The organism is Pseudaeromonas sharmana (assembly GCF_042649925.1).
Lineage (GTDB): Bacteria > Pseudomonadota > Gammaproteobacteria > Enterobacterales > Aeromonadaceae > Pseudaeromonas > Pseudaeromonas sharmana.
Genome location: NZ_JBHSAF010000014.1, coordinates 288,358 through 519,043, shown reverse-complemented (window position 1 = coordinate 519,043; position 230,686 = coordinate 288,358). Strand labels below are relative to the sequence as shown.

Sequence of the window (230,686 nt, the reverse complement as noted above, 5' to 3'; positions counted from 1 at the left end):
TCCAATGGCGGCCGATAATGGTAAAGAACGCGGTAAACAGTGCCAAAAATAGACCCAGGCCTAAACCACTCAGTGCTGCCAGCTTCGCTTGCGCAGGATCCTGTTCACCAATGGCGTGACCGACGCGAATGGTCACGGCAAATCCAAGGGACAATGGCAACATGAAAATGAGTGAAGAAAAATTCAACGCTACCTGATGACTGGCCACGATCTGGGAGCCCAGAGGCGCAAGCAACAACGCAACCAGTGTAAATAGAGTCACTTCGCAAAACAGTGCCAGTGCGATGGGAAAGCCTAACCGGAAAATGCGGCCTATCTGAACCCAATCCGGGCGGTACCAGTGACAAAACAGACGTGTACGGTGATAGAAATCTGCGTGACGGACATACCATAACATCGACAGGAACATGGCCCAGAACACCAGCGCTGAAGCCACACCGCATCCGACACCGCCCAGGGCCGGCATCCCAAATTTGCCGTGAATGAAAACATAGTTGGCCGGGATGTTGACCATTAATCCAACAAAACCGATGAACATGGTCGGGATGGTATGGGAGAGACCCTCCGTATAATTACGCAGAACCTGATAGCCGACGAAGGCAGGCACGCCCCACATCATGGCATGTAAAAAGCCGGCTGTTTTGGCCGCTAACGCCGGCTCTACCTGCATGCTAGCGAGCAATAGCGGAGTGAGATAGAGCAGCAGCATGGTAGGGGGGATCGCGATCAGGCTCAGCCAGAAACCCTGACTGACGGCCGCCGGGATGTCATGGGCTTTTTGCGCACCGTTGAGCTGGGCAACAATTGGCGTCAGCGCCATGATGATCCCTTGCACAAATAGCACTATAGGCAACCAGAAGCTGGCAGCGACCGAGACCGCCGCGAGATCTGTCGCACTCACCTGGCCAGCCATGATGGTATCAACCAATGTCATGGCTGTCTGGGCTACTTGGGCGATGAGAATAGGGGATGCCAACCGGACAAGGCGGCGACATTCAGAAAAAAAAGCGAACACAGGGACCTCGGGAAGAGTGCCGCATGATACGGCACAGGTGTCTAATCAATCGTCGTTATAATCGCTCATCAGCAGGTTAGCTGCTGCATAGGCAGCCTTGCTGCGGACATCATCTGGAAGACGCTCGTCTGCCGCAACTTCGTCCAGAGCACGAATGGCTGCGGTAATGGCCTTGGGAATAAAGCCCAGATCGCCGCCACCGATTTGGCTATAGGCTTCCCGAACCTTTTCACAGCAGGTCATATATTTCATGTGGCACCTCATGTGTGATGGGGGCCACACTATAACCGGTTATCACGCCTGACGTCACGTGCCTGGCCGAGAACACCGCAATTCAGCTCGCCATCAGAAGATCTGCTCATCATCGGCATCGACAAACAGTTGTAACCGATCATGTTGTTCATCACGATGCAGACGCAAGTGAATGGGGTTACAGCAGGCAAGGCAATCTTCATAAAATTCCTGATCACCTTCGCTCGCATCCAACTCGACGGCAGTATGGTGGCCGCAGTGAGGGCAGACAATGGTCTTGCTCATGTAGTCGCGCATAACTCCTCCTAAAACTGAGGCAACTTCACGCTCACTGTCAGTATGGTCTATGCCTCTAGCCACGGGTGAGAAGCGACCGACAATTCTAGCGAGCGAGCAGTGCGGCAATCGCCTGTGTCGCCTGCTGTCGGAAACAGTCACCGAATAAATTAAGGTGGTTGAGTCTGTGATAGAGGTTGTAGATGTCCCGGCGCTCGACATAGCCAGGATCGAGTGGCCAAACGGATTGATACCCTTGATAAAACGGTGCTGGAAATGGACCAAACAACTCTGTCATCGCCAAGTCCGCTTCTCGATCTCCAAAATAACAAGAGGGATCAAAGAGTAGTGGTCCTTCTTCGGTGAAACCGGTATTACCTCGCCATAGATCGCCATGCAGTAAAGAGGGCGGCGGTTGATGGCCGTGTAACTGCCGCATGACAACATCGACGATTTCATCGATGTTCCATGTCTCGTCCAGACGGTCTTTTTCCTCGAGTAACGAGAGTTGCCAGCCGATGCGCTGCTCAGCAAAAAATTGGGGCCAATGCTTATGCCAGCGATTGGGTTGAACAGTCATGCCAAGAAAATTATCTTCATCCCAGCCGTACATGGCCTGCTCCTGGCACTGGTGCAGGCAGGCTAATTCGCAACCGAACTGAAACCACTGCTCGTTGCTTCCTTCTGTCAGGTGGTGAAAGGGCAATAACATGAATGCGGTCTGGTTGGCGACGCCACACAACAGCGGGACAGGTACGCGTATTTGTTCATATTGGGCAAGCCGGTGCAGGTCCCGTTGCTCGCAGGCGAACTTCTCGTATTGATCTCGAGACCGGAGTTTGATGAAGAACTCGCCCGCATCGCTAGGCAGCAGGTATTTGCGCTCGATCTCGTCGTCAGTCAATCGTTGTGGCTGCTCAAAATGTACTGACTGTTGCAATACCAGGGCAAGCTGATGTCGAATGCTGTTCCACATGACGATGCTCCATCGGGGACTTTGCCTGAGTATAGATGGCGCGAGGTGGCGGTAGTGAAGCGGCGACGTGATTGCGCGATGGGGGGCTTTTCTTTACACTTGCCAGCCACATGTCCGAACGTAGCGGACATCAGGATAATTCTCTTCTAGCGAATCAGAATTCAATGTACTAACAAGTGGCACTTGGTAGGTGTCACCACTGTAAAAGGAAAGAATCATGCCCGTCATTACTCTCCCCGATGGTAGTCAACGTAGTTTCGATGCTCCCGTCTCGGTCATGGATGTCGCATTAAATATTGGCCCGGGCCTGGCCAAGGCTTGTATTGCCGGTCGAGTCAATGGTGAGCTTGTTGATGCCTGCGAAGTGATTAGCGCGGATGCTCAACTGGCTATTATCACTGCCAAGGATCCTGAAGGGGTAGACATTCTCCGCCACTCCTGTGCCCACTTGCTGGGGCATGCCATCAAGCAGCTGTGGCCGAATACCCGCATGGCGATTGGACCCGTGATCGACAATGGCTTCTATTATGATGTCGATTTGGACCGTGCGATCACCGAAGAGGATCTGCAAGCGTTGGAACTGCGCATGCATGAGTTGGCACAAAAAGATTATGACGTGGTGAAGCGTCGCGTGACCTGGCAAGAGGCGCGTGATGTGTTTGATGCTCGAGGTGAAAGTTATAAAGTGGCTATTCTGGATGAGAATATTGCCCGCGATGATATGCCCGGACTCTATTACCACGAAGAATATATCGACATGTGTCGTGGCCCTCATGTGCCGAACATGCGTTTTTGTCATCACTTTAAATTGCAAAAAGTTGCCGGTGCTTATTGGCGTGGCGATTCCAAGAACAAGATGCTGCAGCGCATTTATGGTACGGCCTGGTCGGATAAGAAGCAGCTTTCAGCCTATCTGCAGCGTCTGGAAGAGGCGGCCAAGCGCGATCACCGCAAGATTGGCAAGCAGCTTGACCTCTACCATATGCAGGAAGAGGCGCCGGGCATGGTGTTCTGGCACCACGATGGCTGGACTATTTTCCGCGAATTGGAAACCTTTATCCGGCACAAGCTCAATGAATACGACTATCAGGAGGTCAAAGGGCCTTTCATGATGGATCGCGTGTTATGGGAGCGTTCCGGGCACTGGGATAAATACGCCGATGCCATGTTTACCACCAGCTCGGAAAATCGTGAATATGCCATCAAACCGATGAACTGCCCGGGGCACGTCCAGATTTTTAACCAGGGTCTGAAGTCGTATCGCGATCTGCCGTTGCGCATGGCCGAGTTTGGTAGTTGCCACCGGAATGAGCCGTCTGGCTCATTACATGGCCTGATGCGCGTGCGTGGTTTCACGCAAGACGATGCCCATATCTTCTGTTCTGAAGCGCAGATTCAAGAAGAGGTCAGTGGCTGTATCAAGATGGTGTATGACACCTACAGCACTTTCGGTTTCGAGAATATTGCCGTCAAACTGTCTACCCGTCCGGAAAAGCGTATCGGTAGTGATGACATGTGGGACCGTGCCGAACATGGCCTTGAAGCAGCACTGCAGGCCAATGGCCTTGCATACCAGTTGCAACCCGGTGAAGGCGCGTTCTACGGGCCGAAGATCGAATTCACATTGCATGATTGTCTCGACCGCGCCTGGCAGTGTGGTACCATTCAGCTCGATTTTGCGTTGCCGGGACGACTGGGGGCAACCTATGTCGGTGAAGATAATGAACGTCATGTGCCAGTCATGATTCACCGTGCAATTCTAGGCTCTCTGGAGCGCTTTATCGGGATTCTGACGGAAGAATATGCAGGATATTTCCCGACATGGCTGGCTCCAGTACAAGTTGTCGTCGCCAATATCACCGATAATCAAGCCGATTACGTCAATCAGGTCGTCCGCCAACTCAACGAAGTTGGTATTCGTGCCAAGGCGGACTTGAGAAATGAGAAGATTGGCTTTAAAATCCGCGAGCATACACTGAAGCGGGTACCTTTTATGCTTGTCTGCGGCGACAAAGAGGTCGAAACAGGTGAGATTGCAGTGCGTACTCGCAAGGGGACCGATCTCGGTAAGTTCAAGGTGGTTGATTTCATCGCTGCCCTGCAACAAGAGATCCAGTCTCGTGGTCAAAAAAGAGTGGAGGAATAAGCTATAAACGGCGCTAAAAAAACGGGCAAGCAACCGCCCCGCACCCGAATCAATGGTGAGATCCGTTGCAAAGAAGTACGACTGGTTGGTCTGGATGGCGAAGCGATTGGTGTGGTCACCATCGAGGAAGCCTTGGACAAGGCAGTCAAAGCGGGTGTGGATCTGGTCGAAATTAGTCCGAACGCTGAACCACCTGTATGCCGGGTGATGGACTACGGCAAGTTCCTCTACGAGAAGAGCAAGTCTCAGAAAGAACAGAAAAAGAAGCAAAAGCAGGTTCAGGTCAAGGAAATCAAATTCCGTCCTGGAACTGATGAAGGCGACTATCAGGTAAAACTGCGCAACCTGATTCGCTTTCTTGAAGAGGGCGACAAAGCCAAAGTCACACTGCGATTCCGCGGTCGTGAAATGGCGCATCAGGACCTCGGTATGAACGTTCTGGAACGTGTTAAAAACGATCTGGAAGAGTTAGCCGTAGTGGAGTCCTTCCCGAAAGTGGAAGGTCGCCAAGCTGTCATGATGCTGGCGCCGAAGAAGAAGTAAACAGGCCAACAAGTAAATCCGGCCCTCCGGACTTAGTGCCGGCGGGCTGTTTTTCGCCTGTTTTACGTTAATGGCAACAATGCGGAGTTATTTATGCCAAAGATGAAAAACGACAAGGGTGCTTGGAAGCGTTTCAAGAAAACCGCTAATGGTTTCAAGCGCAAGCAAGCTAACCTGCGTCACATTCTGACCAAGAAGAGCACCAAGCGTAAGCGTCACCTTCGCGCGATGGGTATGATCCACAAGAGTGACATGCTGCGTGTTATCAGCATGCTGCCGTACGCATAAGAAGGAGAGTGACAAATGCCAAGAGTTAAACGTGGTGTGACCGCTCGTGCTCGTCACAAGAAAGTACTGAAGGCAGCGAAGGGTTATTACGGTGCCCGTTCACGCGTCTATCGCGTTGCGGTACAAGCTGTTACCAAAGCTGGCCAATATGCTTACCGTGACCGTCGTCAGAAGAAGCGTCAGTTCCGTCAACTGTGGATTGCCCGTATCAACGCGGCTGCCCGTCAGAACGGTCTGTCCTATAGCCGTTTCATTGATGGTCTGAAGAAGGCATCAATCGAAATCGATCGTAAGATCCTGGCTGATATCGCTGTTCACGACAAGGGTACCTTCACCGCCCTGGTTGAAAAAGCCAAGGCTGCGCTGGCCTAAGCGATTGAACACAAAAGGGGAGGCTCATGCCTCCCTTTTTTATTGTGAATGCGTTGCCAGAGTGATATTTAATCTCTTCCCGAACTGGTTTCTTGGGTCTGCCGTGAAATTCCTGACTACGCTCGCCTTTATACTGTTTTTTAGCAGCCATTGTTTGGCTATCCAGACTATTGAAGTCAAGGATCGGCATACCAATCAGAATATCAGCCATGTGCTTGAATATTTACCGGCGGCAGAGTCATTGCGCTGGCCATGGGAAGTTGCAAATCGGCCCGGGTGGCAGACCAGCCTTGGTGACTTTCCTGCATTTGGTCTTGACCCCGGTTTTTATTGGTTTCGGGTTGCCATTCATAATCGTTCTGGTGAACAACAACTCGTTATGCTGGATGTTCAGCATGCGTTGTTGGATCAACTGGATGTATTTTTGCTCAAGCACGGTCGTATTCAACGGGTCTGGAATACCGGCCTCGATCGTGGGGTAGGGGCTAAACCCTATCCGGCGAAAACATTTGTTTTGCCGTTATCACTTGATGTCGCTGATGGCTATGACATCTATTTCCGCGCTAAATCTGATGCGTTTATGCAGATGCCTGTCTTATTGCAGGATATTCGTATTCACGCCAATCATCAGGCATTGGGCAAATTACAGATGGGCCTGATGAGTGGTGCATTTTTATTGGTTGGCCTTTATGCCCTATTGATGTATGGCTTCATCAGAGAGCGCCGTTTTCTGTATTACGCACTCTTTAGTCTGAGTTTGGTGGTGACGACATGGATCCTGAAAGGCTATGCCACCCTGTATGATATTTTCCCGGATTGGTTCGATACCCAGCAATTACTGGTTGTCGTCGGTAATTTATTACTCGCCGGTCTGATTCTTTCAACGTTGGACATGTTCAGGATCTGGCTGCCGAAAAAACTCCGCCTTATCTGCAGGTTACTGATGTTAGCCGTGGGAGTGGTTGCAACCTCTGCCTGGTTTATTCCGTTATGGTGGAGCATTTATGCGACCTTTGCCGGCTATGTGGCAACAACCCTGTTGGCTGTGCTGTTCTGCTTCTATTTCTTGCACCGCGGCAGTTGGTTGCAACGACTCTATTGTTATGCATGGCTAGGCTTTATGCTGGGATGCCTGGCGTTGTTTGCTTCCCGTTTTAATTGGCTGCATGAAGAATGGATCAGTGAGTATCTGTTGTCCCTGTTTTCATCTATGGCCGCTTTCTTGCTTTGTTTCTCATTGGCCTACCGGACTTATATCGAAAAGAAAGGGCGTATGCGGGCGAAACGCCAGGCCTCAGAGGGGTTGAAGCGTTATTTCGAGCTCTATCATAGTGCCAACGAGGGTTTGTTTACGTCGACGCTCGAGGGGCAGTTGCTGGCTGCCAATCCGGCGTTTTGCCGCATGTTTGGTTACGACGATATACAGACCATGGCGACAACTGTGGGTAGGACAACCCATGCCCTGTATGTGAATGGCAAGGATCGTGACGATCTGTTAGCGCGCTTATTTACATCGGCCAAGGAGGGAATCCGCAGTGATGTTGAAATGCGCCATCATGATGGATCTACTTTCTGGGCTCGAATTTCGCTGCGTATTTCCCGTCGGCAGGGCAAGAATCGCTCCATGCTGCTCGAAGGCATTCTGGTCGATATAACAGAAAGTAAACAATATCAGGCCAAACTCGAATTTTTGGCCAATCATGATGAGGCGACAGGTTTGCACAACCGCCGCTATCTGATTCAATCACTCGAAGACCTATTTAAGCGGCGAAATAGTGCGCCAGGCACGGATTACCTCTGTTTCATCGATATCGACCATTTCAAGGTGATCAACGAAGGGGGCGGGCATCTTGCGGGTGATGAGTTCTTACGGCAAATCGCTACCCATATTTCCAATCTGAAGAAAGAAAACTTCCTGTTGACCCGGCTAAGTGGTGATGAGTTTGCTGTCATCATGGAAAATAGCTATATCGACGAGGTCATCCAATATGTTGAACGATGGCGCAAGGCGATTCAGGAGCTGAAATTTGTCTGGAACGGCAAAATCTACTCGGTGACGGCAAGCCTTGGGGTGGTACCGATTCAAACTGGCTGTAATGATGCCTCCGCCTTGATGGCGTTGGCGGATGCGGCCTGTTCAACGGCGAAACGACAGGGTAGAAACCGAATTCACGTCTACTCCGATCTCAGCCCGGAAATGAAGCTCTATCAAGAAGAGGTCGCCTGGGTAGCTCGCATTCATCAGGCTTTGGAGGAGCGGCGGTTCGAGTTGGCGCGTCAATTGATTGTGCCAGCCAATGGCCTTACCGGACAGGGTGCCAAGTATGAGATCCTGCTTCGCTTGCGCGCTGAAGATGGCACCCTGATTCGTCCCGCACAGTTTATTGGTGCCGCAGAGCGTTTTGGCCTGATGCCGCAAATTGACCTCTGGGTTTTGGATACCTTGCTCAAGTGGTTCGCCGCTAACCCGCAGGAGCTGGCCGCACTGGATATGGTGTCAGTGAATCTTTCAGGTGAGTCCATTGGTACGCCCAAAATGCATCGCAAGATTCGTCGATTGCTGGAGGGTGCGGAGTTCCCCTGGGATCGACTCTGTTTTGAAATTACCGAGTCACAAGCCATTGCCAATATCGAAGCGACGAGAGCGTTTATTGACACCTTCAAAGGGTTGGGTTGTGCCTTTGCACTGGATGATTTTGGCAGTGGCTTCTCATCCTATGGTCATCTCAAAGAATTACCGATCGATTTATTGAAAATTGACGGTCAGTTCGTTCGTCATCTCGATACCAGCGAGACGGATCGGGCGATCGTGAACTCGATGGCTGAACTAGCTCGCGCCGTGGGAGTTAAAACGGTCGCTGAGTTTGTGGAAAACGAGGATATTGCCGCGAAACTGGCGGCGATGGGTGTCGATTATCTGCAGGGATACGCGATTCATGAGCCATCTCTGTTAAGTGAACCGATCCATAAGCAGGAGCGGCCGGATAACTGGTCATAACAGATTGTTTTGACTAACATGGCCCTCTTAGCAATGAGTGATTGCGCCCCTCGCGGGCGAGGGAAACGAGGAAGCAATGCAACTAGAAGATGTGATTGCCAAGGCACAGGCAGAGATAGAGAGTGTCAATGACGTCGCCGCATTGGAAGAGCTGCGCGTTCAGTATATGGGCAAAAAGGGCTACTTCACCGAGCAGATGAAAGGGTTAGCGGCACTGCCGCCTGCCGAAAAACCTGCAGCCGGTGCGCGCATCAATCAGGCGAAAGAACAAGTACTCTCCGTCCTCAACGCCAAGCGCGATGCTCTGCAAGCCGCTGAATTGAACAAGAAGCTAGGCGCTGAAACCATCGATGTTTCATTGCCTGGACGTCGTCTGGAAAATGGTGGTTTACACCCGGTGACCCGCACCATTGAGCGCATCGAGCGCCTGTTTGGTGAGTTGGGCTTTGCGGTGGCGACAGGGCCGGAAATCGAAGATGATTTTCACAACTTTGATGCCTTGAATATTCCGGCACACCATCCAGCCCGAACCGACCATGACACCTTTTTCTTCAACCCCAGCCTGATGCTGCGCACCCACACATCAGGGGTGCAGATTCGGACCATGGAGCATCAGCAGCCACCAATCCGCATCATTGCGCCTGGCCGAGTCTACCGTAATGACTATGACATGACCCATACGCCGATGTTTCATCAGGTCGAAGGCCTGCTCGTCGACGAGAAGGCCAGCTTCACCGAGCTGAAAGGCATTTTGCACGATTTTCTGCGTAACTTCTTTGAAGAAGATTTGACGATCCGCTTCCGTCCTTCCTATTTCCCGTTCACAGAGCCGAGTGCTGAAGTGGATGTCATGGGTAAAAATGGTCGTTGGCTGGAAGTGCTGGGTTGCGGCATGGTCCACCCGAGTGTGCTGCGTGCAGTGGGTATCGATCCGGAGAAGTATTCCGGTTTTGCCTTCGGTATGGGCGTTGAACGGCTGACCATGTTGCGTTATGGCGTCAACGACCTGCGTTCGTTCTTCGAAAACGATCTGCGCTTCCTCAAGCAGTTCAAGTAAGGGTAGGGATAATAGAATGAAATTCAGCAAATCCTGGGTAGATGAGTGGATCCAGGCCAATCTGACAGCCGATAAAATGGCTGAACAAATCACTATGGCCGGCCTTGAAGTGGATGGCGTTGAGCCGGTCGCGGGTCTCTTCTCCAATGTCGTTGTCGGTGAAGTCGTCGAATGTGCCCAGCACCCGGATGCAGACAAGTTGCGCGTCACCAAGGTTAATGTTGGTGCCACTGAGCTGCTGGATATTGTTTGCGGGGCACCGAATTGCCGCCAAGGGCTGCGCGTAGCGGTCGCTCAGGTTGGAGCTAAGCTGCCGGGTGATTTTGAAATCAAAAAGGCCAAACTGCGTGGTCAACCATCCCATGGCATGCTCTGCTCTTATAGCGAGTTAGGCATTCCCGTTGAGGCGGATGGCATCATTGAACTGCCGCAGGATGCGCCAGTCGGCAAAGATCTGCGTGAATACTTGCAATTAGATGATGTCATGATCGAAGTGGATCTGACCGCCAATCGCGCAGATTGCCTGAGCATAGCGGGTCTGGCCCGCGAAGTGGGCGTATTGAATCGTTGTGATGTCCGTGCACCAGAATGTGACGTGGTCACAGCGACGTTGAGCGATAGCTTTCCTATTCGAGTCGACGCACCGGCAGCATGTCCGCGCTATCTGGGGCGCGTGCTCAAGGGCCTCAATGTCAAGGCGGCAACACCTCTTTGGATGCAGGAAAAGTTACGTCGATGCGGCATGCGTTCCATTGATCCGATCGTCGATGTCACGAACTATGTGATGCTCGAACTGGGCCAACCCATGCACGCCTTTGACCTGGATAAACTGCAGCAGGGTATTCAGGTGCGGATGGCCGTTGCAGGAGAACAACTGACCCTACTGGATGAGAGTGACATCACCCTGACTCCGGAGACGCTGGTGATTGCTGATGCCAGTGGCCCACTGGCATTAGCGGGTATTTTCGGTGGATTGCATTCCGGGGTGACTGAGTCTACGGCTAACATCCTGCTGGAGTGTGCCTTCTTTAGTCCGCTGGCCATTAAAGGCCGCGCCCGTAGCTATGGTCTGACAACCGATTCTTCCCATCGTTTCGAACGCGGCGTGGATTATGCCTTGCAATCGCGAGCGATGGAACGAGCCAGTCAATTACTGCTGCAAATCTGTGGTGGTGAAGCTGGCCCTGTTATTGATGTGACCAGCGCGGCAGATTTGCCAAAGGCGGAGAGCATTACGCTACGGCGCGATAAGCTGACGCGTGTGGTGGGCATGGCATTTGATGATGCCGAGGTGACGGAGATTTTGCATCGTCTCGGCCTTGAGGTGACCACGACTGCCGATGGCTGGCAGGCGAGTTCACCGAGCTGGCGGTTTGACATCGCGATTGAGGAAGACCTGATTGAGGAAGTAGCCAGAATTTACGGTTACAACAATATTCCTAATTGCCCGCCGATGGCTCATCTGACGATGAATGAGCAACAAGAGGCCGCGCTGCCGTTGAAGCGGGTGCGTCATCTATTAGTGGATCGGGCTTTCCAGGAAGCCATCACTTACAGCTTTGTCGAACCCAAGATGATGGCGCTGTTGTTCCCGCAACAGGATCCGATTGTCTTACCGTTTCCGATTTCAGCAGATATGTCGGCCATGCGTGTTTCATTGTGGCCAGGCCTGATCAATGCGGTGGTTTACAATCAGAATCGTCAACAGCCTCGAGTCCGCCTGTTTGAAAGCGGCCTGCGTTTTATCCGTGATGAGAATGCCGAGAATGGCATCCGTCAAGAACCGATGCTCGCCGGGATCATCACTGGCAATCTGGCGGATGAGCAATGGGGTATTCCGAGCCGGATGGCGGACTTCTTTGACCTGAAGGGCGATGTTGAAGCAATTCTGGAACTGACTGGCGAGCGCGAGCATTTCACCTTCGTTGCTGAGGCGCATCCGGCGCTGCATCCGGGTCAATCTGCACGTATTCTTCGTGATGGTACTCCGTTGGGTTGGATTGGCGTTGTTCACCCGAGTCTTGAGAAAAAATTGGGACTCAAGAGCAAAGCCGTTGTCTTCGAGCTGGAGTTAAATCCATTACTGCAGACTAAAATTCCTGAGGCGGGTGATATCTCCAAGTTCCCGGCTAATCGCCGCGATTTGGCTTTGGTCGTCGATCAGCAAGTTCCTGCAGATGATATTCTGAGAACTGCCAAAAAAATTGGCGGAAATCAGATAGTTGGAATAAACTTGTTTGACATATACCAGGGGCCGGGTGTGGCTGATGGCAAAAAGAGTCTGGCTCTGAGCCTGATTTTGCAAGACACTCAGCGAACCCTGGAGGATAAAGAGATTGCCGACACCGTTGCTAAGGTGGTCGATGCACTCTGCAGTGAGTTCAACGCATCTTTGAGGGATTGATCTATGGCGCTGACCAAAGCCGATATAGCGGAACATCTCTTCACTGAACTTGGCTTGAGTAAACGTGATGCCAAGGAAATGGTGGAGGCATTTTTCGAGGAAATCCGTCAATCGCTCGAACTGGGCGAACAGGTTAAGATTTCAGGCTTTGGTAATTTTGAATTGCGGACCAAGAGTGAACGCCCTGGCCGCAATCCCAAAACAGGCGAAGATATCCCAATCAGCGCTCGGCGCGTTGTGACATTTCGGCCAGGCCAGAAGCTAAAGGCCAGGGTAGAACATGCGACCCCGCGAGAGCAGGTCGAAATCGATAACGATGACGAGTAAGAGCCAATATAAAAAAGCCAGGAGATCCCTGGCTTTTTTTATGGAGGAAAACATGTCGCAGCATGCACGCATTGTCATCCTGACAGGGGCAGGGGTTTCGGCTGAATCAGGCTTGGCGACGTTTAGAGCCCATGATGGCTTATGGGAGCAGCACAGGATTGAAGATGTCGCGACACCTGAAGGTTTTGTACGAAATCCGCAGCTCGTGCAGAATTTCTATAATCAACGACGCGCGCAGCTCAGCAGTGTCGTCCCCAATCAGGCGCATCAGGCGCTTGCTCGCCTGCAGCGTGAATGGCCAGGTGATGTGATGCTTGTAACGCAGAATGTTGATGATCTGCACGAGCGCGGTGGTAGCCCCCAAGTGATCCATATGCATGGGGAACTGCTAAAGGCTCGTTGCGTCGAGAGTGGGCAGGTGGTGGCTTGGCTGAATGATATAACGGCTGAAACGCGTTGTGCTTGTTGTAAGCCCGCCGCGATTTTAAGACCGCATATCGTCTGGTTTGGTGAAATACCACTGCATATGGAGCATATCTACACAGCTCTTGGCCAGGCCGATCTTTTCATCTCGATTGGCACATCGGGTAACGTTTATCCAGCGGCTGGATTTGTCGCTGAAGCCAGACGTCATGGAGCACTGACCGTTGAGTTTAATCTTGAACCATCAGAACAACGTTCGCTTTTTCAGCAAGCGAACTATGGTCCGGCCGGTGAGACATTACCAGGCTGGGTGGATCGCTTGCTGAAAGAGCCGACAAAGTGGCGGCAATGTGCGCTGAGCGATGACAACACGCTTGTCCGAGTGACCAATTTTGAAGATATGCCATGGCTCAAAAAATGAGCATGATGCCTACCGAGAGTGCTAATAACTTGTTACCCAACAGTGGGCATGATTGGGTTTTATAAACGTAGACGACATGGCTTTGTTTAGTATTCATAAAAGACATTTATCTTAATTTTCATTTTATAAAACAACATGTTGTGCTTTTGTAAATGATGCTCTTTTGTGTATCTTCCCCTACTGGAATTATCTTGGATAACCGTTCTTAGGCTTTCCGTCAAGAATGGCAAAGAACAGTCACAAACCTTGCTATTGGCCTGGTATTAGTTTATTAAAGAGTCACCAAATGAGGTTGGCTGGATGTCAGGAAGGAACATCTGTTGTTTTTCGGCGGTTTTTTCTTCTGATTTTCTGGTTGCCTGTGTAGATAAACTGCCTGTTGATGCTACCCAATCCCGGGTCTGCATGCAGTGTGGTTGATGTGTGTTGTTGGCCACTTGATGTGGCCTGGATGAGATTCTGGTGTATGAATCCATTCTTGTTTGCAGACTTGTTCACCGGCCATTTGCCATGCTGACTGGTCTGTATCTGCGAGTTTGGCCGTTACGTGATATGTGAGCGGTTTATCTCGCGCTGTTTGTCCTAGCCAGGATGCTACTCGGCTTGGGGCTCGACCGGATATGGGGGAAGGTTTTCCTCGTATTCTATCGTGATGAAAGGATGCACTCGGCGTTAGCTGTGTACGTCGCATCACCCGCAGGGGAGCTTTGTTGCATGAAGATGACCAGACTATGGACTCTGTTGTTACTTTCGGTTGCGGTACCCGCGGCTGTAGGTAATACCGGCGCAGTGACTGTATCCCAGACTGCCGGCATGGAGCCGACTAACCAAAGCGTGCTTTCTGATCCTCCTGACTTCAAGTCGATAAAGGATTCAGCTGCACGTAAGCAAGCGTTTATTGATTACCTCAGACCTTCATATGAAGTGGTTTCTGCGAGGATCCTGAGCCAACGTTCTCAGTTAGAAAGGTTGCGTACTCAACTGGATAACGGGATCGAATTGTCAGATGAGCAGTCTGATTGGCTAGAGGATATGGGGCGTCAATATCGGCTGGACGATATGACGATTGATCAACATGGTATCGATAAGTTACTTGTTCGGGTGGATATATTGCCTCCTGAGCTGGTGATCAGTCAGGCCGCTACTGAATCAGGCTGGGGTACATCCCGTATGGCCAGGAAACAGAATAACTTTTTTGGACATTATTGTTTTCAAAAAGGCTGCGGTGTGACGCCATATCGACGTAATGGACATGGGGAAGTAAAGGCGTTTGCGTCGCCAACCCAAGCTGTCCAAGCGTACATGATCAATGTCAATACTCATCCGGCGTATACGCAGATGCGCAAGATCCGGGCAAATATGCGGGCTGAGGTTAAGCCTCTGGACGCGGTAGCCCTCGCAAACGGGTTTCACCGGTACTCAACACTTGGTGATGGTTATGTGCGAAAGATCCAGGGCATGATTCGCAGTAACGAACGTTATTGGCAGGACATGGACAAATCCGTCAAGTAGCGCGTTTTACCCGTATTGCCATTGTGCAATTGATTAGAGGCCTGTATCTACAGGCCTCTAACGTTTGCATTATCACTTTATTTCAACAATGTCTAAGCGCTCTTGCGCCCCAATGCTGTCATCATCGTCTAACAGCGGAGTGATTATCTCTGGCTTATCAAATGCAATGTCACCTTCGCCAGGGAGCTGGGTTTGACGATCCAGACGTTTAAAATCAAAGAGACGATTATCGAGCAAATGACTAGGCACCACATCCTGTAGCGATTTGAACATAATTTCTATGCGGCCAGGGAAACGCTTGTCCCATTCGTTTAACATTTGCTTGATGGCTTTACGCTGCAAGTTTTCCTGAGATCCACACAGATTGCAGGGGATGATCGGGAAGCCTTTCCAATCGGCATAACGGATGAGATCCTTTTCCTTGCAGTAGGCTAATGGGCGGATCACGATGTGCTTACCGTCATCGCTGACCAGTTTTGGCGGCATAGATTTCATCTTCCCGCCAAAAAACATGTTCAAAAACAGGGTCTCCAGGATGTCATCGCGATGATGACCTAGAGCAATCTTGGTGGCGCCCAGCTCGGCCGCTGTACGATAGAGGATGCCTCGGCGTAAACGTGAACACAGCGAGCAGGTGGTTTTGCCCTCAGGAATTTTGTCTTTGACGATGGAGTAGGTGTCCTCTTCCACGATCAGGTAGGGGACGCCAATCTGTTCCAAATATTTCGGCAAAACATCCCCAGGAAATCCAGGTTGTTTTTGGTCGAGGTTAACGGCGACAATATCAAAATGGATCGGCGCGCTGGCCTTGAGGTTTAACAGGATATCCAATAGCCCATAACTGTCCTTGCCGCCGGACAGGCACACCATGACCTTGTCACCTTCTTCAATCATGTTGAAGTCAGCAATGGCCTCGCCGACATGCCGACGTAACCGCTTTTGCAGCTTGTTCAGGTTGTAGATTTGCTTGGTACTGAGTTCTTCCGACATCTGCTGTCATCCGGTGTGTAAAATGGCGGCTTATTATAGCCGGCCGCCGGATGACAGCAATCATTGGTCATCAAGGTGCAGTGTTGTCGGGTTTGAGAACCAGCAGATCACAGTGCAGGCCATCGACAACCTGCTCTGCAGTATTGCCGATCAATGCTGCGGACCATCCCGTCCGACCGACACATCCCATCATGATCAGTTCGGCATCCAAGGCCTCTGCCAGCTCGGGTAATACATCCTCTGGAAGTCCATCCAGAACATGGGTCTGGCTTTCAGGGACATGGTGTTCCAATGCAAACTGCTGCATAGACAGGACATGGTGTTGGCGAATGGCTTCGTTATAGATTTCAGGCGTAAATCCAGGGACCTCTAGTGCAATATTTACCGTAGGGGCAGGTACAGCATTGACCAGATGAACGTTTCCTTTCACCAGGCGGGCGACTTGGTTCGCTTCGTGAAAGAGCTTGCGATTCAGCTCCGCTTGTTCCGGCTCATCACTGAAATTCAGCGCAACAAGAATATTCCCATCCGCTGGCCAGTCATGTTCTTTGACTAGCAGTAGAGGCGTGTGGCACTTGCGGATCAATTGCCAATCGAGAGGGGTGAAAATAAAGGTTTCAAGAAGAGAGTGTTGATGCGCACTCTTGATGACCAGGTCATGCTGATGTTGCATGGCCTCCTGCAGAATGGCATCGGATGGTCGGCTATGCCAGACAACCTTGATCTGCATGTCCAGCCCTTCATCCTGGTAGGGTTTGACGAGATCTGCCAGCCAGGCTTGTCTTTGGCTGATGACCCCCTCCCGCATCTCATCACGCTCTTCAACGGAGAGAATAGACGTGATTTCATAGGAAAAGTCGTAAATGGTCATAAAGACTTTGACGACAGCCTTCTCCTGTAATCGGGCAACTTCGGCTGCACGATACAACGCGGGTTGGCCTTCCATATTCGGATCTATGATGACAAGAATATTCTGATACTTGATCATAACTGCCCCCTGATGAGAAACGGTTATCTGCACTGATAAGCGTGAGGACAGGTTAGCCAAAATGCAACAAAAAGAGCGCTGCATGGGTCAACAAACTAAAAATCGTTGACCCACAATCGGTAAAGTGGGGACATCAGTCGTTTAGACAGAGGCTTAATCCAGCCAGCTCTGACAAAGAGTGATGATTGAGAATGGTGATGTATTTGCCTTTGACACGAATCAATTCAAGTTTTTGGAAGCGACCGAGCAATCGGCTGATGGTTTCTACGGTGAGACCAAGATAATTTCCAATGTCTCCACGTGTCATGGATAGCCGAAATTCTCGGGACGAGAAGCCTCGCTCCGAGTAGCGAACGGACAAACGGTACAGGAACGCGGCCAAACGCTCTTCGGCATTCTTCTTGGATAACAGAAGAATCATTTCCTGATCGCCCATGATCTCGTTACTCATTAGACGCATGATTTGCTGGCGCAACTTGGGCATCTTGCCAGAGAGCTCATCCAAGACATCAAAGGGGATCTCACAGACCATGGACGTTTCCAACGCCTGGGCAAAGGAGGGGTGGTGCTGTTTATTGATGGCGTCGAAGCCGATGAGATCACCGGCCAGATGGAATCCGGTTATTTGTTCGTCGCCCTGCTCAGTAATGGTATAGGACTTTATGGTTCCTGAGCGAATTGCATAAAGCGATTTTAACTCATCTCCGGCCTTGAATAAGGCTTCGCCTTTTTGAATCGGTTTTTTCCGTTCTATGATGTTGTCGAGCTGGTCTAGTTCATGATCATTCAGGCTGAATGGAATGCAAAGTTGACTGATGCTGCAGTCCTGACAATGGATAGCGCAACCGCCACTTTGCACTCTTTTTCCAGTTTTTTTGTCCGTGATCATAGGCTCAATGCGGGTAAATTGATTTTTATCAAACAATTTTACCATTAACAGAACAGGAATAACAGTCTGACGCTACAGGATGCCGGCATGACAGTATCGGAGCCAATAAGGTATCTAAAATCATGCAGGCACACCTTACACCATGTTACTGACGCAAATCCGTCCGTTTTCATGCATGAATACAATGTAAATGTGATAAATCATTCAGTAATACGAGTGGCTTCGAGGCATGTCGAGCCATTAAAAAAAAGGCCATGCATTTGCATGGCCTCCTGATTGCCGCATTAGAGTTTATCAGCCATGGCTTTCAGGTAATCCGGCCGGTGCGGATGCAACACTTCGCAGATCGCGCACGGATGCCTTACGAGAAGAAACATGTACTGGTTGACGCTCATACGGCGGGTAATCAACCTTAGGCTCAGCAACAACGGCGACTTCTGCAGGCAAAGTCATCGGTGCCAGAACAAAGGATGCTCTGCGGACAATACCGGATTGGCGTTTAGCAACTGGTGCATGAGTCACTACCGCTTCACTCCGAACGACTGGAGTAGAAACATCAGCCGGCTGAACGGATTGTTCCACCGCGGGCATCACGCTGGCAACCTCGGCTACGACAATGGGTTCTACCACTGGCTCGGCTTCGGTGACCACTACTGATTCCAATTGCTCTGTTGCTGCGATTTCGACTTCGCTCTGATTTGCCTTGCTTTCGTTTCGCTCACCACGGCGACGGCGGCGAGGACTCTTTTGCGCAGCGCTATCAATGACGTCGCCACCTTCAACCATTGGCGTTTCAACCGCTTCAGATTCAGCGGTGGTTACTGGTTCAAGTTGACGCTCTTGGCGTTGTCGACGCGCCTCTTCGTTAATCCGCTTGCGGCGTTGAGGACGACGCTGTTCCGTATTCTCGGTCGTGTCGCTGGCCTGTTGTGGATTAAGGTTTGCCTCGATGACTGGCTCGGTCAGCGGGGTATCGACTTGAACCGGCTGGCTAGCTGGAAGCTCGTCACGGCTGGTCCAATCGGCTGTAACCGGCTCTTCTGATACAACAGACGCTGGTACTTCACCACCTTCGTTAACACGCACTTTCTTGCGCAGATTACGACGCTCACGACGCTCGGCAATCTTCTGCTCTTTTTCCTGCCGCTGTTGCAGATCCGCTTCATCGACTACAGCCGGATTTGCCTCGCGCGGTTTGCGCTCTGCGCGTGCAGGCTTGTCCGTCTTCGGCTGGCGCTCGGAGCGCGCGTCTGCATTCTGGTTGCGTTCACCACGTTCACCACGTTCACCACGTTCACCACGTTCACCACGCTCTGCTCGGTCGTTGCGATCATTCCGCGCACGACGATTGCTGGTTGCGGGCTTTTCTTCACGCACCGCTGCGCTTTCAGGACGCGCCGAGTCTTCCGCCTTTTCTGACTTGTTGTCACGGCGCGATTCGTTGTTGCGACGACGGTCCCGGTTCTGGTTTTCGCGACGGCGCGGTGTGTCGCGACGCTCTGTGTTTTTCTTCACGACCGCCGTGTTGGTTTCATCGGCTTCACTGGTGCGGAAAAGAGACATCAGGCTGGCGAACAATTTACTAAACAGACCTGGTTCACGGGTTGCGGGCACGACCGGCGCTGGCGGCAGGGATGTCGGAGCGCCAAAGACTTGAACAGCGGGTTCGGTCGGCATGCGAGCTTCGAGCTTGGGCTCATAACCAGTCCGAGGTTGTTCACTCTTCATCTCGTAGCTTGGAAGTTCAGATGCCTCGCTATCACGAACACGCGCCACTTCAAAATGAGGCGTCTGCATCTGTTCATTCGGAATGATGAATATGCGCACTTGATGGCGTTGTTCAAGTTTGAGGATCGCGCTGCGCTTTTCATTCAACAGGAAGGCTGCAACATCGACCGGAACCTGAGCATGCACCTGTTCGGTATTGTCTTTGAGTGCTTCTTCTTCGATCAAACGCAGAATGGAGAGGGCGAGGGATTCATTGTCACGAATGGTTCCGCGGCCCATACAGCGGGGGCAGACATGGGTGCTGGATTCATTCAGTGACGGGCGCAAACGTTGACGCGACAGCTCTAAGAGGCCAAAGCGTGAAATGCGACCCAGCTGGATACGGGCTCGATCCTGGCGAACTGCGTCACGCAGACGGTTTTCCACTTCGCGCTGATGACGAACCGGAGTCATATCGATGAAGTCAATGACGATCAGGCCACCGAGGTCACGCAAGCGCAACTGACGAGCAATCTCGTCGGCTGCTTCAAGGTTAGTCTGCAGTGCTGTCTCCTCGATATCGCCACCCTTGGTGGCACGCGCCGAGTTGATATCGATAGAGGTTAAAGCTTCGGTCGGATCGATGACGATGGAGCCGCCGGAAGGCAGACGAACTTCACGCTGGAACGCTGACTCAATCTGACTTTCAATCTGGAAGTGACTGAAGAGGGGGACTTCGCCGGTATACAGTTTGACCCGATTGATAAAATCAGGACGCACCAGTTCGATATGCTCCTTGGCCTTTTCAAACACCCGTGGGCTGTCGATCAGGATTTCACCAATGTCACGGCGCAGATAATCGCGAATAGCCCGGACGATCACATTACTTTCCTGATGGATCAGGAAAGGCGCCTGTTTTTGCTCCGAGGCATTTTTGATGGTGTCCCAGTGCTTGAGCAGCACATTCAAATCCCACTCCAACTCTTCTGGGGACTTGCCAACCCCGGCTGTCCGGACGATCAATCCCATGCCATCCGGGACTTCAAGACCATTCAGGGCTTCCTTGAGTTCGGTGCGCTCATCACCTTCGATGCGGCGTGATATTCCACCTGCGCGAGGGTTGTTCGGCATCAGCACGAGGTAGCTGCCAGCCAGACTGATAAACGTTGTCAGGGCTGCGCCTTTGGTACCGCGTTCTTCTTTATCGATTTGAACGATGACTTCTTGACCTTCCCGGATGACTTCCTTGATGTTGGGGCGCCCGGAGAAGGCATAATTGGACGGGAAGTATTCGCGAGCAATTTCTTTAAGCGGCAGGAAGCCATGACGTTCGGCGCCATAATCAACAAAAGCCGCCTCAAGACTGGGTTCGACCCGCGTTATTTTGCCTTTATAGATGTTGGCTTTCTTCTGTTCATGGCCTGGACTTTCAATGTCCAGATCGTAAATGCGTTGCCCATCAACCAGAGCAACACGCAACTCTTCTTCCTGAGTTGCATTGATCAGCATTCTTTTCATTCAGTTCTCAAATGTTATCTATATCAATAAAAGGGTTGTCAGCCGATGGACATAACAGGCTACACCGGCCTCGAGTCTGCAGCATGGAAACAACAACCTCCCGGTTGGACATGCGTGAGGCGCACTCAGGGCGTAGCAGGTCGCCATCACCAGGTCTAAAGCTTCACGGCTACGCACCTGGGAGAAAATGACAACGACAGGGTTTGAGTAACTATCTGCCTGCCGCAGCCTGGCTTATACCATGCATGACAGATTCGGCATGGTCAGAACGCGACTGTTCAGGGTCGAGGCAGATCCGGGACATGTTCATAACCATGCCACCGGTTGGATACACCAAACGGGCGGCATTATTTCATTTTAGACGGCGGCATAGCAAGGCAGCGTTTGCGCTTTGCGACAAAGCTCGCTATCTCATGTACACTTCGCGGCATGAATACGATGACTCAACAAGTCCGCCTGCTGGTAATTGATGCTGAGCAAGAGGGGCAACGACTTGATAATTTTCTGAAAACTCAGCTAAAAGGGGTTCCTAAGAGCCTTATCTACCGTATCGTGCGCAAAGGAGAAGTGCGCGTTAATAAAAAACGCATCAAGCCTGAATATAAACTGGTGGCTGGGGATGAAGTTCGTATTCCGCCGGTCAGGGTTGCCGAGGCGAATGAATTACCCTCTGCGCGCTTGTCGTCGATCCAGGCGTTGGAACAGCAGATTCTCTACGAAGATGATGTCTTGATTGTGCTTAACAAGCCTGCAGGAATGGCTGTGCATGGCGGCAGCGGCTTGAGCTTTGGCGTGATCGAAGGGTTACGTGCATTACGGCCTGATGCACGTTTTATGGAGCTGGTTCATCGCCTTGACCGGGATACCTCGGGATGCCTGATGATCGCCAAGAAGCGCAGTGCACTGAAGCACCTGCACGAACAACTCCGACTGAAAACCATGCGCAAGCAATATGCAGCCTTGGTCCGTGGTCAGTGGCAATCACATGTTCGCAGTATCAATGCCCCGTTACTAAAGAATGTGCTGCAATCCGGTGAGCGGATCGTTCGGGTCAACCCGGAAGGGAAGCCCTCGGAAACCCGCTTCCATGTTCTCAAGCGATTTGCCGATGCGACCTTGGTTGAAGCCAGCCCGATTACTGGACGTACCCATCAGATTCGTGTGCATACCGCACATGCCGGTCATCCCATAGCCTGTGATGACAAGTATGGTGATCAGCTTTTCGACCAACGGATGCGCGATTTGGGACTGGAGCGATTATTTTTGCATGCAAGCAAACTAACGTTTCAACATCCGGTTTCGGGCAGTGAGATGAGCCTGGAAGCTCCACTGGCGCCACATCTGCAAGCACTATTGGCTAAACTGCCGTCCGCATAATGAATGGGGCTGTTGAATAAGACCGTATAGAACAGCACTATGCGGTCTTATTATTGACTAGAGTGGTAACGATATTCCCCGGTCAGCCAATAGATCAGTCAGGGCCATTAGTGGTAAACCAATCAGTGTATTGGGGTCTCGGCCTGCAAAGTGTTCGAAGAGGCAGATCCCCAAGCCCTCACTCATAAAGCTTCCTGCGCAGTGATAGGGTTGTTCGATTTCGACATAACGTTGTATTTGTCGTTGGCTGAGTGTTCTGAATTTTACATCAAATGCTTCCACGACCGTCTGGTGTCGCATTCCTTGGTAGAGGCAAAGCCCCGTTTCAAAGCGCACCAGGCGTCCACTGAGTCGTGTCAATTGGGCAATGGCGTTTTCCGCATTACCAGGTTTGCCAAGAATCAAGCCATCTACACTGCACACCTGATCAGAGCCGATGATGATCGCCTGATCATGAAGACGTCCGATGGCTTCGGCTTTAGCCTGTGCGAGACGAGAAACGAGTTCGTGTGCCGTTTCGTTTTCCAGGGGCGTCTCATCAATTTGCGGTGACTGAACCTGAAACGGGATGCCCAATTTGGCCAGTAATGCCTTTCGAAACGGGGATGTCGATGCCAGAATAACGTCTGGTTGCAGCATGGGTACTCCGAATATCAATTCCAAAGCACCATATTGCATCAAAAATATCACTGGCGATAACGCCAAAAGAGGTTTTTCCTTTGACTATCAGCAAGTCTGGCTTTATCATCCGCGCCCTATGCAAAAGGTGAAGTTGCCCATTAAGATTGATCCGGTCCGTTGTGCGGCGAAACGCCTCGATTATGTCGGGGTAGTTGAGCGTGCGCAGTTTGTACGACTGGCTGAATCTGTTGTCGATGTTCTTGATGATGTCGATGCTGAGCTTTCCTTTGGTACTGATGCCCAGGGGCTGACAGTAATGCAAGGCCATGCCCAGGCCTTAGTCAGTCTCGAGTGCCAACGGTGTGGTGACGCATTCAATCATCAATGTGATATCACATTCACATATACTCCGCTGACCACTAAGGTCGCGGAAGATGAACTGCCGGAAGCTTATGAACCCATCGAGGTGGATGAAAACGGTGAAATAGATCTTCATGAACTGCTTGAGGATGAAATCATCCTTAGCCTCCCGATTGCTCCCATGCATGCCGAGCATGAGTGCAAGCGGGGTGGAATGCAGATGACTTGGGGAAAGATTGAGCCTGCTGATGAGCGTCCGAATCCATTCGCAGTTCTGAACAGTCTGAAAAACAAGTAAACGATTAGGAGTTAGGTCAATGGCCGTACAACAGAACCGTAAAACCCGTTCCAGACGTGGTATGCGTCGTTCTCACGATGCACTGACTGCTTCTGCTCTGACCGTGGATCCGACCTCTGGTGAAATTCACCGTCGTCACCACGTCACTGCAGACGGTTTCTACCGTGGCAAGAAGGTTATCGCTTAATTCCTGAGCGGTATTATCTTGTCTACTCTAACGCTGGCGTTAGATCTAATGGGGGGCGATTACGGCCCCTCAGAAACAGTGCCTGCCGCCGCGCAGGCACTGTCGCTTTTGCCTCATCTCAACTTGCTACTGGTGGGCGATATTGAGCAGTGTCGAGACCTGCTTGATGCGTTTTCCTTGAGCAAGCATCCGAATGTCTCCTTTCTTCATGCTACCCAATCTGTGTCCATGGCGGAGAGCCCGGCCTTTGCATTGCGTCGTCTGTCTGATTCTTCAATGCGCAAAGCGATAGAAGCCGTTGCTGCAGGTCAGGCAAATGCGTGTGTCAGTGCGGGGAATACCGGTGCCTTGATGGCTATCGCCAAACATGTGTTAAAGGTGATTCCTGGAATAGAGCGTCCGGCATTGATGTCTTGTGTTCCTACTATTAGCGGTGGCCGCTCTGTTCTGCTTGATCTGGGGGCCAATGTTAATTGTGAGGCGGAAAATCTGCGGCAATTTGCCGTTTTAGGCAGTGTAGTTGCCGAAGCGGTATTAGGTATGTCGCGTCCTCGCATCGCCTTGCTGAACGTTGGTGCCGAAGCCAACAAAGGAAATATTCCGGTCAGAACGGCGGCTGAGTTGTTGGCGACAACGCCAGGACTCAATTATTGTGGATATATTGAAGGTGATGCCCTGTTTCAGGGCGCCGCTGATGTGATCGTCTGTGATGGTTTTGTCGGTAATATTGCATTGAAGACCGCAGAAGGCATGGTGCGTTTATTGTCGAGTGCCAGCCATCAACAGATGAAGGGGTGGGCAGGATGGTTACAATCTTGGCTAACTCGTTTTTTCAAACGTCGTCTTTCTCACCTGAACCCCGACCAGTATAACGGGGCAAGTTTGTTAGGATTGCGTGGCATAGTAATTAAAAGTCATGGGCGAGCCGAACGGAGCGCTTTCACCAACGCCATTCTGCAAGCCGTAGTAGAAGTTGAACGACAACTTCCTGCGCGGATTGCCGAGCGGATTGATGCATTACCCTTGAACAGGCGCTAATCGAATCTATGTTTAGTAAAATTCTTGGTACAGGCAGTTACGTGCCTGCTATGGTGCGCACGAATGCCGATCTGGAGCGCATGGTTGACACCAGCGATGAATGGATTGTCGAGCGGACAGGAATCAAAGAGCGCCATATAGCAGCGGAAAACGAAACCGTTGCCACCATGGCTCATCAGGCCGCACTGCGAGCGCTGGAGGCTTCTGCGCTTCCAGCCTCTGATTTGGACATGATAGTGCTGGCGACTACCAGTGCAGAAAATGCATTTCCTGCGGCGTCCTGCGAGCTTCAGGCCTTGTTGGGTTGCCCCGGCATCCCAGCGTTTGATCTGGCAGCCGCATGCGCTGGTTTCAGTTATGCCTTGAGCGTGGCGGATCAGTTTATTCGGAGTGGTGCCGCGCGCCATGTTCTTGTTGTCGGTTCTGATACCCTTTCTCGTACTTGTGATCCGACCGACCGCGGGACCATCATCTTATTTGGTGATGGCGCCGGTGCTGTCGTGCTGGGGGCTTCAGAGACGCCAGGTATCCTCTCGACACATCTGCATGCCGATGGTCGCTACGGCGATTTGCTTAAGCTTCCGCAAGCCAAGCGGGGCTCTGTTGCTGACGCTGAATCAGCGTATATGTTCATGAAAGGAAACGACGTTTTCAAGGTTGCGGTCACACAGCTTAGTCAAATCGTTGTTGAGACGCTGACAAAAAATGGCGTGGATAAGAGTGAACTCGATTGGCTGGTTCCACATCAGGCCAACTATCGGATTATCAGCGCGACAGCAAAGAAGCTGGGCATGTCGATGGATCAAGTCATATTGACCCTGGATCGTCATGGGAACACGTCGGCTGCCTCAGTGCCGTTGGCGTTGGATGAAGGGGTTCGCTCTGGACGTATCCAGCGAGGTCAACTGATATTGCTCGAAGCCTTTGGCGGTGGTTTTGCTTGGGGTTCGGCCCTGGTTCGTTTCTGATCTCACTTTTGTTGCAAGGAAATAAAAATGACATTTGCAATTGCCTTTCCGGGACAAGGTTCCCAGAGCGTAGGGATGTTGGCCGATATGGCTGCCGAGTTTCCGACTATCAAGGCGACCTTTGCCGAAGCAAGCGACGTCCTGGGGTATGATCTGTTTGATCTGGTCATGAATGGTCCGGCAGAGGAGCTCAATAAAACCTGGCAAACCCAGCCGGCATTGCTCACCAGCTCCGTTGCGCTATGGCGAGTATGGCAAGAGCTCGGTGGTCAGCAACCACAGGTGATGGCAGGGCATAGCCTCGGCGAGTATTCCGCGCTGGTGTGTGCTGGTGCACTGGCATTTCGTGATGCCGTAAAACTGGTTGAACTTCGTGGTCGGGCAATGCAAGAGGCCGTGCCTGAAGGCGTGGGTGCCATGTCTGCAATTATTGGTCTCGATAATGACACCATCACGGCTAATTGTGCTCAGGCTGCCGAGGGGCAAGTCGTTTCGCCGGTGAACTTTAATTCACCCGGACAGGTTGTCATTGCGGGTCACAAAGAGGCAGTTGAGCGTGCCAATGCCCTGATGAAGGCGTCTGGAGCCAAGCGTGCATTACCTCTGCCGGTCAGCGTGCCGTCGCACTGTGCCCTGATGCAGCCCGCAGCTGAAAAGTTAGCTGTCGCGCTGGAAGAGGTCACCATCTGTGTACCGGTTATCCCGGTGATCAACAATGTGGATGTCGCGGCGGAAAGCGATCCGGTGCGGATTAAAGAGGCTTTGGTACGTCAGTTATTTAGTCCGGTTCGCTGGACCGAAACGGTCGTGGCGATGGCTGACGCGGGCGTTGTGCTTGAGGTCGAAATGGGTCCGGGCAAGGTCCTCTCTGGTCTGGCAAAACGAATTGATAGCCGCGTTGAAGGCGTTGCCGCCAACGATCCGGCTTCTGTACGCGATACCCTGGCCAAGCTGGCATAAGACCGATTTGATTTAGTGGAGAATCACATGAGTTTTAGCGACAAAGTTGTTCTGGTGACGGGTGCGAGTCGTGGCATTGGCCGGGCGATTGCCGAATCGTTCGTAGCACGTGGTGCCAAAGTCGTCGGGACGGCAACCAGCACTTCCGGTGCTGAAGCGATTTCAGGTTACCTTGGCGATGCCGGCTGTGGTCTGGTCTTGAATGTGACCAGTCAGGAGTCTATTGACGCGCTTTTTGCCGAGATCAAAGCCAAGTACGGTGAAGTCGATATCTTGATCAACAATGCGGGTATCACTCGGGATAATTTGCTGATGCGCATGAAGGACGATGAGTGGAACGACATCATCGAGACCAACCTGAGCTCCGTTTATCGCCTGTCAAAGCCGGTATTGCGCAGCATGATGAAAAAACGCTTTGGTCGCATCATCAGTATCGGATCCGTGGTCGGGATCATGGGCAATGCCGGTCAGACCAATTATGCTGCAGCTAAGGCTGGTTTAGTCGGTTTTACCAAATCGCTGGCACGCGAAGTCGCCTCGCGCGGTATTACTGTCAACGCCGTGGCCCCAGGTTTCATTGAAACCGATATGACGCATGCGCTGAACGATGAGCAACGTAACGGTATCCTGAGTCAGGTTCCGGCAAATCGTCTGGGAGATCCAAAAGAGATCGCGGCGGCCGTGGTTTTTCTGGCTTCCGATGATGCAGGTTACATCACGGGCGAGACATTGCACGTAAACGGCGGCATGTATATGGTCTGAGCAAGGTGAATAAAACGTGGTCATAACTATGCAGATATTTAGATGTTGTATGTCTAAAATCCTGGTTTGACCACGTTGAACAGTCTTGCAATGTACCGGCAATCGAATACACTACAGCAACGACACGCAATTGCGTATTTCTAAAGGAAAAATCAGGTCATGAGCAATATTGAAGAACGCGTTAAGAAAATCATCATCGAACAGCTGGGCGTGAAGGAAGAAGACGTCAAGCCAGAAGCCTCTTTTGTCGATGATCTGGGCGCTGACTCTCTGGACACTGTTGAGCTGGTGATGGCTCTGGAAGAAGAGTTCGACACTGAAATTCCTGACGAAGAAGCCGAAAAGATCACCACCGTTCAGGCTGCTATCGACTACATCAATTCTAACCAGGATTAATTTCCGGGTTCACAAGAGCGGCCATCATAGCCGCTCTTGTTTCTTTATATCCCTTTTCTTTTTTACCTCGCGGAGGCAATCCTGTGTCAAAACGCAGAGTTGTGGTAACCGGTCTGGGTATGCTTTCTCCTGTGGGCAACACAGCCGAGTCATCTTGGCAGGCCCTGCTGAAAGGCCAGAGTGGTATTACCAACATCGAGCACTTTGATACGACTGAGTTCCCGACCAAGTTCGCTGGTTTGGTAAAGGATTTTGATCCTGAGCAGTTCGGTATTTCACGTAAAGATGCCCGTAAGATGGACCTGTTTATCCAGTATGGTTTGGCTGCTGGTTTGCAGGCTCTGGAAGACTCGGCTCTTCAGGTCACTGAGCAGAACGCAGATCGAATTGGTGTGTCAATTGGTTCTGGTATCGGTGGTCTGGGTCTGATTGAACAGAATCATACCAGCCTGATGGCTGGCGGTCCGCGTAAGCTCAGTCCGTTCTTTGTTCCGTCCACCATTATCAATATGGCTGCCGGCCACCTTTCAATCATGAAAGGACTGCGAGGACCGAATGTCGCCATCACCACAGCGTGCACAACAGGGACTCATGCAATTGGTTTCGCTGCCCGCATGATTGCCTATGGTGATGCCGATGTCATGGTTTGTGGTGGTGCTGAGAAGGCTTCCACTCCCATGGGGATGGGCGGCTTTGCCGCTGCCAAGGCGCTGTCCACTCGTAATGATGAACCACAAAAGGCCAGTCGGCCGTGGGATCAGGATCGTGACGGTTTCGTACTGGGCGATGGTGCCGGGGTGTTGGTGCTGGAAGAGTACGAACATGCCAAAGCACGTGGCGCCACAATTTATGCCGAATTTGTCGGATTTGGTATGAGTGCCGATGCCAACCATATGACGGCGCCTCCGGAAGACGGTTCAGGTGCAGCGCTGGCGATGGTCAATGCTATCAAGGATGCCGGCTTGTCACCCGAGCAGATTGGTTACGTCAATGCCCATGGCACTTCGACACCGTTAGGCGATCTTGCCGAGTTGCGTGCCGTCAAATCAACGTTCGGTGACCACACTGCCAAGTTGATGGTCAGCTCCACCAAGTCGATGACAGGACACTTGCTTGGCGCCGCGGGTGCCATCGAGGCCATCATCACGGTTCTGGCATTGCGTGATCAGGTCGCGCCGCCAACCATTAATCTGGATAATCCAGATGTGGAGTGCGAGGTCGATTTGGTTCCACATGTTGCCAAGCCAGCCCAATTTGAGTATGCGCTGTCAAACTCATTCGGCTTCGGCGGCACCAACGGTTCGCTTATTTTCAAGCGTGTCTGAGACCGTTTCTTCAACAGTCAGGCCTGATACTCTGTATCGGGCCTTTTTTTTGCTGGAGCCTTATCGTGTGGATGCTCAACGGCAACGCTGCGTCACAGATCCCGATTAATGACCGTGGACTGATGTTAGGTGATGGATTCTTCACCACGATCCAGATCCGGGAGGGGCATCTTCAGTTGTGGCCTGAGCATTGGTCGCGGATTGAAGAGTGCTGTCAGCGCTTACGTCTCCCCTTGCCGCATGAGGAGGGCTTGCTGACTCGTTTACACGGCATGGCGTCTGACCAATCCCGCGCCTGTATTAAGCTGGTGCTGACCCGAGGCAGTGGCGGACGCGGCTATAGTCCACTGGGTTGTGATCAGCCGAATGAGATGATCGGTGTGTTCCCCTTTCCGTTGCACTATCTGACATGGCGGCAACAGGGCGTAGCGCTTGGCATCTGCAAGCAGCGATTAGGCAGTTCACCCATGTTGGCAGGACTTAAAACGCTTAACCGTTTGGAGCAGGTTCTGTTAAAGGCTGAACTGGATGAATCAGGTCTGGATGAGGCCGTGGTCCTCAACACAGCAGGCCAGGTCATCGAGGCGGTGACGGCGAATTTGTTTTGGCGGCGCGATTGCGTACTATACACGCCAGATTTGTCTTTGATGGGGGTGCGTGGTGTCATGCGTGCCTGGGTGTTGAAGCAAGTGGCACGCCTAGGATACGACCACGCTGTCGTTCAGGCGCCGCTGTCTAGCCTGCTACAGGCCGACGAAGTGTTCATGACCAACGCCTTGATGGAAGTTGTACCGGTTACTGGAATCGATGATGTTGAATACCCGGATCATGCGTTTGCTCGCCAGCTGCAGAGCCTTCTGGCTGCGCCATCCCATTCGTAACAGCCTGCTGGCGGTGATGCTCTTGCTGCTGAGTGGGGGCGCGGGATGGGCCCATTATGAAATAGTGCGTCTGGATCGCATGCCCCTCAAGGGTGATGGACGCTATATCACCATCAAGCGGGGTACCAGTGCCCGGCAGTTAGTTTCTGAACTGGCCGCCGAGCCGGTTTCCCCGTTCTGGAGTGCGGTCTGGCTGAAGATGCGACCGGGCCTGGGACAAATCAAGACCGGGACTTACCGTGTCGAGTCAGGATGGCTGGTCTCCCATGCGCTGGTGTTAGTCAGCAGCGGCAAAGAAGCACTCTTTTCGGTAACCTTGATCGAAGGCGGCAGAATTGAAGATTTCATCCGGACGTTGAACCAGTCGCCGTATGTGCTTGCAACCCTGGAGCCGGACGATGCAGATGCCGTCAGATCTGAACTGGGGCTCAAGGAGGAGAACATAGAAGGACTCTTCCTGCCGGAAACCTACTCCTATACCGCAGGGACTCGCGATATTGATATCTTGCGTCGTGCCAACCGCCATCTGCAGGAGTATCTGGAGAAGAGCTGGCGAGACCGTGCGCCTGGCTTGCCTTATCAGAGCCCGTACGAGGCCTTAATCATGGCCTCGATCATTGAAAAAGAGACCGGCAAGGCGGATGAACGGCCATTGATTGCGTCGGTGTTTATAAACCGGTTGCGCAAAGGGATGCGTTTGCAGACGGATCCGACGGTCATTTATGGCGTCAAAGATCGCTATGATGGCAATATCCGGCGTGCCGACCTGCAAGATGATAATCCCTACAACACCTATATGATTGATGGTTTGCCGCCAACACCGATTGCGATGCCAGGCAAGGCGGCCATCTATGCTGCGTTACACCCCAAACGCAGCAATTACCTCTATTTTGTTGCCAAGGGGGGCGGCGCCCATCATTTCTCTACCTCGTTGGATGAGCATAACCGGGCTGTACGGCGTTATATATTAGGAAAAAACGGATAATGTCCAAATTCATCGTCATTGAAGGCTTGGAAGGGGCTGGCAAGAGTACGGCCTTGCATCATGTTGAGCGCTGGTTGCGTGAGCATGGCGTTGCCCAGATAGAGCTGACGCGTGAACCGGGCGGTACCCCGCTGGCAGAGCGGATGCGCGCCATCGTCAAGGAGGTGCATGCCGAGCCGTTAGCCATCCAGGCAGAACTGTTGCTGATGTATGCCGCCCGTGTCCAGCTAGTCGAGACGCGCATCAAACCGGCACTGGCCCATGGCTGCTGGGTGTTGGGGGATCGGCATGATCTTTCGTCACAGGCCTATCAGGGGGGGGGCCGTGGTATCGATGCCGGTCTGATCCGCCAGATTAAGCAGGCGGTGCTTGGTGATTTTGCGCCGGATTTAACCCTTTATCTCGACATCGACCCTGAGGTGGGCCTGTCACGGGCACGGCAGCGGGGCGAACTCGATCGGATTGAACAAGAGCAGCTGGATTTTTTTGTGCGCACCCGTCAGCGTTATCTGCAGCTGGCAGCAGAAGATCCAGCGATTGTGGTCATCGATGCCAATCAGAGTGAGCCGGCTGTGGCCGCCGCCATTGGCAAGGTACTGGAGCAGCGCCTGTGTATCCCTGGCTGACGACAGCGTGGCGTCAGTGGTATGACAAGCTGCTGGCAGGCCGGTTGGCTCATGGCTGGCTCATCACCGGGCCAAGCGGATTAGGGCAAGCCCTGCTGGCCCAGCAGATGGCCACCGGACACCTCTGTGCGCATCCGGCTACCACGGGCCCGTGCGGTCTTTGCCATGCCTGTCAGCTATTAGCGCGGGGCCATCATCCCGACCTGCTTGCGCTGGGGGCAGAAAATGAGCGAGCCTTGGGCATTGATGCGATCCGCGAGCTGATCACCAAGTTAAATGCGACTCCGCAGCTTGGGGAGGGCAAGGTCGCCATCATTCATCATGCCGAGCGCATGACAGAAGCCGCCGCCAATGCGTTGCTTAAAACACTGGAGGAGCCCGCTGGGCGCTCGCTTATTCTGCTGTTGTCCGAGTACCCCGACCGCTTGTTACCCACCATTCGCAGCCGTTGCCAGCGTCTGGCTTTGCATGCGCCAGCCCTTCCGGATGCCTTGCACTGGTTGCAGGCGCAACCGGGGGGGGAGACGGCCGCGCCGATCCACCTTGTGCTCAATCAGGGTGCGCCGTTGCGGGCCCTCGACTACCTGACATCCGGGTTGGATCGACAACGTCAGACATTGTTCCAGGCGCTATCGTCGTATCTGCAATCGAGACAGCAACTGCCGGCGTTGCTCGCGGCGTTTGAGCCGGTCATGGCTCAGGCGGTTGACTGGCTGTCGTTGTTGCTTCTCGACGCCTTGAAGTGTCAGGCAGGCGCGTCCTCAACCGACTATCGCATGTCCGACGCCCAGATGTTGATTCAACGCCTGGCTGCCTTGCCAACGGCACGGCTGCTGGCGCTCCACCAAGGATTGCGGCAATTGCAATCTACCGAGGAAGCGTTCGCCACTGCCATGCCCTCCTTGCATTTGCTAGCCTGGTGTCGCCTTTTTTATTTTGAGGAAAATCATGCTGTTAGTTGATTCTCACTGTCACCTCGATCGACTCGATTTCAATCAGCGTCACGTCGATGTCGCAGATGTCTTGCGCAAGGCACAAGCACGCGGTGTGTCGCATTGTCTGTGTGTCAGTGTGACCTTGACGCAGTTTCCCGCCATGCTGGCGGCCATTGCGCCTTTCCAACAGGTATTTGCATCTTGTGGTGTTCATCCGCTGGATCAGGAAACCCCCTGGAGTGTGGAACAGCTGACTACGCTGGCGGCTGATGCGCGCGTGGTGGCGATTGGCGAAACCGGGCTCGATTATTTCTACCACCCCGAGCATAAACAGGTGCAGCAGGAGGCCTTTCGCAGCCATGTCCGCGTGGCCAAGGCGCTTGGCAAACCCCTGATCATTCATACCCGGGATGCTCAGGAAGATACCCTGCAGATCCTGCGCGAGGAGGGTGCGGATGCGGTGGGAGGGGTATTGCACTGCTTTACCGAAGATTGGGCGATGGCAGAAGCTGCGATGGCGCTCGGCTTTTATATCTCCATTTCCGGCATAGTGACATTTCGCAATGCTGATCGGTTGCGGGATGTGACACGCCGCCTGCCTGCAGATCGACTGTTGATAGAGACGGACTCTCCCTATCTGGCGCCGATCCCGCACAGGGGGCAGGAGAACCAGCCGGCCTATGTGCGCGATGTTGCTGAATACGTGGCCTGGTTGCGGAATACCTCGGTAGAGGAGATCGCGCGTATCACCAGTGAGAATTTTTTCCGACTGTTTCCGTTAGCCAAGCCGTGATCTGGCGAATGTGCACCGCAAAAAACGTCGCCCTCGGGCGACGTTTTTGCTATTGCAGGGCCACTATTGGCAGCAGCGTCCCTTGGCCAGATTGCCCAGCATGATGACGACGGACACCGCCAGATAACAGGCAAATATCAGCACCAGCCATTGAGGCATTTCCCAGCCCAGGAATGACCACTGCCGCTCGGAGCAGTCGCCTGTGGGGTTGAACAACCACGGAATCCACTTATCCAAGGGTAACCAGCCTGGAAACTCGGCGAAGAAGCTACAGGTATTGAATGGCGAGGGGTTCAACTGGTAATCAACGTGCTTGAGCGATAATTGCAGGCCACGAAATGCGGAGTAGGCCCATAGCAACAGTGCCGACCAACGCAACCATGAGCGTTGTGGCGACACCAGGGCCAGCAGGGCTGCGACCAGGATGCCGATGAAGGCCAGGCGCTCATAGACGCACATCACACAAGGTTGCAACCCCATGACGTACTGAAAAAACAGTCCACACAGCTCAAAGATGAAAACGGAAGCCGCGAGCAGTCCCCAGGCAGGGCGTTGACGGCTAATGGTGCGAATAAAGGTGATCATAGTGGGGTCCCTACTCGAATAAGGTCCTGATTAGACGATCAATTTAGTAAAAAGAAAAGGGGGCGACATCCCCCTTGTTAGCTGCGTATCAGTGTTGTGGCAGCGCGAGTCCGGGTTGGGTGAGACCTGTGTGGATCAGATCGTGCGCCAGCATCCAGTCGGTGCAGGCAGGCAGTAACCAGGCCACACAGGCCAGGCCCACCAGTGTCATGACCAAGGTATAGGGCAGCGCCATCCAGACCATGCGCCCGTACGACAGGCGGATCAGGGGCGCCAGCGCCGACGTCAACAAGAACAGGAATGCCGCCTGGCCATTGGGGGTTGCCACCGATGGCAGGTTGGTCCCGGTGTTGATGGCGACGGCCAGCAGATTAAAATGCGCCTCGGTAATGCTGTTATTGAGCAAGGCGGCTTTGGCCTCATTGATATAGACGGTACCGACAAAGACGTTATCACTGACCATCGACAGCAACCCATTGGCCATATAGAACATCGGGAGTTGCTTATCGACCGGGGCGGCGAGGACCCATTGGATCAGCGGGGTAAACAGATGCTGGTCGACGATGACGGCGACCACAGTAAAAAATACACACAAGAGCGCCGTGAATGGCAGCGACTCGGTAAAGGCGCGGCCGATGGCATGTTCGTCGGTGACACCGCAAAATGCGGTGGCAAGGACGATCACCGAGAGCCCAATCAGGCCGACCGCTGCCAGATGCAGTGCCAGGCCGGCGATGAGCCAGAGGCAGATCAGCGCCTGAAACCACAGCTTGACCTTTTCCCGCGGGCCCATCTGTGCGTCTGTCGTCTCAGCGTTGTCCTTGAGGATCTGATAGACATTGCCGGGCAGCTGAGTGCCATAACCAAACCATCCCAGTTTTTCCACCAGCCAGCAGACCAGCAGCCCGCTCACCAGCACCGGGACCGATACCGGAGCCATGCGCAACGCAAACTCGATAAAATCCCAACCAGCCTGCTCACCGATAATCAAGTTTTGGGGTTCCCCCACCAAGGTACAGACGCCACCTAATGCCGTGCCGACCCCGGCATGCATCAGCAGGCTGCGCAAAAAAGCGCGAAAGCGCTCCAGATCCTGCTGGTGTTGTTGATGAATATGCTGGTCGTCAGCCAGGGTATCTGTCGGCAGTTGGTTGGAGGCGACCTTGTGGTAGATGCCGTAGAAGCCGACAGAGATGGTGATCACGACGGCCAACACCGTCAACGCATCGAGGAAGGCCGATAAAAAGGCGGCCATGATGCAAAATGCCAGTGACAATGCAGTTTTGGATCTGAGCTTCACCAGCAGTCTGGTGAACAGATACAGCAGTAGCTGACGAACAAAGTAGATGCCGGCAACCATGAAAATCAGCAGCAAGAGGACCTCAAGATTGGCGGCCAACTCATGCTTGATTTGGGCGGTACTGGTCATGCCGATGGCAACCGCCTCCAAAGCCAGCAGGCCTCCGGGTTGCAAGGGATAACATTTCAGTGCCATCGCCAGCGTAAAGATGAACTCCACCACCAGACACCAGCCAGCGAGAAACGGATCCAGCTGGAAGAGCAGGGGATTCAACAGCAAGAAAACAACCAGTGTCAGCTTGTACCAGTTAGGGGTCTGACCCAGAAAATTCAAGGCAATCGCTTTGCCCAGTGACGTCTGCATCCTTGTTCCTTGTCTTAATTTAAGAGGTGATATCACGACATGTGCGGGTGCAGGCAGATTAGCCAGCGTTAGCAAAAAATTCTTTAATCTGAATCAGCTATCGACGTCGCTTTGTTCACAAACTGGTCACACCAGCGCTTTTGCTTGGCATAACCCTCTGTTATCATCCGGCTGCATTTTTTTGATAGAGACATCGCATGGTTATCAAAGCGCAAAGTCCAGCCGGGTTTGCTGAAGAGTACATCATTGAATCGATTTGGAATAATCGGTTTCCGCCCGGCACGATACTGCCTGCTGAACGAGAGTTGAGTGAACTGATTGGCGTCACCAGAACCACGCTACGCGAAGTGCTGCAGCGGTTGGCCCGCGATGGCTGGTTGACGATCCAGCATGGCAAACCCACTCGGGTCAACAACTTCTGGGAAACCTCAGGTCTCAATATTCTGGAGACGCTGGCGCGCCTTGATCAGGAAAAATTTCCACAACTCATCGACCAGTTGCTGTCTGCACGGACCAATATCAGTGCCATCTTCCTGCGTGGCGCGGTCAAGAACAGCCCGCAGCAGGTGCTGGAGCTGCTCGCCAAGGCGGAGACTCTGGACGGCGATGCAGAGTCCTTTGCCGCCTTTGACTACCAGCTCTATCACCAGATGGCCTTTGCCTCCGGCAATCCGATTTATGCGTTGATCTTGAATGGCTTCCAGGGATTGTATAACCGGGTGGGTCGTATCTATTTTGCAGAGAAAATGGCGCGGGAGCGGGCGTTGAGTTTCTACCAGCGTTTAGCCGAATTGGCCCGCAACAACAAGGCCGATGAGGTGTGGATGCTGGTGCGTCAATACGGTGCCGAATCAGGAAAAATCTGGGCTCAGCTCAAATGTTCCATGTCTGCCAATCTGGACGAAGTGTAATCCGTTTGCCCGCTCAGCCAGACGGCCCTGCGGGGCCGTTCGTTTTATCTGTCGGGCGGCCAGTGCACTATGCCGTGTAACTGCAACAAGCCAAAGGTGGCTACGGTCGTTGCGTCACTGATGGCGCCAGAGAGCAACAGTTGCCGGATCTGTGGCAGCGAGAACTTCCTGGCAATCAGCCCCAGCTCTTCGGGCTCCAGCGCCGATGCGCCCTGTTGCAGCCCTGTGGCAACAAAAATGTGATAGCCCTGGGTGGAATAACCGTAAGCGGCGTGTAAAAAGCCGAGCGCCTGCATCCGCTCCGCCCGCAGCCCGGTTTCTTCAGCCAGCTCGGCGCGCGCTAATGTTTCCGGTGTCGGATGCGCGCTCTCCCAACTGCCTTGTGGCAGCTCCCAGACGCGCTGACCTATCGGATAGCGAAATTGCTGCACTAGGGTGATGCCATCCTCATGCAGCGGCACTATGACCGCAAAATGCGGTTTGTCGACGATACCATAAATGCCTTCACTGCCATCGGCACGACGCACGCTGTCCTCGTAGACCTGCATCCAGCGATTGCGGTAGACAGTCACACGGTTCACTCTTTCAATCTCCGGCATCAGCGCTCTCCACGGCTAGGGGATCCTGGCTTGCAGACGCGATTTTGCCAGTACAGGTACAGGCCATCGATGTCGGCAGAACAGAGCCATCCCAGGGCGCCCTTAAGCTGATCATCACTCCAGTGCCACCAGGCGATCTCTTGCAGGATTTCGATCTGGCTGCGGGAAAAACGCAGCCGTACCGGATCGTCGGGATTGGCACTTACCAGCTCGTACGGGGCGATGTCGCGATCCACCCTGGCACAGTGGGCAATGACGGCGCCATTGCCAATGGTGACTCCCGGGTTGATCACCACCTGATCCCCCAACCAGACATCGTGGCCGATGCAGGTGTCTCCGGCCAGGATCTGGCCATCACGGGCATCGCGGAAAATCCGCTCTGTACTCCGGGCAAAGGCAAAGGTGCTGATCCACTCCGTGCGGCAGCCAAGATTACCGCCCAGCAAGAATTGGCAACCCTGGCCAATCGAGCAGTAGTTGCCGATGACCAGGTGGTCATTATGCTGCGGATGAGCATCCAGATAACGGACACCCAGGGCATCCCAGCTCAAGGGGGCATGGCCGCGGTAGTAGGTGCGTGTACCAATTTCGACGAGGGGATGCTGAAGCTGACCAGAAATCAATTGGCCTGGAACTGGATGCGTAAACGGATGTGACATGCCGACTCCACAACTGAGGCGCGGGTGCCCGCACTTCTGCCAAGATAGCGGTTCAGAGCCGATAAAAAAACAGGCCGCGCAGGGTTTGAGACCTTCGGTGACGTATTGCCACTGTCCTGCGGTGTGCTGCCCGGGTCCAGTGACGAACTGGTGGCGTGCTTCATCCCCTGTTTTCGAGCGCTCTGGCTGTGTGAATAACCCGGCGCGGGCAGAGTGCAGCATCACGGCAAGGAGAGGCTCCCGCGACAGGCGGCGCCACCAGAAGTCAGTAACTGGCTCCCAGGCTCAGGTAGTGACGCCAGTCGATGTCGTCAGTGGGTCGGACGGTAGAACCGGCAAGCTCGACCTGCAGGTCTTCCCACTTCAGTTCGCTACGCCAACTCAGACGCAGATGATTGGTGAGGTAATAGCGCAGGCCCAGGCTCAGCTCGGCGCTTTGGGTGTACTGCACATAATCGCTGGGTTGATGCAGGTAGCGGAAGTAGCTGCCCGTCGAGAAGGCCTCGATACTGTTGTCGAGCAGCGGCTGACGATAGTCCCAGCCCATCGACAGGAAAGGATAACGCACATGGCCATTCTCAAACAGCAGGTCGAGGCTACTGCTACCGACCTGCCAATAGGCCTCGTCGATACCTGATTGCAACACCCACTCCAGCCGGCGACGTCGATCATTCCAGAAGCGATAACCAGCTCCGGTGCTGTACTCGACCGACAAATAGTTTGCTGACAACAGGTCATAGTTGTAATCAAGCGCCGAACGCCAGAACCATTGCTGACTCAAGAAGAAGTCGGCTTTGGGGTTGAGCTCGTAGTCGTGACTCTTCGTCTGGCCATCAGACGTTTCGTAGTTGTAGTTGCCGAGCAGGCTGAAACGCCAGTGACGGTTGGTCAGCTCACTGTTGGCGACCAGATTGATGTCGTCCCGGTTGCTGCTGTTACGTTTGAGCTTGGCACTCAGGTCGGTGGAGGCGCTCAGATGCCAGTACTGGCTAGCAGCTTTCTCTTCTGCTGGCGTCGGCTGGCTGCTGGCCAGCTTGCGCTGTTCCATGCTGTCGATGCGCCAACGCACCACCTGGGCGCGATCAACCCTCAGCGGGGCGCCATAGGGTAGGGAGATCTGCACCCGTTGCGCATCGATGGCTTCGATTTTGCCGCTGAGCCGGTCACCATTCTTCATCCACAACACATCGGCATGGCTGCTCGCGCCGGATAACAGCAGGATGGCAACCAGGTGAACGCGGGGGGTAGGCGGCTGAGTCACTGCAGCATCTCCGATGGCAAAGGAAGCCATTTTAGCTGGAGTTCGCCGGAGCTGCGACCCCTGGACCAACGGCACCCCATCGGTGTGCGCCAACATTGTACGCTCACCTCAGGAGGCCAGGGGACAACTGCAGTGCTCCGTCATCCGCCATGATTGGTAGGGCCGCCACGTTCCCCGTGCGACGTTAACGGCGATCGCGCCGCCAGAGTCGACTATCGCATAACCCGTGCCGCCGTGGCTGTTACCGCCAGAGCGCAGCCAGAGGTCCCGGCGTCTTGCGGGGCATGCAAAACCGCTGGGCTCAGGCTTGTTGATACGCCGCCAGAAAGACGCGGATGGCCCGCGCCGTCACCTGCTTGATCTCTTGCACATCCGGCATCGGGCGCACGCCCAGCGCACAGGGTTCGGCCAGCTCGGCATCCAGCAACGCCTTGAGATGCAATGCGGCCACCCAGCTGTCGTCACAGCGAATGCGTCCTTGCTGGCGCTGTTTATCCAGATAATGGCGGATCTGGGTCCAGCCCTTGAGCGGACCACGCAAGTAATATTCGCGGCCGACACTGGAGCGTCCGGCCTCATGAAAGACCACGGTGCGCAGCGCTAACGCCTCCGGGCTTAAAACGAATCCGAGGTAATGTTCGCCGAAACGACACAACTCCTGCTCCAGCGGTGCTTCCGGTTTGAGCGAGGTGAAGGCGTCGGCAATTTTCTGACGGCCGAACTCCTCGATCACCGCGGCGAATAACTCATCTTTAGAACTGAAGTAGTTATACAGCGTCGCCTTTGAGCCACCGACGCGGGCCGCAATTTGCGACATGGAGGTGGTTTCGAAGCCCAGTTCGGTAAAGACCTGTCTGGCAACCTCTATGATTGCCCGTCGCCGCTCTTCGCTTTTAACACGCATGCCATACCTCATTAATTGAACCAAGGCGTACAGTTTTGCTTGACGCAGGGCGATCTGTCAAATTATAACTGTACGGTACGGTTTAGTTATAATCTGCTTACAGCGAGAGGTGTGTGTGTTTCCGTCCCGTCAATTGCCTGTCCGCCACGCCCTCCGCGCTGCGTTGGCCGTGGGTATCCCGTTCTCCGTGACGCTGCTGGTGGGCTGCTCCCATCAGCCGGAGCTGCCTGCGGCCACGCTGCAGACCGCAGCGACCTTATCCAGCCAGCATAGTCTGACTACCCAACGGCAGGATCAGTGGCCGACGCAGGATTGGTGGCAGCGTTATCAGGATCCGCAACTCGATGCGTTGATGCAGGAGCTGTTGCGCGATTCGCCCTCGCTGGCGGCGGCCGAAGCCCGGCTGATGCAGGCCCGGGGTCAGGCTCGACAAACAGGCGCCGTGCAGGGGCCTGACGTCGGAGCCAATCTGGGGGTTACGCAACAGAAGATCAGCTACAACAACGGCAATGACTTCGTGCCGCGCAACTGGAATACCTATGGCTCAGCCACACTGAATTTCAGCTACGAGTTTGATTTTTGGGGTAAAAATCGCGCCCAGATCGCCGCTGCCCACTCAACGCTGGCTGCCAGCCAGGCGGAGCTGGCCGATGCCAGACGCGTGTTGACCACGGCGCTGGCACAGGCCTATGCCGAGCTGACCCGGCTCTTTGCCCAGCGCGATACCGCCGCTGAAGCGTTACAGGTGCGTGAACAGACGGTGGCGCTGTTTCGTCAGCGGCACGACAACGGTCTGGAGACACTCGGCTCGGTCCGGCAGGTCGAGTCGTTGCAAGCCGTGGCGGCCGGAGAGCTGCTGGCGATCGACGAGGCCATAGTGATGCAACGGCACGCGGTTGCCGCCTTGCTCGGCAAGGGGCCGGACCGCGGATTGGCGCTGACTCGCCCGGCGCTGTCGCTGGTCAGCCACTTCGGATTGCCGGCTAAGACCGGGGTTGATCTGCTCGGTCACCGGCCGGATGTGACGGCCGCCCGCTGGCGCGTCGAGGCAGCGGCCCAGCAGGTGGGGGTCGCCGAAACGCTGTTTTATCCCAATGTCTCCCTGTCCGGGTTTATAGGTACCCAGGCGCTGGGGCTCGATAATCTGAGCCAGTCAGGTTCAGATGCCGGCGGCATAGGCCCGGCGTTGTACCTGCCACTCTTTACCGCCGGGCGTCTGCAAGGGCAGCTCGATACGGCACAAGGACGCTATCTGGAAGCCGTTGCACTCTACAACACCACGCTGACGCAGGCGCTGGCACAGGTGGCGGACGCGGTCAGCAGTCAGCAGGCCTTGTCGGCCAGGCTGGCGCAGGCCCAGGCAGCCGTCACGGCAGCGGAAGAGGCGTTTAACATCGTCAACCACCGCTATCGCGGCGGACTGGCGACCTATCTGGATGTCCTCAGCGCCGAAGGCTCGCTGTTGCAGAGCCGTCAGGCGCTGGTCAATTTGCAGGCCCGGGCCCTGGAGCTGGACGTCGAACTGGTTCATGCCCTCGGTGGTGGAACCGTAACCTCATCAACCCTTTGACAACGTAACAGGAAATCGCGATGACAGATTCATCCTCATCCCAGGCTGCCCAGAACGCAGAACAGCCCTTTGACCTCCGGCAGGCACGGGCCCGTCGCCGGCGCGGTTTTGTACTGCTGGTGGCCATGATCACGCTGGCCGTCGGCGGTTACGCCGGCTGGTGGTTTCTGGTGGGCTCCCGTTATGTCAGCACCGACAATGCCTATACCGCCGCAGAACTGGCAGATGTCACACCGGCCGTGGGGGGCATCGTCAAAGCCATCCAGGTGGTTGACACCCAGATGGTCAAGCGCGGCGATCTGCTGGTCGTCATTGACGATACCGACGCCAAGCTGGCGCTGGCGCAAGCCCAGGCTGATCTGGCGTTGGCCGAGCGCCGGGTGCTCGGTTATCTGGCCAATGATGAAGGGCTGGCCGCCCAGGTCCAGGCGCGCGAGGCTGACGAAAAGCGCTCCGATGCCCAATTGGCCGCTGCCCAGGCAGACTTGGAACGTGCCCAGGTGGATTGGCAACGCCGTCAGGCCTTGCAGGCATCTGGATCCGTTTCCGGCGAGGAGTTGACCAATGCCCGTAACGCGCTGGCGCAGGCAAAAGCCAATCTGGCAGCGGCTCGTGCGGCACGCGCCCAGAGTATCTCTAACCGCCTGTCGACCATTGGCTCGAAGAAGGCCAATGCGGCCTTGATTTTAAATACTACCGTCGAGAACAACCCCGAGGTCCTGTTAGCCAAGGCGCGCTTGCAACAAGCGGAGGTGGATCTATCACGTACGCGTATTCATGCCCCGGTCGATGGGGTGGTGGCCAAGCGCCAGGTGCAGATTGGTCAACGGGTACAGGTGGGGGCACCGCTGATGAGCATAGTGCCGTTGCAGAGCGTGCATGTGGATGCCAACTTCAAAGAAGGGGAGTTACGTCATGTCCGCATCGGTCAGCCGGTGGAGATCACCACCGATCTGTACGGTGACAGCGTGGTCTATCACGGCGTGGTACAGGGCTTCTCCGGCGGGACTGGTTCTGCGTTCTCGATGATTCCGGCACAAAATGCCACCGGCAACTGGATCAAGGTTGTGCAGCGTCTGCCGGTACGGATTGAACTCGACGCGCGTGAGCTGGCCGCCTCGCCATTGCAGGTCGGGTTGTCGATGACGGCGACGGTCGATACCTCGGTGTCGGGGGATGGGCCGGCGTTGGTCCAGCAGGCCGAGCGCAGCGAGCGGCAGCGGGGTTAATACGAGATGATGCAACAGGAGGTCTCACACCAGCCGTTGCGTGGTGGCCAACTGGCGCTGGGCGCCGCTATGTTGGCGATGGCGAACTTTCTGGCCATCCTCGACACGACGATAGCCAACGTGTCGGTCTCGAACATCGCCGGTAGCCTGGGGACGTCGACCAGCCAGGGCACCTATGTCATTACCTCCTATGCGGTGGCCGAAGCGATCTCGGTGCCGTTGACCGGCTGGCTGGCCGGGCGCTTCGGGGCCATTCGGGTATTTGTGACCTGCTTCATCCTGTTTGGCTTGTTTTCACTGCTGTGTGGCATGGCCAGCAGCATGAATATGCTGGTGCTGTTCCGGGTGTTTCTCGGGCTTTGTGGTGGTCCGCTGATGCCCTTGTCGCAGACCCTGATGTTGCGCATCTTCCCCAAGGAGAAGAGCCATGCCGCCATCGGGTTGTGGAGCATGACCACCTTGGTTGCCCCGATCATGGGGCCGATTCTGGGGGGGATCTTGTGTGATCAGTACAGTTGGCCCTACATCTTCTACGTCAAGGCGCCCTTCGCGTTACTGGCGGGTGTCATGTGCTGGCAACTGCTGCGTCGCTTCGAGATGCCGACCCTGAAGTTGGCGATCGACAAGGTTGGCCTTGGCTTGTTGATCATCTGGGTGGCCGCGTTGCAGATCATGCTTGATGAGGGTAAGGACCATGACTGGTTCGCCTCGACACGGATTGTCACGCTGGGGATTATCGCGGTCATCGGTTTTGTCAGTTTCCTGATTTGGGAGCTGACCGAGCGTAATCCGGTGGTCGACTTGCGCGTCTTCCGTCATGCCGGCTTCCGCTGCAGCATGCTGACCCTGTCGCTGGGATTTGGCGCCTTCTTCGGCATCACAGTGCTGACCCCGCTGTGGCTGCAGATCTACATGGGCTATACCGCCACCATCGCCGGTTATTCCACGGCCATGATGGGGGTGCTGGCTGTGTTTCTGGCGCCGATGATCGCCAATTTGGCGACCCGGATTGATCCGCGACCGCTGGTATTCATCGGCGTGCTGTGGCTGGGGTGCTGGACCCTGTATCGCAGCCAGGCCAACATGGACATGACGTTTTGGCAAGTCAGCCTGCCGATGCTGTTTCAGGGCATTGGCATGCCGCTATTCTTCGTGCCGCTCACGGCGATAGCCCTCGGCTGCGTATTGCCGCGCGAGATGGACTCGGCTGCGGGGCTGATGAACTTTATCCGCACCCTGTCCGGTGCCATAGCCACCTCCATGGTCAATACCGGTTGGGAGCGGGAAACCCGGTATGTCCGCGCTGAGCTCGCCGGGCTCACGGACCGTGGCAGTGAGGCCACGGCGGCGATGCAGCAGGCCGGCGCCGGTATGGCTCAGGCGCGCGGCACCCTCGACTGGTTGTTGCAGGGGCAGAGCGTCATGGTCGCCACCAATACGTTATTCATGTGGATTGGTGTCTTGTTCATCGTTGCCGCCTTTGTTATCTGGCTGGCGCCTCGACCCAGCAGACAGGTTGCCGCTGGCGCCGCCCATTGAAGAATATCCTTGGTCATCATTAAGCGTTGTTCTCTCGCTTTTACCCGCCTTCCGGCGGGTTTTTTTATGCGCTGACCAGCTGTTCAAGACGAGCAATCAGCTGTTGGGCCTGCTGCTCCGCGCGCGCTGTTACCGTGTCGAGGGTATTGTAGACACCCGGAATGTAGACCATGCCATGTTGGTAAACCGGGGGCTGCCAGCGCAGTCCAGCCAGATAGGCGGTCTGCTCCAGAGGATGCAGCAGCTGCGGGATCGGAAAGTGGTTATAGCCCAGCGGGCTGTAGGCTTCGGCCGGGCCACCGACGGTAAATGACAACTGCAGCGCCTTGCCCTTGAGTTTGTCGCCCTGCGGGCCGTAGGCAAAGTTGAAGGAAAACACCTCATCCAGCCATTTTTTCAGCAGCGCCGGCACCGAATACCAGTACAGTGGAAATTGCAGCACGATCACCTGGGCTGCCAGCAGGGCGGCCTGCTCGGTGGCGACATCGATACGGTAATCCGGATAGCGCTGGTCGAGGCGATGGACGGTGAGGCTATCGAAGCGCTGCTCCAACCGTTCGAGGATCAAGCGATTGGTGTGCGAGTGGGCCAGATCCGGGTGGCCTGAAATAATGAGAATGTCTGTCATGGGGGGGCTCCTGATACCAGTTAAGGGCATGACGGGCAGTGTAGGTGACTTGATTACATCGAAATAGCAGGCTAATTCTGAAAATATTATTAAGTCAGATTTAATAATGGAGTATTCATGCTCAGTGGTGTCAACGTTCAGCAAGTGCAAATTTTTCTGATGATAGTGCGGGCGGGCAGCCTGACAGCGGCGGCGCAACGCCTGCAGATGACACCGGCGGCGGTCAGCCTGTCATTGCGTCAACTGGAACAGCAGCTGGGATTGCCGTTGTTGTTGCGCACGACACGCCGTCAGGAGTTAACCGCAGCCGGTGAGCGGCTGCTGGCGCAGGCACAACCGGCACTGGGGGCGCTGCAACAGGCCTTCGATGAGGTTCAGGCGCTGGGAGGTACACCCAGCGGCCATGTCACGATCACGGTGCCGCGCTTTGTCTACCGCTGGTTATTGCAGCCGGTCTATGCCGAGTTTTGTCAGCGTTATCCGCAGATCCTGCTCGAGATCCGCGTCAACGATGGCACCCAGGATCTGCTCAGCGAGGGCATTGATGTCGGGATCCGGTTTGGCGATCTGCTGGATGACGATGTGATTGCCAGGCCGTTGACGGAGCCCTTGCTCGATGCGCTGTTTGCCACGCCCGATTACCTGGCGCAGCATGGTATGCCGACCACACCGCAAGAGCTGAGTCGGCATCGTCAGGTGCAGTATCGTTTCCAGACCTCTCGCCAACTGGCACCGCTGTTGTTGCAGTGGGAGGGCATAGTGCAAGCGCAAGATCTGCCTGCGGCGCTGATCGTGGACGACACCGATGCGCTGTTGGATGCGGTCAGACAGGGATTGGGTATCGGCCATCTGCTGGCTCTGGCGGTCGATGACGAGCTGCGGCGTGGCGAGCTGGTGCCAGTGATGGTGCCAGCCTGGCGGCAGGTGGCACCGCTGTATCTGTACTATCTCAAGGACACGCAAAAGGCCTGCCGGGTACGGGTCCTGGTGGATTTTCTGCTGGAAAAGGCCCGCCTGCTCGCCGGCTAAACGGGACGGCGGATCATCTCCAGGGTGTGTGGCGTTTGGCTGTCGATCTTGAAGCCATGGCGACGATAGAGGCGAACCGCCGGATTGCGCTTGAAGACGCTCAACCGGACACTGCGACCGGCACGATCCGCCTCGGCCAGGGTCCAGGCCAGCAGTTGCGAACCCAGACCGCCGCCCTGGTATTCCGGGGCTATCTGCAGCTGTATCAGTTCCCAGACAGAGGTGTCGGTGACCAGCTTGAACAGGCCGATCGGCTCTCTGTCCTGCAGTAGCACGCGGCCACAATCCAGTCGCAGGCGAATGCGATCCAGGTGCTCTTGCTGACTGGGCTGCAAGCCCTGAGCGGCGAAATGCTCGCCCATGCAACGCTGGCGTAACGTGAGCAACCAGTCGATATCCTGCTCAGTGGCAGGCCGAAACGCGAGCGGGAAAGAGGAGCTAGTCATGGCGACTCCGTATTCAGAACAAGCTGGCCGCTGGCCAGCTGCGGGTTAGGGGGAATCGATGTCGGCTTTGAGGGAGGCAAGCACCTTGTCGATGCGCTTGTCATCCATGTCGATGATCTCGAAGCGCCACTGCTGCCAGTCGACGCTGTCGCCAGTGCGCGGGATGCGGCCAAATAGCAGTAACAGCATGCCACTGAGCGTATGGTAGCGGCCCTTGTCCTCTTCTGGGGTTTGCCGTAATTGCAAACAATCCTTGAGCTCCGGAATCGGAATCGCGCCATCCAGCAACCAGGAGCCATCTTCGCGTTGCAGCGCACTGGCATCGGCCGCATCATGAGGTGTGAACTCGCCAGTGACCGCCTCGAGCACATCCTGCAGCGTTACCAGACCTTCTATTTCGCCATATTCGTCAATGACAAATGCCATCTGCATCTGGTTGCCACGAAATTGCTGTAACAGTTCCAGACCGGTCAGCGTTTCAGGAACATACAGGCAGGGTTGCAGGTTGTGACGAAAATCGATGGTCTCGCCACGGACCAGCGCGCCGAGCGCCTGCCGTGCATGCATGACACCGATCACCCGCTCCAGCGACCCTTCGCAGACCGGCACCCGGCTGTGTTCACATTCTATCAGCCGTTGCAGGTTCTCTGCGGTCGTAGCCTGGACATCGAGGTAGACCACTTCGGAGCGCGGTATCATCAAGGAGCCGAGTTGACGGTCATCGAGGCGAAAGACGTTGCGCACCATGTCGTGCTGCTGTTGCTCGATACTGCCGGATTCCGAGCCCTCTTCCAGCAGGGCATGGATCTCCTCTTCGGCATAGTTGGCCTGCTGGGCCGTGCGGATCCCCAGCACGCGGATCAAGCCATGGGTCGACAGAGAAAGCAGCAGAACGAACGGTCGCGTCACCAGCGCCAATAAGTGCATCGGACGGGCCACCAGACGGGCGATGGTCTCCGGACTCAACTGGCCGATACGCTTGGGGACCAGCTCGCCGACGACGATCGACACATATGTGACCACCACGACAACCAGCGCAGTGGCCGTGATGCCGGCCGTTGCCGCAGGCAGGCCTAGCGTGGTCAGCCATTCGGCCAGCGGTTTGGCGAGCACAGATTCGCCGACGATGCCGTTTAACAGGCCGATGGAGGTAATGCCAATCTGGATCGCCGACAGAAAACGGGTGGGATCTTCTGCCAACTGCAGTGCCACCTGAGCGCCTTGATCGCCATCGGCGGCCAGTTTGGCAAGGCGGCCTTTGCGCGCGGTGACCAGAGCGATCTCCGACATGGCGAATACGCCATTGAGCAGCACCAGACCAAACAGTATCAGATACTCCATGTCGTACCTCCGCAGGTAAATTGCCAGCGGTCTGACAGCGACCATACCGCGCTGCGGCGTGAGGCCGTCACGGTTGACCAAGGATCAGGACGGGAGAAAAGGGGCGTCATGCTGACAGTAGAACGACGGTGTGGGTCACGATAAGCCGTGCCGCCGAGATGGGCGTTAAAACAAGGTCGAGGCTCGGATTGGGCCATAGCGCCGGGTTGACCGGTAACTCCTGTGTGATGAACCAGCGGTTATGCTACAAACCACCGGGATATCCTGTCAATAAACATGATTTATATCAATTACAACCGGATAGTCCGGCAGCAGCACAGCGTGTTGCCTAGCGACGCCAAAGCAGCAACAGGGCGGCGCCGAGCGTGTAGGCCAGCATGTCCAGCGGATCGAAGGTCGTACCCAGCACAATGCGCGCGAGTCGGGAATCGTTCAGCCCAAGATGCGACACCAGGCCCAGTCCCTGTGCCACCTCGATGGCAATCGCGAACAACCAGATGCCGTACACCAGGGTACGATGGCGCACACAGACCACACTGCGGAGCAAAAAGTAGAGCAATCCTATCACCAGCACGTCACCGATGAACGGGCGCACCACACTGTCATGGACCCACAAGGCGATGGCGATTTCTACCATGAGCAAGCCGAAGGCAATAACGGCGCTCTGCCGGTTGAAGCGAAACTGCATTCTCAACTCCAAACAGGTGGCAATTACACGGGACAAGGTGGGGGCGGCTGCAACGCGGCCGCCAACTGGTTATAGAGCTCGGCTGCCCAGCGGCGGGCCATGCCCAAATTGTCCGGATAGCGACCATCGGCATGATTGAGGCAGGTCTCCAGCGCGCGGTTATCCTGGCCGAGCTGCAGGCAGGCCAGGGCCTGCATTAGCCGCGCGGTCAGGCCATCATCCAGGTATTGCCCCTGCGCCAGCGCCTGCAAGGTGCCGGCACTTTCCAGCCAGGGCAGGGCCTGGTCGACCAGCAAGGTCAATAGGGCGTGGTTCTGCGCCGCGGGGACCTCGGCCAGCGGCCACCAGCTGTCGCGGGCGGGCGTGTCAAACTCGCCTAGTCGACGGCGCAGGGCGCAGGACTGGATGGTGGGCTTGACCACATGGCGTGCCAGGTGAGCGAAGGCGTCCAGTCGGGCCAGCGCGGCCAGCAAGGATGGAAAACAGAGGCCGACTTCCAGGGTGAACTGAGCATCTTGCCGACTGTCATCCCGAAGTAGCCTGGCTTCGACCACCTGGATGACGAGGGGGGTATGGCGTCGAAACAGGCGACCCTGCAACTGGAATCCATGGGCCTGTAACTGCGGTTGCAGCGCCTGTTCCAGGTAGCGATTGAGCTGCCCGTTGTGGGATGTTGACAGCATTACCCTGACTTCCTTGTCATGCAGTGAGACCCATCTTAGCCAGTGTTCCCTACCTGCCGACAAGCCTGACCAGTTGTTAAAACGCGAGAACAAGAGCTGGCTAACGTATGTAACGTTTTCACGGCTGCCAGCGTCGCAGCCAGAGTGCGTTCACGATCACACTGACACTGGAGAAGGCCATGGCGGCACCGGCCAGCATCGGACTGAGCCAGCCCAGTGCCGCGAGCGGAATGCCGAGCGCGTTGAAGATCAGTGCCCAGAACAGGTTCTGGCGAATCTTGCGCCAGGTGGCGCGCGATAGCGAGATCGCCTGCGCGACCATCACCGGATCGCTGCGCATCAGCGTGATGGCCGCTGCCTGCATGGCGACGTCGGTGCCTTGTCCCATGGCGATGCCGACATCGGCAGCGGCGAGGGCGGGCGCATCGTTGATGCCATCACCCACCATGGCAACACGCTCGCCCCCTTGTCGCAGTTCGCCGATGACAGCGGCCTTTTGTTCCGGCAAGATCTCTGCCATGACCCGATCCAGGCCTAACTGCTGGCCGATGTGGTCGGCCGCCGCCTGGTTGTCACCACTGAGCATCAGGCAGCGAACGCCCATCCGATGCAGTGTCGCAATCGCTGCGGCCGCTTGCGGGCGGAGCGCATCGCCAAAACTCAGCATGCCCAGTACCCTGGTGCTGCCTTTTACCGCCAGCCAGGCGACGCTGTAACCCTGTTGCTGCGCCTGGGCCTCGGCCGCGGCCAAGGGGCTGCAGTCAATGCCGGCTTCGGTCATCAGCCGGCGGCTGCCCAGCAAATAGCAGTGCCCCGCGATCCACCCGGAAACCCCCAGCCCAGGCAGGGTCTGCACGTCACTTGCCGGCGCAAGGTCGGACCCTGCGGCGTGCAAGATGGCCTTGGCCAGCGGGTGCTGGCTGCCGCGCTGTAACGCCGCCGCCAGTGCCAGTACGGCCGCGGAATCTGTACCCTGCGCGCTGATCTGTTGCACTGTCGGTTGCCCCAGTGTCAGCGTTCCGGTTTTGTCGAACGCCACCAGCGTAATGCCTTGGGCCAGCTCCAGCGCCTCGGCGTCCTTGATCAGAATGCCATGGCGCGCGGCCAGACCGGTGCCAACCATGATGGCCGCTGGCGTGGCCAGACCCAGCGCACAAGGGCAGGCGATGACCAGCACGGCGACGGCATGCAGTACCGCGCTTTGCCAGTCGTGACTGGTCACTCCCCATCCCAGCAGGGTGCCGGCAGCAATCACCAGCACCACGGGCACGAACAGGGCGCTGACGCGATCGGCAAGCCGTTGTACTGGCGCCTTGGCGCCTTGTGCTGCCTGAACCAGGCGCACAATCCGTGCCAGACGGCTCTCGGCACCCAATGCCTGTGTCTCGATAATCAGGGTGCCATGCTGATTAATGGCGCCCCCGGTAACCCTATCGCCCCCTTGCTTGGTGACGGGCAGGCTTTCGCCGGTCAGCAGCGACTCATCCACCTCGCTGATCCCCTCTACAACCACACCATCTACCGGGATCCGCTCGCCGGCGCGAACCCGTACCCGGTCGCCGATGACCAGGGCGCTGAGGGGTAATGTCTGCTCACGGCCAGCGCGCATGACGCAGGCAACCTCAGGTTGCAACGCCTGCAATGCGCGAATGGCACTGCTGGTCTGCTGGCGGGCGCGGGCCTCGAGCCATTTGCCCAGCCGAACCAGCGTGATGACTACCGCCGAGGTTTCAAAATAGAGGTGCGGGCTGGCATGGTGCTGGCCGGCGGTGACAGCCAGATACACGGAGAGGCCATACGCGGCCGAAGTTCCAATGGCAACCAGCAGATCCATGTTGCCGCCGCCGGCGCGCAGCGCAAGCCAACCGGCACGGTAGAAACGGGCGCCGAGCCAGAACTGCACCGGCGTCGCCAGCAAAAACTGCAGCGCAACCGGTAATGTCCAATCAATACCGAAGGGGGCCAGCAGCATGGGGAGCAGCAGCGGCAGGGTCAGCGTCACCCCGATTAGCCAGGGCCAGAAGGACGGTGAGTCCCCAGCGTGTGGCGCCGGGGATTGAGCCTGCAGCCTGGCCTGAAAACCGGCCTGCTCGATCAGGTGGGTCAGCTGTGTCGCCGGCAGGGTAGCAAGCGCCGTGATGTGCGCCTGCTCGGTTGCCAGATTGACGCTGGCGTCAATGACACTGCTCTGTTTTGCCAGCAGGCGCTCGATGCGGCTGGCACAACCGGCGCAGCTCATGCCGCCAATATCAAGCTGCCATGTTTGGGTCGGAACCTGAAAACCGGCCTGTTCGACGGCACTGATCAGTGCGCGCAGGGTGGTTCCGGGGGTCAGTTGCAGTTGGGCCTGTTCGCTTGCCAGGTTGACGGAGACCTGCACCACCCCAGGCTGGCGTGCCAGCAGCCGTTCCAGACGGCTGACGCAGCTGGCGCAGCTCATGCCCTGGATCGGCAATTGGAGTTCAAGGTTGTTGGCCATGCTCACACCTCGGCCTGGCTGATCACCTCGAAGCCCAGATCGGTGATCAAGGTGCTCAATTGTTGCAGCGGTAGCTGACTTTGGATGCGGACTTGGCCATTGGGCAGATCAATCTTGACCTGGGCCAGCGGATCGAGCCGGGCGACGCCCTGGGTGATGGCGCTGATACAATGGCCACAATGCATGCCGGAAACCTGCAGTTGATACATGATGTGCTCCTCAGGTGGTGACAGATGATGATCGCAGTGTGAACCTTGACATCATGGCAAGGTCAAGCCAGTTGTCACCTACCGGCGGTGCCGCATAAAAAAATCCCCGCGCAGGCGGGGAAGGCAAATGAAGTTTCAGGGTTAACGCGGGCATGATGCGCGGTTCCTGTGTCAATGACATGACAGTACTTGCGCTATCAGATGACAAAACGGTAACCGATGCCCGCTTCGGTCAGCAGATGGCGCGGCCGTGCCGGATCGGCTTCAAGCTTCTGGCGCAGATGGCCCATATAGATGCGCAGATAATGGTTGTGCTCAACCGCATTGGGCCCCCACACGGCCAGCAGCAAGTGGCGCTGGGTCAACACCTTGTCTGGATTGGCCAGCAGTTCGTTGAGCAGGCGGTATTCGATAGGGGTTAAATGCAGCTCTTCCTCATGCCGCCAGATGCGGCGTAGTGCCCGGTCGACACGAATGTCGCCAAAGTGCAGTTGTGCATCGCCGGCGGTTGGTCCGCCTGCCTGAGTGCGGCGCAGTGCCGCGCGGATCCGCGCCAGCAGTTCACCGATACCGAACGGCTTGATCAGATAATCATCGGCACCGGCATCCAGTGCCGCGATCTTGTCGGTCTCGTCACTGCGCGCCGAGAGCACCAGGATCGGCATGGCCGACCATTGGCGCAATTCGCGGATCAGCGTGACGCCATCGCCATCCGGCAAGCCCAGATCCAGCACCAGCATGTCTGGCTTGCGCGTCGCCGCCTCGAGCAGGCCTCGCTGTTGTCCATCGGCTTCGTAGACGCGAAAGCCCTCGGCTTCCAGCGCGCTGCGCACATAACGCCGAATGGCGTCTTCATCCTCAACAATCAACAGGGTAGCGGTTGTCACATCTCCTCCACAACGTCATCCCACAGTGGCGGGGGGGCCTGATAAGGCAGGGTAAAGCAAAAGCGGGCGCCGCCTTCGGGGCGATTGCTGCCGCTGATCTGACCACCATGGGCTTCAATGATAGCCCGACAGATGGCCAGTCCCAAGCCGACACCGGGGATCACCGACTCGCGGTTACCACGGGAAAATTTGTCGAAGATGGCCTGTTCCTGCCCCGGTGGCAGACCAGGCCCATTATCCAGCACACACATTTCGAGCTGGTTTTCCAGATGGCGCGCCGTCAGCGTGATGCTGGCGTGGGGACCGGCATATTTGGCCGCATTTTCCAGCAGGTTGACCAGTACGCGCTCGAGCATGGCGCCATCGGCATACAACAGCGGAAATGAGGCGGGGATGTCGTGGCGAGTAACGCAGCCTTGTAGCGGGATCTCCAGTTCGCGCAATGCGCTGCCCAACAGCTCGGGCAGCGATTGCCATTCGCGGCGTAGCGCCAGACCGCCGGATTGCAGGCGGGCCATATCCAGCAGGTTGTTGACCAGGCGGGTGGTATTAAGCACTTGCTGGCGCATGGCCGAGGCCTGTAGCGCATGGGGTGACTGCTCCAGCCCCAGTTCCAAGGTCAGGATCTCTGCCTGGCCAAACAGCACGGTCAGCGGTGTACGCAAGTCATGGGAGAGTGCCGCCAACAGCGAGTTACGCAGCCGTTCTGACTCGATTTGCAATTGCTGACGCTCAGCGGCCTGGGCCAGAGCATGACGCTCCAGCGCAATGGCGATCAATACGGTATAGAGATCCAGCAGCCGCAACTGTTCAGGGATCATCAACAATCGCTGATGACGCGGTTCAACGGCCAGCACACCGAAGTGCCGGGTGGCGGTCGTCAGTGGTATCAGCCGTTGAGGCAAGGCGGGCAGGGTATCGGTAGCGAGCCCGGCGGCACTGGCATGATCCAGACACCATTTGGCGACGTCCTGATCCACCGCGCAGGCATCCGCATGCTGACAGGCCGGTTGCAGTTCGCCGTCGGCCTCGGGCAGTAGCAACTGGCTGCGGGCATGAAAGCTACGGCTGATGAATTCGCCGCTGATGCCGGCAATCTCGTTGCGGCTGACCGCTCCGCTCAACGCCTTGGCCAGTTCGAACAGTTGTCGCGAGCGTTGCTCGCGGTAGTGGGCGATGCGTGCCTGATAGCGTACACCGGCCGTCAGCTGGCCGATCAGCAGACCCACGGCCAACATCACCGAGAACGTTAGCAGGTACTGCATGTCACTGACGGCAAACGACAGGTGCGGGTCGATGAAGAAGAAGTCGAACAGGCCGACATAACAGATGGCGGCCAGGATCGCCGGTCCCCGTCCATAGCGCAGCGCGATCAGCACCACGCCCAGGAGGAAGATCATCACCAGGTTGACCGGATCCAGATACGGCATCAGCAGGCTGGCAAACAGTGTCAGCAGGGCGCCCAGCCCAAGGGTCGCCAGACAGCCACGGATCTGCACCTGCCAGCGCTCGGCAAAGCTGCGCAGATCCGGCGGCAGCGTTCGCTCCTGCTGCGGGGTAGCCGGGGTGTCCACGGCCACTACCAATAAATCCAGATCCGGCCCCAACTCACCCAGACGATCGACAAAGCGGCGGCCGCGCCAGCTGAAGCGGTCGCGTCGGCGCCGGCCAATGATGATCTTGCCCAGGTTGTGCTCACGGGCGTAATCGAGGATGGCCTGAGCCTCCTCCTGGGCGGCCAGTGTGGCCGTGGTGGCACCAAGATCTTCAGCCAGCTTCAGGGTTTGCAGTATGTTGCGCCGTTGCTGTTCCGGCAGCCGGTGCAGGCGTGGTGTCTCGACATAGACGGCATGCCAGGGACTGCCGAGTCGCGCCGCCAGCCGTGCCGCGGTGCGCACGACCTTGTCGCTGCCATCCTGCGGTCCGAGACAGACCAGCAGTGCATCATGGGTATGCCAGACCCGCTCGATATCGGCCCCATGCCGGTAGGCGCGCATCTGATCGTCCACGCGCTCGGCGGTACGGCGCAGCGCCAGTTCGCGCAGCGCCATCAAGTTGCCTTTGCGGAAGAAGTGCTCGATGGCTCGTTCCGCCTGCCCGGCCAGATAGACCTTGCCCTCCTTAAGGCGTTGGCGCAGATCGTCCGGTGGCAGATCGACGAGGATGATTTCATCGGCCGCATCAAACAGCCGATCGGGCACCGTCTCTCGCACCCGGATGCCGGTGATGCCGCCGACGATGTCGTTCAGGCTCTCCAGATGCTGGACATTGATGGTTGTGAAGACATCCATACCCGCATCCAGCAGCTCCTCCACATCCTGCCAGCGTTTGGGGTGGCGCGAACCGGTGACGTTGCTGTGGGCCAGTTCATCCACCAGTACCACGGCCGGGTGGCGTGCGAGCACGCCATCCAGATCGAACTCCGCCAATCGGCGTCCGCGATAGAAGTGATGACGCATGGGCTGCACGGTGAGGCCATCCAGCAACGCAGCTGTTTCGCTGCGGCCATGGGTTTCGACGATACCGACCAGCACATCCAGCCCCTGTGCCCGCAGACGCTGCGCCTCCTGCAGCATGGCGTAGGTCTTGCCGACTCCGGCATTGGCACCGAAGAAGATCTTCAGTTTGCCTCGCAATCGGGTCTGGGCCAGCAGCGTGTCCGGATCCGGGCGGCGTTCGTCGTCGTAGGTCATGGTGTCTCCGTCGGGGCTGGGGTGGCGTCTAGCCGGTCGAGCGCCATATTCAACTGCAATACGTTTACCACAGGGCTACCGAGGAAGCCGAGGGCAGGACGCTCAATTGCGGCCCGGATCAGGTCATTGAGCTGATCTGGCGCCAGATGCCGGGCGGCCGCAACGCGAGGCACCTGAAACAGCACGGCGGCCGGGCTCAGGTGGGGATCCAATCCACTGGCCGACGTCGTGACCAGATCGACCGGTACGCGCAAGCTAGCAGGCTGCTGTGGCCACGTTTGCAGTTGCGCCTCGATATTCTGTGTCAGTTGCGGATTGAGCGGTCCCAGGTTGCTGCCACCGGAAGCGAGCGCACTATAGCCGACTGCCGAAGGACGACTCCAGAAATAATCTTGCCGCGCAAAGGGTTGGCCGATGAGCGCCGAGCCGACGCTGTGACCATCGCGTGTCAGCAGGCTGCCGTTGGCCTGGGCTGGAAACAGTGTCTGCGCCAGCCAGGTTGATAACAGGGGATAGGCCAGACCGGTGATCAGACTCAACAACAGCGTCAGTCGCAAGGCGTTTTTCAACAGAATGAACATGATGTCTCCTTAAACCAGACCGCAGGCGGTCAGCAGCACGTCGATGATCTTGATGCCGATGAAGGGAATGATCAGGCCGCCACCGCCGTAGATCAGCAGGTTGCGCCCCAGCAGCTTGTCGGCGCGCAGCGGCCGGTAGTGCACGCCGCGCAGTGCCAGCGGGATCAGCGCTATGATGATCAGCGCGTTGAAGATGACCGCTGACAGAATCGCCGATTGCGGGCTCGACAGTTGCATCAGGTTCAAGGCGTTAAGCTGCGGGTAGGTGGCGGCGAAGGCGGCTGGAATGATGGCAAAGTACTTGGCGACGTCGTTGGCAATGCTGAAGGTGGTCAGTGAACCGCGGGTCATCAGCATCTGCTTGCCGATGTGGACCACTTCGATCAGCTTGGTGGGATTGGAGTCCAGATCCACCATGTTGCCAGCCTCCTTGGCCGCCTGGGTGCCACTGTTCATCGCCACGGCGACATCGGCCTGGGCCAGTGCCGGTGCGTCGTTGGTGCCATCGCCGGTCATGGCCACCAGGCGGCCTTCGCCCTGGTACTGGCGAATCAACGCCAGCTTGGTCTCCGGGGTTGCTTCGGCGAGGAAGTCATCGACACCCGCTTCGGCAGCGATAGCCGCTGCCGTCAGACGGTTGTCACCGGTGACCATCACCGTCTTGATTCCCATGCGGCGCAACTCCACGAAGCGCTCCTTGATACCGCCCTTGACGATGTCCGACAGGGCTATCACACCCAGTACCCGGCTCCCTTCGCTGACCACCAGCGGCGTGCCGCCTTCGCGGGCCACCTGTTCCACCAGTGTCTGGGCGCGACGCGGATATTCGCCGCCATTGGCCTCGACATGGCGCCGGATGGCATCGGCGGCCCCTTTGCGGATCAGGCGACCATCAAGATTGACTCCACTCATGCGGCTCTGAGCCGAGAAGGGGACAAAGGTCGCGCCGAGGGCGTGAATGTCGCGTTCGCGCAGATTGAAGCGCAGCTTGGCCAGCACCACTATGCTGCGTCCCTCGGGGGTCTCGTCGGCCAGGGACGCCAGCTGGGCGGCATCGGCCAGCTGTTGTTCGCTGACACCGGCCACCGGCAGAAAGCGGCTGGCCTGGCGGTTGCCGAGGGTTATGGTCCCGGTTTTGTCCAGCAACAGTACATCGACATCCCCGGCGGCCTCAACGGCACGCCCCGAGGTGGCGATGACATTCGCCGCCAGCATGCGGCTCATGCCAGCTACGCCGATAGCCGACAGCAGGCCCCCTATGGTGGTCGGGATCAGGCAGACCAGCAGCGCCACCAGTATGGTCAATGACACCAGGGTCCCGGCATGATTGCTCAACACGGCAAACTGCGAGAATGGCAGCAGGGTGGCCGTTGCCAGCACGAAGATCAGCGTCAGTGCGATCAACAGGATCGTCAGTGCGATCTCGTTCGGCGTTTTGCGGCGTTGTGCCCCTTCCACCATGGCTATCATGCGGTCCAGGAAGGTTTCGCCGGGATTGACAGTGGCACGGATCACCAGCCAGTCGGAGAGGATGCGCGTACCCCCCGTGACCGAGCTGAAGTCGCCGCCCGCTTCGCGGATCACGGGCGCAGATTCGCCGGTAATGGCACTTTCATCAACCGAGGCGACCCCTTCAACCACCTCGCCATCACAGGGAATGGTGTCACCGGCCTCGACCTGCACCAGATCGCCTTTGCGCAGCTGATCGGCATTGATGCGTTGTGCCGGCGCGCCGTACTTGGCGAGCGTGAGCTTGCGTGCCCATACCGTCTGTTGCAGCCCGCGCAGGCTGGCTGCCTGTGCCTTGCTGCGCCCCTCGGCCAAGGCTTCGGCGAAGTTGGCAAACAACACGGTGAACCACAACCAAAGCGCTATGCTGGCGGTGAACCACAGTGGATCGTTGCTTTGTGGTGCTGCTGTCATAGCTTGAACCAGGCAGACAATCGTAGTCAACAGGCTGCCAAGCCAGACAACAAACATCACAGGGTTACGCCACTGGGCACGGGGATCCAGCTTGACGAAGGCCTGGTATACGGCCTGACGAAACAGTACGGGATCAAACAGCGAGAATGGTTTACGACGCATGCTAATACTCCTCAGTGGCCCAACGTCATCACGTGTTCAACGATCGGGCCCAGCGCCAATGCGGGGATGAAGGTCAGGGCGCCCACCAGCAATACAGCACCACTGAGCAGGACGATAAACAACAGGCCGTGTGTCGGCAGGGTGCCGTCGCCGGCGCTTTGCCGCTTCTTGCTCACCAGCGAGCCAGCCAACGCCAACACCGGCAGGATGACACCAAAGCGGCCTGCCAGCATGGCGATGCCGAGCAGCACGTTATAGAACGGACTATTGGCACCAAGCCCGGCAAAGGCACTGCCGTTGTTGTTGACCGCAGAGCTCAGGGCATACAGCACTTCACTGAAGCCGTGGGGGCCCGGATTGAAGATGCCGCTGCGACCGGCGGGCACCATCAGGGCGATGGCGGTGCCAATCAATACCAGCGACGAGGGGATCAATACCGCCAGGGCAACCAGTTTCATGTCGCGGCTTTCAATCTTCTTACCCAGATATTCGGGTGTGCGGCCAATCATCAGACCGGCGATGAATACCGTCAGCATGACAAACAGCATGATGCCGTAGAAGCCGGCGCCGACGCCGCCAAACACCACTTCTCCCAGTTGCATCAGCAACATCGGAACCATGCCACCCAAGGGGGTCAGCGAGTCATGCATGCTGTTGACAGCACCGCAGGAGGCGGCGGTGGTGATGACCGCAAACAGGCTGGATGCCGCAATGCCAAAGCGACTCTCTTTGCCCTCCATGTTGCCACCCGGCTGCAGATCCGTCGCTGTCAGGTCCAGTCCGAGCTGGTGAAGCTGCGGTGTGCCCTGTTGCTCATAGTGGGTGACCAGTCCGACCGCAAGCACGAACATCAGTGTCATGGCGGCCAGCAGGGCCCAGCCTTGACGACGATCGCCGCACAGGCGACCAAAGGCCAGCACCAGCGCGGTCGGAATGACGAAGATCGCCAGCATCTGCACGAAGTTTGTCGCTGCGGTCGGGTTCTCGAACGGGTGCGCCGAGTTGGCATTGAAGAAGCCGCCACCATTGGTGCCCAGCATCTTGATCGCCTCTTGCGATGCCACCGGTCCCATCGCCAGCGTCTGGGTATGACCCTCCAGTGTGGTCAGCCTCAAATAGGGCAACAGGTTTTGCAAGGTTCCTTGCTGTACGAAAAACAGCATCAGCAGCAGGCTCAGTGGAAGCAGGAGATAGAGGGTGAGCCGGAGCAGATCGCGCCAGGCATTTCCTAGCTGCTGCACATCATGCCGAATCAGACCACGGATCAGGGCCACGGCGACGGCGCCCCCCGTTGCGGCGGAGAGAAAGTTCTGTACCGTCAGTCCCGCCATCTGGCTGAAATAACTCACGGTTGCCTCGCCGACATACGCCTGCCAGTTGGTATTGGTCATGAAGCTGATGGCGGTGTTGAACGCCAGATCGACGGGCAGACCGGGGAGCTGCTGAGGATTCCAGGGCAGGTATGCCTGTCCCAGGAGGATGGCAAATAGCAAGAGCCCCCCCACCAGATTGACCATCATGATGACAGCCGCATAACCGCGCCAGGTCATCTCGCCTTCGGCACAGTTTGGTCCGAGCAGCAGGGTTTCGAGTTTGAGTAACGGCCGAGGCAGATCACCGTCGATCAGTGCAGCCAGCAGCCGGCTCAACGGTATGGCACACAGTAGCAGTACCAGCAGATAGCTCAGTAACAGCAGTACGGATAAGGGTGTCATCAGAAAGTCTCCGCATTCATCAAGGCATACAACAAATAGGCCAGCAGGGCTGCTATGCCTAAGAGGCCCAATAGCCACCATATCGTCATCATCATTTCCTTATCGTTAGCCGGGGTTGCTTGGTAATGGCATGGCTAGGGTATGAAATGGCAGGCAAAAGCGAGGTAAAAAGGCGCCGCGTCCAGATAAAAAAAGCGTAAAAATGGTCTCGGCAGCCGCCAGTTGCGCATTGCCCGAATGTGATCCAGTTGGCATCATGAGCGCTGGTGATCCGGTACAGGACGTAACGATGTTGTGGATTGATCCCGCCATTTTGGCGCTGTTTATACCGACATTTTTCTTTGTTTCGGTGACACCGGGCATGTGCATGACATTGGCGATGACGCTGGGCATGAGCTTGGGTGTTCGCCGCGCCTTGCACATGATGTGGGGCGAATTGCTCGGTGTGGGGCTGGTATCTGTGCTCTCTGTGGTGGGTGTAGCGGCGGTGATGCTGCATACGCCCTTGCTGTTCAGTGTTTTTAAGTATGTCGGTGGTGGTTATCTGTTGTGGCTGGGTTTGCAGATGTGGCGCTCGCGCGGCAAGCTGGCGCTATCCGCGGAGTCGGATGCGCGCCCTGAACAGGGGGCTCTGGCACTGGCGTTGCAAGGTTTCATCACGGCGATTGCCAATCCCAAGGGTTGGGCCTTCATGGTCTCGCTACTGCCACCGTTTATCCAGGCCAGTCGGCCATTGGCGCCGCAAATCATTACGCTAGTGGCATTGATCCTCTGCATCGAATTTGCCTGTCTGCTGCTTTATGCCGGCGGAGGACGGACGTTAAGTCGCTTTTTGGCCGGTGAAGGCAATGTGCAGAGACTCAATCGGGTGGCAGGGGCCTTGATGGCGATGGTGGGCCTCTGGCTGGCCCTGGGCTGAGCCAGCCGGTCAGTCGTCCGTTTTAGCGGAAGTCAAAGTGCTCATAGTGCAACTGCCGGGGTGAAAACCAGTGTGCCAGCATGGCCCGCATCCCCGCGGGGCCGCAGAACCAGCAGGCGCCGGGATGGCGGCTGGACAGCTGGCTGGCATCGAGCAGCCCGTCTTGATCGCGTTGCACGATTTGAAGCTGTACACCGGTTCGCAGGCACAACGCCTGCAATTGCGCTTCAAACAGTCGATCCTGTTGTCGTTCGACGCAGTAGATCAACCGGGTCTGGCTGCGCCGTTCACCGCGCTGTGCCAGGGAATCCAGCCAGGCAATAAACGGCGTGATGCCAATGCCGCCGGCGATCCAGTACTGCTCGCTATTGCTGGCCTCCGGCAGCGTGAAACCGCCATACGGGCCCTCCAGTTGACACCGCATGCCGACACGTAGCCGTTGCGCCAGGCTGCGGGTGTAATCACCCAATGGCTTGATCGCGAACTGTACCTGCCCGCTTGCGGCATCGAAGTGGACAATGGTGAACGGATGAGCTCCTTCTGCAGGGTGTAACGTCAACAATGCAAATTGCCCGGGGCGATAGTCGCGACCAAAGCGCCGATCGACACGCACCGTCAGGCTGAGGGTAGCGTTGCTGTGCACAGTCAGCGCGAGAAGTTCGCCGTCAAAACGCTGCCGCCGGCCAATCTGGCCGCTGAGGCTGTAGGCCGTGGCGACGAGGCCCAGCAGGATCAGCACCTGAGTCACCCAGCCAAAGGGGGTCCAGCGCAGCGCGGGCGCCAGCAGGTACAGGCTGTGCACCTGTGCCATCAGCGCCAGCACAGCGCCCAGCTTGTGGATCAGGCGAAAACGACCGTAGGGCAGGGCTCGGATCAGACTGATGACGATGAGCAGCAGCATGCCATAGAACGCCCATTCGCCCAGATCCCGAGCCAGCGATGCCCACGGATTGGCACCGTGTGGCCGCCGTCCTGTGGCCGCTAGCCAGCCCAGATCGATCAACCAGCGCGGCGCCTTGGTCAGCACCCAGTGCAGGGTGACCAACAGGGCACAACTGATGCCACTCCATTTGTGCAATTGATACAGATGATCGAGGCCACCCAGGCGCTGCTCCAGCCAACGCGGGCGAGTGGCCAGCCACAGGAGTGCCGAGAGCAGGACGATCGCCAGCACGCCACTGAGCTGAATGCCCTGATTACGCCAGAAGAAAAAACCTTGCTCCAGGGCATCAACGGGCAAGGAGATAAGCCAGCTAATACAGACCAGGGTGAGAGTAAAAACCAGGTAGCGCATCGTGGGTTGCTCCTCACTTTCCCTTTGCTTTAGAGCGTATAAACAAGGTTTGGCTAAAGTGTGTCGGTATGGTAACTGACTGTGTCAGCATGGGGCACTGGTGCGGCGATGACCACAAATTCACGCCTGCCCCCTTGCGTACTCAACGGAGTGTGAGGCGCCGCATTGGATTTCATTCGGGACTGAACTATATACAAGACATGTGGTGCCCACCGGTAAGCTGGCATGGAAAAACTCAGGATAGGCCTGATGTTACAACATCCACGGCTTCGCCAGTGGTGCTTGCAACTGCTGGCCCGCGATTTTGAATTGTCAGAGGTAAACATCCAGGATCCCGATGTCGTCGGCAGTGTTGATATGTTGCTGTTTGACGAGGCATCCGCTGCAGAACAGCAACACTGGCTCGATCTATTTCGTCGGCGTTTGGCACCAGACTCCCCCCCCTTGTTATTGCTGCAGCAGGACAACCGCGAAGCAGGACAGCTTGAGCCTTACTTTGATGGTTTGCTCTGTATTCTGTCTCCGCTTAACGAGTTGCTTGCCCGTCTGCATGAATGGGGGGCTCTGCATTACAGCGCCAAGGTATGGACGATGGCCGCCATGGGCAAGATCGGTCGCCCTGGCGCGAGTGGCGCAAAAGTAACGCCGCCAGCTGATATACCCCTCCAATTGCCGGACGACCTCTGCTCCGGGTTGTTTCTTCGATTGAGTGAGATTGCCAGTCAGGGCATGTTTATATGCGACAGCAATGGCACCCTCCGTTTTGTTAACGCTGCGCTTTGCCAGCTAACCGGTTACCAACGACACGACCTGCTGGGCAAGTCGGTACAAATGCTGTTGCCGCGGTTGACGCATGGCGACTGTTTTAGCCGATTCCGCCAGTTTGTTCGTCAGTGGCAAGGGTGGGAAGGAGAACTGGTCGGTTTCGGAAAAGATGGCACTCACTTGCGCGTCTGGTTGCAGCTGCAACCGGCTGGAAATATAGGCCGTGACGATGAGGCCATGACCCTCTATGCAGGCACACTGACGGATCTCTCCTCCAGCAGGAAATTGGAGGCCTGCATTTTGCAGTTGGCGCAGACAGATTCCTTGTCGGATCTTAATCGTATTCTGTTTGAGGAAAAGCTAACGCTGGATTTGGCAATGGCGCAGCAGCAAGGGCACTCGGTCGCCCTGTTGCACATAGAGTTGCCTGCGTATCGCCTGTTGGCGGAACAAGTCGGCCATTCGATATGTAGCCGACTGGTATCAGAACAGCTGAACAGAATGGAGCAGGTGGTGGCACAAGGCGGTTTTTGTTCACGGATCTCTGCCAGTCACTATGGTGTTATTCTTGCTCAATCAGAGCCGCAACCCGCCGCATTACTGGTTGCGCAACGCCTGGTCACGGCGTTGGAACAACCCGTTCTGCTGGATGACATCGAGATTTGCTGCCCGGCGGTCGTCGGCTACAGCTGTTTCCCGCAAGATGCCACCGAGGCCGAGACCCTGCTGCGCAACGCCGATTTGGCTGCCAAGTGGTGTAAAGAGAATCCTCCAGAGCAGATTTGCAGATATACCCCGGCGTTGCTGAGCTTTCTTGAGCACGATTCGACCTTGCTCAATGATCTAAAACGCGGCATTGAAGAGAATGCCTTTTTCCTGGTCTATCAACCACAAATAGCTCTTCGTACCGGCGAGACGGTCGGTCTTGAGGCCTTGGTTCGCTGGCAACGGACACCGGAGCTGGTGGTAGAACCCAAGGTGTTTATTCCTCTGGCTGAATCCAGTGGTCTCATCATCTCGCTGACGCATCAGATATTAAAACTGGCATGTGCCCAGTTGCAGACCTGGCTAGCGCAAGGAGAGATGCTAAAAATATCAGTCAATATCTCGGCCATTCATTTCCAGCATGCCAATTTGGTCGACGATATCAGACGAGTTCTCGAACAGTACCAGGTACCGGCCGGCTACCTTGAACTGGAGTTGACTGAAACGTGCCTGATCAAAGATATCAACAGTGCGACACAAACACTCCATGAGTTGAAGCAGCTCGGCGTGTCCATCGCGATTGATGACTTTGGTACCGGCTATTCCAGCCTCGGCTATATGAAACAGTTTCCGATTGATAGCCTGAAGATCGATCAGAGCTTTGTGCACGATATCGTCCGAGACAATGCCGATGCTGTCATTGTCCGCTCAATTATTGCCCTTGGGCACGCCATGGGGTACCGCGTCATTGCCGAAGGTGTCGAGACGCAGGAACAGCTTGAATATCTTACCCTGATGAAATGCGATGAAGTGCAGGGCTATCTCCTGGCTCATCCGTTGCCGGTTGATGAGGTGCTTGCGCGGTTGGATCACCTGAAAAATGCGGCGCTACCTGTGGCCAAGCATGCCGAACCGCGCTATTTGCTGCTGGTTGATGACGAAAAGCCCATTCTCAATGCTCTCAAGCGAACACTTCATGGCGCCGGTTATCAGCTATTGCTTGCCTCCGACGCCGAACAGGCCTGGCACTATCTGGCGCATCACGCTGTGGGTGTCATGGTCTGTGATAACCGGATGCCGGGGGTTAGTGGTCTGACACTGCTGCGTGAAGTCAAGCAACGCTATCCTCAGGTTTCTCGCATCATGTTAAGTGGCTATGCCGATCTCGTATCCCTGTCCGATGCGATTAACGCCGGAGAAATAATGCGCTTTATTGCCAAGCCATGGGATGAACAGGAGTTAAAACTGGCGATTCATGATGCATTTAGTCGCTACGAACACGAAGTTTTCAAGCATGGAAATATGGTCTGAGTTCGGGAGTGCAATATGAATGAGGCGACTGCCGCCACTATCTTGATCGTGGATGATGAGGTGAATGTGCTCAAAGCGATCATGCGGCTCCTCCACCCGTTACATTACCGGATCCTGATGGCGACCAGTGGCCAGGATGCGCTCGATATCTTGCGTAATAACGAAGTCGATCTCGTTATCTCTGACATGCGGATGCCACACATGGATGGCGCGACCTTATTGTCACATATTCACCATGGCTGGCCAGAAACCGTTAGCCTGTTGTTGACTGGACATGCCGACCTGGGGCAGACCATTGCGGCTATCAATCTTGGCCATATCTATCGCTATATAGCCAAACCCTGGGACGACAACGAACTGCTGAGCATTGTCCAGCAGGGCTTGGAAAAGCGCGCCTTGAAGCGAGAAAATGCCAGGTTACTTCAGGTCACTGCGGCACAGAATCTGCAGCTAGTTGAAGCCAATCACCAACTCGAGGACAAAGTCGCACAACGCACGGCTGAACTGGAACAGTTAGTCAGTTTTTTGGAGATCACCCAGCAAGAGGTGAAAACGTCCTTTCGCAACACAGTTCAGGTCTTGGCCAATGTTCTGGATATGCGCTTCAGTGACTGGGGAGGTCATAGTCAGCGGGTATGCTCGATTGCAGAGCGGCTGGCTTCGGCCTCAGGTTTGACACCGGAGCTTATCGAGGACATAGCGTTTGCCGCACGATTGCATGATATCGGCAAGTTGGCCCTGCCCGAGAGCCTCAACACCAAGGCCATGCTGTCGATGAATCGCGCCGAGCTCAACGAATTCATCGAGCATCCGGCACTGGGTCAGATGGTGCTGCTACCGATAGAGGAATTGACGCGGGCTGGACTCTTGATTCGTCATCAACACGAAAATTATGACGGAACAGGCTTTCCCCATCGATCACACGGCGAGGCCATCGCGCTGGGAGCGAGGATTCTGGCGATTGCTGTCGATTACGACGAGCTTCAGATGGGGCTTATTTTGCCGCATGCGCTCTCAGCCGAGCAGGCAGAATTGTTTATCCGGGAAAATGCCGGCAAACGCTATGACCCCGGACTGGTCAGCCTGTTACCGGATGTCATTGACAGCGTCACGCGCAAAATTCATGAAAAAGCGCTCCATAGTACGCAACTGAAACCCGGAATGGTGCTGTCTCGCGATCTGTACAGCCTTGGCAAGTTCCTGCTGCTGACGCGGGGACGTCAACTAGACAATGCGCTCATTGAGCACTTGCGGCATTTTGAACGCACCGAAGGCAAAAATCTGACGATCTATATTCTGCAGCCATAGGAATAGGAGTTGCTATGGAGACTGTGTTAATAGTTGATGATGAACCCCTGATGCTGAAGGCGATCACGCGGTTGCTCAGCCGCGCTCCCTGCACCTTTGATGGCTGTACCTATAACATCAAATTGTTGACCTTCAGCGATGCGCACGAAGCGCTTGAGTATCTTCGGCTTCATGCCGTGTCACTGGTGCTCTCCGATTATCGAATGCCGGGGTTATCCGGTGTTGAATTGTTGTCTGCAGCCCTGGAGTTGCAGCCGCAGGCCATGCGCATGATTATTTCCGGTTACGCCGATCTGGATGCGTTGATGGCGGCAATTAATCAGGCACAAATCTATAAATTTATTCCCAAGCCCTGGAGCGATTACGAACTCGTCAGCTCTATTGCACAGGCATTACGGCATCGGGAGTTATTGCTCGATAACCAGCGATTGGCTGATATGTGCCGGTTGAAGATGAAACAAGATAGCCCCCAGGAGCAGGAACGACGTCGCCTGGAAGCCCTGGAGCCGGGGATCACTCGCGTCAGATGGTCCGATGACGGCGCTTTGCTTCTAGATCCCTCGGATGATAACAAGTAGAGGCTGCTATGGGGCTGGAGTGGAATCCGATATACGCGACGGGAAACGTTGCACAGGATGAACAGCATAAAGTGCTATTTCGCGAGATAGGCGAATTAGCGATGTCCTTGCTCGAAGGCGTGACCGCCGAGCAGCTGCAGGAGCGTTTGCGCAAGCTGGCGGTCGTTCTGCGGGAGCACATGAACGAAGAAGAGGAGCAGATGTTCCTTTCCGGTTGCTTGTCAGATGTGATGATCGAGCATGCCAAGGATCATCAACTATTCCTGCATCATCTGTACCAGGCAAACAAGGAAAAGATGACGACGGATGAGATTCGCGTCTTTTTGCGCTATATGAGCTTCTGGTTACGCTTCCATGTCTTGACGATTGACCGACCCGTTGCCTATCAGATCCAGGCCATTGCGCGCGGTGTCTCCTCCAGGCAAGCGTTTGTAGAATCCGTCAAGGTTGCATGCGAGGCCATGCCGGAGCTGCTCTCCGGTTTACATAATACCTATGCTGATCTGTATGACTCGCAACTGAATGTTGTCCGACAGAACAATCGGCTGCGTGAAACAAGAAAGGAGCTTGAAGAAAATAACCGGTTGCTAGAGGTTCATGTCGCCAATCGCACGGCGGAGTTGACACGGGCCAATGAAGAACTGCGTGAGGAATACCTGGCTCTTGAGAAAGTCACAAGAGAGCTGGAAATGACACATAAGCAGTTGATTCAGTCAGACAAGATGGCGGCAATCGGGCAACTGGCTGCCGGGGTGGCGCATGAAATCAATAATCCTATCGGCTTCATTAATGCCAATCTGGGCACGCTCAACAACTACGTTTCGTCATTTGTCGATCTGATTAATTTTTATGAACAAGTGGCGGATGAGCTGCCTGGACACATTCAGGAGAAAATACAGCTCTATCGGAAACAGATCGAAATTGATTACCTCAAGGCGGATGTTATCGATCTGCTGGCCGAATCTGCCGAAGGATTGGAGCGCGTCAAACAGATCATTCAGGATTTAAAAAACTTCGCTCGTGCAGATGATGCGCAATTTGTCGAAGCCGATCTGATTCGCGGCATAGACAGTACCTTGAATGTGGTGTGGAACGAGTTGAAGTACAAGGCTCAGGTGCACAAGGAATATGTGCCTCTGCCTCTGGTCTGCTGTGTTCCATCGCAAATTAATCAGGTGTTGATGAACATATTGGTCAATGCAGCCCATTCAATTGAGAAACAGGGTGATATCTGGATCCGTACCGGATTTGATGAGGGGCAGGTCTGGATTGAAATTCAGGATAATGGCTGTGGTATGTCTGACGATGTGAAGTCGCGGATATTTGATCCCTTCTTTACCACCAAACCTGTCGGCGAAGGGACTGGATTAGGCCTATCGCTGGCATATGGCATCATCGATAAGCACCATGGACAAATCTCTGTGGTTAGTCATCCAGGAGAGGGCTCCTGCTTTCGCATTGTCTTGCCCTTACACACGGGTGAACGTGGCATCACGCCAGCACAATAGGGGTCGTTTGAGCTAGTCAATTGGGTGCCAGCTGCTACGCTGTTGCTATGAACTGTTGTGTTGTCGTAGGGGCAAGCTATGACAAGAACACGGCTAATTGAGCAACTGTCTGTTTTGTTTGGCTATTGGTTGCTGGGCGGAATAGGCTTGTTGCTGGCGATTGCGCCAGGATACGCCAGCCCTGTCTTCCCGGCGGCCGGTTTTGCGTTGGCGTCGATCCTGACCGGCGGTTACCGGCTACTGCCCGCCATTGTCCTGGGGTCATTTGCGCTCAATATCTCACATGTCGCACTGCGAGGCAGCCTTGAGCCCTTATCTGTCCTGCTGGCCTTGTGCATCGGCTTAAGTGCCGCTTCGCAAGCCGCGGCAGGGTGTTACCTGGTGCGACGCTACCTGCCGCAAGGCTGGAACGCTCTGTTGAACGAGCGACAGATTATCCTATTTTTGCTTCTGGCGGCTGTGCTCCCTTGTCTTATTGCCGCATCAGTCAGTGTCAGTCTGTTATTGGCTTGTGGCGTAATCGAGCAAAGTGAATTCGCTTTTTCATGGTGGAGCTGGTATCTGGGAGATACCTTGGGCGTGGTGGTCTTTGGCCCTTTGACCTTGGTCCTCAAACAAAAAGAAGAACGGCAGGGAGAGCGTCGCCGCATTCTGTTACCGATGGCAATTATTCTAGGATTGGTCGGGCTGGTCTTTTTTCAGAGCGCCCGATGGGAACGACGCTCGCTGATTGCGCAGCTACAACAAGAATCAAAAGTTATTGTGGATATGATTAAAGCCAAGTTGAATACGCACTATGAAGCGGTGGAATCTTTACACCACTTTCTTGTTGCTGCAAGACCTGTAAGTCGAGAACAATTTGCTATTTTTAGCCGCCTGTTATTGTCAATGCATCCAGATATGGCGGCATTAAGTATCAACGATCATGTCAGCCATGAACGGCGCACTACATATGAGATGTGGTTATCCTCGCAGTATGGTGCGCCTGAAACACATTATAAAATTATGCAGCGCTCACCAAGTCAGCAATTAATCACGGCTGAGAAACGAGCACACTATGTACCGGTGCGCTTTATTGAACCCTATGAGAAAAACAGCAGGCCATTGGGTTTGATGTTTACTCTGAGCCGACAAGACGTGCTGCGATTGATATTGCACTGCAGACGAGACAACTTGCTATCACGGCACCGATACATTTGGTGCAAGATGCACAAGATATTCCTGGAATACTAGAGATATGGCCTGTGTTCTTGTCGCCTAAAGATAAATTACCAACCTATTATGCAATTGGCGTCGTTCGCTTGAACACTATGCTTGAAAAGGCAATCACACGCCAAGTTTCGAAAAGTAACTTGCATATTATTATATCAGACAAAGGCGCGACTAGAGGTTCAGATGTGTTTTTCGATAGTGGTGCAAAGGACAACACAAGGAGAAGCTTGGACGATTATCTTGTTGTTTCGGAAATAAATGTTGCAAATAGGACCTGGCAGCTAATGGTGACGCCATCGCCAGCGTATTTGGCGGAAGAGCGACAATGGATATCATGGGCCATCGGTGTTTTTGGCTTTTTATTTTCTGGTTTATTGCAAGTGATGTTGCTAGGGGCAACAGGTCGATCAGTGGAGCTGAAAAACCAAAACGAAAAAATAAGAATCAACGAGCAGCGCTATATAAAGATGTTCAACGATTGCCCATTGCCAATCTGGTTGTATTCGCAAGAGGATAATAAATTCTTGCTGGTTAATGAGCGCGTGGCTGAACATTATGGATGGACATCCAATGAGATGTTGTTGTTGCGTCATGATGAAGTAATGGACCATACATGGCCCGTACATACCATCAGTGGAGTATCAAATGCTGATGGTACTGTCTCATCTTTATTCCAATGCAGGCATAAAAAACGCGATGGTTCGACTATTGAAGTGAGTGTGAATGCAACGACAGCAAACTGGGAGGGGCGGTTGGCTATTCTGGAGGTTATTCAGGATGTGTCGGCTGAAAAAAAGATTGAGGAGCAGCTATTTCTCGCCGGTAAGGTATTTGATAATTGTGGTGCTGGTATCTTGGTAACAGACGCCACATGCGCAATTCTTGCTGTCAATCCTACATTCTGTAGCGTTACAGGTTATTCATTTTCTGAATGTATTGGCAAAAATCCTCGCTTTTTGAATTCAGGCATTAACCCTGCAGGAACATTTGAAGGGATGTGGCAGACGCTTCTCGAACAGGACCGGTGGCAAGGTGAGTTGTATAACAAAAAAAAGAATGGGGATATATATCAAGCGCTTCTTTCTATTCATGTTGTCAGAAATGTAAAGGGTGGTATCACTCATTTCGTGGGTGCATTTTCCGACATTACAGATTTTAAAAAGGCACAGCAGCAAATATCATTCATGGCCTTTCATGATCCATTGACAAAACTGCTAAATCGACAGTCTGCTATCGATGATATCCAAGGAAGATTGTTGCGCAACAAGCGAAGAATTCAACCTTTTGCTGTTATGTTTTTGGACGTGGATAAATTCAAGTTTATTAATGACGCCTACGGTCATACGACAGGTGATCATCTGCTCATTGAAGTGGCAACCAGATTGTTGAGTATCATCAGGAGCGATGATGTACTCTTTCGATTATCAGGGGATGAATTCCTTGTGATAATAAACAACACAGAGGATCAACGTTTAGTTGCAGGTATCTGTGAACGGATTCGTGATGTCTTCTTAGAGCCTGTTAGAATAAATGAACGTGTCATGACCATCAGCTTGTCAATTGGTATTGCGATGGCACCTGAAGATGGTGCTGACACAGAAATCTTGCTAAGAAATGCAGATACAGCGATGTATGAAGCTAAGCAAGGAGGGCGGAATACATATCGCTTTTTTAATCAGCAAATGAATATTAACAATCAAAAATATATGAAAGTGAGTGCTGATCTGCGCCGTGCAATTACAAACCAGGAGTTTGTATTGCACTATCAGCCCCAATATCACATCTTGACCAAGAAAATTGTTGGATTGGAAGCGCTGATACGTTGGCAAGACCCCTATATAGGTATGAGGTCACCTGCTGAGTTTATATCCATAGCAGAGGAAAATGGATTGATCGTCCCCATAGGATCGTGGGTGATTTCTGAGGCCTGCAAGGATGCAAAAAAATGGTTGGACAGCGGATTGGATTTTGGTCGGGTGGCGGTAAATTGCTCTGCAGCCCAATTCAGACTGCATGATATTGAACAGGATATTATTTTTGCACTGACACATAGCGGCTTGCCTGCACGCTATTTGGAATTGGAACTGACTGAATCAATACTGCTGCAAAAAGTCGATGACGTTCTCGGTACATTGATTAGACTGAAGAACTACGGTATTCATTTGTCGATTGACGATTTCGGAACTGGGTATTCAAGTCTTGCTTATTTACAACAGTTCCGTGTTGATAAGTTAAAAATCGATCAATCTTTTATTCGCGGCATTACTGAACAGCTTGACCATCTGGCGATTGTACAAGCGATAATTCAGCTTGCACATGGTATGAATTTATCGGCGATTGCCGAGGGTGTTGAGTCGGAGGCTGTTCTTGAAATACTAAAAGATCTCGGTTGTGACGAAATTCAGGGTTATCTCTTTTCGAGACCGTTGCCCGCAGGCAAAGTCATCGAATTCTTACAGCGTCCACCCGTTATGATTTACTGAAGCGGTGGCGCCAGTCGTGTATGCAAGGCGAGTGTCGCCGTTATATCTCCGTCATGTTCAGGCTTGATATGTCTGTACAGTCTGGAGGGCAGCGTTGCTGTCGACTTCAGGTTGTATGCGCACTGCCGTGGAGGGTGTTTGGCTGCAGACACGGCAAATACTGAGTCCTTACAAGCGTAGATAGGTGTGACTATGCTTCGTGACACTCAGGGGCTGTCCGCAGGTCTGTATGCGCTATGTCAGGCGGTCGCGGCTCAAGACGATGGTTCCTCCGGTACCCTGGCCACAATATGCAGACGCCCATCACTCTCCTCCTGTTCGAGGATGACACCGAATCCCCAAAGACGATGCAGATGCTTGAGTACGGCAGAGGCGGAGTCGGCCAGCGGGATTCGCTCGTGGGGGATATAACGCAGAATCAAGGCACGATCGCCTTTTATGGCAACATCGTAAATCTGGATGTTGGGCTCGTGCTGACTGAGATTATACTGCGCCGCCAGTTTATGCCTGAGTTGGCGGTAGCCCTCTTCGTTGTGTATGGCGCTGATATGCAATTGACTGTGTTGATCGTTGTCATCAATGGCGAACAGTCGCAGATCACGCATTACGGTCGGGCTGAGGAATTGGCTGATAAAGCTCTCGTCTTTAAAGTTCTCCATTGCAAAATGCAAGGTGTCTAGCCAGTTGCTGCCGGCGTAGTCGGGGAACCAACGCCTGTCCTCATCAGTGGGTTGTTCACAGATGCGTCGCAGGTCACGGAACATCGCAAAGCCCAGGGCATAGGGATTAATGCCTGAGTAATAGGGGCTGTTGTATGCCGGCTGAAAGACGACGTTAGTATGGCTGTGCAGAAATTCCATCATGAACCTGTCGCTCAGACGTCCTTCGTCATACAGATGGTTGAGGATGGTGTAATGCCAGAAAGTGGCCCAGCCTTCGTTCATGACCTGGGTCTGTTTTTGTGGGTAGAAGTACTGACTGATCTTGCGCACAATGCGGATGATCTCACGCTGCCATGGCTCCAGGAGTGGCGCATGTTTCTCGATGAAATAGAGAATATTCTCCTGTGGCTCGCTGGGAAAACGGCGCTGACCTGCATCCTTTTCAGCATGGCGCTTGGGCAAGGTTCGCCACAACTCATTGACTTGTGACTGCAGGTACTCCTCGCGTCGTTTCTGGCGCCGCTTCTCTTCGGCCAGGGAGATTTTCTGCGGGCGCTTGTAGCGGTCAACGCCATAATTCATCAAGGCATGACAGGCATCGAGAATACTCTCGACCGCGTCGATACCATGCCGCTCCTCGCATTCAGTGATGTAGTGACGCGCAAACAGCAGGTAGTCGATGATCGAGCCGGCATCCGTCCAGGTCTTGAACAGATAATTGTTGTGAAAGAAGGAGTTATGGCCATAACAGGCGTGGGCCATCACCAGTGCCTGCATTGGCAGGGTATTTTCTTCCATCAGATAGGCGATGCAGGGATCGGAATTGATGACAATTTCGTAGGCCAGCCCCATTTGCCCGCGGCGGTAGGTCTGCTCGGTGCTAATGAAACGCTTGCCGAACGACCAGTGATGGTAGCCAATCGGCATGCCGACGCTGGAATAGGCGTCCATCATCTGTTCGCTGCTGATGACCTCGATCTGGTTAGGATAGGTCTGCAGGCGATAGTGTGCCGCGACACGCGCGATTTCAATGTGATAGCGCTCCAACAGCTCGAAGGTCCAGTCTGGGCCATCGGGTAGGGGATCGGGGCGGGAATGAGACATCATGGGCGCGCTCCCTAGGCAGTCTGTTTGCGAAACAGCTCGCGAAATACCGGATAAATCTCCTCAACCTGGCGGATGTTTTCCATCGCAAACTGTGGCCAGCGTTGTGACACCTGTTCATATTGGTACCAGAGGCTCTGGTGTGCCCGATTGGTGATTTCGATGTAGGCGAAATAGCGGACGAAAGGCAATATCTGTTCGGCAAGCAGTTTGCCGCACAGTGGCGAGTCATCGGCCCAGTTATCGCCATCAGAGGCTTGCGCGGCATAGATGTTCCACTGTGTAGCCGGATAACGGACCTGCTGAATTTCAATCATCAGCTGCAGCGCGCTTGAAACGATGGTACCGCCAGTCTCCTGGGAGTAAAAAAAGTCATGTTCGTTGACCTCCTTGGCTTGGGTATGGTGACGAATAAACACGACTTCGACATTCTGGTAGCTACGGGTCAGAAACAGATACAGCAGGATATAGAAACGCTTCGCCATCTCTTTGGTGGCTTGATCCATTGAGCCGGACACATCCATCAGGCAGAACATGACGGCCTGGCTGCTTGGCTCAGGGCGTTTGACATAGTGGTTATAACGCAGGTCAAAGGTATCAATGTAGGGCACAGCATCAATGCGCCGGCGCAGTTCGGTCATCTCCTGCTGCAGCTGGCGCAGCCATTTCTTATTGTCCTTGCTATCCGTTTCTGCCAGCAATGCCTGCTGATAGGCGTTTTCCAGTTCTTTGAGCCGGCGTTTCTTGCCGGCTTGCAGTGCAATGCGCCGTGCCAACGAGTTTTGCAAGGAGCGGACTATGTTGATGTTGGCAGGGACTCCGTTGGCTGTGTAGCCGGCCCTGTGCGTTTTCATTTCAACCAGGCGACTGACATCGTTTTTTTGCAGGTTGGGCAGTTCGAGATCGTCAAACAGCAGATCCAGATATTCATCTTTGGATATCTCAAAGACAAACTCATCCTCACCATCGCCTTGATTACTGGCATCACCTTTGCCTGCGCCTTGTCCCTGGCCGCCTTGTGGCCGATCGACACTATCACCCTGCACGAAGCGATCATTCCCGGGGTGAACGATCTCGCGGTGGCCGCCCTGGCCTTGGTGAAAGACGGGCTCAGTGATGTCTTTTGATGGAATGGACACACTTTCACCCTGATCCATGTCCTGGATGCTGCGGCGGGACACGGCATCAGAGACGGCTTTTTTAAGCTGCTCCTTGTAGCGGCGGATGAACCGTTGCCGGTTCACCGCACTCTTGTTCTTGCCGTTGAGACGTCGATCGATGAAATGCGCCATACCTCTCCTCCTGGTGCTTTTCTTCGTCTAGCTGGATTTACGAACGCGCAGATACCACTCGGAAAGCAGACGCACCTGCTTGCGGGTGTAGCCTTTTTCCATCATGCGCTCGACAAAGTTCTCGTGCTTGCGCAGCTCCTCGGCGGATGTCTTGGCATTAAACGAGATCACCGGCAGCAGCTCTTCGGTATTGGAGAACATTTTCTTTTCGATGACCGCCCGCAGTTTCTCATAACTGGTCCAATTTGGATTACGTCCGGCATTGTTGGCGCGGGCGCGAAGTACAAAATTGACAATCTCGTTACGGAAGTCCTTCGGATTGCTGATACCGGCGGGCTTTTCAATTTTCTCCAGTTCGCTATTCAAGGCGCCACGATCAAACAACTGTCCTGTTTCCGGATCCCGATACTCTTGATCCTGGATCCAGAAGTCGGCATAGGTGACATAACGATCGAAGATGTTTTGGCCATACTCGGAGTAGGACTCCAGATAGGCGGTCTGGATCTCCTTGCCGATAAACTCGATGTAACGCGGGACCAGATACCCCTTGATGAACTCCAGGTAACGATCCTGTATTTCCTGGGGGAATTGCTCTCGTTCAATTTGCTGTTCAAGCACATAAAACAGATGCACGGGGTTGGCGGCCACTTCGGTGTGGTCGAAATTAAACACGCGTGAGAGGATCTTGAAGGCAAAACGGGTCGAGAGCCCCTGCATACCTTCATCAACTCCCGCGTAATCGCGGTACTCCTGATAGGATTTTGCCTTGGGATCGGTGTCTTTGAGGCTCTCACCATCATAAACCCGCATCTTGGAGTAGAGACTGGAGTTCTCCGGCTCCTTGATTCGCGATAACACACTAAACTGGGCCAAATACTCCAATGTCCCGGGAGCGCATTTGGCCTGTGCCAGTTCACTGTGTTGCAACAACTTCTCGTAGATATGGATCTCTTCAGAGAAGCGCAGGCAATAGGGCACCTTGACGATATAGACCCGGTCCAGGAAGGCTTCGTTATTTTTGTTATTGCGGAATTGCTGCCACTCGGATTCGTTCGAGTGAGCCAGAATAATCCCTTCGAACGGCAATGCGGAGAGTCCCTCCGTTCCGTTGTAATTGCCTTCCTGAGTGGCGGTGAGCAATGGGTGCAGCACCTTGATCGGTGCCTTGAACATCTCGACGAACTCCATCAGCCCCTGATTGGCGCGGCACAATGAACCTGAATAGGCATAGGCATCCGCATCATGCTGGGCAAAATGCTCCAACTGGCGAATATCTACCTTGCCAACCAGAGATGAGATGTCCTGATTGTTTTCATCGCCAGGTTCGGTCTTGGCAATGGCAATCTGATCAAGGATGGATGGGTAGACCTTTTCAACCCGGAATTGGCTGATGTCGCCACCAAATTCGTGCAGACGTTTGGCTACCCATGGCGACATAATGGTTTTCAGATAGCGACGGGGAATTCCATATTCCTGTTCCAGGATCTGGCCATCTTCCTGTGCATCAAACAGGCAGAATGGGTGGTCGTTCACCGGCGAACCCTTGATACGGTAGATGGGAACTTTTTGCATCAAGGATTTAAGCTTTTCCGCCAGGGAGGACTTGCCGCCGCCAACGGGACCCAACAGATAGAGGATTTGTTTACGCTCTTCCAGTCCCTGTGCGGCGTGCCGCAGGTAGGCCACGATCTGCTCAATGGCCTCTTCCATGCCGTAAAAATCACGAAAGGCTGGATATCGAGGAATGACACGATTTGAGAAGATACGGCTTAGCCGCGGGATCTGGGAGGTATCGACCATCTCCGGCTCACCAATGGCCAACAACAGGCGTTCCGCGGCCGAGGCGTAACAAGTTTTGTCTTCCTTGCACAGCTCCAGAAATTGCTGCAGTGAATACTCTTCTTCTCGTGCGGCTTCATAACGACGTTGATAGTGGTCGAAAATACCCATATTCGTTCCCCCAAATCGCCAGTGACTGCCGGCAACCTTGCCAGGTCCGGCCATAGATATTCAGCACCTTGCCTGTTTAAAGATTAGTTAATGGGGCCCAAACCGGCGGCCTCTCCACTGTGATGTGACAAGCAGTTTTTGGGCCAGTCAGGAAAAAGTGTATGCTGCTGACCCACTATGCGACCGTTTTGTCCGTGCTGGCAAGCCAGGGCGCTGCTTTTTTCACCACAAAGGGGGCGCAGGCCAGCGTCAGTGCCCTCATTGTGTGCAGTGTTGACGCGCTTATTGGGACGAGGCGGGTTATAGCTGACGATCTCGCTGGGTGTTGTACGGCTCATCATCATTCGTGCCTGGATAAAAGGCAGGGTGCGCCAGAAAGGAACAATCATGAATTATCTCGCACACTTTTGGTTGGCGGGGAGCCGGATAACTGACCGCGTGGGCGGGTTGCTCGGCGACTTTGTCAAAGGGCCGCTGCCCTGTGGCTTGCCTGCAGATCTGGCCTCGGGCGTCGCCTTGCATCGCCAGATCGACCTGTTCGCCGATAGTCATCCCGTGTTCAGGGCCAGTCGGCGACGTTTTTCGGCAAACCGGCGTCGTTTTGCTGGCATCATAGTCGATCTGTTTTATGACCATGTTCTCGCCCGCGATTGGGAACACTATCATGGCGGTACGCTGGCGCAGTCGACGGCCGGCTATTACGCAGATGTGGCGTGTTACCGCCACATCCTGCCTGAGCGACTAGGACGCATCTTGCCGCGGATGTGCTCCGATGATTGGCTTGGTGGCTACGCACAATTGCAAACCGTTGGCTGGGCCCTGGATAATCTGGGTCGCCACCGACTAAAGTCCGGCATCGCGCTGGTCGGCGCAATCGACGAGCTGGAGGTGCATTACGCCGCCTTGTCCCAGGATGCGGCTGAATTTCTGCCAGCAGCGCACCAGTTTTCACAGCGCTGGCTGAGGTTACGCGACACCCACCTCACCTCGGCAGAAACGGAGTCATAAATGAACGGGTGTTTGACGATGGTGATCAAGCCCTATGCACGCTGATCCACAAACGACGATCCGCAGTCGGAGAGTCACTCGCCGTCACAACCGTCGTGGTTGGTTGCTTGCCCTCACGGCACATGCGGTGGGGGTGAGTGCATTTGTCTGGTTGGCAAGTCATCCGGGTTCGGTATTGCATGGCCAGGCTGAGGCGCCGCAAGGCGTGCCCATCCAGGCCCGGTTATGGACGCCTGCTGCGCTGCCAAGTAGTGTTAGCGCGCTGCCGGCAACAGCAAACAGCGGGCTTGAGGTTGGCGTTCCAGCGGCGACGCCATCGCCACAGTCCGGCAAACGCACAACCGTTGCTGACAGCGCGGCGGATAAACCCGCACCGCAAATCAAGCTGCCGGCCCATGATGCAAGTCAGCGTCGCCCTCATTCGGTAACGGTAAAAACTACACGTCCAGCCGCGCCGCAACAACACAAGCGACAAGCGCCGGCTTCAGGTCAGGTTGTCACCGCGGTCACCGCGAGCCAAACAAGAGCCGTTCAGCCTGGGGCATCCGCCGCCGTAGCGACGGTTAAACGCGCAGAAGGGGGGGCGATGGGCGCCGGCCTGCACCAGAAGACAACTGCAACGCAGCATCAGCCCCAGGGCTCTGTTCGTGCCGGTCAGGCAACGCCTGTGCAGGAGAAGCCGGCGGATTTTGATGCCGAAGGCGGACCCGTTATCCAGATCGCGCAGTACATCGGATCGCCACCCGATAAAGAGTATCCGCCATTGGCACGACGCCGCGGCTGGCAGGGAACGGTCACGGTTGAAGTTTGGCTGGATAATGAGGGCGAGCAGTTGAAACGCGAAATCATCTCAGGATCAGGGCACTCGGAGCTCGATCGCGCGGCGTTGCGCTTTGTCGCGGCCAGCCAGTTTGCACCTTATATGTTCAACGGTGTAGGGCATGCCGCCAGGTTGCGATTGCCCGTGGTCTTCAGCTTGACCGATCCGGCTTAAACTTCTCCGACAGTTCTGTGTCGCAAGGCGCAAATGTAACCCTTAGCAGCTGATAACCTTAGTTTCAGGCGGGCTATGCCGTCTTTTTCGGGAGGGAGGTCTATGAGCGATGTCGCCATTTCAACCTCTTTACTGGCACTGGTCGCAGTGCTGGGGCTATGGATAGGACATTGGCGGTTTTATAACGTCAGTTTGGGTATTGGTGGTGTGCTGTTTGGTGGTATAGCGGTCGGACATTTTGTCGGCATGTTCCAGCTGCAACTGGATATGCACACCTTACATTTTGTGCAGGAGTTCGGACTGATCCTGTTTGTGTACACCATAGGGATCCAGGTCGGACCAGGTTTTTTTGCCTCATTGCGTACCTCAGGATTGCGCCTGAATGCCTTTGCAGCCCTGCTTGTCGTGCTCGGTTTTGTCATTGCGTTCGTCATTCATAAACTGTTTGATGTGCCATTGCCCGTGATACTGGGAACCTATTCCGGTGCGGTAACGAATACACCGTCGCTTGGGGCTGGCCAGCAGATCCTCAATGAGTTGGGCGCCCATCCGCAAGAGGTGGGTGTCATGGGGATGGGCTATGCCGTTGCATACCCATTTGGTATCTGTGGCATTTTGCTGACGATGTGGGTGATTCGCTTGCTGTTCCGCATCAAGATTGAACATGAAGCCAGAGCCTTCGAGCAGCAGGTTGGCGCCCAGAGACAAAATCTGCAGACTATCAATGTGGCAGTGCGCAACCCCAATCTGGATGGTCTGATGCTGCAGGAGATCCCCAGCCTGGAGGATGGTCAAGTCATCTGTTCACGGTTGAAGCGCGGTGAAGCCCTGATGGTGCCGCACGTCACGACACGGGTGCACCTGGATGATCTGCTGCATTTGGTGGGCACCGCCGAGGCGTTGAAGCGCGTCAGGCTGGTCATCGGCGAGGAGGTGGAAGCCTCCCTTTCGACTCAAGGCACCGATTTACGTGTAGTGCGCGTCGTGGTGACCAATGAACAGGTGCTGGGCAAGAGCATTCTCGAGCTGGATCTGAAAGCCAAATACGATGTGGTGGTTTCGCGTCTGAATCGGGCGGGGATTGAGTTGGTCCCTGGCAGCCATTCGACGTTGCAGTTCGGTGACATTCTGAATTTGGTCGGTCGGCACGAAGCCATTGAAGCCGTGGCCAATCTGGTGGGGAATGCGCAACAAAAACTACAGCAAGTTCAGATGTTGCCTGTGTTTATCGGCATCGGTCTGGGAGTGCTGCTGGGCTCGATTCCGCTCTATATTCCAGGTTTTCCTGCGGCATTAAAACTTGGTCTGGCTGGCGGCCCCCTGGTGGTGGCTCTGATCCTGTCGCGGATTGGCAGCATTGGCACCCTGTATTGGTTCATGCCGCCGAGTGCCAACCTGGCGTTACGCGAGCTGGGGATAGTCCTGTTCCTGTCTGTGGTGGGTTTGAAGGCCGGCGGAAACTTCATTCAAACGCTGGTCGATGGTGATGGCCTGTTGTGGATGCTGTTTGGCGCCACCATTACCTTTACCCCGTTGATACTGGTTGGCGTCCTGGCCCGAACATTGGGGCAGATGAACTATCTGACGCTGTGCGGCATGCTATCAGGCTCGATGACGGATCCGCCGGCATTAGCGTTTGCCAATAATCTCTATCCGCAAAGCGAGGCGCCGGCGCTGGCGTATGCCACTGTCTACCCTATGGTGATGTTCCTGCGTATCTTGTCACCACAACTGCTGGCAATCCTGCTATGGGTGGGCGGTTAAGAGATGGAAGCATGTTGGCGGACAAGGCGGCACAGGCCTTGTCCGACTGGCATGGTTAATCAAGCAAATCGACTTTTAACCAAACCTGAGTCTGCTGATTGCCGCGTCCTGAGCCAGCGCCGAGCAGACTTTGTGCTGATTGCGAATGCTGCTGCGTGGTGCCACCCAGGCTAATCCAGCTACCTAACGGGCCACTTATCTCGCTGCTGAGTGTTGAACTGCTGATTTGCCCCTGTTCGCGAAGTTGTTGCACCGGCTGAATGGTGAGTACCACATTTTGGCCAACGACCCTCGGGGTCGCGGTAAAACCACTACCGATGTCGACATAGTGTATGACGTCCTGACGGATCGGCTGTTGTGGATCCTGGCTGTACACCATCATGGCCACCGGATATTGCTCACCCAGAAAGATGGAGGCGGGCGAGCCATCAAGCGTCTGAATTTGTTGCCGGATATCGTTGTCCAGTTGCCGGGACCCCTGTTGCAATGAGCCTTGCACCTGTACCTGATGTTGCTTGTCGGTTGTGACACTAAGGCCATCGATCGCAGCCTGCCGATCGGTTTGCTGTTGTTGTCTGCTTTGACGGACCGTGATCAGCAACCGATGCAGGGGCGTATCTAGCATGGCCAGCACCTGCTGTAACTGTGCCAAATTCTCAGCTGTGGTGCGCACGAAGAGTTGATTATTGGCGCCGACAATACTGCCGCCGGGAGCGACCAGGGGCTCCAACGTTGGCAGCACTTGTTCTGGCAAGCGGTGGTGCAATGGCAAGATGGTGATCTCGTCCGCGTGAGAGACGGCAGAGAACAACATCAATAACAACAAGATAGTTGAACGAATCATGGCTACTTCCTCTCGGCAGGGCAGCCTGCCAGCCTGATGAATTTGTGATCGACTGGGCGTCACCCAAACGTATTAGATCCTATAGTTACTCACAGGCAGTAACCAGTCGGAGGATTATCCTATGGATCTGAGCGCCTATCTACGTATGGATGCCAACATACTGCTTGGTATTGTCAATGAAAAGCTGCGTCTGGAGTGTGGCAATCTGGATGAATTGTTGGCCCTGTTTAACTTTGAGCGAGAGCAACTGGTCAGCAAGCTCGACGCAATCGGATACCATTATGACCCGGTTTGCAATCAGTTCCGGGCGACCTAAGCGGTTCCTTTTTCATGAAGGCGTGCTGGTCACGCCTTTATTTTTGTCGTTTTGAGGCTTAGGCGGGTGCGAAGTGCCTGTCAAAACTATCGGGTATCCCGAGAAGTGATTGCTTCAAGAGTGAAAGCTCACTAAAACCAAAGAATACATCGCCCGCTGGATAGGAGGTAGGGATGACACCCGCTGATGTTGTGACATCATTCTGGCAGTGTATGGACCGCAACAATTTCTTTGCTGCCGCAGAGTGGTTGGCTGAGGATTTTGAGTGCAGTTGGCCGCAATCGGGAGAAGTGATCAAAGGACCATGGAACTATGCGATGATTAACATCCATTATCCTTCCTTTTCACCTTGGCGATTTCGTATTGAACAAATGATTCTTGAAGATAATCAGGTGATTACAGATGTATTCATCAGTGATGGCATACAGCAGGCAAGAGCGATCACCATCAGCTTTGTTGCACATGGCTTAATTGCACATCAAACCGAGTTCTGGCCGGAAAGCCTCACACCGGCAAAGTGGAGAGACCGCTGGTCGGGTAAAGAGAGCTCACGCAAGGCAGATGAAGCATTGCTCGTGCTCGAACGACGTCGTATGTGTACACCCGGCTGATTCGCTGGGCATACACACAATTTAACGTAATATATGCAATAACGAATTATCTGCGCTCGACCTTCAATATTGTCAGCCGTGTCATATTGATAACCGCATCTTGCGGAATGGATAGCGGTTCTGTTGTAAAAGGCCGGATTTGTTGTTTGCGCAAGTAGGTTTCAGGTAGGCGATACTCGGCTTGCCAAAACCGTGTCTCTTGATCAGCGAGCCAGACGCCTTGCTGATCGTAGAAACTGATGCGGCCCATAATCTGTACTACGCTCGTCTCCTGCAAGTTGCTGACACTGAGCTCGATTTGACCGCTAGCGGCCTGATCAGGGTGCGGGATGAGCTGCACCCTAACACCCTGTGAGACGGTGTCATGTAATAACGCCGGGTTGGCCAGCGCCTGTGCAGACAAATTTGCCTTACGGCTTGAGGTTATGGCATCGGCTGCGACGGCTTCCGGTGCCGCTGTGTTTGTCTCAGTCAGAATCACGTTCCAACTGTAGTCATCGTTAATCGCAATCTGGCGGCCGTCTTTCAGGGTGACCTGTTCGATAACTGCAGCGTGACAAGCACACAAGCTGGCAATCAGGCAGATAAAAAGAGTTCTCGGCAGCATCATAGTAGCAGTCTCGGTCTGGGCATCAGCAAAAGCGCAGTATAAGGCTCGGCATGGCTGGCTACCAGCCAGGAGCGGGATTGCATGCTGCATCCGTGACGATCAATCCATCACTTGAGCTGACGACGTTCCCACGGCATACTCCTCGCACTTGTCGGAGTGCCTCTTGGGGCTGAGACCGTTCATTCGGGATCCGTTGAACCTGATCAGGTTAATACCTGCGAAGGGAACAAGCGAAGCAGATAGTACACGCATTGACCGCTAGCCTGGCTCCGGCCTGACTGCAGCTGTCTGTTTCTTCAACGTCACTCCGGACAAGCAAATTTCTCTTCAACTATGAGGTTTGCTATGTCTAGTCCAGATCTGTCACGCCGCGAACGCCGTCTGCAAGCACAACAGAATATTCGCCAATTGGTCGGTGAGACCTTTCCTAACTCCGAACGCGTGTACATTACGGGTGTCCGCGACGATATTCGCGTCCCGATGCGATCTATCCGCTTATCTCCCACTCTCATTGGCGGCACACAGGCGGATCCGCGCTATGAAGAGAATGCGCCCGTAGTGGTGTATGACGCCTCGGGGCCCTATGGCGATCCACAGCAAACCATCGCTGTTGAAAAGGGCATCAAGCGTTTGCGAGCCTCCTGGATCGCCCAACGTGGTGACACCGAGGTCGAGCATATAGCGCCCGGTTCCCAGGTGTTGCCGAATCTGCTGCAGGAGGCCTTGCCCAGGCTGGAGCTGAATCATCAGACGCGTCGCGGGCAAGACGGACGTCGAGTCACGCAACTGTACTATGCGCGCCAGGGCATCATCACCCCGGAGATGGAATTCATTGCGTTACGAGAGAATCAGGGGCGGGCGCTGGATGCGCCAGGCGCGATAACGCCTGAATTTGTGCGTGCTGAAGTGGCTGCAGGCCGAGCCATCATCCCAGCCAATATCAATCATCCGGAAGCTGAACCTATGATTATCGGGCGGCACTTTCTCGTAAAAGTGAATGCCAATATCGGTAATTCTTCGCTGACTTCGTCGATTGAAGAAGAGGTCGAAAAACTGGTATGGGCGACGCGCTGGGGGGCGGATACCGTGATGGATCTAAGCACTGGGCGGCAGATTCATGAAACGCGGGAGTGGATATTGCGTAATAGCCCGGTCCCCATTGGTACTGTCCCCATGTATCAGGCGTTGGAGAAGGTCAACGGCCAGCCAGAACGCCTGAGTTGGGAGATCATGCGGGATACACTTATCGAACAGGCTCGGCAAGGTGTTGATTATTTTACAATTCATGCCGGATTGCTGCTTGAGTATGTCCCGCTCACCGCGTCAAGAGTCACGGGCATCGTCTCGCGCGGGGGATCGATCATCGCCAAATGGTGCCTGGCGCATCATCAGCAGAATTTTCTTTATCTGCACTTTCGTGAAATTTGCGAAATCTGTGCCCGCTATGACGTAGCCCTGTCGCTTGGTGACGGATTACGGCCCGGCTCGGTTGCCGACGCCAACGATGAGGCACAGTTTGCCGAGCTCAGAACACTGGGCGAGCTGACCAAGATTGCCTGGGAATACGATGTTCAGGTAATGATCGAAGGCCCTGGTCATGTCCCGATGCATTTGATTCAGGCCAATATGACCGAACAGCTGCAACACTGTCACGGCGCCCCGTTTTACACGCTGGGCCCTCTGACAACGGATATTGCCCCAGGTTATGACCATTTCACCTCCGGTATCGGCGCCGCCATGATTGGCTGGTTTGGTTGCGCCATGCTTTGCTACGTCACGCCGAAGGAGCACCTGGGGCTACCAAACCGAGACGATGTAAAGCAAGGACTCATGGCCTACAAGATTGCGGCACATGCGGCGGATCTGGCGAAAGGCCATCCGGGAGCCCGTCTGCGCGATGATGCCATGTCGAAGGCCCGCTTTGAGTTTCGTTGGGAGGATCAATTTAATCTGGCACTGGATCCGCTCACGGCCCGTGCATACCACGATGCGGATTTGCCGCAGGAGTCTGGCAAAGTGGCCCATTTTTGCTCCATGTGCGGCCCGAAGTTTTGTTCGATGAAGATCAGCCACGAGGTTCGCAGCCTTGAGTTGCAAAAACAGCAGGGCATGCAGCAGCAAGCCGATCGCTTCCGCGCTACAGGTGGTGATCTATATCAGCCGCGACTGGCAGATCAGGAGGTGTGTGATGCATCCCGCTGAGACGACCGGTTCACGTCCTGTTGTTTGGTGCCTTGGGGGTTCTGATTGTGCAGGTGGTGCGGGTATTCAGGCCGATCTGCTGACTTGTCATGATCTGCAAGCGCATGCCTGCACACTCATCACGGCGGTAACGGCACAAAACTCGCGGCAGTTCCTGAGCGCAAATCCGGTGGCGGCGACAGTGCTGGAGAGTCAGTGGCAGGCACTCGCGACAGACTTGCCGCCCGCAGCCATCAAGATTGGATTGATCGGGAGTCAGGAACAGCTTGATCTCTTGGCAAGGCGTCTTGAACCGTTCAGGCAACGCACAGTCCCTGTCATCTATGATCCCGTGATGATGGCCAGTGTCGGCCAAAGCATGATGCCCAGCGAACTGAATGCACAGCTGGCATCGCTCTACCCATCGCTCACCCTGATCACGCCGAACCGGAGTGAGCTGCAAGCCTTGACCGGAATGGCCGCCGAGTCGCCAGAGCAGATCATGCAGGGCGCGCAACAGCTGATCAGCTCCGGGTGCCAGGCCGTGCTGGTGAAAGGCGGTCACCATGACTGGTTGCCGGAGTTAGCCGTCGATTATTTTACCGATGGTCAGCAAGCATTCTGGATGGTGATGCCCAGACAGACAGTTAAACATGACCATGGAACTGGTTGTACGTTGGCGTCGGCGATAGCCGCGCTGATGGCGCAAGGTTATCTGCTGCCGGATGCCCTTGTGTTGGCCCGAAGCTACCTGCAACGCTGTTTGCAGGCCGGTTATGCCGCCGGGCAGGGGGCTGGCCCCGTTGGCCATCAGGGATGGCCGGACGCGGAGCAAGGCCTGCCAACCATCTACCCGCAGGACCCTTGTGCGACGGTTAACGCGGATCTGCGAGCGGTTGCGGCGCTTCCTTTGCGTCGAGCACACCGCTTTGCCGGCATCAGCACTCCGCTAGGGCTCTATCCGGTCGTGGATTCCCTGCCGTGGATCGAACGGCTGCTGTCGTGGGGTGTCAAGACGGTTCAATTACGCATTAAGAATCCGCAGGATCCGCAGCTTGAGACTCACATCATCGCAGCCATCGCGCTCGGGCGTCGCTACCAGGCGCGCGTGTTTATTAATGACTATTGGCAATTGGCGCTTAGACACGGAGCCTATGGTGTCCATTTGGGGCAAGAAGATCTGCTGACTGCGGATCTTGCTGCGTTGGCTGAGGCCAATATCCGTCTCGGGATATCGACACATGGCTTTTATGAGTTAGCGCTGGCCATGACGCTTGCACCCTCTTATCTGGCGTTGGGCCATATCTTTCCTACCGCCACCAAGCAGATGGCTTCGCAACCGCAGGGATTGCAGCGGTTGGCGCGGGCTGTGGCGCTGTGCCGCGACAGACCGACAGTGGCCATCGGTGGCATCAGCTACGATCGCGTCGCTTCCGTGCTCGCAACCGGCGTGTCGAGCATCGCCATGGTATCAGCCATTACTCAGGCCGCCGACCCTGAAGCGGTGACCCGACAGCTGCTTGCGCGGATTGAATGCCGTGCCGATCAGGAGGTGGAGCATGCTTGAGGTCGGGAGCCTGAAGGGGGACACCTCGGAACAGGCGATGTGGTCGCAGTATGGACGCCAACTGGCACTGCCGGAATGGGGCGAAGGCGCGCAACGGCGGCTGCAGTCGGCACGCGTGCTGTTGGTCGGTGTCGGGGGATTAGGTTCGGCAGTTGCAACCTACCTGGTTGCGGCCGGGGTTGGCGTCCTTGAGATCAGCGATGATGATCAGGTTTCGCTGTCCAATTTACAGCGCCAGTTCCTGTATGGCGTGGCGGACCTTGGCCAGAGAAAAACGCACAAGGCAATGCAGCGTCTGACCAGCATGAATCCCCGCGTCCGCATCCATTCTCACCCGGCGGTCCATGCTGACACTGTGCTGGGGCTGTTAACGGCAGGGGAATACCAGCTAGTGGTGGATTGTTGTGACAACCAGGCCACGCGGCTGATGTTGAATCAAGCCTGTTTGCAGCTCGGCGTGCCTCTGCTCAGTGCCGCCGCCAGCGGTTGGTTGGGGAGTCTCGCCTTGTTTGATTTTTCCTCTATCCCGTTGCTATCGCGCTGTGGTTGTTATGCCTGTCTCTATCCTCAGGCCGCGGCAGACGACTGTCGTCAAATCGGGATCCTCGGCGCCACCGTCGGCATTGTCGGTGCCTGCGAGGCGCTGGAGGCCTTGAAGTTTCTCGGTGGATTACCCACACCCGCGGCAACACAGGTGCTGCGTTTCAATGCGCTGGATCAGCGCTGGCAGCAACTGGGCCGGCAACGTGATCCTGCGTGTCTTTGCTGTAGCGAACATCTGACCAAGGAGGCAACGAGATGACACTGTTTTATTGCAATCAGACGCCCTATCCGTGGCAACCGGAGCTAACGCTGATGAGCTGGTTAAGCCAATGCGGGTTGCTCAAGGACGATCCTGCTGTCGAACACGCGGGTATTGCGCTGGCGATTGATGAGCAAATCGTGCCGCGTAGCCAGTGGCCGACGCGTGTCATTGCTGCGGGTGAGCGACTTGAGGTATTCACGGCGATTGCAGGAGGGTAACAAGATGAAACCATCGACATTGACGATTGCCGATCACGCATTCACTTCCCGCCTGCTGTTAGGAACCGGCAAGTTCGCGTCAGCGGCCCAGCTCAGTGCCGCCGTGGTCGCCTCGGGTACCCAGCTCGTGACTATGGCATTGAAACGGGTGCGGCTTGAGCAGCCGGATCAACAAATTCTGGCGCCACTGCAGGCACTTGGCGTTAAGTTGCTACCAAATACCTCGGGGGCGCGTACGGCGGAAGAGGCGATCTATGCCGCCAGATTGGCCCGCGAAGCGTTAGGTACCTCCTGGCTGAAACTGGAGATCCATCCGGATGTGCGTTATCTGATGCCAGACCCGATAGAAACACTTCGTGCAGCAGAGCAACTGGTTCGGGAAGGCTTTGTCGTGCTGCCCTACTGCGCGGCTGACCCCATGCTGTGTAAAAGATTGGCTGAAGTGGGGTGTGCTGCGGTTATGCCACTTGGGGCTGCGATTGGCTCTAATCGCGGGCTGACGACCAGAGACATGTTGCGCATCATCATTGAACAGGCCAGTGTGCCGGTGATTGTCGATGCTGGACTCGGGGCGCCATCTCATGCGGCGGAGGCGTTGGAGATGGGGGCGGATGCTGTACTGGTGAATACGGCGATTGCGGTGAGTGCGCAACCTGCGGCGATGGCCTCGGCATTTCGCCTGGCGGTCGAGGCAGGGGCATTGGCCCGGCAATCTGGCATCGCTCTGCCACAAACTCAGGCTGTGGCCAGTAGTCCGCTTGAAGGGTTTCTTGCATCGCTGTCCGCGGAGATATCATGAGTTTCTATCAGCTTTGGCAAACGTTGGATTGGCAGCGCTTCAGACAGCGTATTCACGCCACTACGGCGGCGGATGTTGAACGTGCCTTATCGCGCTCGCAACGGTCACTGGATGATTTTGCTGCCCTGATCTCGCCTGCGGCGGAGGACTATTTACTGCCGATGGCAGTCGAAGCCGAGCGCCTGACCCGTCTTCGCTTTGGCCACGTCTTGAGTTTTTACCTGCCGCTGTATCTGACCAATCTGTGTGCCAACGATTGCAGTTATTGCGGTTTTTCGATGAGTAACCATATCAAACGTAAAGTGCTCGATGAGGCGGAGGTCAAAGCCGAGTGCGAGGCGATCCGGCAGATGGGGTTTGATAGCCTGCTGCTGGTGACGGGTGAACATGAAACGAAAGCCGGAATGGCCTATTTCCGGCGCATGTTGCCAGTGGTGAAGCCTTATGCCTCATATCTGGCAATGGAGGTACAGCCATTGGCCTGTGACGATTATCGCGAGCTGGTTGCGTTAGGGCTGGATGCGGTCATGGTGTATCAGGAGACGTATCATGCTGCCGGTTATGCCGCTCATCACTTGCGCGGCCGCAAGCAGGACATGCAGTGGCGCATGGAGACACCGGATCGACTCGGAGCGGCGGGGATCGACAAGATTGGGCTAGGAGTGTTGCTTGGTCTGGAAGATTGGCGCTGCGATAGCCTGATGTTGGCTCATCATTTGGCATACCTGCGCCAGCACTGGTGGCAGAGCCGCTATTCAATTTCGTTCCCCAGGCTGCGGCCTTGTACCGGTGGGGGCCAGATCAGCCACCCGATGTCGGACCGACAACTGATTCAGTTGATCTGTGCGTGGCGCCTGCTGGACCCGGAAGTCGAATTATCGCTATCTACCCGGGAGTCGGCTGCTTTCCGCGATGGCGCTATTCGTTGTGGCATTACCCAGGCCAGCGCCGGTTCCAGTACTCAACCAGGAGGTTATGCACAGCGGCAACCTGAGCTTGAACAATTTGCCATCCATGATGTGCGTTCGGCTGATGAGGTGGCGCGCAAGTGGCAGGCTCAGGGGATCGAGATCGTCTGGCATGACGCCAGCAGCCATGTGCGGCGGGCGTTGTGACGATGCCTGCACGCATATCGGTTTTGCAATTTGCATAACGCAGTCGGCAAAAGTGCAAATTGCAAATGAAGAGGCTCGAAAGAGCCTCATTTTGCGGTTTAAACCGCTGTTTGTGCTGGCACAGGCTTTGCGTAACCCTTTCAGGCTCAGCACTGACAGGGGTTACTATGAAGATTACATTGGGAGAGCTGGATAACGCCAAGCTGATTGTGTTGGCCGAGGACTTGGATGCTGCAGCCTGTGAGCAGTTGACGCCATTGGTCGAAAGCCTGCCGGACGCCGCGGCTGAAATCGTGCTTGATCTCTCCGCTGTGCCATTTGTGGATTCTTCCGGCATCGGGTTGCTGATATTCATGTTCAAGCGCCTGATGCATAGCCATGTGCCGCTCTGTCTGATTTGTCCACCCGGACAGCCCAAGTCGATGCTGAGTGTCCTGCGTATCGATAGATCCATTCCCTGTTTTGTCGATCAGGAGGCATATCTGGCGTATCGACTCGCTGTGTCTAGACCGGTTGATACGGGGTTGCCATCCACAGACTGTTTGCATTGAGCGTTGATTTATTGCGAGCAAGATAACAGCCTGGTCGTGTGATCGCGTGGTGACCTTGTTGTCCGCGCCACCCTCTGTTAGACCAAATGTAGGATTCTCGTTGGAGTCGCATTATGGTCGCCAATCTCCCACTCGTCTTCTTGGTTGAAGACAGCGCCACGCTGGCATTGCTCTATCAGGATTACCTGCGTGATGAGGGATATCAGTTGCGGCATTTTGCCGAGGGCAAACCTGTTTTATCTGAGCTGGAGCGCGCCTTGCCCCAGGTTGTTCTATTGGATCTTGAATTGCCAGATATCAGTGGTATGGAGATCCTGCGCCACATTAATGAACGCCATCTTCCCTGTACCGTCGTCGTCGTGACCGCTCACGGCTCCGTGGACATTGCCGTGGAGGCGATGCGCCAGGGCGCCTTTGATTTTTTAACCAAGCCCTTTGATGGCAAGCGTCTGACCGCCACTGTGCGTAATGCGGTGCGCCATCAGCAACTGAGCTATCTGGTGGAGAGCTACCGCGAACAGTATGACCGGTGTGTGTTTGGTGGCTTTCTCGGCAGTTCGCTGCCGATGCAGGGGGTATACCGCATCTTGGAGAGTGCTGCGGCTAGCAAGGCAACGGTGTTCATTACCGGCGAAAGTGGTACCGGTAAAGAGGTCTGTGCCGAGACGTTGCATAAACTCAGTCCGCGCCATGATAAACCGCTGGTGGTAATGAACTGTGCCGCCATTCCTCGTGATCTGATTGAGAGCGAGATTTTCGGCCATGTCAAAGGCGCGTTTACTGGTGCGGTAGGCGATCGGATCGGCGCCGCAGAGCGTGCCGACGGAGGCACCCTGTTTTTGGATGAAATATGTGAAATGGAGCTGGATCTGCAGAGCAAACTGTTACGTTTCATCCAGACCGGCTGTTTTCAACGCGTAGGCAGCAGCAAGCAACAACAGGTTGATGTTCGATTTGTCTGCGCGACCAATCGGGATCCGTTTGCTGAGGTGCAGGCCGGGCGGTTTCGGGAGGATCTTTACTATCGTTTGCACGTCATTCCGATCCCTTTGCCGGCATTGCGGGAGCGTGGCGATGATGTTTTGCAAATAGCCCGTGAGTTTTTACGGCAGTTCGCCGCCGAGGAAGGCAAAGCGTTCGTGGGTTTCAGCCATGAAGCAGAGCAGATTCTGCGCGACTATGAGTGGCCAGGAAATGTTCGGCAGCTGCAGAATGTCATCCGCAATATAGTGGTACTGCATAATGGCGAGCAGGTTCTTCCGGCCATGCTACCGGCACCGCTGAACCAATTGATCCCGCAGCGTCACAAAGCGGTGGCTGAACTGCCCGTGACGGTGATAACCAGCGATGCCAGGGTTCGTCCCATGTGGCTGGTAGAAAAAGAGGTGATCGAACAGGCGATCGCCAGTTGTGGCGGCAATATTCCTCAGGCGGCCAACTTGCTGGAGTTGAGCCCTTCAACCATCTACCGGAAGCGCCTGGCGTGGTCTGAGGGCGTTCATCCATCAACTTAGGCTATCGAGTACGCCATCTAATTCACGTACCCCCAGTTCGCACAGTGACGCCGTCGCCGCCCTTTTATGGCTCAAGCTGACAAGGTGAGGCGATGTGCTCTCTTCCGGGCCGGAGTGCGTTTGCGCGACGATCGGCAATAACTCACTGAACTCCTGCATCGTGTGTATTTTGCTTAGCAAGGGCTTGAAACTCGGCAGTTCGGCAAAGTCGGCACTGACAACCAGGGGCTTGTCGCAGCGAAGGGCCTGCTGCATAGACAAGGGTATCTTGGCCGTGACGCTCGGCTCATTCCGATAGGGCATGATGGTCAATTGCCAATGTTGACGATACGCCGCGACTTGCTCGAAGTTCTTCTCACCGAGCCAGAACACATTTCGTAGTTGTAGCAAGGGATCGAGTGCCGAGGTTTGACGTGGCCCGATCAACACCCAGTACCAGTCAGGACGGCGGCGGGCGGTCTGCGAAAGCAGCTCCCAGTCCAGAGTATCATCCAGTGGGCCATGGAAACCGGCAACAGGGCGTCCCCGAGGTAGATCGCGCGGTCTTGGCAATGCCTCTATCCAGCTTTCCCCTTGCAGCAAGCTGGTCTTGACTGCGGGCAGCGGGCGAGCCAGCTCGACTGTCTCGGCGATGACCAGATCGGCGCGTGCGATCACGGATTCTTCATGGTCGGGTGTCGCATCGGCATGCTGTCGGCTGTTGCGTGACCGCAGGTAAATCATGCGATGTTCTGTCAGTTTCTCGGCGATCGGGTAGGCCGCTTGCGCTAACAGCAACACTAACGGTTGGTGCAGATTCAGGCTGGCGATGGTGTCCCGAATTTGGTTGGCGAGCCGTTGCTGATGCCATTTGGGCCACCAATGGGCGATAGGGCTGAGCACGGATTTCAGTGGTAATGACATCATCGTAACAGGCAGCTGTTCATGGGGTGCGTCACCTGGTTGTTGCCCAGGCAGCGTCACCCATAAAATTTGGCGCTCGCGAGCCAGGTGATTAAACAGCTGCTGGTAAGCCGGACTGCAGTCATGCCAGGCATCACCGATGACGACCAGATCGGATTTGTGTTTGCTTGTCATATCGCCTCCGCAATGTGTTACCGCTTAATAAAGACAAAGCAAAACAGATGCCAGACTGGTTTCGTCATTAATTTCATTTTATTTCAATTAGTTATGTTTTTTTGGTTTGCCGATCTGGCACTGCAATTTGCAAATTCGGTATTGCAGTTTGCAGTGCCTTGGCTAAATAGCCGTCAAACCGTCACAAACTTTGCTAACGAATCGCGCTTGGGCTCGCGAGCTCTGGCCGGGCTGGTCTATGTTGAAAGTCAGAAACGGACTTGATTGGATAGGTTACAGCTATGAAGACGCTGTTTATTCCCTCGCCAGAGATAGGCTCTATCGAAGATGCACTCTGGCCTGTCTATGCCGATCACCAGATCCAGGGCGTGTTAATGCTGATGGCACAAGACAATGCGCCTCAAGCCCCCGAGCTGGATGCGGTGTTGATCTCCGCCCCTAAACCGATTTTTGGTGGAATATTTCCAAAACTGCTCTGGCAGGGGCGGGTGATTGATAGCGGCGTCATCCTGCTTTTGCTCGACTGTCCGGTCGACGTACTGGTTATCGACGACATGCAAAGCGATCTGCAGGCGCTGGATCGATGGGAGCACAAGTCGCCGGCAATGCCAGATTGTCCCCGCCATACGTTATTCAGCTTTGTGGATGGCTTGTCGGCGAATATCGGTGGGCTTATCTCGGCGCTTTTTAATCAATTCGGGCTGGAAATAAACTACATCGGTGGTGGCTGTGGTCGTATCGATTTTTTGGCCATGCCCTGTGTGATTACCCCTCAGGGGCTGTTGCGGTCGGCCGCCGTGTTGGCGCTGGCCTGTTGTCACACGGCTGTCGCCGTCGCGCACGGCTGGCAACCCATCTCATCGGCTTACAAGGTGACGGAGGTCTTGGGCAATCGCATTGTTTCGTTAGACTGGTTACCGGCCATTGAGGTGTATCGACAGGAGGTAGAGAAGCACTCGGGCAGGTCGCTGGATCCTGACCACTTTTTGGCGTTGGCCAAAGCCTATCCGTTCGGCATTGCGAATCTGGGGGATGAAATGGTGGTGCGCGATCCGGTGCGGGTTGAGGCGGACTCATTGGTCTGTGTTGGCGCCATTCGTCAGGGGGCCTATGTACATGTGTTACACGGTGAGCCCGATACCCTGATCGATGCGGCCAGGCGGGCGAGCATTAACGCCGTAAGTCGCTACGGAACCCGGTCTCCTGTGTGCCAGATCTTTGTCGATTGCGTATCCCGCGCCTTGTTTCTGGGTCCTGAGTATGTTGCCGAGCTGGCGGCTGTTCATCAACCACCGCTAACCATGATCGGTGCGCTAACGTTGGGAGAAATAGCCAACAGTGGCGAGGATTACCTGGAGTTTTTTAATAAAACCTCTGTAGTGGGGCTAATTTAGATGCCGGATCGCAAGCTGATAGAACAGGAAGTTCTGCATGAAATCGCCATGGCAATTGGTACCAGTCTCGACCTGGACATGATGTTGCAGGAGTGCATTCCTGTGTTGGTGCGCGGGCTCGGCTGTTGTACGGCGGCGGTGTTGCTGCAAGACAGTGAATGCCGCTTTTATACACCGCACCTGATATTACCGAAGGCGGCGATTCGCAATCGGGATCTGCATCAGGCGATGGCGATTGCCATCGACTTACAGACTGCAGAACAGATGCGACAAGGGGCGTTGCCGATTGAAGAGAGCCTGCATCATTACTATGCCTGGCCGCTCGGCAGCAACGGCTTGCTGATACTTGGGCGCAGCAGCGAGTTTCATCACACCCTGTATATGGAAATGACCCCGCTGGCGGAAAAATTGTCTTTTGCACTGGATGCCTGTCTGCGCTATCAACGATTACAGCTGACCCAGGCGGCAATCAGTCAGGCGCGTGACAACGCCGAGTTGGCCAATCGCGCCAAGAGCTATTTTCTGGCGACCATGAGCCATGAAATCCGCACCCCCCTCAACGCTGTGATTAACTTCTCCCAGATGCTGGCGGAGACACCATTACAATCCCACCAGTTACAGCTGCTGCAAGGCGTCATCGAGGCTGGCCATAGCCTGTTGCAATTGGTTGATGACGTAATGGATTTTTCACGCATCGAGGCGGGAAAACTGGAGCTGGCCAGCGAAGCCTTTTCACTACAGAAGCTCCTGCAGGACATCAGCGCTGTATATGGCAAGCTGGCCGCAGAAGGGGGGTTACGCTTCGATACCCATATCGCCCCTGGTTTGCCGGACTCTGTGTTGGGTGATGAAGCACGTGTCCGCCAGATATTGCAGAATCTATTGTCCAACGCGATCAAATTTACGCAGCAAGGCTACGTGACTGTGCGTGTAACCCGGGAACCTTCCGGGGATCGCTTTTGCTTTAGCGTCGCCGATAGCGGGCTCGGCATGGATGCAAGTGAGCAGGCGCACTTGTTGGCGGCTTTTAGTCAACATGACGGGGGATTAAGCCATCACAGTGGCGGTGGCACAGGTCTGGGTTTGGCGATCGTTGCACGTCTGGTGCATGCAATGGGTGGGGAATTGGGATTCAGCTCGAATAAGGGTGAAGGCAGTTGTTTCTGGTTGCTGTTGCCTATGGAAGCGGTGTCCGTACCGTCAGCGACACTGTCAGCATCACTGCCGCCCCCCTGCTTTAATCGACATATTTTACTGGTTGAGGACAGTCCGACTAACCAGATGGTCGCGTCGAGTTTGCTGCAAAAAGCAGGATGTCATGTGGACGTGGTGGACAATGGGATGTCCGCAGTCGAGTTTTTGCGTGGTCAGATGGTGGATCTCGTGTTGATGGATGTCTCGATGCCGCAGATGGACGGTCTGGAGGCAACCAGGCGGATCAGAGCGCTGGGGGAGGTGTATGACCAGTTGCCAATCGTGGCCATGACCGCACATGCATTACAACAGGATCGTGCGCAATGTCTGGCTGCCGGGATGAATGATTATCTGACGAAACCGCTGCAACGCGAGCGGTTTTACGAGATGCTCGACCGTTGGCTGCAACCCCAATCTTCTGAAATGACATTGACCGTGCCGCCAGCGTCCAGTTCACCCGAGATCACAGCCAAGACAACCCAGTCAGAATGGGGGCTGCTCATTGATGAGGCGCAACTGCATCGCCTGCGGCAGGAGACCTCTCCTGGCGTGTTTTTACAGGTGATGACACTGTTTGATGTTGAAGCCAAGCAGCACATGCAAGGGCTGATGCGGGCGCTCGCCGCAGGCGCATTAGAGGAGGCGGCAAGAGAGGCTCATGCGATCAAGAGCAGTGCAGGCTCATTGGGCGCGCAGCGTATTTACCGCCTCAGCGCCGCAATTGAAATGGCCTGTCGTCAAAACGAGAGCCCGCCATGGGGACTGGTAGAGCAGCTGGATTCGGTATTGGCGAGCACACTTCGTCAATTGCAGCAGCATGCACAGGCCAGTCAGGCTCACTGAGTCTGCGCTGAATATGAGCAATTAATCCAATTAATCGGATCTTGCACGCCAATTTCATTAATTTTTGTCGAAAAATTTGAGTCAGCCAGTACAATTCCCGCTTTTTGAAGCCCTGCTTGGTCAAGCTGCTTGTTGAGAAAATGTTACGGGCTAAGCTTGTGGCAGGGTGTTCGTACGGCGTGAATCGCCGTGTATGGCCTTCTTCAGGAGCAAATTGTGGAAAAATTTTGGCTGCAGCGTTATCCCGCAGGTGTTCCGGCCGAGATCAATCCAGACACCTTTCCGTCATTGGTGGAAATGTTCGAGCAATCGGTCAGCCAATTTCGTGACCAGCCGGCGTATATCAACATGGGGCAGGTTCTCACCTATCGGGCATTAGAAGAGCAGTCCCGCGCCTTCGCCGCCTATCTCCAGCAGGAGCTGAAGCTGGAAAAAGGGGAGCGAGTCGCCATCATGATGCCGAACCTGCTGCAATACCCGATAGCGTTATTTGCTGTGCTGCGAGCGGGCCTGGTGGCGGTTAATGTGAATCCGCTGTATACCCCGCGTGAGCTTGAGCACCAACTGAAAGACTCGGGCGCGAAGGCGATTATCATCGTTTCCAACTTTGCCAATACGCTGGAGAAGGTAGTTTTTCGTACCGGCGTCAAGCATGTGATCCTGACCCGAATGGGCGACCAACTCGGACTGGCAAAAGGCACGCTGGTGAATTTTGTCGTCAAGTACATCAAAAAATTGGTGCCCAAATACCATTTGCCGAATGCGTTATCGTTTCGCCAGGCGTTGGCCAAAGGGCGCCATCTGCAGTATGTCAAGCCACGCATGACGTCAGAAGATATTGCGTTTTTGCAATACACAGGGGGGACGACCGGTGTAGCCAAGGGCGCCATGTTGACGCATCGCAACATGCTGGCCAATGTTGAACAGTGCCTTGGTGTTTATGGCCCAGTCTTGCGCCCCGGTGACGAGTTTGTGGTCACAGCGCTGCCGCTTTATCACGTCTTTGCCCTGACAGTGAACGGTTTGCTGTTCTTGCGCATTGGCGGCACGAATCTGTTGATTACCAATCCGCGGGATATCCCGGCGGTTGTCAATGAGTTAAGCCAATACCAACCCACCTGCATTACCGGGGTGAATACTCTGTTCAATGCCTTGCTGAATAATGAAGCGTTTTGTCAATTGAGGATGTCATCGTTGCGTCTGGTGATTGGCGGTGGCATGTCAGTACAGCACGCAGTCGCTGAACGCTGGCAGCAGGTAACCGGTACTCGGCTGCTGGAAGGGTATGGCTTAACAGAGTGTTCACCCCTGGTATCCGTCTGTCCGTTTGATCTGGAAGGCTATAACGGTTCGATTGGCCTCCCTGTCTGCTCCACCGATGCCCGCATCCTGGATGAGCAAGGTCAGGAGGTCACAGCCCTGGAGACGCCTGGCGAGCTGCAAATACGCGGACCACAAGTGATGAGAGGCTACTGGCAACGCCCAGAAGCGACCGCGGAGGTGATGCAGGACGGTTGGTTGAGCACGGGCGATATCGTTGTCTGGCAGGCCAGTGGTTTCATCCGTATTGTCGATCGAAAAAAAGATATGATTTTGGTTTCCGGTTTCAACGTCTATCCCAACGAAATAGAAGACGTGGTTGCCATGCACCCCAAGGTGCTGGAAGTCGCGGCAGTCGGCGTACCCAGCGACTTGACTGGCGAGCAGGTGAAAATCTTCGTTGTCAAACGCGATCCAACGTTGGACGAGGCGACGCTCAAGGCGCATTGCCGTAAACATTTGACTGCGTACAAGGTGCCCAAGCTGATAGAATTCCGGACGGAGCTGCCGAAATCCAATGTCGGCAAGATCTTGCGTCGACTCTTGCGTGACGAGACAGTCGCGTCGACCCCCTCAGCCTGATGTTTATTGATACCGGCCGGGGAACATAGTCCCGGCATGGTGGATTTTTTAATGCAATATCAAATAATTACCGATGATTTGGCGCTTGAAGAGCTGTGCTCGTCGTTGACGGCCGGGCCCTTGGCTATCGATACCGAATTTGTTCGTACCCGGACCTATTATCCGCAGTTAGGCCTCTTTCAGTTGTTCGATGGCCATCAGCTGGTTCTTGTTGATCCGCTGGCGATCCAGGACCTTTCTCCGCTCTGGCGTCAGATCCACAGCCAGATGCGCACCACAGTACTGCACGCGGCGAGTGAGGATCTGGAGTTAATCCGTCACCAATCCGGGGCCATGCCTGGCAAGATGCATGATACGCAACTCGCGCTGGCATTTTGTGGCCATGGCTTGTCGACGGGCTTTAATGCCATGACACAAGCCTTGTTACAGGTCGAATTGGAAAAAGATCAGGCTCGTACCGACTGGTTGGCCCGTCCTCTCACGGAGCGGCAACTGCACTATGCCGCTGCGGACGTGTTTTATCTGTTGCCGTGCTATGAAAAGTTGCTGCCTGAACTCATCGCTCGCGGTCGTTTAGCCTGGTTCGAAGAGGAGTGTGCGGCGCTGGTTGCGCGCAAGCAACCCCGCGATGCGGCGGAGGAGGCGTACCGTGATATTGGCAACGCATGGCAGTTGGGGCGTAAAGAGCTGGCGGTCCTGCAACGTCTGGCCTCCTGGCGTGAGAGCGAGGCCAAGCGCCGCAATCTGGCGCTGAATTTTGTCGTCAAGGAACTGCATCTGTTTAAGTGTGCATTGCACAAACCGACATCGTTGCGTGAGCTGGATCAGCTGGGGCTGTTGCAACCGGAGATCCGTAATCATGGTCGGACTTTGCTGCGCCTGATCGATGAAGCCGTCAATTCTGATCCTGCAAGTTGGCCAGAGCGACTGCAACGTCTGGTTGACTTTCCGCACTACAAGTCCGAACTCAAGCGGTTGCGCGGTAAAGTGGAAATGGTAGCAAATGAGCATGGTCTACCGGTAGAGCTGGTAGCGTCCAAAAAAACCATTCACCAATACTTGAGCTGGTTATGGAAGTGCCGCGACGAGGAACGCCTGGAGGGCGACAAACCGCGTCTATTAACTGGCTGGCGTCAGGAGATCCTGGGGGACTTGAATCGCTGAGCTACAGCTTTCCCCGCTGCCAAGACGAAAAAATAACGCGGCCAACTGGCCGCGTTATTGCATCCGTGATAGCGGCGTAGCCTTAGGGTGACACCTTGTCTTCGACATGGGGTTGCGCCGTGTCGTCTTCACCCGGCTTCTTGTCACCGTTAAGCATGATATTCAGCTCGAGGACGGACAGGTCGTCTTTCTTGTCCAACTGGACGGTCACCTGATCCGGACTGATAGCCACATATTTGCGGATCACGTCTAGCAGGTCTTGCTTGAGCTGAGGCAGGTAGTCAGGACCACCACGGGTACTGCGCTCGTGTGCGACGATGATCTGCAGCCGCTCCTTGGCGACCTTGGCGGTGTTTTCTTTGCGTGGACGCAGAAAAAAATCAAGCAATGACATGACTTAACTCCCAAACAGGCGAGACAGGAAGCCCTTTTTCTCCTCGGTCAGGAAGCGGAACTCGCGCTTCTCGCCAAGCAGACGGGCGACGGCATCATCGTACGCTTGACCGGCATCGGATTCCCCGTCGAGGATCACGGGTTCACCGGCGTTGGACGCGCGCAACACAGAAGAGGACTCAGGAATGACGCCCAGCAAGGGGATGGCCAGAATTTCCTGCACATCCTCGACGCTCAGCATGTCGCCCTTGTTGACGCGGGTCGGTGCGTAACGGGTCAACAGCAGATGTTCCTTGATGGGCTCCAATCCCAGTTCAGCCCGGCGGGACTTGGAGGCCAGAATACCGAGGATGCGGTCAGAGTCGCGAACCGACGAGACTTCGGGGTTAGTCGTCACGATGGCTTCATCGGCAAAATAGAGTGCCATCAGGGCTCCGGTTTCGATACCGGCAGGGGAGTCGCAGACGATGTAATCAAAGCCCATTTCGGAGAGCTTGGTGATGACGCGCTCAACACCTTCGCGGTTCAGCGCATCCTTGTCCCGGGTCTGTGAGGCCGGCAGGATAAACAGGTTTTCCACCCGCTTGTCCTTAATCAGCGCCTGATTCAGATTGGCTTCATCATTGATGACGTTGACGAAGTCATACACCACGCGACGTTCACACCCCATGATGAGGTCCAGATTTCGCAGTCCGACATCAAAGTCGATGACGACTGTCTTGTTTCCACGTTGGGCGAGGCCTGTGCTGATGGCTGCACTGCTCGTGGTCTTGCCAACGCCGCCTTTTCCTGAGGTTACGACGATTATACGCGCCATGGGTGCATTCCTTGTAAACCGTTAAAACTGCAATTTTTCAAAGATAAGCTTGTCTTGCTCGAGCCGGATGTGGACTTCGTGATCCACCATCTCTGTTGGCAGGGCATCGCTAAGCTGGTATGTGCCGGCAATCGAAACCAGCTCAGGATCGAGCTGCTGGCAGTAAATTCGGGCTTGCTGATTTCCGCGCGCCCCGGCAAGGGCACGACCACGCAGCGAGCCATAAATGTGGATGCTGTCATCGGCGATGACTTCGGCGCCATTGCCGACGGAACCGAGGATGACCAAGGAGCCACCCGCAGCATAGATCTGTTGTCCAGAACGAACGTTACCTTGATGGACCCGTGTCGGTGTCAGCCCGAGAGTCGGTGCCTGGGGCGGGACTTCTGCCTTGGGCGCTTCTTGCTCGATGACGGGTTTGCCGGAGGTCATGACCGCCAGACCCGCCGCCTTGGCCGCCACCTTGATGTCATCATGACGGGCACCCGTGACCCCGACCAACACGAAGTCTTCGCGCTCAATCAGCTCTTTCAATAATTCAAAGTCGGGGACGACATCCAGCTTTTCCACATTGACAACGAGTGGGGCAAAATTGAAAAACTGCGGTGCCTGGGCCACTTTGGCTTCCAGTAAATCGGTGATCTGACCGAGGTCGTCGTCCGCCAGATGCAGGACTGAAAGCGTGAAGGTTGAACCCTTGAGTTCAATGCCGTTATCGGCCATTTACAGCACTCCGTTGACGAGGAAAAGCCTTATTGTTATAGCGAGCCACATGTTATAGTCAGCCACCCTTTCAGGCAATAAACCCCGCGAATTTTAAGTCGTTCCATGATCTGTGCCGTATATAAAAGCGCTAAAAAAGCCGATACCTATCTTTATCTGATTCGTCGCGACGATTTTTCATGTGTCCCGACGGAGTTGATGGGCCTATTTGGTAAACCGCAGTTTGTCATGCTGTTACCACTGGAGTCACGCGAGCGTCTGGCGCTTGTGGATAAACACAAATTGCAGGACGCGTTGCAAGCACAGGGCTATTTTCTGCAATTGCCACCGCCCGAGCCCAATCTGCTGCAGCAGCACCGCCAACAACTTGGATTGGAAAAACACCCATGAATTTGAAACCCCTGTTGCTGGTATGGCTGACGAGCCTTTCCGGTCTGGCGACGGCCGCACCCGCGGTCAGTTTTGAGCAGTATGTTGTCAATCTGCAAACTGAAGCCAGAGCGCAAGGGATCAGCGATCAAACCGTTCAGGCGGCGTTTGCTGACGTCAAGTTCATTGAGCGAGCCGTTAAAAACGATCGCAATCAGCCCGAATTCAAGCTGACGCTGGATACGTATCTGCCAAAAGCGGTGCCGGAGTGGAAAGTCAAACAGGCGCAGCGCCTCTACCGACAGCATTACGCGCTGCTGCAACAGGTCGGAAAACAATATGGCGTTCAGCCGCGCTTTATCGTTGCGCTATGGGGCATCGAGACGAATTTCGGCAATTTGACCGGCAAATATTCATTGATCTCGTCACTGACCACCCTCGCTTATGAGGGGCGGCGCGAAGCCTTTTTCAAAAAGGAGTTGTTTGCCGCACTCAGGATCATTGAACAGGGGCATGCCACACCGGACTCCCTCAAGGGCTCATGGGCCGGCGCCATGGGCCAGGTTCAATTCATGCCCAGCTCATTCTTGAATTTTGCTGTCGATCAGGATGGTGATGGGCGCAAGGATTTGTGGCATTCGTTGCCGGATGTGTTTGGCTCGGCCGCTCACTATCTGCAGCAGCATGGTTGGCAGGATGAGCAGACCTGGGCTCGCCGTGTGCGGGTACCGGTTGGACTCGATGACCAGCTGCTGGGCCTCACCATCAGCAAACCGGTTGCGCAGTGGCAGGCTCTGGGCGTTCGCAATCTGGATGGTTCGGCGTTACCTGCCGTCGGGCAAACGGCATCGCTGGTGATGCCGGACGACCGTGAAGGACGGGCCTATCTTGCTTATGACAACTACAAAGCGCTGATGGGGTGGAATCGCTCCAACTATTTTGTCGTGGCCGTCGGTTATCTGGCAGACCGCATCGTGGGGAAATCCTGATGTCGGCGCATTTTTGGGAACACAAACGCCTGGATGAGATGTCCGCCGCCGAATGGGAATCGCTGTGCGACGGTTGTGGTAAGTGCTGCCTGGTCAAGCTCGAAGATGAAGAGAGTGGTGAGGTGGTTTTCACGAATGTGGCCTGTGATCTGCTGAATTTGAAAAGCTGTCAATGTGGCAACTATGAGAACCGCTTTCGCCTGATGCCGGATTGTTTGCAATTGACTCTCGACAAAATAGCCGAGTTTCACTGGTTACCCATCACCTGTGCTTATCGACGTCTGGCCGAAGGCGATCCGTTGCCGGAATGGCATCCGTTGCTGACAGGAAGCCGCTCAGCGATGCATGCTGCCGGCCAGTCAATCCGCAACAAGGTCATTCATGAACGCCATGCCGGGGAGTGGGAGGAACATATTGTCACTTGGCCGCTGGGCTTCTGAAGTCATAGGCCAGGGCCTGGCATAGCGCTATATCCTCTCGAACCTGTCCAGTACAGATAACGTTAAGCCGGCCCCAGGACCGGCTTTTTTACGGCTAGAAATAGACTGCTTGCGGTGCTATCAGGCCTCATCGCTCGCTCTGTGTCGGTGCATTGTCCCGCTTATCCCTGTAACTGCGCACCAGATGGACTCATGTTGCTGCAGTTCGGTGCGGCGATATTTAGCTCGCCATTGCGGAAACTGCCCCCCCAAAAGCACAAAGAATGCTTTTAATATATTGAATTAAAAGAAAATAATTAAACATCACGCCTTTGGTCTCCGCTTTGGCATGCCGCTTGTAATACAAACTTGTATACAAGCTGGAGTGCTAGGTGGAGCAACATGATGACGCGCGGATGGACGATTCAACAATGGCAACAGGCCTATCGGGAGCATCATGCTCAGGCGGCCGACTTGCTGCGACCGCTGCTGGCGGCCGTGTCAACGACAGATAATGCCTGGATCACCGTGATCGATGCGGATCAACTGGAGCAACAGCTGGGCGCATTGCAGCAACGCCTGGCCGAGGTTAAGCAGGACCTGTCGCAATTACCCCTGTATGGCATCCCGTTCGCTGTCAAGGACAACATCGATGTGGCCGGGTTGGCTACGACGGCAGCCTGTCCTGCGTTTGCCTATGTGGCCGAGATGGATGCCGAAGTGGTGGCGCGTCTCAAGGCCGCGGGCGCTGTCGTGCTAGGCAAGACCAACCTTGATCAGTTTGCCACAGGCCTGGTTGGGACGCGCTCTCCCTATGGCGCGGTCGCGAACAGCTTCGATGCGGACTATATCAGTGGCGGATCCAGTTCCGGATCCGCGTCTGTGGTGGCGCGGGGATGCGTGCCTTTCGCGCTGGGAACCGATACCGCAGGTTCCGGTCGGGTACCTGCCGGTTTTAACAACCTGGTGGGCTGGAAACCGACTCGTGGCGCGTTCAGCACCCGGGGTGTGGTGCCAGCCTGTCGTTCTCTGGATTGCGTTTCGATCTTTGCATTGACGGTTGCCGATACTCGCCTGCTGGCGCAAATCATGACGGCTTTCGATGCCCAGGATGCATACTCACGCGCCGCACCTCGCCCATTGCCACGCACGACATGGGGCCCTCGTCCTCGCCTGGCGGTACCGGCAAACCGTCCCTGGTTTGGCGATGACGCCCAGTGCGAGGCGTTTGAACGGGCCTGTCAGCAGCTTAAAGACGCCGGAGCCGAGTTGACCGAAATCGACTTCGAACCCATGTTTGCGCTGGCGCGGCTGCTCTATGAAGGCCCCTGGATTGCCGAACGCCATGTGGTGCTGGAAACCTTCCTCGCCGAGCATGGCAACCAAATGGACCCCACAGTGGCCAGCATCGTCTCCGGAGCGGTCGGCCTGGCGGCGACCGATGCCTACCGCGCCGAATATCAGCGTATGGCGTTGCAGCGGCAAATCCTGGCGACCTTCAATACCTTCGATGCGTTATTGGTACCGACCGCCCCCTTGTTGCCCACCCAGGCGCAGGTCGCAGCGCAACCGGTCGAGGTTAATAGCTGGCTTGGAACTTACACCAATTTCGTCAACCTTGCCGATTGCGCCGCCCTGGCATTACCTGGCGGCCTGAGGCGTGACGGTTTACCCGCCGGCATTACCCTGATCGCGCCGGCCTGGCACGAAGTGGCGATGGCGGAATTTGGTGAGCAGTGGCAACAGTCGCTGGCCAGGGCAGGGCTCACCTTGGGCGCCACAGGCCAGTCCCTTCCCGCGGCGGCCGCTGCTATTTCGGCTTGCCCGACTGACAGCATGCCGATTGCAGTTGTCGGCGCCCACCTGAGCGGCATGCCACTTAATCATGAATTGACCAGTCGTGGTGCCGTGCTGCTTGAGCGTACCCGTAGCGCGGATCACTACCGGTTGTTCGCGATCGCAAACAGCACACCGCCGAAGCCGGCATTGGTCGCCAGCGACAGCGGCGCAGCGATAGAGCTGGAACTCTGGGCCCTGCCCAAAGGGGCGTGGGCCGATTTTCTGGCCGGGATCCCGACGCGGCTGGGGCTTGGCACTGTGCAGTTGGCCGATGGCCGACAGGTTAAAGGATTCATCTGTGAGCCAGCGGCACTGGATGGCGCGCTCGAGATCACCTCATTTGGCGGCTGGCGCAGTTACCTGCAAAGCCGGAGCCCCCGTTAATGGAAAAGGAAGTCACCATGTTCTCTAAAGTCCTGATTGCCAATCGCGGCGAGATTGCCGTCCGCATCCTGCGCACGCTGCGCGAGATGGGAATTGCCAGCGTCGTCGTTTACTCGGATGCCGACCGGCATAGTCTGGCGGTGCGCCTGGCGGATGAGGCGATTGCCCTCGGCGGCGATAGCCCTGCCGATAGCTACCTGCGTGCCGACAAAATCCTGGCGGCTGCCCGGCAAACCGGTGCTGAAGCCATCATCCCGGGTTATGGCTTTCTCTCGGAAAATGCGGCATTTGCAACGCAGTGCGCTGAGGCGGGTATCGTGTTTGTGGGCCCGACGCCACAGCAACTGCGTCAGTTTGGACTTAAGCACGAGGCGCGGGCGCTGGCTCAGCAGGCGGGGGTGCCCCTGACCCCCGGCTCCGGGCTGCTTGACTCGGTGGAGCATGCGTTAGCCGAGGCGGCGCGGATTGGTTATCCGCTGATGCTCAAGAGCACTGCCGGCGGCGGTGGCATCGGCATGACCCGCTGCAATGATGATGAGGAACTGGCAGCGGCATTTGCCAGCGTCAAGCGGCTGGGCGAGCAGTTCTTCAACGATGCCGGCTTGTTCATCGAACGTTATGTCGAAGCCGCCCGTCACGTCGAGGTGCAGATAGTCGGCGACGGGGCGGGGAAGGTTGTGGCACTCGGCGAGCGCGATTGCTCCTTGCAACGCCGGAACCAGAAAGTGGTCGAGGAGACGCCAGCCCCCGGTTTGCCGGCGGCCACTCGCGCGGCCATGTTACAGGCGGCGGTCAGTCTCGGTGAATCGGTCGGCTATCAATCGGTCGGTACCGTGGAATTCATCTATGACGGTGCGCGTGATGAGTTCTATTTTCTGGAGGTGAATACCCGACTCCAGGTCGAGCACCCCATCACCGAGCGGGTGACTGGTGTCGATCTGGTGGCCTGGATGCTGCAAATTGCGGCCGGGGTCCCGCCGGTATTAGATCTGCTGCCAGAGCCTAACGGCGCGGCCATCGAGGTGCGTCTCTATGCTGAGGACCCGCTCAAGCAGTTCCAGCCCTCGCCGGGGACGCTGACCGAAGTCAGCTTCCCGCTGCAGAACGACTGGCTACGCGTCGATAGCTGGATCGAACAGGGCAGTGACGTTTCACCGCACTATGATCCCATGCTCGCCAAGTTGATCGTCTGGGGACCGGATCGGCAAAGTGCCATTGCCCGATTGCAAGCGGCACTGGCCGAGACCCGACTCGCCGGCATCGCCACCAATCTGGACTACCTGCGGCAAATCGCGGGTTGGGAGCGGTTCGCCCTCGGTGACGTTGCCACTCAGGCGCTGGCAGCACTCGACTATGCGCCTCGTGCCCTCGAGGTCGTGACACCAGGGACCTATACCACGGTGCAGGATTACCCGGGCCGTGTCGGCTATTGGGACATTGGCGTCCCGCCGTCGGGACCAATGGATGACCGATCGTTTCGTCTGGCCAACCGTCTGGTCGGCAACGCCGAAGCGGCGGCGGGTCTGGAGTGCACGATTCAGGGCCCCAGTCTGCGTTTTCATGCCGACAGTGTCATTGCGCTGTGTGGCGGCGAGGTGCTCGCAACGCTGGATGGCGAGCCTGTGCCGATGCACAGTGCTGTGTCAGTTGCGGCGGGGCAGCAATTGGTCATTGGCAAGGTGGTCCGCGGGTGTCGTTGCTATCTGGCCATCCGCGGTGGCTTGGATCTGCCCGTTTACCTGGGCAGTCGGGCCACGTTTGCCTTGGGACAGTTCGGTGGCCATGCCGGCCGCCCGTTGCGCGGTGGCGATGTGCTGCCCTTAGGGCAGATGTGGCAGCATGAGGCCTGCTTCGCTGAACTGCCTGCCTTGCTCGAACCGGGCTATGGTTGCTTCCCCGAGGCGGGAGCCGGCAGTCATCTGTGGGAGATCGGTGTGCTTTACGGACCGCACGGGGCCCCGGATTTCTTTACCTCCGCGTCGATTGATGCCTTCTTCGCGACCGACTGGGAGGTGCATTACAACTCCAATCGTCTGGGGGTGCGTCTGGTCGGGCCCAAGCCGAGCTGGACGCGCACTGACGGCGGCGAAGCCGGTTTGCACCCCTCCAACATTCATGATTGTGAGTATGCCATCGGCAGCATCAACTTCACGGGCGATATGCCGGTGATCCTGACCCATGATGGTCCCAGCCTGGGTGGCTTTGTCTGTCCGGTCACCATTGCCAAGGCCGAGCTATGGAAGGTGGGCCAGGTCAAGCCTGGCGATCGCATCCGTTTTCGCGCGTTAGGCTTTGACGAGGCGCTGGCGTGCGAACAGGCCTGGGATCATGCCATCAGTCATCTGGTGGCGCCCGGCCTGCCGAGTCATGTCGCGCCCGATTTGATGCCGAACACGACCGTCTCCGCCTGCGTACTCGCCAGCTTGCCGGCACAGGGTGACCGGCCGTCGGTGGCCTACCGCCAGGCCGGGGATAAGTACATCCTGCTCGAATATGGTGACAACGTACTCGATCTGCGGTTGCGCATGCGCATCCATGCCCTGATGGCCTCCCTTCAGGCGGAGCCCATTCCCGGGATTGCCGAGCTGGCGCCGGGTGTCCGCTCGCTGCAGATCCGCTATGACAGCCGGCAGATCCACCAGCGCGAGCTGATCGCCGCACTGTTGGGGCGCGAGTCACGACTGCCGCCGGTCAGCCAGATGCAGGTGCCTAGCCGCGTGGTGTACCTGCCGATGGCGTTTGAAGACTCGGCCACGCTGGACGCGGTCGCGCGCTACCGGCAATCGGTGCGTGATACCGCCCCCTGGTTACCGAACAACGTCGATTTCATCCAGCGCATCAATGGCCTGGAGAGCCGGGAACAGGTACGGGACATTCTGTTTGATGCCCGCTATATGGTGCTGGGGCTGGGGGATGTCTATCTGGGGGCGCCGTGCGCGGTCCCGGTCGACCCGCGTCATCGCTTGCTGACATCGAAATACAACCCGGCGCGCACTTATACCGCAGAGGGCACTGTCGGCATCGGTGGGGTCTACATGTGCATCTATGGCATGGACTCGCCTGGCGGCTACCAGTTGGTAGGCCGTACGCTGCCCATCTGGAACAAGTTTTTGAAGAACAACCAGTTTGCGGCCGGCGAACCCTGGCTGTTGCGCTTCTTTGACCAGGTGAAGTTCTACCCGGTGAGTGAGGCTGAGCTGGAGGTGCTTCGCGAGGAGTTCCGTGAAGGTCGCGCCCGGATCCGCATCGAAGAGGAGATTTTCTCCCTGGCGGCCTACGAGCAGTTCTTGCTGGATGAGGCGCAGAGCATTGCCGATTTCAAAGCGCGCCAGCAACAGGCGTTTAGTGCCGAGGTCGCCCGTTGGCAAAACGAGGAGGCCACCGTTGCAGCACTGCAGGAGCAGGCCCCCGAGCCAGCGGACGTGGCGGCACACCTGCAGCCGGTCGAAGCCGAAATTAGCGGCAATATCTGGAAATTGCTGGTGGCAGAGGGACAGTCCGTCCAGGCCGGCGAACCCTTGCTGATCGTCGAGGCGATGAAGATGGAGTTTGCAGTACATGCCGCGATCGATGGGGTGGTCAGTCATGTGCGTTGCAAGCCCGGGCGTCCGGTGCAGGCCGGGGATGCGCTGTTGTATCTGGATCCTGCCGCCGTCACGGTGCAGTGAGGAGCCGTCATGACCGAGCAGCTACCAAGCGGACGGCGCGCACTGGGTGAGCCCAAGCCCAGACCGGTGAATATGGCGGATCGTATCTATGCCGCTCTCAAGGAGCAGATCTTCAACTTTGCGCTGTTGCCCGGCGATCGCTTCAGCGAAAGCGATGTGGCGGCGCAGATGTCAGCCAGCCGCACTCCGGTGCGTGATGCCCTGTACCGGTTGCAGCAAGAGGGCTATGTCGAAGTCTACTTTCGCAGCGGCTGGCAGGTCAGGCCCTTCGACTTCAAGACCTTCGAGGATCTGTACGACGTGCGCATCGTGCTGGAGGAGGCCGCCGTGCGTCGCCTGTGTGACGGACTGCAGCAGGGCGATGAACTGGAGGAGTTGAAGGCCACCTGGCTGGTACCCGAGGCGCAACGCCTGATCAATGGTGATGAGGTGTCGCGGCTGGATGAGCGTTTTCACTGTTTGCTGGTGGCGGCAACCGGCAACCTGGAGATGGCCGCCATGCACCAGGCGGTCAGTGAACGCATTCGCATCATACGGCGGCTCGATTTTACGCAGGAGATGCGGATATCGGCCACCTATGCCGAGCATGGCGCCATTCTTGGCGCCGTGCTCAAGCGTCGCAGCGAGGAGGCACTGCGGCTGCTCAAATCGCATATCGAGGCCAGCAAGGCCGAGGTACGCAAAATCACCCTGCATAAGCTGCATGTGGCCCGGGAACGGTCACGGTTGCGGCAGGGTACTCCACAAGAAGTATGAGTCAGTGCTTTACAAACTCGCGTCACCCTCCGGTGGGTTCAGTCCACCGGGCAAGATGACCCGCACTGGGTGGGTTTTTTAAACAAGGAGAAGTTTCATGAAAAACAAAACATTGGTTCACGCTTCCCGTCTGTCGCTGCTGGCATTGGCCATGGCTTCAGCCGGTGTCATGGCCGCTGATGGCACCATCAAGATCGGGGTCCTGCACTCGCTGTCCGGCACCATGGCCATCTCCGAGACCACGCTCAAAGACACCATGTTGATGTTGATCGACGAGCAGAACAAAAAGGGTGGGGTGCTGGGCAAGAAGCTTGAGCCTGTGGTGGTGGATCCGGCCTCCAACTGGCCGCTGTTTGCCGAGAAGGCCCGCGAGCTGATTCAAAAAGACAAGGTGGCGGCCATCTTTGGGTGCTGGACATCGGTATCGCGCAAGTCGGTGCTGCCGGTGGTCGAAGAGCTCGACAGCATCCTGTTCTACCCGGTGCAGTATGAGGGTGAAGAGTCTTCGAAGAACGTGTTCTACACCGGTGCGGCACCAAACCAGCAAGCCATTCCGGCCGTGGACTATCTGATGGCGCAAGGGGTCCAGCGCTGGGCGCTGCTGGGCACGGATTATGTCTACCCGCGCACCACCAACAAGATCCTCGAAGCCTACCTCAAGGCCAAGGGCGTCAAGGCGGATGACATCATGGTCAACTACACACCATTTGGTCACTCCGACTGGCAATCCATTGTCGCTGACGTGAAGAAGTTCGGCTCAGCGGGCAAGAAGACGGCCGTGGTGTCGACCATCAATGGCGATGCCAACGTGCCGTTCTACAAGGAGCTGGGCAACCAGGGCATCTCGGCCAAGGATATCCCGGTCGTGGCCTTCTCCGTGGGGGAAGAGGAACTCTCCGGTATCGATACCAAGCCGCTGGTGGGCCACCTGGCCGCCTGGAACTACTTCCAGAGCGTCGAGTCCGATGAGAACAGCCAATTCATCGACACCTGGCACAAGTTCACCGGCAAGGAGTCCCGCGTGACCAACGACCCGATGGAAGCGACCTACATCGGCTTCAACATGTGGGTGCAGGCGGTGGAGAAAGCCGGCACGACCGAGCCGGGCGCCGTGCAGGATGCGCTGATTGGCGTCAGTGTTCCGAACCTGACCGGCGGCATCGCCACCATGATGCCGAACCATCACATCACCAAGCCGGTACTGATTGGTGAAATCCAGGACGATGGCCAGTTCGAAGTGGTCTCCGAAACCAAAGGCACCGTGGTCGGTGATGAGTGGTCCGACTATCTGCCGGGTTCGCGCGATCTGATCTCCGATTGGCGCAAGCCCCTTGCCTGCGGCAATTTCAACGTCAAAACCGGCAAGTGTGGCGGTAGCACCAAGTAAGTCGTAACACCGGGAGGCCTGGCCTCCCGGTGGAGCCATCCGTGGTGGCTCACCCTGGTGGGCCGCGAACGCGGTCCACCACCAGCAGTAAACAAAAGGGATGTCATGATGCAGAAAATCGCAATCCGATCTGCCATCAGGGAACGCAGTGGCGGCCTGGGCGTCAGCCTGAGAATGGTGCAACGTTGTGCCATCGCGGTGTTGGCGATGCTGCTGTGTTTATCGGGAACACAGGCTGCAGCGATGAGTGTAGAGCAGGCCGAACAGGTGCTGACCGGCAAGAGTTTTGATGACAAGGCGCAGGCGTTGACTGTGCTGTCGGGCAGCGGTGCTACCTATGTTTCCGCGCTGTTTTCCGCCCTGGATGAGGGTGACCTCTACTATCGCAAGCAGGATGGGCGGTTGGTGATTAAAGGGGCGGCAGGCTTTACCGCGCTGCATGATGGCCGTGCCGTGCCGGGCAAAGCGCGTGAGTTTAAACGCGTGGCCGTGAACAATGCCTTGCGGGAGCAGTTATCCCAGCTGACAGCCAATCTGGCGTTGGGGGATGCCGACCCGGCTCGACGTCTGGCGGCGGTCGAGGCGATGTTTGGCAAGGTGACGCCGGCACAGACGACGGCGTTACAGGCGCGGTTGCAACAAGAAACGGACAGTCGGGTCAAGGAGTCACTCCAGGCTGCCTTGGCCATGGGTGATCTGCAGAGCCCAGAGGCGCAGCGGCGCTTGAGTGCCGTGCTGACGCTGGCGGCGGTGAAACACCCGCTCGTGATCGAGGCGTTGCGCACCGCTGCGGAACAAGATAGCGATGTCGCAGTCAAACGTGCCGCGCGTGATGGCCTGCGGGCGCTGACGCGTAGCCAGCAATTTTACGCCGGTGTCGAAACCCTCTATTTCGGCTTGAGTCTGGGCTCGGTGCTGGTACTGGCCGGGATCGGGCTGGCGATCACCTTCGGGGTCATGGGCGTGATCAACATGGCCCATGGTGAGCTGATGATGCTCGGCGCCTATACCACCTTTGTGCTGCAGCAGTGGCTGCCCGGTCAGCCGGCACTGGCGTTGCTGTTATCGATTCCGGCCGCGTTTGTCGTCTCCGGTCTGGTCGGCATCGTGATCGAGCGCGGCGTGATTCGTTTCCTGTATGGCCGCCCTCTGGAGACGCTGCTGGCGACCTTCGGCATCAGCCTGCTGCTGCAACAGGCGGTGCGCACCATTTTCTCGCCGCTGAACCAGAGTGTGGTCATGCCGTCGTTCATGAGCGGTACCCTGACGATCAACGGTTTTCTGGCGCTGACGCAAAACCGCCTGTGCATCATTCTGTTCTGCCTGCTGGTGTTCAGCGGCCTGATGTGGCTGCTCAAGCGCAGCCGCCTGGGACTGGAGGTGCGTGCCGTGTCGCAAAATCGGGCCATGGCGCGCAACATGGGGGTGCGTTCGGCCCGCGTGAATGCCCTGACGTTCGGTCTCGGCTCAGGCATTGCCGGCATCGCCGGTGTGGCCTTGTCGCAACTGACCAATGTCGGCCCGAATCTCGGTCAGAACTATATCGTCGATGCCTTCATGGTGGTGGTATTTGGCGGCGTTGGCAACCTGTGGGGCACGCTGGTGGCGGGGCTGACACTGGGGGTTGCCAACAAGCTGCTGGAGCCGCTGGCCGGTGCCATGCTGGCGAAGATCGTGATCCTGGTGGCGATCATCCTGTTTATTCAAAAACGTCCGCGCGGCCTGTTTCCGCAACGCGGCCGTGCGGTGGAGGGGTAAGTCATGTGGCAAGGTGTGTTACAGGACAAACGCGGTCAGGTACTGTTCGCCGTGCTGTGGCTGGGGGTAGGTCTGGTGGGGTTGTCGAACTGGCTGCTGCCGGCGGACAGCGCCCTGTATGTCGGCAGCAATACCGTCACCCTGCTGGGCAAGTACCTGTGCTATGCCCTGCTGGCGGTGGCCCTGGATCTGGTGTGGGGCTATCTGGGGATATTGAGTCTCGGGCATGGCGCCTTTTTCGCACTGGGTGGCTATGTCATGGGCATGTACCTGATGCGCCAGATCGGTGACCGTGGCGTGTATGGCAATGCCGAACTGCCCGATTTCATGGTGTTCTTGAACTGGCATGAACTGCCCTGGTTCTGGCAGGGGATCGAGCACTTTGCGTTGGCGTTACCGCTGATGATGCTGGTGCCGGGGGTATTGGCCTTTGTGTTCGGCTTTCTGGCATTCCGCTCCCGGGTGACTGGCGTCTATCTGTCGATCATGACCCAGGCGCTGACCTACGCGTTGATGCTGGCGTTTTTCCGCAATGAAATGGGCTTTGGCGGCAACAATGGCCTGACGGATTTCAAGGATCTGCTGGGCCAGCCGCTGGCCTCGGACGGCATGCGGCTTGGACTCTTCATTGCCTCGGCCCTGGCGCTGACGCTGGGGTATCTGGCGTGCCGCCTGATCGTCAGCTCGCGCCTGGGGCGGGTTGCCGTCGCGATCCGCGATGCCGAGATGCGCACCCGCTTCATCGGCTACCGTGTCGAGTGGTTCAAGCTGGCACTGTTTGTCTTCTCGGCGATGCTGGCCGGGCTGGCTGGAGCCTTGTACGTGCCTCAGGTCGGCATCATCAATCCCGGCGAGTTTTCACCGCTCAACTCCATCGAGCTGGTGATCTGGGTGGCGGTCGGTGGCCGGGCCACGCTGTATGGCGCCGTGCTGGGGGCACTGCTCGTCAACTATGCCAAGTCGGTGTTTACCGGTGTGCTGCCGGACGAGTGGCTGTATGCCCTGGGTGCGCTGTTTGTGCTGGTAACGCTGTTTTTGCCCCGCGGTGTCATGGGGCTGTTATCCCGTAAGGAGGTGCAGGCATGAACATGTTGGCCCATACCCGTGAGCTGTTTACCCCGGATTACTGGCGGCACCGCTTCTCGCCGCGACAACAGCCGGATCTGAACCTGACCCACGGCATGATCCTCTATCTGGAGGAGATCTCCGTCAGCTTCGATGGCTTCAAGGCGCTGAACAATCTCAACCTCTACATTGAAGCCGGCGAGCTGCGTTGCATCATTGGCCCCAATGGCGCCGGCAAGAGCACCATGATGGATGTCATCACCGGCAAGACCCGACCCGATAGCGGCTCGGCCTGGTTCGGGCAGAACATCGATCTGCTGGCACTGGATGAGCCGGCAATCGCCGATGTCGGTATTGGTCGCAAGTTTCAAAAACCCAGCGTTTTCGAGCCGTTGACGGTCGAGGAGAATCTGGAGCTGGCCATGGCGGGCAACAAGCGGGTCTGGCACACCTTCCGCGGCCGGCTCAGCGGTGAAGAGCGCGACTATCTGGATCAGGTGTTGTTGCTGATAGGACTGGTCCCCGAGCGCAAACGTCTGGCCGGAGTCTTGTCCCATGGTCAGAAGCAGTGGCTGGAGATCGGCATGTTGCTGATGCAGCGCCCGCAACTGCTGCTGGTGGATGAACCGGTCGCTGGCATGACCCACCAGGAGATGGAGCGCACGGCCGAATTGCTGACCTCGCTGGCGGGGGAGCACTCTGTCGTCGTGGTCGAGCATGACATGGATTTTGTGCGCAGTATTGCCAAACGGGTGACGGTACTGCATCAAGGGTCCGTGCTGGCTGAAGGCAGCATGGCACAGGTGCAATCCGATCCCAGGGTCATCGAAGTGTATCTGGGAGAGCCAACATGCTGAAAATTGACGGCTTGAATCAATTTTATGGCCAGTCCCACACCCTGTGGGATCTGAGTCTGGAGGTCCATGCCGGCGAATGCCTGTGTCTGATGGGGCGGAATGGCGTTGGCAAGACCACGCTGCTCAATGCCATCATGGGCCAGTTGCCGCTGCGCAGTGGCAGTGTGCTGTTTGACGGCACCGAGTTGGCCGCGCAGCGGGTGGAACGCCGGGCCGAGCTAGGTATCGGCTATGTGCCCCAAGGGCGGCAGATCTTCCCGCTGCTGACGGTGGAGGAGAATCTGAAAATTGGCCTGGCGGCACGGCGTGACAAGGTGCGGCAGATCCCCGAGTTCATCTATGAACTGTTTCCGGTGCTCAAGCAGATGCGTCAGCGCCGTGGCGGCGATCTCTCTGGTGGCCAGCAACAGCAGCTGGCGATTGGTCGGGCCCTGGTGCTGGATCCGAAGTTGCTGATCCTCGATGAACCGACCGAGGGGATCCAGCCGAACGTGGTTGCGGAGATCGGTGACATCATTCGCCGCCTCAATCGTGAAATTGGCCTCACCGTGTTGCTGGTGGAGCAGAAGCTGCCATTTGCGCGCAAGGTCGGCGACCGCTTCAGTCTGCTGGATCGGGGCCGGGTGGTGGCCTCCGGCGCCATGCCGCAGTTGGATGAGCAACTGATCCGCACCTATTTAACCGTGTGATCTCCGCGCCATGACATTCAGGCGCCTGCGGGCGCTTTTTTTGTCGTCGACATGCCCTGCGGCGCTGGATTATTAAATCTGACTTAATAATCTGATGACGTATTGGCTGCATTTTTGAGGTAATCGCGACGAGCCGCATCCGCGCAATGAGCGGAAGACGGCCGCTCGCGGCTGCGAAAAGAGACATTTGGCTCTGTTACTTACTGTGCGGCGACTTTTCCGGTGACCTTGATGGCAAAATGGGAAAAAATGGGTCGACGTTATCGTGCATAACCGCATGATCTGCTTTGTCATTCATATTTTGTAGTGCCCCGGGCTCCAGACAGGAGGAAGTCATCAGCATGTCTGTGCAGGAACTGAATAAAACCGGCAATTTATATACTCAGCTGACGGGATTGCCGGCACAAGAGGTGTTCGACGCACTGTTTATGCGAAACACGTTTGATCATCAGGACTCCATCGATCTGGATCTGCTCTGGTCTGAATACTGTTTTACCGAGCGCCAGGTCGTCGACGCGTTTGTCGATTTTCAGCAGCGTCATCCGGTGCTGCCGGAGGGCTACCAGGAGGCCATTTTGTGGCATGGCGAACACGATCCGGTGCCCAGCCAGATTGCTGCCGATGAGTTTCGCATGGCGTCCCAAATCTTCCATGAGAAGGCGGGGCTGTTCAATGGCACGGTACGCTTGATCGGCGGCTTTCTGAATCAGGACGTTCCCAACCGGCGCGGGCTGTGTCGCTGGATCGCACCCAATACCTTCGTGATGCTGTATGTCGTGCGTCAGTCACGTGGTCCGTTCTTCGGTTACTTCTTCCCGAAAGATGGCGGCACCACGGTATCGATGGTGATGTGGTAACGCGTTGTGCTGCACGTGATGCCAGTAAAATCAGGCCCCGATGATGGGGCCTGTTTATTGCTGCCCGATCACCAGATCGGCTGGGTCAGGAAGGGGTTGCTGAGCCGCTCGCGGCCGAAGGTGGAGTTCGGGCCATGGCCGGGAATGAAGGTGATCTCGTCCCCCAGAGGCAACAATTTGTTCTGGATCGAGGCAATCAGGTCGGCATGGTTGCCCTGGGGGAAGTCGGTGCGGCCGATGGAGCCCTGGAACAGCACATCGCCCACCAGCGCCAGCTGCGCGCTGTCGCTATAGAACACCACGTGTCCAGGCGTATGCCCCGGGCAGTGCAGTACCCTCAGCTGTTGCCGGCCAACCTGCAGCGTGTCGCCCTCCTGCAGCCAGCGCTGGGGAACAAAGGGTTCGGCGCGCGGAAAGCCAAACATCTCCGATTGTGCCGGCAGCCCCTGTAACCAGAAGGCATCGGCGGTATGGGGCCCGGTGATCGGGCAGCCGGTACGCTCATGCAACTCCAGGGCGGCGCCAACATGATCCAGGTGGCCGTGGGTCAACCATAGTCCGGTCAGGGTCAGCCCACGTTCGGCGATCGCCTCCAGCAGGCGGTGTTCTTCACCACCCGGGTCGACCAGGGCCGCCTCGCGGGTTTCATCGCACCACAACAGGGTACAGTTCTGCATGAACGGGGTGACGGGCAGGATCTGGTAATTAAGCATGCGGACTCCATAACGGGATTTGCGCCATTTTACCTGTCGCCACGGCTCATGAACAAGGCATCACAGGCTTGAGAACTGCGCGTGCAAGTCAGCGGCGACGCTCTGGTGACCGCTGGCCAGCCAGTGCAGGCCATCATCGCCGACAACCTGTGGCGGGGGCAGGTAATAACCACAACCCCACTGCCGGGACTGCTGCTGCCACAGCGCCGCCAGCTGCTGACTGGGGGCTTCTTGCCCCTGAAACAGCTGGCGCCAGCCCGCGGTCAGTGCGCCTAACGGCCGCGGTGCCAGCAGGATCAGCGACGCGGTGGGACTGAGCTGCTGCCATTGCTGCAAATACCAGTGCAAGGCGGCATCAATCGCCTGTAGCGAGGCTCCGGCTGCCAAGTCATTGATACCCAGCGCCAGCACGATGCGCTGTGGAGCCCGCTGCAGTGCCTGTTGCCAGGCTGTTGGTGCCGCAATCAGCCCCGATTGCGGCCGATCTGCCTGCAGCGTGCGACCCGGTTGGGCTTGCAGATCCAGTGCTGTCTCTAGCCTGGCTGCCAGCAAGGCGGGCCAGCCCTGATCTGGTTGGTAGCGGCCACCGGTGGGTTGAAATCCCCAGGCATTCGAATCGCCAAAACAGAGCAACATGCACTCACCTCGTCATCTGTAGAAGTGCCGATGCTAAACAAGGCGGCGCGCCGCGGCAAGTGCGCTGCCGGCAACTAGCGTGCGGTTGGGCAATGCAAGGCGATCGCCGCACTGAAGCGCTCCTGCCCATATTGCATCATGCGCACAAAGTCATCGCGACGTACCGGCACCTGCATCGCGGAGATCAGGCGTTCACGGCTGCTGTCGACATCGGGATCATGAAAAAACACAAATTGTTCGTCGAGGCCGATCAGCACAACCCAGTGTGGCGCCTTGTCGCCGGTCAAACGCCAGGTACTGATCAGCACCAATACCGGATGCCCCTGCCGCAACTCATGTTCCAGCTCGCCGAGGGTAGGGCGGCGGATCTGCGGCTCTATGCCAACGGCGCGCAGCTGTTCCAGAAAGTCGTTCTGGACCAGTTCCATGACCTGACGTTTGCTGTCACTGCGGACACCGCGTAAAAATGGCGTCTGGGCCTGGCTGACCCAGACCCGCGGCTGCAGACCGCGGCGGCTGGCTGCCAGTGTCAGTCCCAGTGCCGAACAGCCACCGTGGCCAGTGGTCATGAACACCGTCGTCGCTTCGCGCCAAATCTGCACCTCTTCGCGGCGTTGTAATGGCGTATCCGGTTGCAATCCGGCACGGGCCATCATCAGGCTGGCCGGACCACAGGTAAACGGCAACGTCTGTGCGTAGTAGGGGATCGGCAGCAGCATTGCCGGCTCGCCGGGTTGCAACCGCTTTTCCAGCCGGATGCCATCGGCGGCATCATCGTAGTAGTGGGCCAGGATGCGGATCGGGCGGTAACCCGCCTGTTCGTAGAGATGGCGGGCGCCCTGGTTATCCTGCCGCACCTCCAGGCGCAGCGTGAGATAGCCCTGTTCCAGGGCCAATTGCTCGCAGGCGTGCAACAAGCTGTAGCCGATGCCGCGCTGGCGGAATTGCGGGTTGACGGCCAGCGAGTAGAGGCGGGCGAGGTGGGTCCTATGGTGCACCAGCAGCAGGGCATAACCGGCCAGCAGCCCCTGCTGCTCGTCAACCAGCAGATGACTGGTGTCACTGCGCATGAAGCGGCGAAACTGGCGGGCGCAGAGGCGATCGCCGGGAAAGGCCTGCTCCTCCAGCGCCAGCAGCGCGGGAAGATCGTCTGGTTGGGCGGAACGAATCATGCCGGAGACCTCCTGACTTCACGGCGGGGACATCGTGGCAGGCGCGGGAGGCGGGTGTCAGGCGGTGTCTCCTGAATCTGCGGCATCATAAGCCTGTTTGGCTTGACGGGTAAAGTGTGACGGGCATAGCATGCCGCTGGGTCCAGATGGGTTACCCCTGCCTGTCATGGAGCCGGGTCGTATCCGACCTCCCTTCCTAGTGCCGTGCCGGATACCGTAGCTGTTCAACTTGGAGTCTGTATGGCCAAGTTTCTTATAGTCACGGAAAAAAAATCGGATTGGGCTGCCTATTTTCCCTCGGAAAGCGTCGTCAGTGTCGGTGATTATCTCGACCACCGCAGTGACGAGGAAGCCAGTCATAGCAATACGCAAGTCATCAACCTGTGTCGGGATTTCAGTTACCAGAGCCTGGGCTACTACTGTTCGTTATTGGCCGAGGCGCGAGGGCACCGCATCTTGCCGACGTTGCGCACCATCAACGAAGTCTCGCGCAAGGAGGCGCAGTGGATGGTGCTAAACGGTATGCATGAAGCGCTCGATCTGGCTTTTTCCGGTCAGGAGCACGATACCATCAGTCAACTCTTCTATTTTGGGCAAAGCAGCCATCCCGCCCTGCAAAAAGTCGCCCGTCAGCTCTTTGAACAGTATCCGTTACCGGTGATGCAGGTGACGTTCCGGCACAATCGTCACGGTTGGCAAGTGGCGTCGATCGCACCATTTCCGTTCCAGGCGCTGGAAAATGGGCAACAGGACAGTTTTGCCGCTGCTCTGGAGCGATTTTCGCGCAAGATATGGCGTCAACCGGCGCCACACCGCCGTTACCGCTACGATCTGGCGTTGCTGATCGACCGTGAAGAGCACATGCCGCCATCAAACCTGATGGCGATCAAACGCTTCATCCGCGCTGGTCAAAAACTGGGGATCCGGGTCGAGATCATCGATCGGGATCAGCTGGCACGGCTCGGCGAATTTGATGCGCTGTTCATCCGCGCCACCACCAACATTGACAACTACACCTATACCTTTGCCCGTCGTGCTGAAAAGCTGGGCCTCGTCGTCATCGATGATCCGGGTTCCATCATGTACTGCACCAACAAGGTCTATCTGTCCGAACTGCTGGAAAAGCACAAGGTTCCGATGCCGAAGACCCGGGTGATCCGTGCCGGTGAGAAAGGATGGGTGGACAAGACGGTTGCCACGTTAGGCCTGCCGTGCGTGCTGAAACTGCCAGATGGCTCCTTCTCGCGCGGCGTGCACAAGGTGGAGAGTGTCGAAGCGCTGGAACAGAAGGCCGGTGAAATGTTGGCCAGCTCGGCATTGATTCTGGCCCAGGAGTTTATGTATACCGAGTTTGACTGGCGTATCGGTGTGCTCAATCGCCAACCCTTGTTTGCCTGTAAATACTATATGAGCCGCGGCCATTGGCAGATTTACCAGCACAAAGAGGGCGGTCAGTTCAATGCCGGAGGCTGGGAAACGCTGGATGTGATGGCGGCACCACGCTGTGTGCGCGAAACGGCGCTCAAGGCAGCCAATTTAATTGGTGATGGGCTGTATGGCGTGGATATCAAGCAAAAAGGCAATCGCGCCTATGTGATTGAAATCAATGATAACCCCAATATTGACCGCGGCATCGAAGATCATTTCATGGGCGATCTGATCTACGAGCGGGTGATGGCGGAGTTTCTGCGTCGTCTGCAACAGCGCGGCCTTTAGGCCAGACCGGGCCCCGGCATTCCGGGGCCCGATAGGATGCAGAGGCCAAGCTCAGCCCAGCTGTTGCTCAGCCCAGCTGTTGCAAGAAGTGGCGACACGCCACGGCATCCCCGGAAAACAGCCGCTGGTTGGGGCGCCGCTCCAGCTGGCGCAAGTAAACCGGATCGTAATACTCCACCAGCAGCCGTTGAATCCACAGCGCATGGCCTTGGCTGTCTCCTTGCTGTTGTTGCAGTGCGAATCCCTCTTCCATCATCGCTTGCAGCTGACGGTACACCAGTCCGCCAAGACGTTTTTCCAGGCGTGACAAGGCGGCGCGCAACTGGGTGGCGACCTGCTCGCAGGCCAGCGCATGACTACCAAGAGCGGCTTGCCAGCGCCTGATCATGCCGTCGACATAGTCGCGTCGAATGCGCTGCACCCGCTCGGCCAGAGGACACTCCAATACCAGCAGCGGTGCCGCCTGCATCGCCTCGAACAGATCCAGCGGCAGGGTGCAACGACCAATCATGCGGCTTTCATCTTCCAGGATGCGCCAGCCGCTGTGGCGCGGTCGGAGCAGATCCAGTGCCAGTGCATTTTCGAAATCCACATTGGCTGGTTGTGGTTCGGGGAGGGCTCCAAAGCTGGATCCACGGTGCCGGGCGTGGTGTTCCAGATCGACGGCTAACGGTAGATCGGCAAGCAGTTCGGTTTTGCCGGAGCCGGTCATGCCGGTGACGATACACAGCGGGTTTTGCTGCAGAAAACTGGCCTGTTGCTCGATCAGGCAACGACGTAGCGCCTTGTAGCCTCCGCGCACACGGGGCATGACCACGCCAGCCTCCGCCAGCCATTGCTGCACGGTTTGGGAGCGCAATCCGCCTCGCAGGCAATAAAGCACCGAATCGGGTGCCGCCTGGTGTTGTGCCAGCCAGCACGCCAGCCGTTGCTGCCGGGTCTGTCCACTGACCAATTGATGGCCGAGTGCGATGGCAGCAGCCTGACCATGCTGGACATAGCAGGTGCCGACTGCAGCTCGCTCGGCATCGCTCATCAATGGCAAGTTGATCGCCTGCGGGAAGGCGCCAGCAGCAAACTCGATGGGCGCGCGCAAATCGATGAGCGGACGCCCGCTGAGCAACAGTGGCAGCGAGGCATCGATCTGGGGCAGGCGCATCAGGCGTTGTCCCGTAACTGAATCCGTGGCCCCTCGCCGGCAGGGTATAAATCGCCTATCGGTTGCAAAGCAAGGCCTTGAACCCGGGCCAGGGTCACCACTCGCTGGGCATCCGCTTGCGCCACGGCGATCAGCAGGCCGCCGCTGGTTTGCGGATCGCATAGCAGATTGCGTTGACGATCCGTCATGTGACCAAGCTTATGACCATAGGCGTCGAAGTTGCGCAGGGTCCCCCCCGGTGTGCAACCTTGAGCCAGATAATCATCGACATGAGGCAGCAGCGGTATGCGCTGGAAGTCCAGCCGGGCATGCAAGCCGGATCCCTCGCACATCTCCAGCAAGTGTCCGGCGAGCCCAAATCCGGTGACATCGGTCAGCGCATGCACTCCTGGCATGGCGCCCAGCTCTGCGCCGAGCCGGTTGAGCCGGCACATCCAGTCGGCTGCCAGCTGGCTGTGCTCGGGTAGCAAACAACGTTTCTTTTGCGCTGTCGTCAGAATGCCAATCCCCAGCGGCTTGGTCAGGAACAACTGATCCCCGGCCTGCGCCGTGTCATTGCGTTTGAGGTGTGTCAGGTCCACCAGTCCGGAGACGGCCAGGCCAAAAATGGGCTCCGGTGAATCAATGCTGTGCCCACCCGCCAACGCAATGCCGGCATCGCGGCACGCCTGACGACCACCATCGACGACCGCCTGCGCGACTTCGGCTGGCAAGGTGTTGATGGGCCAGCCGAGAATGGCGATCGCCACGGTCGGGGTGCCCCCCATTGCGTAGACATCACTGATGGCATTGGTGGCGGCAATCCGTCCAAACAGGAAGGGATCATCGACGATCGGCATGAAGAAATCGGTGGTCGAGATCAGCCCGCGGCCATCCCCGAGATCAACCACGGCGGCATCATCCTTGCTCTGATGTCCAACAAGCAGCCGCGGATCGGTAAAATCGGCAAGCTGGCTTTGTAATATGGTATCGAGAATTTTGGGAGAGATTTTGCAGCCACACCCGGCGCCATGGCTGTATTGGGTCAAGCAGATTGGGGTGCTCATGATGCCCTCATAACAGAAAGCAGAGATAAAGTGCGGGTATTATATCGACGTTATTCCGGGATAGGCAGTCGGTTGCGCGGGGTGGAGATGGCACAAAGTGCTGGGCGATGCCGAGTGGTGCGATCTTGCCGGCCCGCTGTCGGTGACATCGAGCCGGCGATGCGGCGTTATAACACGCGGACGACCAATCCCTTGAGGTAGAAACCTTCGGGGTAGGGCGTAGCGATTGGGTGGTCGGCGGCTTGGCCCATGCGCTCGAGGATCTGCGCCTCGCGGCCGGCATCCAGTGCCGCATCGGCCACGATCTTCTGGAACAGATCGGCGGTCATCAAACCGGAGCAGGAGAACGTCAGCAAGATGCCACCTGGATTGAGCAGCTGGCAGGCCAGCAGGTTGATGTCCTTGTAGCCGCGGCAGGCGCCATCAAGCTGCGCTTTGCTTTCGGCAAACTTTGGCGGATCCAGCACTATCATGTCGAATTTTTCGCCGCGCTCGCGGTATGTGCGCAACAGTTTGAACACGTCCTGCTTTTCAAAGTGGGCGCGTGACAGATCCAGGCCATTGATCTCGGCATTGCGCCGCGCCAGTGCCAGCGCCGGCTCGGATACATCGACGTTGATGACTTCCCGGGCCCCGCCTTGCAGTGCGTAGACACCGAAGCCGCCGGTATAGCAAAAACAGTTCAATACGCGGCGCCCTGCGGCATAACGGCCGGCAATGGCACGATTGTCACGTTGATCCAGATAGAAGCCGGTTTTATGGCCGCCCTGAATATCCACCAGGATCTTGATGCCGTTATTTTCTTCAATGACTACTTCTGCTGCCGGTTCGGCACCATAGAGCACACCGCTTTGTTCGGCGAGGCCCTCTTTCTTGCGCACGGCAACATCCGAGCGCTCATACAGGCTGCACTCCGGAAACAGCTGCTGCAGTGCGGCGATCAGTTGTGGCTTGTGGTATTCGGCGCCGGCGGAGAGCAACTGGCACACCAGATGATCGTTGTAACGATCAATGGTAATACCGGGAAGGCCATCGGATTCGGCCGCGACCAGGCGATATGCGGTGAGCTGCAAGCGCTGGATGAGTTCTTGGCGCCCGGCATAAGCGGCCTGCAGACGGCGCAGGAAAAAGTCAGTATCAATCTGTTCATCACGATTGAAGGTCCAGACCCGAGCGCGGATCTGCGATTCTGGCGACCAGGCGGCACGCGCCAGCCAGCGACCATCCTGGGTGAAGATCTCGACCGGCGTACCCGATGGTGCCTTGCCCTTCACGCGCTCTATGGCTTTGGAAAATATCCATGGGTGGCGACGCAACAAGGAGCGTTCGCGATCTTTTTGTAAAAACACAGAGACGGTCATAAGCAGGCTCATCAGGAATCTAGCGGGGGGCACATTCTAATGAAGTCGCGTAACTGACGCCACTGTGCTGATGAATCGACGCAACAAATAAATGCCAGTTAAATGAGCACGGGATTGTGGCGGATTGCTGCTGCTTCGGCGTGAAAAATCGTGTAAAAGCAATTAGCTATCATCTGTTCATTTTCTATCATGCAGCGGCGCAAAGCTGTCCGCCCTCTTGTTTTAACGTTCCAAGGAGCCGTCATGAAATTCGGTTGGCCGCGACATAGCGGCAAGTGGTTATTCGGTGTGATCCTGCTCATCGTGCTGGTTCTGGTTGGCAAACCCTTGTTGTTTCCTCCACCGGTTGAGTACATGACGGTACCGGTGGCGCGGGGTGACATTCGAGAGACGGTGCTGGCTACGGGCAAGCTCGAGGGCTTCCGGCAAGTCAATGTCGGTGCCCAGGTTTCCGGCCAATTGAAAAAACTGCATGCCGCCTTGGGAGAAAGTGTCAAAAAAGGCCAGCTGTTAGCGGAGATCGACCCCAAGTTACAACAAAACGATCTGCAGGATGCCGAAGCGGCACTGGATAATGTTCGTGCCCAGAAACGGGCCAAACAGGCATTGTTGCGACAGTACCAACTGGCCTATCAGCGCCAGCTCGCCATGCGACGTGATGATGCCAGTGCACAATCTGATCTGGAACAGGCCGAGGCCTCGCTGGAGCAGACCCGAGCCGATTTGCAGGCACTGGAGGCGCAGATCCGCCAGGCAGTGATTAAAGTGGACACCGCCAAGGCAAACTTGGGATATACCCGCATTGTGGCTCCGATGGACGGCGTGGTGATCGCGATCGTGACCGAGGAGGGGCAGACCGTGGTCTCGGCTCAGTCAGCCCCGACCATTCTCAAGTTGGCAGATCTGGATACCATGACGGTCAAGGCTGAAATCTCCGAGGCGGATGTCATTCGGGTCAAACCAGGCCTGAAGGCGGAGTTCTCGGTATTGGGGGCCCCCAATGAGGTGTTCCATAGTACGTTGCGCGCCATCGAGCCGGCACCAGAATCCGAAAGCACCGACAGCAGTTCTACCAGCAGCACCTCAACCACCTCGACCGCCATTTATTACAACGGCCTGTTTGATATTGCCAATCCGGAACACAAATTACGGGTATCGATGACGGCGCAAGTCACCGTTGTGCTGGGTGAAAGCCAGCAGACCCTGATGATCCCGCTCTCGGTACTCGGTCGGGAGTTGGGGCCGGACCGTTATGAGGTTCAGGTCCTGAGCAAGGGACAACCTGAGCGCCGCGAGGTCAAGACCGGACGTAAAGATAGCGTCAACATAGAGATCCTGGATGGCCTGGCAGAGGGAGAGGCGGTGCTGGTCGGGGATAGTGTGACCGCTGAGGCCTCGGCAGAGCAGCAGGATCGACGTCCTGGTCCACCACCACGGGGATAACCGGATGAACCAGTCAGTACCCGTATTGCAGCTGAGCCAGGTCAATCGTTCGTTTGTGGCCGGGGATGAGCATGTCACCGTCCTGCAGCAGATAGATCTGACGATTCAGCGTGGAGAAATGGTGGCCATCATCGGGGCCTCCGGGTCCGGCAAGTCGACCTTGATGAATATTCTCGGCTGTCTGGATCGGCCAACCAGCGGCGAATACCGGATCCATGGCCAAGCCACCTCAGCGTTGGATGCCGATGCCCTGGCCGCACTCAGACGGCATAATTTTGGCTTTATCTTTCAACGTTATCATCTGCTGCCACACCTCGATGCCCTGGGTAACGTCGAGATGCCCGCCATCTATGCCGGAGGGGATGCCACCCTGCGTCGCGAACGCGCCGCATCACTGCTGACACGCCTGGGGTTGGGTGATCGGCTTGGTCACCGGCCCGCCCAACTCTCCGGAGGACAACAGCAACGGGTCAGTATCGCCCGCGCCCTGATGAACGGTGGCGAGGTGATCCTGGCGGATGAGCCGACAGGGGCGCTTGACAGCCGCAGTGGTCAGGAGGTCATGACGATCCTCAAGGAGCTGCATGCCGCCGGACATACCGTCATTCTTGTGACCCATGATGCTCAGGTTGCGGCGCATGCCGAGCGGGTCATTGAGATCCACGACGGTCGTATCATCGCCGATCGCCGGCAGACGCAAGCAGTACCATCACGGCATGAATCCGGGAGTTTCGTGGCCAAGGAGCCCGATTGGCGAGCACGGTTGGCCCAATTTGTTTCCGCCTTGCAGATGGCTGGCATTGCCATGGCTGCACACCGCATGCGCACCCTGTTAACCATGCTCGGTATTATCATCGGCATCATGGCGGTTGTGAGCGTTGTTGCCTTAGGTCAGGGCGCGCAGCAAAAAGTGGTCAGTGACATCAGCTCGATGGGCACGAATACCATCGATATCTATCCCGGGAAGGACTGGGGGGATGAGCGCGCTGGTGCGATACAAACACTGGCCCCAGCTGACCTGGAGGCACTGCAGGCACAAATCTACACCGATAGCGTGACGCCGACGCTTGGCTCATCCAAGCTGCTGCGACACGGTAACATCAGTGCCACAGGCACGGTTCAAGGGGTGGGTGAGCAGTTTTTTCGTGTCCGTGGTTATACCGTTGCCCTCGGCACCCTGTTCAACCAGGCGGATGTTGATGCCCATGCCCAGGTGGTGGTGATTGATGACAACACCCGCAAGAAGTTTTTTCCGCATGGAGAAAACCCGCTCGGTGCCGTGCTGCTGCTGGGCACATTGCCGTGTCGGATTGTGGGGGTGACGGCCGCCAAAGAGAGCCCCTTTGGAAATAGCGACACCTTGAACGTCTGGATCCCCTATACCTCGGCCATGAGTCGGATCCTCGGACAGTACTATTTCAGCAGTATCACACTGCGCGTTCGCGATGGGATGTCGAATGCCATTGCCGAGCAGGGCATCGAGCGCTTGCTCACCCAGCGGCACGGCAGCAAGGATTTCTTTCTCAATAGCAGCGACAGCATCCTGAAGACGATACAAAAGACCACCGGAACCCTGGCACTGCTGATTTCAGCGATTGCTGTCATCTCGCTGCTGGTCGGCGGGATTGGCGTGATGAACATCATGCTGGTTTCGGTGACGGAGCGGACGCGTGAAATCGGCATTCGCATGGCGGTGGGAGCGCGGCAGAGCGACATCATGCAGCAATTCCTGATCGAGGCAGTCCTGGTCTGTTTGTGTGGTGGAACCCTGGGCGTGTTGTTGTCATTTGGCATCGGCGCCCTGTTTGCCATGCTGGTTTCGTCAATGAGCATGATCTTCTCTATCAGCACCATACTGACGGCAGTGACCTGCTCGTCGCTGATTGGTGTCATCTTTGGTTTTGTTCCGGCGCGCAACGCGGCGCGACTGGATCCAATAGAGGCATTGGCCCGTGAATAATTACACTCCGACTCGTTTGGCCGCCGCTGTCGTGCTGGCCATGATGGTGACGGCCTGTGGTTCCGTGATGCGCAGTGAATATCAGCGTCCGGCAATGACATTACCGGAGCACTGGCAGCAGGCCACCTCAACGCCAAGCCAGATACCGGCACGCTGGTGGCAGGTATTCCAGGATCCGCAGCTAGACCGGATGCTGACACAGTTGCGGCAGTCCAACCCGGATCTCGCCAAAGCCGGGATCAGCTTATATAAGGCGCGACTGACGGCGCAGCAGACCGCCACGAATGCATGGCCGACGCCAACGGTCGGGTTGAATGCCCAGAGCAGCAAACCATTGGCCGGAGGGGGCAGCAGCAAGAGCTTTACTGGTTCAGCGGCGCTGAGCTATGAGCTGGACTTATGGGGCAAACTGGCGAGCCAACGCGATGTCACGCACTGGCTTGCGGTGGCCAGCGATGAAGATCGCCAGGCGACCGAACTCTCGATGATGGGCACGGCTGCCGGCCTGTATTGGCAGATAGGTTACCTGAATCAGGCGATAAGCCTGAGTGAAGAGAGTTTGCAAGATACCCGCAAGCTCTTGCAATTGGTTAATAGCCGCTATCAGGCTGGAGCCATTGGTGAGCAAGACCTGGTCAGTGCCGAGCAGGAGGTCGCCAGCCAGCAGGCTACGGTGATCGATTATCGTCGTCAGCTGGTAGCCCAGCGCAATGCCCTGGCCATTTTATTCGACGCCCCGCCGGAAGCCTGGTTGCCAGAACTGGACAAGCTGGAGGCGCTGCATGTGCCCTCGATTCCGGCAGGCTTGCCGGCATCGGTATTAGGCAACCGGCCTGATCTGCGTGCCAGTGAGGCTCGGTTACGCAGCGCCTTGGCCAGTACCGACGCAGCCAAGTTGAATCTCTATCCGGCGCTGAGTCTGACGGCTACCGCGGGCAGTGAAAGCTCGGCGTTGGGCCATTTGCTCAGTGATCCGGTGGCAACGTTGGGCGCGGGGCTGACACTGCCGTTTGTTGACTGGCAGAATCAATCATTGGCAATCGATTTGGCGGATGCAGATTATCAATCCGCCGTCGTCAGCTTCAGGCAGGATCTTTATCAGGCCCTGAGTGAAGTTGAAACCGAGCTGAATGCCGGCCAACACTATGCGCAGCAGGGCGAGCTGCTTAAGCAGCAATGGCAGTGGGCACATAAACGGTCCCTGATTGCTCTGAGCCGGTATCGCAACGGAGCTACGGATGTTCAGGATTGGCTGGATGCCCGTGCCAGCGAACGGACGGCGGCATTGGCCTGGGCTCAAAACCACTTGAATCGGCTCAACAGCAGCATGAGCCTGTTGAAGGCGTTGGGTGGGGCAGGCAAGGTACAACAGCAGGCTGGGCAATAAATTACGGCCACCCGAAGGTGGCCGTATGGTGTCGTGAGCAGCCGCTTAGAATCGTAGACCGCGCAACAGATTATCGAGTTCGGTGGCTGTCACCTTCAGATTCTGGGTGCCGGCCACTGTGGCTTCTGTAGACTCTTCAACCTGGAGTGCCTGACCGCGAACCTCCTCAAGGTTTTGAGCTATCTCTGCAGCGACCGAGCTCTGTTGTTCGGAGGAGGTGGCAATTTGCGCACTCATTTCGAACACTGATTCGGTGTAACTGGCGATGCGCTCGATGTCGTGACCAACACCGGTAATCAACTCACGGCTGCTTGCCGCGCGCTGTACGGTTTTCTCCATGATCAGGTTCAATGACTCAGTGCCGCCTTGCAGCTCTTCGATCATCTTCTGGATCTCTACGGTCGCCTGTTGCGTTCTCCCGGCGAGGGTGCGGACCTCGTCGGCCACGACCGCAAAGCCACGTCCTTGCTCGCCCGCCCGTGCCGCTTCAATCGCCGCGTTCAGTGCCAACAGGTTGGTCTGGCCGGAGATGGAGTTGATGACGGTCACCACCTCGTTGATTTTGTGGGCCCGGTTGGTCAGTTGTTCGACGGCGCTGGAGGCCTCGCTGATCTCGTCTGCCAACGCCTGAATGGCATCGATAGTACGGTTCACGCTGGAAGCCCCTTGTGCGGCTTCTTCGCTGGAGAGCCGGGTCTGGGCAGAGGTATCGTTGGCGTTACGTGCCACTTCGCGAATCGCAGCCGTCATCTCTTCCATGGCGGTGGCCAGGGATTCAAGATATTGACGCTGACTCTGCGCCGTGCTTTGGCCGGCAATGGCCATGTCACGGAACTCTTCGGCAAACATCTCCAGCGCCTCGGCACTTTCATGCACCAGTTTCACGTTGTGCTGTTGTCGCTCTGCAACCTTGTCAACATTGACCCCGACCGAGCTGAACTCATCGCGGTTTTCGGTGGCATGGGTGCGGACTGTCAGATCACCATCGGCAATTTTTTGCAGGGCGCTGTTCAGACCATAGATGGCGCCAGTAATAAAGGTGCTGATGTAATAGCTGACGATGGCCATCAACAGCAGACCAAGCAGCGTCAGTGTGATGTTACCGCCCTGGTTATCCCACATGGAGGTATCGGAAAGATCCAGACTTCCACTCAGGAAGCGCTGGTTTCCTGCATCGACGGTGACTGTCAGTGCGGTGTTGACCGTGTGTTGGCCGACGACGCCACTCTCTGCCAAGCGGATCCCTTGTGGCAACTGAATGCTGCCGACATCCGGAACCTGCTTGATGATGGCGGCGGTGGCATCCAGCTTCTGCTGCAATGCCTGTATGGCTTGCTCGGTACGGATATCGTGATTTTGCGCCATCAGCATTAGACAGATGAGCAGCAGTAATAACAGTGGAAACCAGAACAGAAAGTGGAATTTCTCCGCAATCGTCAGCTTATTTAATATTTTATCAGCCCAACGCAATTTGACTTCTTTCATACAACGCTAAATCCTTGGAGTGAAACTGATTTCATGATAACGGCATCACGATTTTTCCGAAGCAAGGGTGATCACAAAAATGTCTGACAGAACTGTAAAAGTCGTGGTTTATGGCCATGTCCAGGGCGTTGGCTTTCGTTATTTCACCATGCAACAGGCAGATCAGCTTGGGCTCAAGGGGCATGCCATCAATCTGGCTGACGGTAGTGTGGAAGTGTTGGCATCAGGCCCCAGGTACGCCGTGACGAAACTGCTGGAATGGTTGCAGCAGGGGCCTCGTACCGCACAGGTGGAGCGTATCGTGGTTGACGATGTGCCCATGTCATTGGTCACCGAGCGGGGATTTCGTGCAGGTTAGGTGACAATCGATGCATGGCAGCAAGAGCACATCGACCGAGTACGCAGCCTGGTGTCGCAGGAGGCGTGGGACTGAGCGTCGCTGCATCAGTTCCGCACGAGTTTGCGTGCCTTCCTCTCGCTGTTGCCGTTGTGGTGTCGCCGCAAGCGACAATCCCGGCAGGTCACACAGTTAAAACAGCAACTCAAGCGCACTGGCGCCCAGCGGGATCGGGATCTGTTTCGTCCGCTGCTGAAGGGGCTATCACAGCAGGCAGCGCAGTTACGCCGCGCCATCGCCAATAAAAAAGGCAGCGCCAGGCTGCCTTGGTTTTGAACTTGCTGGCGTTTACTTAACGCGCATACCGGGTTGGGCTCCTTCGTGTGGTTCAAGGATCCACAGATCCTTGCCACCAGGGCCGGCGGCCAGCACCATCCCTTCTGACATGCCGAAGCGCATCTTGCGCGGTGCCAGGTTGGCCACCATGACGGTCAATTTGCCGATTAAGGTTGCCGGATCGTAAGCCGAACGGATGCCGGCAAAGACCTGGCGAGTTTCACCACCGATATCCAGTTGCAACTTCAACAGCTTATCGGCGTCAGCTACCAGCTCGGCATTCACAATGCGGGCGATGCGCAGGTCAATTTTGGCAAAATCGTCGTAGGCGATCTCAGCCGCTATCGGTTCGCGTGCCGCGTTATCTTTCCCTGGCGCACTTTGGTGCTGCGACTTGGCGCCCTGACTCTTGCTTGCTTCAGCCACCAGGTCTTCCTTGGATGCGTTGACCATCTCTTCAATCTTTTTCGGATCGATACGGCTGAACAGGGCTTTGAAGGTTGCAATCTGGTGCCCCAGCAGAGGAGCATCGATATTGTCCCATTCCAGAGTACTGCCAAGGAATGCCTCGCTACGTTCGGCCAATTGTGGCAGAACGGGCTTCAGGTAAGTCATCAGCACACGGAACAGATTCAGCGATACCGTGCAGACATCCTGCAGCAATTGATCTTGCCCCTCTTGCTTGGCGATGACCCAGGGTGCCTTCTCATCGACGTAACGGTTGGCTACATCGGCCAGAGCCATGATCTCGCGAATCGCCTTGCCAAATTCACGACTCTCGTAGGCATCGGCAATGCGTTCGCGTGCGGCGACAAAATCGGCATAGAGCGCCGGTTCGGCCATGGAGGCAGACAGCTGGCCGTCAAATCGCTTGCTGATGAAGCCTGCGGTACGGGAGGCCAGATTAACCAGCTTGTTGACGACGTCAGCGTTCACTCGCGCCACGAAGTCATCCAGATTCAAATCCAGATCGTCGATACGGCTGTTGAGCTTGGCCGCATAGTAATAGCGCAGGTATTCCGGATCCAGATGCTGCAGGTAGGTGGCCGCCTTGATGAAGGTGCCTTTGGACTTCGACATCTTGGCGCCATTGACGGTGACATAACCATGCACAAAGACGTTGCTCGGTTTGCGGAAACCGGCACCTTCGAGCATGGCGGGCCAGAACAGCGAGTGGAAATAGAGAATATCCTTGCCGATGAAATGGTATAGCTCGGCATCGGATTCTTTGCTCCAGAAGGCGTCGAAACTCAGCTCCGGGCGCTTATTGCACAGATTGCGGAACGATCCCATGTAACCAATCGGGGCATCAAGCCAAACGTAGAAATATTTGCCTGGTGCATCCGGGATTTCGAAACCGAAATAGGGGGCATCCCGGGTGATGTCCCATTGCTGAAGACCGGCTTCAAACCATTCGTTGAGTTTATTGGCCATCTCCTCTTGCAGAGCGCCCGAGGTCGTCCAGGCCTTGAGCATGCCTTCAAACTGCGGCAGGTCGAAGAAGAAGTGTTCGGTCTCTTTCATGACCGGTGTTGCACCGGAGACGGCGGACTTGGGATCAATCAGTTCAGTTGGGCTATAGGTAGCGCCGCACACATCACAGTTGTCACCATACTGATCGACCGCCTTGCACTTGGGACAGGTGCCCTTGACAAAACGGTCCGGCAAGAACATTTGCTTTTCCGGATCGAACAACTGGGAGATACCGCGACGCTTGATAAATCCCCCCTCGCGCAGACGGGTATAGATCAGGCTGGCCAGTTCGCGGTTTTCATCGCTGTGGGTGGAGTGATAGTTATCGAAACTGATGCCGAAGCCGGCAAAATCGGTCTGATGCTCTTTGGACACCTCGGCAATCATCTGTTCCGGGGTCATCCCCAGCTGCTGTGCCTTGAGCATGATCGGTGTGCCATGGGCATCGTCGGCGCAGATGAAATGGATGGTGTTGCCACGCAGGCGTTGATAACGCACCCATATGTCGGCCTGGATATGTTCCAGCATGTGGCCGAGGTGGATGGAGCCGTTTGCGTAAGGCAAGGCACAGGTAACCAGAATTTTACGAGCTGAGTTGGCCATAGTTCCTGTTGGTTCGAGTAATGAAAAGGGGCCTTATGTTACCCGAAAAGCGCATGAGCTGCCTAGGCAAACCCGTCTCTACGCGCAAGACAGCCGTGGATAGTGATGGACGCCTTGGAACAATTTGTTAACAATCAGCATTCCGCATTGATGACGAGGAGCATGCCGTGGAGCAGATTTGGCAACAGTTGCGTCTATTTCAACCGGATGGCTGGCCACTGGATATTGTCAGCGCCGGATTTGTACAGCAGGTCAACCTTGAGGACGGCCTGCTGACCATCTCGCTGCTGTGGCCGCTGGCAAGTAACGACTGGCAACAGCAGTTGCAGGCAGAAATCGAACCGCGCTTGCTTGCCCTCCCCAAGGTGCAACGGATTGGCTGGCAGGTGCGACAGGAAATAGCCGCGTTGGCTCGAGCCACTGCAGTGCCCGGCATCCCCGGTATTCGCAATGTGATTGCGGTTGCCTCGGCGAAGGGTGGCGTTGGCAAGTCGACGGTGGCGGTCAACCTGGCGTTGGCGCTTTCGCGTCAAGGCGCCCGAGTCGGGCTCCTGGATGCAGACATTTATGGTCCCTCCATTCCGACCATGTTGGGGCTACAAACAGCGCGCCCAGAAAGTCCGGATGGCAAACACATGCGGCCTGTGCCGGCCAGTGGGCTGGCAACCTTGAGCATCGGCTATCTGGTTCCGGCCGAGGAGTCGGTGGTTTGGCGCGGGCCCATGGCCAGCAAAGCGCTGGGCCAGCTGTTACACGAAACCCTGTGGGGAGATCTCGATTACCTGATTGTCGATATGCCACCAGGCACCGGTGATATTCAACTGACGATGGCACAACAGATTCCTACCACCGCCGTCGTGATGGTCACAACCCCGCAGGATGTCGCGCTGATCGACGTGCGCAAGGGTATTTCGATGTTGGAGAAGGTCAACATCCCGGTGCTGGGCATCGTGGAGAACATGAGCGTGCATGTCTGCAGCCAGTGTGGACATGAAGAGCCGCTGTTTGGCTGTGGTGGCGGTGCGGCGTTGGCAGATGAGTTTAATATCCCGCTGCTGGCTTCGTTGCCGCTGCATATCAATGTGCGTCGCAGCATGGATGAGGGACAACCGGTCGTGGCGTCGGCACCCTTGTCAGACCTGGCCAGCGGTTATCATCGTTTGGCCAGGCAGGTTGCGGTACGGCTGTACTTTAGTGGAAAAACGATTCCGGCCACCATTTTTACTGCACCGGCGTAAAAATGGCCCGCTGGCCTGGGGCTTACAGCACAAAAACGCCATTTGCAGACACTTTTCTGTATAATCTGGCGCTGTAAGCCCTTTCCACGCTGTTACCGAGTAGAGAGTCATGTCCGAACAAGCGCGTTCCTGTGTCATCATTGGAATTGCCGGGGCGTCTGCCTCCGGCAAAAGTCTGATTGCCCACACCATTTTTGAAGAGTTGGTACAGGAGCTGGGTGAAGATCAGATCGGTGTTATCACTGAAGATTGTTATTACAAGGATCAGTCGCATCTGACGATGGAAGAGCGGGTGAAGACCAATTATGACCATCCGAATGCCTTCGATCACAATTTGCTGGCTCAACACCTGACCCGTCTTCTCAAAGGGGAGGCGGTCGACATTCCGCGTTATTCCTATACCGAGCACACGCGCCTGCAGGAGACATTAGGTTTCAGTCCCAAGCGCGTGATCATTCTTGAAGGCATTCTATTGCTCAATGAACCGCATCTGCGGGAGCTGATGGATGTCAGCATCTTCATGGACACGCCGTTGGATATCTGCCTTATTCGTCGACTGGTGCGGGACGTACAGGAGCGGGGTCGAACCATGGATTCCGTGCTCAAACAGTACCAAAACACCGTGCGGCCGATGTTTTTGCAATTTATCGAGCCGTCCAAACAGTATGCAGATGTGATAGTGCCCCGTGGTGGCCGTAATCGCATCGCCATTGACATGATTAAGGCCCGGATCCTGCACATGTTGCGGGGCTGAGTGCCGGGTTGTTGATTCCAGGAGAACAAGGAATGCGTCTTTGCGATAGTGACATCGAGAAATACCTGGCCGAGGGCAAAATCAGCATAGAGCCGCCGCCGGGGAGTGACAGAATCAGTGGCGTCAGTGTGGATGTCCTGCTAGGCAATGAATTTCGGGTGTTTCAGGCGCACACTGCGCCATACATCGATCTCAGCGGTCCGCGGGAAGAGGTTGCCGAGGCCATCAATCGTGTCATGAGCGATGAAATCGTCATTGCCGATGGTGAAGCTTTCATCCTGCATCCAGGGGAGTTAGCGCTGGCGGTCACGCTGGAGTCTGTGACGCTACCGGATAACATTGTGGGATGGCTTGATGGCAGGTCATCGCTGGCGCGGTTGGGGCTGATGGTGCACGTTACCGCCCATCGAATCGATCCGGGTTGGTCAGGGCGCATTGTTCTGGAATTTTATAACGGTGGCCGACTGCCGCTGGCATTACGTCCTAAAATGGTGATTGGGGCGCTGAATTTCGAGCTGTTATCTGGCCCTGCGGTGCGTCCGTACAACAAACGCGCCAATGCAAAATACAAGAGTCAGCAGGGGGCTGTGGCCAGCCGGATCAATCAAGACTGAGCCAGCAAGAGGCTGCCTGAATGCACTAACTGGAGGGCAGCCATGAAAAAAATACTCCTGCTGTTGGGGGCATTGCTCCTGCTGATGGTGTCTGGCCTGGGCATTTTCATGGCAAGCATCGACTTCAGTGCCCTGCAGAATCGTCTCATTGAACAGGTTCGCGCCCAAACCGGACGCGAATTATCGGTTAAGGGGCCTGTAAGCTGGCGCTGGTATCCATCGCTTGGACTGCAGGTGAATGATCTTACCCTGGGCAATGCACCTGGCTTTGATCCGACACCCATGCTGCAGGTAGCCCAAGCGGATGTGGGGCTCGGCTTGATGGCGTTGCTCTCGGGACGCTTAGAGCTCGAGCAGATACGCCTGATGGCGCCACGCATTTTGCTACAGCGGCGTGCCGATGGTAAAACGAACCTCGACGACCTGCTGTTTACCTCCCAAACCACACAGGTTCCAGATGCACAGACCGGAGCGGCGCCGGCAAGCACGGCGCCTCAGATAACCTCCTGGTCCGTCGCGGGCATCGATGTTCAGGGCGGAGAGCTGACAATCGTGCGCCCCGATGGTCCGCCATTGCGATTAACCCGGCTGGATTTTCACACCACCGAGATTAGTGAACCCTTGCATAGCGCCGTCACCATGAAGGCGCAGCTGGATGTGGGTGCACAGCAGATACAGCTAGAAACCAGTGCGGACGTCAGTCGGCAGCAGGATCGGTTCCTGTTTAACAACTGGCAGTTAGCCACAATACTGCAGCTAGATGCCGTTCCGGTCCCGGTGCGAAACATCAAAGCCGCGGGGCGCCTTGAGCTGGATATTCAACAGCACAAGGTGTTGCTGGATACTTTAACGGCCACCATGGGGCCGTTAGCATTGACCGGCAAACTCGATGTGCAGTGGGCTCCGGTATTACGCATCGACTCCAGCTTCCAAACCCCGCTGCTTGATGTTGCCTGGCTAGCACCGCCATCGCCGACGGGGTCTAAGGCTTCCCGCAACGATAAAGCAATCTCTAATCAGGAGCCGGATCTGCGCGGTTTGCCTGAGTTGTTCTGGCATCATCGTTGGCAGATCGGAGAAATCAAGCACGAAGCGATGCAGCTGACAGGGGTGAGCTGGGAGAGCTCGCTCGAAAAGCAGCTGTTCACCCTGCAACGGCTGGAGATTGACAAGGTCTTCGGCGGGCGAATGAGTATCAGCGGCCAGTCCGATTTTGCAACCTATCCACTGGTATGGCGACTCAAACCGGATCTTCACCGTTTGCAGATACAGCCATTGATGTTGATGGCGCTGGGCAAGGCCCCTTTGTCCGGGCTTGCTTCAGCAAGTGGTGAGCTATCCGGACTGGGAGTGCTGCCTACCTCCTTGCGACGTCATACCCAGGGTACGCTATGGGTCACTGTCGATGATGGTGCCATGCAGGGCATTAATCTGGCCGCCATGTTGCGTGACGCCAAAGCGAAGTTAAAGGGGAAAACGCAACCCCATACGGTCAAACGGACTGACTTTTCGGCATTGCGCCTGGATATGATGTTGACCCCGGGTCTGGCCCGTTTCAGCAAGATCAAGATGGCGTCACCGCTGTTTAGAATCAGCGGCCAGGGGCTGACCCAGCTTGAACGTGAGACGCTGGATATTGATTTGGATGTCGCCGTCGTGGCGACCAGCAAAGGGCAGGGCGGTGCCGAGTTGGCCGATTTATACAACCTGACAATACCTGTGCAGATAATCGGCACCTGGAGTCAACCTGACTACCGTGTACAACTTGGATCCCTATTAAAATTGGACAACATCAAACAGTTGCCCGGTAAAGTCGGTAAAGGCCTGGAAAGCGGAATAGGCAAGCTCTTTCACTGACGCGCCCAACCAAATTCTGCGATATCAACAAGGTTACACTCGCGGTGATGACGCAAGCTTATCCATTGGCGATCAGAGGGGGCGCGGCTTGCTCCCTGTTCCTCGTGAGCGTGATTACTGTTCGGGATGGTGATCTAACTTGCGGATAGGCGATCTATGCCATCCCACCACATGCTGCAGCGCTTGTATAAAACCAAATTCACGGAGTTGATCGGCTTCAAGCTGATTGCGAGCAAAGAACGAACCGATAAACCCCAGGCTATTGATAGCGATGTGCTGCCATGCGGCGGCGCGACGCGGAATCATCCATAGCCAGTCGCGAGACAGCAGCAGGTTATAGGCGCAGCCGGGTTGCCAATCGAGCTGTTGTAAGCCTTGCTGATAGCAGAGGTAGAGCGCTTGGGCATCCAGACCTGGTTGCGCTAGAAAATGGGGTCCGAGCAAGTCGGCATGCTCAAGCGGGTTGATTCCAGCGTAAGCGGGGGTCGGGATCCACTGCATATGCCGATGTGGCTGGCTGGCACCGGCGCTGGGGCCCGCGTTATAAAACAAGATGCCCTCTTGACCCAATTGCTGCATCAGGCACTGTGCCGCCTGAAAATTTTGCAGCGTCAGTGGCGACACCTGGGCTTCAAAAGTGCGGCTAATCAGCAGCAGGTGGGGTTGCAGCACCGGAAACTTGTTGAGAATGCAGACATGCTGCGGATCGATATCGGCGACATGTAATGCGTTCTCAAAGGGAAGAAATGGATTGTGCTGGACCTGCGCATGCTGGGCTGTGTCATGGCGCGCCGCTTTTCGTTGCTGCCAATGCGCCGCGATCTTGATCGAGAAGGCAATGTTGCGTTGGTAAATAATCTCCGCACGTGTCTCGATAGGGGTCAAATGACCCGCCTGCAATGCGTCCGTGTACACAGCTTGTGCTTTTTGCAGTAATAACATACGGATATTAGCCTTCTGTTTACCTATCTCGTCAAAAATCGCCCTACAATAGAGCAGGAAGTGCTGATATCAAAAGAAGAAACGTCCGCAGAGACGTTACATTGCGACTGTGACGGTAAACAGATTTGAGCGGTACTACAAGGAACCATGATATGAAGCTGACAATCAAGGTGGTGATTGCCTTTGCCATTCTATGCGGCCTGATGGCGCTGGGTGGGGCATTCTCCTATTTCAATATGAGTCGCATCGACGCCGCCTTTTCGCTGGTCGTCAAGGATATAGCCAGACTCAGAGAAGATGGCAACGCCATTGGTCAAGGCCTGTTGCGGATCAGCAAGATGTCCAATGACATGGTCTTTGCCAACAATAAAAAAGAGCTGGAACAGGCTCGAGATAGCTTTGTTAGCGAAAGCCGGGGGCTGGATCAAAAAATTGATGATCTGAGCGGCGCGCTGCAAACATTGGGGAGTGCGGGAAACAGTTCAACCATTGCTGCAGAGCTCAAGAAGAGTGTCAGCACAGTGTTTCAGGATGGACAACGTCTTTACCAGATACGACAGGAGATTCTGGATGAAACTGCCAAAATCGATCGTATCAAAACAGACTTTCTGAACAAGCTCAGTTTTGCTCGGGTGGCGGTAGATAGTTCATTTCAGGCACAACGCCAGGATGACCCCTACATCGATTCGTTAGCCAAACAGATCTATACCCAGTTGGGCACGATGGAATACATGGTGAACGCGATTTTCAGTGCCCAATCACTGGAAGAGATGAAGCGTATCCAACAAAACGCCGTGTCGATGTCCGGGATGATCCTCAATGCGGCCAATGTGTTGGAACAGGAATTGGTGGCGGCCAAGGAAAACAGTGACTTTGCGCAAGGCATTGCAGCCCTGCGGGAGAATGATGGTGTTAAAAACGGCGCCATTGCGCGCTATGTGGCATTGCAAGGCAAACGAGCGCAGTTGCTCGAGCAAGTCCAGCTGCTTTCGGAACACGTCAATCAGGGACTGCAGCAGGAACAACAGCTGAGCCATGATGTCAAGACGATTGGCGATCGTGCGTTTGAGAATGCGACCACCAGTATCAGTACCACCACGTTGAGCATTATGTTGTCGTTACTGTTGAGCCTGTTCTTCGCGGCCATTGTCGGCTGGCGTTTGTCGGTTTCAATAAAGGGGCCGATGGAGGCGCTGCAGCGCATTTTGCGCCAGTTGGCTGCGGGTAACTTCACGCAACGAGTGGAAGGGCGTTTTAGCGGCGAGTTTGCAGAACTGCAACGCGATATCAATGCGGTGATCCGCGAGTTTAATCAGGCGCTGACCGTGGTGAAGAGCGGTGCGGAACAGACCCGGCTGACGGCCAACAAGAATCGTGAGTCAGCCGATGTGCTTGCCTCTCAGGTGCAGGTGCAATCGTCCACCATGACCACACTGGCGGCAACCATCACCGAAATGGAGCATGCGATTCAGGATGTGAACAGCAATACCCAGTCCAGCCTGGATATGGTGTTGTCTGTTGACCAACAGGTACAGTCCGGACGGCAACTGGTTGGCGAAAATAATCACCTGGTGTCGACGCTGTTTGAAAACTTGAAACACAGTGAAGGGGTGATTCAGCAGGTCTCAGCACAGAGTGAACACATAGGCGGTATCCTCGAAGTGATCGCCGGCATCTCGGAGCAAACCAATTTGCTGGCGCTGAACGCGGCCATTGAAGCGGCGCGGGCCGGCGAGCATGGACGCGGTTTTGCCGTTGTGGCGGATGAAGTGCGTAATTTGGCGAGCCGCACTAACCAGAGTACTCAAGAGATCAATGCCATGATCACCGAGTTACAGCAGAAATCTTCCGGAGCCGTCGCCAGCATGCGCGAGAGCCTGTCGATGATGGTTCAGGGCAAAGACAAGATGAATCAGGTGAATGAGGCCATTGGCATGATCGCCGATCATATGCTCAATGTGCGCAATGCCGCTGAGCTCATCGCCAACGCTACGCGTGAACAGACGGTGGCGAGCCGTGAAATTAGCCGCAGCATCAACGAGATGTCGGACGTCATTGAACAAAGCAGCCGTACCATGAACGACATGGCCAGCCAAAGCAATGCACTGGATAGACTGTGTGAGCAACAAGAACAGACGGTGCAGCAGTTTAAACTGGGGCAGGTGGGGTAACAGTGGTGTTCTGACACTCACTACACCATGCAGATCAACGAAGGCGCCAACGGCGCCTTCGTTTTATCCGCGGGAACAGGGGACGGTCTGCGGGTAAAGACAACAGATGTTACTTGTGTCTCTCGAACCATCTGCGTTAAGCCTGTGTAGTTCCATGCTGCAAAGTCCATTACAGGGTCTGCAAATAATGGGCGAGGGTTCTTAGCAGTGTCACTTTTCGGCTGTCCTGCGCATGTTGCTCCAGCAGCAACTCAAGTTTCAGAACATATTGCTCAGCATGTTGATTGATATAGTCGCTGCAGTGGCGTTGCCAACGTCGCACCTCTTCGCTTGACAGGGTGTGTGGATAGTTTCTGGCTCGATAGTTAAACAGCATGGCTTGCAGGCGAGCATCATTGAACAAAAATGGTCGGGAAGAGAGCAGTTCGGGGGCTGTCTCACGTACCAGCATCATGGTCTGCCGATCTGCCTGCTCAATGAAGCCGGCGTACAGCTGCAGCTCGGCGGCTTCATCCTCAGGAGGGACTGGACGAGGTTGGCTGAAGACGGCGCGCAATTTTTCTTGAAGTTCAGGATGCTGGCGCAGCAGATTAAGGCTGCTGCGGCACTGTTTTCGGTCAATACCCAGCTCATCGGCCCGTTGTTCCGTCAAGGTTGCGGCGGGCGCCAGCACCGGACACTTATTGATGTGTACCAATTTCAGCGGGATTGGGGCCAGGTCCGCCAACTCCTCACGGCGGATGTAGAGACGTTGCCGAAGTTCATCGACATCCAGATCAATCAAGGGGGTCACATCGCGCGCCAGGTCTACCACAATGACGGCATTGGGATTGTCTGGATGCCAGGCCATCGGCAGAACCCAGCTAGCACAACCTTGCGTTGCCGGAAACATGCCTGAGACATGCACCAGCGGTTTCATGCCGGGAATATCAATCAGGGCCTTTACCCGTTGTTTGCTTCGTAAATCAAACAGGTAATGGAATAACTTTGGCTGGCGTTCACGGATCAGTCGTGCGATCCCGATCGTGGCATAGACGTCAGATAACGCATCGTGTGCATGTTGATGCCCGATGCCATTGGCGACAGTGAGGCGTTCAAGCTTGAAACTTGGTTTTCCTTCGTCATCGTAGACCCACTCAATGCCTTCTGGACGCAATGCAAAGCAGGCGCGCACGACATCCAGCAAGTCCCAACGCGAATTGCCATTTTGCCAACTGTAGGCATAGGGATCGATGTAGTTCCGATAGAAACCGTAGCGCGTAAACTCATCGTCAAAACGGACATTGTTGTAACCGAGGATGCACGTTTGCGGATGGCTGAACTCCTGATGGATGCGTCCCATAAAATCTGCTTCGCACAGACCATCACGGTTTACCTGCTGTGGCGTGATTCCGGTGATCAGGCAAGCCTCGGGATCAGGAAGGTAATCCAGTGGCATACGACAGTAGATCATCAGCGGTTCGCCAATCGGATTGAGTTCAGCATCGGTACGGATACCGGCAAACTGAGCGGGGCGATCGCGGCCGGGATGGATGCCAAAACTTTCGTAATCATGAAAGTAAAAAGTAGGGGCAGGTGCTTGATTCAACGCGCTGTTCTCAAGGTCGGTAGCAAAACGCGATTATTCTAGCATTGGTATGACATTTTGTGCTGATCAACGGCTAGCAGAAAAAGACAGGCCCGGATATCAGTGGTCCGGGCCTGTCTGGTCGTGATCACCTTGGGCGGTATTTAGCCGATCAGTGAGTTGCTGCTGTTATCTTTCCAGCCGTGGTACTCGCTGATAGCGTTGGAGACCATCTCCTCTTCGCGCAGTCCAAAAGGCAAGTTGTTATCGATACACAATGCCCTGGTTTCCTGATAGGGAGAACCACAATTGTCCAGCACGTCGAAGACCTGATCTTTCAGGCGTGTATAGTCAATTCGCTGCATAAGCGTCCCTCTCTGGTTGGCGTGAGTTGTCTCTTTATTGTTCAATTTGACAAATCTGTCAAAAGAACATTCCCGATCCTTGGCCCTTTTTGCGATCGGGATCAGATAAATAGACCCTAAAATCCATGTTTTGTTCCTAAGCCAGGTACAGAATGTCGTCACTTTGTGACATAGGTGTGATCAGGCGCCATGTCGCAACCAGTAATCAATGCCTTTAGCCGCATGCAAACCTGTACTAAAGCAGGCGGTGAGAAGATAGCCGCCGGTTGGTGCCTCCCAATCCAGCATCTCACCGGCGCAAAAGACACCGGGGAGGGCGTTGAGCATCAAGTCTGGATTGAGCGTATCAAAGTCTACGCCGCCGGCGGTGCTGATTGCCTCTGCCAGGGGGCGCAGCGCCGAGACGGTCACGGGCAGTTGTTTGATCAAGAGTGCCAGCTGAGAAAGATCGTTCATCTGTTCGGCACTCAGGCACTCTCTGAGCAGCGCCGCTTTGGCTCCCTCGAGTCCCAATCGACTGCGCAAGTGGTTGGAGAGGGATTTGGCACCACGTGGCAATCTCAGATCTTTTTGCACGCGCTCCAGAGTGCGACCAGGCAGCAAATCCAGCCAGAATTGTGCAACACCTTGCTGTTGCAGCTGTTGACGAATTAGCGGGGTAAACGGGTAGAGCAGGCTGCCTTCCATGCCATGTTCTGTGATCACGCATTCCCCTTGTCGCGTGATCCTGTCGCCAGTGTGTGACATGACGGTCAGGGTCAAGGTTTTCAACGGACTACCCGCAAATCGTTCTTTGAAGAGTTCGCTCCAACGGATCTCTAGCCCACAATTGCTGGGAGCAAAAGGGGTCACGGCGATGCCGTTGGCCATCAACCATTCACGCCAGCGCCCTGTCGAACCAAGACGAGGCCAACTGGCGCCGCCGAGTGCCAGCAGGCAGGCTTGGGCGTCCACCCATCGTTCACCGTCGGGGGTGGCAAAACGTAACCGTCCTTGCGGATCCCAGCCCAAACATTCGTGCCGCATGTGCAGGCAGACGCCTTGAGCACGCAGGCGTTCCAGCCAGCGTCGCAACAGGGGGGCCGCTTTCATGTCGGTCGGAAAGACCCGCCCCGAGCTGCCGACAAATGTCTCGATACCCAGGCTTTGCGCCCACTGACGCAGTGCGTCGGCACCAAATGCCTGCAGTAGCGGCGCCAACCGCGTGCTGGCGTCGCCGTAACGGCTGATAAATGCGGCAAAGGGTTCGGAGTGTGTCAGGTTCATGCCGCCTTTGCCGGCTTGCAGGAATTTGCGACCAACCGACGGCATGGCATCGAACAGGTGAACCTGGTGTCCTTGCTGACTAAGCCATTCGGCGGCAAACAGGCCCGCCGGGCCGCCCCCAATGATGGCCACTGGGGTGGTGATAACAGATGGGCTAAGCATGGCAAGATCCTGTGTCATTTTTCGCGGTCGGCAGTCTAGCGAGCATGATGATCAACAACAAGTCGTGGGCGTGTTAGCTGATCATGTAACAGCCATTTCACGGTTTCAATTGCCAAATAGCAGCACAGGCCTTGCAACCAGACCAGCCCCCAATCGCGCCATGACAAGGCCCGGGTGGCAAATGCCTGTTGCAGGACGGGAAGGTAGCACAGCAGCAGTTGTAATAGTGCCAACACGGCAAAAGACCACCAAACGGTGTGGTTGCCCAGCCAGGCATCACGGTTAAGTGTCGGTTGCTCCAGGCGGCGGCAATTGATCAAAAAGAACATCTCACAGATGACGAGCCCCTGTATGGCCAAGCTGCTCGCCTGTTGCGGGCTGGCATCCCATAGCAGCGCGAGATGGTATTGTGCCAGCGTCAGCAAACAGATCAGCACGGCTGCCAGTGCAATCAGTACCCAGTGCCCCAGCTGCAACAATGGTGCTGCTGCCGGACGCGGCTTATGGCGCATCAGGTCCGGGTTGAGCGGTTCGAAAGCAAGGGGTAGTGCCAGTGTGATGGCGCTGACCATGTTGATCCACAGAATTTGTAATGGCGAGATCGGCATGGCCCAACCGCAGAGAATTGCCAGTAACAGCACCAATGCCTGAGCCCCATTGGTGGGCAGCAGAAAGATCAGCGTGCGTTGCAGGGCTGAATAGATATTTCTGCCACGCCGTACCGCATCTCGCAGCGTAGCAATGTTGTCGTCTGCCAACACCATATCGGCAGCCTCTTTCGCCGCTTCGGTTCCGCCGCGTCCCATGGCCACACCAATGTCAGCCTGGCGCAGTGCGGGGGCATCATTCACCCCATCGCCAGTCATCGCGACCACATGTCCCTCGGCCTGCAGTGCTTGCACCAGCCGCAATTTATTGGCCGGCGTGGCGCGCGCGAGCAGATCCAGCGTGACGGCTCGCTGGCGTAATGACGCGTCGTCGAGTGCATCCAACTCGCGACCGGTGAGCGCGGTCGGTTGCGCTGCAAGCCCCAACTGGCTGGCGATCGCCTTGGCTGTGCTGATGTGATCTCCGGTAATCATGATGAGGTGTATGCCTGCCTGCTGGCATTCGGCAATCGCGTTAGCCGCTTCCTGACGAGGCGGATCCTGCATGCCGATAAGGCCTAGCCACTGCCAACCAACATCAGGCAGCTGGGAGCTGAGAGCCTCGCCCCACCATTGGGCCAGCGCCAGGACGCGCAGCCCTTGCTGCGCCAATTGCTCGGTCTGCACGCGCCAATGCGCTTGGTGCTCTGTGGCGAGGCAACGCGAGATCAGCTGCTCCGGCGCCCCCTTGATCAACCAGAGTACCTGATCCGACATCGCATGGGCCGTGGCCATAAAGCCGATGGCTGATTCAAAGGGGATATGGTGGAGCCGGGGGCGCTGCTGTCGAACTGCCTGCCAGTCGATATCTGCCTTTTGCGCGGCTGCCAGCAGGGCACCCTCAGTCGGGTCGCCGTCAAGATGCCAGTCACCCTCGGTGGTGTGCTGTAGGTGAGCGTCATTACACAACACTGCCGCACGCAACAATGCTTGTAAGGCATCCATACCCTGTGCTGCAGGTGCGCTGGCATCAAGCGGCTGGATCTGACCGTCGGGGCCATAACCCAGTCCGCTGACGCGCCACTGTGATTGCGGTGTCACCAGGGCGCGCACCACCATCTCGTTACGAGTCAAGGTGCCCGTTTTGTCGGTGCAGATGACACTGACCGCGCCCAACGTCTCAACCGCGGGGAGCTGACGAATGATGGCATTCTTTTGTGCCAGACGCTGGACACCGATCGCCAGCGCTATGGTGACGACAGCAGGTAATCCTTCAGGAATCGCCGCCACCGCCAGACTTACCGCGGCCATGAACAGGCCGTCGAGTGGCAGGTCTCGCCACAACCAGCCGAGCAGAAAGGTTACAACGGCCAGCAGGACGATGTAGCGGCTCAACTGCTGCCCTAATTGATCAAGCTGCCGCGTCAACGGGGTTGCCATCGGTGCTACATGCCGCAGCAGGCTGCCGATACGACCCAGTTCGGTATCATCACCGGTTCGTACCACCCAACCGGTGGCGCGCCCCTGGGTGATCAGGGTGCCGGCAAACAGCAGGTTGCTCTGCTCGGCTAACGGTGTCTCAAGCGCCAAGGCAACATCTTGCTTGCCGACACTGCTGGATTCACCAGTTAGCGCACTTTCCTGCACCAGGAGATTGTGCGCCTCGAACACACGCAGATCGGCTGGCACCTTGTCACCTGACTCAAGGTGAATGACATCGCCCGGCACCAGGAGTTCTGCGTCTAGCGTTTGACGTTGGCCATCACGACTCACACGCGCCATCAGCGTCAGCATGTTGCGGATACTGGCCAAGGCCTGCTCGGCCTTGCCTTCTTGCAACACCCCAAACAGCGCATTGATCACCACTACGGCCAGGATCACCGCGGCATCGGTGGCGTGACCGGTCACCAGACTCATCACTGCCGCCAGCAACAGCACATAGATCAGCATGTTCTGTAACTGGCTGATCAGCCGCGTCCACCATCGCCGCTGCGGTGGCGGGGTTAGCCGGTTCAGACCATACAGCTGCTGCCGCGCCAGCGCCTCCTCGGTCGTCAGACCGTTTGCAGACGTAGCCAGTTGTTCCTGGCACTGCTGCGGGCTCAGTGCATGCCAGGCTGTCGATGCAGCAGGCGAGGCTGACAGCTGCGCTGGCGTGTTAGTCTCAGGGGTGCCGTGACGTGGCCAGATGCGACCAAAGCGGATGTGTGTCATCGAATGCCTCCAAGCTGTCCAGGCGGTAATCGGCCCATACCCAACGCGGATCTGTTGCGCAACGGTGATCCGGCACAGCCAGCAGCGACATACCGGCTGACTTGGCTGCCAGCAGGCCATTGAGACTATCCTCAATCGCCAGACAGTGCTGGGGAGCAACGCCGAGTCGTTCCGCCGCCGATAGATAGACAGCCGGGTGCGGCTTGCCATAGGGCTCATGCTCGGCACTATGCCAGAGCGTGAAATAGTCGATGATCTGCAATTTTTGCAAAATGGTCGTCACCAATTGCCCTGGTGACGAGGTGGCCAGGCCAATCGTTATCCCCTGGGCATGCAGGCGTTGTAATGTATTGACGACACCCGGCATGGGGACACCCTCAAGCATGATTTGCGCCGCAACACGGTCTAGGATCGCCTGCGCTGTAGCATGCGGCTCTAGTACTATGTCCGGGTAGCGTTGCTGCCAGTACCTGACAACGTGATCAACACGCAGCCCCATGGTCTGTTGACACATTTGCGGCGTCAGCGGGACTCCAGCTTCGCGAAAGACCTCATATTCACCTTGCTGCCATAGCGGTTCTGAATCGATCAACACGCCATCCATGTCGAAAATAACGGCCTGCAAAGACGGGGTTGCCACCATGGTGGAAACTGACATTGGGTACTCCTCGTGATATCGATATTGACCAGATTAACTTGCCACACCGCGCCGAGCCGTGATCAGGGTGTCATTCGTGAGCGGGATATTATTTTTGATGCCGATCACATTGTGCTCGTCAGCAACAGGTAAAACGGTTAAGCTGGCGCCCGCCGGGAATGTTGACCTTGATCCAGACCGGCAACTCATGAAGTCACCTCTCTTCGGATGTTCCGCTGCAGGGCCGGACTTCCCCTTTGTCCGGTATCGGTTAACTCCGTGCCATGTTTATATTTCAGTAGGTTGTTATGAATTTTGCTTCTCTCGGTCTGAGTGAGTCCTTGTTGCGCGCGATTGCCGAACAAGGGTATGACACCCCATCGCCGATCCAGGCGGCCGCGATCCCAGTGGTGCTGGCCGGTCGTGACTTGATGGCGGCGGCGCAGACCGGAACCGGGAAAACGGCGGGTTTTACTCTACCCATGCTGCAACGCCTGATGGGCAGTGAAGCACGCCCGAAGCGTCCCACCGCCAACCGGATCCGCGCCTTGGTCTTGGCCCCCACGCGCGAGCTGGCCGCTCAGGTCGGTGAGAGTATCGCCAACTATGGCCGTCATCTGCCACTGCGTTATCAGGTGGTGTTCGGCGGTGTCAGCATAAATCCGCAGATGATGGCCTTGCGCAAAGGCGTGGATGTGCTGGTCGCCTGTCCTGGGCGTCTACTGGATCTGTATAACCAGAATGCAGTGCGGTTTGAAGATCTGGAAATCCTGGTATTGGATGAAGCTGACCGTATGCTGGATATGGGATTCATCCACGATATTCGCCGTATTCTCAAACTGCTGCCGGCCAAGCGCCAGAATCTGCTCTTTTCCGCGACCTTCGCGGATGAGATCCGTGACTTGGCCACAGGTCTGCTGCATGAGCCGCAACTGGTAGAAGTGGCACCGCGCAACAGCACTGCCGAGCGCATAGAACAACTGGTACATCCGGTAGACAAGGCCAGCAAGCCCGCCTTGTTGAGCCATCTGGTGCGCGAACACAACTGGCAGCAGGTGTTGGTGTTTACTCGTACCAAACACATTGCCAACCGCCTCGCTGAGCGACTGGAAAAAGATGGTGTCACTGCCGCCGCCATCCATGGCAACAAGAGTCAAGGGGCTCGCACCCGGGCGCTGGATGGCTTCAAGAATGGTAGCGTCCGTGTGCTGGTCGCTACGGATATTGCAGCCCGCGGTCTGGACATCGACAAGCTGCCGCAAGTGGTCAATTTCGAACTGCCCAATGTGGCCGAAGATTATGTGCATCGCATCGGTCGTACTGGCCGGGCGGGGGCCGCAGGTCACGCCATCTCCCTGGTCAGTGCCGACGAAGGTAAACTGTTACGCGGCATCGAACGGCTGACCCAGCAGAGCATCGAACAACAGGTCATTGCCGGGTTTGAACCGAGCCGTGAAACAGTCGAGGCGATTGCCCAGGGCAAGGGCCAGCCGGCACGCAAGGGGCAGGAGCCAGAGTCTCGTTCGGCCAAGCCGCGCCAGGGCAACCGACCGCCTCGTCAGGGACAACCGCGTCAAGGCGAGCGCGCGAATGGCGAATCGCGTCCGGGCGCGGCACGCAGTGGCAAGCCGGCCCATCACAAGCCGGCGGCGAAAACGGCTCAGACAGGAGCGCGAGCCAATAACGATCGGCACGCCAACCAGTCTGTCAGACCGCATGGTAATAAGCCCTGAGTCCATTCAGGCAGAGCGATGAAAATATAACCCCCTGTCAGCGATGGCAGGGGGTTTTTCATGACTGCCACCGCGCAACCAGGGGGCTAGGGCGAACAGGAGTGTCAATGCGCGAGTGAAATGGGATATCGAGAACGAAAAAATGTAATTTTTTGAAAAATATCAAAAAAGATATTTCATCATGCTGGTTCGGATAAGGTGGCTGCGCGCTGCATAGTATTGTGTTCTGCCATGAAAATACGGTGGTTATCCGCTGCTATGGCCTGAGTACTGTGCCGTGATTATTTGGCCTTGAATTGGTTTTGCTCTGCGACATAAATATATCCACCCGCCTCCAGATAGGCGCACAACTCACTGATTCGGATGTCATGGTAATCCGCCAGTGCGTCGAGGCTGGAAAAATGGTCGCGCAGTTGGGTATTGACCAGGCTAAGCAGCATGGCAGCAGGCAGTGCAGCAAATCGATTGAGGGCAAACATGGCTTCTCCTGGGCATAACCTGTGTTGTAGTGGTGGGTGAGCCTGATGGTTAGTCAGCGTCTTGTGGGGATGATGGCTGGGCGAGGCGATGAGCCGCGCGCAACAGCAGATTCCAGTAGGCAATGCTCAACAGAGTCGAGGCCAGCACAAACAGCGGCGTCCAGGCGGATAGCAGGCTGCCTGAGGCCATGTCCATTCTGAGCACAACGGTTGCCACCAGGGCTGAAATCAGGCCCAGCGCAACTTGCAGCGGCAAACCAGTCCATTTGGCAAGACGGGTCACGCGCAGTGATCGCGGGCCGGCGAAGGTGACCAGCAGGCCACTCAACGTCAGTTGCCACAGCAGCAGCACGATAGCAAAGTGGTTGGGGGTACTGATGGGATAGAGGTGAAAATAGGCCATCAGCAATGGATAGAAGCCGGCAACGTTCATTAGCAATAGGCTGATCATCATGCCGGTGCCGAGCGCAGGCTGGCGGTTTTGCGATTCGGGTTGGCGCCATTGCTGGGCCAGCATTGCCAACAGGAAACAGTGTAAAGCAGCCAGAGTATACCAGACCATATAGGTGCCATCTCAGACGGTGGAACAGAACAGGCCGGCAGCGTAGCAGGATGTGCTGACAGAAAAAAGCCCGTGTCGTGAACGGCACAGGCTTTGAAGAGCCATGAAAAATCGGCTTAGAACTGTACGTCGATTGCCTGAGCCACCGAGATGGCCTGCGAGATGGCCGCGTCAGTGCTGTCACTGCGCACCAGCGCGACGCCGAGACGACGTCGACCGGCGATTTCTGGTTTGGCGAACAGACGTAGTTGTGCACCTGGGACTTGCGCCAGTGCGGATGCCAGATTGGCGTAACGGATGTTCTTCGAATCTCCTTCGCGCAGGATGACCGCCGAGGCGGCTGCACCGTACTGCGTGATACGCCCAATCGGCAAACCGAGAATGGCGCGTGCATGTAAGGCAAACTCGCTTAAATCCTGCGAGATCAGCGTCACAAGGCCAGTATCGTGCGGCCGTGGAGAGACTTCGCTGAAATAGACGTCGTCGCCCTTGATAAACAGCTCGACACCAAATAAGCCATAACCTCCCAGTGCGCTGACCACTTCACGCGCGATATGTTGTGCCTTGGCCAGTACCTCAGGTGTCATCTGTTGCGGCTGCCAGGATTCACGGTAGTCGCCATCTTCCTGACGATGGCCAATCGGCTCACAAAAGTGGATCCCATCGACGGCACTGATGGTCAGCAGCGTGATTTCATAATCGAAGGGTACAAAGCCTTCAACGATTACACGACCGCGGCCGGCGCGTCCGCCTTCCTGGGCGTAGTGCCATGCCGGTGTGATCTGCTCTTTGCTACGCAGGACGCTCTGTCCCTTGCCGGAGGAGCTCATGACCGGTTTGACCACACAGGGCATGCCGATCTTTGCGACTGCGGCCTGGTAGTCGGCTTCGGTATCGGCAAACTGATAGGGGGAGGTGCTCAGTGCAAGGGTTTCTGCGGCGAGACGGCGGATACCTTCGCGATCCATGGTCAGCCGGGTGGCGCGCGCTGTCGGCACCACATTAAAACCCTCCTGCTCAAGTTCAAGCAGCGTCTCAGTGGCAATGGCCTCGATCTCGGGGATGATGTAGTGCGGCTTTTCCTGTTCAATTAGCTGACGTAAGGCGGCGCTATCTAGCATGCTGATGACGTGGCTGCGATGAGCAACCTGCATGGCGGGGGCATTGGGGTAACGGTCCACGGCGATCACCTCCACGCCCAGACGTTGCAGCTCAATGGCGACTTCCTTGCCCAACTCTCCTGACCCCAGCAATAAGGCGCGGGTTGCTGATGGGCAATGGGGGGTTCCAATCATGGTGATCTCCTATGGGATAAACGTTTTCCTAGCCTGGTCGCGCGCATGATACCCAGATCATGCTAATGCGCCAAGGCCAAGACCATCGATAGGCATCCGGTTGCTTGTACACTGAGCAGATGGTTCGGAAAAAGTGCGAACACGCGCCTGAATCCATGCATAAACTGATGATTTATCTATCCAGAGGGAGTAGTGTCGACGGGCCGTCAGCAGCCTGAACTGCGGGCATGGATCGGGAGTGATCCGCGAACAACACAGCTGGATAGAGATAAAAACGAGGGCAGTCATGCACCCCAGACATTCTGTTATTCTTGAGCTGGTCAACGAACGTGGCCGGATCAGCGTCGTCGAGCTTTCCGATCAGGTTGGTGTGTCCGAGGTTACGGTACGACAGGACTTGAACTACCTCGAAGAAAAAGGTTTCCTCAAACGTGTACACGGTGCCGCCACCGTCATGGACAGTGACGATCCCGAGCATCGGCAATGGGCGCGCAGCAAAATAAAACTGCATATTGCCGAGCGCGCAGCCAGCATGGTCGCGGCAGGCGAATGTGTGCTGATCGAAGGCGGTAGCGCCAATACGATGTTGGCCAAGCTGTTGGGTGAGCGCGGCGATGTTTGTATCATCACCTCAAGTTCCTATATTGCCCATCAGTTGCGTGATTCCAGCAGTGAGGTCATTTTGCTGGGCGGGCAGTATCAAAGTGCCAGCGAGAGCCTGGTTGGGCCGCTAACCCGTCTGTGCATCCAGCATGTGCATTTCAGCAAGGCCTTCATTGGTGTTGATGGCTTCCATGTTCATACCGGATTTACCAATCGCAACATGATGCGGGCCGATGTGGCCAACACCATCTTGGCTAAAGGTCAGCAGAACATCATCTTGACCGATTCAAGCAAGTTCGGGCGCATCCATCCTGGCAGCATAGGCCCGATAGCGGCCATCGGCTGCGTGATCACCGACAGCCACATCCCGGCCGACGCCGAAGCCTGGCTATTGCAGCAGGGTATCCAGTTAGACAAAGTCAGCCGCTGATTCGTGTAGCCGCGAATAAAAAAAGCCAGGTACCAATTCCATGTACCTGGCTCAGGGGAATGGGCTCACTAAGGAGCCCGGATCTCGAGTGAAAACGGTATGTCTTACACCACTTAACAGTAGTTGCTTTCTGTCGGATTACCAAACCGCGATTTGTCCTGCTCCAGTGCATCACTTCTGCTTGTCTCCTTGCGTGTGCCGGTTTATGTTAGCCAGCGATTTTTTCTGGAGAGTGTAGATGTCTAAAGTTGAATTCTACCGTTCACTAACCAGCCAGATCGCTGGTTTGACTGATGGCGAGCCGGATCTGATTGCCAATTTATCCAACGTCAGTGCCTTGCTAAATCAGTCGCTCAGTGATCTAAATTGGGTCGGTTTCTATTTGCGGCGTACAGATGATGAGCTGGTGCTGGGGCCATTTCAAGGCAAGCCTGCCTGTATCCGCATCCCGGTAGGCAAGGGGGTGTGTGGCACGGCGGTCGCCACGGGTAAAATCCAGCGGGTGGCCGATGTCCATGCTTTTCCTGGTCATATCGCCTGTGATGGCGCCAGCAATTCGGAAATCGTGCTGCCGATCTACTGCCAGGGTCAGGTTGTCGCCGTACTGGATATCGACAGTCCGCTTTTTGACCGCTTCGATGAGGAAGATGAAGCCGGATTAGCCAACATGATTGCGGTACTGGAAAATTTCAGCTGGAATCGGTAACGTGCTCGCAATCGTCTGGGGCCTCTTTATAATAGGCCGTTGATTTACTTCGTGGCATTGCCCTTCTATCCAAGGTTTTACATGGAAAACAACGAAAAATTCAGCAACAGCAAAGAGCTGATTGCTTACCTCTGTGAACAGTTTCCGGCTTGTTTCATCGCTGAAGGTGAGGCTCGCCCACTCAAGATTGGTATTTTTCAGGACCTGGCCACCCGCCTGGCTGAAGATCCGCGGGTATCGAAGACGTTATTGCGTTCTGCGCTGCGTCAATACACCTCCAGCTGGCGCTATCTGCACGGTGTCAAAGCAGGGGCTATCCGTGTCGATCTGGATGGTAACGAATGCGGCATTCTGACCGAAGAACACGTCACCCATGCCAAGCAAGCGCTCAAAGAGAGCAAAGACAAGGTGTTTGCGTCACGTCGTCGTCCGGAAGGCGAGAAACCCAATAAGCCGCGTCGCCCTGCGCGTCCCAAGGTCGATGCCGCTACACTGGTTGTAGGCCAGGCCGTTAAAGTCGTGGTTGGCAAGGCGCCGGTACCGGCAACGGTTCGTGAAGTTGTCAAAGAAGATATTCAGGTCGAATTGGCAACCGGTATGGTTGTTCGCGTCAAGGCCGATCGTATCGTTCTTTAGGAGTCCAGTTTTTGAGAAACCATCTGCTCCGCGTCTCCTTGCTGGCGCTGGCCCTGGTACAACCGGGGTTAGCGCTTGCCGTGGCTCCGGCCATACCGGCAACGGCGTTGCCGACCCTCAGTCAGGAAGACCAGCATGCGACGGCAAGCAAGCGCATTGCCAAATTCTTCACGCATAGTCACTACAAACAGATCACATTGGATGATGCCTTCGCGACTAAGGTATTTGATATGTATCTGGATACTCTGGATTACAGCCGTAATCTTTTTTTGCAAAGTGAAGTCGATGGTTTCAACTCTTCACGGCTGAAGATGCTGCAGGGGCTGGAAAATGGTGATCTCACCATTGCCTATAACCTGTTCAATCTCAGCATCCAGCGACGTTATGACCGTTTTTCCTACGCCTTGAGTCTGCTGGATAAGCCCTTCGATTTTACCCAGCAGGACAGCTATCAGTTTGATCGCAAAAATGCACCTTGGCCCAAAGACCGTCAGGAGCTGGATGAGCTCTGGCGGCAGCGGGTCAAATATGATGCGTTAAGCCTGAAGTTGGCCGGGAAGAGCGAGGCGGAAATCAAATCCTTATTGACCAAACGCTACCAGATGTCGATCAAGCGCCTTAGTCAGAGTGAAAGCGAAGATGTGTTTATGACAGTTGAGAATGCATTCGCGCGCTCGATTGATCCTCACACCAGCTACCTCTCGCCACGTGAAGCCGAGCGCTTTAACAGCGAGATGAATCTCTCGCTCGAAGGTATCGGTGCCGTGTTGCAGGCGGATGATGACTTCACGATAGTTCGCTCTCTGGTTCCGGGTGGTCCGGCAGACAAATCCAAACAATTGAAGCCAGATGACAAAATTACCGGGGTCGCTCAAGCCACCGGCAAAATGCAGGACATTATCGGCTGGCGCCTGGATGAAGTTGTAGACCTGATCAAGGGTCCCAAGGGCACCAAGGTGCGCCTTGAGGTTCAGCGAGGCGAAGGGGCAAGCGCACAATCTCAGATTATCGAAATCGTGCGCGACGAGGTACGCCTTGAGGATCGGGCAGCGAAGTCATCGGTTATCCATAGCCAGGGCAAAACGATTGGCGTGATTGATATTCGCAGTTTCTACAACAACCTTCATGCCGATGTCATCAAGGAGCTGAACAAGCTCAAGAAACAGAAGATTGATGGCCTGTTGATTGACTTGCGCGATAACGGCGGTGGCTCTTTGCCAGAGGCCATTGCCCTGAGCGGCTTGTTCATCAAGAAGGGGCCCGTGGTGCAAGTGCGCGACAGCATCGGCCGTATCGAGCAGGAGCAGGATGACGATGGAATCAGCTATTACGATGGCCCCATGGTCGTGCTGGTCAACCGCTACAGTGCGTCGGCTTCGGAAATATTCTCTGCGGCAATGAGTGATTATGGTCGCGCCTTGATCGTCGGGGAAAACACGTTTGGCAAGGGCACAGTGCAACAGCACCGGCCATTGCATCGTCCGTTTGACTGGTTTGACAAAGAGTTGGGTAATATTCAGTACACCATGGCCAAGTTCTACCGTATTGATGGTGGTAGTACCCAGCATAAGGGCGTCAAACCCGACATTGCCTTCCCGAGCACCATCGATCCGAGCGATTCGGGTGAGAGTGTCGAGCCGAATGCTTTACCATGGGACAAAATCTCCGCCGCGAGCTACAACAAGGTAGGGGCATTGGGTTCTGTCTTGCCCAAGCTTGAGGCCGCGCATGCCGCACGGATTGAGAAAGATCCGGAATTTGCGTATATCGATGAGGATATTCGTTGGTATCAGCAGGAAAAATCTCGCAAGACGGTGTCGTTAAATGAGCAGGCGCGCATAAAAGAGCGCGATGAGATGGATAATCGCACCCTGCAGCGCACCAATGAGCGTCTGGCGCGGATGGGTAAGCCTGCCGTCAAAAAGGTTGCTGACCTGCCGGCGGATATCCAATTCCCGGATGCGTATTTGCAAGAGGCGGCGGCGATTACCGCAGATTTGAGTGCTAGTGTTAAACGCTAAAATCAAGCGAACTTGTTAGTAAGGAAGGCGACCAATGGTCGCCTTCCTGTTTTTTTATTCTGTAAATAGTCGTTTGAACCGCATGGTGCTTGGTATTCCACGGCAAGTGTAGATAATAGAGATCTGCTACGGGTTCTCATTTACAGGATGCCTCAATGACCGCTCCGGCTGCTCAGGAAAAATACCGTCTCGATTACAGTGCCCCTCATTACTGGATAGACAGCATAGATCTGGATTTTCATCTGGATGATCATCATACCCGTGTCACCGCCATCAGCCGTATTCGACGCAATGGCGAACACAACGAGCCACTGGTACTCGATGGCGAAGGCCTGCTGTTAAAAAAAGTCCAACTCGATGGGCGTCCTTTCAGCGCATATGTACAGTCTGCCACCCAGTTGACGTTGAGCAATCTGCCGGCCGAGTGTGTGCTGACGATCGAGACCGAAATTGATCCCGCCAACAACACTGCGCTGGAAGGGCTGTATAAATCAGGTCCGGCGTTTTGTACCCAGTGCGAGGCCGAGGGCTTCCGCCGTATTACCTATTATCTGGACCGGCCCGATGTGCTGGCGCGGTTTACAACTCGTATTACTGCCGACAAGGCGCAATACCCGTTCTTGTTATCTAATGGTAACCGGATGGCCTCTGGGGATCTCGAGGATGGCCGCCACTGGGTGAGCTGGCAAGATCCATATCCGAAACCCTGCTATCTGTTTGCCTTGGTCGCCGGCGATTTCGACGTTCTGCGTGACGAGTTTGTCACCGGCAGTGGTCGACGGGTGGCGCTAGAGCTATTTGTCGATAAGGGCAACCTCGATCGGGCGCCCCACGCCATGACCAGTCTGAAAAAATCAATGGCCTGGGATGAACAGCGCTTTGGGCTTGAATACGATCTCGACATATACATGATCGTCGCGGTCGACTTTTTCAATATGGGCGCAATGGAGAACAAGGGATTGAACATATTCAATTCCCGTTTTGTTCTGGCCAATCCGCAAACCGCCACCGATACCGATTATTTCGATATAGAACGGGTGATTGCACATGAGTACTTCCATAACTGGACGGGCAATCGCATAACCTGTCGTGACTGGTTCCAGCTCAGCTTGAAAGAGGGGTTAACGGTATTCCGGGATCAGGAGTTTTCCTCGGATGTTGGCTCGCGGGCGGTCAATCGTATTCGCAATGTACGGATTATCCGTGGGCCGCAATTTGCAGAGGATGCCGGCCCTATGGCACACCCCATCCGCCCAGATGTGGTGATCGAGATGAATAACTTCTATACCGTTACCGTGTATGAGAAGGGTTCTGAAGTGATCCGTATGATGCATACCTTGCTGGGGGAAGAGGCCTTCCAGCGCGGCATGAAAATCTACGTTCAGCGCCATGATGGACAGGCCGCCACCTGCGAGCAGTTTGTACAGGCCATGGAAGCTGGCTCGGGTCGTGATCTCACTCAATTCCGACGTTGGTATTCGCAAGCGGGGACACCAGTGCTAACTGTCCGCGACGAATATGATGCGGTGGCTCAGCGTTACCAGTTGCATGTCCAGCAGGCAACCCCGCCGACGGCTCAGCAAAGTGAAAAGCTACCGTTACACATACCGCTGAGTATCGCGTTATACGATAGTCGGGGCGCCGAATTGCCGCTGCAACGCGATGGAGAGTCCGTCAGTGGCCTGCTGGAGCTGACCGCAGCAGCACAGACATTTGTGTTTGACGCGATTGCCGAGCGACCTGTGGTTGCCTTGTTACAAGAGTTTTCGGCACCCGTGAAACTGGACTACCCCTATCAGGATCACGAACTCTGTCTGTTGTTGGCCCATGCCCGCAATGATGTGGTGCGCTGGGATGCAGCCCAGATGCTGGTCAACCGCTTTATCATCGAAGCGGTGCGCAAACAGGAACGCAACGAACCGCTCTGCGTGCCAGAAGCGTTACTCTTCGCATATGGTAGCGTGTTACAAGATCAGAAGATGGATCCGGCATTAGCCACAGAAATTCTGACGTTACCCGGCGAGGGCACCTTGCTGGAGCTGTTTACCAGTGCGGATGTTGATCATATCCATGTCGCACGAGAATTCCTGCTGGATGCCGTGGCGACACGTCACGCCGAGTTGTGGCATGCCGCCTACCAGTGTCACCACATCGGCGGTGACTACACCACTGATGGGGCTGCGATGGCACGTCGGGCGTTGGCCAATTTGGCACTGCTTTATCTGGCCCGCGCCGGGCTAGGAGAGGAGCGGGTGACAGCCCACTATCGTCAGGCGAATAACATGACCGATACGCTAGCGGCGATGCAGGCGGCCAGTGTCGCCGATCTGCCCGTGCTCGCGTCGTTGTTGGCGGATTTTGAGCAAAAATGGCAACACGATGGTCTCGTGATGGATAACTGGTTCCGGCTGCAAGCCGGGCGCCATGATGCTCAGACCCTGGAACGGGTCAAAGCCCTGCTCGAACACCCCAGTTTTTCACTGCAAAACCCGAATCGGGTGCGCGCCTTGATTGGATCTTTTGCCGCAAATCCGGTGGTTTTCCACGCTCGTGACGGTAGCGGTTACCGTTTTTTGCGTGCTATGTTGACGCAACTCAACAGCATCAACCCCCAGGTCGCAGCGCGTATGATTGTACCGATGATTCAGTTCGGACGCCTCGACAGCACGCGCAAGGCCATGATCCGGGAGGAGTTACAAGCATTGGCGCAACTCCCCGATTTGGCTCGTGATCTTTATGAGAAGATCTCGCGGGCACTGGCCCAATAAGGAAGAGGGGGCTTAGGCCCCCATTTTTTATGCGCATCTATACATTTCGTCTTCATTTCTCGGCAGAGCAGGTGCTGGCCATCTACCGTGGTGATGCACAACGCGTGTCTGTGCTGAGTGAACAGGGGCTGCGCATTGAGCTGCAAGCCCAGCATTTACGGCGTTTTATCGGTCATTCCGGCCTGCACGGACGCTTCAGGCTGCGGACCGATGATAATCACCGCTTCCTTGATCTGGAGCGTATCGGCTAAGGTCAAGGGCAGTGCAATAGTTGACGATAACGTTTAACATGTGCGCCGTTTTAACTCCGCCGTGGCTTTGCATGGATATGCCGCGGTGAATTGACGTTATTTGCATCACCGAATAGAAGGAGCTCGCATGTTTTATCAACTTGCCCGTCATTTCCTGTTCAAGCTTGATCCGGAAGTGGCCCATGAATTGACCATCAAACAGCTTTCTTTTCTCGGTGGTACCCCTCTGGATATTTTTTTCCGGCAAAAGGTACCGTCGCGCCCGGTAACGGTGATGGGCTTGACCTTTGATAATCCTGTCGGGCTTGCCGCTGGTTTAGATAAAGATGGTGAAGCCATTGATGCATTCGGCGCCATGGGGTTTGGTTTTATTGAAGTGGGTACCGTCACCCCGCGGCCACAACCGGGTAATGATAAACCGCGCCTGTTTCGGGTGATTCCGGCTGAAGGCATTATCAATCGGATGGGATTCAATAATAAAGGCGTCGATCACCTGGTGGAGCAGTTGAAGAAGACCCGCTACCAAGGGGTGATTGGTGTAAATATCGGAAAAAATAAGGACACTCCGCTCGAGGAGGGGAAAAATGATTACCTGGCGTGCATGGATAAGGTTTATCCATATGCAGGGTATATCGCAATTAATATCTCATCACCCAATACTCCGGGTTTGCGTCAGCTGCAATATGGAGCCGCATTGGATGAGTTGCTGGCGGCACTTAAGCTGCGTCAGGGTGAGCTGGCACAATTGCATGGTAAATATGTACCGTTAGCAGTCAAAATTGCCCCAGACATGAGTGATGATGAGTTGGCTGATGTCGCGAACACATTATTGAAAAATCAGATTGACGGTGTGATAGCAACGAACACCACACTGGACCGTGAGATGATTTTTGATATGCCTCATGCCCATGAGACCGGGGGATTGAGTGGCAAACCCTTGCAAGCGAAAAGTACCGAGTTCATTCGTAAATTAGCCGGACAACTCAAAGGCAAGATGCCTATTATCGGCGTAGGTGGGATTGACTCGGCGTTGGCGGCTCGAGAAAAGCTGGCTGCTGGGGCGTCTCTGGTTCAGGTATATTCTGGCTTTATCTACAAAGGTCCGCCGCTGGTCAAAGACATCGTCGAACACTTGTTATAATGACGCCTGTGATGCAGGAGTAAACAAAAGGGCCTGGTGGCCCTTTTGTTGTTTTTGACTAAATACTCTTGTTCGAAAGCCTTGCCATCCAAGCCCATTTCACAACCTAAACAATCGGCTGAGATAGAGGAATATCACCTGTTGGCATATTGATAATCCCGTATTAAATCACGCCATTCCCACAATTATAAAAAAAACAGCACAAGGATTAATTTGATGTTTGTATTTCAACCGGATATGGAATATAAATTCATCTGCACTCAGGATTTAGCATTAGAGAACGATCATGATATTAGTCCCGGATGATCATTGGCGATGGATGTTTGATGAAAAAATGGACAGGCTGTTGCTTGATTTGTCCTCCGACATGCAATTTGCGACGGCCTATCGTTCCAAGCAGTTAACCGATGAGGCTCGTCATCCCGCAGTATTCTCTCTTGACGATACTTCTCACTATTTTCATCTGCTGGAGTGCATTGGTGAGTTGCCGTTTGGTGAAGCAGAACGGGTACAGATTGTTTTAAATGCTGTGGCAGCGATGCGCTTTGCTAAACCCCTGATGCCACAAAGCTGGCATTTAAATGAGTTTAATCTGTTATCCCGACCACCATTATTAGGTGAAGTCGTGATGCTGGCGAATAGTCTTGGGCATGCCGATGTGTTGGTGATTGAACCGGGAGAAACGGCATCGGTATGTTTGTTGTTATGTGGTGAACTCGCCTTGACCGAGGAGAAGACATTACATACGCATCAGCTAATCAAGGTAATGAATAATCGCATTATTCCTTTTAGTGCAGTATGTAATGGCCAATTGCGGTTGGCATAAAGCCAATCGCTATGGATAAAGCAGAATTAAGCTGTGGGTCTGTTCCGTTGGGGCTGTACGAAAAAGCAAAAAGCCGCACTGAGTGCGGCTTTTTTTGTTTGGTTGCGGGGGCAGGATTTGAACCTACGACCTTCGGGTTATGAGCCCGACGAGCTACCATGCTGCTCCACCCCGCGTCAGAAGTGGGGCGGATATTAGACGTTAGTTTTGTATCAGGCAAGGGTTAATTTCATTTTTTTGTCTGGGTGAGGATTATTTACTCATCTGACGAGCCGTTTTTCATTTCTGTGCAGGAAGGTCCTAACAGCATGAGGTATACTATTGGCCCTTAATGAATGATGCCCGCACTCCGTAATGACCGATTTTTTTGCTACATGTCCCAAAGGACTCGAATCCCTGCTAGCCAGTGAACTGACGGCACTTGGTGCTGAACAAGTTCAGGAAACTGTCGCTGGTGTCGCTTTTTCCGGTAGCCTTGAAACAGCCTATCGGGCTTGCCTCTGGAGCAGATTAGCATCTCGTATCCTCCTGTCCGTCGCCCGTTTTACTGTGCGCGATGATTTGGACCTTTATCTAGGCATCACCCAATTACCCTGGGAGAGCTGGTTTACTGCCCGTCAGACACTGGCGGTCGATTTTACCGGCACCTCTGCCACGATTCGTAATACCCAGTATGGCGCCGTAAAGGTTAAGGATGCGATTGTCGACCGCTTTAGCAAACGTGGTGGTCAGCGGCCAGATATCGATAAACAAGCCCCGGATGTCCGGATCCTGGTGCACCTCAACAAGAAGGGTGAGGCCAGTGTTACGCTCGACCTGTCTGGCCCGGCGTTGCATCAACGCGGATATCGGACCGCGACGGGAGAAGCGCCATTAAAAGAAAATTTGGCGGTCGCGATGTTATTGCGTGCTGGCTGGCAAGGCGAGCCGCTGCTGGATCCGATGTGCGGTTCAGGCACCTTGCTGGTCGAAGCGGCCATGCTGTGGTCCGACATGGCACCGGGTCTGTTGCGTACGCGCTTTGGACTCACGTCGCTGGCCAACTATGATCACGGCCTGTGGCAATCCCTGCAAGCCGAAGCCAGTGTGCGAGCCAAACGCGGGCGCCAGAAACTCCAGGGTCTGCGGTTGCGCGGACTCGATGTCAACGAGGTGGTGTTGCGCCGTGCCAGCGAAAATGCAAAACGTGCCGGCTTTGCCGATAACATCGAGTTAGCCGTCGCCGATGTGGCGCAGTTGGACAATCCATGGCGCGGTGAAACCGGCCTGGTCTTGACCAATCCCCCCTATGGCGAGCGGTTAGGTGATATGCCAGGTCTGTTGGCACTTTACCAACAATTGGGGCAGGGGCTACGGCACTCCTTCCAGGGGTGGCGCGTGGCAGTATTGTCTTCGTCAACAGAACTGCTGAGCTGCCTGAGATTACGCGCGGACAAGCAGTATCGTTTGTTTAATGGTGCGCTCGAGTGCCAGTTCCGGCTATATCAGATTGCTGTAGACGCCGTGGTCTCAACACGGATGGTGGCGGAAGACTTCGCCAATCGCCTGCGCAAGAATATTAAAACATTGGATAAGTGGGCCAAGGGTGAAGGACTGGATGCCTACCGTCTGTATGATGCGGATCTGCCTGACTACAATGCGGCCATCGATCGATACGGAGAGTACCTGGTTATCCAAGAATATGCGGCACCCAAGACCATCCCTGAGAATCTAGCCAAGCAACGGTTTCTGGATTTAGTCCAAGCCGCCGTGGCGGTGACGGGTGTCGATGGCAGCCGGGTAGTGCTCAAAGTTCGCGAACGGCAAAAAGGCGAGAATCAGTACCAAAAACTCGACGCGCAGGGTAATCAGTTTGAGGTGCATGAGTATGGGGCCAAATTACTGGTTAACCTCTGGGACTATCTCGACACCGGCCTGTTCCTCGATCATCGGCAAACGCGTCGGTTGTTAGGACAGATGGCGCAAAACAAGCGTTTCTTGAATCTGTTCGCTTATACCGGGTCTGCCACTGTGCATGCCGCTTTGGGTGGTGCACGATTCACAACCACAGTGGATATGTCCCGCACCTATCTGAATTGGGCACGCGATAATCTCAAGTGCAATGGTTTGCTTAACAGCCGCCATCAATTCGAACAGGCCGATTGCCTGCGCTGGCTTGACGAGTGTGATGAACAATATGATCTGATTTTTATCGATCCGCCCACCTTCTCCAACTCCAAGCGCATGGATCAAAGTTTTGATGTGCAACGTGATCATCTGCTGTTGATGCGCAATCTGAAACGGATATTGGCCGCCGGTGGCACCTTGGTATTCTCCAACAACAAACGCCATTTCAAGATGGATTTGGACGGATTGGCTGCTCTGGGTCTGGCGGCAAAGAACATCAGCACTCAGACCCTGCCCAAGGACTTTGCGCGTAACCCGCAGATCCATAATTGCTGGCTGATTACCCATTCTGCCGACGACGCAGTCTAATGATGGGTGCCATTTAAGGAGCTATTGCTGAAGATGGCTATTTTCTCGTTGCATCAAGCCTATCTGTCGTACAGTGATGCCCCCTTGCTTGATCATGTAGATTTGCAGATTGAGCCGGGTGAGCGGCTGTGTCTGGTGGGACGTAACGGCGCAGGGAAGTCGACGCTACTCAAAGTGATTGCGGGCGATATTCCGCTTGATGATGGCCGTCGTATTCATCTGCAAGATCTGAAGATTGCGCGCTTGGAGCAGGATCCGCCACAGAGCTGTCATCAGTCGGTATTTGATTATGTCGCAGAAGGGCTTAGTGATGCCGGCGCATTGTTGCAGGCTTATCACCATCAATCCTTGTTGGTGTCGCAAGACCCTTCCGAAAGCCATATCAAGACCTTGAGTCGCTTGCAGTCTGAGCTGGATCACGTCAATGGCTGGCAGTTTGACACGCGTATTCGCCAAGTGCTCAGCATGATGAAACTGGATGCAGAGGCCGATTTGACCTCCTTGTCCGGTGGGTGGTTACGTAAGGTAGCCTTTGCCAGAGCGCTGGCGGGCGATCCCGATCTGCTGCTGCTGGACGAGCCAACAAACCACCTTGATATTGAAGCAATTCAATGGCTTGAACAATTTCTCAAGGATTTCCGCGGGGCGATTGTCTTCATCAGCCATGACCGCGAGTTTATTCACCGGCTGGCGACCCGGATTGTTGACTTGGATCGCGGCCAGGTTAGTTCATGGCCCGGCAGTTACGATGCCTATCTGGAGGGCAAGGAGGAGGCCCTGCGGGTTGAAGCCTTGCACATGGCTGAATTTGATAAGAAATTGGCGCAGGAAGAGGCATGGATCCGACAAGGCATCAAGGCCCGGCGCACACGGAATGAAGGGCGTGTCAGGGCGCTCAAAGCCTTGCGCAGTGAACGTCTGGATCGCAGGAATGTTCAGGGTACGGCCAAGCTGATGGTGGATGAAGCCCAGCGCTCGGGCAAACTGGTTTTCGAAGCAGAAGGCTTGAGCTATGGTATTGCGGAACGGCTATTGATCCGCGATTTTTCCTTCCAGGTGCTGCGAGGCGACAAGATCGCACTGATCGGACCGAATGGTTGCGGTAAAACCACCCTGATCAAATTGTTGCTTGGCGAGTTAACGCCGCAATCAGGAACGCTGCGCTGTGGCACCAAGCTGGACGTGGCTTATTTTGACCAATATCGTGAGCAGCTAGATCCAGACAAGACCGTCATCGACAACCTGGCCGAAGGCAAAACCGAAGTCGAGGTTGCAGGGCGGCGCCGTCATGTACTGGGTTATTTGCAAGATTTCCTGTTTGAGCCGAAGCGGGCAATGACCCCGGTACGGGCTCTTTCTGGCGGCGAAAAGAATCGCTTGTTGCTTGCCCGGTTGTTTTTACGTCCCTGTAATTTATTAATTCTTGACGAACCAACCAACGATCTGGATATCGAAACCCTCGAGCTGCTCGAAGAGTTGCTGGCGGATTATCAGGCGACCTTGTTGCTGGTAAGCCATGACCGCCGCTTTATTGATAACACTGTGACGCACTCATGGCTTTTTGAAGGTGATGGACGAATTACCGAGTATGTGGGAGGCTACGCCGATTTAATGGCGTTACGCGCTCAACAGGTGTCCGCAGAGCCGGTGAAATCGGCGGCCAGCGCCGCGATACCGCGAAAAGAGAGCGAGCCTGCTGCAACTAAACGCAGTCGCAAGTTGTCATACAAGCTGCAGTTGGAATTGGATGCGTTACCGGGGCGGCTGGAACAGCTAGAAAGTGAGTTGACCCAGTTACAGGATCACGTCAATGCGCCGACCTTTTTCAGTCAGTCGGCGGAGCAGACCCAGCACATCCTTGCCCGTTTGCAAGCGTGTGAAGATGAATTAGAAACGGCATTCCTGCGTTGGGAAGAGCTAGAAGCGATGAAGCAAGAGGATTGAGGATTACATGAAAACCAAGTTGACCCTGCTGGCAACACTTTCCATGCTTTCTTGTGCCGGCCATGCGGCCGATACCGCATTTTATCAAATCAGCGAAATTACCGGTAATAAGGCCGGTAACTATGGCCCGTGGGCCGTTGCCATGGCCGATGACACATCGGTTGCTTCTTTGGCTGTGACCAGTGACTGGTTCTCCTACTTTAATATGCCCCCCAGTGCCATGGACCTGGCGGACCGCTTCCGTTACATGTCCAGCTGCAGTGGCCAGATGTCATCCGATGTCTGTGATGGTTTCTGGAATGGTGATGCTAATCGTGCCAAGCAATGGCGTGTTGATACCGTCACCTATGCCCCGCAAGCCGAGTCGATCGTCAACTCCACGTCGCAGAGTGAAGCTGACGGCATCATCAAGGCGCTGGGTGCTACCAGTAATGAGTCCGTCGGCTATCGGATTGCCTCCACCAGCCAGAATGGCTATTACTACGAGCGTCAAGCCATTGCGACGCTGGATGGCACGACGATACAACTGGCACCACCGGCGACGTTTGATGGCATTGGCGGTTTTAGCAGTGCCAATACGATCAAGAAATTGGATGACGAGTATGTGCTGGTTGGCGGTACTGTGAATACCACAGTGACGGCGCCAGAGTCTTCGCTGAAAAATTGTTACAACGGCGATATCTATACCGATGGCGATTACCGTTATTGCCCGGGCTTCAATACCCAGGCTGCGCTGTGGGTCGTCAAACGTGACGGAACGGCCACCACTGTTGCAACGGCTCCGGCTTATTACAAGCATGACAAGAATGTAATCGAACTGGCTTCTGTGACCGGGCTACAGGCAGAAAGCGATGGTAGCTATCTGGCAGTGGGTTATTCATCCACCGGCGAGGTGGGGGATTCTGCACTGTATGGTCGTAATGTGGCGGTTTACTGGCCGGTGACCGTCTCTTCCGGCACTGCCACCTTTGGTGATTTGAAGCTGATTCCGCTCTCCAAAAAAGCGCCGGGTGAAGGTGATGAAGTGCTGGCCAGTACCTGGTCAGTGGCTGCAAACAGTAACTACGTTATTGGCAACCAGAAATACAGTACCGTGGTTTCCCGTAACAAGCCGGTCGAGATGTTTGTCTATGACCGTAGTGCCGGAACCAGTACTACACCGTTGCACAACAAGCCTTTCCAAGGCAGTAACTCCGAGGCGATGGCGATCAACGCCAATAATCTGATCGTTGGGTGGCGCGATGAACGCAATGAAACCCAGGCGGTCTACAATGGCAGTCCACGTATGCCGGAGGCGTTCCTCTACAATGCGCAAACTGGAAGCAATTGGCGTCTGAACGATCTGATTTGCAGTGGTTCCAGTGCGGCACTCTCCTGTGAGCAAAACGGCAAGTATTACTACATCGCCTATGCCAATGCGATTGCCGAAGATGGCACTATCGCCGCCACTGCGTATCGCTATGACAGTTATGCTGACTGGTCCGCGCGAAATAATGCGACTGTAGTGCCTGTTAAGTTGACACCACAAGTCGCCTTTGGCAGTGACCATGATGTTCCAGCCGATTATGTTCTCGCCAACCCGTTGCCGAGCAGCAATGTCGGTCAGGACAATGGTAGTGGTGCCGTGCCACTCTGGATGCTGCTGCTGTTGGCTCCCTTTGGCCTGTTGCGAGTCAGAAAACATTTCAAAAAAATGTCATGATTTATTAATCAATTAGCGACACGATCCTGTGTAAGGTCGCAAATTGTCACTTTGATTGGTTGATCTCTGCCTTCGACTGATTGAGGATAAAGACGACATCGCATCAACGGTGTCGTCTTTTTTCAATTGGAAAAGAGGGTTAGCAGATGAAGAGACAAAAACGAGATCGTATGGAAAGAGCCCGGGCCAAGGGTTACCAAGCCGGTATTGCTGGGCGCTCCAAGGAGGGCTGCCCTTATCAAGGAACTGATGCCAGAGGATACTGGCTCGGCGGTTGGCGGGATGCGATGGACGATCGCGTAACAGGTTTATCTGCCAAATAACACGACATGAACTCCACAAAAAAAGGCCCCAGAGGGCCTTTTTTGATCATGCAGTTTTCAAAATGACGAGGTGTCAGTAAACAGGCCCACTTTCAGATCTGAGGCGCTATAAATCGGGCGACCATCCACCTCGACCACACCATCAGCAATCCCCATGATCAGTTTGCGCCATATGAGGCGCTTCATTTGAATCTTGTAAGTGACCGTTTTAGCCGTCGGCAGGATCTGTCCGGTGAATTTGACTTCACCCACACCTAATGCACGCCCCTTGCCGGGACCACCTTTCCAGCCGAGATAAAAACCAACCAATTGCCACATTGCATCCAGGCCCAGACAGCCAGGCATGACAGGATCGCCAGGGAAGTGGCAACCGAAGAACCAGAGATCAGGCGTGATATCCAGTTCGGCGATAATTTCACCCTTATCAAATTGACCTCCGATATCCGCGATACGCACGATGCGATCCATCATCAGCATGTTGGGCGCAGGCAACTGGCTGTTACCAGGACCAAACAGCTCTCCACGGCTACAGGCCAGCAATTCATCGCGTGAAAACTGGTTTTTCCCTTGCTCGCACAATGAGAGAGAGGGGACTTCGACTGACTGGGTATCTAACACGCTCACATTCCTATGTCATTAAGGCTGGGGTTAATTTAGCGAACAGGTGTTCGCTAAACAACTCCGATCACTTGGACTCACAGATTGAGCAGCCTCCCCAACCAGCCACGAGGAGGAGGGGGGGCTGTCAGCGCTTCAAGGCGGGCATGGATAATGCCGTACATGCTGTGGGTATCGTCCAGATCACCCGCCTTGCAACCGGTCAACAATTCGATGGCCTCATCGACATGCTGTACCGGATAAATATGGAACAAACCGTTGGTTACCGCCTCGATCACCTCGTCACTCAGGATCAACTGCAGTTGATTGCTCGCAGGAATGATCACACCTTGCTTGCCACTCAGTCCATGAATGCGACAGATTCGGAAAAAGCCTTCAATTTTCTCATTTAGACCACCGACTGGTTGCACGTTACCAAATTGGTCTACTGCGCCGGTAACCGCGAGATGCTGGAAGATGGGTTGTTGTGCCAGTGCCGATAACAGGGCACATAAACCGGTCAGCGAAGCACTGTCGCCATCAATCTCATGGTAGGACTGTTCAAACACCAGGTTGGCTGACAGTGGAGATGGGTTCTCGGCACCGAATTGATTGGAGAGATAGCCATGAATGATCATCATGGCTTTGGCGTGGATATGCCCTGCGAGCTCGGCTTTACGCTCTATGTCGGCCACGTCACCATCGCCCATGTGCACAGTCGCAGTCAGACGGACGGGCTCACCGAAATCATAGGGGTGACCCATGATTTCAATCACTGACAGCCCATTGATTTGACCAATGACTTCGCCATCGGTTTGTAACAAGACCTGTCGGTCGTGAATTCCTTGATCGGATTGTTCGACGATGTAATTGAGTCGGTATTCCTGCTCCGCCAGCGCCGTCAGCACGTGGCTAGCGGAAACGATGACAGACTGTTCTTCACGAGCCAGGCCATCTGCCAGCTGCATTAGCGAGCCGAGTTGAGTCTCGGCAATCGACAAGATTTCCTGATGCTCACACAGGCGGCAAGCGAAACGACTCAACGCCTTGATAGCACTGACATCAAAATCAAGGAGTCCATTCTGCTCTCGTAATCCGGCGAGCAAGCCGACAAAGAGGTCATACTGCTCCTCAAGGTGCAGTTCGGCGACAAGATCGGTACGTAGAAAAATGCGTTCCGAAATTTCTCGGTCCAGCAGGTTGAACTCGGCGACGGTTAGTCGATCACCAACCAGAATGAGCTTGACTTGCAGCGGCGAGGCTTCAGGAATGAAGAACGGCGTGGCACTGGTTTCGGTATTTGGTGAACTCCAATCCAGAAAACCGGTTTCCAATGCGTTCCGCAGCTTGAACCAGAGCTCTGGTTTGTCGAGCAGCTCTTCAAGCGGTAAGACTAAAAAGCCACCATTGGCTTCACGCAATAATCCTGGCTCGAGCAGATGATGATGACTGTAGACAGTACCTTGTTCCGTTTGATAGTTCACGGCACCAAATAGCGAGGTCCAACTCAAATCGCGACCATAGATCACGGGCGGCGTTTCGGTCTCATGATGAATTAGCAGGTTGATGAGCACAGGATGTGAGAAGCCGCCGCCTTGCGCGACATGTGAAGCCAACAGTGTCAGATAATCCGCAATCTTGGCGTCTTGTGCCTGCTTCTTCAGAATGCGTGTCACGACGGCTTCTGCATCCAGATGTAGTGTCAGCAGGCGTAGTAACTCGGCGATTAACTCGCAGAACTCAATGCCACTGCCTGGTTGCAGTTTCAACCAGATCGGGCGTGTGGGATTGCGCAAATTTTCTGCATAACACAGATCAAACAGTGCCGCGTTGTCCGGTGAACACTCATCAATAAGATCGATGACAGTCTGTTCATAATTCACCCCTGGTAGTCCACTCAGGAGCATGGTCTGACAACCTTTGCGCATGCCAATAAGCCGCGAAATGGCGGATAAGGCTCTGGGTTGCGCATCGGCAAACCGGCGGGGGGAAACCTCCGAGAGACGATTTATCTGTAGCTCAGGGAAGCGAGGTAACAGTTGTTCTGTTTTTAATTCAATCACTTAATTATGTCTGGTTAGGCAGTTCTATAGGGTGATTATACCTCAACGACACACAGATTCGTTATCCATTGCAGCGTGTTTGCCTTATCAGATTGCGGTCTGCGCTGTGCAAGTGATGGGAAGCCCGTAACACTGTGAAACCGAATGGTATCTGTAAGTACATTACGACTTTATGATTAAAGGCTTTTAATTTACGACAAATAGCTTCTTATGAGACTCTTTTCGCGTAATAAAAGGACTTTCTCGTAATTTAATGACATTTATCGCGAGCGATGGCTAGACAAAAGTGTGAGCTTGATCAACAATGGTCACACATCGTTACAAGGCGTGTAACAGAGATTTCAGGTTCCGTATGGCGGAGCTCATGGAGGAAGGTGTGATGAAGCGATTGAATGAAATCAAAGCATTGGCGCAAACACAACGGCTGCACGATAAAGCCAAGCGTGTTATTCAGCGTGCATTTGGCAGCCGGCGCGCGGTTCATCATTACGAATACCTCGATTAACCATTTCCTTATGTTGTTGTTTACCTTGAGCCGCACGATTTCAACCCCTGATCGTTGTTGGTAAAGGATTGTTCATAACTGATCGATATCAGTTTTTCAGGCAGCCGATTGGCTGCCTTTTTTCTTTCCTGTGCTGCGCGTACACGGGTAGAATGCCGGCTTCCAGGCTGTGGAGATCATCATGCAACATGCCTTCTGGCGACTTCGGCAGGAGCGCCAGGCTCGTTCAAGCAAGCCATTTCAGGCGCGGGGCGGCAACCTGAGCCGTTGCGAGCACTGCCAGGTTCCGGAAGAATCTTGTATCTGTCCGCAACGACCGAAGGTCGCAATCAAGGCGGGCTTTTGTTTGCTGATGTATGACGCTGAGCCGCTAAAACCCTCCAACACAGGCCGTCTGATCGCCGATATAGCGCCTGATTCTACCTTCGCGTTTTTATGGCACAGAACGCAAACGGACCCAAGATTATTGGCGCTGCTCAACGACCCCCAATGGTGTCCGTACCTTGTATTCCCTGGTCACTATGCCCAGCCAACGCAGTCGGTGCTCAGTGCGCTGGATTGGCCGTCACAGCGTCCAGGTCGTTTGCCACTCTTCATTTTGTTGGATGGAACCTGGGCCGAGGCGAAGAAGATGTTTCGCAAAAGTCCTTATCTGGCGTCATTGCCAGTGTTGTCGCTCTCCGCCACAGGTGCCTCCGCGTATGGCTTGCGCAAGGCCAACGTGGAGGGGCAGTTGTGTACCGCCGAGGTTGGGGTGGAACTGTTGCGGATGAATGATGAAATTGCGGCGGCTTCTGCACTTGAGGCATGGTTTTTGCTGTTTAGGGAAAACTACCTCGCCGTTCGCAGCAACCCGCTTTAGTCGCCTTGTAATCCCTTTGTTGTTAAGGAGTCATGATCGTCATGGACATGGATGTAATCACCTTGCTGCTGCTGGCTGGGTGTGGACTTGTTGCTGGTTTTATTGATGCCATCGCCGGTGGCGGCGGACTACTCACCCTTCCTGCTTTGCTCGCCGCTGGCTTGTCTCCGACTCAAGCACTGGCAACCAATAAATTACAAAGTAGTTTCGGTAGCTTTTCTGCAACCTGGTATTTTGCTCGCCATGGTTATATCGATTTTTCGTCGATCAAGTGGTCAGTGCTGCTTACGTTTGTTGGCAGTATGTGTGGAACCCTTCTGGTGCAGCAGATCGATGCCAGTGCGCTCGCGCGGTTATTACCCTTCCTGCTTATGGCTTTTGCACTTTATTTTCTGTTCTCGCCCCGAGTGGGAAACCAGGATTCGCATCGGCGTCTGGGCCATATTGCGTTTGCATTGACGGTTGGACTGGGTGTCGGCTTTTATGATGGTTTTTTTGGGCCAGGAACAGGTTCATTCTTTGCTGTTGGTTTTGTTGCACTCGCAGGATTCAATCTGGCGAAGGCAACTGCGCATAGCAAGCTCTTGAATTTTACCTCTAATATTTCAGCGCTCATTTTCTTTGCGTTAGGTGGCAATATGGTCTGGACGCTGGGGTTAACCATGGCTATCGGGCAATTTATCGGTGCGCGACTCGGCTCACGATTGGTCGTCAAGCGAGGGGTGGGGTTGATTCGCCCCCTGTTAGTCATCATGTCCCTGGCCATGTCGTTTAAATTACTCAATCAACATTATGCGTGGATTGGCTAACGCCCCGTCATAAATAATTCATTATGCTGTCATACCGGCAACGACAGGAGATTGTCATCCTTCCCTTAAATAAAACGGAGGAAGAAAGCATGGTTAGGCATCCTAAGCGCCGGCAGTCACGTCAACGTCATCTTTGGTTTGCAGTCTGGAATGGTGACGCATTGACTGTCAATCAACGCCAGTCTGACATCGAGCCTCCAGCAAAAGTGAGCTCGCGCTAAAGAAATACCAGCAGACGGCTGGTATTTCTGAAACAGCTTTGCCACCATCAAAGAAAACGGTGGTGGCAGTATGTTTCTCGAAAGAATTGAAGTACTTGGATTTCGGGGTATCCATCGTCTCTCTGTGACGTTTCAACAGACAACCGCACTGATCGGTGAGAACACCTGGGGTAAAACCAGTTTGTTGCGTGCGCTGTGGAGCCTGCTGGGGCAGGGCGAAACGCCTTACGAATTCGAGATCGCCGATTTTCATTGCCCTGATGATCCAGAGCTGCCTATCGCAAGACATCTACAACTGATTCTCACGTTTCGCGAGTATAAGCCCGATATCTGTGTCCACTCCTCGCGGCTGTGTCGTCTTAAGCCCATCTGGTGCAAAGGCCGTGATGGTGTTCATCGCATCTATTACCGCGCCGCTGCCGATTGGCTGGCGGATGACAACGTAGCCTCCGAACATGGTTTCCTTGACCAATTCGGACGCACTCTGCAGCTGGATGACACTGACAAGTTATTGCATCTGTTGATGCTAATGAATCCGGTATTGCGGTTACGTGACACCCGCAGTGCCCGCGATACTAGCGGTTCCTTGGGTGAGGAGTGGGCCAGTCAGTTAGCGCAGGTCTCCCGCCAGATCCTCGACGAAGAGGCGACAGGGCTTGATGCACCAACGCTGCAACAGGGCATGGCCGCGATACACCATTTGATGAGCCATTATCTCAGTAACGTGCCACCCATCCGCATGCGACCTCGCAGTGCTCGGGATATTGTCACCAAACCCACCAATCTGCGTGGTCTTAATTCGCTGCAGGAGCTGCTGCACAGTGCCAATGGTCGAGCGGTTAAGCTGGCGATGGCGGCATTAGGCGGCGCGTTACTCAATGCCCGTGGAGACAGGGAGATTGATCCCGAGTCGAGACCAATCCTGATCCTTGAAGACCCGGAAAGCCGGCTACATCCTACGATGTTGGCCTTGGCATGGGGATTATTTGAACAACTGCCGGGCCAGAAAATTCTGACGACCAATTCGGGTGACCTGTTAAGTACGATTCCGCTGGGCCAGATCCGGCGGCTCGTGCGCCGCGCACATGAAACGTTGGCCTTTAATCTGAACGATGAGCAATTCAGCGCAGAAGATCTGCGGCGCATCGCCTTTCATGTACGCCTTAATCGCCCCATGTCTCTGTTTGCACGCTGCTGGCTGCTGGTTGAAGGCGAGACTGAAATCTGGCTGTTGTCGGAGTTGGCGGCAATATGCGGTTACAGTCTGCGCAGTGAGGGGGTTCGAATCATCGAATTCGCGCAATGTGGTGTCTCACCCCTGATCAAAGCGGCTCGAGATCTCGGTATTGAGTGGCATTTGTTGGCAGATGGCGATCCGGCAGGCATGAAGTATGCCGCCTCTGTCCGCAGCCATCTTAAGGGCGAACGGGAAAAGGATCGTCTTACACTATTGCCTGCACATGATATTGAACATTTTTTGTTTCATCATGGTTTTGAAGAGGTCTATCGTCGCGAGGCTGGTATGTCGCGGCAGTTACCATCTTTACCCGCCGGGAAGATCATCGAGCGCGCCATTAACCATAGGAGCAAACCCGCATTGGCATTGTGTGTTGTAGAGGCCGCAGAACGGGCGGGAGCGGAGAACATGCCCTTACTGTTACGGCAACTGTTTGCTCGCGTGATCGGCCTGGCACGTCAGCAAGGCTAACGCGTTGAACTAGTGCCCACTATTAGCCAGTTGCCCACATACAAACAGGCAGGCGGATCGTGGTTTGGCTTCATAATGCCCAGGTACATCGCTTAATGCCTGGCCTAACGGCGTGATATCGTCTGGTGAGGGCAAACCGGTATCCAGGATCCGTTGCCAACTGCCTTCAATTTCCTGCGGTGGCAGAGGTAGATTGAAGGTCAGAGGAAGCCAATAAGCGTTGAAAATCATATAGATGGCAAATTTCACATCCAGCGATATCGCCGACATTGCAATGCAGTGCGATTGATTACTCCAATCTGGGGCATAGGCTTGAACGCCATGCCAGCAAATTTCAGAACGATGCAGGATCTCGGCCAGCGAGACCTGAAGACCCTCCTGGCGCGAGCGGCTGAATAGCAGTTTGCGGTATTTGACCAGTTCACGCATAAAGCGCTGCATCTGCAACTGCTGTGCATTCGGATTCCAGTTCATCCAGCTTAATCGGCTATTTTGACAGTAAACATTATTGTTACCCTGTTGGCTGCGCAAAAACTCATCCCCCATTAACAGCATAGGGGTGCCGATTGAAAGCAGGTTCGCCGTGATCAGGTTCTTGCATTGGCGCAGGCGGAGTTGGTTGATCGCCTGGTTATCCGTTTCACCTTCACAACCGTGATTCCAGCTGTGGTTATCGTTCATGCCATCGCGGTTATCCTCGCCGTTTGCCTGATTGTGCTTTTGGTTGTAGCTGACCAGATCCCAGAGTGTGAATCCATCATGGCAGGTAATGAAGTTAATGCTTTTTTCTGGGTCTGAATGGTTGAATTGGTAGATATCAGGGCTACCGGTCATGCGGTTGGCAAATCGGCTAACGGTGTCGGCATCGCCCTTGATGAACCGACGCACGTCATCTCTAAATTGTCCGTTCCATTCCCGCCAGCGAGAGCCAGCCAGCGACCCTACCTGATACAGCCCGCCAGCGTCCCAGGCTTCAGCAATCATCTTGCAGTCGGCCAGCACCGGATCTGCATCAATGGCCAGCAGGGTCGGGGGGGAGACGAGCGGCTTGCCTTCTTCATCGCGCGATAGAATCGACGCCAAATCAAAGCGAAAACCATCGACATGCATATGCTCGCGCCAATAGCGCAGGCTTTCTATGATCACCTGTTTGGTGACAGCGTGGGAGCCATTCAGGGTATTACCACAGCCTGAGTAGTTTGTATTCAGGCGGGAAGTGGGGTCCAGAATGTAGTAGACCTCATGATCTATCCCGCGGAAACAGAAGATAGGACCATCGTCACCACCTTCCGCCGTGTGGTTATAGACGACATCCAGGATGACTTCTATGCCGGCTTTATGCAGCGCCTTGACCATGTCCCGAAACTCATTGATTGCGCCCTTGATACGTTTATCACTCGAATAACCGTTATGCGGTGCGAAGAAGGACATGGGGCCATATCCCCAGTAGTTATCCTTGCCAGCGGGGGCGTCCTGAGGATCAAACTGGAAGACTGGTAATAACTCGACAGCGGTGACCCCCAGTGCCTTTAGATGGGGAATTTTCTCTATCAAGCCGGCATAGGTACCCTGGCGTGGCGTGTCGACACCGCTGGATGGATCCCGGGTAAAACCACCCACATGCAGCTCATAAATCACAGATCGGGAGAGCTGATGCTGTGGCGCCACATCATCTGACCAATCGTAGTCCTCCAGCGCCACGACCGCACTTTTGGCACAACTGGCAACATTATCTCCCTCGCGCGCAGCGGCCCAGCGATCGTAGTTTTGCCCCAGTACGACCTCGCGACTATAAGGGTCAATCAATACCTTGTGTGGGTCGAAACGCGTGCCCTCATACGGACGCCATGGCCCATTGACACGCCAACCATATAGCTGCCCATCGCCCAAGCCTTTGATGTGCACATGCCAGTAGTAGGCGGTACGATTGACATGGGGAGACAGCTTGATAACCGTTGGGTCCGGATCATCGGGCGAGGCAAACAACAACAGTTCAACACCGCTTGCCAACCGTGCCCAGAGCGCAAAATTGACGCCTTGCTGTTCGATATTGGCTCCAAGGCGGCGGCAATGCCCCTTGCTGATGCGAATAGAGAGGTCGATACCCATGAACAGCTCCAGCGCTGGGATTGGCTGTGTTGTGACTATGCAAAGTATGGCTCAACTGGCTGTTATTGCTGTGAAAATAAGGACTCGTGTTTACAAGATAAAAGAGGAGGCGAGACCTCCTCTGTGATTGACGGCTAGTTGATGGCAAATACGATGGCCGCGACCTCATGGAAATGCCTGGCGAAGTGGAACGTCATACCCGCCCTGACATAGGATGGCAACTCTTCCACATCGCCTCGATTGGCTTCGGGCAGGATTAACTCATGAATGGCTTGACGCTTGGCCGCGATCACTTTCTCCCGTACCCCGCCAATAGCCAGCACATGTCCGGTTAATGTCAGCTCACCGGTCATGGCCAGCCCCTTGCGCGGCGGTCGATTGAGTGCCAGCGACAACAGTGAGGAGGCCATGGTGATCCCCGCACTTGGCCCATCCTTCGGCGTTGCTCCTTCCGGTACATGCAGATGGATCAACGCCTGGTCAAAGAAATGGGCATCTGCATGATATTGTTTGAGATTGCCAGCCAGATAGCTATATGCCAACTCCGCAGATTCGCGCATGACTTCACCCAACTGGCCGGTTAATTTGAAGCCTCTTCCGAGTTGATTGACCACCGTCGCCTCAACCGGCAAGGTAGCCCCTCCCATAGCGGTCCACGCCAAGCCGGTGACGATTCCGACACCGCTAAGTGATTTCTCCTTGCGGAACAATGGGCTACCAAGGTACTCCTCGACATCTGCGGCCTTGATGACCATCTGCTCTGCTTTGTCGTTCAGCAGACGAACCACCGACTTGCGGACTATTTTCGCCAGTTGTTTCTCCAGGTTGCGGACACCGGACTCACGGGCATAACCATCGATGATGCGTCGGATAGCCCCATCGCTGATTTTGAGCTGTTTGCGTGACACCCCGGCCTGCTCCAGCTGACGCGGCCACAAATGGTGACGTGCAATTGCCAGCTTCTCCTCTGACAGGTAACCGGATAACCGAATCATGTCCATGCGATCTAATAATGGTCCCGGGATCGAATCCAGGGTGTTGGCCGTGCAGATGAAGAGACATTTGGACAAGTCCAGTCGCACATCCAGATAGTGATCCAGAAAATGATGATTCTGTTCCGGATCCAGGGTTTCGAGCAGCGCAGAGGCGGGATCGCCCTGATGGCTGATGCCAATCTTGTCGATCTCATCGAGCATGATGACCGGATTCATCACCTTGCTCTCTTTCAAAGCCTGTACCAGCTTGCCGGGCAGGGCGCCAATATAGGTGCGCCGATGACCTTTGATCTCTGCTTCATCACGCATCCCCCCGACACTGAAACGGTAAAACGGTCGCCCCAGTGCTCGGGCGACTGAATGGCCAATCGAGGTTTTACCCACCCCGGGCGGACCAACCAGCAACATGATGGCGCCACTGATATCCTGCTTGAAGGCACCTACCGCCAGAAATTCGATGATGCGCTGTTTGACGTCTTCCAGCCCATCGTGGTCGGCATCGAGGATCTTGCGTGCCTTACGCAGATCGATCTTGTCTGCATGTAAACAGCCCCAGGGTACCTGGCTGATCCAGTCCAGGTAATTCCGGGTCACGGCGTATTCCGGTGAGCCGGCCTCGAGAATTTTTAACTTGCTGATCTCCTCATCAAAACGCTGTTGCACGCCCTCCGGCACACTCCGCTCCTGCATGCGCTTGATGAATGTTTCCACTTCCGCTGTTTTGTCATCCTTTTCCAACCCCAGCTCGCGCTGAATCACTTTGAGCTGTTCGCGAAGGAAAAATTCGCGTTGTCGATCATTGATGCTGCGGTTTACCTCGTCTCGGATCTGGTTCTGCAGTTTGGCGACTTCGATCTCTTTCTTAACCAGTGCCAGCGATTTTTTCATGCGTTCCAGCAAGGGCGTCGTGGCGAGAATATCCTGTAGCTCGTCTCCAGTGGCGGTGGTGATCGCCGCGGCACAGTCCGCCAACGGAGAGGGATCATTAGGATTAAAGCGGTTGAGATACTGCTTAAGCTCTTCGCTATAGAGCGGATTGATAGGCAACAGTTCCTTGATCGCAGAAATCAACGCCATGGCATAGGCCTTGATTTCTGTATCTGGAGCCGAGCTATCTGCATGCGACTCCGGATAACGAACCTCCACCAGATAGGGGGGCTTGTGGGTTAGCCAGTTGACGATCTCAACCCTGTCGATGCCTTCAGCCACAAACTGCATTTCACCATCCCCTGCGCTGGCATGCAGGATCCTGACAGCACAGCCGGTCTGTGGCGTGATGTCGGGCAAGGGTTTGTCGCGATCTTGTGCATCATCAACCCGGAACAGGGCCATCATCTTGTGAGGTGTGTTGGCGACTCGTTCTATGGTCTTTTGCCATGGTTCGGCCTGGATCTGCACTGGCAATACCTGCGCCGGCAGAAACGGCCGACCGAAAATCGGAATGACGTAGAGCTGAGAAGGACGTTCCTGACCCGACAGGATCAGAGCATTGGGCGCATGATCGTTTTTGGTTTCGTTACTCATCCTGTTCACCCTTATCGATAAGCCTTTTCACAAGATGGGGATCCTGTTACTGGTTTCAATGGCTGACAGTTGGTGGCACTCTATTTCGAGTGTAAGTAATTTTGACCAGGGGAGGCCATTCATGCGTCACACAACCTCATCCACGTACCTTATGGTGTGGCTCTTGTTGCTGCTAGCCGGCTGTGCAACTCAGGATAGCGTCTCGGTTCAGCCCGGAGACGAGATATTATGGCTGGATAGTCCGCCGGCGTTGACGTCATCGATCCCCGCTGGTTGTGAAGATAAACTCGCGATCGGCGCGGGTGATACGCTTTCGGTCTCTGCATTGCCGTTCGATTTTGATAGTGCCAGCCTCCGCACTGAGGCTGTTGCGGTGCTTGATTGTGTTGCGCGCTACGAGCTGGATTCGGCAGAGGCATTACGGATCCAGGGGCACACCGATAGTGTTGGCAGCCAAGAATACAATCAGGCGCTGGGTGATCGGCGAGCGATCAACAGCGCCCTCTATCTGCAGCAACAGGGGGTGGATCCGCGGCGGATGAGCACAGAGTCGTATGGAGAGAATGCGCCTGTAGCTTCCAATGAGTCGATGGAAGGCCGAGCCCGCAACCGCCGGGTGGAAATCGTACCGCAAACACAGTACTAAGCGGTCTGGCCGACTGAAGGCGTCAGATTTCGGGCAAACCAGTGGAATAACAGATTGAGCGCCCGAGCCATGATCTCTTCATCAAAATCAAATTGATCGGTATGGTGTCCTGCGCTGAGGTCGGCACCGATCACCAGATAGGCCGCTTGTCCTGCTCGGCGTTGAACCCTGTCAATCAAGAAACCGGCATCATCACTGGCTCCGAACGGGCGACTATGAATGACATCAAACCCCAGCTCATCACCCAGCAGAGTCAGGGTATGTACCAGCGCCGGGCTGTTTTGAATCGAGATCGCCTCGCCCTGACGGCGAATCATATAGTCAACGCCATGGGCCATGGCGACGCCCTGCACGATGCGCTGAACGGCGGAGAAAACATAGTCATTCAGCTGTGATGTGGCACCGCGGGTTTCCCCTTGCAAAAACGCATAGGCGGGGATCACATTCCGCTCTTGGCCGGCCCGAAGATGACCGATATTGATACGTGTCATGCCGTCACGGTGAGGCGGGATGGCCAGCATCTGATTGACTGCCAGACAGGCCGCACTCAGTGCATTGGCCCCGGCATTGGGCTCCAGCCCGGCATGCGCGGGTTTACCGATAAACTCGACATCAAACTTGGTCGAACTGAGAAAGCCTTCCGGACAGACCACGAGTTCACCACTCTTGGCATGAATACCCAGATGGATGGCCAACAACTGATCGATATCGTCCAGTTGACCGCTGGCCGCCACTGCCTTGCCAGCACGGCAACCTTCCTCCGCTGGCTGGAAAATGAGTTTGATTTTGCCACACAAGGTGTCGCGGTAGCTGGCCAGCAGTTGTGCCAGCACCAGTGCGATGGCAGCGTGGGCGTCATGGGCACAGGCATGCATGACACCCGCAGATAACGAGGCAAAACCCTGTTGTTGAGGTGTGTGGTGATCAGCACAACACTCACCCAGCCGAACGGCATCCAGATCGACGCGCAGTGCCAGGCAAGGGCCGGGGCGGCCGGTATCAAGCACCGCCATGAGCCCCGTTAGCGACAGTCGTGATAACCACTCCGGGTCCGCACCTTGTGCCAGCGCGCGCAGTTTCTCCTGCTCTTCATCAACTTCGCGCCCCATCACCATGGATGAGGAAAGGAACTGTTCGCCAATTCGAATATCATAACCTGCCTCTGATAATGCCTTACAAATCAGCGAGGTAGTCCGGTATTCGCACCAGGCGGGTTCTGGATGACGATGAAAATCTCGCCGCCAGGCCTGCAGTGCCGCGCGTTCGCTAGATTGGGCGACATCAATCATTACTGCTCTCCGTGCTGGTTGGGGCAGGGGTCTTGGTGACCAACAACTGGTCAATCTTGTAACTGTCGATATCGACCACTTCGAACTTGTAGCCGGCAAATTGAATTGAATCAGTGCGCTTGGGAATTTTGCGCAACGTAAACATCATGAAACCGGCAATCGTTTCGTAGTTTTCGGAATGAGGAAATTCATCAATGGCCAACGCCCGCATCACATCGTCAATCGGAGTGGTACCATCAATCAACCAGGAGTGTTCATCACGCTGAATAATCTGCTCTTCAATCATATAAGGAGAGACCAGATCTCCCATCAGCGTATTCATAACATCATTTAACGTAATAATCCCGACAACGAGAGCGTATTCGTTGAGGACAATGGCAAAATCCTGGCGGCTGGCGTTGAAGCTGTCGAGGGTCTCGGAGAGGGTCAGGGTATCGGGAATCATCAACGGCGTACGTAACAAGGTTTCGCTACGCAGTGAGATGCGCTGATCCTGGATGATGTGCAACAGAATGTCTTTGCTATCGACAATGCCAATCACCCGGTCGATGACATCCTCGCAGACCAGGAACTTGGAGTGTGGGTTAGCGGAAATCTTGGCTTTGATTGTATGTTCATCGTCCGCATGGTCGAGAAAAATGATGCTATCCCGTGCGGTCATGGCTGAAGGTACGGTGCGTGTGTCCAGTTCAAACACGTTTTCTATCAATTGATGCTCTTGTTTGCGCAAGGCGCCAGATTCGGCACCGGCTGCCACCATGGCATAGACATCATCTGGGGTGATTTCGTCTTGATGTTGGCCATGCAGGTTAAACAGCCGCAAGATTGTGCTGGCTAGTCCGTTGAACATCCAGACCAGGGGATGACAAATCAGCAGCAACAAGCGCATCGGTCGTACGATGACCAGTGCCAACGATTCAGGAATCATCATGGCGACGCGTTTGGGAATCAGATCTGCAAACAGTACAAATAACGCGGTCACCGAGATAAACGACAACAAGGAGCTGACTTGTTCGAGCAGATTGGCCGCCAGCCATGGCTGCAGCGTGTCGCGGATATATGGTGTCAAGGCCGACTCACCAAGAATACCCGCCAGGATCGCGACAGCATTGAGACCGATCGTCACCACAGTAAAAAAGTGTCCCGGGTGTTGTTTCAATGCGAGCAGTTGTGCGGCTTTTTGTTCACCGTCATCCACCAGTTGCTGCAGTTTTAGCCGACGGCTGGCGGCAAAGGCGATCTCGGAAGCCGTAAAAAAAGCACTGGCAACGATGAGACAAAAGATGATCAGAATACTGGTAGTCATAGGAAGTTCCGGTAGACAATGGGGTCAAGATGATCAAAACAGCAGCAGCATAGCATCTTGGCCGCAGATCCGCATCATGACCACCAGATAGATGGCGAGCTCAAATTTTATAAAATTCATATGGTTGCAATATTTATGCACTTACAGATGCCGAGCCAATGGCTAAGCCATAAGCCACTCCCAGAATAAATTTCGCATAATGTATATTATGTTAAATCATGTATCGAGTTATTGTCATGTCCACGGGCTTGCGCTCGATCGGTGTGTCGTAGACATCTAAGTAGCTGTTCCGAATAATAGATCACGCACGACATTGACTCAGGTAGCGCTAAGCTGACCCTTATGCGCCTGGGATGGCGCGGTGAAGCTCCCATGGATGGGTTTACGGCGTGTCAGCGTGTGCTTCCTTGCGATGGCGCGCAATTAGGATCGGCGATTTAGCCATTCTCGCATGTCGATGTCTTGCCTGTTCAACGAACACCGCACTTATGTGTGACAGCGGACGATGTGTGATCCAGACACGGGCGTAGCGCTACGTAAAAAGTTGCCAGTAATCCCCCTGCAGCTGGCAACTTTTTCACGTAGCGGCACTTATGTTACTGCGGCGGATGCCCTGCCAGGTCATGGCCACTCGACATCATCGCATTCGCTTAAAATTAATAACGCTCCTTGAAAGTGCCGATGGTTATAATCGGAAATTACGGATTATCGGTATATCCCGCACGGACATGAAATATGTTTTCCAGCCCATTTCATTTTATTTTTGAGAGTTATGGCGCAACATTTTTGTTCGTGGCTGAAATAAAAAATGAAATAAAAACTCGGAAAAATGTGATCCAGACAACTAATCAAGTCGTCGATATGATCAATGCCGCGTTATTGACGAATTTATTTGAAAGGCAAACATCTTGCTGCGTAACATAGATTTTGTTGCGTGGGATGTGGGTACGGTTGTGACGCTCAAATTTGAAAATTGGCTGGATAAACATTGGCAGTATGCTCAACACAAACACGGTGATTGTGTATTCGTGCATAGCCGTGCAGGAGCTCTCCTTCGCTCCGTACTGGACGAGTACTGCCTGCAGCGAAGCATCTCGCCTATCAGATGGCGCATGACCGAGCTTGATATCCATGAGCCCTATTCGCCGTTAATGCCCATATTGAAGGCATTGCTGCAGCGACATGGGATGACGTTGTTGGAGGATGCGCTTGATGAAATGGAGCTGCATGGCGTTGAACGCTCCTTAATCCAGGATTATTTGTCAGGTCGTGATACATATCGCCTGGAATTTCCCCTCCCGGATGATCTCGCGTTTCAATCCATTCGCATTCGGCAGATTTTAATTCGCCTGCTGTCTCTGCTCGCAACAGGCGAGCCACAGTTGTTGTTGGTAACAGGAATACAGTTTGCAGGCTCTGCTGGGCTGAAATTGATAGAGGAGTTGCTGCAATACAATCATGCTGGCAATTTTTTGATGGTGATTGGAATTGACCCGGCTTTCCAGCATATCGATGAAAACCGTCAGCAACATTGGGAGCAGTGGCTGAGTGTCATTGATAGCCGCGGCATTATTTATCCTCACGAATTTGATACCTCTTCGGCACCATTTATGAACTGGCCTGGCTTAACTCATGCCGGGGTCAGTCATGATTATGAGGCATTAAAACGTTGTGAACAGTTGATCGATCTGCTTTGTTTTCAAGAGGCCGTCGACGCAACAACCATTCAGGTTCAACGTCTCGAGAGTAATATAGCCAATCAAGATGGCACTTTCGTTTGGCAATTACTCTTATGTCACGGCCGAGCACAGCTCTATTGTGGAAATTATGAAGATGCGATTGTCACCTTCGATAGATTATTAGAGATAGCACAACAGAATAGCAATTCAGCCAATTTATGTTGTGCCTATCGTGAGCTAGCCACCACGCATATATTCCGCTCAGACCTGACATCAGCAATGCGTTACAGTCAATTGGCAATAAAGTTAGCAAGTGCCATCGACGATGATTTATTACAGACCAAAGCCCTGTTCTGTCATTTTGTTGCCAGTGATAAAGCTAACGTCCCCTTTGGCGTGGAGCGTTTGCGCCAACTCCTGATTCAGCTTGAAATTCATCAGATGATTAGCGGCCGTATCTATGTCCTCAGAAATCTCTATGCTCAGGTTCCCTTTGAGGTCAAGCTGGACTTGCATACGGCGTTGGATTGTTCGGTAGAAGCCATCCAGCTGGCGCGACATTATCACTACGAGACGGACCTGGCCGCGGCGTTTCACAGTCGCGGGATCATTTATAACAAGATGGGACGCCACCACAGTGCATTACGTTGTTTTCGCATCAGTGAGTATCTACGCGAGAAGTTGAATGTACCTGGCGAATTGGCAAGAATTCGTAACGGGATTGGCTATATATTGTGTCAGCGTGAGAAATATACCGAAGCTCACCGGTATTATTTGCTGGCATTAAATACCGTCCTGCGATTGAATGATTTTTCGGAAATTACAATCAGCCTGTACAACCTCGCATGGTTATACGCAGAAGTACGAGAAAATGATAGCGCCCTCATGGTTGTGAATACGCTGCGTGAGATGTTGCGCATTCGTGGCACCAATTATTTCCCATTCCGTAATTCACATGATGTGTTACTGCTGCAATGCATGATTCATATTAACCAGGGCGAATGGAGCCGTGCCGAACAGGATCTGGAAAGAAGCTATAATCTCGATATTTCTATATCATCTGAGGGAAAATATATCCGGCCGATTCTCAAGGCTAGAATAGAAGCGCATCATCAAAATTATTCGGCAGCGCTATTGGAGATGGAAAAAGCCAAGCAGGCCGAGACGCAACTGGCCGAGCTGAATATTCATCATCAACTGCTATGGCATGAAGTGGCCATCCGACTCCACCGCCAGCTTAACGAAACTGCCCTCGCCTATTCACATCTGCACTCAGCCAGTCGGCTCTGCAGCCAGGCGCAATTTGCATTGCACCTCAAACGCCTGGTGCATTTCTGGCACCAAGATGAGTTGCCAGCTGCATTTGCTGGCCTGCAACCGCCTAAGCTGGAGCTCGACCAACTGCTGCATCTGGTTCGCCAGGAGCAGCGCATGAATCAGCTTTGGCAGCGTGTGCATGAAATGCGATTGCTGGCCACCTTGCAGCAGCTGGCGGTGGATCTGGACAGTGAGCAGCAGATAGCCGCAGAAACCTTGCGTCTGATCTGTACCCATTTCAATGCGCAAGCGGGTTTCTTGCTGGTCAATGAGGACAAGCAGGTGGTTGAGCTTGCCCAGTTCAGTCAGGTGCCTGATAGCACACTGGACGGTCAACGCTTGAGCGATTGGCTCGGTCATCATCAAACCACGCGCTTGCTGTTCAATGGCGAGGTGCCTGCGCATGATGATCCCGATTCGCCGAAGGCGGTCCGTTTTTCTTCGGTATTAGGCCACCCGCTCTTGGAAGGACAACGCCAGATCGGCGAGATGTTACTGCTGACATTTGCCGACAGTGCGCCGTTGAATAAATCAGATCGGGATATTTTGCAGTTTATCGGTAACCAGCTCGCCGGCCAGTTGGTGAACTTGCGACAGCGCCGACAACTGATCGAGCTGAGCTCAACGGATACGTTGACCGGCTTGCGTAACCGTCAGTCATTCCAGGCCATTCTGCGCAATGAACTCAAGCGCATAGGCCGCTATGGCTCTGAACACCCTTATCTGGCACTGGCTTTTGTCGATCTGGACAACTTCAAATATTACAACGATTCATTCGGCCATGAGGCCGGTGACCGTTTGCTCTGCTGGTTTGCAGACCTGTTGGTTGAAGCGCTTCGTGATTTTGATATCTGCTGTCGTTGGGGGGGGGATGAATTCCTGATTCTGTTCCCGCACACCCGCGCTGACGAAGCCATGATTCCGTTACGTCGCATCATCGAGCTGCTAGCGTTACAGCAAGGCTACACCGATGCGCTGGCCAACCACCTGGGACGTGAGGTGATTTTGCCGCAGGATCGCTGGCTCAATTGTTCCATTGGTGTCTCCGATACCCTGGATGAACAGAATGGCACCCTGGATGAAGTCGGCCTGTTGCAGCGCGCTGACCGCGCCCTGTATGAAGTGAAGCGTCACGGCAAGGGGCAGGTCTTTCTGGCGAGTCACCAATTAGACCACCAGATAGCTTAAGGGTGCTTCTCGCCTCTTCAGGCTTCTGGTAGTCTTGCCGGCCGCAGCCAGTCGCTATTGACGGTTGCCTGAATAAGATGAGGCCGTGCCGATGACAATCCGCTACCCGGTTAATGAAATATTCCAGAGTATTCAAGGCGAAGGGTATTTTACCGGCGTCCCTGCTGTGTTTGTCCGTTTGCAAGGTTGTCCCGTTGGCTGTTCCTGGTGTGATACCCGCCACACCTGGACACTGGATCCGCAATTGGAAGTCACACCGGAACGATTGGTCGGGCGTTCAAACTGCTCCAGCAGCTGGTGCAAGATGACACCACAGCAGATTCTGGGATCGATCCGGCATCTGGGCTATAGCGCCAAACACATAGTGCTGACGGGCGGCGAACCGTGCCAGTATGATTTGCTGCCTCTCACCATCGCCCTGATCGATGCCGGTTTTACGATTCAGATCGAAACCAGTGGGACCTTCCCTGTCGAAGCCGATCCCGGCTGCTGGGTTACGCTCTCCCCCAAAATCGGCATGAAAGGTGGCTTCGAAGTTCTGGATTCGGTACTGGCCATGGCTCAAGAAATTAAACATCCAGTGGCCATGGAAAAACACATCCAGCAACTCGATGCGCTGCTTGCGCGCTGCCCTCAGCCACATAACAAGGTGATCTGTCTGCAACCCATCAGTCAACAGCCACGAGCTACCGCATTGGCGGTGCAGATTTGCATAGAGCGCAATTGGCGTCTATCGGTGCAAATGCACAAGTACCTGCATCTGGATTGACGGCGGCATATTTGATTTACCTCTGAAAAATTGTCGACTCATTAGCAACTTAGCGCATATTCTCCTATACCTTGCTACATGCTCTCTCCATCTGGTGCTGCGCTTTGGAGTGTGATCAAACGGCCTTGCCGGCTCGCATGTTGCTGGTCGACGATAGCCCAACCAATCTGCGATTTCTGGCCCATGTTCTGCACAATATGGGCGAAATTTTTTTTGCCACATGTGGCCAAGACGCGTTGCAGATTGCGCGGGATAAGCAGCCTGATCTGATTCTGCTGGATGTTGAGATGCCGGCCATGAATGGTTACGAAGTCTGTCAGCATCTCAAGCAAGATCCGGCGCTGAGTGATGCTGCCATCATCTTTGTGACATCACACCAAAGTATGGAACATGAAGTCCGCGCACTCGAAGCCGGCGCCGTCGACTTTATCAGCAAACCGTTAAACCCGCCTGTTGTGCGCGCCCGCGTACGTACCCACCTGACGTTGAAACAACAATCTGACAAGTTAAGGCAACTGGCCAATCGGGACGGCATGACCGGGGTATTCAATCGCCGCGCGTTTGACGACATGTTAAGTGTCGAGTTCCGCCGTCACCAGCGCACGCGCATGCCGCTGGGGATTGCCATGCTGGATGTGGATTTTTTCAAGCGTTACAACGACTTATACGGTCACTTGCAAGGAGATGACTGCCTGCGGCATATAGCCCACGCCATTGTTGCTTCCTCACGCCGCCCGGCAGAGTCCGTGTGTCGTTATGGTGGCGAGGAGTTTATCGTTATTTTGCCCAACTCGGACGCCCAACAGACACTCAAGTATGGCCATTGGTTGCGTGAGCAAATTCACCGCCTCGCACTGCCTCATCAGGCAGCAGAGCTGGGCATCGTCACCGTCAGTGTCGGCGTTACGGCTGCCATCCCTGATGCCTCGCTCTCCCCGCTGCAGATGGTCCAACACTGTGATCAGGCGCTTTATGCCGCAAAACACCAGGGGCGTGATTGTGTCTGTCTGTTCCAGGCACCCCAGGATCCATGATGTGGCGTAAGGGTGGGCTTTCAATACCGGCCCGGGATCTCTACATGGGGCTATGGCTACTGATAGGGACAGTGGCAGGTGGACACTTGGCTCTGATCTGCCATATCCCCGGCAGTGAAACCATCGGCCAATTGCTGGCGTTCGTGATGCTTTTACGCTGGCAATTTAGTCGAGCCGGCAATCTTATCGTTGCGTATGCGCTAGCTGCCGCAGCCTTGGTATTAACACAGCAGCCGTTGGGGCTCCCCGCATTCTGGTTTGTGGTGGCCCATCTGGCTGGTTTAGGCGTCGCGGCGGCAACATGGCGACCAGTGCGGCCGTTGCAGGATGAGCAAATCGATCAGCTGATGACATTGAAATTGCTTGCCTGTTTTGTGCTACTGGCGCTGCCAACCACGTTGGCGATAGAGGCGTTAGTCCGCTTGGCTCATCCCTCACCGTTGGCACAACCATCAGCCATGATGCCCCTTGAGGCGCTGTTTCTGCGCTGGTTGGAGCGCAGTTTTACCGCCTTGTGTTTGCTGATCCCGCTGTTGAAGACCAATCGGCGGCGTTTGCTACGTCTTTGCCATTGGCCAGCTGCCCGCCATTACATTGCCGCGTGGTTACTTGCTTTACTGATTGCACTGCCGATCCTGCTGCTCAATTCGCATCCTTTTATATATCTCACCTTTGGTCTTGCCTTCATTGTCTTTCGCCATGGTGCATTTTTTGCATCCTGTACCACCATGTTGACTTTCTTCTGCCTGGTGTTTCTGGTGCGAACCGGGCTGATGCCCAAACCGTTGGCGATTAGCCAAATGGGCTCGATACCATTCTGGATCGCGACATCCTTGACCCTGTTTTCACTGCAGCTGATTGGACTGATGTCAGAGCTGATGTCGCGTTCGGCTCATCGCGGTCACGAGAGTGAAGCACGCATGCGCGGGGCATTGGAATTTGCCGCCACCGGCTTTGCTTTGACCACGCTGGATGGCGTGATTATCGAAGCTAATGCCTGTCTGTGTCAGTTGCTTGGCTATCAACGTGAGGAGTTATTGGGAAAAATGGCGCCAGAACTCAGCCATCCCGAGGATCTGGAACAGGCACAAACCAGCTTGAGACAGCTGCAGAATGGAGAAATTGACCACTACACCTTTGAGAAAAGGTACCTGCGCAAAGGCGGCCTGGCAGTTTGGGTCAATGTCCGGGTCTCCGTCTTGCGCTATGCCAATGGCCATCCCTATGAACTGATCATCCAGGTTGATGATATCAGTGAACGAAAGGCTGCGGATGAAGCCCTGCGAGATCAGGCAAACCGCCTGCGTCTGGCATTGAGCATTGCCCATGCCGGAGCCTGGGAGTGGCACCTGGATGGCACGGAGCACTGGTGGACGGAGGAGGTCTATCACATTATCGGTTGTCAGCGGTCTGAGACAATACCGAGCCAGGCTGTCTGGATGCAGGCGGTACATCCAGAGGATCGCCCGCGGCTTGAGGCGGTAATTGCCGCCGCGATCGCCGAACGACATGGCTATTGCGAAATGTATCGGCTAATTCGTCGTGACGGTGCCGTCATCTGGATTGAGGACCATGCAGAGCTCGAATACAACGAGCAAGGTGAGGTCACGCGGATCTACGGCGTGAGTCAGGATGTCACAGAGCGCGCCCTGATTGAGCAGGCGATTCAACATAGCGAGAATCGACTGCGGGCCATTCTGGATTGTGCGGTCGATGCCATTGTGACCATGGACAGTCACAGCCGGATCCATTCCTTCAATGCAGCCGCAGAGCAAATGTTTGGTTATCGCGAGTCTGAGGTGATTGGTGAGGATATTGCGTTATTAATGCCCTCTCCGCATAAGGAGCGCCATGCCAGCTATGTCCGGCGCTACCAGGAAACCGGTAACACTACCCTGATGGGTACCCGCCGCGAACTCATGGCTTGTCATCGTAGTGGCCGCCTCTTCCCTATCGAGTTATCGGTCGCCGAGATCAGCAGTAACGGAGAGCGTTTCTATACCGGAATGATGCGTGACATCTCTGCTCATAAAGCGGCCGAGCAGGCGTTGCTTAGCGCGCGCGCCGAGTTGCAGGGGGTGATCAACGCCGCGAGCGAGATAGCCATCATCGTCACCAATGCCGAGGGGATGATTACCCTTTTCAACTCCGGTGCCGAACGCATGTTGGGCTATGAGGCTTCTGAAGTGGTCGGCTTGCGGACACCGCTGTTTTTACACGATCTCCAAGAGGTCGTCTCCCGCGGGCTAGCATTGACCGAAGAGGCCGGACACCCGGTTTCTGGCTTTGCCGTATTTGTCAGCCAGGCCATTCGTCATGGTCACGAAGTTCGGGAATGGAGCTTTATCCGCAAGGATCGCAGTCGTCTTACGGTGCTGATGACAGTGACACCGATCCGCGATACCGATGGTTTGATCAGCGGCTTTCTCAGCATCGCCAAAGATATCTCTCCCCTGAAGCAAACCCAATCGGAGCTGCTTCTGGCCAAGGAACAAGCCGAGGCCGCCAGTCGCGCCAAGAGTGCCTTCCTGGCCAACATGAGTCATGAAATCCGCACACCGCTCAATGCTGTCCTCGGCATGGCATATCTGCTGGATGGCACCCCACTTGAAGGTCAGCAACGCCAGTATGTACATATGATTAGCAGCGCCGGGCGCTCGCTGTTGCAGATCCTGAACGATATTCTCGACTTCTCGAAGATTGAAGCCGGCCGCATGGAGCTGTCGCCCGCAGAGTTTAACCTGGATGAGATGATCGAGGGGCTGGCGGGCATCATGGCGGTTAGCGCCGGCAACAAGGAGCTGGCGCTTTACATCGCGGTTGATCCTGCGTTACCCCGTGTCTGGATTGCCGATGGGCTGCGACTACAACAAATTCTGCTCAACTTGCTCGGCAATGCCATCAAGTTCACCCAGCACGGGCATGTCATGCTGACAATCCAGCCAGCGCCGGCGGCGTTGGATGCAGCCCATCAATGTACGGTGCGTTTTGAAGTCACGGATACGGGAATTGGCATGACGGCACAGCAAACCAGCCGGCTATTTGTCCCGTTCACCCAGGCAGATACCTCCACTACCCGCCAATTTGGGGGGACCGGGCTTGGCTTGGCCATCTCTCGCCGGCTGGCGGAGATGATGGGCGGACAGATTGATGTGCACAGTCAAGCCGGTGCCGGCAGCTGCTTTACCGTCATAGTGCCCATGATGCCTGGGCGGCCCAGTGCAACACCTTTACCGCTGGCGCGGACGATGGCCTGGCTGCTCTGCCTGTCTGATACTGCATACCGCTGCCATCAGCAGACACTGCAAACGCTGGGTGCCGACTGTCAACGCGTCACGCAGATTGATGAACTAGCTAACCTGCCGGCGCAGGCGCAACCATCGTTGTTGTTAATCGATATTCCGCTGGCCGATACCCGAGCCTGGCTGCAGCTGGCCCGTGTGTTACCGACGCTGACGTTGCCGACCATCATTCTATGCCACCTCGCGGAAAAAACGCGGTTACCTGAGTTTGTCGATGACAGGCGCTATCGGATCCTCACTCAGCCCCTGACTTGCCGCAGCCTGCTGGCCGTTACCGAAGAGGTGCAGCTCTCTGTCGCGACGAGCGCGACGCCACCCTCACCCCCCCTGCCAACGATTGTCACCACAGATTCAGTCGCCCCACGGCTACAAGGCCGTCATCTATTGCTGGTAGAGGACAACGAGGTCAACCAGCTCATCGCGTGTCGAATTCTCACCAGCCATGGGGCCGAGGTCGATGTCGCTGGCAATGGTATCGAAGCACTTAACTTGCTGCGGGCCCATCCCACGCGCTATGCGCTCGTGCTTATGGACGTGCAGATGCCGCTGATGGATGGGTACATGGCAACCCAGGCGATCCGCCAAGAATTAGGATTGACTATCCCAATTCTGGCCATGACCGCCGGGGTCATGAGCAGCGAGCAGCAAGCCTGTAGGCAGGTCGGTATGAACGACATCATTGCCAAACCGATTGATGTGGACGCCATGCTGGCGACCTTGCAGCGCTATCTTGCTCCCGATTCAGCAGCTGTGCCAGACGAGGCCACGACGCCACCAACAGCCTGTTATGAGACTGATGTCGGCGCGAGCTCCCCTCTCGACGAGCGCAGCTGTGATCTGCAAGGTCTGCATACGTTGCTGGGTGACGACGAAGCGCTGGTATCGCGATTATTGACCCAGTTTCAACACGAAAGTCAGCAATTGCATGCTCAGTTGTTGGCGGTGCTGGAGCAGCAGGATAAGGAGACAGCGGCCAGGATTGTTCATACCCTTAAGGGGCACGCCGGTACTCTGGGTGCACAGCGCCTGGCACGCCTGGCGCGTCAGATTGAACAATCCATCCGCGGCCACACGGCACTGGATCACAGCAATTTGTTACCCGAGTTGTTTGCTGCGCTTGATGAGCTAAGAGGTGACATAGACCACTGGTTGACTGAACATGCCGACCTGGCTGCGCTGCCTGCGGCAATAAACGATGACATGGCAACCGACAGGTTACTGCAACGTTTTGTGCAGCAATTAGCGGAGCAAAATCTGGCGGCATTGGACCAGTTTGATGCGCTGCGCGGTTATCTGCTGCCACGACTGGGTGAAGAGCTGTTTTCTACCTTTACGCACGCGGTAGAGACCCTGGCTTTTGCTGATGCGCTGGCGCTGCTGCGTCAAAGCCCGCTGGCGCCTTTAATCCCCGCGGACTGATCGATGCGTGCCCCAAACGACGTCATGCTCTCTCCTTGCATAGCTAAGTCAGATCACAAGATGCGAGCAATCTGTGTTATTCGACAGTAACATAGCTGGCCAATCTTATCTGTTCAGACTCAGGAGTACCGTATGAGCGAATACTGGAACATTCGTCCGGTGAGCAAGGAGCGCACAGCGCAGATCCAGCATCGCATCGACACCAAGACCAAGCCACTCGGTGCCTTGGGGCGGATGGAAGAGATTGCGCTGCAACTGGCCCTGATTCAGGGACAGGATAAGATAACGATCACTCAGCCCACTATGTTGGTGTTTGCGGCGGATCATGGCATCGCGCAACAGGGGATCAGCATTGCACCCAGTGCGGTCACTCGCCAGATGGTGCTCAACTTTTTAAGTGGCGGTGCCGCAGTCAATTGCTTTTGTCGTTGTCATGACATGGCCTTGCAGGTTGTCGATGCCGGCATGCTGGAGCCGCTTGAAGATGCACGCCTGATTCAGCAACGGCTTGGCGCCGGGACGCAGGACTTCTCTGTCCGCGCGGCGATGAGCCTGCAGCAGGTGAACGCTGGCTTGAAACTGGGTGCCGAGCTGGCACACAAGCTGGCAGAACAGGGATGTAACCTGCTGGCTTGTGGCGAAATGGGCATCGGCAATACATCATCCGCGTCGGCCTTGCTGGCGGCACTGTATCAGTTACCGGTTGAGCCGTGTGTGGGTCGAGGCACCGGCATCGATGATCGTCAACTCCAGCGCAAGATTGCTTTGATTACGGCCGCCATCTCGCGTTTAGACTTGCCTCTCCCGCCACAAACGCTGCTGGCAGAATTGGGCGGTTTTGAGATAGTGCAGATTACCGGCGCCATGCTGGGGGCCGCTGAGGCCGGCATCGCCATCCTGGTGGATGGATTTATCGTCACGGCCGCTGCTTTGCTGGCATGTCAGCTGGCGCCAGCCTGTCGGGACTACATGATCTTCGCTCATGGCTCGGCCGAGGCGGCACATGGCCGTATGCTGAACGCACTCGATGCGCAGCCATTGCTCGACCTGGGGTTACGGCTGGGCGAAGGCACAGGAGCCGCATTGGCCTTGCCGTTGCTGCGTGCGGCATGCTGCTTCTACAACGATATGGCCAGCTTTGCCGATGCAGGTGTCACCGTCTGATGCGTGGCAAGGAGTATTTCATCCGTTTCTGTCTGGCGGTGGCGTTCTTCAGTCGCCTGCCGATCCCGGCGGCGGTTCCTTTTTCGCCGGAACGCCTGAATCGTGCCAGCGCTTTTTTTGCACTGGTTGGAACCTGTATCGGCATACTCGTGGCCGTGACCACCTGGGTCACGGCGTTATGGTGGCCGCTGGATGTTGCCGTGCTCCTTGGCATGCTGTTTTCATTACGTTTAACGGGCGCGTTTCATGAGGACGGGTTAGCCGACATGGCGGATGGACTCGGTGGTGGGCTTAATACCGAGCGCAAGTTAGCGATTATGAAAGACTCCCGCCTCGGCACCTACGGCGCGGTTAGCCTGTTTGGCGGCCTGTTGCTGAAATGGCAATTGCTGGTTGGCATTGGCGAGCATGGCATAGCCGGCCTCTGCGGGGCGCTGATTGGCATGCACACTGTTTCTCGCGCCATTGCCGGCAGTTTGATTGCAGATACGCCTTATGTCCGTGCTGCTGGCAGCAAGGCCAAACCACTGGCCGAGCGGCAATCCTGCCGCGATACCCTATTTTTGCTGTGTTCTGCCGGCGCGGTGAGCGCCTTGCTGTTTTCACCTCTGGTTGCCCTGCTGCTGTGGTCGTTGGGAGCGCTGTTTCACTGGTCGCTCCGTCGCTATTTACTGGCTCAGCTGGGGGGATTCACCGGTGATTGTCTGGGCGCAGGACAACAGATAATGGAGTTGATAGGTTACCTTGCGCTGCTCGGCATATTGCAGCAAGGTGGCGCTATTTTGGCACCCTGGTTGGAGGGTTACTTGCTTTGGCCAACGTAATACTGATTCTTGGTGGCGCCCGCTCGGGAAAGTCAGCCTATGCCGAACAACGTGCCGCGCACTATGCGCAGGTACACTGTCTGGTCACAGCATGGGCCGGAGACGCTGAGATGCAAGCGCGGATCGCGCGCCATCAGGCGGACAGACCGGCACATTGGGTCACCGTTGAAACGGGCCGCGAACTGGCGGCGGCCATCACCGAACAGGCTGCAACGCAGCGCTGTCTGCTGGTTGACTGCCTGACTCTTTGGCTCTGTCGCTGTCTGCACGATGATGACGGTGTCCCCTGCCCCGATACATCCCTGGCGCGACACAAAGAGGAGCTGGCGCAAGCCCTCCGACACGCAGAGGGGACTGTCATCCTGATTGCCAACGAACTGGGTTTAGGCATAGTACCATTGGGTGAAGTCAATCGCCGTTTTGTCGATGAAGCCGGCTGGCTGAATCAGGCGATGGCGCGTCTTGCCGATGAGGTCTGGCTGGTGACAGCCGGACTGCCGATGAGGTTGAAATGAACCATTCCAGCTGGCGAACCATTCGCCTGATGCGCCACCTCAAACCCAACTGGCCGACCTCTATGTTGGGCTATACCGATGCAAGCCTGGATGACACCAGTCTTGAACAGTGGACCCAACATCTCCCGCAACACATGCCGCGTCAATCGCTGGTCAGCTCACCCTTGCAGCGCTGCTTGCGGATGGCTGAGCTGATGAGCCAGAAATACCACTGGCCGCTCCAGACGTTGACCTCATTGCAGGAGATGGACTTTGGTCGTTTCGATGGCATGCCGTTTAGCGATTTAGCCCCGCATTGGGAGTTGCTGGAGCGCTTTTGGCAAGACCCATTCCAGAATCCGTTGCCTGAGGCGGAGTCACTGGAACAGTTTCAGCAGCGTGTGCTGGGTGCCTGGCAACAGCTCATCGACCTGAGTCGTGACCACGATCTGTTTGTTGTCTGTCACGGTGGTGTTATTCGTAACATCCTGGCTCACCTGTTACACGCCGATTGGCGTCAGGGGGATCTATACCAGCGTTTTACCATCGATTATGGGTCGATCAGCGAGATCCGGATTTGGCACCAGGCCTCGGGGCCTGTGTTCCAGCTGCGACGTATTGCGGTTCCTTATGCAGACTACCGTTATGAGTCGTGATGCGATGCGCTGTTTGATGGTTCAGGGGACCAGCTCGGATGCGGGTAAAAGCACCCTGGTGACGGCTCTGTGTCGCATTCTGGCGCGTTCAGGCATCGCCGTCGCCCCGTTCAAACCACAGAATATGGCGCTTAACAGCGCGGTGACGCATGAAGGCGGCGAAATAGGTCGCGCGCAAGCGGTTCAGGCCTTGGCCGCGGGGCTTGAGCCCAGCGTGCATTTTAATCCCGTATTACTTAAGCCCAATTCTGATACCGGTTGTCAGGTCATTCTGCAAGGCCGTGTCGTCACGGATATGGAGGCCGACTCATACCACGGCTACAAACCACGCGCGATGCAGGCCGTGCTCGATTCCTGGCAGCGACTGGCTCGAAACTATCGATGCCTCCTTGTCGAAGGAGCAGGCAGCCCGGCGGAAATTAATCTTCGGGACGGCGATATCGCCAACATGGGCTTTGCCGAAGCCGTTGACTGCCCGGTCATCTTGATTGCAGACATAGACCGCGGCGGTGTTTTTGCCCAACTGGTCGGCACCCTGGCATTACTGAGCGAGTCTGAGCGCCAACGGGTTAAAGGCTTTGTCATCAACCGGTTTCGCGGTGATATCCGCTTATTGACATCCGGTCTCGACTGGTTGGAACAGCAAACCGGTATTCCTGTTCTCGGGGTACTGCCCTATCTGCATGATCTGCGTATCGCCGCTGAAGATGCGATAGCCCATACCGTGCACAGCGCAACAGATGCCCAGCTACTCAGGGTGGTGGTTCCCGTGTTGCCACGCATCAGCAACCATACCGATTTCGATCCCCTGGCACTGCATCCCCAGGTTGAGTTGCAATTTGTCCCCTTGCATGAACCGCTGCCGGCATGTGATTTGGTGATCCTGCCCGGCAGCAAGAACGTAATGGCTGATCTGGCGGCACTGCGCCACCATGGGTGGCCTGCCCAACTGGCTCGCCATCTGCGTTATGGTGGCAAGATGTTCGGCATCTGCGGCGGTTATCAGATGTTGGGCCAAACGATTGAGGATCCTCATGGTATGGAGGGTCCGCCCGGTCAATGTGCTGCTTTAGGCTGGTTACCGTTGCAGACGACCCTTGAGGTGCAAAAACAGTTGCGCAATGAACAGGGAATTAGCCTGCTGACAGACGAGCCCTGCGCGGTAAGCGGCTATGAGATTCATCTTGGTGTGACGGATGTTGCCGAGAATGCCCGTCCATTATGGCGTCGCGTGGATGGTTCAACCGACGGCTGTATCAGCGAGGATGGTCAGGTAGCTGGCGGCTACTTGCACGGCCTGTTTGATTCCCCGGCCATGCTGAATCAGTTACTGGCGTGGGTAGACGTCCAGTCACAGGAAGAAATTGATTACCACCAACAACAGCAAGCGGCTATTGATCGTCTGGCCGATTGCGTTGCTCAGCATCTAGATATGAATAAAATCAAAGACCTACTTGGCCTATCGGAGATGACGGATGTCGAATCAACAAGATGAGCGGCATAAGATCCGCCAACAGCGCCTGAAGGAAAATGTGGATGCCCGCATCGCTGCGGCGCAAGAAGACCGGGGGTTACTGATCATCATTACCGGTGATGGTAAAGGCAAAAGTACCTCGGGATTTGGCACCGTCTGTCGGGCCGTTGGCCATGGCCTGACGGCGGCAGTTGTCCAGTTTATCAAGGGCACCTGGGCATGTGGGGAGCGTGAATTGCTGCAATCCCACGGCGTCCCCTTTCACATCATGGCAACCGGTTTTACCTGGGATACCCAAGATCGTGAGCATGACATGGCGGCTGCCCAAGTGGTTTGGCAAGAAGCCAAGCGCTTGCTGTGTGATCCAGACATTCAGCTGGTGCTGCTGGACGAACTGACCTACATGGTGGCCTACCACTATCTGGATCTGGACGAGGTACTAACGGTTTTGCGGCAGCGGCCTGCACAGCAGCACGTGGTGATTACAGGTCGCGGGTGTCACCGCAGCTTGATAGAGATGGCTGACACTGTAAGTGAAGTCCGGAATGTCAAACATGCCTTCGACGCGGGTATCCGTGCTCAACAAGGGGTAGACTGGTGACGAAGCTCCCCCTTCATTCACGGGCATTGATTGTTGAAGGCGGGGCCATGCGTGGCATTTTCGCGGCCGGTGTGCTGGATGCGTTCATGGCTGCCCGTTTCCAGCCATTTGACATCTGCTATGGTGTCTCGGCTGGTTCGACGGCGCTGGCCGCTTATCTATCTCATCAGCCCGGACGGACGTATCGGGTGATCACCGATATTTCCTGCCGCCCGGAATTCATTCAACTGGGGCGGTTTCTACGCGGTGGCCATTGGCTGGATCTGGATTGGCTGTGGCCAGTGAGTCTCTCTGAGCTACCGTTTGATATGCCCAGCTTTGCCAGTAATCCTATTCCGTTATGGATTGCGGCCACGCGCGTACGTGATGGCCAAGCATGCTATTTCCATGCCCAGGGTGATGAGGCGATGACCATCGCCAAAGCCTCATGTTCTGTACCGATTGCCTATCGCGGCTTTGTCGAGATTGACGGTGAGGCCTACACGGACGGCGGTGTTGCTGATTCGATTCCGGTACAGCATGCCTACGCTTGTGGTGCCCGTCATTTGACGATTGTTCTCTCCCGCCATTGGGGCTATCGCAAACGGCCAACGCGATTTGCGTGGCTGATGCGCCGTCTGCTAGCGCAATACCCGGCGCTGTGCGCCGCCATGTTGCAACGCCACCTGGCTTACAACGCCGCGCTGGATTTCATTGCCAACCCCCCTGCAGATTGCACCATTGAGTTGCTGGTGCCGCCCCCCGAATTTGCCGTAGGGCGCCTGACCCAAGACCGACAGCGCCTTGACACGGGTTATCAACAAGGTTGGCAAGCCGCACAGCGGCTAATTGCTTAACATGCAGAGCCTAGTGCCACGATTGGCCCCTTACCGGTGTGATGAACCTCTACCTCTTAGCGATGTCATACCGGAAGTGTCGAGCTGCGCAAAAAAACGCCGTGCTCTGTTCGGCTAATACCTGTAAGATCCTGTAAGCTTGCAAGGAGTGCGGGTGGTAATTGTCGACTTAGGGGGCCGTAAATGCGCAAGATTGCCTTGTTCCTTTTGTGTTGCGTGCCTGTGAGTTACGCCGCCGAGGTCTATCGCTGGGTGGATAGTCATGGTGTGGCACATTACAGCCAGTTACCGCCCAGCGGCGACACGGATACCAACCTGAGCCGAATCAACACGGCGTACACCCCGGGCCAGCAGGCCTTGATTGAAAAAGCAGAACGTGAAGAAGCGATGCGAAAGCTGATGGCGGATGGCATTGTCCCTCCGGCGGCGGCTGGCGGCGATGACACCTGCTCTGCACTTGAGCAAGACAAGTTTGCTTACGAGAAGCGGCGGATTGAGAGCGTCTATCTCAACGCTCGTAATGCCTGTGACGTAACCTATCACAACAGTGAACAAAAAGCGGCGCGCCTGGATTGCTATCAGGATGCTGAACAGGTGATGCAGAGCGCCATGACCAACGTCGCCAAAGTACGTTTCTGCCGCTAATTTCACCCGCCATCGCTGTTTTTCCCGCCATTCTGAGCTGTGCGCAACGTTGTGACGTTTGCGCTCACATTTTTGTTTGAAATCGTTCTCTAGACTGATGCCGTCTTTACTGGTCAACTAGACGACCAAAAATAAAAATCAAATCCTGCTACGGAGCCTAACATGAGCAAAACCTCTGATGTATTCCACTTGGGCCTGACGCGCGCCGCGCTGTGTGGTGCAGAATTGGCCATCGTGCCCGGGGATCCCGAACGAGTCGAAAAAATAGCCAGAATGATGGATGAGCCGCGTCACCTTGCTAGTCATCGGGAGTTTACCTCCTGGCTGGCACTGCTTGATGGCAAACCTGTGGTGATCTGCTCGACCGGGATTGGTGGCCCCTCCACCTCCATTGCCGTGGAAGAGTTGGCACAACTGGGTGTCCGGACCTTTTTGCGTATTGGAACTACCGGCGCCATCCAGCCTCACATTCAAGTGGGCGATGTACTGGTCACGACAGGCGCGGTACGTCTGGATGGTGCTTCGTTGCATTTTGCTCCGCTGGAATTCCCGGCGGTGGCTGATTTCAATTGTACGAATGCTCTGATTGCCGCGGCCCGGGAACTGGATGCCACACTACACATCGGCGTGACAGCATCATCAGATACCTTCTATCCAGGTCAGGAGCGTTACGATACCTTTTCCGGCCGCGTGGTGCGCCGCTTCCAGAACAGCATGTCCGAGTGGCAAGCGATGGGCGTCATGAACTATGAGATGGAGTCGGCCACCCTGTTGACCATGTGCGCAAGTCAGGGGCTGCGGGCTGGCATGGTCGCCGGTGTGATCGTCAATCGGACGCAGCAAGAGATACCGGATAGTGAAACCATGAAATCGACCGAGAGCAAAGCGGTGCAGATTGTCGTCGCCGCCGCTCGTCGTTTGCTCAACCCCGCGTGAACTAGTCAGTTAAATGACCAAGGCCAGTCAGTGACTGGCCTTGGTTGTTTTTGCGTCCTGGCTAGCGGATCAGGATCTGCGCATGTTGCACCAACTCTAACAGTGGCTGTGGATAGAGGCCCAACCAGAGCACCAACAAGGCGGAAAGGATCACCACCACACCACCCGCAGACAGTGCCCAATCCTGTTCGGCATCCCGTTGCTGCATACCAGGCTCACGCAGATACAGCGCCACCATGACACGCAGGTAGTAGTAAATTCCCAACGCCGATCCCAGCACCACGGCAGCCATCACCCACCAGAGCCCCGCCGCAACCGTAACCGACAAAATATAGAATTTGCCGATAAAGCCCAACGTGGTTGGGATCCCAGCCAGGGACAGCAACATCACGGTAAACACCGCAGTCAGGTACGGACGGTGCCAGAACAAACCGCGGTAACTATGCAAAGAATCGGCATCTCGCCCGCGATAAGGGCTGGACATCAGGCTGACTACGCCGAACGCCCCCAAGCTGGTAAACAGATACATCAACAGATAAACCCCGGCCGCCTCCTGTGACAGCGCTTCGTGCCGGGATGCGATGATGACCGCCAGCAGATAACCGAAATGGGCGATGGAAGAATAGCCCAGCATGCGTTTGATATTGGTCTGCAACATGGCCAACAGGTTGCCGAACAGAATGGAGATCACCGACATGATGCACAGCAACCAGGTCATCGCCTCGCCCTCAGTTGCCGGTACCTGAAGGTAAAAACGCAACAGTGCACTGAAGATTGCCACCTTACTGGCGGTCGCCAGAAAGGCCGCCACGGGTGAAGGCGCACCTTCATAGACGTCTGGAGTCCACAGGTGGAATGGCGCCAACGAGAGTTTAAAACCAAATCCGACCAGCATCATGCCCAACCCGGCCAATAACAGTGGTTCATGTGCCGGATTGGATGCCAAGGACAGGCCCAAGTCAGTAAAGCTCAGACTCCCGGCTTGCGCGTACATCAATGCCATGCCAAACAGCAAGAACCCGGTGGCTGCGGCTGACAGCACCATGTACTTGATTCCGGCCTCCAGAGAGTGACGCTCCCGGTAGGCGTAACCAACCAGCCCAAACATCGGCAGTGATAACAGTTCGATACCGATAAACAGTGACGCCAGATGCCGGCAAGCCGCAAGAACCAAACCACCCGATGTCGCAATCAGCAACAGCAGGTAAAACTCCTCCTTGTTATCCGGATAGGTTTTTAACCAGGAGCGGGCAAAGGTACAGGTTGCCAAAGACGCCATCAGCACTAACACCGAATAGAACAAGGCGTGACCATCGATGAGGAACAGTGGCGTGACTTCCTGAGGCGGTTGCCAAATTAGCGCCAATTGCGTGAACAACGCCAGATTGAGGCCCGCAATGGTCACAAAAAACGCCATATCGATACTGCGCCGCCAAGCGATAGACAGCATTAACAAGGCGATTGTCAGCCCTGTGATCATCAGCGGCGACAGCGCAAACAGCTGTTGCAAATTGAAGCTCATCTCACTACTCCCCAGCCGTTGGATGCACAACGAACAGAATCCATCATGGCGCTACTCCCGCAGTCGTAACGGTAGAAAACCAGTGTTGAATCGACAGCACACTGCCGCTGGCAGTATCGATGACCGGCTGTGGGTAAAAGCCTAATGCCAGCAGCAGGGTGGCCAATACCAGCATCATGCTAAACTCGCGACGCCCTAGCGCACGCAAAGGGCTATCAGACTTGCTGGGCCCAAAACAGGCGCGCTGCATCATGATCAAGGAGTAGACTGAGGCCAAAACCAAGCCAAAGGTCGCAACACAGACAACCAGGGGTGCCTGGGAGAAACTACCGGTGAGAATCATAAACTCACCAACGAAGTTTCCGGTGCCAGGCATGCCTAGCGAGGCAACGGCAAAAAACAGCATGACTCCTGGCAGATAACGGATACGAGACCAGAGCCCTCCCATCTGCCGCATATCCCGGGTGTGCAGGCGCTCGTACAGCTGACCACACAAAATGAACAAGGCGGCAGCAGACAATCCATGCGCAATCATCTGCACGACAGCCCCTTGCAGGGCCAATGCGGTACCCGAGTAGATCGCAATCAGGACAAAGCCCATATGCGAAATACTGGTGTAGGCGATCAGTCGTTTGATGTCGGTTTGCCGGAACGCCAAGACTGCGCCATAGATGATGCCGAGGATCCCGAGCCACATTGCAACTGGGGTAAACGCCGCAGAGGCATTTGGAAACAAGGGTAAGCTGAATCTGAGCATCCCGTAGGCCGCCGTCTTCAGCAAGATCCCCGCCAAATCCACAGAACCTGCTGTTGGCGCCTGGCTATGTGCATCAGGTAACCAGCCATGCAGTGGTACCACCGGCATTTTGACCGCGAATGCAATAAAGAAACCGAGCATCAACCACCACTCAATTTCAATAGGCATGGGGGTGTTGAGCAAGGTTTGATAGGCAAAGCTGACGATGCCCGTCTGCTGGTAGTGCACCAGAACCAGACCAAGAATGGCCAACAGCATGATCAGACCGCTGGCCTGGGTGTACAAGAAGAACTTGGTGGCCGCATTGATCCGGGAGCGCCCATCCGATGCGGCATGTCCCCACAGTGCGATCAGAAAGTACATTGGGACCAGCATCATTTCCCAGAAAAAGAAGAACAGGAAAAGATCGATCGCCAGAAAGACCCCGATGACGCCACCGAGGATCCAAAGCAGGTTCAGGTGAAAGAAACCGACGCGTTGACCAATTTCACGCCATGAACACAGTACTGCCATGACGCCCAAAAACCCGGTCAACATCACCATCAGCAGCGAGATGCCATCCATCGCCAGGTGAAACTGAATGCCAAAACGCGGGATCCAGTCAACGACGAACTCTTCAGCCCAGATGGAAACACCTTGCTGACTCAAGCTAAAGTCACCTTGCAACCAAATCAGGGTGGTCAATACAAACACCGAGGTCATCGTCAGCAAGGCGATCCAGCGCGGCAATATGGCGCTGACACGATCGGTCTGCCAGCAAACCAGACCACCGATAAAGGGCAGCAATACAATCAGTAATAACATCACAATTCGTGCTCCCTTAAACCATCAGCAAAAAACCGAGAACCAAAACGGCACCAAGGCCCAAGGATGTCAGGTACCAGCGCAGATGACCGGTTACGCTGCGTCCTAGCAGGCGATGACAGAACAGGGAGACGGCTGCAATCCCTTCAATGAGTTTGTCGAGCGGGTCAGCCCCTAGCAGTCGAGTCAGCAACAGATAGGGGCGCACAAATAACCGCTCATAGAGCCAGTCAAAGCCCCACGCATGCAACCAGAGTGCGCTTAACGCTTTGCCGGCAGGATGCCGGGCAAGACGTGTCACTAACGTACGTCGCCCCAAAAACAACCAAGCCGCCAATCCGATACCACTGAGTGCAATGGCCGCAGAAAGCAGTTCGAGACCATGTTTACCGGCCTCCAGATGTTCTCCCGGACCGGCAGGCAGTACCGATGACAGCGGTGGCGAAATGAGGGCGCCGACCGTGGTGGATAACAGCATCAGCACGATAAGTGGCAGATGATGGGCCAGGCCTTTTCCTGGATGCGCCTGACAATGCGCTTCGCCATGAAAGACAGTAAAAATCAGGCGGAAGGTATACAAAGAGGTCAGGAAAGCACCGACAAGGCCAGCAACGAGCAGGGATGACTGGTTTGCAGCAAAGACCTGCCACAGGATCTCGTCTTTGCTGAAGAAGCCCGCCGTGACCAGAGGGAGTGCCGACAGCGCCGAGCCCCCCACCAGGAAGCACAGATAGACCAATGGCATACTGCGGCGCAGACCTCCCATCTGGAAGATGTTCTGCTCATGATGCGTAGCAACAATGATGGATCCGGCCGAGAGAAACAGCAGAGCCTTAAAGAAAGCGTGTGTCATCAGATGGAAGATGGCCCCACCCCAGGCCCCTACTCCCAGGGCCAGGAACATATACCCAATCTGACTCATGGTGGAGTACGCCAGAATGCGTTTGATATCGGTCTGGACCAGGGCGGCAAATCCGGCAAGCACCAAGGTGGCAGCGCCTGTCAGTGCGACCCAATGCAACACCTCCGGCTCTTGTAAAAAGAGGCCATGTGTACGTGCTATCAGGTAGACCCCGGCGGTCACCATGGTGGCGGCATGAATCAATGCCGAAACGGGTGTAGGTCCGGCCATGGCATCAGCAAGCCAGGTCTGCAATGGCAATTGCGCTGATTTCCCGACGGCGCCGCCCAATAACATCAGACAGGCCCAGTACAACAGATCAGATGAGGCCTGTTGTGGCTCCTGCGCCAGGCGTAACAGATCCGCGATATGCAATGTGCCGAATTGCTGGTAGAGCAAAAACAGGCCGATGGCCAAGAAGACGTCACCGACCCGCGTCACGATAAACGCCTTGAGGGCTGCAGCCCCGTTGGCTGGATCGCGATAATAGAAGCCGATCAGCAAATAACTGCACAAGCCAACGCCTTCCCAACCCAGATAGACAAACAGCAGATCGTCAGCCAGCACCAGGCACAGCATACTGGCGATGAAGAGGTTGGTATAAGCAAAGAAACGGGAAAAGCCCTCCTCACCTCGCATATACCAGGATGCAAACAGGTGAATCAGAAAGCCGACTCCCGTGACGACACCCAACATGGTCAGCGACAACCCATCCAGTCGCAGGCGAAATGCGGGTTGAAAGTTGCCTACAGAGATCCACTGCCAGAGCGGCTGAACAAAACTGGATTCAGGTATCGAACCCAGGTAGGCACAACCAACCCAGAGTGCAGTCAAAGCGCTAAGACCGATACTCCCCACCCCGATGAGAGTGGCGCGCTGTTCACTCCAGCGCCCGGCCGAAAACATCAGCACTGCGGAGGCCAGCAACGGAAAAACGATAGTCAGGAAAAGTAAGTTCATCCGCGCATCTCGCTCACGATATCAACATCCAGCGTATGGTGACGACGATACAGCATCATCAATAACGCTAATCCTATGCTCGCCTCGGCTGCAGCCAGCGAAATGACGAGTATGTACATTACCTGGCCATCCGCCTGCGCCCAGCGACTCCCCGCCACCACAAATGCCAAGGCGGCCGCATTCATCATGATTTCAATGCTCATCAACATAAAAAGAAGGTTGCGGCGCACCATCAGTCCGGTCAGGCCCAGGCAAAACAGCACACCTGCCACAAGGAGTCCGTGTTCCATTGGCAATCCATTCATCATTTGCCTCCCTCTTTGCTACCGACGGCGATCACATCACCACGTTTATCTTCCCGGCCAAGGTGATAGGCGGTTACCAATCCCGCCAACAATAAAATCGAGGCCAGCTCAACCGCCAGGACATAAGGGCCAAACAACGCGATACCCACTTGCTTGGCGGTAATTTCTGTCTGGGCAATGGCCGCGGTTTGTTCGGCCAGGATGGCATTGACGATAAAAACCAGCTGCAACAATGCCAGCACGCCGGGAAATGCCCAGGTCGTCGGAGACAGCCACTTTTTCTCCTGTACCTGCGCTGACCCCAGATTTAGCATCATGACGACGAAGACAAACAACACCATGATGGCGCCGGCGTAGACAATCACCTGCATGGCGCCAGCGAAGTTGGCGCCAAGGCAGAAAAACAGCATGGCCACAGCAATGACCGAGATGATCAGGTTTAACAACGCATGCATCGGGTTGGTATTGGTTATGACCCTGAGTGTGGCCAAGATGGCAATCAGGGATGAAGCATAAAATGCGAGCTCCATAAGCTTCTCCTCAGGGCAACAGACTCTTGACATCAATCGGTTTTGCTTCGTTTTCGGCATCGCCTTTGGCTTTACCGTCAATCGCCATCCCACTCATTCGGTAGAAGTTGTAATCAGGGTATTTACCGGGTCCGCTGATCAGCAGATCTTCCTTTTCATACACCAGATCCTGCCGACGATACTCACCGAGTTCAAAATCCGGCGTCAGTTGGATAGCGGTTGTCGGACATGCCTCTTCGCACATGCCGCAAAAAATGCACCGAGAAAAATTGATGCGGAAAAACTCCGGATACCAGCGCCCGTCATCTCGCTCGGCCTTTTGCAGCGAGATACATGAGACTGGACAGGCCACCGCACACAAATTACAGGCAACACAGCGCTCATCGCCATCAGGATCCCGGGTTAATACAATGCGTCCACGATAGCGAGGTGGGGTGTAAACCGCCTCCTCGGGGTAGTTCAAGGTGTCGCGCTTGCGCCAGCTGTGCGAGAAAACCATGCCCAGGCTACGCAGCTGGGTGCCAATTCCGTTAATAATCTCTTTAATAATCATAAAGTCACCTTAGTCTGCCTGAATAAGTACGACCGCTGCCGTTGCCAGCATGTTGAGCAATGTCAATGGCAAACAGACTTTCCAGCCAAACGCCATGACCTGATCAAAACGCGGTCTTGGCAACGAGGCCCGCAGTAAGATGAAGAGCATCATGAAAAAAGCCGTCTTCAAGGCAAACCAGACCACCGGTGGCAACCAGGGGCCATACCAGCCACCGAAGAACAGTGAGACGATGAGCGCGGAAACCAGGACGATGCCGATGTACTCACCCACGAAGAACAGGCCCCACTTCATGCCGGCGTATTCGATGTGATAGCCGTCGGCCAACTCTTGCTCAGCCTCTGGCTGATCAAATGGATGGCGGTGTGTCACCGCAACACCGGCGAAGACGAAAGTCACAAAGCCGAAAAATTGCGGAACTATGTTCCACAAACCGGCCTGCGCCTCGACGATCTCGCGCAGGTTGAACGTGCCTGTCTGGATGACAATCCCCATCAGGGAGAGCCCGAGAAACACTTCATAACTCAAGGTTTGTGCCGAGGCGCGCAGGCTTCCGAGTAACGCATATTTGTTGTTGCTCGACCAACCGGCAAACAACACGGCATAGACAGCTAGCCCGGCGATGGCGAAAAAGTACAAGATACCGATATTCAGATCCGCCACCCCCCAATCCGGCGCGATGGGCACAATCACAAATGCCATCAAGAACGCAGTGAATGCGATGATGGGCGCAAGGATAAAAATGGTGCGGTCAGCAAACGGCGGGATCCAGTCCTCTTTGAAGAACATCTTCAGCATGTCCGCCACTAACTGAAACACCCCAAATGGTCCCACACGATTAGGGCCATAGCGATCTTGCCATAACCCCAAAAGCCGCCGTTCGATGAAGCTCATGAAGGCGCCTGCGCCTATCATGACCACCAGGATCAGCAAGGCTTTGCCAATTGCAATCAACACATCGACAACATCAGGAGTCAGCCAGCTCATGCGTTTTCCTCCTGATGTACTGTCTGATGGTGCAGGCACCAGCCCACAGCTGGATGTCCCAAGGGCAGAGCTAGCAGACCTGGGGCCAATCCATCCATCACGCGCAGCGGTAAGGACCACTGTTGGTCATGCCAGCGGAAATGGAACTTGTCGCCTTCCTTCAACCCCAGGCGAGACAAATCGGCACCAGATATCCCGGCACTGAGCTCACCGGCACGCTCGGCGATGAGGGGCGCACGCATCGACAGCTCATCGGAGCCAAATAATTGAGCACGATCGACGACTTGCCAGGTCGATTCATGGGCGACAAATCTTTCCGGTATCGCTTGCTGGTACGGCAGCGCTTGCCCGTCCTGAGCTTCAAACAGCCGAAGTCCGGGATCTCCAGCACGCAGATGCCCCCCCACCTCATCCTGGAATTTGTTCCAGGCTGAAGGCGAATTCCAGCCTGGTGCCCAAGCAAACGGCACTTGTTGAAAGGGCTGTTGGCTACCGCTATAACCTTCCATGGAAAAAGCAAACGCCGTATCACTATCCTGAGCCACTCTAGGCTCATGCACGTTATGGTTGGCCAACATCGCAGTCCGGCCACTGTAACGTTGTGGTGAACGAGCAAGCTTCATCCCCTTGATGCGGAAACGCGCATTAGGTGCCGCCTCTACAATCGGTGCCAAATCGGGTATCGCTGTTGCGCACGCCATGATGATGTCATCCAGATGCGGCCAATGCAGATGACGATGCTGCATCACCCCTTCCAGCGCGCCCAACCAGCGCCATGAGCCCATTACGGCACTGTTAGCATCGTAAAATGCAGGCTCGAAGACCTGAAAGAAGCGTTGCGCGCGCGCCTCGGCGCTTACGACAGTGCCGTCGGTTTCTGCAAACGTCGCCGCCGGCAGGATAATGTCAGCCAATTGGGTCGTTGCTGTGACTTGATGATCGATGACCGCAACGGTTTCTGCTTGCTGCAACGCGCGCTGCACACGAACCGGATCCGCCTGGAGCAGCAGGTCGTTTTCCAAAATGATGACCGAGCACTCCTCTGACTCCTCCAGAATGGCCAAGGCCTGCTCCAGCGGAGCTCCACCCAGCAGGGCTGCCCCCACCGAATTCACCTCTCTGGCCACCAGGAATAACGATACGGCTTGTTGGCGTTGCTGCAGGGCTTTGGCCAGATTCGCCGCCGCATCCAGCAGGGCAACAGACCCTGCCGAGGTGCCGGCAATCACCAGCGGCCGCTTGGCATGAGCCAGCAAGGAAACCATCTGGGTGACAACGGCTTGCTCTGCTGCACTCATATCCGTCACAGCAGGTGCGTCGGGATCCAGTTCATGCGCTAGGGCAAAGCCAATACGCGCTTGATCCTCATAGGCGCCGTAAAATGCTTGTTGCGTCACGTCATCCAGACGGTTCACAGCTAACGCCGTTTGAATCAGGGGATAGTGCTCATTTTGACCAATTGTCTTGACCGCTGCCGCTTGCCAGAGATCGACCTTCAGCGCGGTAGCCAGTTCCCGTGCTTTGCCTTTCACTGCCTGCCGCACACTCAAGGCAAGTCGCGCAGCGCTCTGGGTAATATCCTCGCCGAGGATTATTACGGCATCATGTTCTTCCACCTCTCGCAGCGTAGCCAGCGGAATACCACTGCTACGCTGCAGCTGTACCATGCGATGTAATGCTGCCCACTCACGTAACCCAATGCCGGAAAAGAAATTTTCAGCGCCTACAAGCTGACGCAATGCAAAATTGGACTCAAGGCTGGCACGCGGCGAACCAATGCCCAGCACCAGTTTCCCCGAGCGCAAACGATCGGCCAGTCGGTTGAGTGCGCCATCAACCGTCAGCGGTAAACGAGCGCCCGACTCGCTAAGCTCGGGTTGACGAGGGCGATCGGTGCGGTTGACATACCCGTAGCCAAAACGACCGCGATCACAGAGGAAATAGTGATTGATCGCGCCATTGAAGCGGTTCTCGATGCGTCTGAGCTCACCATAGCGTTCACCAGGACTGATATTGCATCCCAGGCTGCACTGCTGGCAGATACTGGGCGCGAATTGCATATCCCATTTGCGGTTGAAACGCTCAGAATGCGTCTTGTCGGTAAACACACCGGTTGGACACACTTCGACCAGGTTCCCGGAAAACTCACTTTCCAGAGCGCCATCCGCGATACGCCCGAAATAAACATTATCATGGGCACCATAGACGCCAAGATCGGTACCATCGGCATAGTCTTTGTAGAATCGCACGCAACGGTAGCATGCGATGCAGCGATTCATCTCATGGGAAATAAACGGCCCCAAGTCCTGATTCTTGTGAGTCCGCTTGGTGAATCGATAACGCCGGCTATTGTGACCCGCCATCACCGTCATGTCCTGCAGGTGACAGGCGCCACCTTCTTCACAAACCGGGCAATCATGTGGGTGATTTGTCATCAGGTATTCGACGACGCTCTTGCGGAAGGCCTTCGCCTCTTCATCCTCGATTGAGATAAAGGTGCCATCGCTCGCCGGTGTCATACAAGACATGACAAGGCGTCCACGCTTGTCATCGGCATTCTGGTACTGTTTAACCGCGCACTGACGACAGGCACCCACACTACCCAACGCAGGATGCCAGCAAAAATACGGGACATCTAAACCAAGCGATAGGCAGGCCTGGAGCAGGTTGTCTGCGCCATCTACTTCAAATTCCTTGCCATCTATATGGATCGTGGCCATACATTCCAATCCTTGTTACCAACGTTGTTCCAGCAAATTAGGCTGAACCCCAGCAATATCACGACGGTTGTCCAGCACCCCCTGACGGATGCCGGCTTCAAACTCACTGCGGAAATAGCGCAAGGCACTTTGCAGGGGTTCGACGGCGCCCGGGGCGTGAGCGCAGAAGGTTTTGCCAGGACCAAGGTTGACGCATAGCTGTTCTAGCGCCTCAATGTCCCCGACCTGGCCTTTACCCTGCTCCAGCGCACGTAGAATCTTGACACTCCAGGGCAAGCCGTCCCGGCATGGTGTACACCAACCACAGGACTCACGGGCAAAAAACTCTTCCAGATTGCGCGTCAGCGAGACCATATTGACGCTGTGATCGACCGCCATGGCCAGCGCCGTCCCCAGACGGCTGCCCGCTTTGGCTATCGAGTCAAAATCCATCGCTAAGTCCAGATGCTGTTCGGTCAAAAAGTCGGTGCCGGCGCCACCAGGTTGCCAGGCCTTGAATTGATAACCGGATTGCATGCCGCCGGCATACTCCTCGAGTATCTCCCGCGCCGTCGTTCCAAAGGGTAACTCCCACAAACCAGGTTTCTTGACGCGGCCTGAGAAGCCCATCAACTTGGTGCCGTGATCCTTGCTCTTTCCCTGATTCAGGCCCTGATACCAACTCACACCATGCAACACGATGCCGGGAATATTGTTGAGGGTCTCCACGTTATTCACGCAGGTCGGTTTGCCCCAGGCCCCCACCAGTGCAGGGAATGGTGGTTTCGCTCTAGGATTGGCACGCCGTCCCTCCAAGGAGTTGATCAGTGCGGTCTCTTCGCCGCAGATATACCGTCCAGCACCGGTGTGCACGACCAGTTCAAAATCAAACCCGGAGCCGAGAATGTTCTTTCCAAGCAGCCCGGCAGCGGTAGCCTCCACGATGGCCTTGCGCAAGTTGTCAGCCGCCACCACATATTCACCCCGCAGGAAGATATAACCGCGGTAGGTTTGCAGAGCCCAGGCAGCCAGGATCATGCCTTCAATCAATTGATGAGGCAGTTGTTCCATCAGCAGGCGATCCTTGTACGTCCCCGGCTCCATTTCATCGGCATTGCAGAGCAGATACTTGCGATCAAAGCGTGGATCCATGGGCATCAGGCTCCACTTCACACCGGTTGGAAAACCGGCACCACCGCGTCCGCGCAGACCAGCTTCCTTAACCAGAGTCGTTACATCAGGTGGCGCCACTTTACCGACGGTGCGTATCACAGCGTCATAGCCTTGCTTGCTACGGTATTCGTCGATCCAGATCGGGGCTCGATCCGGTCGCAGACGCCAGGTCAGCGGATGGGTTTCAGCGGTCACAATCATGGATAACGCTCCAGCAGCAGAGTTAACTCGGCTTGGGTCAATGATTCGCCAGCGCCAAACGAGTGAGTATCATCGTCGATCATCAAGGTCGGGCCTTTATCGCAATTTCCCAGGCAACAGACCGGCAGGAGCGTAAAACGACCATCCGCCGTGGTCTGACCGAGGCCGATCCCTAGCTGATCCTGCAAGGCTTGCAGCACCGATTGATAACCCGTAATAAAGCACACCACACTGTCGCAGAGCCGTATGACATGACGGCCCACGGGCTGGCGAAAAATCTGGCTGTAAAAGGTGGCGACGCCTTCGACATCGCTATCGGCAATGCCCAATACACCCGCTATCGCCGGAATGGCGCCATCAGGTACCCACCCTCGCTGCTTTTGCACGATTTTTAATGCCTCGATAGAGGCAGCCCGCGCATCTTCGTAATGATGTTTTTCGTGCTCGATGGCATCGCGTTCCTGCGCCGTCAGTTGAAACGGAATCTCGGCGACCGGTGCAGAACAACCACCGTTATGGCATTGACATTCATGGCTCATGATTAGCGATCCACATCCGACATAACAAAATCAATACTTCCCAGATAGACAATCAAATCCGAGACCATGCTGCCGCGGATCACAGATGGGATCTGCTGCAGATGAGCAAAACTCGGCGTTCTTATCCGGGTGCGATAACTCATGGTGCCGCCGTCGCTGGTCAGGTAGTAGCTGTTGGCACCCTTGGTCGCTTCGATCATTTGCAACGATTCGCTAGCCGGCATCACCGGCCCCCACGAGACCTGCAGAAAATGGTTGATCAGAGTTTCGATATGCTGAAGTGTGCGCTCTTTGGGAGGCGGCGTAGTCAGCGGATGGTCGGCCTTGAATGGTCCTGCCGGCATGTTGTGCAGACATTGTTCGATAATGCGCAGGCTTTGCCGAATTTCTTCGACGCGCACCATGGCTCTGTCATAGGCATCGCCGTTTTCACCGACCGGAACATCAAAGTCAAAATTCTCATAACCAGAATATGGACGCCATTTGCGCAGGTCGAAATTCAACCCTGTGGCTCGCAGCCCGGCGCCGGTCACTCCCCATCGCAACGCCTCTTCTGTGGTATAGGCAGCCACCCCGCGGGTGCGTCCGATTAGAATGCTGTTCTTCATCGCGGCTTTGACATATTCATTCAGCCGCGACGGCAACCAGTCGAGCAGATTATCCTTGACCAGTCGTTGCCAACCTTGGGGTAAATCATGTGCCACGCCGCCAATGCGGAACCATGCAGGATGCATGCGAGCACCGGTAATCGCCTCAATGATGGTGTAGATTTTTTGTCGATCCGTGAACGCATAGAACACGGGTGTCATGGCGCCGACGTCCTGGATGTAGGTGCCAAGAAACAGTAAGTGACTGTTGATGCGAAACAGCTCGGCAAGCATGACCCGAATGTACTGAACGCGACTTGGCACCTCTATGCCAGCGAGCTTTTCCACCGCCAGTACATACGGCAAGTTGTTCATCACACCGCCAAGGTATTCAACACGGTCGGTGTACGGAATGTAGCTGTGCCACGACTGACGCTCGCCCATTTTCTCGGCACCGCGATGATGGTAGCCAATGTCCGGGACACAATCGCGGACCTCCTCCCCATCGAGTTGCAACACGATGCGGAATGCGCCGTGCGCAGACGGGTGGTTTGGTCCCAGGTTCAAAAACATGAAGTCTTCGCTATCACTACCGCGCGTCAAGCCCCACTCCTCTGGCTTGAACTTCAGCGCCTCTTGCTCCATGTCCTGCTTGGCAGCATCGAGCATAAAGGGATCAAATTCCGTGGCGCGCGCCGGATAGTCCTTCCGTAGCGGATGCCCCTGCCAACTTTTTGGCATCATGATGCGAGTTAGATGGGGATGGCCATCAAAACGGATGCCGAACAGATCCCATACTTCGCGCTCATACCAGTTTGCATTGGCAAAAACCGCTGTCGCCGTCGGCAGGTGCAGATCACTCTCAGCCAGCGCGACTTTCAAGATAACGTCACTGTTTCTTTCGATCGACAGCAGGTGGTAGAACACCGTGAAGTCGGCTTGCGGCATGCCATCGCGGTGCGTGCGCAGCCGTTCATCGACCGCATGCAAATCAAACAGCATGTTGTAAGGCCGCGCGACCTTGTTCAGGAACCGCAAGGCATCCGTGATCTTGTCTCTGTCTATCCAGACGACAGGAATACCGGTTCTGGTGTTCTGAACATGCAGTGCGTGGGCGCCGAAGCGTGCTTGCAGTTCGATGACCACTTCAGCGTGACGAAAATCATCCGGTTGCCAGTCCTGCATGGTGGCGTTAACCGGAAAATGAGAAGTCAATTGCATGGTGTCAGTCCTAGATTTGATCCGGAGTGCGCAGATTCGTCACCGCAATGCGCTCGCCGCGCTTACGCTCACGTTCAGAATCCATCTGCGGACGATAGATACCCTGATCGCCGACCACCCATGATAGCGGTCGCCGTTCCTTGCCAATCGAATCTTGCAGTAACATCAAAGCTTGCAAAAACGCTTCTGGTCTTGGCGGGCAGCCAGGAATGTAGACATCCACGGGCAAAAATTTATCCACCCCCTGCACGACGGAATAGATGTCATACATGCCCCCCGAGTTGGCACAGGCGCCCATGGAGATAACCCATTTGGGCTCGAGCATCTGTTCATAGAGTCGTTGGATGACTGGCGCCATCTTGATGAACGGGGTGCCGGCGATCACCATGAAATCCGCTTGTCGTGGAGAGGCGCGAATAACTTCAGCACCAAAGCGTGCCACATCGTGGGGGGCAGTAAACGCCGTGGTCATTTCGACATAACAACAGGAAATACCGAAGTTGTAAGGCCATAGTGAATTTTTCCGGCCCCAGTTCACGGCATTGTGCAACACCTCTTCGACTTTACCCATCAAGATGCCCCGTTCGGCCTGTTGCACTAATGGATCATCAACAGTTTCAGGACGTTCAAGCGGATAGCGATCGGGTAATCCATCAGGATCAATACGGGTCAACGAATACTTCATCGGGTTGTAGCCTCACGGATCAATGGCGGTGACCGCTCTTTTTGGTACTCTCAATTCGTTTGACTGGCGCCCAGTCCAGCGCTCGAATGCGCCACAGGTAAACCAGACCAACCAGCAATAACACAATGAAAATGCTTGCTTCGATAAACCCCAGCCAACCACTTTCCCGAACAGACACCGACCAGGCAAAGAGATACAGGGCCTCGACATCGAAGATGACAAAGAACATGGCAACCAGGTAAAACTTGGCGGAAAAGCGCAAGCGGGCAGAGCCTACAGAATCCACCCCTGATTCGAAGGGTTTCTCTTTTGCTCGCCCGAACGCGCGACCACCGAGCAGATAGGCGATTCCGATCATGGCCAGACAAATGCCTATGCCGACGATGAAATAGACGCCGAATGCCCAATGTTGTGCCGAGATGGCGGTAGACATAGACAATTCCTTACACCAAAGCCGAATAACACAAGTCAACGCAGTGCCGCGTGCGTTATTACTATAGGCTATTAAACGTGTATGAATTGTGAGTCTTTTCTCGTATTGTGATGAGAGTGTTACTGGTGAGTTAAATTGACTTGCGAATTAAAATTTATGTGCTAGTGCAAATTTTAAGCAAAATGGAGAAATTGTATGCTTCCCCGCCTCGTTCTTACCCGTTTGGATGGCTCGCTGCTTTCTAATGAACAACTGCAGGACAAGGTATTGCTGATCGTCAATGTGGCTAGTCGTTGTGGCTTTACGCCTCAATATGCTCAGCTACAGAGGCTGCATGATCACTATGCAAGCCAAGGTTTGGTTGTTCTGGCCTTTCCATGCAATCAGTTTGGAATGCAGGAGCCAGGATCCCATGACGAAATAGCCCAGTTCTGCAGCCTGAACTATGGCGTGACCTTTGCTGTCATGGAAAAGTGTGAGGTAAACGGCGATGCGGCACATCCACTGTTTAAATGGCTCAAGCAAGAGAAGCCTGGCCTATTTGGAACAGAAGGCATCAAATGGAATTTCACTAAATTTTTGGTCGATCGTCGGGGAAACGTCGTCGGTCGCTATGCTCCTCAAGTATCACCGGAGCAATTGCAGGAGACCATCGAGCAGTTATTAAGAGACTAACTCAGCGCTTTGTTGCCTCTTACGGCCGAGGCGGCCACAGCCAGTCATCAAACGGGTCTCTTACGTAGCGAACTTCGACCTCTTTGAGTTTTGGCCAGAGTTTGTAGCGCTGCGCATCTACGACGGGAAACTGGTAAGGTTGCTCGCCAATCTGACCGGATTGCCACTGCTTCAAGGTCCCGAGCACAGAGAAACTTCTACCCGCAGCATACAACTGTGGATCGAGCAGCCCTGTCACATGAACCAAAAAACGCCCGGGACTCTGTTCTTGCTGTTGCGGGATCCCATTGGACCTAAGCGGCAGGTATACGAGTTCGATCTCGGTATGATCGGCTTTCACACGGGATGCGACGATCAGGCCGCTCCAGCGTACCGGTTGCCCGATGAGTTGTTTATCCAACGTGAGTGCCTGCGGATACGCAAGCAAGGCGGATTCGGGAGAATAGGCCAGTTCCGCAGGCGTGCTACTACAACCGGCTAATACCAGCATCAGTAGCACTATTCTGCTAAGGGGTGGCCGTTGCCCTCTACCCATGTCAGGCTCAAGCATAGAGATCGACTTTCAACATTTGCTGCAACGCTTCACGACGAGGTTGTGTCGAGATGGACTGATAGGCATAGATGGCTTTGCCTTGCCGCCCCTCAGGTTGGTCATAACTTAAGCGCTCGGCTTCTTCCGCGGCGCCATCATCCAGCTGAATAATGTCGCTGCGGTTTGCCGTTTGCTGTTTTGTTGATTCAATGGCGCGCGGTGTCGATTCAGGCGCAGCAACAACGTCATTGGGGAGAATTCCCCCAAGCGTCGGGTTGCTGAGCTGAATGCCTCGCATCTCCATTGAGTCGCTCCTGTTACCAAAAATCTGCTAGCCAGTATGGATTATGGTCTGTCCCACTAATTATTCTCGACCCGGCAATTTTTTCCAAGCGACTTTATCGCGCAAGTAGACCGGTGTCGCCAGTTCGGGAGCTAAACGTTCGCTGCTTTGGCGGGCAAGGGTCAACAGGTCTTCCGCGCGCGGCAGTTGCTCGCTATCTTGAGATAGCGCTTCGGATACCTGCTGTAACGCCGGGTAGGCGGCAAAACCGGTTCCGCTGCAAAACCATGTTTGCGTCTGTGCCACACTAAGTTGCGCTTGTATGACAGTTGCTGCCTGCTCGGGTGCCATGACCCCTTCCTCGACACTGACTTGCCATCCGTCTGCGGTCCATCTCCAGGCGGCGAAATAGACTTCGCCCATTCGGGCATCGATTGCGGTGAACACACATTCAGCCTGATGGCGACGGCGGGTCCCTTCGGCGAGCGCCAGCAAGTTCGAAACGGGTATCAAGGGCACACCTGCCCCGTGTGCCAACCCTTGTGCGATGCCAATCCCTATGCGGACACCCGTGAAAGAGCCTGGTCCACGTCCGAAGGCTATGGCATCCAACTGCGAGAGGGTGACATCAGCAGACTCTAACAATTGCTCACACATGGGAAGGATCAGCCGTGTATGTGCTTGAGGTGCGACTTCATAGCGCCAACTGATCCGTTGCTGATGCAGCAGCGCGGCCGAACAGGCTTCAGTCGATGTATCCAGCGCTAATATTGTTGCTTGTGTCATCTTGTCTTCTCTTCTATGGCTGCTCAGTCGCAGCCGAATCAGGTTCAGCAATCCAAAAATCGTGTACTCGTGCAGGATCTCGTGTCCGAGGCATGGCAGGCAAGCTATGGATGAATGTCGCACCATAAGGTCGATTGACGAGTCGTGGATCGCACAGAATCAACACGCCCCGGTCGCGCGTGTCCCGAATCAGGCGGCCCACACCTTGCTTGAGCGTAATCACGGCTTCCGGGAGTTGCAGCTCGCTAAACGGCTCGCCGCCCTGAAGCCGACAGTCTTCGATGCGGGCTTTTAGCAGGGGGTCGTCAGGCGCAGTAAAAGGCAACTTATCAATCACTACACAGCTGAGCGCTGCACCTCGAACATCCACCCCTTCCCAGAATGAAGCCGTTGCGACCAACACTGCGCGCCCATTATCCGTGAACTCTTGTAACAACCGCTGTTTGTTGTCGTCGCCCTGAACGAGTATCCGACGTCCCAGCTCGCGCCCGAGCACCTCCGCCACCTGACGCAGGCTTTGATAGCTGGTACAGAGGAAAAAAATACCGCCGGGGATGGTATTCAGAACCGGTAACAGTTGCAACGCCAGTTGCTGTCCGCGCCGAGGATCCGAGGTATCAGGCAGCTGGCGCGGCACCCAGAGTACGGACTGTCTGAAGTACTCAAATGGGCTTTCCAGGACCAGCTCGCGCGCGTCCTGTATGCCCATGCGGCGTGTAAAGTGTTCAAAGCGCTGATCAACGGTCAGGGTGGCAGACGTGAATATCCAACTGCTCCCCGCGCGCAGCACCTCTTCAGCAAATCGGTTGGCAATGCTCAGCGGTGTCTGATTCAGTGTTACATGCAGACGGCTGGTATCAAACCAGAAGGCAAATCCGGTGGCGTCCGTATTAGTCAGCCGTGTCAGTTTTCCTTGAAACTCAACCACACGCTCAAAAGCATGATCAAGGCGTTCACCACGCCCCAAGGCTAGCTTCAATACCTCATAGCCGAGTTTCAACGCATCCAGCAGGCGCAGCAAACTGCGTTCAAAATGCGGTTGTCCCCGCCATTGGCGCAGATTACCGCGAGCAGGCTCAATACCGAACACCAGTCTGAACTCGCGACAGGCCAGCTCCAGTGACTCTGCCGCGCGTTTTAACTGCAACATATCCGGCGCTTCTGTGCGTTGCGCCAGAACCACATCGCGACATAATTCGACCAGCTGCCGACTGGATAAGGATTCGCCAAAATAGCCGCTGGCGATATCCGGTAACTGGTGCGCTTCATCGAAGATGTAGACTTCCCCCTCCGGCAGCAGCTCGGCAAACCCCGTGTCTTTCACCACCAAATCGGCAAAAAACAGATGATGGTTAATCACGACGAGCTGAGCATCCATCGCCTTGCGACGCGCCTTAAGCAGATAGCACTCATCATAACGTGGACAATCACGACCCAGGCAGTTGTCATTGGTGCTGGTGATGTGGGGAATGATCGGTGCCTGTTCGGTCAAGCCAGGGATGTCTGCCACGTCCCCACTGCTGGTGCTGATGGCAAACATCCGGACACGCGCGATATCGGCCAGGACCTCGGCTTCTTGAGTGGCCGTAGTCGCAAGCAGCTGATCCAGACGTTCCAGACACAAATAATTCGCCCGCCCCTTGAGTAAGGCAATCGGCTTGGTGAATGCCAGGGGTTGCAACAGTGCCGGAAGATCGCGATTGAAAAGTTGTTCCTGTAATGCCTTGGAACCGGTACTGATGATTACCCGTTTATTGCTAAGCAAGGCCGGAACCAGATAAGCGTACGTTTTACCAGTGCCGGTACCCGCTTCAACCAGCAATTGTCCTTGCTGATGAATGGCCTCATCGACGGCATGCGCCATCTGGCGCTGCGGTTCACGCGGTGCGAAACCTTGCAGATGTTGCGCCAATACCCCATCGGGTTGAAAACAGGCCAATACAGGCGACATCGCCGGCTGTGATAAAAGAGGGGGCATCGAGTTGATCAACGACGGCAATAACCGAGAAAAATATCAGGCGGCAATTATAGGTAAAAGCCCGATTAACGCGAACAAAAAAGCCATTACGCGAATAGATCGACATGGGGTTGGCCATCTTTGTCGGTACTCACCGCCTCGCTGCCGCCTGCTTCATCATCGTTTTCAGAAAGAACGGCCTCTTCTGTCTGCTGGGGATGATACTCATCTTGCGGAGCTCGTTCTTGCGGATCCTTATGCACCTCTGTTTTTTTTACCACGGGTTCCTTCTGGATACGTGCTATATCCCGTGCAAACTCACCACTACCCGGCGCCACGGGCGGCCGAGGCAGGACACTGTAGAGCAGATCTTGATTGGCCATGATGTCACCTCCCTTTCCCTGACTATCGGCCTCCGAGAAAAATTCTCAAGTACATTTTTTACACACCTCAGACAACACTTGGCGGCGTGGGTTTTAATTGCTTTAATTCGAGCCCCAACTCTATTCGCGGCAGCGACTCAAGCCCTGGTATCGTTTTGTAATGCTGTCTTTACCACACCATGACTCCATATAGCGGATTACTCTTCTGCACCGCGACGATGTTGCTTTTGCTGGCGTTGTTTTCATCACAGCAACGACACCAGCAGGTAGCTTATTGGTTCGGCTGGCTGATGCTGACGGCCGCGATTTATTGCTTCGGCTATGGCATGGAGCTGGCAAGCTCCACACCACAACAAGTGAAACTTTGGCTGCATTTTCAATATCTGGGGGTAGCCTACATACCGGCCTTGATCTTGCTGACCGCAATTTGCTATCAGAATCAACATCAGGCACCGACCGGCCTGGTGGTCTTTCTACTTGCGCTGGGCACGCTGACATTGGCGATGCACTGGAGCAATGACAGCCATCATCTGTTTTATCAAACACAACATCCGATATGGGTAAACGGCCTGGCTATCAGCCAGTTGGAATTTGGGCCCTGGTATTATGTGCATCTGATCAGCACCAACCTTGCGCTCTTGATCAGTTGTCTGCTGTTCTACCGCGTCTGGCGAGTATCCGAACAGTATTACCGAAGCCCGGCGTTACTGATCCTGCTCGGCTCCTTGGCACCATGGTGTTGCTACCTGCTTTATCTTCTGGGGCTTTCTCCAGACGGAATCGATTCCAGCCCGTTTGGTTTCATTGTCAGCGGCCCCCTGTTTGCGTGGGGGCTATTTCGGTACCGCCTCGTCAACCTATTGCCCATTGCTAGAGAGCGCGTATTCGATGAGCTGACTGATGTCGTCCTGGTACTGGATAAAAATCAACGGATTGTTGACTTCAACGCCCAGGCGCGAGTCCAGTTTCCACAGCTATCACCGCACGCGATCGGACAGCCACTCTCCACGCTGGCGCCCTTCCTGTTTCGCCAACTCAGCGCTCAGGAAAAACGCACTACACCGTTTTATGAACAACAGCACTGGTTTGAGCTGCATCGGCATCCGCTGCAAAACAAAGGGCAGCAACGTATAGGTGAAGCCTTGGTATTGCGTGATGTCACAGAACAGCAGCGCCTGCATCAGCAACTGAAACTACACGCCGAAGTGGATGCGCTAACTGGGCTGCTGAATAGACGCATGATCTTGGGATTTCTGGAGACTAAGCTGCAAAGAGCAGCGGCGGATTCGACGTTCGCATTGCTGATTTTTGACATCGATCACTTCAAGCAGTTTAACGATAGTCGCGGTCATCTGGCTGGCGACGCGCTGTTAGCCTCATTAGCCCCGGCATTACGTCTTCAGTTACCTGGGGAGGCCCTGTTCGGCCGTTACGGTGGCGACGAGTTCCTTGTGTTATTGCCTTGCATGACCGAGTCTGCGGCGCTTACGCTGGCCACTCATCTAAACCGACAGAGTCAGCACCAGTTTGCTGTCAGTCTGAGCCTTGGCGTTGCACAATGGCATGCTGGAATGAGTGATACCGAGCTGTTACATAAGGCCGATAATGCGCTTTATCTTGCCAAGCAACGCGGCCGAGCACAGGCCGCCGCGTACAGTGACATTGAAAACAGCGCAGCGGATGCGTCAGTTGAAATTGCTGAATTTAATCAATAAAAAGGGGTTATATTTCAGCCGTAATCGAACACGCAGTCGTAGATCATGGCAATTTGTGTTGAAGAGTCATTTCATCACATGCCATCCCTCTTCGCTGGCTGGAGTCGGGACTTGCAATTTATTACAGGCACTGTATGTTGGTCAGCGAGCTGAACAAGGAAACTGGTACGCCACCATGAATCGTCAACTTCTGAATACTATCCACCATCATCACCACCATCATCCGGAATAGTCTTTCAGGAGGGTGACTGCTGGAAGACACATCAGGTGACCTTCCAGACAGCGGCCCAGCCAAAGTTGCAAACCCTCGGAAGATCACCACTTCCGAGGGTTTTTTGTTTTAAGAAGGAAATTAGCAAATGGAAACCAAACGTCTACGTATCGCAATGCAAAAGTCCGGTCGTCTCAGTCAGGACTCCCAGGCGCTGCTCAAGAGCTGTGGCCTCAAGATCAACCTGCGTGAAGATCGACTGATTGCTCACGTCGAAAATATGCCCATCGATATTTTACGTGTTCGTGATGACGATATTCCCGGCCTGGTGATGGATGGTGTCGTGGATTTGGGGATTGTTGGCGAGAACGTCCTCGAAGAGACCATGCTGGAACGTCAAGCGTTGGGCTTGAGCGTTGAATACAAGACGTTGCGCCGTCTGGACTATGGTGATTGCCGCCTCTCGTTGGCCATTCCGCAAGAGCAGGTCTGGAGTGGTCCGGAGAGCCTCGCTGGAGCTCGTATCGCAACCACCTACCCTAACCTGCTTAAGCGCTTCCTTGCCGAGCAGGGTGTCAAGTTCAAACCTGTGATGCTGACCGGATCGGTAGAAGTCGCCCCACGTGCCGGTCTGGCCGATGCCATCTGCGATCTGGTCAGTTCAGGCGCGACCCTCGAGGCCAATGGTCTAAAAGAAGTACAGGTCATCTACCGCTCCAAGGCGACCCTGATTCAGGCCGCCCAAGAGCTGCCGGCCGATAAGCAGGCGCTGGTCGATAAACTGATGCCCCGCCTGCAAGGCATGCTGCAGGCGCGCGAAAGCAAATACATCATGTTGCACGCGCCGAAGGATAAACTGGCTGAAATCAGTGCCCTGCTGCCAGGCGCCGAAAACCCCACCATCATGGATCTGGCCGGTGATACCAACCATGTTGCGATGCATGTGGTCTCCAGCGAAAGTCTGTTTTGGGAAACCATGGAAAAACTCAAGGCGCTGGGGGCCAGTTCAATTCTGGTGTTGCCAATCGAGAAGATGATGGAGTGAACCTGATGCGCACCGTCAACTGGAATGAACTCGATAGTGAACAACGCCGTCAACTGCTGACCCGTCCAGCGATGCAAGGTGCGGACGATATCAGCAGCACAGTGAGTGACATCATTGCCCGTATCCGGCGCGAAGGTGACAAGGCGCTTAAAGAGTATACCGCCGCATTTGACCGCGTTGTTGACGGGCAGTTGCGCCTGGAGCCTGCCGCGCTGGAGGCGGCCTGTCAGCGCGTCTCGCCGCTGATGAAAGACGCGATTGGTCACGCCTATCGCAATATTGCCCAGTTCCACGAAGCACAAAAACCGACTGCGCTGAGCGTTGAAACGCAAACCGGTGTCCGTTGCGAGCTGCACACTCACGCGATTGGTCGCGTGGGACTGTATGTGCCCGGTGGCAGTGCACCGCTGGTCAGTACCGTGCTGATGCTGGCCATCCCGGCGCGGATTGCCGGTTGTCGCAAGATTGTGCTCTGCTCGCCGCCACCGGTTGCCGACGAGATCATCTACGCCGCGACCTTATGTGGTGTGAGTGAGATCTACACCATGGGTGGCGCGCAAGCCATCGCCGCCATGGCATATGGCACTGAGACCGTCAGCAAGGTGGACAAGATTTTCGGCCCGGGAAATGCCTGGGTTACCGAGGCCAAGCGTCAGGTAAGTATGGATTTTCGCGGTGCCGCAATCGACATGCCGGCAGGTCCTTCCGAGGTGCTGGTCATTGCCGATGCCGATGCACACCCCGGTTTTGTGGCCGCCGATTTGCTGTCTCAGGCTGAACACGGTCCGGATTCTCAAGTCGTGCTGGTCACCCCCAGTGCTGAGCTAGCCACTGCGGTTCAACAGGCCGTGAGTGCACAGCTGGCCGTGCTGCCGCGCGCCGCGATAGCCGAGCAGGCACTGTCCAGCAGCCTGACTATCGTCTGTGATGACCTGGCACAGGCATGTGTGATCTCTAACGAGTACGCGCCTGAGCACTTGATTGTGCAGACGGTTGAGCCACGCGCTCTGCTGCCGCGTCTGGAAAATGCCGGCTCTATCTTCCTCGGTGCCTGGACACCGGAGTCGGTGGGCGATTATGCCAGCGGTACCAACCATACGCTGCCAACGTACGGTTACGCCCGTACTGCGTCCAGCCTCGGTCTGGCTGATTATCAACGTCGCTATACAGTACAGGAACTCACGGCCGAGGGGCTTAAAGGACTGGCTGACACCGTGACTCGCATGGCCGACGCCGAAGGGCTCGGCGCCCACAAGCGTGCCGTGACGTTGCGGATGGATGTACTCAATCAGGAGGCGCAAGCATGAGTGCGAAGAGCTGGCTGACCACGTTGGCCTGTCAACGGGTACAACAATTGACCCCTTACCTCTCGGCGCGCCGCATCGGTGGTAAAGGACACATCTTTCTCAATGCCAACGAGGCACCGCGCAGCGAGCAGTATCAGCTCGATTGCAGTCGTCTCAACCGCTATCCAGAGTGTCAACCACCAGAAGTGATTGCCGCCTATGCCGCTTATGCGGGGGTCACACCAGAACAAGTACTGGTGAGCCGCGGTTCAGACGAAGCCATCGAGCTGTTGATCCGGACGTTCTGTGAACCGGGGCAGGATGAGATCCTGTTCTGTCCGCCGACGTACGGCATGTATAGCATCAGTGCCGAGACCTGTGGCGTTGGTATGCGCACCATAGCGCCGCTGGACAACTTCCAGCCCGATGTGCCTGCCATTTTGCAAGCATTGTCCGTCGGCGCGCCCATCAAGGTGCTGTTTTTCTGCTCGCCAAACAATCCGACCGGTACCGTGCTGGAGCGAGCATCCTTGCTTGCCATCCTCGACGCCACCGCGGGCAAACAGATTGTGGTAGTTGATGAAGCATACATCGAGTTCTGTCCGCAGATGAGCATGGCCGACTTGATCAAGGATTATCCGCATCTGGTGATCACGCGCACCCTGTCCAAGGGGTTTGCACTGGCCGGCCTGCGTTGTGGCTTCACATTGGCCAATGCCGAAGTGATCAGCTTGCTGCTGAAGGTGATCGCGCCCTACCCGATTCCCGAGCCGGTCGCCCAGATCGCAGCCCAGGCCCTCAGTGCCGACGGTCTGGCGACCATGCGGCAGCGGGTGGTGTGGCTCAACGGCCTCAAGGCCGAGCTCAAGGCACAGATGCAACAGCTCGGTTGCGTGCGTGAAATATTCGATGATCACGGTAACTTCCTGCTGGCCCGATTTGACAGCGGAAGCCGTCTGTTCCAGACCATGGTGGAACACGGCATCATACTGCGCGATTTCAGTAACAAACCCATGCTGGCTGACAGCGTACGCATCACCATAGGTGATGAGCAGGAGATGGCGGAGGTATTGCAAGTGCTGCGCCGCCTCAGCGAACAAGGAGTGGCCCCATGAGTCAGCAACGCATTCTTTTCATTGACCGCGATGGCACTCTGATCGAGGAGCCGGTTACCGATAAGCAGGTCGACCGTCTCGACAAACTGCGCTTTGAACCCATGGTCATCCCGGTACTGCGTGAGCTGCAGGCCGCCGGCTTCCGGCTGGTTATGGTCACCAATCAGGACGGTCTGGGAACAGCCAGTTTGCCATTGGAGCATTTCCAGGCGCCACACGATCTGATGATGCATCTGTTCGAATCCCAAGGCGTGCATTGGGACGATGTGCTGATCTGTCCCCATTTTCCCCATGAGGATTGCAGCTGTCGCAAACCGAAGCTGGGTCTGGTCAAGCCTTGGCTTCAGGCCGGCAAACTTGATCACGCCAACTCCTATGTGATCGGCGATCGCGTCACGGATGTGCAGCTGGCCGAAAACATGGGCATCACCGGAATCCAATACCATCCAAGCAGTTGCAACTGGCTGCAGATCCGTGACCGTTTGCTGAGCCAAGGCCGCAAAGCGCACGTGATCCGCAATACCAAGGAGACGCAGATCGACGTCAGCGTCGATCTGGACAAACAAGGTGGCAATCAGATCAGTACCGGGATCGGCTTTTTTGATCACATGCTGGATCAGATCGCAACCCATGCCGGCTTCAGTCTACAACTGCAGGTCAAAGGCGACCTGCATATCGATGATCACCACACGGTAGAAGATGTCGGTCTGGCGCTGGGTGACGCACTCAAGCAGGCGTTGGGTAACAAGCGCGGTATCGGACGCTTCGGCTTTGTGCTGGCCATGGATGAAGTGCAGGCCCGGGTCGAGGCCATCCCCCATTCGCTACTGGAGCAAGAGGTGAGCGCGGCGCTGGATCTCTCCGGGCGCCCCTTCTTCCAGTTCCGCTGCGATGCGGCGTTTGGGCGCGATACTGTCGGCGAAATGGCCACCGAAATGGTCCCGCACTTCTTTCGCTCCCTCTCGGATGCCATGGCGATTACCCTGCATCTTTCCGTGGGGGCTGGCAACACGCACCATCAGGTTGAAGCACTGTTTAAAGGCTTTGGCCGCGCATTACGCCAGGCGATCCGTATCGAAGGCACCGAGTTGCCGTCGAGCAAGGGAGTGCTGTGATCATGACCAACCAGAATATCGTAATCATCGACACCGGCTGCGCCAACCTCTCGTCAGTGCGCATGGCGATTGAACGTCTGGGTGTTAGCGTCCGTGTCAGCAAGCAAGCGGAAGCCATCCGCCGCGCGGACAAGCTGATCCTGCCCGGTGTCGGCACGGCCAAAGCGGCAATGTACAATCTCAATGAGCGTGGTCTGGTGGATCTTATCCGCCAGGCCAGACAACCCCTGCTTGGCTTTTGTCTGGGCATGCAGATGCTGGCCGAAGCCTCGGAAGAGCACATGGGTAGTGAGCAGGACATCGCCTGCCTGGGCATAGTTCCGGGAAAGGTCAAATTGATGCAGGTCGGTGCGCTACGCCTGCCGCACATGGGGTGGAATCAAATCGAACATGACGGAAGCCATCCGTTGTTTGCCGGCATTCCCAGTGGCAGCTATTTCTACTTCGTGCATTCGTACGCCCTGGAAGTCACTGCGGCGACGTTAGCCCGGTGTGACTATGGTGGCCCGTTCACCGCCGTGGTTGGCAAGGAGAACTTCTTTGGTGCCCAGTTCCACCCGGAACGCTCAGGCAAGGCCGGTGCCCGCCTGATCCAGAACTTCATCGCGTTGTAGGAGAGCAAGGATGATTATTCCGGCAATCGATTTGATTAACGGCAAGGTGGTGCGCCTGTACCAGGGTGACTACGGCCAAAAGACCGAATACAGCGCCGCACCGCAGGAGCGCTTTGATCTCTATGTCGCCGAAGGGGCTCAGCAGTTGCACCTGGTCGATCTTGATGGCGCCAAGGATGCCTCCCAGCGCCAGCTAAGCGTCATCCGCCAGTTGCTGGCCCAGACCCCGGCACCGGTCCAGATCGGCGGCGGAGTCCGCAGCGAGCAGGATGTCAGCGATCTGCTGGCCGCCGGCGCCAATCGGGTGGTCATTGGTTCCACGGCCGTCAAGCATCCCGAGATGGTGATGGGCTGGATGGAAAAATACGGTGCCGAACACATAGTGCTGGCGCTGGATGTCAACATCAACGCCGCAGGACAACGCATGATCGCCGTGGCCGGTTGGCAACAAGATAGCGGCGTCACGATAGAGGCGCTGATAGAGCAGTTCCTGCCCGCCGGCCTTAAGCATGTTCTGTGTACCGACATCAGTCGTGACGGCACCTTGCAAGGCAGTAATGTCGAGCTGTATCGCACCTTATGCAGCGCCTACCCACAGGTACGCTTCCAGGCATCTGGTGGCATTGGCGGACTGGCGGATATCGACGCCCTCAAAGGCTCAGGTGTTGCCGGGATTATTCTTGGTCGTTCGCTACTGGAAGGTAAATTCAGCGTCAAGGAGGCCATCCAATGCTGGCAAGACGCATAATCCCCTGCCTCGACGTCAAAGATGGCGTGGTCGTCAAGGGTGTCCAGTTTCGCAATCACGAAGTGATGGGCGACATAGTGCCGCTGGCCAAACGCTACGCCGAGGAAGGTGCCGACGAGCTGGTGTTTTATGACATCACCGCCTCTTCGGATGCCCGTGTCGTCGACAAGAGCTGGGTCAGCCGTGTCGCCGAGGTGATAGACATTCCATTTTGTGTCGCCGGTGGCATCAAGAGCGTCGAGGATGCGCGCCGTATCCTCGAGTACGGTGCGGACAAGGTCTCGATCAACTCGCCAGCCCTGGCCAATCCGGCGCTGATCAGCGAATTGGCCGAGCGGTTTGGTGTGCAGTGTGTCGTAGTGGGGATCGACTCCTACTTCGATGCCGACACCGGCCACTACCAGGTGAAACAGTATACAGGTGACGAAAACCGTACCCGCATTACGCAATGGACCACCCCGGAATGGGTCGTCGAAGTACAAAAGCGCGGTGCCGGTGAAATCGTCCTTAACATGATGAACCAGGACGGCATGCGCAAGGGTTATGATCTGGAACAGCTGAAACTGATCCGTAACCTGTGCCGGGTTCCATTGATCGCCTCGGGAGGCGCCGGCGAGATGGTTCACTTCCGCGATGCCTTTATCAAGGCCGATGTTGATGGTGCCCTCGCCGCCTCGGTATTCCACAAAGGCATCATTCCGATCCCTGATCTCAAGGCCTATCTGCGTAATGAAGGAGTGCAGATCCGTGACTGAACAGCATCCATTTGATAGTCAGCAACTGGACTGGAACAAGGTGGCCGGCCTGATGCCGGTGATCGTCCAGCATGTCCACAGTGGTGAAGTGTTAATGCAGGGGTTCATGAACCCGGAAGCATTGCAGACGACCCTCGATACCGGTCATGTCACTTTTTATAGCCGCACTAAAGAGCGGCTATGGACCAAGGGTGAAAGCTCGGGCCATTACCTGCAACTGCGCGCCATCTCGACCGACTGCGATCAGGATTGTCTGCTGATTGCCGCCGATCCGATTGGCCCGACCTGTCATCGTGGTTGCCCCAGCTGCTTCGACGGTCATCCCCTGCCCCCGCTGGGCTTTCTGGCCGAGCTCGAACAGATCCTGGCCGCTCGCAAAGAGGCCAGTCCGGAGTCAAGCTACACCGCACGCCTGTATGCCAAAGGTACCAAGCGCATCGCGCAGAAGGTCGGCGAAGAGGGTGTCGAAGTGGCACTGGCAGCGATGGCGAAAGACCGTGAAGAGCTGATCAATGAATCCGCAGATCTGCTCTATCACCTGACAGTGTTGCTGCAAAACGAAGGGCTGCAACTTGCCGATGTGGTTCAACGCCTGCGTGAACGACATACAACCGCGGCTTAAGATCCAGAGCAGGGAAGTGCTCCACAGGCACTTCCCTTATCTCGAAACTGTCTCTTCTCATGGTTGTGCACCGGGCTCGGGTGATGGAGCCTTGAGCTTGGCGCTACCGACATCGGTGTTGAGTTGCAAAAACGCTTTCCCTTCCGCTTACTGTAACGATTTCAGTGTTAAATAGAAAACCGGCGTATGATGAGTATGCTCCGATGACGGCCCGGTGTTTTTAACTGCCATTTTCACACCTTGGTAGCCCATCACAAATGGCTGCTGCAATACCAGACCGGCAATTTCGCCCTTCTGCAGTGCTTGTAACAAGAAGCGATTAAAATCGAATCCAATATGCACAATGCGACCATGATGCGGGGATCGGCGCAGCTCGGCCATCACACCGACGGTCGTCATTTCGTTGGGAGTGAAGATGCCATCCAACTCGGCGCCATGCAGCTTTAGGTAATGCTCGGCTGTCTTGCGGATATCATTGATATCCGCCCCCAGATAGACAGGATCAATGAGCGTCATCCGCGTGCGTTTTACTTCATCAATAAAACCCTGCTCCCGCGCATCTGTGGACGGGATCCCTTTTTTCAAACGCAGTACCGTGACATGCCCTTGATTCCGCAGTGACAACGCCAGTTTCTGAGCTGCGAGCCGGCCGGCGGCATAGTTATCCGTCATAACCTCGGCCGTCACTGGGCCAATGTTCATCTGGCGATCGATCAATACCACAGTGAGTGATTTGTCTAGCCAGGCGCTGACGACATCGGCTTGCGCCGGGCTGCTCGGCGCCAGAACCAGCCCCTGGCAGCCTCGTTGCAACGCCTCTTTGATTAGCTCTCGTTGTTCCTTGTGTGCCGCCTCATCATGAGGTTGACGATAGAACAACTCGACACCCATCTCCCCCGCGGCCTTGCGTGCCCCCGACTCCACCGACCGCCAGAAATGAGTTCCCGAGCTCCCGGTTATCAGAGCAACACAATGCAAAGCTTGTGTGTCGGATGACACCAGTACCAGTCCGAGTAGGACGCCACCCAGCCAGCTGTTTCTTCTCATATCGCGCTCTCGATGCTCACTGAACAACACAACGGATTGCCTGCTTGCATGAGTATAGAAGGCAGCGGCCTAAACAAAAAAACCCGGCCTTGAGCCGGGTTCTTCCACAGATCGGTGATCAGCTGCGCTTATCGCGGCCCAAAGCAGTCAGTTTCTGGCTCAACTCACGGCGTTCACTAGAGAGTTCCGCGTTCTTGATGACGTATTCATCAACACGATCCTCATAATCGCTCTTCATGCTGGCGATAATTGCCTGGATCTCTTCCACGCTCATACCCGGTTTGATGTAGTCAGCCAGGTTGTCCAGCAACAGGACGCGCTTCTGGTTATCGCGGATCTTCT

At 55.4% G+C, this 230,686-nt stretch carries 198 protein-coding genes, 1 tRNA gene, 1 riboswitch and 1 other annotated feature (2 of these 201 running past the window's edge); of the genes, 117 read left to right on the top strand and 82 right to left on the bottom strand.

The features are described from left to right. The 4 genes from ACFOSS_RS12085 to ACFOSS_RS12070 form a co-directional block, all read right to left on the bottom strand. Positions 1 to 1,015: the 5' portion of an MATE family efflux transporter gene (locus tag ACFOSS_RS12085; RefSeq protein ID WP_377152830.1), read on the bottom strand. 335 nt of this gene lie to the left of the window's left edge; only the first 1,015 of its 1,350 coding nucleotides appear in the window; the start codon lies at positions 1,013 to 1,015; its stop codon lies beyond the left edge, outside the window. 45 nt (positions 1,016 to 1,060) lie between these two features. After that, a complete protein-coding gene (locus ACFOSS_RS12080; RefSeq protein ID WP_377152827.1) occupies positions 1,061 to 1,267 on the bottom strand; it encodes a YaeP family protein in 207 nt (68 codons plus the stop codon). 93 nt (positions 1,268 to 1,360) lie between these two features. Further along, complete coding sequence (locus ACFOSS_RS12075; RefSeq protein ID WP_377152824.1) at positions 1,361 to 1,564, bottom strand: CPXCG motif-containing cysteine-rich protein; 204 nt, start codon at positions 1,562 to 1,564, stop codon at positions 1,361 to 1,363. 85 nt (positions 1,565 to 1,649) lie between these two features. After that, on the bottom strand, positions 1,650 to 2,519 hold the full coding sequence (locus tag ACFOSS_RS12070; protein ID WP_377152822.1) for a fructosamine kinase family protein: 870 nt from the start codon (positions 2,517 to 2,519) through the stop codon (positions 1,650 to 1,652). Between the two features lie 217 nt (positions 2,520 to 2,736). On the opposite strand from ACFOSS_RS12070, the gene thrS reads away from it, so the two are divergent. The 10 genes from thrS (at position 2,737) to ACFOSS_RS12020 (ending at position 15,010) form a co-directional block, all read left to right on the top strand. Further along, positions 2,737 to 4,665: a threonine--tRNA ligase gene (gene thrS / locus ACFOSS_RS12065; RefSeq protein WP_377152819.1), complete on the top strand. Its 1,929-nt coding sequence runs from the start codon at positions 2,737 to 2,739 to the stop codon at positions 4,663 to 4,665. 3 nt (positions 4,666 to 4,668) lie between these two features. Next, complete coding sequence (gene infC, locus ACFOSS_RS12060) at positions 4,669 to 5,208, top strand: translation initiation factor IF-3 (protein ID WP_377153938.1); 540 nt, start codon at positions 4,669 to 4,671, stop codon at positions 5,206 to 5,208. A gap of 93 nt (positions 5,209 to 5,301) precedes the next feature. Further along, positions 5,302 to 5,496: a 50S ribosomal protein L35 gene (gene rpmI / locus ACFOSS_RS12055; RefSeq protein WP_377152816.1), complete on the top strand. Its 195-nt coding sequence runs from the start codon at positions 5,302 to 5,304 to the stop codon at positions 5,494 to 5,496. A gap of 15 nt (positions 5,497 to 5,511) precedes the next feature. Next, positions 5,512 to 5,868, top strand: a complete 357-nt coding sequence (gene rplT / locus ACFOSS_RS12050) for a 50S ribosomal protein L20 (RefSeq protein WP_377152813.1) — start codon at positions 5,512 to 5,514, stop codon at positions 5,866 to 5,868. Between the two features lie 4 nt (positions 5,869 to 5,872). Beyond that, positions 5,873 to 8,866 carry an EAL domain-containing protein gene (locus tag ACFOSS_RS12045; protein WP_377152811.1) on the top strand — a complete coding sequence of 998 codons (2,994 nt, stop codon included), beginning with the start codon at positions 5,873 to 5,875 and terminating at the stop codon, positions 8,864 to 8,866. A 76-nt stretch (positions 8,867 to 8,942) separates the two neighbouring features. Beyond that, positions 8,943 to 9,923: a phenylalanine--tRNA ligase subunit alpha gene (gene pheS, locus ACFOSS_RS12040; RefSeq protein WP_377152808.1), complete on the top strand. Its 981-nt coding sequence runs from the start codon at positions 8,943 to 8,945 to the stop codon at positions 9,921 to 9,923. Between the two features lie 16 nt (positions 9,924 to 9,939). Beyond that, entirely contained in the window at positions 9,940 to 12,327 is a 2,388-nt protein-coding gene (gene pheT, locus ACFOSS_RS12035) for a phenylalanine--tRNA ligase subunit beta (protein WP_377152806.1), read from the top strand. A gap of 3 nt (positions 12,328 to 12,330) precedes the next feature. Continuing rightward, the gene (locus ACFOSS_RS12030; RefSeq protein WP_377152804.1) at positions 12,331 to 12,654 is read left to right on the top strand and encodes an integration host factor subunit alpha; all 324 of its coding nucleotides are present in this window, start codon (positions 12,331 to 12,333) and stop codon (positions 12,652 to 12,654) included. 52 nt (positions 12,655 to 12,706) lie between these two features. Beyond that, the gene (gene cobB / locus ACFOSS_RS12025) at positions 12,707 to 13,498 is read left to right on the top strand and encodes a Sir2 family NAD+-dependent deacetylase (protein ID WP_377152802.1); all 792 of its coding nucleotides are present in this window, start codon (positions 12,707 to 12,709) and stop codon (positions 13,496 to 13,498) included. A gap of 714 nt (positions 13,499 to 14,212) precedes the next feature. Then, positions 14,213 to 15,010: a glucosaminidase domain-containing protein gene (locus ACFOSS_RS12020; RefSeq protein ID WP_377152800.1), complete on the top strand. Its 798-nt coding sequence runs from the start codon at positions 14,213 to 14,215 to the stop codon at positions 15,008 to 15,010. Positions 15,011 to 15,082: 72 nt separating this feature from the next. Here the strand turns inward: ACFOSS_RS12020 and ttcA are convergent, their stop codons facing one another. The 4 genes from ttcA to rne form a co-directional block, all read right to left on the bottom strand. Continuing rightward, the gene (gene ttcA / locus ACFOSS_RS12015) at positions 15,083 to 16,000 is read right to left on the bottom strand and encodes a tRNA 2-thiocytidine(32) synthetase TtcA (protein ID WP_377152798.1); all 918 of its coding nucleotides are present in this window, start codon (positions 15,998 to 16,000) and stop codon (positions 15,083 to 15,085) included. Between the two features lie 70 nt (positions 16,001 to 16,070). Next, positions 16,071 to 16,988: a universal stress protein UspE gene (gene uspE, locus ACFOSS_RS12010; protein ID WP_377152796.1), complete on the bottom strand. Its 918-nt coding sequence runs from the start codon at positions 16,986 to 16,988 to the stop codon at positions 16,071 to 16,073. A gap of 133 nt (positions 16,989 to 17,121) precedes the next feature. Further along, the gene (locus ACFOSS_RS12005) at positions 17,122 to 17,877 is read right to left on the bottom strand and encodes an FNR family transcription factor (RefSeq protein WP_377153936.1); all 756 of its coding nucleotides are present in this window, start codon (positions 17,875 to 17,877) and stop codon (positions 17,122 to 17,124) included. 294 nt (positions 17,878 to 18,171) lie between these two features. Further along, positions 18,172 to 21,102, bottom strand: a complete 2,931-nt coding sequence (gene rne, locus ACFOSS_RS12000) for a ribonuclease E (protein WP_377152794.1) — start codon at positions 21,100 to 21,102, stop codon at positions 18,172 to 18,174. A 429-nt stretch (positions 21,103 to 21,531) separates the two neighbouring features. On the opposite strand from rne, the gene rluC reads away from it, so the two are divergent. Beyond that, the gene (gene rluC, locus ACFOSS_RS11995) at positions 21,532 to 22,479 is read left to right on the top strand and encodes a 23S rRNA pseudouridine(955/2504/2580) synthase RluC (protein WP_377152792.1); all 948 of its coding nucleotides are present in this window, start codon (positions 21,532 to 21,534) and stop codon (positions 22,477 to 22,479) included. Between the two features lie 57 nt (positions 22,480 to 22,536). Here rluC and ACFOSS_RS11990 read toward each other — a convergent pair whose 3' ends face one another. Continuing rightward, complete coding sequence (locus ACFOSS_RS11990; protein ID WP_377153933.1) at positions 22,537 to 23,115, bottom strand: Maf family protein; 579 nt, start codon at positions 23,113 to 23,115, stop codon at positions 22,537 to 22,539. A gap of 121 nt (positions 23,116 to 23,236) precedes the next feature. On the opposite strand from ACFOSS_RS11990, the gene yceD reads away from it, so the two are divergent. The 13 genes from yceD to ACFOSS_RS11925 all read left to right on the top strand — a co-directional run bounded on the left by yceD (position 23,237) and on the right by ACFOSS_RS11925 (position 33,614). Further along, positions 23,237 to 23,758 carry a 23S rRNA accumulation protein YceD gene (gene yceD, locus ACFOSS_RS11985; protein ID WP_377153930.1) on the top strand — a complete coding sequence of 174 codons (522 nt, stop codon included), beginning with the start codon at positions 23,237 to 23,239 and terminating at the stop codon, positions 23,756 to 23,758. 19 nt (positions 23,759 to 23,777) lie between these two features. Then, positions 23,778 to 23,945, top strand: a complete 168-nt coding sequence (gene rpmF / locus ACFOSS_RS11980) for a 50S ribosomal protein L32 (protein WP_377152791.1) — start codon at positions 23,778 to 23,780, stop codon at positions 23,943 to 23,945. 18 nt (positions 23,946 to 23,963) lie between these two features. After that, positions 23,964 to 24,983, top strand: coding sequence for a phosphate acyltransferase PlsX (gene plsX / locus ACFOSS_RS11975; RefSeq protein WP_377152789.1), 1,020 nt, complete (start codon positions 23,964 to 23,966; stop codon positions 24,981 to 24,983). An 8-nt stretch (positions 24,984 to 24,991) separates the two neighbouring features. After that, the gene (locus ACFOSS_RS11970) at positions 24,992 to 25,951 is read left to right on the top strand and encodes a beta-ketoacyl-ACP synthase III (RefSeq protein ID WP_377152787.1); all 960 of its coding nucleotides are present in this window, start codon (positions 24,992 to 24,994) and stop codon (positions 25,949 to 25,951) included. 27 nt (positions 25,952 to 25,978) lie between these two features. Then, the gene (gene fabD / locus ACFOSS_RS11965; RefSeq protein WP_377152785.1) at positions 25,979 to 26,911 is read left to right on the top strand and encodes an ACP S-malonyltransferase; all 933 of its coding nucleotides are present in this window, start codon (positions 25,979 to 25,981) and stop codon (positions 26,909 to 26,911) included. Positions 26,912 to 26,938: 27 nt separating this feature from the next. Further along, on the top strand, positions 26,939 to 27,673 hold the full coding sequence (gene fabG, locus ACFOSS_RS11960; RefSeq protein WP_377152783.1) for a 3-oxoacyl-ACP reductase FabG: 735 nt from the start codon (positions 26,939 to 26,941) through the stop codon (positions 27,671 to 27,673). A 159-nt stretch (positions 27,674 to 27,832) separates the two neighbouring features. Then, positions 27,833 to 28,069 carry an acyl carrier protein gene (gene acpP / locus ACFOSS_RS11955; protein WP_377152781.1) on the top strand — a complete coding sequence of 79 codons (237 nt, stop codon included), beginning with the start codon at positions 27,833 to 27,835 and terminating at the stop codon, positions 28,067 to 28,069. An 83-nt stretch (positions 28,070 to 28,152) separates the two neighbouring features. Further along, positions 28,153 to 29,394, top strand: coding sequence for a beta-ketoacyl-ACP synthase II (fabF, locus tag ACFOSS_RS11950; protein WP_377152779.1), 1,242 nt, complete (start codon positions 28,153 to 28,155; stop codon positions 29,392 to 29,394). Positions 29,395 to 29,465: 71 nt separating this feature from the next. Beyond that, positions 29,466 to 30,275, top strand: a complete 810-nt coding sequence (gene pabC, locus ACFOSS_RS11945) for an aminodeoxychorismate lyase (protein ID WP_377153927.1) — start codon at positions 29,466 to 29,468, stop codon at positions 30,273 to 30,275. Next, positions 30,223 to 31,260: an endolytic transglycosylase MltG gene (mltG, locus tag ACFOSS_RS11940; RefSeq protein WP_377153924.1), complete on the top strand. Its 1,038-nt coding sequence runs from the start codon at positions 30,223 to 30,225 to the stop codon at positions 31,258 to 31,260. Before pabC ends, mltG begins: the two co-directional genes overlap by 53 nt. Further along, complete coding sequence (gene tmk / locus ACFOSS_RS11935) at positions 31,260 to 31,886, top strand: dTMP kinase (protein ID WP_377152777.1); 627 nt, start codon at positions 31,260 to 31,262, stop codon at positions 31,884 to 31,886. The genes mltG and tmk overlap by 1 nt, the downstream gene beginning before the upstream one ends. Further along, positions 31,871 to 32,848, top strand: a complete 978-nt coding sequence (gene holB / locus ACFOSS_RS11930) for a DNA polymerase III subunit delta' (RefSeq protein WP_377152775.1) — start codon at positions 31,871 to 31,873, stop codon at positions 32,846 to 32,848. The genes tmk and holB overlap by 16 nt, the downstream gene beginning before the upstream one ends. Next, complete coding sequence (locus ACFOSS_RS11925; protein ID WP_377152773.1) at positions 32,835 to 33,614, top strand: TatD family hydrolase; 780 nt, start codon at positions 32,835 to 32,837, stop codon at positions 33,612 to 33,614. Before holB ends, ACFOSS_RS11925 begins: the two co-directional genes overlap by 14 nt. A gap of 63 nt (positions 33,615 to 33,677) precedes the next feature. Here the strand turns inward: ACFOSS_RS11925 and dsbB are convergent, their stop codons facing one another. Both dsbB and nhaB read right to left on the bottom strand, forming a co-directional pair. After that, complete coding sequence (gene dsbB / locus ACFOSS_RS11920; protein ID WP_377152771.1) at positions 33,678 to 34,199, bottom strand: disulfide bond formation protein DsbB; 522 nt, start codon at positions 34,197 to 34,199, stop codon at positions 33,678 to 33,680. An 88-nt stretch (positions 34,200 to 34,287) separates the two neighbouring features. After that, complete coding sequence (gene nhaB, locus ACFOSS_RS11915) at positions 34,288 to 35,862, bottom strand: sodium/proton antiporter NhaB (protein ID WP_377152769.1); 1,575 nt, start codon at positions 35,860 to 35,862, stop codon at positions 34,288 to 34,290. 197 nt (positions 35,863 to 36,059) lie between these two features. Here nhaB and fadR point away from each other — a divergent pair, with 197 nt between their 5' ends. Further along, a complete protein-coding gene (gene fadR, locus ACFOSS_RS11910) occupies positions 36,060 to 36,773 on the top strand; it encodes a fatty acid metabolism transcriptional regulator FadR (protein ID WP_377152767.1) in 714 nt (237 codons plus the stop codon). Positions 36,774 to 36,817: 44 nt separating this feature from the next. Here fadR and ACFOSS_RS11905 read toward each other — a convergent pair whose 3' ends face one another. The 4 genes from ACFOSS_RS11905 to ACFOSS_RS11890 all read right to left on the bottom strand — a co-directional run bounded on the left by ACFOSS_RS11905 (position 36,818) and on the right by ACFOSS_RS11890 (position 40,196). After that, a complete protein-coding gene (locus tag ACFOSS_RS11905) occupies positions 36,818 to 37,372 on the bottom strand; it encodes an NUDIX domain-containing protein (protein ID WP_377152765.1) in 555 nt (184 codons plus the stop codon). Then, a complete protein-coding gene (locus ACFOSS_RS11900; RefSeq protein ID WP_377152763.1) occupies positions 37,372 to 38,031 on the bottom strand; it encodes a CatB-related O-acetyltransferase in 660 nt (219 codons plus the stop codon). The genes ACFOSS_RS11905 and ACFOSS_RS11900 overlap by 1 nt, the downstream gene beginning before the upstream one ends. Before the next feature lie 265 nt (positions 38,032 to 38,296). Then, a complete protein-coding gene (locus ACFOSS_RS11895) occupies positions 38,297 to 39,292 on the bottom strand; it encodes a DUF481 domain-containing protein (RefSeq protein ID WP_377152761.1) in 996 nt (331 codons plus the stop codon). Positions 39,293 to 39,593: 301 nt separating this feature from the next. After that, on the bottom strand, positions 39,594 to 40,196 hold the full coding sequence (locus ACFOSS_RS11890; RefSeq protein WP_377152759.1) for a TetR/AcrR family transcriptional regulator: 603 nt from the start codon (positions 40,194 to 40,196) through the stop codon (positions 39,594 to 39,596). A 115-nt stretch (positions 40,197 to 40,311) separates the two neighbouring features. Between ACFOSS_RS11890 and ACFOSS_RS11885 the strand changes: the two genes are divergently transcribed. The 3 genes from ACFOSS_RS11885 to ACFOSS_RS11875 are packed head-to-tail and all read left to right on the top strand — an operon-like array spanning position 40,312 to position 44,534. Next, entirely contained in the window at positions 40,312 to 41,766 is a 1,455-nt protein-coding gene (locus tag ACFOSS_RS11885; protein ID WP_377152757.1) for an efflux transporter outer membrane subunit, read from the top strand. Positions 41,767 to 41,786: 20 nt separating this feature from the next. Continuing rightward, positions 41,787 to 42,995: an HlyD family secretion protein gene (locus ACFOSS_RS11880; RefSeq protein WP_377152755.1), complete on the top strand. Its 1,209-nt coding sequence runs from the start codon at positions 41,787 to 41,789 to the stop codon at positions 42,993 to 42,995. 6 nt (positions 42,996 to 43,001) lie between these two features. Next, positions 43,002 to 44,534 (top strand): DHA2 family efflux MFS transporter permease subunit, encoded by a 1,533-nt coding sequence (locus ACFOSS_RS11875; RefSeq protein ID WP_377152753.1) that lies wholly within the window; start codon positions 43,002 to 43,004, stop codon positions 44,532 to 44,534. 64 nt (positions 44,535 to 44,598) lie between these two features. Here the strand turns inward: ACFOSS_RS11875 and ACFOSS_RS11870 are convergent, their stop codons facing one another. Then, on the bottom strand, positions 44,599 to 45,162 hold the full coding sequence (locus ACFOSS_RS11870; RefSeq protein ID WP_377152751.1) for an NAD(P)H-dependent oxidoreductase: 564 nt from the start codon (positions 45,160 to 45,162) through the stop codon (positions 44,599 to 44,601). A gap of 117 nt (positions 45,163 to 45,279) precedes the next feature. Here ACFOSS_RS11870 and ACFOSS_RS11865 point away from each other — a divergent pair, with 117 nt between their 5' ends. Further along, entirely contained in the window at positions 45,280 to 46,191 is a 912-nt protein-coding gene (locus ACFOSS_RS11865) for a LysR family transcriptional regulator (protein ID WP_377152749.1), read from the top strand. Here the strand turns inward: ACFOSS_RS11865 and ACFOSS_RS11860 are convergent. The 12 genes from ACFOSS_RS11860 to kdpF all read right to left on the bottom strand — a co-directional run bounded on the left by ACFOSS_RS11860 (position 46,188) and on the right by kdpF (position 60,087). After that, positions 46,188 to 46,637, bottom strand: a complete 450-nt coding sequence (locus tag ACFOSS_RS11860; RefSeq protein ID WP_377152747.1) for a GNAT family N-acetyltransferase — start codon at positions 46,635 to 46,637, stop codon at positions 46,188 to 46,190. The two genes, ACFOSS_RS11865 and ACFOSS_RS11860, sit on opposite strands and share 4 nt — an antisense overlap. A 45-nt stretch (positions 46,638 to 46,682) precedes the next feature. Beyond that, a complete protein-coding gene (locus tag ACFOSS_RS11855) occupies positions 46,683 to 47,978 on the bottom strand; it encodes a hemolysin family protein (RefSeq protein WP_377152745.1) in 1,296 nt (431 codons plus the stop codon). A 328-nt stretch (positions 47,979 to 48,306) separates the two neighbouring features. Continuing rightward, on the bottom strand, positions 48,307 to 48,666 hold the full coding sequence (locus ACFOSS_RS11850; RefSeq protein ID WP_377152743.1) for a ribosomal maturation YjgA family protein: 360 nt from the start codon (positions 48,664 to 48,666) through the stop codon (positions 48,307 to 48,309). A 23-nt stretch (positions 48,667 to 48,689) separates the two neighbouring features. Next, positions 48,690 to 49,349: a DUF4304 domain-containing protein gene (locus ACFOSS_RS11845; RefSeq protein ID WP_377152741.1), complete on the bottom strand. Its 660-nt coding sequence runs from the start codon at positions 49,347 to 49,349 to the stop codon at positions 48,690 to 48,692. 118 nt (positions 49,350 to 49,467) lie between these two features. After that, on the bottom strand, positions 49,468 to 51,828 hold the full coding sequence (locus ACFOSS_RS11840; RefSeq protein ID WP_377152739.1) for a heavy metal translocating P-type ATPase: 2,361 nt from the start codon (positions 51,826 to 51,828) through the stop codon (positions 49,468 to 49,470). A gap of 2 nt (positions 51,829 to 51,830) precedes the next feature. After that, entirely contained in the window at positions 51,831 to 52,037 is a 207-nt protein-coding gene (locus tag ACFOSS_RS11835) for a heavy-metal-associated domain-containing protein (protein ID WP_377152737.1), read from the bottom strand. A 197-nt stretch (positions 52,038 to 52,234) separates the two neighbouring features. After that, complete coding sequence (kdpE, locus tag ACFOSS_RS11830) at positions 52,235 to 52,924, bottom strand: two-component system response regulator KdpE (RefSeq protein WP_377152735.1); 690 nt, start codon at positions 52,922 to 52,924, stop codon at positions 52,235 to 52,237. Then, a complete protein-coding gene (gene kdpD / locus ACFOSS_RS11825; RefSeq protein WP_377152733.1) occupies positions 52,921 to 55,617 on the bottom strand; it encodes a two-component system sensor histidine kinase KdpD in 2,697 nt (898 codons plus the stop codon). Before kdpD ends, kdpE begins: the two co-directional genes overlap by 4 nt. Further along, positions 55,614 to 56,198, bottom strand: a complete 585-nt coding sequence (gene kdpC / locus ACFOSS_RS11820) for a potassium-transporting ATPase subunit KdpC (protein ID WP_377152731.1) — start codon at positions 56,196 to 56,198, stop codon at positions 55,614 to 55,616. Before kdpC ends, kdpD begins: the two co-directional genes overlap by 4 nt. A gap of 9 nt (positions 56,199 to 56,207) precedes the next feature. Then, positions 56,208 to 58,283: a potassium-transporting ATPase subunit KdpB gene (gene kdpB, locus ACFOSS_RS11815; protein WP_377152729.1), complete on the bottom strand. Its 2,076-nt coding sequence runs from the start codon at positions 58,281 to 58,283 to the stop codon at positions 56,208 to 56,210. A gap of 11 nt (positions 58,284 to 58,294) precedes the next feature. After that, a complete protein-coding gene (gene kdpA / locus ACFOSS_RS11810) occupies positions 58,295 to 59,998 on the bottom strand; it encodes a potassium-transporting ATPase subunit KdpA (RefSeq protein WP_377152727.1) in 1,704 nt (567 codons plus the stop codon). Continuing rightward, positions 59,998 to 60,087, bottom strand: a complete 90-nt coding sequence (gene kdpF, locus ACFOSS_RS11805; RefSeq protein WP_377152725.1) for a K(+)-transporting ATPase subunit F — start codon at positions 60,085 to 60,087, stop codon at positions 59,998 to 60,000. Before kdpF ends, kdpA begins: the two co-directional genes overlap by 1 nt. A 200-nt stretch (positions 60,088 to 60,287) precedes the next feature. Between kdpF and ACFOSS_RS11800 the strand changes: the two genes are divergently transcribed. Then, positions 60,288 to 60,917: a LysE family translocator gene (locus ACFOSS_RS11800; RefSeq protein WP_377152723.1), complete on the top strand. Its 630-nt coding sequence runs from the start codon at positions 60,288 to 60,290 to the stop codon at positions 60,915 to 60,917. 22 nt (positions 60,918 to 60,939) lie between these two features. On the opposite strand, the gene ACFOSS_RS11795 is transcribed toward ACFOSS_RS11800, so the two are convergent. Beyond that, entirely contained in the window at positions 60,940 to 62,211 is a 1,272-nt protein-coding gene (locus tag ACFOSS_RS11795; RefSeq protein ID WP_377152721.1) for a ferredoxin reductase family protein, read from the bottom strand. Positions 62,212 to 62,460: 249 nt separating this feature from the next. On the opposite strand from ACFOSS_RS11795, the gene ACFOSS_RS11790 reads away from it, so the two are divergent. The 6 genes from ACFOSS_RS11790 (at position 62,461) to ACFOSS_RS11765 (ending at position 72,081) form a co-directional block, all read left to right on the top strand. Then, complete coding sequence (locus tag ACFOSS_RS11790) at positions 62,461 to 64,992, top strand: EAL domain-containing protein (protein WP_377152719.1); 2,532 nt, start codon at positions 62,461 to 62,463, stop codon at positions 64,990 to 64,992. A 15-nt stretch (positions 64,993 to 65,007) separates the two neighbouring features. After that, positions 65,008 to 66,300, top strand: coding sequence for an HD domain-containing phosphohydrolase (locus tag ACFOSS_RS11785; RefSeq protein ID WP_377152717.1), 1,293 nt, complete (start codon positions 65,008 to 65,010; stop codon positions 66,298 to 66,300). A gap of 14 nt (positions 66,301 to 66,314) precedes the next feature. After that, positions 66,315 to 66,878: a response regulator gene (locus tag ACFOSS_RS11780; protein ID WP_377152715.1), complete on the top strand. Its 564-nt coding sequence runs from the start codon at positions 66,315 to 66,317 to the stop codon at positions 66,876 to 66,878. Between the two features lie 101 nt (positions 66,879 to 66,979). Further along, positions 66,980 to 68,386 carry an ATP-binding protein gene (locus tag ACFOSS_RS11775; protein ID WP_377152713.1) on the top strand — a complete coding sequence of 469 codons (1,407 nt, stop codon included), beginning with the start codon at positions 66,980 to 66,982 and terminating at the stop codon, positions 68,384 to 68,386. A gap of 78 nt (positions 68,387 to 68,464) precedes the next feature. Next, complete coding sequence (locus ACFOSS_RS11770; RefSeq protein ID WP_377152711.1) at positions 68,465 to 69,619, top strand: MASE1 domain-containing protein; 1,155 nt, start codon at positions 68,465 to 68,467, stop codon at positions 69,617 to 69,619. Continuing rightward, complete coding sequence (locus ACFOSS_RS11765; RefSeq protein ID WP_377153921.1) at positions 69,532 to 72,081, top strand: bifunctional diguanylate cyclase/phosphodiesterase; 2,550 nt, start codon at positions 69,532 to 69,534, stop codon at positions 72,079 to 72,081. Before ACFOSS_RS11770 ends, ACFOSS_RS11765 begins: the two co-directional genes overlap by 88 nt. Positions 72,082 to 72,335: 254 nt before the next feature. Here the strand turns inward: ACFOSS_RS11765 and ACFOSS_RS11760 are convergent, their stop codons facing one another. From ACFOSS_RS11760 to ACFOSS_RS11750, 3 genes are read right to left on the bottom strand one after another with little or no spacing between them, the layout of a single operon-like run. Beyond that, complete coding sequence (locus ACFOSS_RS11760; protein ID WP_377152709.1) at positions 72,336 to 73,850, bottom strand: SpoVR family protein; 1,515 nt, start codon at positions 73,848 to 73,850, stop codon at positions 72,336 to 72,338. 11 nt (positions 73,851 to 73,861) lie between these two features. Continuing rightward, entirely contained in the window at positions 73,862 to 75,139 is a 1,278-nt protein-coding gene (locus ACFOSS_RS11755) for a YeaH/YhbH family protein (protein WP_377152707.1), read from the bottom strand. Positions 75,140 to 75,166: 27 nt separating this feature from the next. Beyond that, positions 75,167 to 77,089, bottom strand: a complete 1,923-nt coding sequence (locus ACFOSS_RS11750; RefSeq protein ID WP_377152705.1) for a PrkA family serine protein kinase — start codon at positions 77,087 to 77,089, stop codon at positions 75,167 to 75,169. 387 nt (positions 77,090 to 77,476) lie between these two features. Here ACFOSS_RS11750 and ACFOSS_RS11745 point away from each other — a divergent pair, with 387 nt between their 5' ends. The 3 genes from ACFOSS_RS11745 to ACFOSS_RS11735 all read left to right on the top strand — a co-directional run bounded on the left by ACFOSS_RS11745 (position 77,477) and on the right by ACFOSS_RS11735 (position 80,855). Further along, entirely contained in the window at positions 77,477 to 78,097 is a 621-nt protein-coding gene (locus ACFOSS_RS11745; protein ID WP_377152703.1) for an acyl carrier protein phosphodiesterase, read from the top strand. 34 nt (positions 78,098 to 78,131) lie between these two features. Continuing rightward, entirely contained in the window at positions 78,132 to 79,091 is a 960-nt protein-coding gene (locus tag ACFOSS_RS11740; protein ID WP_377152701.1) for an energy transducer TonB, read from the top strand. Between the two features lie 102 nt (positions 79,092 to 79,193). Further along, positions 79,194 to 80,855, top strand: a complete 1,662-nt coding sequence (locus ACFOSS_RS11735) for a putative transporter (protein ID WP_377152698.1) — start codon at positions 79,194 to 79,196, stop codon at positions 80,853 to 80,855. Between the two features lie 55 nt (positions 80,856 to 80,910). Here ACFOSS_RS11735 and ACFOSS_RS11730 read toward each other — a convergent pair whose 3' ends face one another. After that, complete coding sequence (locus tag ACFOSS_RS11730) at positions 80,911 to 81,699, bottom strand: secretin N-terminal domain-containing protein (protein WP_377152696.1); 789 nt, start codon at positions 81,697 to 81,699, stop codon at positions 80,911 to 80,913. Between the two features lie 121 nt (positions 81,700 to 81,820). Here ACFOSS_RS11730 and ACFOSS_RS11725 point away from each other — a divergent pair, with 121 nt between their 5' ends. Both ACFOSS_RS11725 and ACFOSS_RS11720 read left to right on the top strand, forming a co-directional pair. Beyond that, positions 81,821 to 82,015, top strand: a complete 195-nt coding sequence (locus ACFOSS_RS11725) for a DUF4250 domain-containing protein (protein ID WP_377152693.1) — start codon at positions 81,821 to 81,823, stop codon at positions 82,013 to 82,015. 173 nt (positions 82,016 to 82,188) lie between these two features. Continuing rightward, positions 82,189 to 82,626 (top strand): nuclear transport factor 2 family protein, encoded by a 438-nt coding sequence (locus ACFOSS_RS11720; protein ID WP_377152691.1) that lies wholly within the window; start codon positions 82,189 to 82,191, stop codon positions 82,624 to 82,626. 46 nt (positions 82,627 to 82,672) lie between these two features. Here ACFOSS_RS11720 and ACFOSS_RS11715 read toward each other — a convergent pair whose 3' ends face one another. Then, positions 82,673 to 83,326 (bottom strand): DUF3157 family protein, encoded by a 654-nt coding sequence (locus tag ACFOSS_RS11715; RefSeq protein ID WP_377152689.1) that lies wholly within the window; start codon positions 83,324 to 83,326, stop codon positions 82,673 to 82,675. Between the two features lie 52 nt (positions 83,327 to 83,378). After that, a riboswitch (TPP riboswitch) is annotated at positions 83,379 to 83,479 on the top strand. 102 nt (positions 83,480 to 83,581) lie between these two features. Here ACFOSS_RS11715 and thiC point away from each other — a divergent pair. The 8 genes from thiC (at position 83,582) to ACFOSS_RS11675 (ending at position 91,986) form a co-directional block, all read left to right on the top strand. Then, positions 83,582 to 85,438 (top strand): phosphomethylpyrimidine synthase ThiC, encoded by a 1,857-nt coding sequence (thiC, locus tag ACFOSS_RS11710; RefSeq protein WP_377152687.1) that lies wholly within the window; start codon positions 83,582 to 83,584, stop codon positions 85,436 to 85,438. Further along, positions 85,425 to 86,984 (top strand): thiamine phosphate synthase, encoded by a 1,560-nt coding sequence (gene thiE, locus ACFOSS_RS11705; protein WP_377152685.1) that lies wholly within the window; start codon positions 85,425 to 85,427, stop codon positions 86,982 to 86,984. Before thiC ends, thiE begins: the two co-directional genes overlap by 14 nt. Beyond that, the gene (locus ACFOSS_RS11700; RefSeq protein ID WP_377152683.1) at positions 86,977 to 87,786 is read left to right on the top strand and encodes a HesA/MoeB/ThiF family protein; all 810 of its coding nucleotides are present in this window, start codon (positions 86,977 to 86,979) and stop codon (positions 87,784 to 87,786) included. The genes thiE and ACFOSS_RS11700 overlap by 8 nt, the downstream gene beginning before the upstream one ends. Continuing rightward, the gene (thiS, locus tag ACFOSS_RS11695) at positions 87,783 to 88,007 is read left to right on the top strand and encodes a sulfur carrier protein ThiS (RefSeq protein WP_377152681.1); all 225 of its coding nucleotides are present in this window, start codon (positions 87,783 to 87,785) and stop codon (positions 88,005 to 88,007) included. Before ACFOSS_RS11700 ends, thiS begins: the two co-directional genes overlap by 4 nt. 4 nt (positions 88,008 to 88,011) lie before the next feature. Next, complete coding sequence (locus ACFOSS_RS11690) at positions 88,012 to 88,806, top strand: thiazole synthase (RefSeq protein ID WP_377152679.1); 795 nt, start codon at positions 88,012 to 88,014, stop codon at positions 88,804 to 88,806. Next, positions 88,803 to 89,921, top strand: a complete 1,119-nt coding sequence (gene thiH / locus ACFOSS_RS11685) for a 2-iminoacetate synthase ThiH (RefSeq protein ID WP_377152677.1) — start codon at positions 88,803 to 88,805, stop codon at positions 89,919 to 89,921. The genes ACFOSS_RS11690 and thiH overlap by 4 nt, the downstream gene beginning before the upstream one ends. Before the next feature lie 167 nt (positions 89,922 to 90,088). Continuing rightward, complete coding sequence (locus ACFOSS_RS11680) at positions 90,089 to 90,472, top strand: STAS domain-containing protein (RefSeq protein ID WP_377152675.1); 384 nt, start codon at positions 90,089 to 90,091, stop codon at positions 90,470 to 90,472. 113 nt (positions 90,473 to 90,585) lie between these two features. Further along, positions 90,586 to 91,986: a sigma-54-dependent transcriptional regulator gene (locus ACFOSS_RS11675; RefSeq protein WP_377152673.1), complete on the top strand. Its 1,401-nt coding sequence runs from the start codon at positions 90,586 to 90,588 to the stop codon at positions 91,984 to 91,986. Here ACFOSS_RS11675 and ACFOSS_RS11670 read toward each other — a convergent pair. Continuing rightward, positions 91,978 to 93,063: a hypothetical protein gene (locus ACFOSS_RS11670; protein ID WP_377152671.1), complete on the bottom strand. Its 1,086-nt coding sequence runs from the start codon at positions 93,061 to 93,063 to the stop codon at positions 91,978 to 91,980. The two genes, ACFOSS_RS11675 and ACFOSS_RS11670, sit on opposite strands and share 9 nt — an antisense overlap. 281 nt (positions 93,064 to 93,344) lie before the next feature. Here ACFOSS_RS11670 and ACFOSS_RS11665 point away from each other — a divergent pair, with 281 nt between their 5' ends. From ACFOSS_RS11665 to rnd, 4 genes are all read left to right on the top strand, one after another. Further along, positions 93,345 to 94,457, top strand: coding sequence for an FIST signal transduction protein (locus ACFOSS_RS11665; protein ID WP_377152669.1), 1,113 nt, complete (start codon positions 93,345 to 93,347; stop codon positions 94,455 to 94,457). Beyond that, positions 94,458 to 96,494, top strand: coding sequence for a response regulator (locus ACFOSS_RS11660; RefSeq protein WP_377152667.1), 2,037 nt, complete (start codon positions 94,458 to 94,460; stop codon positions 96,492 to 96,494). It abuts the gene before it with no gap. Positions 96,495 to 96,710: 216 nt separating this feature from the next. Then, positions 96,711 to 98,396, top strand: coding sequence for a long-chain-fatty-acid--CoA ligase FadD (gene fadD / locus ACFOSS_RS11655; RefSeq protein ID WP_377152665.1), 1,686 nt, complete (start codon positions 96,711 to 96,713; stop codon positions 98,394 to 98,396). Between the two features lie 51 nt (positions 98,397 to 98,447). After that, positions 98,448 to 99,560, top strand: a complete 1,113-nt coding sequence (gene rnd / locus ACFOSS_RS11650) for a ribonuclease D (RefSeq protein ID WP_377152663.1) — start codon at positions 98,448 to 98,450, stop codon at positions 99,558 to 99,560. 82 nt (positions 99,561 to 99,642) lie between these two features. Here rnd and minE read toward each other — a convergent pair whose 3' ends face one another. From minE to minC, 3 genes are read right to left on the bottom strand one after another with little or no spacing between them, the layout of a single operon-like run. Further along, on the bottom strand, positions 99,643 to 99,954 hold the full coding sequence (gene minE / locus ACFOSS_RS11645; protein ID WP_377152661.1) for a cell division topological specificity factor MinE: 312 nt from the start codon (positions 99,952 to 99,954) through the stop codon (positions 99,643 to 99,645). 3 nt (positions 99,955 to 99,957) lie between these two features. Continuing rightward, on the bottom strand, positions 99,958 to 100,770 hold the full coding sequence (gene minD, locus ACFOSS_RS11640; RefSeq protein WP_377152659.1) for a septum site-determining protein MinD: 813 nt from the start codon (positions 100,768 to 100,770) through the stop codon (positions 99,958 to 99,960). A gap of 21 nt (positions 100,771 to 100,791) precedes the next feature. After that, positions 100,792 to 101,493, bottom strand: a complete 702-nt coding sequence (gene minC, locus ACFOSS_RS11635; protein ID WP_377152657.1) for a septum site-determining protein MinC — start codon at positions 101,491 to 101,493, stop codon at positions 100,792 to 100,794. Between the two features lie 105 nt (positions 101,494 to 101,598). Between minC and ACFOSS_RS11630 the strand changes: the two genes are divergently transcribed. The 12 genes from ACFOSS_RS11630 to ACFOSS_RS11575 all read left to right on the top strand — a co-directional run bounded on the left by ACFOSS_RS11630 (position 101,599) and on the right by ACFOSS_RS11575 (position 116,530). After that, positions 101,599 to 101,883, top strand: a complete 285-nt coding sequence (locus ACFOSS_RS11630; RefSeq protein WP_377152655.1) for a YcgL domain-containing protein — start codon at positions 101,599 to 101,601, stop codon at positions 101,881 to 101,883. Continuing rightward, entirely contained in the window at positions 101,880 to 102,851 is a 972-nt protein-coding gene (locus tag ACFOSS_RS11625; RefSeq protein ID WP_377152652.1) for a lytic murein transglycosylase, read from the top strand. The genes ACFOSS_RS11630 and ACFOSS_RS11625 overlap by 4 nt, the downstream gene beginning before the upstream one ends. After that, positions 102,851 to 103,291 (top strand): YcgN family cysteine cluster protein, encoded by a 441-nt coding sequence (locus ACFOSS_RS11620; protein ID WP_377152650.1) that lies wholly within the window; start codon positions 102,851 to 102,853, stop codon positions 103,289 to 103,291. The genes ACFOSS_RS11625 and ACFOSS_RS11620 overlap by 1 nt, the downstream gene beginning before the upstream one ends. A gap of 384 nt (positions 103,292 to 103,675) precedes the next feature. After that, positions 103,676 to 105,493, top strand: coding sequence for an allophanate hydrolase (gene atzF / locus ACFOSS_RS11615; RefSeq protein WP_377152648.1), 1,818 nt, complete (start codon positions 103,676 to 103,678; stop codon positions 105,491 to 105,493). A 17-nt stretch (positions 105,494 to 105,510) separates the two neighbouring features. Then, positions 105,511 to 109,161 carry an urea carboxylase gene (gene uca / locus ACFOSS_RS11610; protein WP_377152646.1) on the top strand — a complete coding sequence of 1,217 codons (3,651 nt, stop codon included), beginning with the start codon at positions 105,511 to 105,513 and terminating at the stop codon, positions 109,159 to 109,161. 9 nt (positions 109,162 to 109,170) lie between these two features. Continuing rightward, on the top strand, positions 109,171 to 109,917 hold the full coding sequence (locus tag ACFOSS_RS11605; protein ID WP_377152644.1) for a GntR family transcriptional regulator: 747 nt from the start codon (positions 109,171 to 109,173) through the stop codon (positions 109,915 to 109,917). A gap of 97 nt (positions 109,918 to 110,014) precedes the next feature. Then, complete coding sequence (urtA, locus tag ACFOSS_RS11600; protein ID WP_377152642.1) at positions 110,015 to 111,304, top strand: urea ABC transporter substrate-binding protein; 1,290 nt, start codon at positions 110,015 to 110,017, stop codon at positions 111,302 to 111,304. A gap of 108 nt (positions 111,305 to 111,412) precedes the next feature. Continuing rightward, positions 111,413 to 113,062 (top strand): urea ABC transporter permease subunit UrtB, encoded by a 1,650-nt coding sequence (urtB, locus tag ACFOSS_RS11595; RefSeq protein WP_377152640.1) that lies wholly within the window; start codon positions 111,413 to 111,415, stop codon positions 113,060 to 113,062. Between the two features lie 3 nt (positions 113,063 to 113,065). After that, positions 113,066 to 114,148 carry an urea ABC transporter permease subunit UrtC gene (urtC, locus tag ACFOSS_RS11590; protein ID WP_377152638.1) on the top strand — a complete coding sequence of 361 codons (1,083 nt, stop codon included), beginning with the start codon at positions 113,066 to 113,068 and terminating at the stop codon, positions 114,146 to 114,148. After that, complete coding sequence (gene urtD, locus ACFOSS_RS11585; protein WP_377152636.1) at positions 114,145 to 114,984, top strand: urea ABC transporter ATP-binding protein UrtD; 840 nt, start codon at positions 114,145 to 114,147, stop codon at positions 114,982 to 114,984. Before urtC ends, urtD begins: the two co-directional genes overlap by 4 nt. After that, the gene (gene urtE / locus ACFOSS_RS11580) at positions 114,978 to 115,673 is read left to right on the top strand and encodes an urea ABC transporter ATP-binding subunit UrtE (RefSeq protein WP_377152634.1); all 696 of its coding nucleotides are present in this window, start codon (positions 114,978 to 114,980) and stop codon (positions 115,671 to 115,673) included. Before urtD ends, urtE begins: the two co-directional genes overlap by 7 nt. Positions 115,674 to 116,014: 341 nt before the next feature. Further along, positions 116,015 to 116,530 (top strand): hypothetical protein, encoded by a 516-nt coding sequence (locus ACFOSS_RS11575; RefSeq protein ID WP_377152632.1) that lies wholly within the window; start codon positions 116,015 to 116,017, stop codon positions 116,528 to 116,530. Positions 116,531 to 116,598: 68 nt separating this feature from the next. Here the strand turns inward: ACFOSS_RS11575 and ACFOSS_RS11570 are convergent, their stop codons facing one another. The 3 genes from ACFOSS_RS11570 to ACFOSS_RS11560 form a co-directional block, all read right to left on the bottom strand. Further along, positions 116,599 to 117,243 (bottom strand): MBL fold metallo-hydrolase, encoded by a 645-nt coding sequence (locus ACFOSS_RS11570; RefSeq protein ID WP_377152630.1) that lies wholly within the window; start codon positions 117,241 to 117,243, stop codon positions 116,599 to 116,601. Positions 117,244 to 117,303: 60 nt separating this feature from the next. Next, positions 117,304 to 117,879: a GDSL-type esterase/lipase family protein gene (locus tag ACFOSS_RS11565; RefSeq protein ID WP_377152628.1), complete on the bottom strand. Its 576-nt coding sequence runs from the start codon at positions 117,877 to 117,879 to the stop codon at positions 117,304 to 117,306. Between the two features lie 74 nt (positions 117,880 to 117,953). After that, positions 117,954 to 119,051, bottom strand: coding sequence for a GNAT family N-acetyltransferase/peptidase C39 family protein (locus ACFOSS_RS11560; RefSeq protein WP_377152626.1), 1,098 nt, complete (start codon positions 119,049 to 119,051; stop codon positions 117,954 to 117,956). Positions 119,052 to 119,291: 240 nt separating this feature from the next. On the opposite strand from ACFOSS_RS11560, the gene ACFOSS_RS11555 reads away from it, so the two are divergent. Further along, positions 119,292 to 120,767 carry a RimK family protein gene (locus ACFOSS_RS11555; RefSeq protein ID WP_377152624.1) on the top strand — a complete coding sequence of 492 codons (1,476 nt, stop codon included), beginning with the start codon at positions 119,292 to 119,294 and terminating at the stop codon, positions 120,765 to 120,767. A gap of 67 nt (positions 120,768 to 120,834) precedes the next feature. Here the strand turns inward: ACFOSS_RS11555 and mnmH are convergent, their stop codons facing one another. The 3 genes from mnmH to ACFOSS_RS11540 form a co-directional block, all read right to left on the bottom strand. Then, the gene (mnmH, locus tag ACFOSS_RS11550) at positions 120,835 to 121,929 is read right to left on the bottom strand and encodes a tRNA 2-selenouridine(34) synthase MnmH (RefSeq protein ID WP_377153918.1); all 1,095 of its coding nucleotides are present in this window, start codon (positions 121,927 to 121,929) and stop codon (positions 120,835 to 120,837) included. After that, the gene (selD, locus tag ACFOSS_RS11545; RefSeq protein WP_377152621.1) at positions 121,926 to 122,972 is read right to left on the bottom strand and encodes a selenide, water dikinase SelD; all 1,047 of its coding nucleotides are present in this window, start codon (positions 122,970 to 122,972) and stop codon (positions 121,926 to 121,928) included. Before selD ends, mnmH begins: the two co-directional genes overlap by 4 nt. Positions 122,973 to 123,139: 167 nt before the next feature. Continuing rightward, on the bottom strand, positions 123,140 to 124,333 hold the full coding sequence (locus ACFOSS_RS11540; RefSeq protein ID WP_377152619.1) for a class I SAM-dependent methyltransferase: 1,194 nt from the start codon (positions 124,331 to 124,333) through the stop codon (positions 123,140 to 123,142). Positions 124,334 to 124,576: 243 nt separating this feature from the next. Between ACFOSS_RS11540 and macA the strand changes: the two genes are divergently transcribed. The 3 genes from macA to ACFOSS_RS11525 are packed head-to-tail and all read left to right on the top strand — an operon-like array spanning position 124,577 to position 129,123. Continuing rightward, positions 124,577 to 125,776: a macrolide transporter subunit MacA gene (gene macA, locus ACFOSS_RS11535; protein ID WP_377152617.1), complete on the top strand. Its 1,200-nt coding sequence runs from the start codon at positions 124,577 to 124,579 to the stop codon at positions 125,774 to 125,776. Between the two features lie 4 nt (positions 125,777 to 125,780). Further along, entirely contained in the window at positions 125,781 to 127,736 is a 1,956-nt protein-coding gene (locus tag ACFOSS_RS11530; RefSeq protein ID WP_377152615.1) for a MacB family efflux pump subunit, read from the top strand. Beyond that, positions 127,729 to 129,123, top strand: a complete 1,395-nt coding sequence (locus tag ACFOSS_RS11525; protein WP_377152613.1) for an efflux transporter outer membrane subunit — start codon at positions 127,729 to 127,731, stop codon at positions 129,121 to 129,123. Before ACFOSS_RS11530 ends, ACFOSS_RS11525 begins: the two co-directional genes overlap by 8 nt. Positions 129,124 to 129,168: 45 nt before the next feature. Here ACFOSS_RS11525 and ACFOSS_RS11520 read toward each other — a convergent pair whose 3' ends face one another. Next, positions 129,169 to 130,608 carry a methyl-accepting chemotaxis protein gene (locus tag ACFOSS_RS11520; protein ID WP_377152611.1) on the bottom strand — a complete coding sequence of 480 codons (1,440 nt, stop codon included), beginning with the start codon at positions 130,606 to 130,608 and terminating at the stop codon, positions 129,169 to 129,171. Positions 130,609 to 130,687: 79 nt separating this feature from the next. On the opposite strand from ACFOSS_RS11520, the gene yccX reads away from it, so the two are divergent. After that, a complete protein-coding gene (gene yccX, locus ACFOSS_RS11515) occupies positions 130,688 to 130,966 on the top strand; it encodes an acylphosphatase (RefSeq protein WP_377152609.1) in 279 nt (92 codons plus the stop codon). Positions 130,967 to 131,068: 102 nt separating this feature from the next. Beyond that, positions 131,069 to 131,281, top strand: coding sequence for a hypothetical protein (locus ACFOSS_RS11510; protein WP_377152606.1), 213 nt, complete (start codon positions 131,069 to 131,071; stop codon positions 131,279 to 131,281). Between the two features lie 12 nt (positions 131,282 to 131,293). On the opposite strand, the gene metG is transcribed toward ACFOSS_RS11510, so the two are convergent. Further along, positions 131,294 to 133,357, bottom strand: a complete 2,064-nt coding sequence (metG, locus tag ACFOSS_RS11505; RefSeq protein ID WP_377152604.1) for a methionine--tRNA ligase — start codon at positions 133,355 to 133,357, stop codon at positions 131,294 to 131,296. A gap of 167 nt (positions 133,358 to 133,524) precedes the next feature. Here metG and apbC point away from each other — a divergent pair, with 167 nt between their 5' ends. The 4 genes from apbC (at position 133,525) to ACFOSS_RS11485 (ending at position 137,820) form a co-directional block, all read left to right on the top strand. Further along, positions 133,525 to 134,595 carry an iron-sulfur cluster carrier protein ApbC gene (gene apbC / locus ACFOSS_RS11500; protein WP_377152602.1) on the top strand — a complete coding sequence of 357 codons (1,071 nt, stop codon included), beginning with the start codon at positions 133,525 to 133,527 and terminating at the stop codon, positions 134,593 to 134,595. Positions 134,596 to 134,704: 109 nt separating this feature from the next. Beyond that, positions 134,705 to 135,349 carry a uridine kinase gene (gene udk, locus ACFOSS_RS11495; protein ID WP_377152600.1) on the top strand — a complete coding sequence of 215 codons (645 nt, stop codon included), beginning with the start codon at positions 134,705 to 134,707 and terminating at the stop codon, positions 135,347 to 135,349. Positions 135,350 to 135,381: 32 nt separating this feature from the next. After that, a complete protein-coding gene (dcd, locus tag ACFOSS_RS11490) occupies positions 135,382 to 135,963 on the top strand; it encodes a dCTP deaminase (RefSeq protein ID WP_377152597.1) in 582 nt (193 codons plus the stop codon). Positions 135,964 to 136,005: 42 nt separating this feature from the next. Beyond that, on the top strand, positions 136,006 to 137,820 hold the full coding sequence (locus ACFOSS_RS11485; protein ID WP_377152594.1) for an AsmA family protein: 1,815 nt from the start codon (positions 136,006 to 136,008) through the stop codon (positions 137,818 to 137,820). A gap of 114 nt (positions 137,821 to 137,934) precedes the next feature. Here ACFOSS_RS11485 and ACFOSS_RS11480 read toward each other — a convergent pair whose 3' ends face one another. Beyond that, positions 137,935 to 138,762: a DUF4922 domain-containing protein gene (locus ACFOSS_RS11480; protein ID WP_377152591.1), complete on the bottom strand. Its 828-nt coding sequence runs from the start codon at positions 138,760 to 138,762 to the stop codon at positions 137,935 to 137,937. 152 nt (positions 138,763 to 138,914) lie between these two features. On the opposite strand from ACFOSS_RS11480, the gene ACFOSS_RS11475 reads away from it, so the two are divergent. Continuing rightward, a complete protein-coding gene (locus ACFOSS_RS11475; protein WP_377152589.1) occupies positions 138,915 to 140,933 on the top strand; it encodes a methyl-accepting chemotaxis protein in 2,019 nt (672 codons plus the stop codon). Positions 140,934 to 141,102: 169 nt separating this feature from the next. Here the strand turns inward: ACFOSS_RS11475 and sbcB are convergent, their stop codons facing one another. From sbcB to hxpB, 5 genes are all read right to left on the bottom strand, one after another. After that, the gene (gene sbcB, locus ACFOSS_RS11470) at positions 141,103 to 142,521 is read right to left on the bottom strand and encodes an exodeoxyribonuclease I (RefSeq protein WP_377152587.1); all 1,419 of its coding nucleotides are present in this window, start codon (positions 142,519 to 142,521) and stop codon (positions 141,103 to 141,105) included. A gap of 143 nt (positions 142,522 to 142,664) precedes the next feature. Then, positions 142,665 to 142,865: a hypothetical protein gene (locus ACFOSS_RS11465; protein ID WP_377152585.1), complete on the bottom strand. Its 201-nt coding sequence runs from the start codon at positions 142,863 to 142,865 to the stop codon at positions 142,665 to 142,667. A gap of 180 nt (positions 142,866 to 143,045) precedes the next feature. Next, the gene (locus ACFOSS_RS11460) at positions 143,046 to 144,293 is read right to left on the bottom strand and encodes a TIGR03862 family flavoprotein (protein WP_377152583.1); all 1,248 of its coding nucleotides are present in this window, start codon (positions 144,291 to 144,293) and stop codon (positions 143,046 to 143,048) included. 35 nt (positions 144,294 to 144,328) lie between these two features. Then, positions 144,329 to 147,094 carry a cation-translocating P-type ATPase gene (locus tag ACFOSS_RS11455; protein ID WP_377152581.1) on the bottom strand — a complete coding sequence of 922 codons (2,766 nt, stop codon included), beginning with the start codon at positions 147,092 to 147,094 and terminating at the stop codon, positions 144,329 to 144,331. Beyond that, a complete protein-coding gene (gene hxpB / locus ACFOSS_RS11450) occupies positions 147,045 to 147,752 on the bottom strand; it encodes a hexitol phosphatase HxpB (protein ID WP_377152578.1) in 708 nt (235 codons plus the stop codon). Before hxpB ends, ACFOSS_RS11455 begins: the two co-directional genes overlap by 50 nt. A 287-nt stretch (positions 147,753 to 148,039) precedes the next feature. On the opposite strand from hxpB, the gene ACFOSS_RS11445 reads away from it, so the two are divergent. After that, entirely contained in the window at positions 148,040 to 149,464 is a 1,425-nt protein-coding gene (locus ACFOSS_RS11445; protein WP_377152575.1) for a DEAD/DEAH box helicase, read from the top strand. 281 nt (positions 149,465 to 149,745) lie between these two features. Here the strand turns inward: ACFOSS_RS11445 and ACFOSS_RS11440 are convergent, their stop codons facing one another. From ACFOSS_RS11440 to purT, 3 genes are all read right to left on the bottom strand, one after another. Then, complete coding sequence (locus tag ACFOSS_RS11440) at positions 149,746 to 149,943, bottom strand: DUF4250 domain-containing protein (RefSeq protein ID WP_377152572.1); 198 nt, start codon at positions 149,941 to 149,943, stop codon at positions 149,746 to 149,748. 49 nt (positions 149,944 to 149,992) lie between these two features. After that, a complete protein-coding gene (locus ACFOSS_RS11435) occupies positions 149,993 to 150,505 on the bottom strand; it encodes a hypothetical protein (RefSeq protein WP_377152569.1) in 513 nt (170 codons plus the stop codon). 116 nt (positions 150,506 to 150,621) lie between these two features. Beyond that, entirely contained in the window at positions 150,622 to 151,800 is a 1,179-nt protein-coding gene (purT, locus tag ACFOSS_RS11430) for a formate-dependent phosphoribosylglycinamide formyltransferase (RefSeq protein WP_377152567.1), read from the bottom strand. 286 nt (positions 151,801 to 152,086) lie between these two features. Between purT and ACFOSS_RS11425 the strand changes: the two genes are divergently transcribed. From ACFOSS_RS11425 to ACFOSS_RS11390, 8 genes are all read left to right on the top strand, one after another. Next, entirely contained in the window at positions 152,087 to 152,833 is a 747-nt protein-coding gene (locus ACFOSS_RS11425; protein WP_377152565.1) for a DeoR family transcriptional regulator, read from the top strand. A 238-nt stretch (positions 152,834 to 153,071) separates the two neighbouring features. Then, positions 153,072 to 153,539, top strand: coding sequence for a GAF domain-containing protein (locus ACFOSS_RS11420; protein WP_377152564.1), 468 nt, complete (start codon positions 153,072 to 153,074; stop codon positions 153,537 to 153,539). 81 nt (positions 153,540 to 153,620) lie between these two features. Further along, entirely contained in the window at positions 153,621 to 154,175 is a 555-nt protein-coding gene (gene proQ, locus ACFOSS_RS11415) for an RNA chaperone ProQ (RefSeq protein WP_377152561.1), read from the top strand. Positions 154,176 to 154,186: 11 nt separating this feature from the next. Next, positions 154,187 to 156,196, top strand: a complete 2,010-nt coding sequence (gene prc / locus ACFOSS_RS11410; protein ID WP_377152559.1) for a carboxy terminal-processing peptidase — start codon at positions 154,187 to 154,189, stop codon at positions 156,194 to 156,196. A gap of 155 nt (positions 156,197 to 156,351) precedes the next feature. Further along, on the top strand, positions 156,352 to 158,964 hold the full coding sequence (gene pepN / locus ACFOSS_RS11405) for an aminopeptidase N (protein WP_377152556.1): 2,613 nt from the start codon (positions 156,352 to 156,354) through the stop codon (positions 158,962 to 158,964). 29 nt (positions 158,965 to 158,993) lie between these two features. Next, positions 158,994 to 159,215 (top strand): DUF2835 family protein, encoded by a 222-nt coding sequence (locus ACFOSS_RS11400; protein ID WP_377152554.1) that lies wholly within the window; start codon positions 158,994 to 158,996, stop codon positions 159,213 to 159,215. A gap of 127 nt (positions 159,216 to 159,342) precedes the next feature. After that, complete coding sequence (gene pyrD / locus ACFOSS_RS11395) at positions 159,343 to 160,356, top strand: quinone-dependent dihydroorotate dehydrogenase (protein ID WP_377152551.1); 1,014 nt, start codon at positions 159,343 to 159,345, stop codon at positions 160,354 to 160,356. 286 nt (positions 160,357 to 160,642) lie between these two features. Continuing rightward, positions 160,643 to 161,182 carry a cell division protein ZapC gene (locus ACFOSS_RS11390; protein ID WP_377152549.1) on the top strand — a complete coding sequence of 180 codons (540 nt, stop codon included), beginning with the start codon at positions 160,643 to 160,645 and terminating at the stop codon, positions 161,180 to 161,182. 99 nt (positions 161,183 to 161,281) lie between these two features. Here ACFOSS_RS11390 and ACFOSS_RS11385 read toward each other — a convergent pair. Beyond that, positions 161,282 to 161,358, bottom strand: a tRNA-Met gene (locus ACFOSS_RS11385). A gap of 178 nt (positions 161,359 to 161,536) precedes the next feature. On the opposite strand from ACFOSS_RS11385, the gene rlmKL reads away from it, so the two are divergent. The 4 genes from rlmKL (at position 161,537) to rmf (ending at position 167,626) form a co-directional block, all read left to right on the top strand. Further along, on the top strand, positions 161,537 to 163,657 hold the full coding sequence (rlmKL, locus tag ACFOSS_RS11380; RefSeq protein ID WP_377152548.1) for a bifunctional 23S rRNA (guanine(2069)-N(7))-methyltransferase RlmK/23S rRNA (guanine(2445)-N(2))-methyltransferase RlmL: 2,121 nt from the start codon (positions 161,537 to 161,539) through the stop codon (positions 163,655 to 163,657). Between the two features lie 33 nt (positions 163,658 to 163,690). Further along, on the top strand, positions 163,691 to 165,601 hold the full coding sequence (uup, locus tag ACFOSS_RS11375; RefSeq protein ID WP_377152546.1) for an ATP-binding cassette ATPase Uup: 1,911 nt from the start codon (positions 163,691 to 163,693) through the stop codon (positions 165,599 to 165,601). Between the two features lie 7 nt (positions 165,602 to 165,608). Further along, positions 165,609 to 167,303 (top strand): DUF3466 family protein, encoded by a 1,695-nt coding sequence (locus ACFOSS_RS11370; protein WP_377152544.1) that lies wholly within the window; start codon positions 165,609 to 165,611, stop codon positions 167,301 to 167,303. Positions 167,304 to 167,449: 146 nt separating this feature from the next. After that, entirely contained in the window at positions 167,450 to 167,626 is a 177-nt protein-coding gene (gene rmf / locus ACFOSS_RS11365) for a ribosome modulation factor (RefSeq protein ID WP_377152542.1), read from the top strand. Positions 167,627 to 167,683: 57 nt separating this feature from the next. Here rmf and fabA read toward each other — a convergent pair whose 3' ends face one another. Together fabA and ACFOSS_RS11355 are read right to left on the bottom strand one after the other, a co-directional pair. After that, positions 167,684 to 168,244 carry a 3-hydroxyacyl-[acyl-carrier-protein] dehydratase FabA gene (gene fabA / locus ACFOSS_RS11360; protein WP_449301179.1) on the bottom strand — a complete coding sequence of 187 codons (561 nt, stop codon included), beginning with the start codon at positions 168,242 to 168,244 and terminating at the stop codon, positions 167,684 to 167,686. 77 nt (positions 168,245 to 168,321) lie between these two features. Next, positions 168,322 to 170,286: an AAA family ATPase gene (locus tag ACFOSS_RS11355; RefSeq protein WP_377152540.1), complete on the bottom strand. Its 1,965-nt coding sequence runs from the start codon at positions 170,284 to 170,286 to the stop codon at positions 168,322 to 168,324. A 364-nt stretch (positions 170,287 to 170,650) separates the two neighbouring features. Between ACFOSS_RS11355 and ACFOSS_RS11350 the strand changes: the two genes are divergently transcribed. The 4 genes from ACFOSS_RS11350 to ACFOSS_RS11335 all read left to right on the top strand — a co-directional run bounded on the left by ACFOSS_RS11350 (position 170,651) and on the right by ACFOSS_RS11335 (position 174,391). Then, the gene (locus ACFOSS_RS11350) at positions 170,651 to 170,791 is read left to right on the top strand and encodes a hypothetical protein (RefSeq protein WP_377152538.1); all 141 of its coding nucleotides are present in this window, start codon (positions 170,651 to 170,653) and stop codon (positions 170,789 to 170,791) included. Positions 170,792 to 170,972: 181 nt separating this feature from the next. After that, positions 170,973 to 171,653: a tRNA-uridine aminocarboxypropyltransferase gene (locus ACFOSS_RS11345; protein WP_377152536.1), complete on the top strand. Its 681-nt coding sequence runs from the start codon at positions 170,973 to 170,975 to the stop codon at positions 171,651 to 171,653. A gap of 41 nt (positions 171,654 to 171,694) precedes the next feature. Then, the gene (locus ACFOSS_RS11340; protein ID WP_377152534.1) at positions 171,695 to 172,462 is read left to right on the top strand and encodes a TSUP family transporter; all 768 of its coding nucleotides are present in this window, start codon (positions 171,695 to 171,697) and stop codon (positions 172,460 to 172,462) included. A 291-nt stretch (positions 172,463 to 172,753) separates the two neighbouring features. Continuing rightward, a complete protein-coding gene (locus tag ACFOSS_RS11335) occupies positions 172,754 to 174,391 on the top strand; it encodes a DUF2813 domain-containing protein (RefSeq protein WP_377152532.1) in 1,638 nt (545 codons plus the stop codon). 9 nt (positions 174,392 to 174,400) lie between these two features. Here the strand turns inward: ACFOSS_RS11335 and glgX are convergent, their stop codons facing one another. Beyond that, positions 174,401 to 176,482 (bottom strand): glycogen debranching protein GlgX, encoded by a 2,082-nt coding sequence (glgX, locus tag ACFOSS_RS11330; protein WP_377153912.1) that lies wholly within the window; start codon positions 176,480 to 176,482, stop codon positions 174,401 to 174,403. Positions 176,483 to 176,634: 152 nt separating this feature from the next. Continuing rightward, the gene (gene lon, locus ACFOSS_RS11325; protein WP_377152530.1) at positions 176,635 to 179,019 is read right to left on the bottom strand and encodes an endopeptidase La; all 2,385 of its coding nucleotides are present in this window, start codon (positions 179,017 to 179,019) and stop codon (positions 176,635 to 176,637) included. A gap of 121 nt (positions 179,020 to 179,140) precedes the next feature. Here lon and ACFOSS_RS11320 point away from each other — a divergent pair, with 121 nt between their 5' ends. Continuing rightward, positions 179,141 to 179,665, top strand: coding sequence for an OmpA family protein (locus ACFOSS_RS11320; protein ID WP_377152528.1), 525 nt, complete (start codon positions 179,141 to 179,143; stop codon positions 179,663 to 179,665). Here the strand turns inward: ACFOSS_RS11320 and ACFOSS_RS11315 are convergent. Both ACFOSS_RS11315 and ACFOSS_RS11310 read right to left on the bottom strand, forming a co-directional pair. Beyond that, a complete protein-coding gene (locus ACFOSS_RS11315; RefSeq protein ID WP_377152526.1) occupies positions 179,662 to 180,954 on the bottom strand; it encodes an amidohydrolase in 1,293 nt (430 codons plus the stop codon). The genes ACFOSS_RS11320 and ACFOSS_RS11315 overlap by 4 nt on opposite strands. Continuing rightward, the gene (locus tag ACFOSS_RS11310) at positions 180,947 to 182,260 is read right to left on the bottom strand and encodes a hemolysin family protein (protein WP_377152524.1); all 1,314 of its coding nucleotides are present in this window, start codon (positions 182,258 to 182,260) and stop codon (positions 180,947 to 180,949) included. Before ACFOSS_RS11310 ends, ACFOSS_RS11315 begins: the two co-directional genes overlap by 8 nt. A 1,112-nt stretch (positions 182,261 to 183,372) precedes the next feature. Between ACFOSS_RS11310 and ACFOSS_RS11305 the strand changes: the two genes are divergently transcribed. The 13 genes from ACFOSS_RS11305 to udp all read left to right on the top strand — a co-directional run bounded on the left by ACFOSS_RS11305 (position 183,373) and on the right by udp (position 200,598). Then, the gene (locus tag ACFOSS_RS11305) at positions 183,373 to 186,444 is read left to right on the top strand and encodes a diguanylate cyclase (protein WP_377152521.1); all 3,072 of its coding nucleotides are present in this window, start codon (positions 183,373 to 183,375) and stop codon (positions 186,442 to 186,444) included. 97 nt (positions 186,445 to 186,541) lie between these two features. Beyond that, positions 186,542 to 187,213 (top strand): 7-carboxy-7-deazaguanine synthase QueE, encoded by a 672-nt coding sequence (gene queE, locus ACFOSS_RS11300; protein WP_377153909.1) that lies wholly within the window; start codon positions 186,542 to 186,544, stop codon positions 187,211 to 187,213. 104 nt (positions 187,214 to 187,317) lie between these two features. Further along, positions 187,318 to 188,247: a GGDEF domain-containing response regulator gene (locus tag ACFOSS_RS11295; protein ID WP_377152519.1), complete on the top strand. Its 930-nt coding sequence runs from the start codon at positions 187,318 to 187,320 to the stop codon at positions 188,245 to 188,247. Next, positions 188,247 to 192,968: a PAS domain S-box protein gene (locus ACFOSS_RS11290; RefSeq protein ID WP_377152516.1), complete on the top strand. Its 4,722-nt coding sequence runs from the start codon at positions 188,247 to 188,249 to the stop codon at positions 192,966 to 192,968. The genes ACFOSS_RS11295 and ACFOSS_RS11290 overlap by 1 nt, the downstream gene beginning before the upstream one ends. Positions 192,969 to 193,100: 132 nt before the next feature. Beyond that, the gene (gene cobT, locus ACFOSS_RS11285) at positions 193,101 to 194,132 is read left to right on the top strand and encodes a nicotinate-nucleotide--dimethylbenzimidazole phosphoribosyltransferase (protein ID WP_377152514.1); all 1,032 of its coding nucleotides are present in this window, start codon (positions 193,101 to 193,103) and stop codon (positions 194,130 to 194,132) included. Further along, a complete protein-coding gene (locus ACFOSS_RS11280) occupies positions 194,132 to 194,956 on the top strand; it encodes an adenosylcobinamide-GDP ribazoletransferase (RefSeq protein WP_377152512.1) in 825 nt (274 codons plus the stop codon). Before cobT ends, ACFOSS_RS11280 begins: the two co-directional genes overlap by 1 nt. Then, positions 194,944 to 195,471 carry a bifunctional adenosylcobinamide kinase/adenosylcobinamide-phosphate guanylyltransferase gene (gene cobU, locus ACFOSS_RS11275; RefSeq protein WP_377152509.1) on the top strand — a complete coding sequence of 176 codons (528 nt, stop codon included), beginning with the start codon at positions 194,944 to 194,946 and terminating at the stop codon, positions 195,469 to 195,471. The genes ACFOSS_RS11280 and cobU overlap by 13 nt, the downstream gene beginning before the upstream one ends. Further along, positions 195,468 to 196,106 (top strand): histidine phosphatase family protein, encoded by a 639-nt coding sequence (locus ACFOSS_RS11270; protein WP_377152507.1) that lies wholly within the window; start codon positions 195,468 to 195,470, stop codon positions 196,104 to 196,106. The genes cobU and ACFOSS_RS11270 overlap by 4 nt, the downstream gene beginning before the upstream one ends. Next, entirely contained in the window at positions 196,081 to 197,601 is a 1,521-nt protein-coding gene (locus ACFOSS_RS11265) for a cobyric acid synthase (protein WP_377152505.1), read from the top strand. Before ACFOSS_RS11270 ends, ACFOSS_RS11265 begins: the two co-directional genes overlap by 26 nt. Continuing rightward, positions 197,582 to 198,181: a cob(I)yrinic acid a,c-diamide adenosyltransferase gene (gene cobO / locus ACFOSS_RS11260; RefSeq protein WP_377152504.1), complete on the top strand. Its 600-nt coding sequence runs from the start codon at positions 197,582 to 197,584 to the stop codon at positions 198,179 to 198,181. Before ACFOSS_RS11265 ends, cobO begins: the two co-directional genes overlap by 20 nt. Then, on the top strand, positions 198,178 to 199,017 hold the full coding sequence (locus ACFOSS_RS11255) for a patatin-like phospholipase family protein (RefSeq protein WP_377152503.1): 840 nt from the start codon (positions 198,178 to 198,180) through the stop codon (positions 199,015 to 199,017). Before cobO ends, ACFOSS_RS11255 begins: the two co-directional genes overlap by 4 nt. A gap of 183 nt (positions 199,018 to 199,200) precedes the next feature. Then, positions 199,201 to 199,662: a DUF4124 domain-containing protein gene (locus ACFOSS_RS11250; RefSeq protein ID WP_377152500.1), complete on the top strand. Its 462-nt coding sequence runs from the start codon at positions 199,201 to 199,203 to the stop codon at positions 199,660 to 199,662. Between the two features lie 162 nt (positions 199,663 to 199,824). Then, on the top strand, positions 199,825 to 200,598 hold the full coding sequence (gene udp / locus ACFOSS_RS11245; protein WP_377152498.1) for a uridine phosphorylase: 774 nt from the start codon (positions 199,825 to 199,827) through the stop codon (positions 200,596 to 200,598). Positions 200,599 to 200,659: 61 nt separating this feature from the next. On the opposite strand, the gene nuoN is transcribed toward udp, so the two are convergent. From nuoN to ACFOSS_RS11180, 13 genes are read right to left on the bottom strand one after another with little or no spacing between them, the layout of a single operon-like run. Next, positions 200,660 to 202,120, bottom strand: coding sequence for an NADH-quinone oxidoreductase subunit NuoN (nuoN, locus tag ACFOSS_RS11240; protein ID WP_377152496.1), 1,461 nt, complete (start codon positions 202,118 to 202,120; stop codon positions 200,660 to 200,662). Positions 202,121 to 202,163: 43 nt separating this feature from the next. Then, positions 202,164 to 203,684 (bottom strand): NADH-quinone oxidoreductase subunit M, encoded by a 1,521-nt coding sequence (gene nuoM / locus ACFOSS_RS11235; RefSeq protein WP_377152493.1) that lies wholly within the window; start codon positions 203,682 to 203,684, stop codon positions 202,164 to 202,166. A 13-nt stretch (positions 203,685 to 203,697) separates the two neighbouring features. Beyond that, complete coding sequence (gene nuoL / locus ACFOSS_RS11230) at positions 203,698 to 205,542, bottom strand: NADH-quinone oxidoreductase subunit L (RefSeq protein ID WP_377152490.1); 1,845 nt, start codon at positions 205,540 to 205,542, stop codon at positions 203,698 to 203,700. After that, positions 205,539 to 205,847 carry an NADH-quinone oxidoreductase subunit NuoK gene (nuoK, locus tag ACFOSS_RS11225; protein ID WP_377153907.1) on the bottom strand — a complete coding sequence of 103 codons (309 nt, stop codon included), beginning with the start codon at positions 205,845 to 205,847 and terminating at the stop codon, positions 205,539 to 205,541. Before nuoK ends, nuoL begins: the two co-directional genes overlap by 4 nt. After that, the gene (gene nuoJ, locus ACFOSS_RS11220; protein WP_377152488.1) at positions 205,847 to 206,377 is read right to left on the bottom strand and encodes an NADH-quinone oxidoreductase subunit J; all 531 of its coding nucleotides are present in this window, start codon (positions 206,375 to 206,377) and stop codon (positions 205,847 to 205,849) included. The genes nuoK and nuoJ overlap by 1 nt, the downstream gene beginning before the upstream one ends. Positions 206,378 to 206,387: 10 nt before the next feature. Then, complete coding sequence (gene nuoI, locus ACFOSS_RS11215) at positions 206,388 to 206,930, bottom strand: NADH-quinone oxidoreductase subunit NuoI (protein WP_377152485.1); 543 nt, start codon at positions 206,928 to 206,930, stop codon at positions 206,388 to 206,390. Positions 206,931 to 206,939: 9 nt separating this feature from the next. Beyond that, a complete protein-coding gene (gene nuoH, locus ACFOSS_RS11210) occupies positions 206,940 to 207,917 on the bottom strand; it encodes an NADH-quinone oxidoreductase subunit NuoH (protein WP_377152483.1) in 978 nt (325 codons plus the stop codon). Next, a complete protein-coding gene (gene nuoG / locus ACFOSS_RS11205; RefSeq protein ID WP_377152480.1) occupies positions 207,914 to 210,637 on the bottom strand; it encodes an NADH-quinone oxidoreductase subunit NuoG in 2,724 nt (907 codons plus the stop codon). Before nuoG ends, nuoH begins: the two co-directional genes overlap by 4 nt. A gap of 15 nt (positions 210,638 to 210,652) precedes the next feature. Next, positions 210,653 to 211,990: an NADH-quinone oxidoreductase subunit NuoF gene (nuoF, locus tag ACFOSS_RS11200; protein WP_377152477.1), complete on the bottom strand. Its 1,338-nt coding sequence runs from the start codon at positions 211,988 to 211,990 to the stop codon at positions 210,653 to 210,655. After that, a complete protein-coding gene (gene nuoE, locus ACFOSS_RS11195) occupies positions 211,987 to 212,529 on the bottom strand; it encodes an NADH-quinone oxidoreductase subunit NuoE (RefSeq protein ID WP_377152474.1) in 543 nt (180 codons plus the stop codon). Before nuoE ends, nuoF begins: the two co-directional genes overlap by 4 nt. A 2-nt stretch (positions 212,530 to 212,531) precedes the next feature. Beyond that, positions 212,532 to 214,337 carry an NADH-quinone oxidoreductase subunit C/D gene (gene nuoC / locus ACFOSS_RS11190; protein WP_377152471.1) on the bottom strand — a complete coding sequence of 602 codons (1,806 nt, stop codon included), beginning with the start codon at positions 214,335 to 214,337 and terminating at the stop codon, positions 212,532 to 212,534. 10 nt (positions 214,338 to 214,347) lie between these two features. After that, a complete protein-coding gene (locus ACFOSS_RS11185; RefSeq protein WP_377152468.1) occupies positions 214,348 to 215,022 on the bottom strand; it encodes a NuoB/complex I 20 kDa subunit family protein in 675 nt (224 codons plus the stop codon). 19 nt (positions 215,023 to 215,041) lie between these two features. After that, the gene (locus tag ACFOSS_RS11180) at positions 215,042 to 215,455 is read right to left on the bottom strand and encodes an NADH-quinone oxidoreductase subunit A (protein ID WP_377152465.1); all 414 of its coding nucleotides are present in this window, start codon (positions 215,453 to 215,455) and stop codon (positions 215,042 to 215,044) included. A 195-nt stretch (positions 215,456 to 215,650) separates the two neighbouring features. On the opposite strand from ACFOSS_RS11180, the gene ACFOSS_RS11175 reads away from it, so the two are divergent. Next, positions 215,651 to 216,130, top strand: a complete 480-nt coding sequence (locus ACFOSS_RS11175; protein ID WP_377152462.1) for a glutathione peroxidase — start codon at positions 215,651 to 215,653, stop codon at positions 216,128 to 216,130. Positions 216,131 to 216,149: 19 nt separating this feature from the next. Here ACFOSS_RS11175 and ACFOSS_RS11170 read toward each other — a convergent pair whose 3' ends face one another. The 5 genes from ACFOSS_RS11170 to ACFOSS_RS11150 all read right to left on the bottom strand — a co-directional run bounded on the left by ACFOSS_RS11170 (position 216,150) and on the right by ACFOSS_RS11150 (position 220,071). After that, positions 216,150 to 216,620, bottom strand: coding sequence for a Slp family lipoprotein (locus ACFOSS_RS11170; protein WP_377152459.1), 471 nt, complete (start codon positions 216,618 to 216,620; stop codon positions 216,150 to 216,152). A 52-nt stretch (positions 216,621 to 216,672) separates the two neighbouring features. After that, positions 216,673 to 216,966 (bottom strand): hypothetical protein, encoded by a 294-nt coding sequence (locus ACFOSS_RS11165; RefSeq protein ID WP_377152457.1) that lies wholly within the window; start codon positions 216,964 to 216,966, stop codon positions 216,673 to 216,675. 60 nt (positions 216,967 to 217,026) lie between these two features. Continuing rightward, the gene (tsaB, locus tag ACFOSS_RS11160) at positions 217,027 to 217,731 is read right to left on the bottom strand and encodes a tRNA (adenosine(37)-N6)-threonylcarbamoyltransferase complex dimerization subunit type 1 TsaB (RefSeq protein ID WP_377152455.1); all 705 of its coding nucleotides are present in this window, start codon (positions 217,729 to 217,731) and stop codon (positions 217,027 to 217,029) included. Positions 217,732 to 217,744: 13 nt separating this feature from the next. Next, a complete protein-coding gene (locus ACFOSS_RS11155; protein WP_377152453.1) occupies positions 217,745 to 219,709 on the bottom strand; it encodes an ATP-dependent DNA helicase in 1,965 nt (654 codons plus the stop codon). An 86-nt stretch (positions 219,710 to 219,795) separates the two neighbouring features. Then, positions 219,796 to 220,071 carry a hypothetical protein gene (locus tag ACFOSS_RS11150; protein WP_377152450.1) on the bottom strand — a complete coding sequence of 92 codons (276 nt, stop codon included), beginning with the start codon at positions 220,069 to 220,071 and terminating at the stop codon, positions 219,796 to 219,798. A 179-nt stretch (positions 220,072 to 220,250) separates the two neighbouring features. On the opposite strand from ACFOSS_RS11150, the gene ACFOSS_RS11145 reads away from it, so the two are divergent. The 9 genes from ACFOSS_RS11145 to hisIE all read left to right on the top strand — a co-directional run bounded on the left by ACFOSS_RS11145 (position 220,251) and on the right by hisIE (position 229,297). Next, positions 220,251 to 221,786, top strand: a complete 1,536-nt coding sequence (locus ACFOSS_RS11145) for a histidine kinase N-terminal 7TM domain-containing diguanylate cyclase (protein ID WP_377152447.1) — start codon at positions 220,251 to 220,253, stop codon at positions 221,784 to 221,786. 207 nt (positions 221,787 to 221,993) lie between these two features. Beyond that, positions 221,994 to 222,126, top strand: a sequence feature (His leader region). 19 nt (positions 222,127 to 222,145) lie between these two features. Next, complete coding sequence (gene hisG, locus ACFOSS_RS11140; RefSeq protein ID WP_377152445.1) at positions 222,146 to 223,042, top strand: ATP phosphoribosyltransferase; 897 nt, start codon at positions 222,146 to 222,148, stop codon at positions 223,040 to 223,042. A 5-nt stretch (positions 223,043 to 223,047) separates the two neighbouring features. After that, complete coding sequence (hisD, locus tag ACFOSS_RS11135) at positions 223,048 to 224,349, top strand: histidinol dehydrogenase (protein ID WP_377152442.1); 1,302 nt, start codon at positions 223,048 to 223,050, stop codon at positions 224,347 to 224,349. Next, positions 224,346 to 225,443 (top strand): histidinol-phosphate transaminase, encoded by a 1,098-nt coding sequence (hisC, locus tag ACFOSS_RS11130; protein WP_377152439.1) that lies wholly within the window; start codon positions 224,346 to 224,348, stop codon positions 225,441 to 225,443. The genes hisD and hisC overlap by 4 nt, the downstream gene beginning before the upstream one ends. Then, the gene (gene hisB, locus ACFOSS_RS11125) at positions 225,440 to 226,558 is read left to right on the top strand and encodes a bifunctional histidinol-phosphatase/imidazoleglycerol-phosphate dehydratase HisB (protein ID WP_377152436.1); all 1,119 of its coding nucleotides are present in this window, start codon (positions 225,440 to 225,442) and stop codon (positions 226,556 to 226,558) included. The genes hisC and hisB overlap by 4 nt, the downstream gene beginning before the upstream one ends. 2 nt (positions 226,559 to 226,560) lie before the next feature. After that, positions 226,561 to 227,172, top strand: a complete 612-nt coding sequence (hisH, locus tag ACFOSS_RS11120) for an imidazole glycerol phosphate synthase subunit HisH (RefSeq protein ID WP_377152434.1) — start codon at positions 226,561 to 226,563, stop codon at positions 227,170 to 227,172. A 10-nt stretch (positions 227,173 to 227,182) separates the two neighbouring features. Further along, a complete protein-coding gene (gene hisA, locus ACFOSS_RS11115) occupies positions 227,183 to 227,920 on the top strand; it encodes a 1-(5-phosphoribosyl)-5-[(5-phosphoribosylamino)methylideneamino]imidazole-4-carboxamide isomerase (RefSeq protein ID WP_377152431.1) in 738 nt (245 codons plus the stop codon). After that, positions 227,902 to 228,675 carry an imidazole glycerol phosphate synthase subunit HisF gene (hisF, locus tag ACFOSS_RS11110; RefSeq protein WP_377152429.1) on the top strand — a complete coding sequence of 258 codons (774 nt, stop codon included), beginning with the start codon at positions 227,902 to 227,904 and terminating at the stop codon, positions 228,673 to 228,675. The genes hisA and hisF overlap by 19 nt, the downstream gene beginning before the upstream one ends. Beyond that, on the top strand, positions 228,668 to 229,297 hold the full coding sequence (gene hisIE / locus ACFOSS_RS11105; protein WP_377152426.1) for a bifunctional phosphoribosyl-AMP cyclohydrolase/phosphoribosyl-ATP diphosphatase HisIE: 630 nt from the start codon (positions 228,668 to 228,670) through the stop codon (positions 229,295 to 229,297). The genes hisF and hisIE overlap by 8 nt, the downstream gene beginning before the upstream one ends. 147 nt (positions 229,298 to 229,444) lie before the next feature. Here hisIE and ACFOSS_RS11100 read toward each other — a convergent pair whose 3' ends face one another. Beyond that, positions 229,445 to 230,344, bottom strand: coding sequence for a substrate-binding domain-containing protein (locus tag ACFOSS_RS11100; RefSeq protein WP_377152423.1), 900 nt, complete (start codon positions 230,342 to 230,344; stop codon positions 229,445 to 229,447). Between the two features lie 118 nt (positions 230,345 to 230,462). Next, positions 230,463 to 230,686: the 3' portion of a PTS system regulator TmaR gene (tmaR, locus tag ACFOSS_RS11095; protein WP_377152421.1), read on the bottom strand. It continues 100 nt past the right edge of the window; 224 of the gene's 324 nt are visible here — the last part of the coding sequence; the start codon falls outside the window, past its right edge — the gene reads right to left on this strand; its stop codon occupies positions 230,463 to 230,465.

Coding starts and splice junctions, on each gene's coding strand:
- ACFOSS_RS12080 (WP_377152827.1), bottom strand. CDS start 1,267: ATGAAATATATGACCTGCTGTGAAAAGGTTCGGGAAGCCTATAGCCAA.
- ACFOSS_RS12075 (WP_377152824.1), bottom strand. CDS start 1,564: ATGCGCGACTACATGAGCAAGACCATTGTCTGCCCTCACTGCGGCCAC.
- ACFOSS_RS12070 (WP_377152822.1), bottom strand. CDS start 2,519: ATGTGGAACAGCATTCGACATCAGCTTGCCCTGGTATTGCAACAGTCA.
- thrS (WP_377152819.1), top strand. CDS start 2,737: ATGCCCGTCATTACTCTCCCCGATGGTAGTCAACGTAGTTTCGATGCT.
- rpmI (WP_377152816.1), top strand. CDS start 5,302: ATGCCAAAGATGAAAAACGACAAGGGTGCTTGGAAGCGTTTCAAGAAA.
- rplT (WP_377152813.1), top strand. CDS start 5,512: ATGCCAAGAGTTAAACGTGGTGTGACCGCTCGTGCTCGTCACAAGAAA.
- pheS (WP_377152808.1), top strand. CDS start 8,943: ATGCAACTAGAAGATGTGATTGCCAAGGCACAGGCAGAGATAGAGAGT.
- pheT (WP_377152806.1), top strand. CDS start 9,940: ATGAAATTCAGCAAATCCTGGGTAGATGAGTGGATCCAGGCCAATCTG.
- ACFOSS_RS12030 (WP_377152804.1), top strand. CDS start 12,331: ATGGCGCTGACCAAAGCCGATATAGCGGAACATCTCTTCACTGAACTT.
- cobB (WP_377152802.1), top strand. CDS start 12,707: ATGTCGCAGCATGCACGCATTGTCATCCTGACAGGGGCAGGGGTTTCG.
- ACFOSS_RS12020 (WP_377152800.1), top strand. CDS start 14,213: ATGAAGATGACCAGACTATGGACTCTGTTGTTACTTTCGGTTGCGGTA.
- ttcA (WP_377152798.1), bottom strand. CDS start 16,000: ATGTCGGAAGAACTCAGTACCAAGCAAATCTACAACCTGAACAAGCTG.
- uspE (WP_377152796.1), bottom strand. CDS start 16,988: ATGATCAAGTATCAGAATATTCTTGTCATCATAGATCCGAATATGGAA.
- ACFOSS_RS12005 (WP_377153936.1), bottom strand. CDS start 17,877: ATGATCACGGACAAAAAAACTGGAAAAAGAGTGCAAAGTGGCGGTTGC.
- rne (WP_377152794.1), bottom strand. CDS start 21,102: ATGAAAAGAATGCTGATCAATGCAACTCAGGAAGAAGAGTTGCGTGTT.
- rluC (WP_377152792.1), top strand. CDS start 21,532: ATGAATACGATGACTCAACAAGTCCGCCTGCTGGTAATTGATGCTGAG.
- yceD (WP_377153930.1), top strand. CDS start 23,237: ATGCAAAAGGTGAAGTTGCCCATTAAGATTGATCCGGTCCGTTGTGCG.
- rpmF (WP_377152791.1), top strand. CDS start 23,778: ATGGCCGTACAACAGAACCGTAAAACCCGTTCCAGACGTGGTATGCGT.
- ACFOSS_RS11970 (WP_377152787.1), top strand. CDS start 24,992: ATGTTTAGTAAAATTCTTGGTACAGGCAGTTACGTGCCTGCTATGGTG.
- fabD (WP_377152785.1), top strand. CDS start 25,979: ATGACATTTGCAATTGCCTTTCCGGGACAAGGTTCCCAGAGCGTAGGG.
- fabG (WP_377152783.1), top strand. CDS start 26,939: ATGAGTTTTAGCGACAAAGTTGTTCTGGTGACGGGTGCGAGTCGTGGC.
- acpP (WP_377152781.1), top strand. CDS start 27,833: ATGAGCAATATTGAAGAACGCGTTAAGAAAATCATCATCGAACAGCTG.
- pabC (WP_377153927.1), top strand. CDS start 29,466: ATGCTCAACGGCAACGCTGCGTCACAGATCCCGATTAATGACCGTGGA.
- mltG (WP_377153924.1), top strand. CDS start 30,223: ATGCGTTTGCTCGCCAGCTGCAGAGCCTTCTGGCTGCGCCATCCCATT.
- tmk (WP_377152777.1), top strand. CDS start 31,260: ATGTCCAAATTCATCGTCATTGAAGGCTTGGAAGGGGCTGGCAAGAGT.
- ACFOSS_RS11925 (WP_377152773.1), top strand. CDS start 32,835: ATGCTGTTAGTTGATTCTCACTGTCACCTCGATCGACTCGATTTCAAT.
- dsbB (WP_377152771.1), bottom strand. CDS start 34,199: ATGATCACCTTTATTCGCACCATTAGCCGTCAACGCCCTGCCTGGGGA.
- nhaB (WP_377152769.1), bottom strand. CDS start 35,862: ATGCAGACGTCACTGGGCAAAGCGATTGCCTTGAATTTTCTGGGTCAG.
- fadR (WP_377152767.1), top strand. CDS start 36,060: ATGGTTATCAAAGCGCAAAGTCCAGCCGGGTTTGCTGAAGAGTACATC.
- ACFOSS_RS11905 (WP_377152765.1), bottom strand. CDS start 37,372: ATGCCGGAGATTGAAAGAGTGAACCGTGTGACTGTCTACCGCAATCGC.
- ACFOSS_RS11900 (WP_377152763.1), bottom strand. CDS start 38,031: ATGTCACATCCGTTTACGCATCCAGTTCCAGGCCAATTGATTTCTGGT.
- ACFOSS_RS11890 (WP_377152759.1), bottom strand. CDS start 40,196: ATGCGTGTTAAAAGCGAAGAGCGGCGACGGGCAATCATAGAGGTTGCC.
- ACFOSS_RS11880 (WP_377152755.1), top strand. CDS start 41,787: ATGACAGATTCATCCTCATCCCAGGCTGCCCAGAACGCAGAACAGCCC.
- ACFOSS_RS11875 (WP_377152753.1), top strand. CDS start 43,002: ATGATGCAACAGGAGGTCTCACACCAGCCGTTGCGTGGTGGCCAACTG.
- ACFOSS_RS11870 (WP_377152751.1), bottom strand. CDS start 45,162: ATGACAGACATTCTCATTATTTCAGGCCACCCGGATCTGGCCCACTCG.
- ACFOSS_RS11865 (WP_377152749.1), top strand. CDS start 45,280: ATGCTCAGTGGTGTCAACGTTCAGCAAGTGCAAATTTTTCTGATGATA.
- ACFOSS_RS11860 (WP_377152747.1), bottom strand. CDS start 46,637: ATGACTAGCTCCTCTTTCCCGCTCGCGTTTCGGCCTGCCACTGAGCAG.
- ACFOSS_RS11855 (WP_377152745.1), bottom strand. CDS start 47,978: ATGGAGTATCTGATACTGTTTGGTCTGGTGCTGCTCAATGGCGTATTC.
- ACFOSS_RS11850 (WP_377152743.1), bottom strand. CDS start 48,666: ATGCAGTTTCGCTTCAACCGGCAGAGCGCCGTTATTGCCTTCGGCTTG.
- ACFOSS_RS11845 (WP_377152741.1), bottom strand. CDS start 49,349: ATGCTGTCAACATCCCACAACGGGCAGCTCAATCGCTACCTGGAACAG.
- ACFOSS_RS11840 (WP_377152739.1), bottom strand. CDS start 51,828: ATGGCCAACAACCTTGAACTCCAATTGCCGATCCAGGGCATGAGCTGC.
- ACFOSS_RS11835 (WP_377152737.1), bottom strand. CDS start 52,037: ATGTATCAACTGCAGGTTTCCGGCATGCATTGTGGCCATTGTATCAGC.
- kdpD (WP_377152733.1), bottom strand. CDS start 55,617: ATGACCTACGACGACGAACGCCGCCCGGATCCGGACACGCTGCTGGCC.
- kdpC (WP_377152731.1), bottom strand. CDS start 56,198: ATGTTCATTCTGTTGAAAAACGCCTTGCGACTGACGCTGTTGTTGAGT.
- kdpB (WP_377152729.1), bottom strand. CDS start 58,283: ATGCGTCGTAAACCATTCTCGCTGTTTGATCCCGTACTGTTTCGTCAG.
- kdpA (WP_377152727.1), bottom strand. CDS start 59,998: ATGACACCCTTATCCGTACTGCTGTTACTGAGCTATCTGCTGGTACTG.
- kdpF (WP_377152725.1), bottom strand. CDS start 60,087: ATGACGATATGGTGGCTATTGGGCCTCTTAGGCATAGCAGCCCTGCTG.
- ACFOSS_RS11800 (WP_377152723.1), top strand. CDS start 60,288: ATGTTGTGGATTGATCCCGCCATTTTGGCGCTGTTTATACCGACATTT.
- ACFOSS_RS11795 (WP_377152721.1), bottom strand. CDS start 62,211: ATGCGCTACCTGGTTTTTACTCTCACCCTGGTCTGTATTAGCTGGCTT.
- ACFOSS_RS11790 (WP_377152719.1), top strand. CDS start 62,461: ATGTTACAACATCCACGGCTTCGCCAGTGGTGCTTGCAACTGCTGGCC.
- ACFOSS_RS11785 (WP_377152717.1), top strand. CDS start 65,008: ATGAATGAGGCGACTGCCGCCACTATCTTGATCGTGGATGATGAGGTG.
- ACFOSS_RS11780 (WP_377152715.1), top strand. CDS start 66,315: ATGGAGACTGTGTTAATAGTTGATGATGAACCCCTGATGCTGAAGGCG.
- ACFOSS_RS11775 (WP_377152713.1), top strand. CDS start 66,980: ATGTCCTTGCTCGAAGGCGTGACCGCCGAGCAGCTGCAGGAGCGTTTG.
- ACFOSS_RS11770 (WP_377152711.1), top strand. CDS start 68,465: ATGACAAGAACACGGCTAATTGAGCAACTGTCTGTTTTGTTTGGCTAT.
- ACFOSS_RS11760 (WP_377152709.1), bottom strand. CDS start 73,850: ATGATGTCTCATTCCCGCCCCGATCCCCTACCCGATGGCCCAGACTGG.
- ACFOSS_RS11755 (WP_377152707.1), bottom strand. CDS start 75,139: ATGGCGCATTTCATCGATCGACGTCTCAACGGCAAGAACAAGAGTGCG.
- ACFOSS_RS11750 (WP_377152705.1), bottom strand. CDS start 77,089: ATGGGTATTTTCGACCACTATCAACGTCGTTATGAAGCCGCACGAGAA.
- ACFOSS_RS11745 (WP_377152703.1), top strand. CDS start 77,477: ATGAATTATCTCGCACACTTTTGGTTGGCGGGGAGCCGGATAACTGAC.
- ACFOSS_RS11740 (WP_377152701.1), top strand. CDS start 78,132: ATGCACGCTGATCCACAAACGACGATCCGCAGTCGGAGAGTCACTCGC.
- ACFOSS_RS11735 (WP_377152698.1), top strand. CDS start 79,194: ATGAGCGATGTCGCCATTTCAACCTCTTTACTGGCACTGGTCGCAGTG.
- ACFOSS_RS11730 (WP_377152696.1), bottom strand. CDS start 81,699: ATGATTCGTTCAACTATCTTGTTGTTATTGATGTTGTTCTCTGCCGTC.
- ACFOSS_RS11725 (WP_377152693.1), top strand. CDS start 81,821: ATGGATCTGAGCGCCTATCTACGTATGGATGCCAACATACTGCTTGGT.
- ACFOSS_RS11720 (WP_377152691.1), top strand. CDS start 82,189: ATGACACCCGCTGATGTTGTGACATCATTCTGGCAGTGTATGGACCGC.
- ACFOSS_RS11715 (WP_377152689.1), bottom strand. CDS start 83,326: ATGCAGCATGCAATCCCGCTCCTGGCTGGTAGCCAGCCATGCCGAGCC.
- thiC (WP_377152687.1), top strand. CDS start 83,582: ATGTCTAGTCCAGATCTGTCACGCCGCGAACGCCGTCTGCAAGCACAA.
- thiE (WP_377152685.1), top strand. CDS start 85,425: ATGCATCCCGCTGAGACGACCGGTTCACGTCCTGTTGTTTGGTGCCTT.
- ACFOSS_RS11700 (WP_377152683.1), top strand. CDS start 86,977: ATGCTTGAGGTCGGGAGCCTGAAGGGGGACACCTCGGAACAGGCGATG.
- thiS (WP_377152681.1), top strand. CDS start 87,783: ATGACACTGTTTTATTGCAATCAGACGCCCTATCCGTGGCAACCGGAG.
- ACFOSS_RS11690 (WP_377152679.1), top strand. CDS start 88,012: ATGAAACCATCGACATTGACGATTGCCGATCACGCATTCACTTCCCGC.
- thiH (WP_377152677.1), top strand. CDS start 88,803: ATGAGTTTCTATCAGCTTTGGCAAACGTTGGATTGGCAGCGCTTCAGA.
- ACFOSS_RS11680 (WP_377152675.1), top strand. CDS start 90,089: ATGAAGATTACATTGGGAGAGCTGGATAACGCCAAGCTGATTGTGTTG.
- ACFOSS_RS11675 (WP_377152673.1), top strand. CDS start 90,586: ATGGTCGCCAATCTCCCACTCGTCTTCTTGGTTGAAGACAGCGCCACG.
- ACFOSS_RS11670 (WP_377152671.1), bottom strand. CDS start 93,063: ATGACAAGCAAACACAAATCCGATCTGGTCGTCATCGGTGATGCCTGG.
- ACFOSS_RS11665 (WP_377152669.1), top strand. CDS start 93,345: ATGAAGACGCTGTTTATTCCCTCGCCAGAGATAGGCTCTATCGAAGAT.
- ACFOSS_RS11660 (WP_377152667.1), top strand. CDS start 94,458: ATGCCGGATCGCAAGCTGATAGAACAGGAAGTTCTGCATGAAATCGCC.
- rnd (WP_377152663.1), top strand. CDS start 98,448: ATGCAATATCAAATAATTACCGATGATTTGGCGCTTGAAGAGCTGTGC.
- minE (WP_377152661.1), bottom strand. CDS start 99,954: ATGTCATTGCTTGATTTTTTTCTGCGTCCACGCAAAGAAAACACCGCC.
- minD (WP_377152659.1), bottom strand. CDS start 100,770: ATGGCGCGTATAATCGTCGTAACCTCAGGAAAAGGCGGCGTTGGCAAG.
- minC (WP_377152657.1), bottom strand. CDS start 101,493: ATGGCCGATAACGGCATTGAACTCAAGGGTTCAACCTTCACGCTTTCA.
- ACFOSS_RS11630 (WP_377152655.1), top strand. CDS start 101,599: ATGATCTGTGCCGTATATAAAAGCGCTAAAAAAGCCGATACCTATCTT.
- ACFOSS_RS11625 (WP_377152652.1), top strand. CDS start 101,880: ATGAATTTGAAACCCCTGTTGCTGGTATGGCTGACGAGCCTTTCCGGT.
- ACFOSS_RS11620 (WP_377152650.1), top strand. CDS start 102,851: ATGTCGGCGCATTTTTGGGAACACAAACGCCTGGATGAGATGTCCGCC.
- atzF (WP_377152648.1), top strand. CDS start 103,676: ATGACGCGCGGATGGACGATTCAACAATGGCAACAGGCCTATCGGGAG.
- uca (WP_377152646.1), top strand. CDS start 105,511: ATGTTCTCTAAAGTCCTGATTGCCAATCGCGGCGAGATTGCCGTCCGC.
- ACFOSS_RS11605 (WP_377152644.1), top strand. CDS start 109,171: ATGACCGAGCAGCTACCAAGCGGACGGCGCGCACTGGGTGAGCCCAAG.
- urtA (WP_377152642.1), top strand. CDS start 110,015: ATGAAAAACAAAACATTGGTTCACGCTTCCCGTCTGTCGCTGCTGGCA.
- urtB (WP_377152640.1), top strand. CDS start 111,413: ATGCAGAAAATCGCAATCCGATCTGCCATCAGGGAACGCAGTGGCGGC.
- urtC (WP_377152638.1), top strand. CDS start 113,066: ATGTGGCAAGGTGTGTTACAGGACAAACGCGGTCAGGTACTGTTCGCC.
- urtD (WP_377152636.1), top strand. CDS start 114,145: ATGAACATGTTGGCCCATACCCGTGAGCTGTTTACCCCGGATTACTGG.
- urtE (WP_377152634.1), top strand. CDS start 114,978: ATGCTGAAAATTGACGGCTTGAATCAATTTTATGGCCAGTCCCACACC.
- ACFOSS_RS11575 (WP_377152632.1), top strand. CDS start 116,015: ATGTCTGTGCAGGAACTGAATAAAACCGGCAATTTATATACTCAGCTG.
- ACFOSS_RS11570 (WP_377152630.1), bottom strand. CDS start 117,243: ATGCTTAATTACCAGATCCTGCCCGTCACCCCGTTCATGCAGAACTGT.
- ACFOSS_RS11565 (WP_377152628.1), bottom strand. CDS start 117,879: ATGTTGCTCTGTTTTGGCGATTCGAATGCCTGGGGATTTCAACCCACC.
- ACFOSS_RS11560 (WP_377152626.1), bottom strand. CDS start 119,051: ATGATTCGTTCCGCCCAACCAGACGATCTTCCCGCGCTGCTGGCGCTG.
- ACFOSS_RS11555 (WP_377152624.1), top strand. CDS start 119,292: ATGGCCAAGTTTCTTATAGTCACGGAAAAAAAATCGGATTGGGCTGCC.
- selD (WP_377152621.1), bottom strand. CDS start 122,972: ATGAGCACCCCAATCTGCTTGACCCAATACAGCCATGGCGCCGGGTGT.
- ACFOSS_RS11540 (WP_377152619.1), bottom strand. CDS start 124,333: ATGACCGTCTCTGTGTTTTTACAAAAAGATCGCGAACGCTCCTTGTTG.
- macA (WP_377152617.1), top strand. CDS start 124,577: ATGAAATTCGGTTGGCCGCGACATAGCGGCAAGTGGTTATTCGGTGTG.
- ACFOSS_RS11530 (WP_377152615.1), top strand. CDS start 125,781: ATGAACCAGTCAGTACCCGTATTGCAGCTGAGCCAGGTCAATCGTTCG.
- ACFOSS_RS11520 (WP_377152611.1), bottom strand. CDS start 130,608: ATGAAAGAAGTCAAATTGCGTTGGGCTGATAAAATATTAAATAAGCTG.
- yccX (WP_377152609.1), top strand. CDS start 130,688: ATGTCTGACAGAACTGTAAAAGTCGTGGTTTATGGCCATGTCCAGGGC.
- metG (WP_377152604.1), bottom strand. CDS start 133,357: ATGGCCAACTCAGCTCGTAAAATTCTGGTTACCTGTGCCTTGCCTTAC.
- udk (WP_377152600.1), top strand. CDS start 134,705: ATGTCCGAACAAGCGCGTTCCTGTGTCATCATTGGAATTGCCGGGGCG.
- dcd (WP_377152597.1), top strand. CDS start 135,382: ATGCGTCTTTGCGATAGTGACATCGAGAAATACCTGGCCGAGGGCAAA.
- ACFOSS_RS11485 (WP_377152594.1), top strand. CDS start 136,006: ATGAAAAAAATACTCCTGCTGTTGGGGGCATTGCTCCTGCTGATGGTG.
- ACFOSS_RS11480 (WP_377152591.1), bottom strand. CDS start 138,762: ATGTTATTACTGCAAAAAGCACAAGCTGTGTACACGGACGCATTGCAG.
- ACFOSS_RS11475 (WP_377152589.1), top strand. CDS start 138,915: ATGAAGCTGACAATCAAGGTGGTGATTGCCTTTGCCATTCTATGCGGC.
- ACFOSS_RS11465 (WP_377152585.1), bottom strand. CDS start 142,865: ATGCAGCGAATTGACTATACACGCCTGAAAGATCAGGTCTTCGACGTG.
- ACFOSS_RS11460 (WP_377152583.1), bottom strand. CDS start 144,293: ATGCTTAGCCCATCTGTTATCACCACCCCAGTGGCCATCATTGGGGGC.
- ACFOSS_RS11455 (WP_377152581.1), bottom strand. CDS start 147,094: ATGACACACATCCGCTTTGGTCGCATCTGGCCACGTCACGGCACCCCT.
- hxpB (WP_377152578.1), bottom strand. CDS start 147,752: ATGTCAGTTTCCACCATGGTGGCAACCCCGTCTTTGCAGGCCGTTATT.
- ACFOSS_RS11445 (WP_377152575.1), top strand. CDS start 148,040: ATGAATTTTGCTTCTCTCGGTCTGAGTGAGTCCTTGTTGCGCGCGATT.
- ACFOSS_RS11440 (WP_377152572.1), bottom strand. CDS start 149,943: ATGTTTGCCCTCAATCGATTTGCTGCACTGCCTGCTGCCATGCTGCTT.
- ACFOSS_RS11435 (WP_377152569.1), bottom strand. CDS start 150,505: ATGGTCTGGTATACTCTGGCTGCTTTACACTGTTTCCTGTTGGCAATG.
- purT (WP_377152567.1), bottom strand. CDS start 151,800: ATGATTGGAACCCCCCATTGCCCATCAGCAACCCGCGCCTTATTGCTG.
- ACFOSS_RS11425 (WP_377152565.1), top strand. CDS start 152,087: ATGCACCCCAGACATTCTGTTATTCTTGAGCTGGTCAACGAACGTGGC.
- ACFOSS_RS11420 (WP_377152564.1), top strand. CDS start 153,072: ATGTCTAAAGTTGAATTCTACCGTTCACTAACCAGCCAGATCGCTGGT.
- proQ (WP_377152561.1), top strand. CDS start 153,621: ATGGAAAACAACGAAAAATTCAGCAACAGCAAAGAGCTGATTGCTTAC.
- pepN (WP_377152556.1), top strand. CDS start 156,352: ATGACCGCTCCGGCTGCTCAGGAAAAATACCGTCTCGATTACAGTGCC.
- ACFOSS_RS11400 (WP_377152554.1), top strand. CDS start 158,994: ATGCGCATCTATACATTTCGTCTTCATTTCTCGGCAGAGCAGGTGCTG.
- pyrD (WP_377152551.1), top strand. CDS start 159,343: ATGTTTTATCAACTTGCCCGTCATTTCCTGTTCAAGCTTGATCCGGAA.
- ACFOSS_RS11390 (WP_377152549.1), top strand. CDS start 160,643: ATGATATTAGTCCCGGATGATCATTGGCGATGGATGTTTGATGAAAAA.
- rlmKL (WP_377152548.1), top strand. CDS start 161,537: ATGACCGATTTTTTTGCTACATGTCCCAAAGGACTCGAATCCCTGCTA.
- uup (WP_377152546.1), top strand. CDS start 163,691: ATGGCTATTTTCTCGTTGCATCAAGCCTATCTGTCGTACAGTGATGCC.
- ACFOSS_RS11370 (WP_377152544.1), top strand. CDS start 165,609: ATGAAAACCAAGTTGACCCTGCTGGCAACACTTTCCATGCTTTCTTGT.
- rmf (WP_377152542.1), top strand. CDS start 167,450: ATGAAGAGACAAAAACGAGATCGTATGGAAAGAGCCCGGGCCAAGGGT.
- ACFOSS_RS11350 (WP_377152538.1), top strand. CDS start 170,651: ATGGAGGAAGGTGTGATGAAGCGATTGAATGAAATCAAAGCATTGGCG.
- ACFOSS_RS11345 (WP_377152536.1), top strand. CDS start 170,973: ATGCAACATGCCTTCTGGCGACTTCGGCAGGAGCGCCAGGCTCGTTCA.
- ACFOSS_RS11340 (WP_377152534.1), top strand. CDS start 171,695: ATGGACATGGATGTAATCACCTTGCTGCTGCTGGCTGGGTGTGGACTT.
- ACFOSS_RS11335 (WP_377152532.1), top strand. CDS start 172,754: ATGTTTCTCGAAAGAATTGAAGTACTTGGATTTCGGGGTATCCATCGT.
- lon (WP_377152530.1), bottom strand. CDS start 179,019: ATGAGTAACGAAACCAAAAACGATCATGCGCCCAATGCTCTGATCCTG.
- ACFOSS_RS11320 (WP_377152528.1), top strand. CDS start 179,141: ATGCGTCACACAACCTCATCCACGTACCTTATGGTGTGGCTCTTGTTG.
- ACFOSS_RS11315 (WP_377152526.1), bottom strand. CDS start 180,954: ATGATTGATGTCGCCCAATCTAGCGAACGCGCGGCACTGCAGGCCTGG.
- ACFOSS_RS11310 (WP_377152524.1), bottom strand. CDS start 182,260: ATGACTACCAGTATTCTGATCATCTTTTGTCTCATCGTTGCCAGTGCT.
- ACFOSS_RS11305 (WP_377152521.1), top strand. CDS start 183,373: ATGACCGAGCTTGATATCCATGAGCCCTATTCGCCGTTAATGCCCATA.
- ACFOSS_RS11290 (WP_377152516.1), top strand. CDS start 188,247: ATGTGGCGTAAGGGTGGGCTTTCAATACCGGCCCGGGATCTCTACATG.
- cobT (WP_377152514.1), top strand. CDS start 193,101: ATGAGCGAATACTGGAACATTCGTCCGGTGAGCAAGGAGCGCACAGCG.
- ACFOSS_RS11280 (WP_377152512.1), top strand. CDS start 194,132: ATGCGTGGCAAGGAGTATTTCATCCGTTTCTGTCTGGCGGTGGCGTTC.
- ACFOSS_RS11270 (WP_377152507.1), top strand. CDS start 195,468: ATGAACCATTCCAGCTGGCGAACCATTCGCCTGATGCGCCACCTCAAA.
- ACFOSS_RS11265 (WP_377152505.1), top strand. CDS start 196,081: ATGCAGACTACCGTTATGAGTCGTGATGCGATGCGCTGTTTGATGGTT.
- cobO (WP_377152504.1), top strand. CDS start 197,582: ATGTCGAATCAACAAGATGAGCGGCATAAGATCCGCCAACAGCGCCTG.
- ACFOSS_RS11250 (WP_377152500.1), top strand. CDS start 199,201: ATGCGCAAGATTGCCTTGTTCCTTTTGTGTTGCGTGCCTGTGAGTTAC.
- udp (WP_377152498.1), top strand. CDS start 199,825: ATGAGCAAAACCTCTGATGTATTCCACTTGGGCCTGACGCGCGCCGCG.
- nuoN (WP_377152496.1), bottom strand. CDS start 202,120: ATGAGCTTCAATTTGCAACAGCTGTTTGCGCTGTCGCCGCTGATGATC.
- nuoL (WP_377152490.1), bottom strand. CDS start 205,542: ATGAACTTACTTTTCCTGACTATCGTTTTTCCGTTGCTGGCCTCCGCA.
- nuoK (WP_377153907.1), bottom strand. CDS start 205,847: ATGAATGGATTGCCAATGGAACACGGACTCCTTGTGGCAGGTGTGCTG.
- nuoJ (WP_377152488.1), bottom strand. CDS start 206,377: ATGGAGCTCGCATTTTATGCTTCATCCCTGATTGCCATCTTGGCCACA.
- nuoI (WP_377152485.1), bottom strand. CDS start 206,930: ATGATTATTAAAGAGATTATTAACGGAATTGGCACCCAGCTGCGTAGC.
- nuoH (WP_377152483.1), bottom strand. CDS start 207,917: ATGAGCTGGCTGACTCCTGATGTTGTCGATGTGTTGATTGCAATTGGC.
- nuoG (WP_377152480.1), bottom strand. CDS start 210,637: ATGGCCACGATCCATATAGATGGCAAGGAATTTGAAGTAGATGGCGCA.
- nuoF (WP_377152477.1), bottom strand. CDS start 211,990: ATGATTGTGACCGCTGAAACCCATCCGCTGACCTGGCGTCTGCGACCG.
- nuoE (WP_377152474.1), bottom strand. CDS start 212,529: ATGAGCCATGAATGTCAATGCCATAACGGTGGTTGTTCTGCACCGGTC.
- nuoC (WP_377152471.1), bottom strand. CDS start 214,337: ATGCAATTGACTTCTCATTTTCCGGTTAACGCCACCATGCAGGACTGG.
- ACFOSS_RS11185 (WP_377152468.1), bottom strand. CDS start 215,022: ATGAAGTATTCGTTGACCCGTATTGATCCTGATGGATTACCCGATCGC.
- ACFOSS_RS11180 (WP_377152465.1), bottom strand. CDS start 215,455: ATGTCTACCGCCATCTCGGCACAACATTGGGCATTCGGCGTCTATTTC.
- ACFOSS_RS11175 (WP_377152462.1), top strand. CDS start 215,651: ATGCTTCCCCGCCTCGTTCTTACCCGTTTGGATGGCTCGCTGCTTTCT.
- ACFOSS_RS11170 (WP_377152459.1), bottom strand. CDS start 216,620: ATGCTGGTATTAGCCGGTTGTAGTAGCACGCCTGCGGAACTGGCCTAT.
- ACFOSS_RS11165 (WP_377152457.1), bottom strand. CDS start 216,966: ATGGAGATGCGAGGCATTCAGCTCAGCAACCCGACGCTTGGGGGAATT.
- tsaB (WP_377152455.1), bottom strand. CDS start 217,731: ATGACACAAGCAACAATATTAGCGCTGGATACATCGACTGAAGCCTGT.
- ACFOSS_RS11155 (WP_377152453.1), bottom strand. CDS start 219,709: ATGCCCCCTCTTTTATCACAGCCGGCGATGTCGCCTGTATTGGCCTGT.
- ACFOSS_RS11150 (WP_377152450.1), bottom strand. CDS start 220,071: ATGGCCAATCAAGATCTGCTCTACAGTGTCCTGCCTCGGCCGCCCGTG.
- ACFOSS_RS11145 (WP_377152447.1), top strand. CDS start 220,251: ATGACTCCATATAGCGGATTACTCTTCTGCACCGCGACGATGTTGCTT.
- hisG (WP_377152445.1), top strand. CDS start 222,146: ATGGAAACCAAACGTCTACGTATCGCAATGCAAAAGTCCGGTCGTCTC.
- hisD (WP_377152442.1), top strand. CDS start 223,048: ATGCGCACCGTCAACTGGAATGAACTCGATAGTGAACAACGCCGTCAA.
- hisC (WP_377152439.1), top strand. CDS start 224,346: ATGAGTGCGAAGAGCTGGCTGACCACGTTGGCCTGTCAACGGGTACAA.
- hisB (WP_377152436.1), top strand. CDS start 225,440: ATGAGTCAGCAACGCATTCTTTTCATTGACCGCGATGGCACTCTGATC.
- hisH (WP_377152434.1), top strand. CDS start 226,561: ATGACCAACCAGAATATCGTAATCATCGACACCGGCTGCGCCAACCTC.
- hisA (WP_377152431.1), top strand. CDS start 227,183: ATGATTATTCCGGCAATCGATTTGATTAACGGCAAGGTGGTGCGCCTG.
- hisF (WP_377152429.1), top strand. CDS start 227,902: ATGCTGGCAAGACGCATAATCCCCTGCCTCGACGTCAAAGATGGCGTG.
- ACFOSS_RS11100 (WP_377152423.1), bottom strand. CDS start 230,344: ATGAGAAGAAACAGCTGGCTGGGTGGCGTCCTACTCGGACTGGTACTG.